The following is a 223510-nucleotide window of genomic DNA, read 5'->3' as shown; positions in this document are numbered from 1 at the left end:
GCTCAGAATTTTGTTGAGCGGCGTATCGAGCCCGTAGCTCGCATAGAGCGCTTTCAAAGTAGAATAGCACTCCCAGGTGGCTTGAACGTCGGCGCGGGCATAATCGATGTAATCGAATGAAAGCGGCCCGCCGTGCTCTTCTGTTTCGTGTTTCTGAGTGGCGACACCTAAGCGCTTGCAAAGTCGCTTCAACGAGAACCGGCCTGTTAGCAGCGCGGAAGAAATAGTCTTTGTATCGATGAAGCAGCCGCGATTGACGGGCACTTTCACACCGCGTTTGCGCATGCCCCGGCCCGTGAACTGTTTGGCGGGCGCAGCGAAGTCTATGAGCGAAGCCGATGGGTTCAGCTGTTTCACTCGAATGTTCGGCTGATAGATGTCAGGCGACACTTCAAATCTGAATCCACCGCGCATACTAAGACGCGCTTCGCTTGAATCCGTCGCAATTCTCGCAATGTCGTAGGGAAGATTGTGACCGATGATCGTTCCGTTGGCGTGATAGCCAATTTTGAGAATGATCTCATGTCGGAACTCTTCGACGGTGATCAGTTCTAGATTGTGTTCGTCGCAATAAGCGATCGCCACAGCGAGATCGCTTGCGGGCAAATCGTCCGCGACGAATAGGAACTCTCCCTGCAACTTTCCCGATTTGCGAACCTGGCAAATACCGATCCGAAGCTTCTGGCTATTATCAGTTGTCGTCTCTGTATCGAAAATGATCTCCCAATCAGATGTGAGATCAGCTTGTTGGCGATCATAGAAGTAGCCGAGCGGCTTCCTTTCAGGCTTGTAGCTGAAAGCCCTTACAGCGAGATCGAGATCAGTCAACGGCGGCATCATCATCTCCGTCGATCTGCTTTGCTTCTTCTTCGGCAAATTTGAGCAACTGCTCGGCGAACGTAGTCGCTGTTGCTGCAAACTTCTGGCTTCTGTTGGCGAGGGCCAGCAAGTATCGCGCGATCCGCTCATGATCAGGTCGCCCTGTTTGGGGTGAGTAAGGCATCGTCTTCTCCATTTCTGATGTGATGCAATGGCAATTCAGGCACTCGATGATTGCGTCATGGATGCCGAACTGTCGGGGGATGATGTGCGAGCGCTGAAGCGCCGCTTTCAGCTCTTCGAACGCGCACAACAAGCAAATGGGGTGGCGAGTTTTAAGCCTGCGGAAGTCGCGCTCATCGCTTAAGTCAGAAGAGGAGATGAGCGGCTTCATATCGCGCCCTCCCCAGGTTCAAGAACTTTGTAGATTTCCGTGAAGGACGGCTCGTCCTTTTGGACGTATCGGATCAATGTATTGGGGTCTGTGATGAGCGGGTGATCGTTTCCACGCACGTCGCGAACGGCTTCGTCTTCGAATTCGTCCAACAACGACGTGTCTTGCGTAAGAACGAGCCTACCGACCCGATTGAAGTAGACACCGACACGGCTTGCTTCGGGGAAGCCCGCGACTGTGACGGCGATGGTTTGGGCGTCTTTATTAATCAGTGGGACGCGGCGCGGGCGCTGATCCGTCAGCACCCAGCGATTGTTGATCTTCGACCCTAGCCTTTTCGCCTGGACCGTTCGCTTCAGTCTTTCAGCGGAGACTTTATAAGTCTTGGCCGCTCGGGTAAGTGATGCGCCTTCACCCATCGCAGAGATCGCCGATTGAATGCGAGCGTCAGCGGCGGCTGAGACGGCTTTGCCGGAAGCAGAGAGTTCGCTGGCTTTCGGGTGTCCGCGCGCCTGAGAAAGCGTCAGACCGCGGGCAAGCCCGCGCGCTTTGCGGCGCTTATACTCTGCTTTGTAGTCTCTCTTGCGGGCCATGTTTGATCCGATTGCTGATGTCGGACCAAATCTGGCGCGGGCGTTCTCCTAATTCGTCTCAGTTGTCTCCCCATTAAATTTGAGGAGAAATTAGGACTGATTTTTCAGAGGTTTAAATATTTTCTCATCTCGCTCAAATGACTTGAGACTAAACTTGCTCCTCGTGTCCCAATGAGGGTGGTGTTCGTCGATGTATCTTCGGTATGCGGCAAATCTGGTTTCGATGTTGTCTCGATCGAAGTCGGTAAGGCCTGCCTCTAGACATGCTGTTATTATTGCGACCCGTCGGCTCTTGGCGCTCTTCGGTCCAGTAGTTGGAGGTCTCTCCGTCGGAGGGGTGTACTGTGCTTTTAGAACCCTCAGATCGCGAAAACTCCGATCGTCGGAGCGGGCCTGGTTCAATTCCGCAGAAATATCCGCTCCGATCCAATAGTCAGGTCCGATTTCGACTATCGAATTATCTTGGTCGGTAATACCAATCAGCCGTATTTCTTCCGCGATTAAGGCGTTCCGCAATTGGTCATATGCATCAGACCTGTACTCTCTTTCAGCATTTGAAATTGCCAAAGATTGGGCTGCGGAAGAAAGCGTGCGATTTAGGTTCGTTGAACTCTCAGCTATATCTAGATGCTTGATTTGCTCGATTAGTTGTTCCGAATTTTGATCTCGAATGGCGGCGAGTAACTCGTCAAAATAGTGCTTGAGCGGCTTCGATTTAGCCCAGATTTTATTTAAGTTTTCGGCCATTTCGAATTAGAATCCTTATTGTGAATTGAAATAGTAATTCGGGGTAATTCGAAATGGAAATGCAAGCCCAATACTCGAAGCTGGAAGTCGATGAATGGGCTGAGCGCTGTTCGTATTGGATTGCGCAATCGGAAAAGCAAAAGCCAATTCGAAAGCGACGGGAAAAGCAAAAAGCACCGCTAATCCTCAATGGATTCGGGCTTTCCATTTCCGTTGATAAAGGCCGATTAGTTGTTCGAAACGGGCGAACGCATTTTCCGCAATCGCAATTAGCAATTACGTACTTCAAAGGCAGTCTGGAATTACCGCCACGCATTGTGATTATCGACGGCGCAGGTTCAATTACTCTGGACGCAATCGATTGGCTAGCTGATCAGGGCATCCCGCTTATCCGGGTTAAATACGATGGTTCAAACGCGTCAGTGATGAGCCCAAATGGCTACGCTGCCGATCCAGAAAATGTCGCCTGGCAACTAAAGGCTCGTGAAAGCGAAGCTCTGAAAGTCGAGTTTGCGATCCCACTGACAATCCAAAAGCTGGAAGCCGCACTGGTAACGCTTCAGGATTTTCTGCCTGCTTCAGCATCACGAAATCGAGCGATCGAAACCGTTTCATCCTGTCTCGAATTCATTCGGGACGGACAAGCCGACACCGTGCAGAGACTACGCGGGCAAGAAGGCAAGGCGGCTTATTGGTATTGGCGAGCCTGGCAGCACCTCGACATCAAATGGAAAGCCGGAAAACGCTATCCCATTCCCGATGAGTGGCGGAGCTTTACCGCTCGATCGTCGCTAAACTCATCGAAGAAAGAGCCAAACCGGAATGCTTCGCACCCGGTGAATGCGATGCTGAACTACGCCTACACAGCTTTGCTGACCCAAACGAAAATCCAGGCAATCGCGGACGGCTATGATCCAATGATTGGCGTGATGCATGACCAGCGCGAAAAGCACAAAGACAACACGCCGTCATTCGCTTTGGATTTGATGGAGCCGATGCGACCCGTGATCGATCGAGTGATCTTGAGGCTCATCGCGGAAGAGACATTTTCGGGGGCGGATTTTGATTTGCAGACTGATGGAGTTGTTCGAATCAACCCTGAATTTGCTCGAATCATCGCTTCCCCTGTATGGATCAATCCAAGATAAACTCGATATTGCATCTACTGCGTTGATCAGCATTAATCTCACCGTAGCTTCCACATGAATCGACTTGAATACCTTCAACGATCCCAAGACCTGTTAGCTCGCCTCACCACTCACGTGACCATCGCGAATTCGGGCGGACATTTTGATATCAACCAAGTTGCAGAAGATGTTTATACCCCGGTTTTGGCGGAACTATTTGGATGTCCCGATTTAAGAAATCAGAACCGGGATAAATCAAATTTTCCCGCCATCGATTTGGGGAGCGAAGGTAATCGCATTTCATTCCAAGTCACATCTGACCGATCTAGCGCCAAGATTACTGAAACTTTGCGGAAGTTTCGAGAACACCAGCTCCATACAAAATATGATGAGGTCTATGTCCTGATCATCACCACCAAGCAGGAAAGCTATTCCTCAACAAAATTGGCCGCTGAGATAGATGCGCTCTCAGTCGAATTTGACGTGCGCAAACACATCATTGACTACAGGGATTTGTCAAAGCGTCTTAGCGAATCCGACACCGCAGTTATTCAGGCCGTTTGCAGTGCTCTTGAGCAAGAATACTCTCGAGCTGATGCAACCAAGAAATTCAATCAGAATCTACAAAAATTCCTGGAAATCGGGCGCAGCAAAATTGAGTTTGAGAAGAACACTGGCAAATACATTCCTGCGGTATTTGTAGAATGCTGCGCTGCCAAGGATGCTGTGCGGTATTTCGCTAATCCCCTATTCTTTCATAGAAAGATCGATGATGCGATTAACAGGCTCAGTTTCGACGGCCTCAATGAGTTGCTCGGGCTAGCTGGCGTTGACAGGGTGGAAGTTGATCTTGCGGCGGCAAAAGTCCAAGAGGCACCCTCTTCACTAGATGAATTATCTGAAAAGTTGACGGTCCAAAATGATGCCCTGGTTCGAATAAGAGAGGCTGTGGCGCCTTTTGCTTGGGGAGGGGATAAACAGCAGAGATATAAGCCCGTCGAAACCAAGGAGACTGAGTGGCAGCTGTTCAGCTTCCAGATTGAAAGCAGCGGTAGCGGAATTCAGTCTGGAGTCGATAAAGCGATCGAAGCGATCTACATTGCCAAAGCTAAAATATTCCTCGTCACCGGAATGGCCGGTCAAGGAAAAACAAACTTTGTCTGCGATCTGATCGAAAACCAATTCCGGAAGTTCGAAATTCCTTCCTTATTTGTGCCAGCAAGGGAATTGAACAATTTCCAGGCGCCGAACAGAATAGTGCAGTTCATTGCAAATAATCGATACGCTCCCGAAGCTGAAACTCTGCACGAACTCCTGAGCTTGTTTGAGCGGGTAGCGAATGAAAACAGCAAGCCATTTGTAATAGCGATAGACGGGATCAACGAAGTTGGCGCTCTGAGTGAATTTAATGCCGAGCTCAAAATCTTCTTGGATGCAGTCTGCCAATATCAGTCGATCAAGGTGTTGATCACCTGTCGCAGCGAATTTTTTGATCAGCGATTTTCAACGCTCCTCAGCGAACCATTTTCCGACAAAATCTACAGGATAAACGACTTAAAATCCCGAATGTCGAATGCGTCGAAGGATCGTCTTATAGAGGCGTATTTCAAGCACTTCTCCATTTCCCTCGATTTGTCGAAAAGGGCGGCTAACTTTCTGAAGAATGATCTTCTTTTGCTAAGAATCTTTTGTGAGAACAGAAGAGGTTCCTCGGGTGAATTCGTATCCGATATATACAAAGGAGACCTGTTTGAGAGTTATCTGCGAATGCGCGCCGACGCTTTCTCCAGAGAACACCAAAGAAATATGGTTCCCACCTTGTTCAAAATCGCGAAGACGATGATCGAACAGGAGGAGTTTTCACACATCTCATTACGAAATTTCACGAACGCAGAACTGGAGACTGTTGACCGATTGATATCGGATGACGTTGTGCTCCGGAGAGAGGTTCCGGATGCTGGATTATCATCAATTGGCTCCGAGAACGCGTCGTTCATTTATGACGAACTTCGAGATTATGTCATTGCTGAATATGTCGTCAGCGAATTGAGCGAACAAAACTTCGCTGAGATGAAGGCCTTGTTTGAGCGCCTGCCACAACTGCCAATTCGCGAAGGATTATTTCGCTATGTCTATCTCTTATCAAGAATGCGTTCGAAAACTTCTGTCCTCGAATTGTGTGAGGAGTCCGAGGAATTCCTCAAACACTACGCTCTGAATCTTCACTTAATCGCGCCGAATAATCAGAATGATTCGGACGCAGAAAAAATTCGGAACTTACTAAATTACCCGGGCAAGAATGTTGTTCTCCGCGACTTGGTGTTCTTCCTGTTTAGCCGCCGGAACAACACTGAGATTGTGAACATCGAACTACTTATTGATCACATCAACTCGCTGACTGACACCCAATGCGCTGCGTTCATGAAATCAACTTTCTCAGAACCACTAGATTTTGGGAGGACCAGTTGGAAGGATAGAATTGGGCAATTCATTGAGCCAATCATAACCTTCAGTGATGAGGAGATTGGCGGGTTAGATAAGCCGGTAGTTTCCTTCGCGCTTCAAGTTGCTGGATTCTCCGACTGGGAAACAAAAGAGAAGTTCAAGAACCGGGTCGAGAGCGCCGTTAGAGCGGGGCTTTTGCGAAAATCGATCGAACTTTTGATTCCGGCCAAGAGCGAGACTATCCGTCAAATGGTCGTAGAAATAACTGAACCGGCTAGGTGAGAATAATGCAGTTCGACGACTTCATATTGGCGACATCCTGGAGCCCGGACCGACAGCAATTCTTCGATGCCCTTCGTATTCGTCACCACGGATTAGCAGCCCAGCTTTTCGGGCAGATTTTCGACGTCTTGTTCGTTGTTTCCCTTGATTTGAGGCGGGAATACCAGAGGTACTATGCTGTCGAGTATGCTTCATTCAGCGACTACGTCGAAATTTACTATGGTAAAACTCTCTCTGATGTTGAGCGAGAAAAAGAGCACGTATTTTGGATAAAATACGTGCCATCGCTGCTGGACACAGCTTTTGAAAACCATCAACTCGAAGCGGTGCTGAAGGTGATTAGCCGAATGGAGATCGAATATGAAAGTGAAGATTGATTTCATCTCGAATAGTTCATCAACTTCGTTCGTCTACATTGCGGAAAGTGATCTTTCAGAAGATGCATTCTTCGAGGCAATTGGGGTAGACCGAGAAAGCCCCGTTGCCGACATATTTTTCCGGATGCACTCTAAGCTCTGCTCCAGCATTCAGCGAGGCCGAGAACTGCAATCACAAAATCAAATTGATATTGTTTCTGACGAGTATGGGTTCACTCCAGCAATAATCGATAAGATGCGTACTGCTGTCGCAAGCGGCAAACGCGTCGTCACCGGTTCTCTTAGCAGCGAAGAAGACCTGGCTGAGATGGTGCTTTGCACAAGTATCTTTCAGATTGAATCCGACGAATTCTTCATCAACGCATACAATAGCTTTTGGTAGACAATGCTTCGAATAAACCGCTTCAAAAGCCTAGGATACACTTCATTTTTCAATTCAGAGACGGGATTCTTTGCCAGGGTTCCCGATGCTGGGGCCAAAGAGCCGTTTTGGTCTCCGCACGGCCCAGAATTGATGGACATCTCTATCACCAACTGGTGCGATAAAGGCTGCACATTCTGTTATAAATCCTCGACTAGGCGGGGGCAGCACATGAAATTGGACGATTATAAGTGGGTAATCGACCAAGCCGCAGAGATGGGTACTTTTCAAGTGGCACTTGGGGGCGGCAATCCCAATCAGCACCCAGATTTCATAGAAATTCTAGAATACACAAAATCTAAGGGCGTAGTGCCCAACTACACAACCAATGGCAGAGGTCTTTCGACTGAAATTCTCGACGCTACTAAACGGTGCTGCGGAGCCGTCGCTGTTTCTGCGTATCCGCCATACGATGAAACAGAAGACACAATAAAGACGCTGGCCAAATATGAAATCAAAACCAACGTTCACTACATTTTGGATTCTGAAAGTATAGAGACCGCAATTGAATGGTTGAGGTCTCCCCCAAAATTTTTGAAACTGATTAACGCACTCATTTTTCTCAACTACAAGCCGTCTGGCAGAAAAGTCTATGAGTCCAAACTTCTACGCCATAGCGACCGGTTGGATGAGTTCTTTCAGCTGGCGACCTCAGATCAGGCGAAACTAAAAGTTGGCTTCGATGCTTGTTGTGTGAGCGGCGTTTTTGCTCGCACGAACGCCAGTACTTCATTGGTAGACGCTTGCGATGCGGGCCGTTTTTCGTTGTATGTCTCGGAGGACTTAAGAGTTCATCCCTGTTCTTTCCAAAGCGGTTTGGCAGATGGCGACACCCTCAGTAATGACTTGTCCCTGAGTGACATCTGGCTCAAGTCAGAAAATATGACGGACTTTCGGAAGTACTTCAGTTCTGATCGATGCGGGGGATGCTCGCACCGGAGCACCTGCATGAATGGCTGCCCACTATTCGATGATCTTGTCGTCTGCGGAAATCGCTGAAGTTCGACCGATCAACCCGCTAGGCATTTTTGCCCAAACATCACTATACCCCCCCCGCGAGCGGGGAGGGGGCGATGATGTCAGAGTTTGCGCTTTTCGCCCGTTATGGTTCGCCCCCCATCCTGAGCCTGTCGAAGGAGCGAGGGACGGGGCGGGGAGAGAGCGGTCAGGGCTTACATTCCACCCTTCCCTTTCGGGCCCAAATGTGCGATGTGCGCGCCCTTGAGACGGACTTCTCGCTCTCTAGCCCGGCTGGACGACATCCCGGCCCTGGCTGAATGGTGAGAACCGGCTTTCTGAACCCCGCCATTGAAGGCGATCCTTTACACCCGCCCCACGGGGCGAAAACAAGAAAGATATACGATGTCGATTACGGCAGAAAAGAAATCTGAACTGATCAAGAAATTCGCCCAGAACGAAGGCGATACCGGGTCTCCGGAAGTCCAGGTTGCGATCCTCACAGAGCGCATCAACAACCTCACCGAGCACTTCCAGACCAACAAGAAAGACCACCATTCGCGTCGCGGCCTGCTTAACCTCGTCGCCACGCGTCGCAAGCTCCTCGATTATCTGAAGAGGAAAAATGAAGGGCGCTACAGCGCTCTCATCGAAGAGCTCGGCATTCGCCGCTAGCTCTAAACCTAGCCCGCCGGACATGGGGTCCAGGCGGGCTTTTCGTATGAAGAGAAAGACAATTTGATGTTTGACAAGCAAACCGTGTCGCTGGAATGGGCCGGCCGCACGTTGACGATCGAGACGGGCCGTGTCGCTCGTCAGGCAGACGGGGCCGTCCTCGTCACGTATGGTGATACGACCGTCCTCGCGACCGCCGTGTTCGCCAAGCAGGCAAAGCCGGGGCAGGACTTCTTCCCGCTCACGGTCAACTACCAGGAAAAATATTACGCATCGGGCCGCATCCCGGGTGGCTATTTCAAGCGTGAAGGCCGTCCGACCGAGAAAGAGACCCTGACGTCTCGCCTCATCGACCGCCCGATCCGTCCGCTTTTCGTCGAGGGCTTCAAGCATGAAGTCCAGGTCGTCCTGACAGCGGTCTCCTACGACATGGAGAACGATCCGGATATCGTCGGCATGATCGGCGCTTCCGCTGCACTTGTCCTGTCCGGTGCCCCCTTCATGGGCCCGATCGGCGCAGCCCGTGTCGGCTACAAGGACGGCCAGTACCTGATCAACCCGACAGCCGCTGACCTCGAAGAGTCCGAGCTCGACCTCGTCGTCGCCGGTACCAATGACGCCGTGATGATGGTGGAATCGGAAGCCAAGGAGCTTTCCGAGGACGTCATGCTGGGCGCCGTCATGGCCGGCCACGAAGCGATGCAGCCGGTGATCGATGCGATCATCAAGCTTGCCGAGAAAGCCGCGAAAGAGCCGTTCGAATTCGAAGGCGAAGACCTTTCCGCTGAGCTCAAGCAGATCCAGGACCTTGTCGGCGCGGATCTTTCTGCTGCTTACAAGATCACCGAGAAGCTCGAGCGTCAGGAAGCTGTCGGCGCAGCCCGCACGAAAGCTGCCGAAGCCCTCGTCGCCACCGAAGAAAAGCCGGACGGCATGCCCGAGGCGGTCTTCAAGTCTGCCTTCAAGAAGGCCGAGGCGAAAGTCGTTCGCGGTGACATCATCAAGACCGGCAAGCGCATTGACGGTCGTTCGCTCGATCAGGTTCGCCCGATCGTCGCCGAAGCCGGCTTCCTGCCACGCACGCACGGCTCTGCCCTGTTCACCCGCGGTGAAACGCAAGCAATCTGTGTCGCAACGCTCGGCACATCCGACGATGAGCAATTCATCGACGGCCTGGGCGGAACGCACAAGGAGAAGTTCCTGCTTCACTACAACTTCCCGCCATACTCTGTCGGTGAGACCGGCCGTATGGGCGGTGCCGGCCGCCGCGAAATCGGTCACGGCAAGCTCGCCTGGCGCGCGCTTCAGGCCGTCCTGCCCAAGCCGGAAGAGTTCCCGTACACCATCCGTCTCGTCTCCGAGATCACCGAGTCCAATGGCTCGTCCTCGATGGCGACGGTCTGTGGCTGTGCACTGGCCATGATGGACGCTGGCGTTCCGATCAGCCGTCCGGTGTCCGGTATCGCCATGGGCCTCATCAAGGATGACGAGGGCGTTGCCGTTCTCTCTGACATCCTTGGCGACGAGGACCATCTCGGCGACATGGACTTCAAGGTTGCCGGCACGGAAGCGGGTATCACCTCGCTGCAGATGGACATCAAGATCGCCGGTATCACCAAGGAGATCATGGACACCGCTCTTGCCCAGGCAAAAGGTGGCCGCTCTCACATCCTCGCCGAGATGAACAAGGCGCTTTCCGGTGCCCGCGACGCGCTCTCTGAGAACGCACCGCAAATGGAAATCGTGAACATCCCGGTCGACAAGATCCGTGACGTGATCGGTTCCGGTGGCAAGACGATCCGCGATATCGTCGACACGACGGGTGCCAAGCTCAATGTCGAGGACGATGGCACGATCCAGATCTCCGCGCTCGATCGCGCGTCGATCGATGCGGCCAAGAAGCGTATCCGCGAACTGACGGCCGAACCCGAAGTCGGCGAGATCTATGAAGGCAAGGTCGTCTCGATCAAGGACTTCGGCGCATTCGTGAACTTCTTCGGTCCGAAGGACGGCCTGGTGCACGTCTCGCAGATGGCAGAAGAGCGCATTGGCCACCCGAAGGACATCGTCAAGGAAGGCGACACGGTCTGGGTCAAGCTCATGGGCTTCGATGACCGCGGCAAGGTCCGCCTGTCCATGAAGACCGTCGACCAGGAGACCGGCAAGGACAAGGAAGCGGCGGAAGCCGACGCTGAATAGTCCGCACCGCCAATAAAGCGTTTAGAGTCAAAGGCCGCTCCTTCGGGGGCGGCCTTTTTCGTTTCGCTAGCGGAATATGTCAGCTGAAAAGCGCAATAAAATCAGAGTCTGTCCGTAGACGGACTTTAAAAATGCTGCACTGCAGCCCAGTTTTTCTATTGACACAGAACTGTCACATTTCAAATGATGCAGTTATGTTACAGAAATATGACACTCTTCGCACCGCATCTCTGCTGGCCTTGGCGGCAGCGGGCGGTACATTCGCAGCCTCGGCAGAGTCGGTATGCGACCTCTCCGACGGCTATGGAACCTCACTCGTTTCCTATGTTCAGGAGGTCGATGCCTGCCTCGCGGAAAACGACGCCTTCGCAGATGAGATGGAAGCCAGCCTTGCCGACCTTACCAATGCGGCCCGTAGCAATGCCGGTCTTGAGCCGGTCGCCCGCCGCGCCTCGCTCGACAAGGCCGCACGCGCCCATGCCCTCGACATGGCGGCCCGCAATTATGCAGGACACAATGACCTTGAAGGCCGCGGCCATGTCTACCGCATGCGCGCACTGGACCGTCAGCTGCTGACCGGCTCTACCGGCTCCAATGTCGTGGTCATGTCAGCCGATGCCGATTCCGGCGAAGTGTTCGACATGATCATTTCAGATGCCACCAATCGCGAGAACCTCACACACGAGACGTTCACCGATACCGGGATTGGCGTCGCAGAAGCGAATGGCAAGATCTATGTCGTGCAGATGCTGACCACCGTGGACGGCGAGCTGGAACAGCCGCTGCCCCTGTCGCTGGCATCCGGCACGAGCCTCGACCCGCGTATCCATGACAAGATGCTCCGCACGGCTGGGTGGAACCTCTCTGATGAGAGCGGCCAGCGGCTCGCCGGCGGCAAGATCATGCGTGTGACCGCAGATAATCTTGCGGCCGACGAGCACGCCTACCTCAACGTCCTCGTCGAGATGAATGCAGACACTTATGTGCTGCAGGGCCCGATGGTCTCAATGCAATAGATCATCCCCGAGACGGGAAGAGGCTCCCGTCTTTTGAAGAAGGGCGTCCTGCAGCGCAGGGCGCCCTTTTCGGTTCCAGGCCTTGGTGCCTAACCGCGCCCCGCCTTGCTTCGACAAGCTCAGGATAAACGGGGAGGGGGATTGAGGTGTGGCCGACCGCTGACGATTCGCCGACGGCCTCATGGTTCGACTTCGCTCACCATGCCGGCCTTCACTGACGTCTGAAATAGCCCGCCATGGTGAGCGAAGTCGAACCACTGGCGGGCGACACATTGAAACGATTACTTCCATCGCCCCCTCTCCTCTTGGAAGGGTCGGGGTGGGTTGGGTGCTTTCCTGCCGCGCCTCTTCGGTCTAAACGCAAGGCATGTCCAAACCTGAAGCATATCTCGTTGCCATGTCGGGCGGATCTGGCTCTGGCAAGTCCACGCTGGCCGACGCGCTGATCGACAAGCTCGGCACAGACAGGGCCGTGATCTTCCACGAGGACGGATATTACTGGCCGATGCGCCACTATGGTCCGTGCGAAACGCCGGAGCAGCGCGCGGCGATCATTGAGCAGGCCAATTATGACGACCCGGCGTCGAAGGATAATCGCCACCTCGTCAACGATATCAGGGCACTGAAATCAGGTCAGGCGGTGGAACAGCCGGTCTATGACTTCGACAAACATGACAGGGACACGACGCGGACCTTCCGGATCGAGCCGAGACCGGTGATCATCCTGGAAGGGATACACGCCCTCTCCGTGCCCGAACTCCTGCCGATGATTGACCTGTCGATCTATGTCGACACGCCGGACGATCTGAGGCTCGCAAGACGCCTTCGCCGCGATGTGATCGAGCGCGGCCGGTCGGTGCAGAACGTGCTTGAACATTACCTGAAGACAGTTCGCGCCGCCCATTATCGTTTCACCTTTCCGTCCATGTTCGAAGCAGACCTCGTCATCGCGGATGAAGGCCTTCCCGCCTATGGCAAGGTCTGTCCCGGCGAGGAGGCCATCGACCGGATGCTGGCGCCGGTTCTCTCCCGCCTGCAAAGCGCTGGTGTCCTGTAAACCATTTTCGGGCTAGAGTGCCCGTCATGATTGGGAAGGTGAGGATACTGGCAGCGCTTTTCGCGCTGATCCCGCTCGGCGCGCATGCGATGTGCGACGTCTCACTCGCTGCCCGCTCAGCCGACCTGCCGGAATATGTTCTCAACGGCCAGGCCTGCCTTGCCGAGCTGCCGGACGGTTACGTGTTCGACGAGGGGTTCGAGGCGGAAATCGTCGAGCTCATCAATGATGAGCGCCGCACCCGCGACCTTCCTGAACTCTCCGTACGCATCGAAATGCGCGACGCCGCCCGCTGGCACAGCCTCGACATGGCCGTGAATGAATTCTTTTCACATAAGGGACTGGATGAGCGATTGCCGGCCGCACGCATCGCAGCTTTCGACCGGACGCTGCTGTCCAGCGTGCAGCGGGAGAATATCGCGGCCGTGATGGGCGCGGTGGACTGGGACACGGTCGTCCAGAAACTTCATGAGGGCCTGATGGACAGCCCGGGCCACCGCAAGGCGATCCTGGCTGATGATGTAAACCAGCTTGCTATCGGTGTGGTGCGGTCCGGGGACGGCGTCTGGCTGACGCAGCTTTTCGTCAAGCAGGATGGCAGTTTCGAACAGCCCGTGCCACTCAGCATTGCGGCCGACACGCTGATCGACCAGCCTGCGACGCTATCGGAGTGGGACTGGTCGGGCCTCGCCCTGCGCCAGGATGGAAAGGTGAGAGACCTGAAGACGCGTGGCGGCACAACGGGCCGCATCCCGAAGGATGCCAGGGGCGTCTATGCGCTGACCGTAAGGGGCGAACAGCCCGGGCCGACCGAAAATTCCTGCCGCTACTTGCACTTCTCCGGGCCGAAAGTGGAGATTGTGCGCACCGACACACAGTCGAGCTGACGCATTCGCCTACAGGAAGCCGAGTATGTCGCGCAGGTCTTTCTTCTTCAGCGCATGTTTCGGCACGACAGCATCCTCGGCGGGGTGACCAACGACAAGAATGAGAAATGGCTTTTCAGTCTTAGGGCGCTCGCAGATCTCGTTCAGGAAGGTCATCGGGTTCGGCGTGTGCACCAGCGTCGCGAGTCCGGCCTCATGGCACGCCGCGATCAGCAAGCCGGTCGCGATGCCAACGCTTTCATGGATGTAGTAATTCTTGTTGTCCTCGCCCGCATCCACACCGCCGCGGCGCTGCGCAAAGATGCAGATCAGCCAGGGCGCGGTCTCCAGATACGGTTTCTCCGCATCCGTCCCGATGGGGGCGAGCGCGTCGAGCCATTCCTCGCCCGCCTTGCCTGCATAGAAGGCGCGCTCCTCGGCTTCGGCGGCCAGGCGAATCTGGCGCTTCTTTTCGGGTGACCCGACGCAGGCGAAGTACCAGGGCTGGTGATTGGCCCCTGAGGGTGCCGAGCCCGCCGCCCAGACGCAGCCTTCAATCACATCCTTGATGACCGGCTTGTCGGAGAAATGACGCACGGAGCGGCGTTTGCGCAGCTTTTCATGAAAGGTACGCACGCGCACCAGCATCTCTTCCCAGCTTGGCTCGCCATAGCCTTCGAGCGGGACATGGGTCTCAGGGGACGTTTTCATGGTGCCAGTCTGGACCGGCCCTTCAGCGCCAGCAAGTCAGCTCTTCGCCGACAATAGCCTGGCCATCCGCGTGCCGCGCTGTGTGACCCGGGCGAGCCATTTGTCGACCTGCGACTGCGAGGCGGTTTTTACTGGGCCGAACTGGAAGGTCCTGAACGGCTTGATACCGGCAAAATTCAGGACAGTGCGCTCTACCTGATGCTTGGCTGCGCGGCGATAGGAGAGCGAGTCCCACAGCACCGGCGCATCGGACGTCATGATGATATCTGCCGAACGTCCGGCGAGCAGCCTGTCCCACCACGGCCCCTTTTCATGATAGCGCATCGCAAAGCCTGGCAGAAAGGAGCGGTCGATGACCCCTTTCATCTTTGCGGGCATGCCACCCCACCATTGCGGATAGGCCCAGACAAGGTGGTTCGCCCAAAGCGTATGTTCACGCCATTGTTCAAGGCATGGCTCGAGCGTCTTGCGCGCGTGATAGCCTTCTTCGAGATCCGGGTCGAAGTGCATGTCATCAAGATCGATACGGCGCACTTCTGCACCTGTCGCTTCGGCTGCGGCCTGGTAGGCATCAGCCATTCCTTTTGAGAGAGAAGTCGACCGGGGATGCCCGACCCAGATGAAAATTCGTGCGCTCATATCTATCCCGCATTGAACGATGAATATATTTTTAATTGTTCAATGTGTGTCCGGCAAGTCATAGTTTGATGACTGCGCTTGCGGCCACAAGGGAAAGGACGACAGGCGGCCGACGCTTCTGAAATAGCGCCAGCCGCCACCGATCACCTGTTATCGAGTTCAGACCGCACCAGCTCCAGCCCGCGTCTTGTTATGCGATAGGGCTCGCCACGCCGGGAGGCGATGGCGCGCTTGCGTTTGAGCTTCCGGAAGAGGTGCTCATCGAGTCCTGGAAAGCGCCACCCGTCGCGACTGTAGCAGTGGAGTTCAGCGAGTTTCTTCTTCTGTCTGATGACTTCAATTCGCCCGCCCTGAGCGAGCAGGTGGAGGATGCGCTGTTCGGCGCGAGAGATATCCATTGTGTCAGTTGTCCGGAGGTTTGCGCCGGTTCACCCTTGCGGATTCGGCGCATGACAAGTCTCAGTCTCTCGTGATGAGAGACCGTTATTCGCTTGCCGGCCTGCCTCGCCTTTCGGCGGATGCGGCAGGCCCCTCTAGCGGGACTCAGACAGGTTGCGTGTCATCAACACTCCGTTGGAGCCGGGAGATTGGGACAGGTGAAGCGTTTGCGCAAGCCCTGTCGCGAGGCCGCGCCTTCAATCCTTCTTGCGGCGCAGGTTCAGCCCGGGCTTGCACTGGATGCTGGCCTCGGTCGGCCGATCGACATCCTCCCCGAGGATGTCGACCCAGTGATGCTTGCGGTTCTCCCAGACCGAATGCTTCGGCGCCGGAAAATCAAGATCTGTGAAGTTGCCGACCGGCACGGCTGTTGCACCCGGCCAGCCATCAATCGTGTAAGCCATGGTCGAGCCGCAAGTGGGACAGAAGCGATAGGTGACGAGATTGCCGCTGTCGGTGGAACGCTGCCAGGTCTTTGCAGCGCCTTCGATTTCAACGCGTTCGTCCGGCCAGCGCGCCTGAACGGCAAAGGCACTGCCCGAGCGCTTCTGACAGGCAAAGCAATGGCAGACCGAAACGCGCACCGGCTCGCCCTCGCATGTTACTGTCAGCTGGCCGCAGCGGCAGGAGGCGGTGCGCACGTTCATGGATTGGCCGGGTCTGCTAGTTTCTCGGTGTGCGAGAGCAGGTCAATCGAGCCAGGCGCACCGTGGCTCGGAACGACCTGGCTTGAATCAGGGTATTCGGACTTCAAAAGGCGCGCCGCGTCTGCCCAATGGCTAAGGTCTGCGTCGGCGGTATTGCCGAGCGATTCAGTCTCACCGGGACGGATGAGGCACCCGCCGAACAGGATGCGGCTATCTGGATGATAGACGGTGATGTTGTCGCGCGAATGCCCCCCGCCCGGATAGAATATGTCGAGTCCTTCCAGAGTAACTCGATCTCCAGCATCCGGCAGGTCCAAGGCGTATTCGGCGGGCCTCACGCCTTCTTCTGGCGCTAGCGCATTCGTGAGCGCACTTGCATAGGTCGCTATGCCCCGCGCGCGGACTGTGTCGACACCGCCCATCTTGTCCGCGTGCGCATGCGTAAAAATGGCCGTCTGGACCGGTTTGCGAAGCTCCAGTTCAGCCCAGTCGAGAATGTCAGCGGTCTGGGCATCATTCCAGCCGGAATCGACGAGCACGCTGTGGTCACCGCGTACGATAACGAGGCCATGCGACAGTACACGTGCCCCACTCGGAAACGTTTCGTAACTGGTATGCATCCAGACGTCTGGTGCCAGCGCCTCGAACTCGACCTCACCTCTCGTGGCGGCAGGCTCAAACGCCGTTACACATGCGGAAAGCAGGCCCGCCGCGACCCACGTAAAACGTCGGCAGTAAGCCAATTCTTCTACTCCTCCGGCATGTCCGGAACGCCGACCACGTGGAAGCCCGCATCGACATGGATGACCTCGCCTGCGATTGACTGGCCGATGTCGGAGAGGAGGTAGAGGGCAGCGCCGGCGACGCCTTCCATCTTGGTGTCCTCCTTGAGGAGGGACCAGTCGCGGCCGGTGCCCATCAACGACTTGCCGCCACGAATGCCGGCAAGCGAGAGCGTGCGCATGGCGCCGGCGGAAATCGCGTTGACGCGGATACCCTGCGTACCGAGGTCGCGTGCGGCGTAGCGCGTTGCAGCCTCGAGGGCGGCCTTGGCGACGCCCATGACATTGTAGGATGGCACGACGCGCTCAGCGCCGAGATAGGTCATGCAGATGATCGCACCGCCATCCGGCATGATTTCTGAAGCACGGCGTGCGCTGTCGATGAAGGAATAGACCGAGATGTCCATCGCGCGGCGGAACCCCTCGCGGGAGGTGTTGGCCACCATGGAGCCCATGAGCTCGTCCTTGCCGGCAAAGGCGATGGAGTGGACGAGGAAGTCGATCTTCCCCCACTTTTCCTTGATGGCGGCGAAGGCAGCATCCATCGAGGCATCATCGGTGACGTCAGCCGGGATCATCGTGTCCATGCCGATTGACTCGACCAGTGGGCGGACCCGGCGCTCGAGCGTTTCGCCCTGATAGGTGAAGGCGATTTCCGCGCCCTGTGCCGCGAGCTGTTTGGAAATGCCCCAGGCAATCGAGTTCTGATTGGCAACGCCCATGACGATGCCGCGCTTGCCCTTCATAAGTTCGCCTGCCGGCATGTTCCAATCGTCAGCCATGATGACCCTCTTTGAATCAATTTTCCTGTTCCTGAAGGGGCTAGGCGCGGGCGGGCATAAGGTCAAGCAGATGACGCTTTCCGATTAAACGCCAAAAAAAATGGAACGGTCTGGCCTGTTCATGCATCCTTCCTGTGAAGACGTCTGTTGACAGACGAATTCCATCATCCTGCCTGACCGCCTCGTCACCCTCTTCTCCCCTCCCTCATCTTGCCCCATCGCAAGCCGGGGGTGGCGAGTGCGGTTTCGCGGTTTGAGCGAGTGAGCAGCGCCGTGCCGGATCAGGCCGGCCGGAGCATCAACCCTTCGGGTCCAGGATGTTTTTCAGGCCAACCTTCATGTCGAGGGCGGTATAGACATGTTCACCATCAACATAGACACGGCCATCCGCAATGCCGAGATTGAGCTTGCCACGGCGCACGCGCTTCATGTCGATCACGTATTTGACGAGCTTCTTGTCGGGCGTGATTTCGCCCGTGAACTTGACTTCGCCGACGCCGAGGGCGCGGCCCTTGCCGGGCGACCCGGACCAGCCGAGCCAGTAGCCGACCGCCTGCCACATTGCATCAAGACCAAGGCAGCCCGGCATGACGGGATCGCCCGGAAAATGGCACTGGAAGAACCAGAGCTCGGGGTTGATGTCATACTCGCCAATGACACTGCCCTTGCCGAACGCACCGCCATCAAGCGTGATCTCGGTGATCCGGTCCATCATCAGCATCGGCGGCACCGGCAGTTGCGCATTACCGGGCCCGAAAAGCTGGCCCTGCCCGGAGGTGAGGAGGTCTTCGCGCGTATAGGAAGACTTGGGCGTGTGAAAATCGTGCGGTCCGCTCATTTTTGTAGTCCTGAAGCTGTTACCGGAATCGGAATGTGCGCATGAGCCTGCCTTGATCTGGCTTGTCAAGCAAACAAGCTGGTCAGCAGGCCTGCATGAATGCGGGACTAGAGGCCGCCGGTCCGCGTCTCGATGCCCCAAAGAGCCTGTTTCGGAGCCCAGCCCTTGAATTTCTCCGCCTTGAGGCGGCACCAGCCTTCCTCGCAGCGTTCAAGCTCGGCAACAACGCCTTCCTGAATCGAGGCAACGCCCCGCGACAGCTCATTGGGCCGTTTGCGGAGAATGGTCTTCTCAAGCATCACCACATGGCGCGTTTCGGTCAGCATGCGCGCCTGCACCCAGGTCTCGTCGCCATCAGCATCGCGGACCTGGCGCCAGTTGCGCGTTTCCTTGACCACCAGGACCGGCAGGCCCTGGCGCTCATAGCGCCAGACGATCTCATGGTCCGTGGACGGTCCCTTGCGACCATGCACCGCCGTATAGCGAAGCGACTCGAAGCGCGGCACCGGTTTTCCCGAGAACTGGCTGATCTTTACCGCTTCGGGTTCAGCCGAAGCAGTTGCATATTGTGGTCCGCTCAGGATAAGGCAGACCGAACCGAATAAACAGGCAAACCGTTTCATGACGACAGTTTCACCTGAACGGGTGAATCGCGCGTAAAGCGCGCATTGGCGTAGCGGGAATGCTCTGCTATTCGATTTGGCAACAACTAAAGGGATGGATGAATGACCGCAGAGCGGCTGAAGGTAATTGTTACGCGGCGCCTGCCCGACCCCGTCGAGATCAGGCTGAAGGAGCTTTTTGACACTGAGCTCAATGAAACCGACGTGCCCTTCTCCGATGCCCAGATGATCGATTCGGTCAAACGCGCCGATGTCCTCGTTCCGACCGTGACAGACCGGATTGATGGCCGACTGCTGGCGCAGGCCGGGCCACAGCTGCGCCACATCGCCCAGTTCGGAGCGGGCGTCGACAATCTCGACATTGAGAGCGCGGTGCAGCGCGGCATCACCGTCACCAATACGCCGGGTGTCCTCACTGATGACACAGCGGACGTCACCATGGCGCTTATCCTTGGTGTTCCGCGCCGCCTGCATGAAGGTATCCAGCTGCTGGAAGCTGGCAAGTTCGATGGCTGGGCGCCGACCTGGATGCTGGGACGTCGTCTCTCCGGCAAGCGTCTCGGCATCATCGGCATGGGTCGCATTGGCCAGGCGGTTGCTCGCCGTGCAAAGGCATTCGGTCTGCAGATCCATTATCACAACCGCAAACCGGTCAACCGGCAGGTGACCGAAGAGCTTGGCGCGACCTATTGGGAAAGCCTCGACCAGATGCTGGCCCGGATGGACATCATCTCAGTCAATTGTCCGCATACGCCAGCGACCTTCCACCTGCTCAGCGCGCGCCGCCTGGAGCTGATCAGGAAAGACGCCTACATTGTGAACACGGCCCGTGGGGAAGTGATCGATGAAGCGGCCCTTGCCCGCGCACTGAAAGCCGGGAAGATCGCAGGCGCTGGTCTCGACGTGTTCGAGCGCGAACCGCTCGTGAACCCGGAGCTGATTGGCCTGCCAAATGTGATCCTGCTGCCGCACATGGGCTCGGCCACGGTCGAAGGCCGGATAGAGATGGGCGAAAAGGTCATCATCAACATCAAGACCTTCGCCGACGGACACAGGCCACCAGACCGGGTCATTCCGGCGATCCTGTAGGTACGGATCAAGCGCGGTTGGATGCCGATCCGCCTATAACGAATACAAGCGGGCTGGGGATCAGAGGTCGCGCTTGCAATGTTTGTCTTCTTGCTCGCCGTCTGGTTTGTCGGACTGATCGCATTTCTTGCGACATTCTCCCTAGATGTCATCTTCCTGACACTGGCGTTCACAGTCGCCGGGGCGTGCATTGTCAGCGCCATTGTGCCGGAGTCTCCCCCCGACCGGTGGACGCTTCCCCGCTATGTGCCCTACTGGGTCTGGCCCGGCAAGTTCGCTCGCAACCTGCTCATCTTATTGGTCCTGAGCGCACTCGTTCTCGCATACATAACCATTCCGGCGATAGTCGTTGCATATTTTCTCGACTATTTCGTCTTTCAGTTCTGGTAGCAGAAAGCCCGGCATCCCTGCCGGGCTTTCCGTTTCTTTCAATCTCTGGCTCCGGGCGTGGCTAGTGCACGCTGACGGGGCGCATTTCGTGGGCGCGGGCGGCTGCAAAGGCAGCATCTCGGCCCTCAATGATTGCGAGCTGCAGGCCGTCACCGTTTGCGAGGACGAAGAGCGAGTCAGTATCGCCAACCGCGTCGAGCGCTTCCGGCGTGAGCTCGGCGAGTTCGTCTTCCGCAATACGGCGGACATAGACGAGGTCTTTCGCCAAGAACAGCTTTGCAGCCTGGTGATGAAGTTCTGTCGTCATGGCTTGCTCCTTCCTTTCAAAGACAGGACCACGACACTCCATCCCGGCAGAAGCCCCGTAAGCGGCAGCTCCTCTTACCGCCGGGTCTCGTGTCACCTTGGAATCTGGGGGCCGAAAGGGACCGGTTCAAGCCTTTGAAGCGGCCATAATTGGGCATTTGGCGGCTAAAAGGCCTTTCGGGTGAACAAGTGTTCATTTTTGGCAGGCCGCGAGCGCTAGTCCAGGTCCTCGACAATGATGTCGTCCTCAGGAACGCCGAGCGTTTTCAGGGTTGCCACAATGTCATCGATCATGGGTTCGGGGCCACAGACATAACATTTGCCTTTTCCAGGCGTGATGCGGTTCTCGAGAAACTCCTTGTCGATCTGGCCGGTATGAACACCGGCTGATGCTTCGTCGCTGACGGTGAACCAGGTCTTGAGCCCGGGCATGGTCTCGAATTCCTGCCGATTGATGATGTCGGCCTCTGTCGAGTTGGAGAAGATGAGCTCGCACCCCTCCAGCGTACCTTTCGCTTCGAGACGTTCACGCAGAATGGCAATGAAAGGTGTGACCCCTGCCCCGCCTGCGATGAACCAGCCCCTGCCTTCATCCTGGATGGCGCCCCAAGGATCATCGACGAGAACCCGGTCTCCGGGCTTCAGGGTCGGGATCTGTTCAGTCACGCCATCATGGTCCGGATAGGATTTGATGGTAAATTCCAGATAGCCGTCCGAAGGAAGGCTGGTTGGCGTGAACGGGCGTTTCTCACCGCGCCAGCCGTCACGGTCGAGGGCAAGGTCAACAGCCTGCCCCGGCTCCACGCCGAGGCCGTCCGGCTTGTCGAAACGCAGGCGGAAAACATCCGGCGTCACGGATTCGATGGATTGCAGGGTCAGCGTGTGGGTCATGATTGTCTCCTTGTCAGGAGATCAACGGGCGCGCGACACGAGGGGTTCCGGCGAACCTCTGTGACTTCGGTGCCTGGGTCGAAAGGCTGCTGCCGGGGTATTCATTCGGTAAAATCAGTCCACCGGACTGATTTTTTGCGCGAAGCGCAACCCGGACAGCCTTGAGCCAAATCCATCGCAAAACGAAATGTAGCGGGGAATCTCGAAAAAGCCCCTGCCGGGGCATTCATTCGGTAAATTTGATCCACTGGATCAAATTTTTCGCCGAAGGCGAACCCCGAATGAATGGTGGAGCCTAGCGGGATCGAACCGCTGACCTCTTGCATGCCATGCAAGCGCTCTCCCAGCTGAGCTAAGGCCCCATCTTCAGGGAAGGCGTGAGATATAAAGTCCTGACCGTCTGATCAAGTCTCTTTATCAGCCTTTCTTGTCTTCATCCTCGTCATCGTCTTCTTCGTCATCGCCTTCGAGGTCATCGTCATCGTCGTCCAGGTCGAGATCGTCATCTAGATCGATATCGGCGTCCAGGTCGAAATCATCCTCGTCATCGTCCAGGTCGACATCGTCGTCATCATCGTCGTCGAGACCTTCTTCGGTGAAGCCGCTCGGCACCTTTCCGGGCGCTGCTTCCTCATCGTCCTCATCGTCTCCACCTTCGAGCACAACCTCGTCGGCATCGGCTCCAAGTTCGCGCGAGGTTTCATCGTCATCCTCGTCTTCATCCTCGTCATCGGTCTCGTCATCATCGTCGATGTCATCATCGTCGTCTTCGAGATCGGACTTGGCGGCTTTCTTCTTCTTGCGCTTGTTCTCTTCCTCTTCGAGGTCGTCTTCGTCCTCATCTTTTGGAACGGCCGACTTCGCTCGCTTCGCCTTCAGCTTGGCGCTGGTGGAGCGGATCTCATCGTCTTCCGGGTCGAATTCGGTCTTGCACTTCGGGCAGACTGCCGGGCGCTTGTTGAGATCGTAGAACTTTGCCTCGCAGCTCGGGCAGATCTGTTTGGTGCCAAGATCGGAATCGGCCATGTCGTGGGTCTCCAAACCTGAATGTTTTGTTGCGGGGGCGCTTGCCAGAAACCCTCGCCGCTGTCAAAGCGCTTTTCACGTGCTTTAGCAGAGGAAATTCAATTGGCTTGGACATCGTTCCCCGTAAGCAAGCTACAGGGTGCCATCCGCGCGCCGGGAGACAAGTCCTGTTCGCATCGCGCCCTGATGTTTGCAGGCATTGCAGAAGGCACGTCCGACATTTCCGGCCTGCTCGAAGGCGAGGACGTTATCAATACGGCGAAAGCCATGGCTGCGCTGGGCGCAGAGACCGAGCAGAAGGGTGGCGGACGCTGGACCGTAAAAGGGGTTGGCAAGGCCGGTCTGACCTCGCCGGCATCCGCCCTCGACTTCGGGAATTCCGGCACTGGATCGCGGCTGATGCTCGGCCTGATGGCCGGCTACCCCCTCGAGGCACGGCTTGTGGGGGATGCCAGTCTTTCCAGGCGGCCGATGAACCGGGTGATCAAACCGCTTGAACAGATGGGCGCGCGCTTCGACCATGATGGCCGGGGCATGCTGCCGCTCACCCTGCACGGATCGGCGTCCCTGAACCCGATTGACTATGTGCCAGAGCACGCCTCCGCCCAGGTCAAATCCTGCGTTCTTCTGGCCGGGCTCAACGCGCAGGGCACGACCCGCGTTACCGAACATCGCCCGACGCGCGACCATACCGAAAAGATGCTTCGCGGGTTCGGGGTCGATCTTGATGTCGTGAACGCCGATGGCACTCGTTCGGTGGTCTCCATAGAGGGCGGCCAGACCCTGCAGGCGGTCGATACGCAAATCCCCGGAGACCCGTCATCGGCAGCCTTCCTGATCGCGGCGGGGCTGATTTCACCGGCAGGTGGGGTGATGGTGGAAGGCGTGATGTCGAACGAGACCCGCGATGGCTTCTTCCGGGCAGCGGCCATGATGGGCGCTGACATTGGCGCGGAAGAGCTGGGCGATGCCGCAGGCGAACGCCTCATCGACATGCAGGCCGTGGGCAGCGGCCTCAAGGGCCGTGCCATTCCCACTGACCTCGTGCCTGCCATGATCGACGAGTTTCCGATACTCGCCGTGCTCGCCGCCTTTGCCGAAGGTGAGACGCGCGTTTCCGGCGCGCATGAGCTGCGCGTCAAGGAAAGCGACCGGATCGCAGCGGTCGTCGCCATGCTGAGGGTCAACGGCGTCGAGGTTGAAGAGCATGAGGATGGCTTCACCGTCCAGGGCTGCGGCGGCCCGCCGCCAGGCGGCGGCCTAGTCGAGACGCACCATGATCACCGCATTGCGATGAGCGCGCTCATCATGGGGACAGCAAGCCAGAAGCCGGTGTCCATTGATGATGCAGCAATGATCGCGACGTCCTATCCCGATTTCATGGCCCATATGGCTTCGCTCGGCGCAGATATCCGGAACGCCTGAACGGGCCTGCCTCACAGATTCTTTTCTAATAGGGCTTGTATTTCCCGTAGCAGGAGAATATCGATATTCGATAATATTGCTTGGGAGGACGAAAATGAGAAACCTGTTAATTGGTGGCGTGGCCCTGACGGCTTTGGCCGCCTGTGCGACACCAGAGACGACAACCGCACCCCTCGATGCCGGGACGACTGCAGCGGCGACTGAAGCCGAGGCCGTACCGGCTGTGCAGAGCATCGAAGACTTCGCGCTCATCGAACGGGCCGCGATCTTTGGGAATGCTGAGAAGACGCAGGGCCGGATCAGCCCTGATGGCCAGTATCTGAGCTGGATCGCGCCGGTGGACGGCGTCAACAATGTCTGGGTCGCGCCTGCAAGCGACCCCGATGCGGCAAAGCCGGTCACCAATGACACCTATCGCGGCATAAGCAGCCACTTCTGGTCTCCGGGCTCGGACTATATCTATTACACGCAGGACAAGGGCGGAGACGAGAATTTCCACGTCTACGCCTCCGACGTTGCGACAGGGGAGGTGCGTGACCTTACCCCAGTCGAGGACGGCACCCGTGCTGTCATCCAGGGCGTGTCCCGCAATGAACCGGGCAAGCTGCTCATCGGCATCAATGACCGCAATCCGCAGCTCTTCGATCTCTACCTCGTCGACGTCGCAACCGGCGAGATGGAGCTTGCAGCCGAAAATCCAGGTTATGCCGGCTGGCTTGTCGACAATTCGCTGACCCCGCGCTTCGGCTTCATGCAGACGCCGGGCGGCGGCGCATCCATTGTCGACCTTGAAGGCAATGAGCTGGTCTCGATCCCAGCCGAGGACTTCCTGACAACCAACCCTGTCGGGTTCAATGGTGCCAATGATGCGTTTTATGCCGTCGATAGCCGTGGCCGCGATACGGCGGCACTCGTCAGCATCGATACGACGACCGGCGAAGCCACCGTGATCGCCGAGAATGACAAGGCCGACATCAGCGACGCGATGCTGCATCCGGTGACCTATGAGCCACTTGCCTATGCATCGGAATATCTGCGCGCCGAGTGGGAAGCCCTGACCGATGAGGCCGCAGCCGACCTTGCTTTCCTTCAGGGCGAGCTCGACGGCGACATCGAGATCCTGTCTGCGACTGACGATCTCTCGCGTATGGTGGTCTATTCAGAGTCGGCCGTCGCACCGGGCGTGTACTATATGTACGACCGTAAGGCGAAGACGCTGACCGAGATGTTCAAGACGCGGCCAGGCCTTGCAGACGCGCCACTGCAGCCAATGCACCCCGTAGAGATCACGTCACGCGACGGACTGGCGCTTGTCTCCTATCTGACCCTTCCGCCGGGCGCGGATGCGGATGGAGATGGACGCCCCGAAGAGCCTGTCCCGATGGTGCTCAACGTGCATGGCGGCCCGTGGGCGCGCGACTCCTATGGCTATAATTCCTGGCACCAGTGGCTCGCCAATCGCGGCTATGCGGTCCTGTCCGTCAACTATCGCGGTTCAACCGGCTTCGGGAAGAATTTCGTCAATGCCGCTGTGGGCGAGTTTGCCGGCAAGATGCATGACGATCTGATCGATGCCGTGAACTGGACCGTTGAGGAAGAGATTGCCGATCCGGAGAAGATTGCCATCGCGGGCGGCTCCTATGGTGGGTATGCGACGTTGATCGGTGTCTCATTCACACCAGACACCTTCACCTGCGGCGTCGACATTGTCGGCCCTTCCAGCCTTGCGACACTGATCGAGAGCTTCCCGGAATACTGGAAGCCGATCCTGGAAGGCTCCTGGTTCAAATATGTGGGCGACCCATCGGTGCCGGAAGAACGCGAAGACATGCTCAACCGCTCGGCCATTTCGCGGATCGATGACATCTCCGTGCCCTTGCTGGTCGGTCAGGGCGAGAATGACCCGCGCGTGACCAAGCTGGAATCCGACCAGCTCGTCGCCAGCATGAAGGAAAAGGGCCTTCCGGTGACCTATGTGAACTTCCCCGATGAGGGCCACGGCTTCGCCCGGCCTGAGAACCGCCTTGCCTTTTATTCGGTGATGGAAGGCTTCCTGTCTGAATGCCTTGGCGGGCGCGCAGAATCTTTCGGGTCCGCTTTTGAAGGCTCGACCATCCAGGTTCTGGACGGGGCGGCCTATGTCGACGGCCTGGAGGCTGCTCTCGCAGCATTTGAAACAGAACAGGCGGCGAGCGAGGAGACCGGGGAGTAAGCCTTCGCTGCCTCTTCTCTGCAGCTGCTACGCTATGGCCGCGCCTGAAAGGGGGCGGCCATATCTTTAGGGCTGAGCGCTCGCCCATTCGCGCTATAGGCATCTGCCCTCCCGCTTTTCGACCACAAATGCTATGCTCTGCAAAACTTCCATGGATGCGTTGGGAGGCGCACGGGAATGTACAAGGTAGAGTTGATGGAGTCGCACTTTGCGGCTCAGGGCGGCAAAGAACCGGCTCCCATGACAATTGGGGACATGGTGCACGCCTCGGCACGGCGCGCCCCAGACCAGGTCGCGATGCGCGAGCTTGGCTATGACGGCGAAATCCTGCGAAGCTGGACCTATGGCGAACTTGTCAGTGACTGCGAACGCCTCGCCCGGGCCCTGACATCTCGCCATGCAGAGGGCGCTCGCGTTGCCGTCTACGCGAACAATGTTCCCGAATGGGTCTTGCTGGAGATCGCCTGCGCCATGGCCGGTGTGACGCTCGTCACGGTGAACCCCGCCTATCAGAAGCGAGAGCTGAAATTTGTCCTCGAACAGTCGCGCTCAGAGGCGATCTACTATGTGAAGGAGTTTCGCGGCAATCCGATGCAGGAGATCGCGGATACCGTCTGCGATGAAATTCCGGCCATCAAGCACCGCATCCTGCTCAATGATTACAAGGCACTGCTCGCCGGAGAAGAAGAGGGAGAGCTGCGCCACCCGGCCCCACATGACCCGGTACAGATCCAGTATACGTCCGGCACAACCGGGTTTCCAAAAGGGGCCCTGCTGCACCATCACGGCCTGGTGCTGAACGGCATCGAGACGATGAAGCGCGCGGGCGGCGAGCCGGGCATGGCCTTCGTTCACAACATGCCGCTTTTCCATACGACAGGCTGCGCCATCCTCGTGCTGGGCGGTCTTGGCCTTGGCATGGAAATGCTGCTCGCACCGATGTTTGACCCGGACATGATCGTGAAAGTGATCGAACGGGAAAAGACCAAATTCATCCTTGGCGTGCCGACCATGCTGGTGGCGCTGATCGAGGCCGTTCACAAGACCGGCGCAGACGTCACCTCGACTGAGCGGATCATGTCTGGTGGCTCCATGGTCCCGCCAGAGCTTTGCCGCAAGGCAAAGGCCGTCTTCGGCGCCCCGATCCAGATCGTCTATGGCCAGACGGAGACCTCCCCGGTCCTCACCCAGGCCTGGTATGATGACACGCTGGAAGACCTCACCGAAACGATCGGTCAGCCGGCCGCCTTTACCGAAATCTCGATCCGCAGTCCGGATACCAATGAGGTGGTGGCGATCGGGGAGCAGGGCGAAATCTGCGCGCGCGGCTACCAGCTGATGCTGGGCTATAATGACAATCCGGACGCCACTGCAGCCACGATCGATGAAAAAGGCTGGCTTCACACCGGTGATCTCGGGCGGATGGACAAACGCGGCTATGTGAAGATTACAGGACGCGTGAAGGAAATGATCATCCGCGGCGGCGAGAACCTCTTTCCTGCCGAAATCGAGAATGCCCTGCTGGAGCATATTTCCATCTCGGAGATCGCAATCGTCGGCGTCCCGGATGAGAAATGGGGCGAACAGGTCGCCTGCTTCATGCGCGGACCGGGCAAGACCAAACCGTCAAATGCCGAGTTGAAAGCCTTCATCCGCGAACGCCTGTCGCCGCAGAAAACGCCAGCCTACTGGATCTGGGTCGATGAGTGGCCGCTGACCGGCTCAGGCAAGATCCAGCGCTTCAAGCTCGCCGAGGCATTCGTGGCAGGCGAATATGCTGACCAGGTCAAGACGCCAGCCTGATGAAAAGTCAGAAATAGCTCTAAGCGGTCAGTTCCCTGATTTTCTCAAGGCTGGGCTCCAGGACCAGCTCCTGAGCCTGCAGCCAGCCGGCATCGTAATAGGTGTCGAGATAGCGTTCACCGCCATCACAGATCAGGGTCGCGACGCTTCCACTTCTGCCGGCCGAGCGCATGTCGTCCATCAGGTGCAGGGCTGCCCAGACATTGGTGCCCGTCGAGCCGCCGCACTTGCGGCCGAGAATGCCTTCAAGCCAGTGGATCGTCGCAATCGAGGCGGCATCCGGCACCTGCACCATCCGGTCGATGACTTGCGGCTGGAAGGAGGCTTCAACCCGTGGGCGGCCGATGCCCTCAATGCGCGAACGAGCCGTGATGCGCAGGGACGGATCGCGCGAGATGAAGTGATCATAGAAGACCGAGTTTTCAGGGTCGGCAACGCAGAGCCTGGTCCTGGCCGAAAGGTCACCGCGATAGCGGATATAGCGCCCGATCGTTGCAGACGTGCCGCCCGTACCGGCGCTCATCACCACCCAGTCCGGCAGGCTGTGCTCTTCCAGTTCCAGCTGCGCGAACAGGCTCTCGGCAATATTGTTGTTGCCGCGCCAGTCGGTGGCGCGTTCGGCATAGGTGAACTGATCCATGTAATGGCCGCCAAGTTCGCCAGCGATACGTTCGGCTTCGCTGTAGATGTCTGCGGCTTCGACAGCGCGGGTTTCACCGCCATAGAAGCGGATCTGGTCGAGCTTGCTCTGTGCGGTGCCTTTAGGGACGACAGCAATGAAACGCAGGCCGAGGATCTTGGCGAAATAGGCTTCCGACACCGCCGTCGACCCGGACGAGCTTTCGACAATTGCCGTGTCCGGGCCAATCTTGCCGTTGCAGAGACCATAGAGATAGAGGGAGCGGGCCAGGCGATGTTTCAGGCTGCCCGATGGGTGGATCGATTCATCCTTCAGATACAGGGTTTGGTCCCGGAAACCCGGAAGGTCGACCTTTATGAGATGTGTGTCGGCGGAGCGATTGAAGTCTGCCTGGATGCGGCGCATGGCTTCGCATACCCAGACGCGCTCAGCGCAAATTCCGTCCATGTTCCTGCCCTCCTCAACACCGCCTGCCCTTGCCAGTGGCAGGAGATGCTTGACGGCGCAAGGGCGTTCGACCATCACCCGGTGCCATGATTATCGCGATTGATGGAACGCTCGCCTCCGGCAAGGGCACGATTGCGCGGCGCATCGCTGCCTGGTTCGGCCTGCCTTATATGGATACCGGCCGTCTTTACCGGGCGACCGGCGTGGCGGCGATCAAGGAGCGCATTGATCTCGCCGACGGCGAACTGGTTGCGGCTGTGGCTTCTTCGCTGGATCTCAACGACTTTGAAGAGGCCGAATTGCGCACCGCGGAGGCTGGTGTGGCGGCCTCGAAAGTGGCGGCCCTGCCCGACGTCCGCACCGCGCTCCTGCAGCTACAACGCGACTTTGCGAACCAGAAACTCGGCGCTGTCCTCGACGGGAGAGACATTGGCACCGTCGTCTGTCCGGATGCCGATGTGAAACTGTGGATCGATGCCGATGTGGAGGTGCGTGCCAAGCGCCGCCATCTTGAACTTCGGAAGGCGGGCGACGCCATCACGCTTGAAGACCTGACGCAGCAGTTGCGCGAACGCGATGAACGCGACGCCAATCGCAAGGACGCACCGATGAAAAAGGCCGCAGATGCGGTCTTGATCGATACGACTGATCTGACTATAGACGCGGCTGTGGATAAGGCACGTGCCGTGATCGAAGAAGTCATGGCCCGAAACGAGTAGCAGGCTCTGAGGCGTACAGCTTCAAATCCCAAGGCCAGCCTCTGCCCATTCCGATCTTACCTGACAGCGTATGAACGCCGGCAATCCCGCTTGGCGTATGAACCTGCGTCCGTCAGCCATCTGGAGTAAAAATGTCAACTGAAACCATGAACCCGAGCACCGACGACTTCGCAGCAATGTTCGAAGAATCGACGGGTGCTTCCACCCTGCAGGAAGGCCGCGTGGTCCCTGCAACTGTCATCGGCGTGTCCGGTGACTTCCTCACGCTGGACGTCGGCCTGAAGGTCGAAGGCCGCGTGCCAATGAAAGAATTCCTTCTCGAGGACGAAAAGCCGAAGGCCGGCGATATTGTCGAAGTCTATCTCGACCGTATCGAAAACCTGATGGGCGAAGCGGTTCTCTCGCGCGACAAGGCTCGCCGCGAAGAAAGCTGGATCAAGCTCGAGGACAGCTACAACAAGGACGAGCCGGTCAAAGGCGCGATCTCTGGCCGTGTCAAAGGCGGCTTCACCGTCGATCTCGGCGGCGTCAATGCCTTCCTTCCCGGCTCCCAGGTCGATATCCGTCCGGTCCGCGACGTTGGCCCGCTCATGGGCGAAGTGCAGCCGTTCCAGATCCTCAAGCTCGACCGCGCTCGCGGCAACATCGTTGTCTCGCGCCGTGCGATCCTCGAAGAGAGCCGTGCCGAACAGCGCGCCGAGATCGTCGATGCAATGAATGAAGGCGATACCCGCGAAGGCGTCGTCAAGAACATCACCGATTACGGTGCATTCGTTGACCTGGGCGGCATTGATGGCCTGCTGCACGTCACCGACATGAGCTGGAAGCGCATCAACCACCCAAGCCAGGTCGTCAATGTTGGCGACACGGTGAAAGTCCAGATCATCAAGATCAATCAGGACACCCAGCGCATCTCGCTCGGCATGAAGCAACTCGAGTCCGATCCCTGGGAAGGCGTCGAGAGCAAGTATATGGTTGGCACGCGCCTTACCGGCCAGGTCACGAACATCACCGATTATGGTGCCTTCGTTGAGCTGGAAGACGGCGTTGAAGGCCTGATCCACGTCTCTGAAATGAGCTGGACCAAGAAGAACGTCCATCCCGGCAAGATCGTGTCGACGTCGCAGGAAGTCACTGTCGAGGTTCTCGACGTGGACTCCGACAAGCGCCGCATCTCGCTCGGCCTGAAGCAGACCCAGGATAATCCATGGTCCGCCTTCATGGCAGAGCATCCGGCCGGCACCGAAGTCGAAGGCGAAGTTCGCGGTATCACCGAGTTCGGCCTGTTCATCGGTCTTGGACCAGAGCTCGACGGCATGGTGCACATCAACGACATCGCCTGGGACGTCCCGGGTGAGCAGGCGATTGCCAACTTCAACAAGGGCGACGTTGTCCGCGCAAAAGTGCTCGACGTCGACACCGAGAAGGAGCGCATCTCGCTCGGCATCAAGCAGCTTGCTGGCGACCCGATGTCCGACATGGCGCTTCGCCGCGGCGAAGTCGTCACCTGTACGGTCACTGAAGTCACCTCTGGCGGTATCGAAGTTTCCTTCGGCGAGCCGGCCATGACGGCCTTCATCCGCCGTTCGGACCTCTCGCGTGACCGCTCCGAGCAGCGCCCTGAGCGTTTCTCTGTCGGTGACAAGGTCGACGCAAAAGTGACCCAGCTCGACACCAAGTCGCGCCGCGTTTCGGTGTCGATCAAGGCGCTGGAAATCTCCGAAGAACAGGAAGCTGTGAAGCAGTACGGTTCTGCGGACAGCGGTGCATCGCTCGGCGATATCCTGGGTGCAGCCCTCGCAACTGGCGAAGCGGCCGAGGCCGACGAGAAGCCGAAAGCGAAAAAGGCCGCCACGAAAGCCAAGCCTGCTGACGAGGCCGAAGCGGCGGCTGACGACGCTGAGGAAGCCGAAGAAAAGGCTCCTGCGAAGAAGGCTGCTGCCAAGAAACCCGCCGCAAAGAAATCGACCGCCAAGAAGGACGATGACGGCGAATAAACGCCTCTTTTTCTGCGCGAAGTAGAAAATTACAAAAATTCAAGACTCTATTTGGGGCGAAGACACTGGTTTTCGCCCCAAATTTCGTTTACATTCAAAGCTATGCTTAGATCGGAACTCATCTCCCGCCTGGCGCTTGAGTACGCTCATCTCAAACACGACGATCTTGAGAAGATCGTCGCGGTTATTCTTGATGAGATTGCAGAAGCTCTGGCCAATGGCGACCGTGTTGAACTGAGGGGGTTCGGAGCCTTTTCAGTGCGGGAGCGCAAGCCCCGCGTCGGCCGCAATCCCCGCACGGGTGAGAAGGTCATGGTCGAGGCCAAGGCGGTCCCGTTCTTCCGCCCCGGCAAGGAGCTACGCGCCCGCGTCAATGGCGGTATCGATCCCGAAGCCCGCTGATTCCACACTCACTCTCATCTAGAGCTATCACAGCACCTGTGCGTGTTGCATATTGACCACAGGTAAGAAGCACCGGATTGTTCCTGCGCGGTCGGTCAGGGCCGTACGATACAGGAGGGGTTACATGTTCAAGGAATTCAAAGAGTTTGCCATGAAGGGCAACCTCGTCGACATGGCCGTCGGCTTCGTAATGGGCGGCGCATTCGCGACCGTTGTCACCGCTTTCATCCAAGGCGTGTTTCTGCCAGTGCTGGCACCGATCATGGGCGGCGTCGACCTTTCGGCCATCAAGTACACAATTGTTCCGGCTGTTGTCGAAAACGGCGAAGTCGTCAAGGAAGCTGCCATTATCGAGCTCGGCAACTTTATTGCCGCTCTCATTTCCTTCATCATTGTTGCATTCGTGATGTTCCTGATCATCAAAGGCATGAACCGGATGATGGCGAAAGAAGAGGAAGCTCCGGCTGAACCGCCAGCACCGCCGCGTCAGGAAGTCCTGCTTGAAGAAATCCGCAACCTGCTGGCGAAGCAGTCGTAATCTCTTAACCAATCTACGCGACAAGGCTCTCCAGTAGAGTTAGTTGCGTCCGGGGCGGCGTCTGATCAGACACCGCCCTTTTTTGTTGTCGACCTATCAGCCGGCAACAGGGCGATGAGCGCCCCCTCTAGTATTCGTAGACTTCCCAGTTCGTCATCTCGATCGTGTAGGCCGCATCGGCCAGATCTGACGTCTGCGTCTGGGTTCGCAGCGTGCCCTCGATCCACACCGCCTGGGAGAGATCCTTGAGCTTGATCTCTTTTTCAGCCTTCACAAAGACGGTCTGGTTCGGCGGTGGCGGCGGCGCGTGAAGGCAGGCACCATAATACGGCACCAGCAGGAATTCACGGATATTGGCGTCCTTGCCGTATTCGAACGGCACGGTGTAGCCTGGCAGCCGGACTTTCATCCCGTCGAGTTCCTTGACGGTGTTGAAGGTCCCGATCTGGATGGCCTGGTCGGCGGCCGACCCTTCGGCAACGCCAGACCCTGAGTACAGCATGGCCATCTGAGCCTGGTACATTTCCGCGAGCCGCTCTTCTTCGCCTTCCGGCATCAGCTCTTCCCAGCCGATTTCAGTAACACCGCGTGCAGCAACAGCGTCAGCCTTCGCTTTCTCTTCCGCGCCAGCCTGCGCTATCGAGCTTTCGCTCCCTGAAGGTTCAGCTGCAGGCGCCGGATCAGGGATTCTGTCGCCGATCTGTGGGCCGTCTCCGCTTTCCGCCTTGGCGAGTATGGCGTCCTTGGCGGCATCGAGGCCCGCACTGCCCGCCTGCTCGGGGATGGCTGGGTCGGGAACGTCCTCCTGCGGACCGCCGCAAGCGGAAAATGCGAGGAGGCTAAGCGCGCTGGCGCTGAGGAACAATGCTTTCATGCCGTACATCTAGGGCCTCTGCTGGTGTGCATCCATGCCTTTTTCACCAATCTTTCTAAAGCTTCACAGTGAGTCCATCGGCGAGCGACCGGCGAAGCGCCATGATGGCGGGTATAAATCCGATGAATATGGCCGCTGCTGTCACGGCAAGGATCGTCCATAGGTCGATCGCGGCGAGCCCGAGCCCCTGTAATTTCACCCCATAACTCGATGCGAGCATGGGGCCGAGCACAAAAAGTCCGGCCTGCACAATGAGGACGCCGAGCAGCGCACCGACAAATCCCAGCAGGCCCGCTTCCGCCACCATCAGGAAAAAGATGTGGCCGGGCCGCGCGCCCGTGGCTCGAAGGATGGACATTTCGCGCCTGCGCTCATTGAGGCTGGTCAGGATGCTGATCAGGACAGACACCAGCCCCACCGCAATGACGAAGATAGAGACGGCGATCAGCGCCCGTTCAACGACGCTGGTCACCTGCCAGAGTTCGCCGAGCGCAACGCCGGGAATAATTGCGAGCAGGGGCTCACCGGCCCTGGTGTTGAGAGCGCGCTGGGTGGTAAGGATCGTGCCTCGCCGTTCGAGACCAAGGAAGACGGCGGTTATCGTCTTTGGCGTAAGATCGAAGCTGCGGATCATGTCTTCCGTAATCGTGTCGGCGAGCGGGCTTTTTGTGCCGGTTTCCCAGCCGACATGGATGGCCGTCATGCCTTCCAGCGGAATGTGAATCGTCTGGTCAACCGGTGTTCCCGTTGGCGCAAGGACCCCCGTGACGATGAAGGGCTTGTCGTCATGATCGGTGAGGCCGCCCGCCCCGAGACCATGGGTGAGGACAATCTCACTGCCAAGCCCATAGCCAAGCTCACGCGCAACACTGGCTCCAAGCACGGCTTCATAGATGTCGTCGAACCTGCGGCCTTCGGCGATCTCCAGCGCTGTTCCGCTGCCATATTTGTAGTGCTCAAAATAAGCCGCATTCGTTCCCATGACCCGAAATCCGCGATGGCTGTCACCGAGCGATACCGGGATGGTCCAGGCCACATCGCTGCGGCCTGCAATGTCCTGATATGTGGGCCAGCTGATTTCGGCTGTCGCATTGCCGAGCCTGAAGACCGAATAGAGCAATAGATTGATCTGGCCCGTGGGGGCGCCGACGATAAGATCTGTGCCGGATATCGTATTGTCGAAACCGGCTCGGGCACCGTTGCGGGCCTTGTCCACGCCAAGAAAGAGCGCAACCGAAAGGGCGACGGCCAGCAGGGTCAGCAAGGCAGATCCCTTGCGGTTCATCAGGCTGCGCCAGGCCAGGCCGAGAATGGATCCACCGCTCATGCCGCGACCCCCGCCCTGTTCAGTTCGGAAAGGTCGACACTGCGGTCAAAATGCGAAGCCAGAGCGCCATCATGGCTGACGAAGAGGAGCGCTGCGCCCGACTGGGAGGCTTCCTCGTTCAGCAGTTCGATGAAACGGTCGCGCGCATCGGCATCGAGTGCAGATGTCGGCTCATCGGCGATGAGCAGGTTCGGCCCGCCAATCAGCGCCCGGGCCACCGCAACACGCTGCTGCTGGCCGACGGACAATTCCGTTACAGGGCGGGCGAGCAGTTTTTCGTCGGTGAGGCCGAGGCGGGCGAGCAGCCTGCGCGCTTCTTCGACCGGTCCGCCTGCTGCCGCGATGGCGGCGCGGCGCGCCTGTGAGAACCGGCATGGCAATGTCACGTTCTGGACAACGGACAGGTATGGCACGAGATTGAACATCTGGAAGATCACACCGAGATGATCGGCGCGCATACGGTCCCGCTTTGCACCACTGAGAGATGACATGTCCTCGCCGAGGACACGTATGCTGCCGGACTGAGGCTCCAGCACGCCGGCGATCAGTCCGAGCAGGGTCGACTTGCCAGACCCGCTTGGTCCGCGAAGGAAGAGCCGCTCATCGGCGCCCATGTCGAAGGCCGGGATGTCAAGCAGGGGCGTAGACCCGCCATCCCAGGCGAAGCGCAGATCCCGGATTTCAATGGCAGGCTGATCGGTCAACAGGCTAGCGAAGCTCCAGTGACGGGTTCGACGGCGTCAGCTCCCCGACAATCTGGTCAGTGTCGGAGACAAACACAGCATCAATCGTTTCCAGTCCGGGATAATCGCTCATCCTTTTAAAGTCGATGCGGCTGATGTCGTCCGGCTTTTCACAGGTGTAGACATGTTCCACCTCAAGCGCCCCATGACCATTGGCAAAGTGCGTGCCTGACGTGGTCATCAGGGGAAGACAGCCGGCAGCGCCCCTGATCTCCACCATACCCCCCGGAATAGTGAAGGCATCTTTCAGGGCAGTCAGCGCTTCGGTCTGCTCTGGCGTTTCAGGCTCATGTTCGAAGCCGACCATCGACATGAGCGGGGCTTCGAAAGCAATCGTCAACGCGTCCCCGTCGACGCCTGCGGCCAGGGTTGCCGAGCCATGGACATGGGCTTCCAGGCGCTCGGATTCAGCCGGGTCGTGCGCACTGCCTTCGGGCGGCAGGGCGCGGTCCATGCCGGCGTCAGCAGCCTCACCTGAATCGTCTGGGGTCTGCGAGGTGACTGGCGCAACCATGTCCTTCTCAGCAGGCTCGGTTTTCCCACATGCAGAGAGGATGAGGAGACCAGCCAGGCTCGCACCTGCAATCGTCACGGAGGGTTTCATGCTTCAGGCCTTTCGCAGCGGAGGGTGAGGCAACTTGCAAAAACAGGTCGCATTCTGAAAATGAGATACTATAACGTACCCGTTCAAACAATTCGGTCCAGCCGAATTATCAGCGGCAGATCCTGCGGCGCAACACTGACAAGGCATTATTCAGGCTATGTGGTCATCGCTTCAGGCGCCGCTATTCTTCGGGCTGATTGCCTGCTTCTGCACGACTGTCGGACTGATACTGGTTGCCCAGCGTGCAATCTGGAGCCAGCGCAACGCCTCGCTCTTCGGTCTCGCCGCAGCTGGCATGCTGACGACGCTGGCCTTCCTGCACATCATACCCGAAGCATTTCACTTCTCGATGAACGCACCAGTCTGGCTCGCCGTCGGCTTTTTCAGCGGTCTTTTGCTGCACAATGGCGTGAAGGCGGTTTTCCCCAGCGAGGAGGGGATACCGCACCGCCACGAGGCGCTGACACCGATCCTCGCCATTGCCGTGCACTCCTTCATTGATGGCGTGATCTATTCGGTCACCTTCGCCGCGAGCTTTGCGTCGGGCGTCTATGCCGCCATCGGCCTTACTCTGCACGAATTCCCCGAAGGTGTTATCGCTTTTGCAATCCTGCGCCGCTACGGTATCCGCAACGTCCATGCGTTTTGGCTGGCCTTTCTGGCAGCCGCAGCGACGACGCCGCTCGGTGTCATTGTCTCGGGCCCGTTCATGTACGGGCTGGATCATGACACGATCGGCTCGCTCTTTGCGGTGTCAGCAGGCCTGCTGCTCTTTGTGGCGACCGGTCCGCTCATGGCCCCGCTGAAGGAAATGCAGCCAGTTCGCGGACTGACAGCCATTGCCGCTGGTGCCGGGGCCGCGATCCTGCTTGTTCTCGCCCCGATCCACGATGATGGTCATTCAGACGGCCATGATGGCGGGCTTGTTGTGCCTGCACCTGGCCATGCGAGTGAGGGTTCGCATGATGAGATACGCCGCAGCTGAACAGGCGCATTCCGGCTTTGCCACCTGGCGCCGTATCGGATTGATCCTGGTTCTTGGATGGATCGCGCTCAGCCTGCTTCAGCCCTTCGCAGCAGCGCATCCTGAAGATGAATTCTGCACACCGGGCGGCGGGCTCGACCCGGAACTCTGCCGCGCACTGTCGGACCTTGACCGTGCACCAGGCGCCGGCAGCACCGCCGAGATTGCGCAACCGACACAGTTTACCGGCACGCCGTCCGTCGACATGGACCGATCCGTCCTCTCCACCTTCACGACCTATATCTCCATCGGCGTGCGTCACATCCTGCCGGGCGGCTATGATCACATCCTGTTCGTGCTCGCGATCTTCCTCGCATCGCCGCGCATGAATCCGCTGGTCATCCAGATTTCCTGCTTCACCGTCGCGCATACCATCACGCTTGCGCTGGCCGCTGCCGGCGTGATTACCCCTCAGGCTTCCGTGGTGGAGCCGCTCATCGCAGCGACGATCGCCTTCGCCGCGTTCGAAAACATATTGTTCGGGCGGATGACGCGGCTGAGGCCATTCATTGTCTTTGCCTTCGGCCTCATCCACGGCATGGGGTTTGCCGGCTTCTTCGGAGAGCTCGGCCTGCCGGAGGGCCAGTTCTGGAGCGCACTGATCGGCTTCAATATCGGTGTCGAGATCGGGCAGCTCGCTGTTGTCGGGCTTGCCTTTGCCGCTTCGCTCTATTTCCGGGGTACGCTCAAGCAGGCTTCCCGCATGGATCTGTACCGGCCCCTGATTGTCATACCGGCATCGCTTGTGATTGGCGTGACGGGTCTCATCTGGACTTTCCAGCGCCTCTACGGGTGACCGCTCCGCCCCGTCCGGCACCAGATTTGCAACTCGCCTTGGTTATCAAATGGTAACCAGCAGGGTCTGCAATGCGAAAACGGCTTCTCCGCTATCTGAGCGCGCTTATCGTGTCGGTGATCTGTACCTATACCGGCATGCAACGCACCGCGCTGGCGCAAACCGAACCGGTCGCAGACTGCAGCCTGAACGACGTTTTCAGCTGGCAGCAGCGGCTTGAAAGCCCTGAAGAAGAAGCCACGCCCGCTTATGTGCAGCGTGTGTCTGAAGCGTTTATCGCTGCCTGCCCGAACCGGCCGGAGGTTTCAGAAGCCCACCGCATCGCCGGTCTTGCGGCTGGCTGGGGTAAGAATATCGAGGCAGCAGCAACCCACTTTGAGCTGGCAGGTCATATCACAGACGTGGACTCCCTGTTCATGCACGCGGCCGTCCGGCTCGCCCTTGGCGACAAGCAACAGGCCTGGCACCTGAGAGATGCCGCCATCGAATTCTGGCTGGTCCGCCTGTCCCGTCAGGGCATTGGCGACATCGAGATCGACCAGCTGGACAATGGCCAGCTGATCTCGATCAATTTCCACATGGCGAACAAGGACAATCGCCAGTCCACCCTCTGGATCGCAAAGCCCGGCGGCGCGGGGTGGCCGGCGGCCCTCACCGTGTCGTCGGATCGCCAGCTCAACACGCTGCACCGGCTGCGCGCCGGCGACAGCGCCCGCGACCTTCACATGATCCGGCTCTATCGCTGTACCAGCCGCAAGCTGCTTGGCCGCAGTGCAACGCCGGTTTCGGACGAAGACGTGGCAGCAACGGCGAAAGCAGCTCTCTCAGCCTATCTGGCAGATCCCGATGTGCCGAAGCCTGGCAAGATTGAGAGCTGCCTCTTTGCCGCGCGCATGCTGCCGGAAATCTCTCTCGGCAACGCTGTCGCCATCCAGTAGGCGAAGCGCTCAGCTCGCCCGACGGCGAGGCCTGATCTTCTTGCGTTCGTCCTGCTTGAGCCGCCAGGGGGGATATACCTCCAGCGGAAACAGGGTGGACTGGCGTTCATCGTCAAACGCTGAGCATTCCATATGCGCAGGCCGTCGGCACTCACCCGGCATGTCATCACTGAAGAACGGGTTTTGCTGGGCCAGTTTCGCCAGGATGCGATCATTCAGATAGTTTGGGCGGTGGCAGAGCTTCGGATCATCACCATTCATGGCCACAACCATCTGGTCCCGGTTCAGGTCGCGGAAGATCGAAGGATTGTCGACGCCGAGCGCTTCGGCCGCCCCCTTGGCACTGCGGGCACCAAGTCGCCCGAAGATCTGCACGGCGCGGCAATTGGTGAGCAGGGTCTCCCAGTCAGGGTAGAGCCGCTTGAGCTGTGGCAGGTCCTGCCAGAAGCTCCAGGTGCGTACCCCGTAGCCGCGCAGAAGCGTCAACGCTGAACGCAGGGGTTCGAACGTGCCAAGCTGCGCGGCTTCGTCGATGAGGAAGAGCGTGTGCATGTCCGGGCGCTTGCGCCGCCGGCACATCAGCGAGAACAGGGCGCCCACCCACATGCGCAGCACCGGTCCGTGCGATTCCATCATGTGCGGCGGCAGGACGAGATAGATCGTCATCGGGTCGCCGCGCGTCACGCCATTAATGTCGAATGACGAAGCGTAAAGGCTGTGCATCATGGAATCGCCGCGGAAGACATCGAGCGCGTCTGCCGCGATGGACACGATGGACTGGCGCGTCCGCTCGGCCGGACCACTGATGCCAGCATGCGTGATACGCACCTCATGGTGGCGAGATGTCCTCAGCGCCTCAATCACGGACTCTTCTTCAAGCGAAGCCCTGTGCAGGATCTCGCGCACCTTGAGCAGGTTGCGATCCGATGCGGGCATGTCGTGACAGACATGCAGGATGAGACCGGTGATGAGCTGCTTGGCCCGGTTTGACCAGTACGGATCGTTCTTGAGAACCGGCGTGATCATGCTCGCAATCATGGCGGCGTCATCGGTACAATCGGCATAGCGGGGGTTGACCAGCTCCAGCGGATTGAACCGGGCGGGCTCCTCGCCGCTGATGCCGAATGGATCGATGACGTGCACCTGCTGCCCCATCTGGCGGCGTCGCTCCGCCGTGACGGCAGCATTTTCGCCCTTCGGGTCGATGACAATGACGGGGCCGGTATAGGTCAGCAGCGTCGGAATGATGCAGCTCACCCCTTTGCCGGACCCGGTGGGTGCAATGGTGAGGATGTGGCCGTCTCCGCCCATCTCCACGGGTTCGGCAGGCGGGCTACCTGCATCGCCCGGCGGCTGGGAAAACCCCATGCCTGAGGCCTGATCGGACGGCGTCTGCCATCCGAGCACGATGCTTTCTCCATCGTGGTCGCGAAAAGGACTATAAGTGGTGGGCAGCGTGTCGGTTCTCGACATTCAGACCTCCCTGCTGATGACCCGGCCTGTGGATAAGGCTGGAACAAACCGGGAAAGCTAACAAGCGGTAAATTCGAGATATTGGCGTTTTTCATAGCCGGGATTCAGCCCATAGAAAAAGCCTCCCGAACGCCGAGGTCCGGGAGGCTTTGTTATGTATGCTGACTATCTGGGCGCTAGCCGTCGCCCTGCTCGGTCACATCGAAGCCTCGATTTCGCAGCAGCGGCTCGATGGTCGGATCAGATCCGCGGAAGTTGCGATAGAGTTCGTCCGCCTCCCGCAGGCCGCCGCTTTCATACACCCAGCGCTTCAGTTTCGCAGCCAACTCCGGGTCGAAAATGTCGCCGGCTTCCCTGAACGCTTCGAAGCCATCCGCATCGAGAATTTCGGACCAGAGATAGGCATAGTATCCTGCTGAATATCCACCAGCGAAGATGTGGCTGAAATAGTTGGACCGATAACGCGGTTCGATCTCTTCAATGAGGCCGTATTTATCGAGCACGGACTTTTCAAATGCCCGTGCATCCTCAATCGCCATGGCTTCGTCATAAGACAGCATGTGCCAGTTGAGATCGAGTAGTGAGGCCGCGATATACTCCGTCGTCGCGAAGCCCTGATTATGGTTCGCTGCCTCATTCATCCGCTCAATGAGTTCAAGCGGAATTGTCTCACCTGTCTGATAGTGTTTGGCATAGTCTTCGAGCACTTCCGGTGCACTGGCCCAGTGTTCGAGAATCTGGGCCGGGAATTCGGTATAGTCGCGTGGTCCGTCCACACCTGAAAAATTCTGGTAGCGAATCTGCGTCAGCAGGCCGTGCAGGCCGTGGCCGAATTCATGAAAGAGGGTCGTGACCTCGTCAAAGCGCATTAGCGTCGGCTGGCCCTCTGGCGGCTGGATCAGGTTCATATTATTGGCCACGATCGGGCGAATATCCTGGCCATTCACATTGGACGCCGTGCGGAAGCTGCTCATCCAGGCACCTCCGCGCTTGGAATCGCGGGCATACATGTCGGACATGAAGAGGCCGAGGAAGTCTCCAGTCTCGGCATCGGTGACCTCGAAAGCGTTGACCACCTCATTCCACCCCTCGACGTCGACCGGGGTAATCTCGATGTTGAACAGCTTGCTGGAGACGTCGAACGCTCCCTTTTGCACGGCACCGAGTTCGAAATAAGGCTTCAGCGCATTGTCATCGAAGGCATACTTGTTCTGCCGGACCTTCTCAGAATAGTGCCACCAGTCATGCCCGGCGAAGGTAAACTCGTCGCCGATCAGCGCCTGCATCTCCGCGCGCTCGGCCTTTGCCTGAGCCAGGCCCGGACGCCAGACGCGGAGGAGGAATTCCTCGGCTCCTTCAGGCGTCTTCGCCATGTTTGTCTCCAGCACGTAGGCGGCGTGGTTCGGATATCCCATCAGTTCGGCGCGTTTGGCACGAAGCTGCGCGATCTCGATGGCGATAGGGCCATTGTCGAATTCGCCCTCTGACGCGCGAAGCCGGTAGCCATCGAACATCTTCTTGCGAAGGTCACGGTTCTCGGACTGGGTCATGAAGGTCTCATAGACAGAGCGGTCGACCGTCAGCAGCCACTTGTCCTCGTCACCATCCATCCTGATGGCGTCCTTAAAGTCCTGCGACAGGCCGGCGAGGTCTGCCTCGTCGGTCACCTCGATCCGGAACGCCTTGGTCGAGCGCAGCAGGTTCTGGCCGAATTTGGTCGTCAGGGAGGATATCTGCGAGTTTATGTCGGCGATCTGATCTTTCACATCCTGCGGCAGGTCAGCGCCCGCGCGGGTAAACTGGCGATGGGTGAGCTCGAGCAGGCGGGCATCCTGTTCGTCGAGCCCGAGCGTATCACGCGCCTCATAGACCGTTTTGACGCGCTGCCAGAGATCATTGTTGAACACGATTGCATCCTGCTCACGGGTGACCATCGGATAGATGATGCCCTCCAGCTCGCGCAGGCGGTCATTGGTGTCGGTGCCGGTAATGTTGCCGAAGACGAGCAGGACCTTGGTCGCCAGCTCTGCGTTCTGGTCGAGGGCGACGATGGTGTTCTCGAAGGTTGGCGCGTCTGCATTACTGGTGATCGCTTCGATGCCGGCACGGGCCTCCAGTATGCCCTTCTTGACCGCAGGCAGATAGTGCTCGTCTTCGATCTCGGCAAAGGGAGGGACCCCGTACGGCGTCTCCCACTCTTCGAGGAATGGATTGCCCTCAAGCTCCGCATCGCTGACGCTGATTTCCTGAAGGGCACCCGGCTCTGCCGTTGCAGCCTCGGCGCCGGCCGCGGCGGGCGTATCGGCTTCCAGGGTCGCCTCAGTGGTCGCCGAACCAGCCTCACCATCGGGAGGCGAGCAGGCAGAGACGACGAGCGCGAGGGCAGCTGCGCCGCCCATGAGAATAGACTTCAAGGTCATGATGGTCCTTTCGGGAAATGATTTGCCTCGTTTTTGCCGATAAACAGTAAGACTGTCCAGATGCTCACCCGTTCTGCATCAGGATGTGCCACAGTGCAGCCCCGGACCCGGTCAGGAATTCCCTGCCCTCAAGGAGGAGCGAAACCTGTTCTTTTGCGTTTCGAAGACACGATGACCCGTATCGACAACAGTCTGCTTATCCTTGGCGCGGCGCTGATCTGCGCGCCGCTGGTCATCTATGGGGTGGATTCGCTGGTCGGGCTCGGACGCACCGACCCTCTGACACTTTCGACCCTGATTGGCGGCGCGGGGGCAGGCGTGCTCGCCCTCAGCCAGCGGGGAAGCTGGATGCGTTTTTTCCTGGCGTTTGCTGTGGGTCTGCTGGTGGTGGCGTTGCAGGTTTACGGGATTGCCTTCCTCGTCCTGCAGGTCACCGGGCTCTAGGCCGTCCTGAAGGCGAACCTTCCATAGCCGAAGAAGGAGGCGATCGTGCAGATCGCCGTCGCAATCGCTGTGGCCAGCACGGGCGGACAGGCGGGAAGCATCAGCAGGATGGCTGAATAGATCGCGTAATTGAGAATGGCGACACCAATCGCAATCGTGAAATAGCGGCCGGCCTCGCGCACCTGGCCGTCTGCGCTCGCGCCAAAGGTCAGCGAGCGGTTGAGACGCCAGGTAACGACCATCGCCGCCAGAATGGATACGAGCCGCGCAAGGAATGGGTCACTTCCTGATTGGATGAGCAGCGCCAGCAGGCCGGCATCGACGATGAATCCTAACCCGCCAATCAGGCCGAAGCGGACAAGTCTGGACAGGCCGGTCCGCGCTGCCATCATTTCGACCAGTCAGCTGCCGGATAGGACAGGAATACAGACCGCTTCGCTTCGACGCGTGCGCGGGCGAGGCTGTCGAGGATCAGCCCGCATACCGCCGTGACAGTGGCAACCATGATCAGGCCGACAGAAAGGATCGCCGTCGGCAGGCGCGGCACCAGACCGGTCTCCAGATAGGTCAGGACTAGCGGCATCGACAGGCCAAGTGCAATCAGGGTCAGCAGCATGCCGATTGCGCCGAAGAAGGCCGCAGGCCTTGTTTCCTTGGCCAGCATGAAGAACATGCCTAGGATGCGGAAGCCGTCCCTGAACGTTCGCAGCTTGGACGCAGAATCTTCCGGGCGGACACCGTACGGCGTCGGACGTTCAAGCGTTGGAATACCAAGCTGGCAGGAATGAACGGACATTTCCGTCTCGATCTCGAAGCCACCGGACACGGCCGGGAAGGATTTCGCAAACCGGCGCGAAAAGACGCGGTAGCCGGAAAAAATGTCGGTGAACTGGCGCCCGAACATGGCGCTGAACAGCCTGTTGAAGATCTTGTTGCCGAAAGCGTGGCCGCCGCGGCCAGCATCCTTGGTCACGTCGGCGCGCGTGCCGACCACCATGTCGACATGGTTGCGCTTCATCAGCTCGATCAGGGTTGGCGCGAGCGTCGCATCATACGTCCCGTCGCCATCGGCCATGACATAGATGTCGGCCTCCACATCAGCGAAGATGCGGCGCACCACATGGCCTTTACCCTGACGGGTCTCGGACCGGACAATGGCGCCTGCCCTGCGCGCAATGTTTGCGGTCGCATCACTGGAATTGTTGTCGAAGACATAAATGGTCGCGTCTGGCAGGGATTTTCGGAAACTGTCGATGACGGACGCAATGGTCGCTGCCTCATTGTAGCAGGGCAGGACGACAGCGATGCGCGCCTCAGCCTGCTCGCTGCGTTGACCAGGATTAAATGTCCCGACAGATACGCTACTCATCGAGTCAGCCTTTCAGTAACCACAATCTGGCCATAACAAACTCTGGTGAATGACGAGTTAGCACGATGAGTTTTCATGGGGACCAAGCCGCAGTGATGGCACCGCATGCGCGCACACCTGTCTGGCCACTCCTGGTTTTCGGAGGCCTTGCCGTCCTGCTGACGCTGCTGAAAGCTGGACCCGCATTTGGCGGCGACCTGCTGGGAAGTGACGATATGATGCGGATGCAGCAGGTGCGCGACCTCATCACCGGGACCAATAGCTGGTATGATGTCAATCAGAGCCGCCTGCTCACCCCGGAGGGGGGAGCGATGCACTGGTCGCGGCTGCCCGACCTGTTCCTGGCAGGAACCGTGTGGATGCTGCAGCCCCTCTTTGGCCGGGAGATGGCCGAAGGCATTGCTGTCACCACCTGGCCGATATTCCTGATGGTGTGGGCACTCGTTGCGGTAGGTGTCTGCCTTCGCCGTCTCAATGCGCCGCTGAGTGGTCAGGTTGCGGGCCTGTTCTTCTTCATCACATCCTTTGCTGCGGCGAACTTCATGCCGGGCCGGGTCGACCATCATTCGCTTGGCCTCGTCCTGACGCTGACCACGCTGGCTTGCCTTCTGTCGCCGCAAATGACCATCCGGTCCGGCCTGGTGGCAGGCGCCTGCGTCGCGGCCATGCTGACGGTGGCAGTCGAGAATCTGCCGGCCGCCCTGCTGGCGATCACCGGATTTGCCATGGCCTGGATCATTCGCGGAGAGGCCGAAGCCCGGCGTCTTCGCTCCTTCGGGGCGACGCTGATTGTGGTCGGTCTCATCGTCTACATATTCGACGCGCCCGGCGCGGGCGGCATGCGTTATGTCTGCGATGCGTTCGGCCAGTCGCATTTCGTGGCCCTGCTGGTCGCCGGCTCGGGCCTGTCTGCAATCGGAACAGCAATGCCGCGCACACCGGACTGGAGGATGCGGTTTGTCACGATGGGGGTAGTTGGCCTCATGACCATGGCGAGCTTTGTCGCTACCAACCCGATCAATTTCGATGGCACGCGGCCAGACTGCCTTGCCGATCCCTATTCGCGCCTGTCCGGCGATGTGCAATCGGGCTGGCTGAGCGTCGTTTCGGAAGCACGCAGCCTCTCCACGGTCCTGTCGACAGACTTGCCCGGCGGCTTCTATTACTACGGCTTCGCGATCGCTGGCCTCTGCGCAGCTGCGGTCTCGCTGTATCTCGCTCGCAAGGGTGAGCGGTTTGCGCGCGCCAGCCTGCTTGTCCTCTGCCTTGCTGGCTTCCTGCTTTCTGCCTGGCAATTACGCGGCGCGACGCTGGCGCATGCCGCAGCCGCGATTGCGGCAGGCTGGCTGTTCGGTTTCCTGTTTACTGGCTGGCTCAGGAAGCGAGGCGCCATGCCAGCACTCGCCCTTTTCATCGGCGCGCTGGCCGTGTCCCCCTTGTTCTGGCAGGTGCCGAAGCAGCTCAAAGCCCGCGCAGAGACGACGAATGACGTCATCACCGACTGCAAGTCCGGTGACGCATTCCAGGCCATCGCTGCTGCGCCGCGCATGATCGTGTTCACACCAATCGACCTTGGAGCCCCGCTGATCTATCACACGCGCCACTATGCGAGCGCAGCGCCCTATCATCGCAATCCGTCATCCATCGAAATGACACTCTCGGTGTTTGGCGGATCCACCGACACGGCACGCCGCAAGATATCGATGACCGGCGCAACCCATCTTCTCTACTGTCCCGGCCTCGGCGAACTGGAAACCTATGCCGAGCGCTCTCCAGATGGATTTGCCGCTGATCTCGAGAGCGGAAATCTGCCCGACTGGCTGGTGCCGCTGACCGCTCCTGTGGACGGCGAAAGCGGGCCTGTCATCTACACCATCTCCTTCGAGCAGAATTGACGGGCGAACCGCTTTGCGGCAACGGGGGGCATGTCAAAACTGGATACCCCTGAAAAAGTCGTCGATGCGCTGGAAGAGCTGTACAATGCTGCGGTCACGGCGCTGACGTCGAGCCTCGAGCGCTATCTGAAGGATGGCACGCCCCCGACGGCGGACATGCGGACCTCGCGCTCCTTCTGTTACCCGGCCCTCATTGTGCGCTATGACCCGGATGGGCCGCCACCGCCGATATCGCGCGCATTCGGCAAGATGTCGGAACCTGGCACCTACATTACAACCATCACCCGGCCGGACTATTTCCGACCCTACCTGATCGAGCAGCTGCGACCGCTAATGCGAGACTATCCGGTCGACGTGGACGTGCGCCTGTCCGGCTCTGAAATCCCTTACGCTTATGTCTGGGATCAGGCGGAAGCGGCGGGCCTCGAAGAAGTCAGCCCCGCAGAGCTCGCCAAATGGTTCCCGGCACCGACACTTAGCGCAATTGGCGACGAAATCGCCGATGGCGAGCTCTATGAACCCGGCAGCAACCGGCCGCTCTCACTGTTCGATGCACCGCGCACCGACTTCTCGCTGAAGCGGCTCGCCCACTATACTGGTACGCCGGTCGACCACATGCAGCGCTATGTGCTGTTCACCAATTATCACCGCTATGTCGATGCATTCTGCGAATGGGGCGTTGCCCAGCTGCAGCAGGGCGGGCGCTATACCGGGCTGTCAGTGGCTGGCGGCCTGCAGGTGGACGCAACAACAGCCAATGCGAAAGCGGCCATCGATGCCGCGCCCTGGCGGCGTTTCCAGATGCCAGCCTACCACCTTATGGCTGAGAACCGCACAGGCATCACGCTAGTGAATATCGGGGTCGGCCCGTCCAATGCGAAGACGATCACAGACCATCTCGCCGTGCTCAGGCCGGAATGCTGGCTCATGGTTGGCCATTGCGGCGGCCTGCGCCACTCCCAGCAGATCGGCGACTATGTGCTGGCGCACGCCTATCTGCGCGATGACCACGTACTTGACGGTGTCCTTCCACCCGACATTCCTGTTCCGCCAATTGCCGAAGTGCAGATCGCGCTACAGCAGGCCGCCGCCGATGTGACCGGCGAAAAGGGTGATGCGCTGAAGAAGCGGCTGCGAACCGGCACTGTCGTCACCACGGACGACCGCAACTGGGAGCTTCGTTTCACGGAGACCGCGCGCCGCTTCAACCAGTCGCGCGCCATCGGTATCGACATGGAGAGCGCAACGATTGCGGCAAATGGATATCGCCTGCGTGTGCCTTATGGCGTCCTGCTATGCGTATCGGACAAGCCGCTGCATGGCGAGATCAAGCTGCCGGGCGCGGCCAACCGCTTCTATGAGCGCGCGATTGGTGAGCATATCCGCATCGGCATCGAGACGCTGGAGCGTCTCGCCCGGGATGGCGGTGCTGCCCTGCACTCACGCAAGCTGCGCGCCTTTGACGAACCGCCTTTCCGTTAGGTTGCGGGTGGACCTCGCCGTCCAAACGCCCTAGCTGAAGCCCGGTACGGCAAGCAGAATGCGAGAGTGATAATGGACGACCGGGTCAAACCATTTGAAGGCGTGCGCAATTTCCGCGACTTTGGCGGCTATGAAGGCGCTGATGGCGCACGCATCAAGACAGGCAAGCTGTACCGCTCGGGACATTTTGGCGAAGCTACCGATCAGGACCTGACGGGCATCGAACTTCTCAACATCAAGGTGCAGGCAGATTTGCGTCGCCCGGATGAGCGCGAGCGCCATGGTGACAAGTGGCCGGTGAGCGGTGTCCAGAAGCTTTTTTCCGACCATGGCCGCGAGACAGAAGCCCCGCATGTCAACTTCCTGAAGCAGGTCGCCGTCGATGCTGAAGCCTCCAAGGGCTGGATGCGCAACTATTACGTCGAAGCGCCATACCGCCAGTCGCTCGTACCGACCTATACCGCCTGGTTCGAAATGCTTGAAACCCTACCGACCGAGGACGCCGCGCTCGTCAATTGCGCAGCCGGCAAGGACCGCACCGGCATTCTCTGCGCCCTGACCCATCACGTGCTGGGCGTGTCCATGGACGATATTTTCGTCGACTATGAGCTGACCAATACCGCTGCCCGGGCCGAGGAGCGCCTGCCGGAAGCGCGCGACTATTTCAACTCCATGCTCGGCAAGAGCTATGACGGCGAAATCTACAAGCCTTTTCTCGGCGTCGAACGGGAATTCCTTGAAGCGGCCATTGCCTCGATCGAGGAAAAGTCGGGATCGCTGGACACTTATCTGGAAGAAGCCCTCGCTGTCGGTCCGTCCCGACGCCACGCAATCCGCGAGAATCTTCTCGATTGACCGGGCCTTCGCCTCCGTCTGACTTACGCGGCGGCAAGCAAAACTAACTCTTCCCCTCTCCGCAGTTTTGATCAAGGCTGGACGCATTCAAGCGCCATCCAAGAGCGCTGCACGGAGGAAATGTATGAGCGATGCGACCCCGGCACCGGCAGAACCGATAGTAGAACCTCGAATCGATCTTGGGGGCGCGCTCGACAAGAGAGGCTTTGCCTGGGCAATCTTCGAATGGGCGCGCAATCCCTACTATATCCTCGTCATTATCTACCTTTTTGCGCCATACTTTGCGGGCGTGATCGGCAATAATCTTCTGGCCAGCGGCGAGCTTTCCGGCCTCGACGGTGAAGCGGCCCGGCGCGCGGCAAATGCCGAAGGGCAAGCCACGATTTCTTCCCTGGTCAAATATGCAGGCTTCGTTGCAGCCTTCACCGCACCCTTCCTTGGCGCAGCGCTGGACAGGGGCGGCCGGCGCAAGCCAATTCTTGCTGTCTTCCTCGGCCTGATCGCCGTCATGTCCTTTTCGCTCTGGTGGGTGAAAGCCGATGGGACCGGCATGCCCATCTGGATGGGGATGACAGCCCTCGTCCTTGCGTCCGTTGGCTACACCTATTCCGAAGTCACCCACAATGCGATGCTGAGCGTAAACGGCAGGGCGCGGTCCCTGCCCGCCATTTCCGGGCTCGGCCTTGCGCTGGGAAACCTCGCCGGCGCGCTCCTGATGCTGTTCATCGTGCTCGCCTTCGCGATGCCCGCGCTGATGGGGTGGCCATTCAGCGCGCCGCTCTTCGGGCTCGATGTCGCAAGCGGTGAACACCAACGGCTCGTCGGACCACTCGCAGCGGTCTGGCTGGCTGTGTTTTCCATCCCCTTCTTTCTCTATTCCGAGGATGGCGGCACCAAAGGCGCAAGCTGGGCAAAGGCTGCGCGCAATGGCGCCCTTGGCCTGTTCAACACAGTGAAGAAGGCGTCGGACAACAAGGAGATCCTGAAATATCTCGGTGCCCGCATGCTGTATGCCGATGGCATGGCTGCCCTCCTCGCGCTCGGCGGCGTCTATATCGGCCTATACCTGCAATGGAATGTGGTCGAGCTGTCGGCCTATGCCATCCTGGCATCCTTTTTCGCCTTCGGCGGCGGACTGGTTGGCGGCTGGCTGGATGGCCTGCTGGGGCCCAAGCGTGCCCTCATGGTCGAAATCCTCGGCATGCTCGCAACGCTGGCCTTCCAGCTGTCGATAACACCGGATGCCATCCTGTTCGGCCTGGTGCAGGGGTTCGAGATCTGGGACGGGCCGGTCTTCAATACTTTTTCGGACGTCGTTTATCTCTGTACCGCCGCGTTCATCGCCGTGACGGCAACCGCCAGCATTTCGTCCAGCCGCACGCTTCTGGTCCATCTCGCGCCGAAAGAACGGGTCGGCGAATTCTTCGGGCTTTATGCGATTGCAGGCACGGTGACGGTCTGGCTCGGTCCGTTGCTGGTCGAACTCTTCACAACCTGGTCGGGCGACCAGCGCGTCGGTATGAGTGCGATCGGCCTGCTCTTCATCCTCGGCCTTGCGGTGCTCACCACTGTGAAGTCAGGCAAGCACCCGGCGACCGAGACCTGATCCGGGATCAGGCCCTAGTCGCGGACCCGGGCGACAAAGTCAGTCCGGCGTGGACGCAGATAGAACTCGTCAGACAGGGTCTTCTTCGTGGTGAAGAGATAGCCAAGCGTCGACTCATAGTCATACTCGATCTCGGCATAGATCACCGAACCGCCAGCTGGCACCAGATCGTCTGGCACGACTTTCACCTGGTCTTCAGAATAGGCAACCATGTTGTAGCCATCGCTCCAGGCAACCTTGATCGTGCCCTCATCGTCATAAAGGCTCGAAATCCGCATGCGGGCCTCAGCGATCGGGTTTGGCTGGAAAATCATCCGGGTCGCCTCGAAGACATCAGCCAGATCGTCATCATCGATTGTCGAGGCCCGGGCCACAAGATCGCCCAGGGCAGCGGCCGAGCTCGTCACCTTGCGATCGAGCACCATCATGAATGACAGCTCGATACAGGCAAAGTAGATCAGGATCATCAGCGGTGCGATGAGCGCGAATTCGACAGCGGAAATGCCCTTGTTCGCGGCACGGAACTGACGGAGGCGGCGGGAAAAGTACATCATGGCTTAGTTTCCGAATGGCTCGTTGCGGAACACGACGGTCGATTGCAGGAGGCGCTTATTGTCCTTCAGATTGGCAAGCGGCGCGCTCAGGATCGGGGTCATCAGCTCCCACTCATAGAAGACGCGGACGACCACGATGTCATTGGCTTCACCCGGATCGAAGTCGAAGCTCGTCGTGTCGAGTTCACCATCGTCATTGATCGGGCTTGGATTGCTCGTCGAGGCGAAGTCGTCAAAGGTCTTCACATCAATCTGGATCTTGCCCTCACACTGGAACATGTCGAAGATTTCCGCGCAGATGACCTTCTCAAAATCGTCGCGTTCGAAATCCGCTGTCTGCTGCAGCTGTCCGGTCCGGATACCGCGTGCCGCTTCGTTGATGCCATGCTCGAGGACAGAAGACATGATGAAGATCACGCAGATCTCAAGCAGTCCGAATATGAGGAAGAAGAACGGAACGGCAATCATGGCGAACTCGACAGCCGCGATTCCACGCCTGTCTTGCGCCCATGATTTGAGCTTCCGAAGATATCTGGGCGCTAGCACGCCTGGAAAAATCTGGTCTGTCATAATTCCTTACGCGCTCTGATCCGGCACGCCTCTCTTGATTATTCTGGTTAACAGAGCTGCGTTTCGGTCCCGTTCAAGCGATGTATGAAATTTGATCTATTTCGCCCGACAGCCGGAAGGCGTGACATCTGGTCTGCGCCCGCCGCCTTTACCTCGCCAAAATGGAACGCCACATGCTAGAAGGAGGCGAGATCAGAGGTATCCATGAGCCACAATCCGGTCAGACCCTGGCGGTCCATCGAGCGCAGGCCGTCCCGCAAGATCCGCGTCGGATCCGTTGAAATCGGCGGAGATGCCCCGATTGCGGTGCAGACCATGACCAATACCCCCACCGAGGATGCCGCCGCGACGATCGAGCAGATCAACCGCGCGGCAGAAGCTGGGGCAGACATTGTGCGCGTTTCCTGCCCGACCGAGGACTCCACCGCCGCCATGCCTGACATCTGCCGCGAAAGCCCTGTGCCGATCGTGGCGGACATCCATTTTCATTATAAGCGGGGGATCGAAGCGGCCGATGCCGGCGCTGCCTGCCTGCGCATTAACCCTGGCAATATCGGCAGTCACGACAGGGTGAAGGAAGTCGTCGCCGCCGCCCGTGCGAATGGCTGCTCGATGCGGATCGGGGTTAATGGCGGATCGCTGGAGCGCCACCTCCTTGAGAAATATGGCGAACCCTGCCCCGAAGCCATGGTCGAGAGCGCGCTCGCGCATGCCCGCATTCTCGATGATCTTGGGTTTCATGACTACAAGATTTCGGTGAAAGCCTCGGACATGTTCCTCACCGTGGCGGCCTATCAGCAGCTGGCGGAGGCGACCGACGCGCCGCTTCACCTCGGCATCACGGAAGCTGGCGGCCTGCGCACCGGCACGGTGAAATCCTCCATCGGCATGGGAAACCTCCTCTGGATGGGCATCGGCGACACGATCCGTGTCTCGCTGTCAGCTGACCCGGTCGAGGAAGTCAAAGTCGGCTATGAAATGCTGAAATCGCTGGGGCTCAGGACCCGCGGCGTGAACATCGTCGCCTGCCCGAGCTGCGCGCGTCAGGGTTTCGATGTCATCAAGACGGTCGAGATCCTCGAACAGCGCCTCGCCCATATTTCAGAGCCGATATCGCTCTCCATCATTGGCTGCGTGGTCAATGGCCCCGGCGAAGCGGCCCTCACCGATCTCGGCTTCACCGGAGGTGGCAAGGAGAGCGGCAAGATGTTCATCTCAGGCAAGGCAGACCACAATGTCTCGAATGCCGACATGATCGATCACATTGTCGACCTCGTCGAGCAGAAAGCCGAACGGCTCCGCGATCAACGCGAAGCCGAAATGGCCGCAGCGGAGTAGACTACTCAGCAGGCTGTACGGCTGATGCTGGCAACCGCTTCGGTTTGAGCCCAAAGAGCGGTCTGAGGACACTCGACCGTCGAATGACAAACTCGTGCAACAGGGCGCAACCACCGATCGTGGCGATCAGTACCCCGGCAAACTCAACCCAGACATTCAGGCCCTGACGCGTCAACCAGAAGCCAGCCATGATAATCAGCGTCTGGTGCAGTATATACCAGGGGAAAATCGCCTCCGTCATATAGGCAAGTGCTTTGCCCGACCGGTTCAGGAAACGCTGGCCAAAACCGAAGAAGCACACGATCACAAGCCAGGCGAAAGCGGTTGTGGCGAGTTTGAGGGGAACGGCCAGCCACGGCGCCTGCACACCGACATACTCCCAGTGGTGCCGGATGGGCGTCGTTGAGAGGGCGAGGACAAGCATCAGGACAAGCGCAAGTGGAAAGGCCCGGTGGACGGCACTCCAGAAGGCCTCGTCCTTCGCCAGCACAAAGCCGGTCAGGAGGACAGTGAAGCTGTGGGCGTGGTTAGCGAAATCCCAGACAAAATTGTGCGTGGTCGGAAAGAAGGGGTCCAGGGCGATGTTGAAAAGCCAATGCGGCAGGACCGGGAGCACAAGAAGCGCCAGCACACCCCGTCGCCCGCGAAACAGCACCTCAGTCATGCGCCCGCCCACGCCATCCATCACGCGACGAACCGGCCCGGCCAGCGGAACAAGGATCAGCGTATAGGCGAGCAGGTAGACGACGTACCAGAGATGGTTCCAGGTCGGCGTGATGATTGAGAAGCTGGACCCGAAATCGAGATAGAGCGGATAGAAGGCGGTGAAACTGCCGGCGAATTCACCCTTCTCGATCAGCTCCAGATAGCTTTGCGGCGCCACGATCAGGACCATTCCGGTAAGGATCGGCAGGCCGAGACGGACAAGACGGCTCTTCACCATCTCCCACGCGGGCGTCTTGTCGGTGGCAAAACGGATAGCGATGCCGGAGATCAGGAAGAGCAGCGACAGTCGCCAGGGATTGGACAGCAGCATCAGCCATTCGGCGTCGGGGCCAGCATGGGCGCTTTTGACGTGAAAATCCCAACTCACGTAAAACATGCCCGTGTGGTAGAAAATCAGGATCATGAACGCGATGATCCGAAGCCAGTCGAGATCATGTCTGCGGGAGGAAAGCTGCGTCATGTGAGGCCTCGTATTCGGGTTACGCTACGCCCCTTGATGGTGACCGCACCGGCATACGTCACGCGCCATGCCACGAGGCGCACATCGGCGGGATGAAATCTGGCTTCCTGGGACGAATACCATTGGGGAGGGACGAAATTCGCCCTCGCCGCTTCGCCGCTCGCCCCGGCTATGGCATGGAAAGCAGATGGCTGACCGCGCCCACCATCCCGAACTTGATGCCGATCACCGGGCCGATCGGCGAACCTGGCTGATGCTGGCAGCTTTCCTGACCGTTTCCTTCTTCGTGGAAGCGCTGTCGGACCAGTATGATCACTATCGCATCGGCCAACCCGTCATTGCCGCGCCGTGGATTTCCCAGGCGACCTCGCATCTCATGATCTTCGCCTTGACGCCGTTCATCACATTCATGTTGAGCCGGTTTCCGATTACCGGTGACAGTTGGCGCAAGGCCCTTCCCATTCATCTTGCGGCGACGGTCGTCTTTTCCGCCGCGCATGTCCTGTCCATGGTGGCGCTAAGAAAAGCACTTCATCTCGGGTTTCTGGGACAGGCTTACGAGTTCGGTTTGGCCGACCCTTCCATCTGGCTGTATGAGTACCGCAAGGACGTTCTGAGCTACACCCTCATTGCCGCGATCTTTGCGCTCAACCGGCTTGTCGAACAGCGCGGGCTGGAAGCGAGGGCTGCTGAAAGCGAAGCCAGCAGTCGCCAACGCCTGACCCTGAAATCGGGCGGCCGCGTCTTTCTCGTCGATGCCGCCGACGTCATCTGGGCAAAGGCGGCATCCAATTATGTCGAAGTCGCAACACCCGGACGGACCTATCTCGCCCGCTCAACGCTGAGCGCGCTTGAAAAGCTTCTGTCAGCGGCGGGGGGAAGCCACATACGGGTGCATCGCTCATTCCTGGTCCATGGCGGGCACATAAGCGAGATCACGCCGACGGGAGACGGCAATGTCATGATCAGGCTGGATACAGGAGAGCAGATCCCCGGCTCTCGCGGATATCGCGGCCGCTTGCCGGTCGCTGCCTCACAATCTGGGGAAACATTGCCCTAGCCTCTGGGCCGCAATCCTGTCACCTGTTATCGGGAAGCTGGTCCGGAGGCATGCAATCATGAACATTGTGCTGGGCATTCTGAGCTCGGTCGGCCGGTTGATTGTCATCGGCATCCTGCTCGTCGGCATGGCAAACTGCACTCAGCTCGGGCTCAACTATGCCAGCCTCGATGTCGAGGGAAAACCCGCCGCGTATCCGCCAATTGCCCATGATGCCGAGGACTTTCTCGACCGGCGCGAAGACTGGATCCAGCGGATCGAGACCCACATTACAGGACCAATTCCGGAAGGTGTGAGCGGCCGGCTGATCGAGCACCGCGTTGTGGACGAGGCTTATTGGGACGGTCACGGCATTCTGGAAGAGTTTGTCATTGCCATTGAAGGCTCAGGCAAGCGGCGCGACTTCGTGCTGGCCGTGGCCTGGCCGAAATCTGACGGTCCGCACCCGATCATCATCAGCCAGTCCTTCTGCGGCAACCAGACGGCGTTCAACTATCCCGCGCTCACCCCGCCCCTGCCGGAGGCGCTGGACGATTTCTGCGGAGGCGGCGAGCCCTCGTTCATGGGCAGCATGGTCCAGAAGGTATTCGGACGCTTCATCTCAACCCCGCCCATGCAGCAGGTGCTCGATCGCGGCTATGCCTATGCCAGCTATTACACGTCTGAAGTGATCCCGGACTCAAAAGAGCCAGCGCGCGCGCTCCTGCCGGACTTCCCGCACGGTCCGCGCGGAGAGATTTCCGGAGCGGTCTCCGGCTGGGCCGCCGCCTGGACTGCCGCGCTCGACGTTCTGGAAGCCGATCCGCGCGTCGACACCGACCGCGAAGCCATCATGGGTCATTCACGCTCGGCGAAGTCAGCGCTCGTCGCTGGCATCTACGAGAGCCGCATCGATGCCATTGTTGCTCATCAGGCCGGCACCGGCGGCACAGCCCTCAGCCGCAACAAGCCGGGGGAAACTGTGGCCGGCATGGCCAAGCAATACCCGCACTGGTTCGCGCCAAACTATGCCAATTTTGACGCCAGAGGCCTCAACACGACGCCGGTCGACATGCATGCGCTGATTGCGCTCAACGCACCGACGCCGCTGCTCATCGGAAATGGCCGGCGCGATGTCTGGTCAGATCCGAACGGGTCCTGGCGCGCGACGCTGGAAGCCGCCCCGATCTATGCTGCTGCAGGAACAGGCGGCCTGCAGCAAGAGAATATGCAGGATGCGCCGGTCGAGGCCGACCTCGTCTTCTGGATGCGGCCCGGCGGCCATTCGATCACCCAGCGCGACTGGGATTTCTGGCTCGACTGGCTGGATAATGTCATGGCGCGAGGAGATGAGGTGCCAACGCCGACGAACAGGGTTAAAGTTGCCCCCGCCAAATAAGTTTGGGAGGCATGATAATGACATATCAAATGCAGGATCTGCTGCCGGTACTGGCACTGATCGTCTGGACACTCATCATGTGGGTCTGGATGTATGCGACGCGTATTCCGGCCATGCAGAAGGCCGGCATCAATCCCGATGACGCCCGCCACCCGGGCAGCCCCTATAATGAAAAGATCCCCGCCAGCACCCGTTCGGTCGCTGACAATTACAATCACCTGCACGAACAGCCGACCATCTTCTATGCCTTGGTCTTCTTTGCTGCGCTCACCGGCGGCGGGGACAGTATCTTCATGTATCTCGCCTGGGCCTATGTCGGCCTTCGTGTTGTGCATTCTCTGGTACAGATCCTGTCGAGCAAGGTAACGCAGCGTTTCCTTGTCTTTGCGCTGAGCTCGATCATTCTGATGGTGATGGCCGGCAAGGAAGTCATCCGCGTGCTGACCAGCTCGGCAATCGGCGCATAGGAATGATCCGGCGATTGCTCTTTCCGCTCGACTGGACGCTGTCGCTGATCGGCAGCGTCCTGCGGCTGGGCGCTGGAGGACCCGGCAAACCCGCGGTCACACCTGAAAAGCCGCTCATTCTATACGAGTTCGAGAACTGCCCGTTCTGCCGCATTGCCCGCGAAGCGATCTCGGTAACAGGTGTCCCAGTCGAAGTCCGGCCATGCCCGAAGGGCGGGACGAGGTATCGTCCCAGGGCGATCGAACTCGGTGGAAAGTCCATGTTTCCCTATCTCATCGACCCAAACACCGATGTCGCCATGTATGAAAGTGCCGACATTGCCCGCTATGTCCGCGAAACTTATGCGCCTGATGCGAAGCCGTTCATGCACCGGCTTGGACCGCTCAACCTCCTCACCTCCATCGCGCTTGTCTGGCCACGCCTGATGCGCGGGATGATGGTGAGACCGTCGCGTCAACCAGATCAGCGACTTGAATTCCAGGGCGCAGAGAATTCGCCGGCCGCCCGCATCATCCGTGAAGCGCTCTCGACCCATGAACTCGCCTACCTCTGGACCTCTCACACCGACGGGGCAGGCCTGAAACTCAAAGATCCGAATACGGGTGAAACACAGACCGGCGCGCTATCGATCCTGACCTACCTCGACCGGACCTACTGCCAGCCGATGACCGCATGAGCCCGCTTCCCCCGCTAGCCAATCCGGTTTAGAGGCGGGGCATGGCCAATATTCCAATGTCCCGCCTCGAACAGGTCATCGACCGGTTTGACGAAGTAGAAGCCCGTATGGGCTCTGTGACAGACAGCGACGAGATCGTTGCGCTGTCACGTGAGCATGCTGACCTCAAGCCCGTTGCCGACAAGGCCCGGGAGCTTGCCGATCTTCGCCAGCAGCTGAAAGATGCCGAAGCCCTGATGAAGGGTCCGGACAAGGAAATGGCAGAACTGGCCTCGGAGGAATATTACGAGATCAAGGAACAGCTTCCTGCACTCGAAAAGGAAGTCCAGCTCCTCCTCATCCCGAAGGATGTCGATGACAAGGCGAACATCGTGCTCGAAGTGCGCGCCGGGACCGGCGGCGACGAGGCCGCCCTGTTCGCTGGCGACCTGTTTCGTATGTATTCACGCTACGCCCAGCTGGAAGGCTGGAAAGTGGATGTCGTTTCCGTCTCTGAAGGCGATGTCGGCGGATACAAGGAAATCATCGCCAGTATCGAAGGCGATGGTGTCTTTGGCCGCATGAAATGGGAAAGCGGTGTGCACCGCGTCCAGCGCGTTCCGGAAACCGAGAGCGGCGGGCGCATCCATACATCCGCGGCCACGGTCGCCGTGCTTCCCGCGCCTGAGAATATCGAGATCGATATCCGCCAGGAAGACATCCGGATCGACACGATGCGTTCATCCGGCGCGGGCGGCCAGCACGTCAACACGACTGACTCGGCCGTGCGCATCACCCACCTGCCCACCGGCATCGTCACGACGAGTTCGGAAAAGTCTCAGCACGTAAACCGCGAGAAGGCGATGGAGCAGCTGAAGATCCGCCTGTATGAGCGCGAACGCGCTGAAAAGGACGCCGCCCGCGCAGAGGCCCGCGCCGAACAAATCGGCTCGGGAGACCGCTCGCAGAAGGTACGGACCTACAATTTCCCGGAGAACCGCGTCAGTGACCACCGTATCAATCTGACGCTCTACTCGCTCGACAAGATCATCACCGGCGACAAGCTGGACGATGTCATCAAGGCACTGATTGCCGAAGACCAGGCACGCAAGCTGGCTGCGATGGACGAGAATGCATGAGGATGCAACATACAAGACGGCCCTCGCCATTGCGGCGCGCCGCCTGAAATCGGCCGGCATGGCGCACGGTGCCCGCGATGCGCGTCACCTCATGCAGCATGTCAGCGGCCTGACGGCGGCAGAGCTCATTCGCGATGAAGGTGACGAGATCCCAGCCCGCACCCGCGCCGCCTTCTTCGACCTTGTCGAACGTCTGGCTGTCGGAGAGCCCTTCGAACACCTGACCGGCGAAGCGCATTTCTACGGTCTGGACTTCCGCATCACAAAGGACACGCTGATCCCTCGCGCCGACAGCGAGGTCGTCGTGGATGAAGCGCTGGCGCGCCTGCCTCTCGGACACCCGCCCAGCATTGCCGATCTCGGCACGGGCAGCGGCTGCCTGCTGGCGGCGCTCCTGGCCAATCACCCAGGCGCCAGGGGCCTTGGCATCGAACGGTCAAAGCGGGCCGCTGAAGTGGCCTATTCGAACATGGAACGACTCGGCCTCTCCGACAGGGCAGTCATTCGATGCCGAAGCTGGGAAGACTGGATGGGCTGGGACGAAGTCGACCTCGTCATTTCCAATCCACCTTATATTGCAAGCGATGTCATTCCCACGCTCGACGCAAGTGTGCGAAGCTTTGAACCGCATTCGGCACTTGATGGCGGCCGAGACGGCCTCGATGCCTATCGCAGCATCATTGATCTTGCGGCGGCACATATGAAGCCGGGCGCGTGGCTTGTCTTCGAGATCGGCTTTGACCAGCGCGCCGCTGTAACGGCACTCCTTGATAAGGCCGGTTTCAGCGCCATTTCCTGTGGACAGGACCATGGCCAGCGGGACCGGGTTGTCTCAGCCCGCAGATGAAGCGCAGCAAGGGGCTTGGCGAAGCCGCAAATGCGCGCTACAGCAGAGATCGGGCAGGCGGCTCCATTCTTGCAGGAGCCCCGCCGGGAGCAAGCGACACATTTCCGTATTTCCCGATTGGGATGTGACGCGCAGGGTCTGACTTAACGGACAAAAAAACGGGATCAGGAATTTAGCGTATGCAACGCAAGCGCGGACGTGGACGTCGGTCTGGCGGAAACAATAACAGCAACAACCCTAACCGGCATTATGAAAGCACCGGTCCGGACGTGAAAATCCGTGGCTCGGCGCAGCAGATTCTGGACAAGTACCAGCAATATGCCCGTGACGCGCTGACCGCTGGCGACCGGGTGAAGGCTGAAGCCCACTTCCAGCACGCCGAACACTATGCGCGCATCGTCGCCTCCTTCCAGAAGGACAAGCAGCGCAGCAAGAATGACGACAATACATCCGACGATAATGACAATGAGTCGGACAATGATGCGTCGGACGACAGTGACAATCAGTCGAGCGACAATTCGTCTGAAAACGACAACAACCAGTCGGAAAAGAAGCCGCGCCGCAATTCCCGCAAGTCGCGCGACAATGACGACGCTGACAGAGATCGTACCGCTGCGTCTTCTGAAGGCGAAAATGACAATGCGTCCGAGGAGGCAGCTGCTTCTGCTTCGGGCGAAGAAACCGCCAAACCGCGCCGCCGCACTTATCGCAAGAAGGCCGAGGCCGAGGCAACAGCGGGCGAGAATGATGGCGTAATGTCGACCCTGTCGCGCGGCCGCGAGGATACGAGCCCGAAAGAGGCTGCCGAATAGTCTCGTCTTCTTTATATCCGGAATGAATAAAGGGCGCCCCGAAAGGCGCCCTTTTCTGTTTGGCCTGATCGCGGCGCCCTATTCGGCCGCGACCGTCTTTTTCTGCTTGTCGAACATCGACCAGACACCCTCATCACCGTGCCACTCACCCGAGGTTGCGCCCTTGGAGTATTCTGTGGCGCGGGCCTCGAAGAAGTTGGCGTGCTCGACACCGTTCAGGATTTCCGTCAGCCACGGGATCGGGTGCTTGTCGACCCCGTAGATCGGGTCAAGCTTGAGCTGCCCCATGCGCCAGTCGGCGATGTAGCGGATATAGTTCTTGATATCCTGCGGCGTCATGCCCTGCACTTCTCCGGCCTCGAAGGCGAGGTCGATGAACTTGTCCTCGAGCTTGACGACCGTCTGGCAGCAGTCTGCGATATCGTCCTTCACGGACTTGGTCAGCGCGCCGGTCTCTTCAGCGAAGGTGTGGAACATCTTCATCATGCCTTCGCAGTGGAGCGACTCGTCGCGCACGGACCAGGAAACGATCTGCCCCATGCCCTTCATCTTGTTGAAGCGCGGGAAGTTCATCAGCATCGCGAAGGAGGCAAACAGCTGGAGCCCTTCGGTGAATCCGCCGAACACCGCCATCGAGGTCAGGATGTCCTTTTCGGTTTCGACGCCGAACTGGCCAAGATAGTCGTGCTTGGCGGCCATCTCCTCATATTCCATGAAGGCGCCAAACTCGCTGTCCGGCATGCCGATCGTCTCGAGCAGCAGCGCATAGGCCGCGATGTGAACCGTCTCCATGTTCGAGAAGGCGGCAAGCATCATGCGCACTTCAACCGGCTTGAAGAGCGGCATGTAGTTTTCCATGTAGTTCGCGCCGACCTCGACGTCGGACTGTGTGAAGAAACGGAAAATCTGTGTAAGGAGGTTGCGCTCCTTGTCGGTCAGCTTGTTCGACCAGTCCTTGCAGTCCTCGCCGAGCGGAACCTCTTCCGGCAGCCAGTGAACCTGCTGCTGGATCTTCCAGAAATCATACGCCCACGGATAACGAAACGGCTTATATGCCTTGCTTGGCTGCAGAAGGCCGGGGACCTTGATAATTCCGTCTGCCATGGGGATGCCCTTTCTGTCTCATCAGCACCACATATAGTGCCAAAACTATCCATTAACCGCAAGATATATACTGTCACTGGTTAACGCTTTCCACAGCGAATGGGAGGGCTGTGGACTAGTAGGCAATCGAGACGGAAACGGCACCGAAACGTTGTGCGCCGTCCTGACGCGCAAACTCCTCAGTGCGGTGCACATAGGTAAAAGCCAATTGCACATTGGAGATATGGACCGCCGCCCCCGCCTGGATGTCGCCGACAACCTTGTTGCGATCAGCGACACGCGCGCCATCCCTGAACGCATTGCCATCAAGGAACATGTCGCGGAAGACAAAGCGCGAATCAACGCCAGCAAAGAGGTAGCCACCGAAGGCCTGGGCAGGCGAGAAGGTGCCGGCCCCCGTCAGGGCCGGTCGGATGCGCGGCGGCCCAAAGTCAGATTCGAGATCCCAGCCGATGCGGCCAACAAGGCCTGTGCCAGCATAGGTGCGCACATTGCCAAGCGCGCCGCCGCCATACACGCCGTAGTCAGTCTCTATTCCGAAAGGCAGGCTGGGCCCGTCAAACAGAGCCATACGTTGCGCCACAAGCTCGATGCCGATTTCGTCCTTCAGCTGATAGTCCCAGCCCATCGGCTTCTGGTAGTTGATGAGGTCATGCCACTGGCTCTGGACGTAATCACCTGCCGCGGATGGGCCGACCACGCCGAGATTGAGCTGCAGGCTATCCTGAATGTGGTCATCCGACGCGACGGCAGTGCCCGACATGTAAAGCCAGCCCGCATAAGGCCGGTCGTCCGGGTCTGGCACGGTGGCCGTAATGTCTTCCGGCGTGAAAATGGCGTGCGATAGAGCAAGCCCCTGGCGCAGGCGTTTGCGGTCAAGATCCAGGAAAGGCAGCTGATCGGCGGCCCAGCGCAGCACCGGCGAGACATGATTGGCCGGCGACACGCGCTCAATCCGAAGGCCATTTGTGTAGTTGCGGTCAGTACCGCCAAAGAGGTCATTCTCGGAAGTAACCGACCAGACGCCGCGATTGAGCAGGTAGGACGGCGCATCTTCGGGCACCTCGACACCCTGCGCAGTCGCACTGCCTGTTGTGTACAGCATCCCTGCGGACAGGACGGAAATCAGGATGTGGCGTGAAGGCATGAGCGGTGCGCACTGAAAGATTGGTGTGCAGCGCTATAGCGCTCATGCATACGACCCGTCAGCTTACAATGCTGACATTGGCTGTGGTCATTTTGTGACAGAATCGCGTCCAGCCTGCGAAGGCAGTGGCACGTCCGCGCCGGCCTTATTTGCGGATGGTGAAGCTGACACCAGCGAAATCTTCGGTTTCCTCGCCGCGCACGCCACGCTCGCGATATTCAACTTCCCGCCGGATATAGCTCAGTGAAAGCTGGCCATCGCCGCGGGTAAAGGAAACGCCGGCCTGCATGTCGCCAACCGTGACCTGGTCGCGAAGCGCCATGCGATTGGTGAAATTGCGGTCCTGGTCAGGCTCGTAGACGAGCGCTTCGCCATCCGCGCCTGCAAACAGGTACCAGCCGGTGGCTTCGACGTCCTTGCCCCGCTGGTCGAAATTCTGACCGATGCGGAGTTCACCACCAACGCGGCGCTGTTCGAACTGACCATCTGTCGAAACGCTCACACGGGGAACAAAGCCGAGGTCAAAGCCGAGGCCGGTCTGCGCGTCAGCTGCTGAAAAGGCTAGCGACGCCCCAAAGTCGCGTACATTGCGGACTGGATTGGTGAGGTTGGAAGCCGCGCGGCGGCCTTCGAAGTTACGGATACCCTGCGCATTGGAGATGCGCATGGTGGAAAGCTGGCCGGCGGTCGCGAAATCAATGTTCAGGGCCGGCACGCCCGAAGGCACCGGTGCCAATGACAAGCCTTCAACATTCGTTGTCTCAGATCTCTGGAAGGCGAGCTTTGATTCGGCATCAACCAGAGGGAGAGGGCGGTCCTGGCCGGAGACGGCCTCGAACCGGTTGATAGGCGCGTGAGACCGCAGCTCCGGGACCTGCTGGCACCCCTGACAGCCGATAAACGCAAATGTTGAAGCAGCGATCAACATGGCTTTCCTGACACCTCTCACGGTCATTTTCTCCCCGTACTCTGGGGAAAGCCTGACCCTACACGTTTAACTTAACATGAACACAAACCCCTTCCGAGTCCCTGGTCCGGGTATTCATGCTTAACCTACATAGTTTTAATTCCACACACGCATTTTGGTTCCCGACTGTTGTATTTTCGCCGATTCTAGCCTGTCAGGTGCGTCAAAAATAAGGTTAACGCGTGCCGATTTTTCTTTAACCATCCCTTGTCCTGGTCGATTGCGTCCCGCGTCTGCGGGGTCTATTCCTGTAGCCCTCATTACGTTTGAGGGGACGCCATGAAACTTCACTTTGCCGCCGCCATCATTGCCGGCTGCTGTCTTGTGCCAGCCTGTGCAAGCACCGAGCCAGAACGCCTCGCCGACATTCAGGCGCGCGCACTTTCCGGTTGTGACGGCTCCATCCGCCGGTCACGCGCCGCCGGCGACTATGATTATGATCTGGGGACGTGCGAATGCGTCGCCGGGCGGATCACGACGCCGCTCTGGTCCGACGAAAACTCGTCCTATTCCGGCGCACCAATGCCGATCAAGGACGCGAAGGCCATCGCTGCGGCGATCAACAAGGGCGCAACCTTTGCCGAAGGTCTGGAGGAGGCTCGCAGCAAGATCAGCGTTCCATCGTCCAATTCGGTCAATACGTGTTTCGCCAAACGATAATCCTGCTCGGCCTCCTGGCCACAACGTGGCAGGGCAGCGCTGAAACCGACCCAGGCCGGACCAGCGCCATGCTGGATGCCATCTCACCCATCGCCCAGGAGGGCGACCTCCTCTTCAAGGGGGCGAGCACAGCGGTCTGGACCGAACTTGCCGCGCGCTGGTCAACCGGTGACAAGCGCTGGGGCCATGTCGGGATCGTCACGCACGTGCCTGAAACATGCTGCGCGCCGATCCTCGTTGTACACGCCGATACCGGCGATGGCGCCCCCGGCGAGGAAATTGGAGAAGTCCGCGCCGTCTCCCTCGAGACATTTCTCAGCGATGTCGACCAGGCAGGGCTTTACCGCCTCGACATGGATGGCGACGCGCGCCAGCGCATGGTGGAGTGGGTGGACGCGCAAGCAAGGGCGCGCATACCATTTGATCGCGGATACTCGATCGAGAGCGAGAACAATCTCTATTGCACTGAACTCGTCTGGCGCGGCATGTCCATCGCGCTCAGGCGCGATGCCATACCCGACAAGAGCCGGTCCATGGGCCGCACCTACATCGCCCTGTCCGACCTTTCGCTGCATCCGCTCGCGAAGGAAGTGGAGGTTCTAGACACATTCATCTCCGATCCTTCTCAATCCAGCGCCCGATGAAGTCGGCCGGCGCGGACGCAAACGGTTTCCGTTGAAATGAAATATCGGCGTCTCGGTATCCTATTCCACGGCAATATTCTTCCGCTTTCTTACAATCCGCTCTAGAAAACGGAACGTTTTTGCAAAACCCGTCCCGATCCACGACTTTGCAAACCTCTAGATTACAAATTGTCATGACTTGGGACCGTTGACACGCATCAATCGCGCACATCAACTGCCAGCTTCACTGCGGCTCAAGGCGTCAGTCAGGGTCGCACAGAAGGGGAGTATTCCATGACGTTTACAACCGGACGGCTGCTCGGTGCAGCTGCCATATCTGTGACCCTGTGCGGCTTTGCAGCTAACGCTCAGAGTGAGAACGCCAATCCGAACGCCCGCGCAAATGGTGTCTTCGCGCACTGGACGCAGGAACGGATCGACAGCGCGATTCCCCGCGACCTGGTCCTTGACCACAGGGGCGTTGCCTATATGCGCGACGCCAACGGCGTTTTGCGAGGCCACGGCCACAATCGTCCCTATGAACTGAAGGTCAAAGCGGTCAAGCCAGCACCGGCACCGCAGGCCAAACCACCCTCCAACAATGACACCACGCCTCCCACAATATCGGGCCGGTCGCCATCAGATGGGGCAACGATAGGAACAGCTCAGGTCTTTTCCGCCGAAGTGACGGATGCGAGCGGCGTAAAATCCGTGACCTTCAACATCAACTACACGGGAGGCTCGCAGAGCTTTTCCGGCACGCTGGTCGGCGGCGATACCTATGAGGTAAGCCTGTCCGGGTTCCCAACCGGCCCGGGAAGTTGGACGGTAACGGCAACCGACACCGCAAAACGCGGCGGCAATTCCGCCACATCCAGTTCTTATGCGTTCACGGTCGGCGGCGGCGGAGACCCTGGTCCGGGTGGGGATACAGTCGCCAACGAGCGCTGGAGCGACGGCGGGCCGATACAAGACGTGACGGGGCGCCTGCTCTACGAAATGCCGACCAATCGCCGTGGCACGCGCTGGGCCGCCTATGTCTGCTCTGGCACGGTTGCGACCGATGGAGCATCCAGCCGTTCCGTCATCATCACAGCCGCCCACTGCGTGTTCGATGATGTGAGCAAGAAATTCGCCCGCAACGTACTCTTCATCCCGAATCAGGACCAGACGACGGGCAGCGGTACTGACACCAATTGTGCGAATGATCCGGTCGGCTGCTGGGCACCCACATTCGGTGCGGTAGACGTCAACTGGACTACCCGCTCCTTCCCGGACAATATTCCTTGGGACTACGCATACTACGTCGTGGAGGATAGCGGCGCACACTCCGGCAGCGCATCGACGTCCGATGCCCTGGATACTGCCGTCGGAAGCCTCGGCATCGACTTCAGTCCACCCGCCGTCAATGACGGCAATGATGGTGCGACGTCCGCAGACTTTACCCATGCGCTCGGCTATTCCTATTCGGACGATCCGTATTTCATGTACTGCGCCGAAGACATGACGACCGAAGGCTCTGATAACTGGTGGCTGCCAGGCTGCGGCCTGTCCGGCGGATCGTCAGGCGGCCCCTGGATCCAGCCACTTAGCAATGGAACCGGGCCCATCATTTCCGTCAATTCCTGGGGCTATAATGGCTCACCCGGCATGGCTGGGCCAAAACTGAACGGAACGTCGGCGCAATGTGTGTTCGATGAAGCCGTATCGACCCCTTTCAATAACGTACTCACCGGCGACGGTCAGGCCGGCATCTCGGTCGACGGCTGCTAGGCTCAGTGCCGCCCTCTCAATTCGACAAAGCCCCGCGAGACATCGCGGGGCTTTTTTTGCAGGAGATGCGAAATTCCGAACTTGCGCCAGCAATACGAGTTGTTACTTCATAACCCCATGCGCGTGAGTTCAACGTCTTTCATGGTCAAGGCCGCGATTGCCGCCCTCTTCCTGTGGGTGCAGGGCGCTGCCTTGTTCGACGCTGCAGCGCATGGCGACCAACCGCACGACCATTATGGCATCAGCTGTGACCTGAAGGCCGTTGCGCATGATGTTGCGCCGCTGCCGCTCTCACCGGACCTGCCGGAACCACCGCGCTTTTTCGGGACCACTGAACAGCCCGTCTCGGATTATCGCGCCTGGTCGCGTCCACCCGGCCGTGCCCCACCGCCGCGAAGTCCGCCCGTCTTCCTTCAATAGTCGTTCAAACGCCCCGCCAACCGGCGCGGGCGATATTCCTGTTGATAGAAGAAAGACACCCTGATGAAACTCCAGACCCTGCGCCGCACGCTTGCGGCAACCCTGCTTGTGGGCACCTGCCCCCTGGCACTCGCACAACAATCCAGTCCCGACACGCCTGATGGACGCGATGAAAGACTATCGACTGTCATCGTCACCGGTGTGGGGCCTCAGCGCTCCACCGATGAGATGATCGGCAATGCCACGGCTGTTTCACGCGATGACATCGTACAGAACCTTCAAGCCTCGCTCGGCAACTCGCTAGACAGCCAGCCCGGCGTGTCCACCACCCATTTCGGACAGGCGGCGAGCCGTCCGGTGCTGCGCGGACTTGGCGCGGAACGTGTCCTGGTGCTGACCAATGGCATCGGCGTCATTGATGCGTCGGCCGCTTCGCCTGACCATCAGGTGGCCGCGGACGGGATCGACGCCGAAAAGATCGAGATCCTTCGCGGGCCGGCCGCACTGGCCTATGGCGGCCAGGCGATTGGCGGCGTGGTCAATGTGATCGACGGACTGATCGCAGAAGACCTCCCGGACGAGCCCGTATCCGGCGAGGCCTATGGGGCGCTCAACAGCGTGAATGATGGCGGCACCGAGGGCGGCGCCAAGGCCAAATTTGTTGCTGGCCCCTTTGTCCTTTCCCTATCCGGCAGTACACGCGATTTCGACGATTACGATATTCCGGGCTTCGCTGAATCGTCCCGCCTGCATGCCCTTGAAGAGGCGGAGCACGAAGAAGAGGAAGGCGAGGAGGAAGACCATGAGGAGCATGAGGACGTTCGTGACACGCTCGAAAATTCCTTCGTGGAAACCGACTCGCTTGCGGCCGGTCTCTCCTGGATTGGCGATTCAGCCTTCGTCGGGATTGCGATTCGCCAGCAGACGGCGCTCTACGGCCTGCCCGGCCATAGCCATGCTCATGAGCATGAGGACGAAGAAGAAGGCGAGGAAGAGGAGGAGCACGAAGAAGAATCACCCTTCATCGACCTAGAACAGACCCGTTACGATATCCGCGCGGGCGCCGACATTGATGCAGGCCCATTCACCCGCATTGCCGGCAATGTTTCGATCGCCGACTATGAACATGTCGAGTTTGAAGCGCCCGGCGAACCGGGCACCGTATATGAAAGCGATGGTACGGAAGGCCGCGTCGAGCTCGGAACGGATTTTGCCGGCTTTGAAGGCGCTGTCGGCATCCAGATGCTCGACAAGACACTCGATGCCTTTGGGGATGAGGCGTTCATCACGAAGACTGATACCAGATCGACCGGCCTGTTCGCCTATCAGACCCGCGAATGGGACAATGGTTTCGGCGTGGAAGGCGGTCTTCGCTATGACACGACTGAACTCGAAAATATCCTAGCCGGATCACGCGAGTTCGACCTCTATTCCGGGTCGTTCGGCCTCCACCAGCACTGGGACAGCGGCCTCTTCATTGGCGGCCAGGTCAGTTTGACGGAACGCGCGCCGAATGAAAGCGAACTTTTTGCTGACGGCGCCCACCTTGCGACGGCGCAATATGAAGTCGGCGACGACACGCTGGACAAGGAACGCGGCGTCACCTTCGAGGGAACGGTCCGCTGGCGCGGTGACAACGGCTTTGGATTTGGTGCGAACCTGTTCCACACCGAGTTTGACGGCTTCATCTATCTGGCGCCGGGCACAACGATTGTGGACGGCATCGTGGTCGATGAGGTCGACGAGCTGCCCGTCTACAATTTCGTGCAGCAGGATGCGAGCTTCACGGGCGGCGAGATCTACGCCGATTACGTCATGATGGACGGCGCACTTGGCGCGGACTGGCGCGCAGAGGCGAATGTCGACTTCGTTTCCGCAGAACTTGATGGCGGCGGAAACCTGCCGCTCATTCCTCCGATGACCTTCAACGCATCGCTGGATGCCGACTGGGGTCTCTGGAGCGCGGGCGCGGGCATCACTGTGGCAGCAGAACAGGATGAGCCGGGCGCGGGCGAACTTCCAACCGACGGCTATACCACGCTCGATCTCAGGACGGCCTTCTCGCTGGCCGAAGTCGGTGTCGGACAGGAGGGCACGGAGCTTTTCCTTGAAGCGCGGAACGTGACCGATGAGGACGTGCGCTACGCCACGTCCGTCCTCAAGGACACGGTCCCAGCACCGGGCCGGAATATTCGCGGCGGAATCCGCCTCGTTTTCTAGGCGTCAATTCCCTCCCAGAACGCCCTGATGTCGGCGCGCGGGTCATTCTCGACCCGCGTGTCGACGTCAAAAACCATGGTCGCACGCGCGTCCTGCGTATAGACAGGCCAGTCGGCCAGGCGCTCATTGTTCGGATCGCCCGTCGCGGCGAGCGATGTCCAGAGATTGAGCGCAAGGCAGTCCTCACCGAGACCCGAGGGGTGACGGTCAAACACGATGAGATCGCCATAATCGAAGCTGCGATTGCCCGGCATTTGCGGCGCAGCATCGCTGAAAGCAAGAGCTTCCTTTACGCCCGCCCACTTCTCGACAGGCTGGGGCGGCATGAAACGATTGGTACCACTGGTCGGTGCACCATAGCGAATGCCCATGAAGCTGTGCATGCCACCAGAACGGGCACCTATAAGCTTGCCGTTCGACGTCTCGACGACCGGGAAACGCTCACGGCGAGCCCAGGCGGGGCGCGCGAGCGTTCCAACCCCCGAGCACGGAGGCTGACGACATCAGGAAAACGCGGCGATTGAGTGAGAAGTCAGGTTTCACGGGCTGGGCCTCCCAAGGCGATTATTGTAGTTAACTATCATTCTGTCTCACGGATTACCCACAGACAACTGGAGCGCTTGTCAGAATCCTTCCCGGCCAAAAGAAAACCCCGGCCACCGGGGCCGGGGTTCGCAGTCTCATCCCTAAGACTGGTGATTACTGACAGGCGAGGCACTCGTCATAATCGGTCTTTGGCACTTCCATGCCTTGCGCCTTTTCCTTGTCGGCGGCGCCTGCAAAGCCTGCGCGCTGCACCGATTTGGAGCGACAGTAATAGAGCGACTTGAGACCCTTCTCCCACGCCGTCCAATGCAGCATGTGAAGGTCCCACTTGTTGATATCTGCCGGCAGGAAGACGTTCAGCGACTGGCTCTGGCAGATGTAAGGCGTGCGATCTGCGGCCAGTTCGATGATCCACCGCTGGTCGAGCTCGAAGGCCGTCTTGAAGACAGACTTCTCATGCTCGTCCAGGCAGTCGAGATGCTGGACGGAGCCTTCATTCTCAAGGATCGAGTTCCAGGTCTCGTCAGTGTCCATGTCCTTCGAGGCGAGCAGCTTCTGCAGCTGCTGGTTCTTCACCGTGAAGGAGCCAGACAGCGTCTTGTGCGTGTAGACATTGGCCGGGATCGGTTCGATGCCTGCCGACGTGCCGCCGCAGATGATCGAGATCGAAGCGGTTGGCGCCACGGCCATCTTGTGGCTGAAGCGAGCCATCATGCCAGCATCGCGGGCGTCTTCACAGGGCCCGCGCTCCTTGGCGAGCTTGACCGAAGCCGCATCCGCACCAGCACGGATATGCTTGAACATCTTCTCGTTCCAGACTTTCGACATCGCGCTTTCGATCGGCACGTTCATCGTCTGCAGGAAGGAGTGAAAGCCCATCAGGCCGAGGCCAACAGAGCGCTCGCGTTTTGCCGAGTAGACCGCGCGGGCCATCTCGTCCGGCGCGCGGTTGATGAAGTCTTCGAGCACATTATCGAGGAAGCGGAAAATGTCTTCCAGGAAGTCCTCATTCTTCGACCACTCAAGGAACTTCTCGGCATTGACCGATGACAGGCAGCAGACAGCCGTGCGGTCCTCGCCATTATGGTCGACACCGGTTGGAAGGGTGATTTCCGAGCAGAGGTTGGACTGGTGAACCTTGAGGCCGAGCTTGCGCTGGTGCGCTGGCATGGCGTTGTTCACCGTATCCGTGAACAGCAGGTATGGCTCACCAGTCTGGATGCGCAGTTCAAGGATCTTCTGCCAGATCTTGCGGGCATTGACCGTGCGCAGCACTTCACCAGACTTGGGCGAGCGCAGGCCGAACTCGGCATCATTGCGCACCGCTTCCATGAACTCATCGGTGATGTTGATGCCATGGTGCAGGTTGAGGGACTTGCGGTTGAAGTCACCCGAGGCTTTGCGAATTTCGAGGAATTCCTCGATTTCCGGGTGGTGGATGTCGAGATAGCAGGCAGCCGAACCACGGCGCAGCGAGCCCTGGCTGATCGCGAGGGTCAGAGAGTCCATCACGCGGATGAAAGGAATGATTCCGGAAGTCTGTCCGTTCTGGCCGACTTTCTCACCGATGGAGCGGACATGGCCCCAATAGGTGCCGATGCCGCCGCCATTCGAGGCGAGCCAGACATTCTCGGTCCAAGTCTCGACAATGTCGTCGAGCGAGTCGCCAACCTGGTTCAGGAAGCAGGAAATCGGCAAGCCGCGATCTGCGCCGCCATTCGAGAGAACTGGCGTCGCCGGCATGAACCAGAGATTCGACATGTAGTCATAGATGCGCTGGGCGTGATCCTGGTCGTCGGCAAAGGCTTTCGCGACACGGGCGAACATGCCCTGATAGGTTTCACCCGGCAGGAGATAGCGATCCTCAAGCGTCTTCTTGCCGAACTCGGTGAGGTTGGCATCGCGCGCCGGGTCGATCTTGATTTCCCAATCGGTGACAAGCTTCAGGTCCGGCTTCATCTGCCCCTTAGGCTTGCCCCGGCGAAGGGCGGCTTTCGTAGTGGTGGCAGCATTGCTCGCAGACATGTCAAAACCTCTCAGACGGCCCAATAAATATAGGGATCTAGCCCCTCAAGCGCCATATGCGGTGCTTCAGCCCTTCCCCAATACTAGATATAGTGGTCCTAAGGTTAATGCTTGGTCAATGGGGGTTCCCGAAGATTCAACACCTAAGCCGTGGAAAACCTGTAAACGGAAGGTTAACACACCCGCCCCATGCCCGCCACAATTGGACTTCCGCCGTACACAGTTTTTCACCAGCCTGTGGATTGGAATGAAAAAAATTTCAGGGTCCGGCCTCAGGGCATGTTCGCATTATCGGGAGTCGATGCGAATCGGGTTTCGGGGAACATGGAAGCGAGCTTCTGATTCCACTGGAAGAGCGCCGGCCAGTTGTTCCCACCGTTCCGCATGAGGCCCAGACGAACGATGACGAGGTCGCGTGATGGCACAACATATAGTGTCTGCCCTTCATGGCCTTCGGCGGCGAAACTGTCCCAGGGTGGTGATGTTCGAAGCTGGTAGTCAGGCGAAGGCTCTTCGCCCCCGGTGGTGATCCACCAGCCCGCGCCATAGACATTGCCATCATCACCGAGCGCGCCAGTGCGGGAGAAATCCACCCAGCCTTCCGGCAGGAGGCGATCGCCCTCCCAGACGCCGTCGCGCAGATAGAGATATCCAAACTTCGCAAAGTCCCGCGCCGAGGCCCAGACGAGCGAGCCGCCGAGAAAGTTTCCAGCGGCGTCGAATTCCGGCTGGGCGTCCATTCCCAGTCTATCAAACAGCCGCATGTGCCGACCAAGCGCGCATGGCCCCTGCTGCATCACCGGAAGGGGGTCTGACATTTGACCCTCGGTGGCGTTCATGACGCCTGACAAACAGCGCTCGATAAATTGTACCGACGTCGGCGTCAGGTCCTCAGCCTCTACGATTGGATCTTCGACCGGTTTGACGTTCTCGGTTGAGCGAGACAGCTCAAGCAGAGCCCGTCCAATGAGGTGAAACCCAGCCGTCGAATAGTTCCAGTGCATGCCGGGTTCATGGGCGGGCGGCAGCTCATCGACGATGTACTGGATAACGTCATACCGGCCCGGCCCATAGGTCATCTGGATGACGTCATTCTCCGCCATTGTTTCCGCGCCGATCTCCAGATAGTCGAGCCCGTCCGTCATGGTCAGCCACTGGCGCCAGGTGATCTCTCTACGCGGATCATCCTCGGCGAAGGGCGACGGCATGGGATAGTCGATGTCATCGATGAGGCCGAGTTGCACCGAGCGTCCCACAAGCGCGCTCGTGATCGATTTCGCCATCGACCATGACACCTGTTTGGTGTCCGGCCCGAAGCCATCGCGATACGCCTCCAGCACCAGCTTGCCGCGATGAATGATGACCACGGCGCGGGTCTCTCCCAGCTCGTCGCCTCGCTGGCGTGCCATGACGTCGTCGACATGCGCCTGAACATCAGCGGCAATCTCCTCCGGCAGCGAGCCCACCTCCCAGCCCTCAGTTGGCCAGGCCAGTCCCTCAGGCTGCGGCAGCAGCGCGACAAGGTCTTGCGCGGACGCCGTCGCCCCGCATGCCGACCAGACAAGCAGACCTCCCAGCAGCCTCATGGTGAGCGAAGTCGAACCACGAAGCGGATATCTGTCACGGGACCGCCTCAATGCGGCGTCTCGCTCGACGGGCATTGCCCGTCTGAGCGCCCATCTCCAACCCGATCCACAGGCGAATCTGTCGAGGCCGGGAGATGGATCCTCAGACCGTTTCGCGGTCGAGGATGACGCTTCCTCGGAAGCAGGCCCTCCTGGTTCGACTTCGCTCACCATGAGGGCTCCGTTGCAGGAGGATACCGTATGCCCGCTCATTCCAAACCACTTGCCGAACATGGCCGCGCTCCCTATCCCTTGCGTCAGCGGACACTAGAGGCAGGCCATGAAACTCGTCAAAGCCTTTGCGGTCATGACCATTGCTGCCGGCGTGATGGCGGTGCTGGTCTGGCAGTTCTGGCTGAAGGATCAGGTGGCGTTCGGCAAGGTCGCTACGGCCTACGGCGCCAAGATGGTGTGCTCATGCCGCTTCGTTGCCGGGCGCGAGATGGCGAGCTGCCGTGGGGATTTCACCGACGATTTCAGCGCCATCACCTTCACCGAGCAGGACCAGTCGATCAGGGCGAGCGCTGCATCCGGTTATGTGAGCGCGACGGCTTTTTACGAACCGGGCCTTGGCTGCACGCTCAGGCCTTCGACCTAGGGGGCGAGAAGCTCTCCGCCAAAATCCTCGCCATAGGCTTCGCCGAGAAAGTCCTCGAACTCGCCATAAGGCAGTGAGACGACGTACACCCCTTCGGCGTACGCGCCGACTTCATAAGGCGCGAAGTGGTAGACAATGCCTCCAGCCTTGTCCGGCTCGGTGGATGCGGCAATGCTGAAATGGTCGAACAAGGCAGATCCGGCCTCAAGCGCCGGATCGACCCATGTTTCGAGGATTTCCTCATCGCTGGACTCGGTATCACCGAGGCGTTCGCGCTTCTGGGCCAGCAATCTGGTTTTCAGAAGGTCCGAGATTCGCGCATGCGCCGCGTCAGCATCATCGAATATGTCTTCGAAACTGACGGGCTGATCGGCCTCGACATCCCAGTTCACCTTGTCGAAGGACAGGTTGGGATGCGCGCCGCCCGTATAGATCGTGTAAGTGCCAACAAAGCCGGTGAGGACGCCTTCTGTGGGACCGCTTCTCTTCCAGACAACATCAAGGGCGTGCGGGCGAAATTCGAATCCCTCATTGCGGGCGGATTCCTGATCGGCTTCGGCGGCTGCGATAAAGGCCTCCGTGCCCGCATTGGCGCGTGCGCTCAGCTCATCGCGCAGGTTTTGCGGAAGGGAGTCGAAATCATCCGGCATGGTGACGTTGATCGCCGCCGCCTGGCTGCCATTGACGATGGCGATCCCTTCGCCGGGAGGCGTCGCGAAGGCGTTGTCGAGATCCTGGGTGCCGACGGGGCGTTCGTCGACCCGCGTTGACGGGGGAGCTGGCTCATTTGCCGGTTCCGCGCCACAGCCGACTAGTAGCACGATGCCCGCAGACAGCCACGCGAAAGTCGGCGTCCAGTTCGAAACGCTTAAGCAGTTCACAATCCAGGCCCTCTGTCACAGGCTCAGGAGTTCCGGATCACCCCCCTGAGCCGTGATATTCACTGTTAACACACGTTCTGCCGCAAATCGCAACATGTAATGCGGTCCGCCGGCCTTCGGCCCGGTCCCGGAGAGACCTTCACCGCCAAAAGGCTGCACACCGACCACTGCTCCTGTCATGGATCGGTTAACATATGTGTTACCGGCATGGACGGCGGCCTGAACCTTTTTCGCGAAACTTTCCAGACGTGAATGGACGCCAAGGGTGAGGCCATAGCCCTTTGCCTCGAGCGCCGCGCCCACCTTTTCGATATTGTCAGGATCATACCGGACAATGTGCAGGACGGGGCCAAAGGTCTCCTTCTCGATCTGGTCGAGCGAGTCCAGCTCGATCACGGTGGGCCCGAAGAAGTGGCCGCCAGAGGGTGCGTCGAGCTGCTTGATGAGCGTCGCCTCTTCCTTCATCCGCGCGACATAATCAACGAGGATACCAAGCGCGTCATCATCAATGACCGGCCCCACATCCGTTTCGGCCTTGCCGGGATGGCCGATCTTGAGCTCATCCATCGCCCCGCACAGGCCCTCGATCAGCGCATCCGCCGTGTCGTTGGGCAGGAACAGGATACGCAACGCCGAACAGCGCTGCCCCGCAGAGCCAAAGGCGGAGACGATGACATCATCGACCACCTGCTCGCGCAGCGCCGTCGTGTCGACAAACATGCCGTTGAGACCGCCCGTCTCCGCAATCAGCGGAATGATCGGCCCCTCACGCCCCGCCAGTGTCTTGTTGATGATCCGGGCCGTATCGGTGCCGCCGGTAAAGCACACACCTGCCACACGCAAATCGCTCGTCAGTCGGGCACCGACCGTCTCGCCGCGTCCTGGCAGGAGGTGTAGCGCCTCGCCCGGCAAGCCGGCGGCCTGCCAGATACGCACCGCCTCATAGGCAATGAGCGGCGTCTGTTCGGCCGGTTTGGCAATGACGGTATTGCCTGCGCCGAGGGCGGCCGTGATCTGGCCCGTGAAAATCGCAAGCGGGAAATTCCAGGGCGAGATGCAGGCGAAGACGCCGCGTCCGTGCAGCGAGATATGATTGGTTTCCCCGGCTGGCCCCGGAAGGCGGGTGCGCCCCTCGAACTTCTCTTCCGCCTGAACCGCATAATAGCGACAGAAATCCACCGCCTCACGGACCTCTGCAATGCCGTCCCCGAACGTCTTGCCGGCTTCTTCGGCGAGGATCGCACAGAGGCGGTCCATATTGGCTTCCAGCGCGTCTCCCATGTCGGAGAGGATTTTTGCGCGCGCCGCGCCGCCAAGGCGGTCCCATTCGGGCTGGAATTTCACGGCAACATCAAGGGCGGCGTCAACGTCGGCCTCGCCCGCATTGAGCACTGTGCCGATCTTGCGGGCCGTATCGAAAGGCGCAAACACATCTGCGCCGCCTTCCGTGGCCGGTTTCCCAGAGATTATGGGGCCGGCCGCCAGCGGGCTCTCCTTTTCCAGCCGCGCGACATTCTCTTCAAGGACGCCCCGCTCACCTGACTGAGAAAGGTCCACGCCAATCGAGTTCTTGCGCATCGGGCCGTAAAGGCGCGGAGGCGTCGGGATGCGCGGGTGCCGGCGAGGACCTGCCTCCACCTTGGCAATCGGATCGTCGACAACCTTCTCCACCGGCACATCCGGGTCGAGGAAGGAATGGACAAAGCTTGTATTTGCGCCGTTTTCCAGCAGGCGTCGAACAAGATAGGGCAGCAGGTCCTTGTGCGCGCCAACCGGCGCATAGACGCGGACCTTGCTGCCTTTTTCGGCTGCCGCGTAGAGCGGCTCACCCATGCCGTGCAGGCGCTGGAACTCGTAAGTCTCGACACCTTCCGCCTCGGCCATCATCAGGATGGTTGCAAGCGAGTGGGCATTGTGGGTTGCAAACTGCGGATAGATGCGCGGGCTGGCCTGCAGAAGGGCATGCGCGCAGGAGAGATAGTTGAGATCGGTATTGTGCTTGGTGGTGAAGACTGGGAAGTTGCGCATCCCGTCTTCCTGGGCATGCTTGATCTCGGTGTCCCAATAGGCGCCCTTCACAAGACGGACCATCAGACGCATGCCGGTCTCGCCAGCGAGCCTGGACAGCCGCTCAATGACGAGCGGACAGCGCTTCTGATAGGCCTGCACGGCGAGCCCGAGCCCATCCCAGCCCTTGAGGCTCGGCTCCCGCATCAACCGCTCCAGCAGTTTGAGCGAAATCACCAGCCGGTCGGCTTCTTCCGCATCGAGGCAGAGATTTATATTGTGGCCAGCCGCCTGCTCGCAGAGCGCTTTGAGCTTTGGATAAAGCTCTGCCATGACGCGGGCTTCGTTGACCGCCTCATACCGCGGATGCAGCGCCGACAGTTTGACCGAAATGCCATTCTTGTTCTCAGGCGGTGTCGCTTTGTCGCCATGCTGGCCGACTGCATCGATTGCCTTCGCATAGGCCTCGTAATAGCGCTCGGCATCATCAGCTGTCCGGGCCCCCTCGCCCAGCATGTCAAAGCTGAAATTGGCGGCGTCCCCGGACTTCACCATCTTGGAACCACGCCGCAGCGCTTCCTTGACTGTCCGACCGAGGACGAACTGTTCGCCCATGATCCGCATGGCCTGCATCATGGCAGTGCGGATGACGGGCTCGCCGCTCTCGCGGATCAGCCCTGAAATGAATGCTGACGGGCCTTTCCGGGCGTCCGACGGCGCGCCGATCACCTTGCCGGTCAGCATGAGGCCCCAGGTCGAGGCGTTGACCAGCCAGCTGTCGGACTGGCCCTTATGGGCACCCCAGTCGCCCGACCGGATCTTCTCGGCAATGAGATCGTCGCGGGTTTCAGCGTCAGGGACACGAAGCAGGGCTTCGGCAAGGCACATCAGCGCCAGCCCTTCCGAGTTGGACAGGCCGAACTCCTCCAGAAAGCTTTCCATCATGCCCTTGGGACGGCCAGCGGCACGGGCGATCTTCACCAGCTCCCGACCGCGCCGCACGGCGCTCGCCCGTGCACGCTCGTCGAGCGGCAGTTTCTTCAGGATATCGGCAACGAGCGCTTCCTCGTCGGCGAATTTGATCTCGTCGATCTCGTCCCAGCCTGTCATCACCTTCTCTCCGAAATCTGGCATGCTCTAGTCTCCTGTCGAAAGCGCACTCAACCAGTTTCACATACAACAGTATGGCGGGTTTACGCCTGCTCGAATACACCTAAAACTGTCTCGATCGGGCCCAGTCACAAGGAGAGCCAATGCGTATTATGCTGATTACCGACGCCTGGGAGCCACAGGTAAACGGAGTAGTACGCACCATGAAGCGGGTAATCGCCGAGTGTGAGAAAATGGGCCATGAGTGGGAAGTTGTCTCACCCGCCGATGGCTTCACAACTGTTCCCTTGCCGACCTATAGCGAAATCAAGCTCGCCCTGTTTGCGCGCAAACAGATCACCGAGCGCTTTGAGAGCTTCCAGCCGGATGCCGTGCACATCGCGACGGAAGGCACGCTGGGCCTTGCGGGCCGGGCCATGTGCCTGAAGGAAAAACACCCCTTCTCGACGTCCTATCACACGCGCTTTCCCGAATATGTGTCGGCGCGAATCCCGATTCCGACAGCCTGGGGCTATGGCTATGTACGCTGGTTCCACAAATATTCCGGCAAGGTGATGGTCGCGACACCGTCCATGCGCAAGGAGCTGGAAGAGCACCGCTTCAACAATGTCGTCTCGTGGACGCGCGGGGTCGACACCGAACTGTTCAACCCGTCGCGCCGGATCGAGGAAGGCCAGCCGGGCGATCCCTTTGCGGGATTGCCGCGCCCGATCTTCCTGAATGTCGGCCGTGTTGCCGTCGAGAAGAATATCGAAGCCTTTGTCGAACTGGACCTACCCGGCTCCAAAGTGGTTGTCGGCGAGGGCCCGCAGCTTGCCGAGCTGAAAAAGAAATATCCGAAGGTCCATTTCCTCGGCGCAAAATTTGGCGAGGACCTCGCAACCTGTTTTGCGAGCGCGGATGTCTTCTGCTTTCCGAGCCTCACCGACACGTTCGGTCTGGTGATTCTCGAGGCCATGGCGGCCGGAACGCCCGTTGCCGCCTTCGACGCTCCCGGCCCGCGTGATATCATCCCGGGCTCGGATGCCGGCGTGATCAGCGAGGACCTGAAGCAGGCCTGTCTCGACTGCCTCAAGCTGTCGCGGGACACAGCCCGGACCTATGCCGAAGGCTATAGCTGGCGGGCCTGCGCCGAAGCCTTCATCGAAAACCTCGATCCATTGCCGGTGCCAGAGCGCAAACGCTTTTGGCAGAAGATTCGCCTGCGCCGGCGCAAGAAGAGAGCGACTGCAGGGCCCACGGGTAGCGAGTGAGTAATCGGCCGGACATCAGGCTGATCCGTGCGCTGGTCCAGTCCAGCTTTCCCGACCTGGCGCATGCGAAGATCCGGTCTGCCCGCACACACGGGACCGACAATTACATCTACCGCATCGATAACGACCTCGCCCTGCGCATTGCGAGGTCCGATGAAAGTGCCCCCGCCCTCATCTGCCGCGAACAGGTGGCGCTGAAAGAGCTGAACGACCTTTCGCTTCAAACGCCAAAATTCCTCGCGCGCGGTCTGTTGCCGAAGCCGGACAATCGGCCGTGGGTGATCTGCACCTGGCTAGAGGGCAAGAGCGCCGAACTGGCAGCTTACAAGGCGACAGAAGCCGATGCGAAACGCCTCGCCCTCTTCCTGCTTGACCTGCAAGGGTGCAGGAAGGAACCGGCGAGCGAGCCAGCTCCGGACAATCACTGGCGCGGCGTCGGTCTTGCCAAGCGAGACACCCCTACCCGAAAGGCCATCGTCACCCTGTCAGATGAGTTCGATGCGGCGAAACTCCGCCGCCTGTGGCATGCCTCGGTCAATGCCGCGAGCTGTCCTCGCCGGGACTACACCTGGATCCATGGCGACCTGCACACCGGTAATCTGGTGGTCAGCGAGGGCGCACTGACAGGCGTAATCGACTGGGGCCTCAGCGCAATCGGGGACCCGGCATGCGACCTGATGGCAGGTTTCACCGTGTTCGAAGGCGCCGCCCGAGATGCGTTCGCAAACGCCATGAAGGCAAGCGAGGCTGACTGGCTGCGCGGGCGCGGCTGGGCTCTTTCGACCTCCGTGATTGCCCTGGCCCACTATCGCGGAGGCGACACGCCAATCGTGGCGCGGTCGCGGGCAATCCTTCAGAATCTGCTGGCTGAAACAGCCTAGCTTTCAGAAGCCATGATTTCGAGCGCAAGGGCTTTCTCCCGCGTCGCAATCCGTTCATCTTCCTGCAGCGGAATGAGCCCCTTTTCGACGAGATAACCGGTCGGTCCCCATGCGTCTTCCTGGGTAAACTCGGAGATGAATTCCGGAATTCCGGGCACGAGGCTCACATTCTGTTTCTTCACATAGAAGAACATGGAGCGAGAGATTCCGTACTCCCCGCTTGCGATCTGCTCGAAGGTCGGGTCGGTACCTTCTATGTGCGCGCCTTTGAGCCGGTCGAGGTTCTGCTCAAGGAAGGAATAGCCCATGATGCCGATACTGTCGGGGTTTTTCATCAGGGTCTGGACAATGGCCGTATCGTTCTCGCCGGAGTCGATCCACTTGCCATCATTGCGGATCGTTGTCGCCTTCTTGACGAAATCATCCTTGTCGCTCTCCTTCAGGGCCGCAAGTTCGGCCACTTCTTCCGCGCCGCCTTCCATTGCGAGTTCTGCGAAGGCGTCACGCGTTCCTGATGTCGGTGGCGGACCGGAAACCAGAATCTGCATGTCAGGCAGGTGATCAGCCACATCCTTCCAGGTCTGGTGAGGATTCTTGATCCAGCCGCCCTTGCCATCTGGCAGTTCAGCGGCGAGCGCACGGAAGATTTCCTCCTTGGACAGGTCGAGTTCGGGCGAACCCTTGGCATTGGCGAGCACGATACCGTCATAGCCGATCTTCACTTCAACGAGCTGGGTGATCCCGGCTTTCGCACAAAGCTCGACCTCGGACGGTTTGATCGGCCGCGACGCATTGGAAATGGAGGGCTGGTCAGGGCCAATGCCATTGCAGAAGGCCTTGAACCCGCCGCCTGTGCCGGTGGTCTCGACAATCGGGGTTGGGAATTCCGAGATCGCTCCGAACTGCTCCGCCACGGTGGTCGAGAACGGCGCGACGGTCGACGAGCCGACAATCTTGATCTTCTCATCCGGTGACGCAGCGAGCACAGGCACGGTGCCAGTGCTGGCATCAATTTGGGAAAGGTCCGTTTCCGGCGCACAGGCTGCGAGAACGAAACCGGCTGTTAGGATGGCGAGTACTGACCGCATGGAAGGCCCCCGATTGATTCACTGCGAGATGAATTATCGAAGTTTTGTGACAGTCACATGCGCGCCGAAGCACTTTCTGCATCTGTGCTGTCTGAGACAGTGCGGACATTCGGGAAACCGAAGCGGCGGCAGACTTTCACGAGGCGCTGGTTCAGCGCCGGATCATTGGTCAGCCAGACATGCCCGCCAGGCCGGTCGACAGGATTGCGATTGGCCGTCTCGCGGGCCAGAACGCGCAGGGTCTGTCGCGCGATCGCTGCCCCGGAGTCGATATATTTTACCGGCCTCGGCGCCGTGGCGGCCAATTGCTCGCGTACCAGCGGAAAATGCGTGCAGGCCAGAACGACAGTATCAACCTGCCGCCCGCCCTCGGCTTCAAAGATCGGCGCTTGTGCATCGCCGATTGCGGCGGCATCCACACGCTCACCTGCGGCATGCGCCTCGGCGAGACGGACGAGATCAATGCTTCCATGCAGGATAACCGACACATCCTGCGCAAATTCCTTGATCAAGCGCGCCGTATAGGCCCGGCGGATGGTGCCCGGCGTGGCAAGGAGCCCGATCACGCCCGTCCGTGTTTCCGCCACGGCCGGCTTGATGGCAGGCACCGTGCCGATGACAGGAATATCAAGCGCAGCACGAACCTCCTCCAGCGCCAGCGTGCTCGCCGTATTGCAGGCAATCACGAAGACATCCGGGCGGGATCTGCTGACGAGACTGGCGGCGATCCGTGGCAGACGTTCGCGCAATTCGGCGTCTGACTTGTCGCCATAGGGAAAGAAACCGGTATCGGCGGCATAGTCGACGGCAATCTGCGGTGCTCGCGCCATGATTTCCCGCGCCACGGTGAGCCCGCCCATGCCGGAATCAAAGACCAGCACGCGCCCCGATTCCGGGACGGGCACAAGGCGGCTGGCAAGGGTCCTGTCCATTGGCATGATGCGATCCTTCGCGAGCATAGGATGGTTCGCCTTGGGCGTTAATATGGCGTTCGCGGCTCAAAAATAAGTCTCGCCGCAGTGCTCATTGCGGCCCACAGAGCCTGTCCGGCCCGCCCCAGTTACGCTGCACCGCAACACGGCCAGGAGTGCGCATTACCCCCAATGCTTGAAATAGCGGCCAAAAGTCGCTATGTTGCACTGCAGCATACGCGCAAAGGAGCGCTGAAATGACAACCGCTGAAACGAAACTGAACCCAATTGAGCTTTTCACCGAATCGCTGACGGCCTGGGGCGATCTCGGTCGCAGTGCCAGTGAAGCCTGGCTTGAAACCGTGATGTCGATCGGCGCCAACGCCGAAACTGCCACCTCGGAAGACATGACCCGCGACGTGTTCCGCAAGCTCGCTGATCTTAATCTGCAGCACTGGGAACATGCCGCCAAACTCGTCGAAACCCTTCCGGGCTGGATGAAATGGCCGCAGACTGTTCCTGGCGGCGTCATGACAGACTGGTTCGACCAGATGCGGCGCCCGATGGATTTCGATGCGTACACCAACTTCTTCGATTTCGAGAAGTTTGCCGGTGGCATGCCGACCAACGCGCTCCAGCGTCCGGCTGGACTTGACGCGCCCGACGGCACGCCTGACGACCTCACCCGCATCAAGGGTATTGGCCCAAAACTGTCGCAGACGCTGAACGATCTCGGTATCTTCCACTTCAAGCAGATCGCCGCCTGGCAGGACGCCGAAGCCAAGTGGATTGACGACTTCCTCGCCTTCAAGGGTCGCGTCGCGCGTGAGCAATGGATCGAGCAAGCGCAGAAATTCGCCGCGAACGGCTCACTGCACTAGTCTTGCCACGGCAATTCAGTCTGCGAACGGGCTGGTCATCGACTGGCCCGTTTTGCTTTACCCCAGCACATCATAAAGATCAGTGCGCCTGTCACGGAAGAAACCCCAGGCGGCGCGGTGGCGGTCCAGGAAGTCGAGGTCGAACTCGGCTGTGATGACGCCTTCATCCGTCCGGCCCAGCTCGGATACGATTTCGCCAGCATGGTCGGCAATGAAGCTGGTGCCATAGAACACCTGCCCCTCTTCGTCGCCCGTCCGGTTCGCCGCGACGACAGGGGTGACGTTCGAAACGGCATGGCCCTGCATCGCCCGCCGCCAGCGCGCCGCCGTATCGAGGCTGTCATCATGCGGCTCTGACCCTATCGCCGTGGGGTAAAAAAGCACGTCCGCCCCCATCAGAGCCATGGCGCGTGCCGCTTCGGGGAACCACTGGTCCCAGCAGATGCCAACGCCAATCGTGCCCTTCATCGTCTCCCAGACGCGGAACCCTGTATTGCCGGGGCGGAAATAGAATTTCTCCATATAGCCGGGGCCATCCGGAATATGGCTCTTTCGATAGACGCCAAGCGGGGTGCCGTCCGCATCGATAATAACGATGGAATTATAGTATTCCGGCCCATCCTTCTCATAGATCGAGACCGGGATGACGACACCGAGCTCACCAGCCAGCTCCGCCAGCTGTTCGACTGCCGGGTGCTCTGCCCACGGATAGGCGGTGGCAAAGAACTTCTCATCCTGAACCTTGCAGAAATAATGGTCGCAGAAGAGTTCTGACGGCAGGATGATGTCTGCGCCCTGCGCGGCCGCTTCGCGCACCAGCCCCTTCACCTTGTCGATATTGGCCTGCATGTCCTGGCTGAGGCTGGCCTGGATCGCAGCGACTTTCAGGGTACGGCTCATGTGGACAATCCTTCGTCAATTTCTGGGACCTGCTGCGTCATGCAGTGGAAACTGCCGCCGCCGGTCAGGATATGGTTGGCCGGAAGCGCGATAACCTCGTGGTCCGGCATCAGCGCCTGCAGCTCGGCTTCTGCAATCTTCGAATATGTGTCTTCATAGACCGGCAGTATCACGCGACCATTGGAGATCAGGAAGTTCATATGGCTGGCCGGGATCGGCTCGCCGTCCTCATCCTCAAGTCGGCCTGGCGAGGGGATGGTCGAGACTTCGAGTTCGACCGAGCGGAGCTCATCCTCGATCGCGCGCAGAATGTCCGCATTCGGATCATCATCGCCCGACGGCGTCTGGCAGAGCACGTGTCCCGGCCCGATGAAGCGCGCAATATTGTCGACATGGCCATCGGTGTGGTCACCCAGCAGGCCATCGCCGAGCCAGATGATGCGGCTTACATTGAAGGCGAGCTTCAAATTCTCCTCAGCCGTCTTTTCGGTCCACCCCTCATTGCGATTGGGGTTGAGCACGCACTGGCGCGTCGTGATCAGGTTGCCGTCGCCGTCCTGCTCGACAGCCCCGCCCTCGAGAACGAAAGGCAGGCGCTTCAGGGGATGGCCCTCAAGGCGCGCAATCGCCGCAGCGGTTTCGGTGTCGCCCTCCAGCTCATACTTCCCGCCCCAGCCATTGAACTCGAAGCCGAGCCCTTCCAGCCGGTTCAGATATTTCACAAAGACCGGGCCGATATCGCGCAGCCAGATGTCACCCATTGGCGCATCATACATCTCGGCAAGATCGCCGATCAGGTCGGCCGCCTCAGCCCTCGACGCCGGGTCGCCAATGACCAGCTTGACCTTCACCACAGGCGAGAGCGCCTTCACCAGCGCCGCAATCTCGCGCTGGGCGCCGTCATAATCTTCGGCCCACGCATCCTTGAGATGTGGCCAGCCAACCCAGACAGAAGACTGCGGGGCCCATTCAGGCGGGGTAAAGGCGATGGTCGTATCGGTCATATCGCGCGATGTGCCATAGAGCAGCCCAAAGAGAAAGGGCGGCCCACATGGAGCCGCCCTTCCGGAGTTTGTATCGCTGGAGTTCCTAGAACTCGTAGCGAAGTCCGAAGCGGATTTCGTAGCGTGATGCATCGCCCACACGACCTTCGCAACGCTCGGTTGGGGTACCGGTCGCATCGACGGTACACTGACGCGGGAAGCCTGGTTGACGCAGGATGCCCCATTCGTCGTTGAGCAGGTTGGTAAAGTTGTCGATGACAACGAAGCCAGACGCAACATGGTCGTTCGGCAGCAGGAATTCCTGCTCGATCTTGATGTCAGCTTTCGCCCACCAGGAGCCTTCCTCGCCGTTCCGGACCTGTCCGGCAGCCAGATACGGATTACCTTCGAGGAACGGGGTGAAGCCCGAAATGTTGTTGGCACCCTCGTCAATGACAAGGCTGTATGGAAGGCCAGAATTGGCCTGCGCAAACAGGGAGAAGCGCGTCGCATTGTCACCGAAGAACGCTTTCTCATAGTTCACGAGCGCGGTGAAGCGGTGCTTGATGTTGTAGTCGGAAACGGCCGAGCTCACATCCTGTGGTTCCGCGAAGGCGCGGTTCACATAGTTGGAGAAGGCCACCGACGACGTCATCGGGTGAACATCTTCTGCATCCGAGTAGGCATAGCCAAACGACCAGTCGAGACCGAAATCGTAATCCTTCGACACCGCAGCGGACAGAAGCAGTGAATGCGCATCGTCGTTTGAGTTGGTCAGGACGAAGGCCGGTTCACGAACGCTGGAATAGGTCGTGTAGACGCGGCCGTCTGGGCCAGTCGTCGTGCCCGAAGCTTCCAGGTCACCGCGGATCCAGACAGCGCTGTTCTCGGTGATCGTGTAGAGGGCATCTGCAGACACGACATACTCGCCGCCAAGTGCTGGCAGGTCGACAAATTTCGTCGCGCCAAGAGCCATCTTCACTTCGTATGGAAGCTTGAAGTCCGGATCGAGGTAGTTGATCTCGAAGTTCGAGCCTTGCCCAGCGGCGACAGCGTCAATCATGGCTTGCGGCACACAATAGCCCGGGCCGGTTGGGACACCATCCTCACACATGCCGTAAGGAATGGTGAAGATCGATGGACCGCTATTCTGCTCGAGGCCGAATGCACCGCCGTCTGCACCAAACTGCAGAACGTTGTTCGCAGAGAAGGTGTTCGACAGCCAGACATTCGGGTTACCGCCAGAGTAGACACCGATACCGCCGCGAAGATCGAGATCGTCGTTCACGTCCCAGGTAAAGCCAACGCGCGGCTGAAGCAGGCCTTCGCCATCCAGGTTTTGCGAGTTGGAGAAACCATAGTCAGCGAGGAAATCAGCATTTTCGGCTGGCTTGTCGTCAGTTGTGTACCAGTCATAACGCAGCCCGGCAGTCAGGACGAAACCGGTGCCGAAGTCATACTCGTCTTGCGCATAGAGCGTGTTGATCGAGTAACCCCAGTCCGCAGCCGCGTCATTCGGGTCGCCTGAAGGCGCGTTGTTGTAGTTGATGTTGTCAGCATAACCGAGTGCAAAGTTCTCGATTGCCGGGTCGAACACGCCTGGAAGCGGGTAACCGCTTGACGCGTCGAAGTCGATCTCGGTTTCAACATGCTGGACGAAGAGGTTGAAGACATCGAGGTCTTCGCGCTCATAACCGAACGAGATGTTGTGGCTGCCTGCGGTGTAGAAACCTTTCAGGGCGAGGTTGAACGTCTCATAGTACAGCTTGTTGGCCTGACGGGAATCGTCGCCACCAAGATAGACGTCGACATCGTCAGTCTCGATCGTGATTTCACCAAAATCGGTGCCGCCCAGTGACTGCTGACGGTTGTCAAGTTCGGAATAGCCAATGCGGACTTCAGTCGAGAAGTTATCGGTCCAGTCAGAGTAGAGCGACCCGACATAAGCCGTCAGCTCTGCACCGCGCTCATAAAGGTGGTTGGAGAATTCCAGCTCGGACAGGTCACCATCGGACGGAACGATGTTGAAACCGTCATTCCAGTTATAGGTGAAGGCTGCACGATGGTTCTCGTTGATGTTCCAGTCGAGCTTGACGAGGATTTTTTCGTCTTCGTTGCTGAAGCTTGATGGGATCGTGCCTGGCTCATAGCCATAGATCTCGCGCGCGATGCGGGCAATCTCATCGACTTCGGCCTGGGTGATGTCCACCTCGTTGACCGCACCTGAGCCGATCGGGCCACGGTCAAACAGATTGGCCCCTTCCAGTTTTTCATAGGCAGCGAAGAAGAACAGCTTGTCCTTGACGATCGGGCCGCCGATACCGAAGCCGTAGCGATACTCGTCATAGTCACCGCCGACGATTTCGTCACCTTCCAGGCTGTCACCGCGCAGGTCGTTGCTGGTGTAATCCCCGAAGACATATCCGTGGAATTCATTCGTACCGGACTTGGTCACAGCGTTGATGTTACAGGCCGAGAATCCGCCATACTGGACGTCGAACGGTGCCAGCTCTACGGAGACCTGGTCAATCGCGTCGTAAGAGAAGGGGATGCGCTCTGTCGGATAACCGTTGGAGTTGAGGCCGAAATTGTCGTTCAGCTTCACGCCGTCGACGGTCAACGAGTTGAAGCGCGAGTTCTTGCCGGCACACTGCACAGCGTTGATGTCGCCGCGGGACTCGTCAACAAAAACGCGCGGGTCGATCCGCAGAACGTCGGTGATGTTGCGGTTGATGGCTGGCGCTTTCTCGAGCGTTTCGCGGGAGAAAGTTGCCGATGGGCCGACTGCGACCTGAGCGAGACCCGCGGTAGAGCCCGTCACAACAACGGTTTCCATGGTGCGGTTGCCATCGGACAGGACAAAGTTGACTTCCGACGCGTCGCCGAGGCTCAGCGCCACGTCGTTGACTTCCTGGCTCTGGAACTCGTCGGCCATGACGGACACCGAGTAGACCCCGCCAGCTGGCAGGTTACGGACGACAAATTGTCCGCTGGTGGTGGTCGTCGTTGTACGGACAAGGCCAGTTGATGCGTCGCGGACATAAACGTCCGCATTCGCGACAGGTGCGCCGGCTGCGTCGGTGACATTACCGCGGACGCTGGAGGTCGTGACCTGTGCTTCTGCAGGTGCGATGATCGCGGCGGTGAACAGCGATGCTGCTGCTACACCGGACAATAGTTTCCAGTTGGACATGAAGAACCCCTCTTCGGTTGCACAGCTTCAGCGGCCATCACTTACAATGCCGAAGCCAATTAACCGCGCCTCTATTGTCCGTTCGCAACAGTTTTGTGACACTCCTGTTACTCTTCTGTGCACTGCAACATTGCACCGAAAATGCTTGCAAAAAGGCAACAGTTGGATGGCGCCGCTGGTCAACTCGCACGCCGCGCGCTAGCAGGCAGGTGAGATGTTTTATGCCGATGCTGACAGTCCAAAATATGCGCGCCTTACGGCTCTGATTCTTATTGGCCTTTTGGCGTTAAGGTTAGTCTGTGTCCTGCTCTCCCCACTCGAACTGTATGCGGACGAAGCCCAGTACTGGCGATGGGGGCAGTCTCTGGACTGGGGTTATTACTCCAAACCGCCCCTGATCGCCTGGGTCATCCATGCGAGCACGGCAACCTTCGGCGATTCCGCCTGGGCAGTGCGGGTGCCCGCGCCCTTCCTGCACACCATTGCCGCTTATGTCCTCTTCCTCCTCGGGCGAAGAATGGCGAGTGCCAGGATCGGACTGATGGCAGCCGTCGGCTATGCGCTGATGCCGGCTGTATGGCTGTCCTCGACAGTCCTGTCGACCGATGGCGTCCTGATGCCGGTCTGGGCGAGCGCCCTCTACCTGTTGTGGCGCGTTCGCGAAGGTGGCACCGGATGGGGCGTGTACATTGCGCTCGGCGGCGCAGTCGGCCTCGGCTTCCTCGCCAAGTATGCGATGCTCTACTTTGCGATCGGTGCCGCGTTGGCGGCACTCATCGACAGGCCGACGCGACGGTCGCTGCTCAACCTCAAAGGCGTCGCGGCACTGCTGACGGCGCTCATCATCATCGCGCCGCACCTTGCCTGGAACGCGCAGAATGATTTTGCGACTGTCGGGCACACGGTGGACAATGCCAATCTCGGCGGGGAGCTGTTCAACCCTGAAAATGCCCTCAAATTCCTGGCCGACCAGATGGGCGTCTTCGGACCGATCAGCTTCCTGGCCCTGATTGGCGGCCTCATCTTCATGCGCCGGACCGCGAAAGGCGAGCAGGCCAGGCTGGAGCTCTGGCTCGCCTGCTTCACCCTGCCTGTCCTGATCATTATTTTCGGTCAGTCGATCCTGTCGCGCGCCCACGCCAACTGGGCAGCGACGGCCTATCCGGCCGCCTCGGTGCTCGTCGCCCTCCTGCTGGTGAGGGCGCAGCCCAACCGGCAGCTCTGGTACTGGATCGCCGGCGTCACAGGGCTCTGTTTCCTTCTCATTCCCGATTTTACGGTCGTAACAAGACTTGTCGCAGGTCTTGTCTGGGCGGGCGCGATCATGGGTGCGGCCTATGTGTCGAGGTTCAAGCCGGAAGGCCTCTTCTGGACGGGACTTGGCCTGCACGCTGCACTGGGCCTAGGCATGGTGGTCGCCATGACATTTGCCAATGCGCTTTCCGGCCCGCTCGGCCTCGACAATGCGTTCAAGCGCACGCGGGGCTGGGACGAGCTCTCAGACAAACTGGCAGCTTTCGTCGAACAGTCCGGCACGCCGAGCGCTGTCATGGTCGATGAACGGGAAATCTGGCATGGCCTCGATTTCTATCTCAAGGACCGTATCGACGCGCCGCTCATCCTGTGGCGCTACAATGAAGGGGCGCACAGCTTTGCCGAGCAGCAGCCGATGACGGATGCACTGGACGGTGATGTCCTCATTGCCAGCTATCGCCCCAATCGCCGCCCGGCCATTGCCGCCGATTTCGAGAGGTTCGAAAAGGTCGGAGACGTCAGCGTCGACCTGGGTGAGCGTTCGAATGGATGCCCATTGACGCGGCAGCTGGTACTCTACCGGGCGTCCGGCTTCGACCCGCTGCCACGGTCACAGGACTGGGTCGACCGGTTCGACGGCGAGACGCTTGATGCGCCAGAGCCTTGCCCGACGAACGAATAGACGCCACATCGCTTGAAGCTTCTCCTCAATTTCTGGCAGGTGCAGTCATATGGGCACCCTGAAGGCCGTTCTCGGGCCGACCAATACCGGCAAGACTCACTACGCCATCGAACGCATGATGGGACACGGCACGGGCATGATCGGCCTGCCGCTTCGCCTGCTTGCGCGCGAGGTCTATGACCGGGTCGTCAAGGCAAAGGGCGAAAAAGCCGTCGCGCTGATCACAGGCGAGGAACGGATCGAGCCGCCACAGGCGCGCTACTGGATCTGCACCGTCGAATCCATGCCGGTCCACAAGCGCGTGGACTTCCTCGCCATTGATGAGATCCAGCTTGCCGAGGATGATGATCGCGGCCACGTCTTCACCGACCGCATCCTGCACGCACGGGGCACTTCCGAAACCATGCTGCTCGGTGCCGAGACGATGCGGGGCGTCCTTCGTGAGCTCGATCTCGACGTCTCCACCGATACGCGAGAGCGCTTCTCGCAGCTGCACTATGCCGGCCCGGCCAAGGTCACCAAACTGCCCAAGCGCACGGCTATCGTCGCCTTCTCGACCGAGCAGGTCTACGCCATTGGCGAGCTGCTGAAGCGCCAGAAAGGCGGCGCGGCGATTGTCATGGGCGCGCTTAGCCCGCGCACCCGAAACGCGCAGGTCGCGCTCTACCAGTCGGGAGAGGTCGACTATCTGGTCGCCACGGATGCCATCGGCATGGGGCTTAATCTCGATGTCGAGCGTATCGCCTTTGCAGCCCGCTCCAAATTTGACGGGCGCCAGCATCGCTGGCTGACCGATGCCGAGTGCGGACAGATTGCAGGGCGCGCCGGACGTTTCAGGACCGATGGGGAATTTGGCGAGACGGGCGACTGCCCGCCTTTCGAGGACGAGACCTGGCGCGCCATCGAGGAAAATCGCTTCGATCCGGTCGACGAGCTGCAATGGCGCAATTCCGATCTCGACTACCGCTCGATCAGGACACTGATCGCCAGCCTGGCCCGTCCGTCCGGACGCCCGACGCTAAGGCAGAACCCGCATGCACTTGATGAATGGGTCCTGCGAAGGATGGCGGAGGATGCCGATATCGGGCCGGAGATACGCGGCGAACGGAAAGTCCGCCGTCTGTGGGATCTTGCTCGCCTGCCGGACTTTCGCAAGGCCGGCCATGAAGGCCATGGCAGGCTTGTCCTCGGCCTCGCCGAAACACTCGCCGATCCCGACGCACGCCTTGGCGATACGGCCATGTCGATTCGGATGGAGAACCTTGAGGCCAATGTGCCGGACATTGCCAGCCTCCAACAGCGGCTTGCCATGATCCGCACTTGGACCTATGCCGCCCATCGTGAAGACTGGCTGGAAAACCCGGCCTATTGGCGCGAACGGACAAGGGAAATTGAAGACAGGTTGTCAGATGCCCTTCACGCCGCCCTCACATTGCGCTTTGTTGACCGCCGAACGACGGCCCTGCTGGCTGGGCTGAAAAGGGAAGACCTTCTTGTGACCGAATTGTCCGACACTGGAGAAGTAACCGTCGAGGGCCATGTCGTCGGCAAACTTGTAGGCCTGCAGTTCGAGCCTGCATCGACAGCGCAGACGCTGGAAGGCAAGGCTGTACGGACTGCCGCAGTAACAGCGCTTGGGCCAATCCTGGCCGAACGCCTCGGAGAGATTGCCGGTGCCCCGGCCGAAGCTTTCGCCCTGTCGGACGCAGGCACCATCACCTGGAAAGAGGCCGAGATTGCGCGCCTCAAGCCAGGTCCCGACTGGCTCGCCCCACGCCTTGAACTGATCGGCGCTGAAGACGCCGAAAATCACCGCAAGGATGCTGCGCTGAAACGAGTTGAAGAATGGCTCGGCGCTGAGATGCTTCGAGTGCTTCCTACGCACGCGAAACTGAAAACCGGGGAAACCGGCAAGGAACTTGAGGGCATGGCGCGAGGCCTTGCTTTCCAGTTGCTCGAGAGTGGCGCCGCAGTGGACCTTCGTCAGGACAAGACTTCCGGGCAGATCACGCCAGAGCAGCGCGAAGCGATGAAAGCGGCTGGACTCCGCACCGGCCGCGTTGCCGCGCACATTCCGGACGCCCAGAAGCCTGCGGCGCAGCGCATGATCGCCATTCTGCAGGCGAGCCAGACCGGCGAGACCCGCCGCGTCGCTCCTGAGGGGGCCGGCTCCTTTCCGCTGGACGGCGAGTGGGCCGAAAGCGAGCTCAATTCTCAGGGCTATATCCGTTTCGGGCCCCGCGCGGTGCGGGCTGACCTTGCCGAACGCCTCGGCTGGGAAGTCTCCAAACGCCGCCGTGAAGCTGGCACCCCGACTTTCGAACTTCCCGCAGAACTCGCCTCCATCGTGTCCTGCCCGGGAGAGGAGTTCCCGGCCATATTGAAAGGCTTCGGCCTGGCGCCTGCCGAAAAGGATGCCGAAACAGGCGCGATCACCAAGTGGCGGTTTCTGTCGCGGCATCGTCAGGAGGCGCCGTCCCGCAATCGCAAGACCGGCGGAAAGCCTGCAAATCGCCCCCCCAAGGGCAAGGGCGGCAAGCCTCGTCACGAGACCCGCAGCGGCGGGCAAGGCCCTCGGCGGCCCGAAAAGCAGCCAGACCCGAACAGTCCATTCGCGGCGCTCGCAGCCTTGCTGCCGCCGCCCCCACCCCCGCCGAAACCGAAGAAGAAAAAGAAAAAAAGCAGGCCTGCCGCCCAGAAGCCGGAGGGTGTTGCAAAGCCGACAGAACCACCTGCAGATCCCGCAAAACCGGACCGCCCACCGGAGCAATCGTCATAAGCGAGGACATCCGGCTCGATGTCTGGCTCTGGCGCGCGCGCTTCTTCAAGACGCGCGCCATCTCTGCAGATTTTGTCTCAAAGCGAGGCGTGCGCATCTCGCGCGGGCTCGAAACCCGCAAGGTGAACAAGCCGGGCATGCGGGTCGTGGCGGGAGATGTTGTAAGTTTTGCCTTGCGGACCAACATTGTGACCGTCAGGGTCCTGCAGGCTGGCACACGTCGTGGCCCGGCCGCAGAAGCGCAAACCCTATATGAAACGCTGGTCCAGGAATCTGGGGGAAACCAAGATGCTTGATGCCTTGAGACGACTGTTTTCGCGGCGACCGGGTCCGGTCAATCGCGATATAGACCCGCAAGTCGCGGCGGCCGCCCTGCTGGTACAGGCCGCCCTGGTTGACGGGGTCTATGCCAATCTCGAAAGCGACCAGATCGCCGAAATCCTGCTCGACAGCCTTGGCCTGGATGCCGACCGTGTGGATGAGGTGCTGGAACAGGGCGAGGAGCTGGCGGAAGAAGCGACAGGCGCCCACGAATTCACCCATCAGGTCAAGAAGCTCCCCCTGCTTGAACGCGTGCGCGTCATCGAAGGGCTGTACCTCGTTTCCATGGCGGATGGCGCCGCCTGCAAGTTCGAGGAAGCCTTCATCCGGCACGTTGCCAGCCTCCTGCATGTGGACGACATCAGGCGGGCCCAGGCGCGCCGCCGCGCTGAATCGCGCCAGCCGCGGTGATTGACTTGAACGTCGATCCCCTCCAAATGCAGCCTGTCAAATCAACAGCCTCCCGGAATTCTGAATGACCTATATCGTTGTCGACGCCTGCATCCGCTGCAAATACATGGATTGTGTCGAGGTTTGTCCGGTCGACTGCTTCTATGAGGGCGAGAACATGCTCGTCATCCACCCGGATGAGTGCATCGATTGCGGCGTGTGCGAGCCGGAATGCCCTGTCGAGGCGATCAAGCCCGACACCGAAGACGACCCGGACTCCAAATGGCTGAAACTCAATACTGAGTACGCCAAGATATGGCCAAATATTACCCGCATGAAGGAGCCTCCGGCCGACCGCGAAGCGTTCGCGCAAGAGACCGGAAAGCTTGAAAAGTATTTCAGCGAAAAGCCAGGCGAAGGCGACTGACAATCGACCCGTGTCACGGCACAGTTGTTAAATAGTCGTTTTTCTGATATATATTTACAGTCAAACTTATAGGGAGCCTGCTTACATCTCCGGACCGACTTTATCTGTCACCGGGGGAAGCGGGCTCTTGTTGCGTAGAAAGGCAATCAGGAACATGGCAACCAAGGCACAGGGTGATACTCAGGAACTCACGTTTGAGGTCGGTCAGTCCGTCGTCTATCCGGCACATGGTGTTGGCAAGATCACGGCGATTGAGAAGCAGACCGTCGCTGGAATGTCACTTGAAGTCTATGTCGTCTCATTCGATCAGGACAAGATGATCCTTCGCGTTCCGACCAACCGCGCCGAAGCCTCCGGCATGCGTTCTCTGGCCGGCTCGAAACTCGTCGACGATGCGCTGAAGACGCTTGGCGGCAAGGCCCGCATCAAGCGCACCATGTGGTCGCGCCGCGCACAGGAATACGAAGCCAAGATCAATTCCGGCAACCTGATCTCCATCGCCGAAGTCGTCCGCGACCTTCACCGCGGCGACGACCAGCCTGAGCAGTCCTATTCCGAGCGCCAGCTTTACGAGAGTGCGCTCGACCGGATGGCCCGCGAACTGGCTGCTGTCGAGAACACCGATCACGACACTGCAATGGAACGTCTTGCCAAGTCGCTGGCCAAAAAAAAAGCGGCCTAGTCGAAGACTAGAGACAACAGACTGAAGGAAAGCCCTGCCTCACCGGCGGGGCTTTTTCTTTGTAGTTTCTGAAAAATTGTTGAGGCCAGTGATCCACCAGGCGGGCTCTCGCGTAAAAGCGGTAAAGCAAGTGCGCAAGTTGGGAGCAAAAACATGGCCACATCCCGAACCTCGGAAAACGCAGACCGTCGTTTCGTCCGAAAGGCCATGAACAAACCAATGCTCAGCGCCGAGCATGAGCACGACCTTGCCCTCCGGTGGCGTGATGACCGCGATGAAGAGGCGCTGCACGAGCTGACCAGCGCCTATATGCGCCTTGTCATCTCCATGGCGTCAAAGTTCCGTCATTATGGCCTTGCCCTTCCGGACCTGGTGCAGGAAGGCAATGTCGGCCTGATGCAGGCCGCTGCCCGATTTGATCCAGACCGCGAAGTTCGTTTCTCGACCTATGCTTCCTGGTGGATACGCTCATCCATCCAGGACTTTGTCCTTCGCAACTGGTCGATCGTCCGCACTGGCACCACCGCTGCGCAAAAATCCCTCTTCTTTAACCTCAAGCGTTTGCGCGCGAAGATTGATGATACTGGCGATGGCACATTGACGCCGGAGAACAAGACCTGGATCGCAACACATCTCGGCGTCAAGGAGCGCGAGGTCGAGACGATGGCTTCGCGCCTGTCAGCATCCGACCGTTCGCTCAATGCGCCGCTCAGCACCGATAGCGAAGCCCAGTGGCAGGACCTGCTGGAAGACGAAAATTCCGTCACCGAGGACCGCGTCATGGCAAGCCGGGACGGCGAACGCCGCAAGCAATGGATCGCTGAAGCCCTGCGAACGCTGACCGAGCGGGAGAATCTCATCATCCGCGAACGCCGCCTGACCGATGACACCGTCACGCTGGAAGTACTCGGCAAACGTCTTGGCATCTCCAAGGAGCGGGTCCGCCAGATTGAACATCAGGCGCTCGGCAAGCTTCGCAATGCACTGGTTTCCATGGTGGGCGACCCCGAAGAGACCGGTCTGATACCTGTCGGCTAGCCCCTCCCTCTCCGGCCGACAGAAGGGGCTGCAAGTCATCTTGCAGCCCCTTTTAACGATACCCATATCCGTCTGAGACAGGCCGCCGCTGAGCGGGGCCTTCAATGACAATACCCGGTTGGGCGCAGCCATACTGGCCCGGCCTTTCGATATGAAATCTGCCTTTGAAAGGGGATAGACATGAATTTTGACACTTATACCGAACGTGCGCGAAGCGTAATTCAGACGGCCCAGACTGGCGCACTCGCTGCGGGCCACCAGATTTTCCTGCCTGAACATATCCTGAAAGCCCTGCTGGAAGATCGTGACCGCATGGCCGCGAATCTCATCCGCGCTGCTGGTGGTAATCCGGAAATTGTGCAGCAGAAAACCGATGAAGCCCTGCGCGGCCAGCCTTCTGTCTCCGGAGGCGATGCGGGCCTGCGCCTTGATCAGAAGACAGCAAAACTGTTTGCAGACGCCGAAGCGGCCTCCCGGAAAGCTGGCGACAGCTATATTACTGTCGAGCGCTTGCTGGCTGCGATGGCCGGACTCTCCGGCTCGAAGGTCCAGGAAGCACTCAAAGCCGGCGGCGTCGACCAGTCCGGCCTCGAAGCGGCTGTCACACAACTACGCCAGGGCCGCACAGCCGACACTGAGAACGCCGAAGAAGGCTATGAAGCGCTGAAGAAATACACGCGCGACCTGACCGCTGATGCGCGCTCAGGCAAGCTCGATCCAGTTATTGGACGCGACGAGGAAATCCGTCGCACCATCCAGGTCCTGTCCCGCCGGTCGAAGAACAATCCTGTCCTTATCGGTGAACCCGGCGTCGGCAAGACGGCCATCGCCGAAGGGCTCGCCTTGCGCATCATCAATGGCGATGTACCCGAGAGCCTGAAGGACAAGCGCCTGCTTGCCCTTGATATGGGTGCATTGATCGCAGGCGCGAAGTTCCGCGGTGAGTTCGAAGAACGGCTGAAAGCGGTGATCAAGGAGATTGAACAGGCCGAAGGCGGCGTGGTGCTCTTCATTGACGAGATGCACACCCTGGTCGGTGCCGGCAAGACCGATGGCGCGATGGATGCGTCGAACCTGCTGAAGCCGGCCCTGGCACGCGGCGAACTGCACTGTGTTGGCGCAACGACCCTGGATGAGTACCGCAAATATGTTGAGGGCGACCCGGCGCTCGCACGTCGTTTCATGGCCGTCTATATCGACGAACCGACCGTGGAGGATACAGTGTCCATCCTGCGCGGCCTGAAAGGCCGTTATGAAGCCCATCACGGCGTTCGAGTTTCAGACGCAGCTATCGTCTCGGCCGCCAGCCTGTCCAATCGCTACATCACGGACCGTTTCCTGCCGGACAAGGCCATCGACCTGATGGATGAAGCAGCCTCCCGTTTGCGGATGCAGGTTGACTCCAAGCCCGAGGAGCTGGACGAGATCGACCGGCGGCTGCTGCAGCTTCGCATCGAAGCCGAGGCCCTGAAAAAGGAAAAGGACCAGGCGTCCAGAGACCGTCTTGAGAATATCGAAAGCGAGATTGACGCGCTCCAGGCGCAGTCGGACGAGCTGACGACAGCCTGGGCGGCCGAGAAAGAGAAGTTGAAGGGCGCGGCCTCCGCCAAGGAAGAGCTCGACCGGGCACATGCCGAAATGGCCGAAGCCCAGCGCCGAGGTGACCTCTCGCGCGCTTCCGAGCTGAAATATGCGGTCATTCCGAAGCTCGAAGCGCAGATTGCCGCTGTCGAAGCCTCAGAAAGTGACGAGGGCGATGCTACCCCCGGCCTCGTTTCCGAAGTGGTGCGACCTGAGCATATTGCCGCCGTCGTTTCCAAATGGACGGGAATTCCTGTCGACAAGATGATGGAAGGCGAACGCGAGAAGCTTCTGAGTATGGAAAACAAACTCATGGAGCGTGTCGTGGGCCAGGACGAAGCCCTGTCAGCCGTTTCGAACGCGGTCCGCCGCGCCCGGGCCGGCCTGCAGGATCCGCATCGCCCGATCGGCTCTTTCCTGTTCATCGGCCCGACCGGTGTCGGCAAGACGGAGCTGACCAAGGCGCTCGCCGAATTCATGTTCGACGACGACTCGGCCGTGCTACGCCTCGACATGTCGGAATTTCAGGAGAAGCACTCGGTCGCCCGCCTCATTGGCGCACCTCCCGGCTATGTCGGCTATGAGGAAGGCGGCGTGCTCACGGAAGCGGTCCGCCGGCGGCCTTATCAGGTTGTCCTCTTTGACGAAGTGGAGAAGGCCCATCCGGACCTTTTCAATACCCTGCTTCAGGTACTGGATGACGGACGGCTCACCGACGGCCATGGGCGGACGGTCGACTTCCGCAACACGATCATCATCATGACGTCAAACCTTGGCGCCGAGGCCCTTGCCAGTGGAGACGCCGGCGAGATCAGCGAAGCCCAGCGCGAAGCGGTGATGATGGCGGTGCGGGGTCATTTCCGTCCGGAATTCATCAACCGGATCGACGAGATCGTCTTCTTCAAGCGGCTCGGCCGCGGTGAGATCGACTATATCGTCGATATCCAGATGGATCGCCTGTCGAAGTTGCTTGCCGAACGCAAGATCAAGGTCGAGCTGTCGGAGGCGGCCCGGACCTGGCTTGCCGAGCGGGGTTACGACCCGGTCTATGGCGCGCGCCCCCTGAAACGCGTCATCCAGAAGGAGCTGCAGGATCCGCTGGCCCGGCTGGTCCTTGAGGGCAAGGTCGCCGACAACAGCACGGTCGAGATCGACGTCGAAGGCAATATCCTGTCGATCAATGGCGTGCCCAATAATTTTGCCAAAGGCGCTGCAGCGCTGAACTAGACACTCTTTCCCAGGCTCACCCGGCGCCTCACCGCGCCGGGTGATTTTTTCCAAGGACCGATAGCGTCTCCGCAGACCCCCGGTCGCGGACATCGGGTGGAATATCCAATGCAACGATGATGATCGCCAGACGGCGAAAGACTGAGCCGGTTGCGGGCGTCACGCGCCGTGGGGTGTTCAACGTATCACCGACAGCTGCTTGACGCGCTTACGCCCACCACTAGAGCTCTGAATTGTATGGATAAACGTACTGTTCGACGCGTCGCAAATTGTGCTGGAACGGAACCCATGATGCGCTCATAAACGCGCATTTTCTGAGCGTTGGCTGCGCCAAATTTATGCGTTTTTGCATATCAATTATCCCATATCATGCTTGCTAGCATGCCGCAGTCGCGAGATATCTATGCTGCACCCGCGAAGAGCGCGGGGCATTGGGGACGGGCAACGACCCGCACAACCAAATATTGAAAGGCTTTTCCAATGAAAAAGCGCGTTTCCTCCATCCTGTTCGCTCTCTCCATCTTTGGCGGTGTTGCACACGCTGAAGAATTTACCGAAGTGAACGCCACGCTCACCTTCGACACCACCTTGCTCGACTCGCAGGAAGGTGCGACCGAAGTCCTCGCCAGCCTTGAAAAGCAGGCGGCCGCCAATTGCCGCAAGGTTTCCGGCGTTTCTATCGGTCTCGTGGTCGACGAAGTCTGCGCACAGGACATTCTGTTCCAGGCCGTCAACCAGATCGCCGATCCGGAACTGACCGCGGCATATTCCAATTCCGAGCTTTTTGTTGAAACGGTCTCTGACCGTATCCAGCTCGCCGGACTTTAAGGTCCCTCGCGACCTCAAAAGGCTCAAATGAAAAAGCCCTGGCCAGAAAAGACGGCCGGGGCTTTTTTGCATTTGCTTTAGAAGCACGAGCGTCAGATTCAGGGTGCAGGCGGTACCGCGACGGTGTCGACCGGATAAGAGCCCTGATCAGAGACCAGTTCCACCTCGGCCTGAGGCATGCCCAGCGCATCGATTTCGCCACGGCGCTGAAGGAAGTCTTCCATGATCTCCGGCGTATCGGCGAGCTTTCGCCCCGTCGGCAAGTCGAGCGTCATCGCATTAACCGGCTTGCCGCGGACGAGGACCTCATAATGCAGGTGCGGACCGGTCGACGCCCCCGTGGATCCGACATAACCGATAATGTCGCCCTGGCGAACACGCTGGCCCGTCTTGTACTTGCCGAAGCGTGACAGGTGGGCATACGCCGTCGAATACCCATTCGCGTGCCTGATGCGAACATAATTGCCATAGCCACCATAGCGGTTTGCGCGCTCAATCGTGCCATGTCCGGCCGCATAGACAGGCGTCCCGGTCGGGGCCGCAAAGTCGGTGCCCTTGTGCAGCTTGTTGTATCCGGAGATCGGATGGCGGCGATATCCAAAGCTTGATGACAGGCGCGCCCCGTTGATCGGCGTCTTCATGAGGAATTTTGTGGCCGCTTCGCCATTCTTGTCGAAGTAATCCATCACGCCATCATCGGACGGTGTGAACTGGTAGTAGCCCTTTTTCAGCGACTTGCCATTGATGGCAGCGTAGAGGACTTCGCCCGTGCGAACGCGATTTCCGCGCTCGTCCACCATTTCCTCATACACCATCTCGAAACTGTCGCCCGGATGGATATCGCGCTGGAAGTCGAGGTCGTAGCCGAAAATCCTGGCAAAATCGACGACTTGCTGGTCGCGGGCACCCTGCGCAAGGGCGGCCTCATAGATGCTGGTGTCAATCGTCGCCGAGATGCGACGGGCAACCGGCCGGGTCTGCGCGCTGAGGACGACAGGGATGAAGTCGCCGCCCGTCACACGCTTGGAAAGGATCTGCCTGCCGGCCTCATTCGAAATGGAAAGCGAGGTGAGCTGCGCTTCGTCCGGCCCTGAAAAATTGGCCTTGATCTCGAGCCCGGGACGCACCCGTCGCGGATCGATCAGCTCGGCGTCATAGACGGCGCGCAAGGCGCGGCTGGCATCGGCCGGCGAAGCGCCCAGCTGCTGGACGAGCTCCGTCAGCGTTTCGCGCGATTTCAGTTTTCCATCGCGCGCAACAATGGCCGGACCAGTGTCCATGTCATCGGCAGAGAGCAGCGTGGTCGCAAGCGGAACCGCCAGGCTGACCTGAACAACCGGCTGCGCTTCGGCCTTCCGCGCCTGTCCTATAAAGTAGAATGTCGACAGGCTGACGGCAGCAGACGCTACCCCCAAGAGGGCGAAACTGGCCATGCCGCGTGATAGCTCAATATTCAAACTGGGCCTCCATGCCTTCCAGCGTGTCAAACACGTTGGGAAACTTCAAGCTAATGCCCCTGTCGGTTGATCGACCTGGCCCCATATATGGCCAGTGGTTTAATCAATCCGGCCCTGAAGCGTCTTAATTTCTACACAACCGGGTGTGCAAGTCACCGCTTGCATGATTATGCAGCGGAAAGTGTTAAATTTCAGGCAGGATCGGCATGAAAAGCGGTCTCCTCAATTGGCGAAAATGGCCGTTCTGGCTGGGCCTCGTAGCCCTTCTGGTCGTATTATCGCTCGTGCTTGCCTGGCTATTTCGTATCCAGATCGCGCAATATGCCGTGCAACGATGGTGCCAGTCACAGGCACTGACTTGTACCGCCAAAATTAACGATCTCGGCCTCTCCAGTCTCCGCGTAACCGGCGTGGAAGTGGCCACTCAGACGGGAGATGTCCCTTTCGAGGCAGGCGAAGCGCGCATCGGGCTCGACTGGCCAGGCCTGTTCAGGCCGGTCGTCACAGACATTTTGCTCCGCTCGCCTGTGCTGCGCGGCACCTTTACTGAAGACAATGAAATCACCTTTGGCGGCCTTGAGAAACTCGCCTCCGGCGATAGCTCTTCAGACACATCGCCTGCCTTCGAGATGACGAATATCCGCATCGAGTTGACGACCCCGGCAGGCCCACTCGTCCTGACAGGTCAGGCTTCGGGTCAGATGCCCATGCGGGTTGACCTGCAGGCCGATGTTGAGCCGGTCCGCCTCGAAACCGGCGGCAACCGCCTGGATATCCGGGAAGGCAATGTCGATCTCTCCCTGATCGGCATCAAGCTGAGCGGACATGCAGAATTCGAACTCGCCGAGGCGGCCTTCGCCAATCTCGCTGCGTCCGACATCAAACTGAGCGCAAATATGCAGGATGGCCTCCTGCCGGCACTCGACTGGGCGTTCTCGGCAGGGACATTCCAGCGGCCGGGCCTCTCGCTTTCCGACGCCGAATTCGAAGGAACACTCGCCCTGAAATCACCGCAAAATGACGAAGAAATCTCACCATGGCTAAGCCGGATCAAGTCCGGCACAGTCGAGGGCACAGTGGCGGCGCTCAGCTGGCGAGAGACCTTTGCAGAAGCGGTGAGCTTCACCCTGGACACAGCGCGGGACCGGTCAGGCGAGCTTGGGGCAGGTTACGGCCTTATCGTGTCGGGGCTGGAGCGGCCGGACATCGCAGCAGAAGAGCTGACGCTCAGCGGCGATTTTAAGGTCGATGATGCGCTCTCGGTGATAAATGCGCATGGCGATCTCAGTGTCTCCGGCGCGCGCGTGCCCGGCGAGTATCGATCAAGCCTGCTGTCGCGACTCAGCCTGGGTGGCCCCTTCCAGGCCCACTCGGATGCGTTGCGGGCGGCGCTTTCGGCAGCGCTGGAAGAATTTAGCGGCGGCACAGGATTCGAATTGACGATCGATGAGAGCGGCTACTGGTCGCTCGTGTCGACCCGCGTCATCTCCGCTAAAAGCGCCGACGGCACCAGTGTCGCCCTCACGCCGAAACCGGCCAAGCCTGCGCTCAACATTGCCGACGAAGGCGTGGAACTGGCCGGACTTGTGACCCTGGACGGACCACGCGTACCGAAAATCGCAATGGACCTCACGCGAGCAAGCCTCGCTCCCGACCTGATCATCGATACCGGTGGCCTGACGCTTTCGCCGTGGACCGCTGACGGCCTGACCATCGCGAGCGAGGTCAGCGAACTTCACTTCGAACGCGCCGAAGGGGTACCCCGTCTGCAGACGATTGGAGAGCTTCGCATACGCGGCAAGCTCTATGGCCAGACGTTCGGCGACACCCGGTTGTTTGGCGGCATCGAGGCTGCTGGCGGGTCGAGCCTGCGCGTCCAGACCTTCCGAACCCGCTGCCTCGGCTTCAACACAGCTGGCATCCGCACCGGAGCCGGCTACGCGCTTGAGCCCGTCAATCTGGAGCTTTGCCCGCGCGATGGGCGGGTCGTTCGGCCCATTCCAGGAGGCTCTGCCGGAACGATCGACCTCGGCAAGCTGGAATTGCCCTTCAGGGGCGAAAACACCTCTGGCACGCTGTCGCTGCAGAATGCTGTCCTTGACTGGTCGGCCACCAGGACAGCGCGGCTGGACCTGAAAGGCAGTGAAATGTCGCTGCCGCTCACCATTGGCGAGAAGACCCTGATCGTCGCCTCGGCAGAGCCGGACCTGGCGCTCGCAACGACGAACCCTGTATCGCTGACTGCGTCGACCGGCGCCTCACAGTTCAGCGGCTCGCTGGTGCCCGCCGACATCAGCCTGGATGCACTCGACCTCGACGCACGGCTGCCATCGACCGGCATTGAGGGTACGGCGTCAGCAAAGGGCGTGGAAGTGCGCGACAGGGGCGCTGATCCGCTCTATGTTCCCTTGCGCGGCGACCTAGCGGCAACTTTCCAGAAGGGTATCATGCAGCTGACCGGTCCAGTGACGACGCGGCCTGCAGGCCAGAAGGTCGCCGATGTTGACCTGGAGCTCGACATCCTTGCGCTGGACGGCACCGCCTCGGTCCTGACGCCGGAGCTCACCTTCCGGCCACGCGGTTTTCAGCCGACTGCGCTCAGCGACCGGGTGCGCGGCTTTCTCTCGAATGCGCGCGGCACGCTGAAAGGTCGCGCAGATTTCGTGATCGAGTCTGGCAAGACAAGCGGCACGGGGTGGGTGTCTGCGGACGGTTTCGGGTTCGACACGCTGCGCCTCGGCGCGGTCAATGATGTGAGCGGGCGCATCGAATTCAACGACATCATGAAACTCACAACGCCGCCCGGACAGGAAATCCGTCTCGGCCAGATCAGCCCGGGCATCCCGCTCAGCAATGGCCGCATTCGCTTTCAGCTGAATGAAGGACTGGAAGCGACCATTGAAGATGCGCGCTGGCCCTTTGCCGGCGGCGAAATCTATACTGGCGGCTCCAGCTGGACGATTGCAGGGACGCGCGATGTCATTGAGATCACCGCCAAGTCGCTCGAACTCGCCGAAATCGTTCGCGTCTTCGACCTGCCGGACGTCAAGGCGCAAGGCACAGTCACCGGCACATTCCCCGTGGAAATCATCGGCCCCAACACATTCATCCGCAATGCGACACTGACCGCCGACAGCAGCGGGGGCACGATTGCCTATACCGGAGATGTCGCCGATGCAGCCGCTGCCGCAGATGACCGGGTCAGCATGGCATTCGACGCACTCAAGGATTTCCGCTTTTCGGTTCTCGAAATTGGCGCTGACGGTAATCTGAGCGGCGATATCCTGATCACGATGCGGCTGGTCGGCACCTCTCCGGAAGTGCTCGACGGCGCGCCATTCGCCTTCAATATCGGCATCGATTCCAAGCTGATGCAGCTCATCCGGACGGGCCGCTCGATATCGTCCAGCGACTGGCTCGCCGACGTGGCCGCAGAGTCGGTTCGGAACCGCCAATCCGGCGGCACAGGCAGCACACCGCCTGAACAATAGTCAAACTTGTATTCAACCACCGTTCAGGCCACATACTGCACAATGGCTCGTGTTATGAAGGAAAGACATGTGACCCGACCCCTCCTCCTGTCTGCAGCTGTCGCTGCCTCGCTGGCTGCGTGCTCACCGACGGTGAAGCTGCAGGCTCCGACAGAGCCGATCACGATTAATCTCAACGTCAAGATCGATCAGGAAGTGCGCATCAAGCTCGACAAGGAAGTCGAAGACCTGATCGCCAGCAATCCTGACATTTTCTAGGTCCACAAAAGGTGTCTCACATGACCCGATTCATTAAAGCCATTTACGCGCTCGTCTTCCTTGCCGCGACCGCTCTGGCCGTTGCCGCGCCTGCAAGTGCGGGCGATCCACAGATCGACACTGCCAAGGAGCAGGGCGTCGTCGGCGAACGCATTGACGGCTATCTCGGCATCGTTGATGGCGGCGCAGATCCGGCGCTCATCCGGCGCGTTCAGGACATCAACAACAAGCGCCGCGCCGCTTATGATGACCTCGCCAGACAGACCGGCACAACGCCAGAACAGGTTGCCCGCGTGACCGGCGAAAAGCTGGTCTCCGGCGCAGAGCGCGGCCAGTTCGTCATGGACGATAGCGGGAAGTGGAAGAAGAACTAACCCGCCCGCTTATGTCCCTGACCTCCATCATTGCCATCATCGCAGGCCTCGCCGCGCTTATCCTGGCTGGATGGGGCGTGGCGGTGCTCTGGTCGAGCCTCGGCGTCACGATGACAATGCATGGCTGGATCGCCTACGGCCTTGGCGCTGTGGGCTGTCTTGGCCTGTCCATCGGGCTTTTCTGGCTGCTTTTTCACAGCGCACGCGGCGGTCATGATGATCTTGTGGGCCACGACGACTTGGATGGGTGACAAATCAGCCGCAATCAGGCAGTCAATGGTCTGGCGATTCGGGTAGCGTAGAACACCGACCAAAGGGGCCAGACCATGCAAGCCAATATCGATCCGGCGCATCTCTCCGCATATATTGCATCTCGCATCTGCCACGACCTGGTATCATCGGTATCCTCCATCACCAATGCGCTCGACTTCATGAACGAGCCGCAGGATTCCGAGATGCGCGTGCAGGCAGAGAAGCTTCTGCATGATGGGGCAGACAGCGCCGCCTCAAAACTGAAATTCCTGCGCTACGCTTTCGGCTCGGCCGGTCTGTCCAAAGGCGCTGCTGACATCCACGAAGCCAAGCAGATCACCGAGCGGTTCGTAGCCAGCCACAATTACAAGCCAACGCTGACATGGGACATCGAAACCCAGCATCTCAGCTTCTCGCATGCCCGCCTGATCATGAACCTCGTCATGCTGGCGGTGGACTGCCTGCCGCGCGGCGGGACGATCGCCGTCAAGGTTCGCAATCAGACTGATGGACTTGGCATCAGCGTCGCTGCGTCCGGCGAGCGTTGCAAGCTTCGCGACGATACCGCCGAAGCGATCGCCGGAAACGAGCCGCAGGACGGCTGGTCCGCACGCACCGTCCAGCCGCTGTTCACGCGGATTATTGCAGAAGGTCTGGGCGGTTCGCTGCGCGCCGACCCGAAGCCTGAAGAGATATCCCTGGTCGCAACCGGCCTGAGCGCCGAGGGCTGATCGGGCCGTGGCCGCAGGACGCACCGAGTCTTAAACTTCGGTAAATCAATTTCTGGCCAAATTGCTGCAGCGACCAGATGCGCGGTCAATGTCGAGTTAATTTGCTTACCTTCCGGAGGGGTTGCCACCGGAACAGGCCTAGATTCCTCTTGGGGTAATGCCATGAAGTCTTGTTTGATTGTTGATGACTCCCGGGTGGTCCGCAAAGTTGCCGGACGCATTGTACAGGATCTCCAGTTCGAAGTGACGGAAGCAGGAGACGGCGCCGACGCGCTGAAATCATGCCGCGAGAACATGCCGGATGCCATCCTGCTCGACTGGAACATGCCGGTGATGAACGGCCTGGATTTCCTGCGCGCCCTTCGCCGCGAACAGGGCGGGTCGAAACCGATCGTTGTGTTCTGCTCGACCGAAAATGACGCCGAGCACATTGGCGAAGCGATGCGCTCGGGTGCAAATGAATTTATAATGAAGCCGTTTGATGCAGACATCATTCACAGCAAATTTGCAGAGGTCGGCCTCGTTTAAAGCGATTTGTTAACCCCGGTCGGGTTCTTGTTAACGAACCGGGAAGAAATTTATCGGGCTGGTGAAAGACTATGGACGATTCGACCTATCGCGAAATTGCTGAGCTGGCGCTGAACGGTTCCGGACAGCATATTCCGCCGACAAAATCCTATCTCATCGAATCCCGGCTCGGCCCGATCCTCCGCCGTGAGCAGTTTGCTGGCGTCGCCGAACTTCTCGCCTGCATCCGGGCCCGGCCGAGCAGCCCGCTCGGCGGTGAAATCGTCGCCGCCCTGACCAGCAAGACCACGCATTTCTTCCGCGAGCGCGCCGCCTTTGAGCGTATCGTCAATCATGTCCTGCCGATGATGGCGCCGTCTGCGCCGGGCGGGAAGCTACGCATCTGGTGTGCTGGCGGCTCAAGCGGGCAGGAAGCCTATTCGCTTGCCATGCTGATCGGTGAGAGCGAGAACGAAGCGCTGAAGGACATCCAGGTTGAAATCCTGACCTCCGACATCAGTGAAAAAATGTCGGCACGCGCCCGCTCAGGGAAGTTCGGACACTTCGATGTGCAGAAGGGCCTGTCCATCCACCGCCTGCTCAGCAACTTTTCTCGTCTCGACACAGGCGAATGGCAGGTTTCACAAGACCTTGCCAACCGCGTTGGCGTGCGGACCCACAATATCCTGCAGGATTGCAGCGGCCTCGGCGTGTTCGACGTCATCACCTGCTGCAATGTTATTGGCGGCATGGGTAGCCAGATGCGCGCCAGGGCGCTGGTCAACCTCGCTCGCCAGCTTTCCGATAGCGGTGTGCTCGTCATCGGAAAGGACGAGACGGCGACGGGTCTTGTCACCGGGCTTGAGCCATCGCGTGACCTGCGCGGCGCCTATTGCCGTGAAGTCACGCCAGGTGCCCTGACCGCAGCAGCCTGAGCCCTGCCGGCCGGGCGACGCTATCCATCTAATATTTATGTAAGTTTCCGGAACCTCCCGGCACACCCCCGCCTTTCATGAAGGCAAGGTTGCCGAGTGTTCAGCGACCTTCTGGTAACAAAGAGGGGTCAATGAATTGGAGGTTCTCTCATGAATCCGTTGAAGACGCTGGGACTTGGTCTAGCTCTCACCACCTCTCTTGCCCTGCCCGCCATGGCTGACCGACCGTACCATCGCGGCGGGGGCGGCGAAGCGATCATCTATTCCAATGCCAATTTCACCGGCCGCTCCTTGCGCGTGACGGGTGCCATTCCACGGCTCGCCGACTATCGCTTCAATGACCGGGCATCCTCGATCCGCGTCATGGGCGGCGCATGGGAAGTTTGCGTCGATGCCAATTATCGCGGACGCTGCGAAATCATCGAATATCGCGAGGGCTACCTCAACCAGATGAGGCTCAACAACAAGATCACGTCGATCCGCCCGGTGAGCTATGGATATGGCGGCCGTCATGACCGATATGACCGCAACGACCGGTATGGTCGCGGGAATGATTATGGCTATGGCGGGCGCTACAATGCGCCGGTCGTGCTGTACGGCAATTCGAACTTCCGCGGCGATGCGCTGCCTGTCACGGGCGCTATCCCGCACCTCAACCCGCTCCGCTTCAACGACAAGACGTCCTCCATCGCTATCCAGAGCGGGGCGTGGGAAGTCTGTACGGATCCGAATTTCAGGGGCCGCTGCGAGATCATTACCGGATCGACCGCTGAACTCGGCTATTACCGGCTGAACGACAACATAACGTCTATCCGTCCGGCCGGGCGCGGCTATGGATATGACCGCGATCGCCGTCGCCGCTGGTAGGCGCTGTTCGGGCTTCCCGTCTGCTGCATAGCAGAGTAGGAAGCCCGCAATGCCAGACCGATTGAAACAAGACAGGCTGATAATTGTGGGCGTTCTGGCGGGCGCTCATGGCGTTCGTGGTGACGTGCGTGTGAAAAGCTTCACCGACAATCCCGAGGATCTGTTCAGTCTCGGGCCACTCCTGTCAGAAAAGGGCGACCCGCTCCTCGAGGCGGCCGGGGTAAAATCAGGATCAGGCCATTTTATCGTGACGGCAAAACGCGCCCGCCAGAAAGAGGAATGGGACGCGCTCAAGGGGACCAAGCTCTGCGTCCCTCGCCACAGACTGCCCCCGCCCGATGATGACGAGTTCTATGTTGAGGACCTTGTCGCCCTGAACGTCATGGACAGTCATGGAAAGACCGTCGGCACCGTGAAATCCGTGCAGAATTTCGGGGCTGGCGACCTGATTGAAGTCGCGCCCGACACCGGCGCTGCCTGGTTCGTCCCCTTCACCCTGAAGGAAGTGCCGGAGGTCCATTTCGAGGGCGGCTACGTAATCGTCCGCGACCCCGAAACCTGGGCCGATCAGTCCGACCCGCGCAAGAAGGACGACACCAACTAAACGGTGCCGGCCTTTTCGGCGAGATCGAGCAAATAGCCTTCGAGCTTGCGGCTCTGCTTCTGCAGGTTGAAGTCTGACAGGGCAAATTCTCGCCCTGCCTCCCCCATCGCCGCGGTTCGTGCCTTGTCCGTCAGCATGCGCGCCAGGCGGTCTGCGAGGCCAGCCTCATCGCCTTCATCAACCAGATAGCCCGTCTCACCATCCCTGACGCATTCAGTAATGCCGGCATGCCGCGTCGCGGCCAGTGCGCAACCTGACAGCATCGCCTCGATACATACCAGCGGCAGGCCTTCGGCATCACCAGACCTTGCGCGCTTCGACGGCACAACCGCAATACGGGCTTCGGCCCATTGCCTTGGCATCTCATCCGCCGGCACCCAGCCCGGCAGTTCGGCCGTCACGCCTGCCGCCTCAAGGTCGGCGACAAGGCCCTCCTTGAGGTCACCATCGCCGATCAGGCGAACCGTCCAGCCTTCCAGCTCCTCTCCGAGTCGGGCGAGCGCCGCGATAAGCGTGTCGATGCCCTTCTTCTCGGTCCAGCGTCCGGCGAAGACAATGAGGTCCTTCTTCTCACCGGGCTCAAAGCGCGCCGGGTCTGCCGTATTGTGATGCACAACCATCTTGTCGACGGGCGCGCCCTTGGCAGCGAGTTCGTCGCGAATGAAGTTCGAGCAGGGCAGGATCAGGTCGGCTTCCTTCCAGAGCCTGGCGCGCCTGCGATTGTAGACGCGGATGAAACTGTCCTTGGTATTGGTCGTCTTGGTGGCGTCGCCGCCATAATACGTGACCGCCAGCGGCAGGCCGAGCTTCTTGGCGATCGGCAACGCATAGGCGCCCGATTTGCCAAAGCTCGCATGGACTGCGACCGGCTCATAGGCCCTCAATGCCTCTTCCAGTTTCGAGGAAATGCTGCCGAGCTGCTTGAAAGCGGCCTCGCCGCCCGGCCCGTGCAGCGGGCCAAGCTGCACCACCTCAGCGCCCTGCGGCAACGGTCCCTTGATCTCGTGGCCGATATAGAGCGGCTTCAGTTTGCCAAACGCCGAATAACCGCGCGGAATGAAGCTCTCCGACGGCGTAAAAAGCTTGTCGCAATAGGCGAGAAAATATCGCGGTGTGCTCATTTGCAGCCAGACCTTTTCTGGTTGAACCCCGTCATGCACCACCTTCCGGACAGACAAGGCCGCTCCTGAGACAGGGCGCACCTTGCTCACACATGTCGTGTTTCGATTTCGCAGCAGCGCTCTGAGTATTGCAGCCTCTGGCAACCGTCAAACACGTCTTGGCAGCAAAAGCTGCATCGCCTAAGACCGCGCTTCAGCTATTGCCAAGGACACCGACATGACTGCTTACCGCTTGTTCGGCGCCGAGACGTCTCCCTATTCTGTGAAAGTGCGCTCCTTCCTGAAATACAAGGGCGTAGAGTTCGAATGGATCGGACGCTCTTCTGCGACTGAAGAAGAGTTCCAGTCCTTCGCCAAGGTCCCGACCGTACCCCTGCTCGTGTCGCCCAATCGTGCGCCGAACCAGGATTCGACTGACATCCTGTCGCTCATCGAGAATGATGTCGCCGACCCATCCTGCGTTCCCGATGATCCAGCCTGCGCGGTGCTCGCTCTCATCCTCGAAGACTACGCTGATGAGTGGCTCAACAAGGCGATGTTCCTCTACCGCTGGGGTGCTAAGCCTGACCGCGAAGAGGCTGCTGACCGCACCATGGAGCAGCTCTTCTCCGGCAAGCTGCCCCGCGCCAAGAAGAGGACGCGCGACCAGATCGTCAAGCGCATGCGCGAGCGTCTCCCGCTTGTCGGCATCGAGAAGAAGAACGAAAAGACGCTGAAAGTGTCCGCAGAGCGTTTTATCACACTGCTCAACACGCATCTTGAGAACAATCTCTTTATTTTCGGCGGCCGGCCCTCCGTGGCTGACTTCGCGCTTGCCGGCCAGCTCTCACAGATGCTGCTCGACCCGACCCCGGGCGACTTCCTGCGCAAGAACGCCCCTTTCGTGACCGCCTGGTGCGAATTCATGGATGCGCCAAAGGCGGGCGCACCATTCAAGTCTCTGGAGGAACTGGAGCCGACCCTGCTGCCGCTCTTTGCTGATGAAGTTGCTGCAACTTACCTGCCTTGGGCGGAAGCCAATCTCGAAGCCAACCTGTCAAAGACAGAGCGGATGAGCGCGAAGATTGAGAAAAAGTCGTTCGAGCAGGTCACCCAGCGCTATGCCGCGACCTCGTTCAAATCGGTCCAGAAAGCGGTTCGCCGTCTCAGCGATAATCACGCACTGACCGCATTCCTCGACAAGACCGGCGCAAAGGCCTTCTTCGAAAAGGGCGAAAAGGCCTAGGATAAAAAAGCCCCGGCACCTTGCGGCACCGGGGCTACATTCCTGTCAGGAAAGGTTCGACGCCTAGGCGGCGGAGACCTTTTCGCCCTGGATCAGTTTCGGCTTCGACTTTTTGGTCGTCGTTGAACCGATTTCGATCTTGCGGGGCTTCTTGGCTTCCGGCAGCTCGCGGACGAGATCGACACGGAGCAGGCCATTCTTGAGGCTCGCGCCGGTCACAATCACGTGATCGGCAAGCTGGAACCGGCGAAGGAATCCACGCTCGGCAATGCCGCGATGCAGGAACTGGCGCTCTTCAGCATCCTCGTCCTGAACCTTCTTTCCGGCAATCGTCAGCAGGTTTTCATTCGTCTCGATTTCGAGATCCTCTTCACCGAAGCCTGCCACGGCAATTTCGATGGCAAAGGCATCATCGGCAACACGCTCGATATTGTAGGGTGGATAGCCCTGAGCGCCATCAAGACGGCTCGCCGAATCGATCAGATTGGCCATGCGGTCAAAGCCAACCATGGTGCGGTAAAGGGGGGTGAGATCTATCGTACTCATGACTTACAGTCCTCTCTAAGCAACTGTGTCCGACAGGGTCGGACCATCATATTTGCGGCTCATCTGTTGCTCCGGCCCGTTCATCGGCACCGGCAGACTACCGGTCCAGGCCTGCTTGGCAGCGCCTAGACAAGAAGTATTTGGGTAGGCAGGAAGAGTTGTTCAAGTCTCTAAAGGAGGACGCAATGAGATGGATTTTGGGCGCAAGCCTACTGACTCTGGCAGCAGCTGGCTGCAGCAATGACACTGGCGTTGAGGATACACCTGCCGCACCGCCGCCACCGGCCGAAACGTCCGACACGCCGAGTGAGACCGCCGATGCGGCGGGCTTCACCATTGCCGATGCGATGGCAGGCAGCTGGCGCACAGAGGGTGAAATCGCGCGCGACCAGTATCGCCACCCAGCCGAAACGCTCGAATTCTTCGACGTTGCCGGAGACGAGACCGTCATCGAGATATGGCCCGGCGGCGGCTGGTACACCAATTTGCTCGCGCCATACCTGCACGCCAATGGCGGCCAGCTCATCGCTGCCTGGGTGAGTCCGGAACGCTCCGAACGCGCCGCCTCGTCCCTCGAGGCCTTCAAGGCAAACTATGCCGAATTCCCCGACACGTTCGGTGAGATCCAGTACACCACCTATGACTCCGAATCCGGCCCGCTCGGCGAGCCTGAAAGTGTCGACACCGTCCTGACTTTCCGCAATGTCCATAACTGGATGGGCGGGGATTATGCCGACAAGTTCTTCAGCGACGCCTATGCCGTCCTCAAGCCGGGCGGCGTGCTCGGTGTTGTGGAGCACCGCCTGCCTTCGTCTGCCGAGCAGGATCCTTCTGCACCGACCGGTTATGTGCATGAAGACTATGTCAAAGCGCTGGCAGAGGCCGCTGGGTTTGAGTTTGAAGCTTCCAGCGAAATCAATGCCAATCCTGCAGATACGGCCGATCACCCGTTTGGTGTGTGGACGCTGCCGCCGGTATCGCGAACTGCTGACCGCGATGGCAACACGCCGGAGGGCTTTGACCCGGCCGTTTATGCCGCGATTGGCGAATCCGACCGGATGACCCTCAAATTCGTGAAGCCAGTAGAGTAAAATTGCTGAACGCTAATTTGCACCTTCCGTGAAAGGGCGATCCAATTGCCCTGACATGGGAGGTGCAGAATGCGTTTCTTGATAATTGCGCTGATCGGCATTGCCGGGTCTGCTGGCCTGGCAAACGCTCAGGAAGCGCGGCCGGCCGCAAAAATGTCGACCCTTTTTGACGGCTTGGGCGACTTTCTCGCCATCCCCAACAGCGACCGCTCACACCTCGAAATGGACTATGTCGTTTCCGCCGACGATCCGGCCCTGAAGGATTTCGGCCTATGGATCGAGCCAGACGGCAAGCGCATCGACCTGCCGCGCGACGAATTGGGCCGGATCGACGTCAGCGAAATTGCCCCCTATCTTGACGCCGACCCTATGGTCATGACGACACTGCCAAAGGGCGGCGGTGCCATCAATGCCGAACCGACGCCGAAGCTCGACCTGTCCGGCCCTGTTCCTGTCGTCGATATCAACACGTCAATCGAGCAGGTGAACCTCGTCATCCGCAAGAAGGCCGGTCCGCTGTCAATGGTCGCGCCAAAGATGAAGGGCGTCATCTTTTTCGTTTCGCCAGAGACGACAGGCGTGGTGCAGAAGACCGATGGGAGCGAACAGGTGCTGGCGGTCGAAAATGACCGCATCACCTTTCGCCCCGGCGAAACAACGGGCGCAGCACGGCTGGTGTTTTCCCAGCCACCCATCAAAGACATCTTCACGGACTAGGCCGCCGCCTCTAAAGCAGGGGTATGACCACCCGCCTCCTGTTTCCGACACACTTGTTCCAGTCCCGCCATGGCGATGAGGCTTTCCTGGAAGACGCAGAAGCGGCCTGCTGGATGATTGAAGAGGGCGACCGCGCCGGCCACGCCTGGTGCGAGGAGAAAGGCTATCCCGGCTACACCTCCTACGCGTCGCTGGACGATCTGCCAGACAGGGCCCCAGCTTTCGCCTCTCTCGCCGAAGCGCTCACCAGACTCGCGACCGGCTTTGCGAAGGAGCTTCACTGGGAGCTCCCCCGCAAAGGCCTCAGCCTGGACGCCCTCTGGATCAACATCCTGGGGGATGGCGGTGCTCATTCCGGCCATATCCATCCCGGCAGCGTGATTTCGGGAACATATTATATCGCCATGCCTCCGGGCTCGGGCGATATCCGGTTCGAGGATCCGCGCCTCGCCATGATGATGGGCGCCCCACCGCTGAAGGATGAGGTGCCGGATGCTCTCAAGCGCTTCATCTATGTGACGCCGCAGGCTGGAGATGTCCTGATGTGGGAAAGCTGGCTGCGCCACGAAGTCATGGCGAGCCGCACCGACGAAGCACGCATATCGATCAGCTTCAATTTCGGGCTGGCCGGGTAAGGGGCAGCCTATTTGGTGCGGCGAACCTTGTAGGCACCCGCAGGTCCATCGTCGAACGACAGCGTTGGGCTGCCGATGAAGCTTTCGGATATTGTCGCTTTCGCCGGCAGGCCCTTTGGCGGCTTCACCGGCTCGACGATGGTCTGCTCCCATTCCTGGCCGTCCGAGGTCAGGAAGAAGTGACGCCCGACATTGTTTCGCAGGATGCGGGTGACCGAAACACTGATCTCGTCGACCTCGTCAGCATCATCGCTGCGTGGCATCAGGCGCGCCCAGAGCGGCGTCCCCGGTTCGGCTTCCGGCGCTGTGGAGGCAACCGCGGCAGCCGGCGCTTCGGCGGCAGGCGCATCGGCCCATTTCGGCAGGTCTGGCTGGGCAGGCGCAGGGGTCGCCGCCGGCGCGGGCGCTGCATCGGACCTCGACGGCAAGGTAATCGGCTGGTCTTTCAGTGCGCGCGACAGGGCCGGTGCCGCATTGTCGAAACAGGCAAGGCGTTCACCAGCATCCGCGACCTGCAGGCAGGCTGCGGTTTTTTCAGCAGCAGAGTTCAGGGACTGACCAAATGCCGGCGCGCAAATCGCCGCCGTTGTAAGCAGGCTGGTTGCTATACGAAACATGGGCGCTGGGATCCTCTCTTCACTGTAATGGAAGTCTTAGGGCCAATTTCGAAGTTTTCCAAACCCAATACACACTGCGCCCTTGACGCTCCGGCACGGCTTGTGCAGTGCAGCGCAACAGAATTGGCCAGAGAGCACGACCCATGGATATCAGCAAAATCTCATCCGGGCAGAACCCGCCCCACGATCTCAATGTGATCATTGAAGTCCCGCTTGGCGGCGAACCCATCAAATATGAAATCGACAAGGCCTCAGGTGCCATGTTCGTGGACCGGTTTCTGTACACCTCCATGCGCTATCCCTGCAATTACGGCTTCGTTCCGCACACGCTGAGCCTTGATGGCGACCCGATCGACGTCATGGTTGTCGGCCAGCGCGCGCTTGTGCCGGGCGCCGTTGTCCGTGCCCGTCCTGTCGGTGTGCTCCTGATGGAAGACGATGGCGGCCAGGATGAGAAAATTCTCGCCGTGCCCCACCAGAAGCTCACACGCTTCTACGAAAAGGTACAGAACTATACCGACCTGCCGGAAATCCTGGTCGACCGCATTGTCCACTTCTTCACGCACTACAAAGACATGGAGCCTAATAAGTGGGTGAAGGTTCAGGGCGTAGAAGGCGTGGACCGCGCGCGAGAGCTGATCAGCGCGTCGATCGAGCGTTACAAGCCGGAAGGCTGAACGGGACTGACCGCAATTGGAGTTCAGTGTCTGGCTCGCCCTGATCGGCCTGTTTCTGGCTGGTGGACTGACACCGGGTCCGGCGGTGATGCTCGTCGTGTCTTCCTCGCTGCGCTACGGCTTTCGTCCGGCGATGCTGCCTGCCATAGGCGTATCGTCGGCAAACTTTGTCTGGATCGGACTTGCAGCCGGCGGTGCGGCGGCCATCGCCACACAGTTTCCGTCCGCTTTCCTTATCCTGAAACTTGCCGGCCTTGCCTTCATCATCTGGCTCGCAGTCGGCCTTCTACATTCCAGGCCGCGCGACCTGCGGCTCTCGCGCGAAGCCATGCCGAAACGGGCGGCCCTGTTCGGCAAGGGGCTCGGCCTGCAGCTCGCCAATCCGAATGCGCTTGTCTTCTTCGGCGCGCTGTTGCCGGGTTATTTTGACGCCAGCTCGCCCATGCTGCAGCAGATCCTCATCGCCCTCGCAACGATTACCTTCAGCGAGATGTTCGGGCTTTCAATCTATGCAGCAGCGGCGGACCGGATGGCAAAAAACTTCGCCAGTCCGGCCTTCGCGACATGGTTCAATCGCGGCGCTGCCGCCTTGATGGTCGGGTCTGCGGCTTTTGCGGTCTGGGCGACCAGCCAGTCCTGAAACGCTGGCCTCAGGCCTCGACCACCGAAAACTCACCCGTAGCCGGGTCACGCCAGTGCAGCTCACCATGCGCGATCGCAAACCAGGCTCCATGCAGCTCCAGCTTGCCCGCCTCGACGCGCTCCCGGACGAATGGGAAGCTCATCAGATTGCGGATCGACGTTCCGATCCCGGCAAATTCCAATGCTCTCTGATTGTCCGCGGCCCCCTTCTTGAGCACCTCGTCACGGGCTTCATCCAGCAGGCTGACCCACGGCGCGATGAACTGCCCGACCGGTCTGTCCTTCGCCGCGGACAAAGAGGCATTCACACCGCCGCAGCCGCCATGGCCCATGATCAGGATGTGCTTGACCTCCAGCGCCGTGACCGCAAACTCCAGCGCGGCACTGACGCCGTGCAGGCCGCCGCCCTGGTCATAAGGCGGCACGAGATTGGCCACGTTCCGCACCACGAAGAGCTGGCCCGGCGCTGCATTAAAGATGTCGGCCGGTTCGGCGCGGCTGTCAGCGCAGGCAATGATCATGATGTCTGGGTCCTGACCACGGCCAAGCTCCTCATAGAGGCGTGCCTGGTGCTTGTACGTGCCACGGCGGAATGCGCGGTAGCCATCCTTCAACTCTTCCGGAGTCCTCATTGCATGATCCTTCTGTTCAATTTGCGCCCGAAATAAACGCCCAACATTAATTGTGCAATCCGATGTGAGACGCCCCGTTCACTTTCGTCAAACTTTTGGCAAGTATGATCGCCATAAATAGCACTGAACCCGCCGGATCATGGAGCCTCATCTTGGCCGAGAGCGAAACCAAACCGAAAAAGAAAAAGACACCCCGGCGGCGTCAGGGGCCACGCCGCAGCGAAGCATCCCGCGCCGCGATTCTGGAAGCGACACGTGAGGAACTGGCGAGCAGTGGCTGGCGCAAGCTGTCGGTGGATGGAATCGCCCGGACGGCACACGCGTCCAAACAGACGATCTATCGCTGGTGGCCGGCGACAGGAAACATGTGCATGGAGGCGGCGACCGCTCTTCTCCAGCCCGCCTCTCCAGGCAGCACTGATCCTGTTGAGCGCATCGCGTCCCTGCTGATGCCATTCGAGACCGCAACCCGCACCGGCAATGGCCATGCCGTCCTGCGCGGCGCGATGATGGCAGCTGCCGATGAGAAGGAAGCAGGCGAAACATGGCGCGGCTGGCTGAAGGCCAATGTCCGTGCGCCGCTGAGGCTTATCCTCGCCGAGCTTGCCGCCAAGCATAAGGTCCGCCGCGACTATGACCTTGATGAAGCGGTGAACCTGCTCATGGCTCCGGCCTGGCACAATCTGCTTATCATGCGCGCGCCGCTCAAGCCCGGCTTCTCGACTGAACAGGCCCAGCGCCTCCTGAAACTGCTGCAGGCCTGATCAGGCCTTCGCGCCGCGCTTTCCGCTGCCATAAACCGGGTTGCTGGCTGCGCTCTCTTCATCAAGCGGCCAGCGCGGACGCGCGGTGAACGCAAGACTGTCCTCTGCCACAAGGCCTGCCGCGAGACGCTCCGCGCCGGCCAGCGCGATCATTGCGGCATTGTCGGTACAGTGCTTCAACGGCGGAGCGATGAGGCTTGCCCCATGACGGGCGGCAACCGCGTCCAGCGCAGCCCTGATTGTCTGATTGGCCGCCACGCCGCCCGCGACGACCAGCCGGTCGCCATCAAATCGCTCCATCGCCCGGTCAGCCCTCGCCGAGAGACAGTCGGCGATTGCGCGCTGATAGCTCGCGCAGAGGTCCGCGACGTCCTGGTCTGAAAGGTCTTCAGCCTCAATGATCCGCGCTGCCGCCGTCTTCAGCCCGGCAAAGCTCATGTCGAGCCCATCACGGTCCATCAGCGGGCGCGGCAGCGGATAGCGCGTCTCGTCTCCGGACGTCGCCGCGCGCTCCACCGCTGGTCCGCCAGGAAAGCCGAGGTTCAGCAGCTTTGCAAGCTTGTCGAAGGCCTCTCCGGCCGCATCATCGATCGTCGTGCCAAGCCGCTGATAGGCACCGAGACCATCGACACGAATGAACTGGCAATGCCCCCCAGAGACCAGCAGGAGCATGTACGGAAAGGCGCAGTCTTCGGCGAGGCGCGGGCTCAGCGCATGGCCTTCGAGGTGATTGACGGGAATGAACGGCTTGCCGGATGCGAGCGCCATTGCCTTGCCGGTCATCATGCCAACCATCACGCCGCCAATCAGGCCGGGCCCGGACGTGGCTGCTATGCCATCAAGCTCTGACAAGGCAAGGCCGCTTTCCTTCAAGGCGACCTCGACAACGCGGTCTGCAATATCGGCATGTGCACGCGCCGCGATCTCCGGAACCACGCCGCCATAGGGCGCGTGTTCCTCGACCTGGCTGCGCACCGTTTCCGACAGGATCGCCGCGCGGCCATCCTCCAGGCGCAGGACAGCGGCCGCCGTCTCATCGCAGCTCGTTTCAATCCCGAGAATGGTAATCGCGCTCATCCGCGCTCACATAGAGGTTCCGCTCGCCCGCGAAAAGGCTTGGACATCACTGGTCGATAAGGGCGCCCAGCATGGAATTGACCCATGTCTCGCGGTCCAGGCGATAGACCTTGAACGTTGTCGCATAGTCCCAGTAGCACCAGCCGAACCCATTGGCCTCGGCTGTTTCGCGAAAAGCGCGGGTCCATTTCACACGCTGGTCGAGCGGCACGTCCTCGTAAACGCCAAACTCGCCAACGAACATCGGATAGCCCTGCTTGACCGCAAAGGCCCGCGCCTGCTTGGCACCGAGCTGCATCCGCGCAATGTCCTCCCGCGTGCCCCAGCGCTTGCCGGTTGGCGGGGGCGGATTGGCAAAAAAGGCCCCCTGATGGGTAAAGTCATAAGGGTCGTAATTGTGGAAGGTCAGGATGATTCGGTCATCCTGCGGCGGGCGGCTCTTCAGCAGTGCTTCCAGGCTGCCCCAGCCGGCACTGCCGACGATGACCCAGCGATCAGGATGCTTTTCGCGCACAATGGAAAGAAGCTCGCGATTGACCGTGTCGGTCTTTCGCACCGTCATCTTTTCATTCGGCTCATTGATCAGCTCGAAGATCACATTGTCCGGCGCGCCTTCGAATGCATCTGAAATCTGACGCCACATCGCCGCAAGGCGCGGGCGCTCCTCATCCGGGCGCTTCATCATCGCATTATAGTGATGCACATCGATGATGATCTGCAGGTCCGTTTCAATGGCCCAGTCCACGATCTCCTCCACCCGCGCCATGAAAGCCGGATCGATGGTGTAGGGCTTGCTGGTCGCGGTGTGGGCGCTCCACTTCACAGGCAGGCGGATTGTATCGAACCCAGCCGCCTTCAACCTTTCGAGGTCTTCCCTGCGAACCGTGTAGCCCCAGTCGCCCTCCCGCGGCGCTTCCAGTGAGCCACCGAGGTTCATGCAGCGCTCGATCGGGCTTGCCTTGGCAGGCGCCGATTCAGCCTCGGCAACCTGCGCATCAGGCGAGCAGGCGGCGATCATCAGCACAAATGCAAGGGCAAGGCGTTTCATTATAGGTTCTATCCTGACCGATCCGGGTTAAGAAAAGACACGCATGCGGCGTGCCAGATGACGCAGCCGGGCTGTCTTGCTTCACCAAGTCTGACACATTAGCAGGGCGGAAACTGGACAAGGCAAAGGCAGCATGACGGCAGGCAAGGCGCCACAGAAGAGTTTGAAGATTGGCACGCGCGGCTCACCGCTGGCGCTGGTCCAGGCACGCCAGGTCGCCGCCGATATTGAACGCCTGTCTGGCGGCGATGTCGTCGGCGAGATCGTCACCTTCACCACAGGCGGCGACAAGCTGACCACGGAGCGCCTCATCAATGCGGGCGGCAAGGGCCTGTTCACACGCGAGATCGATGCGGCCGTGGACGATGGCCGGTGCGACCTTGCCGTGCACAGCCTGAAGGATGTGCCGGGCGCCATTCCCGACGGCCAGGAACTCCTCGCCTATCCGAAACGCGAAGACCCCCGCGACGGCTTCATCACGGTGAACGGCATCAAGAGGCTTGCAGATCTGCCAGAGGGCGCGACCGTCGGTACGGCGAGCCTGCGCCGCGAGTCCCAGACACTCGCGCTGCGACCAGACCTCAACATCGTGACCTTTCGCGGCAATGTGCAGACCCGCCTGCGCAAGCTCGAAGATGGCCTGGCTGAGGCAACCTATCTCGCAATGGCCGGCCTCACCCGGCTCGACATGGCGCATCTTGCGAGCCCCGTCCCTGTCGAGACAATGATCCCGGCCGCCGGTCAGGGCATCATCACGATTGCCGCAAGGCCCGATGCTCTCGATAGCGACATCGTGGCCCTGCTGCGCAAGCTGGACGATCCGATGACCCGTCTCGCCGCGACCGCAGAACGTGCCTTCCTGGTCGAGCTTGACGGGTCCTGCCGCACCGCCATGGGCGGACATGCCTGTTTCCATGACGATCTCTGGAAATTCTCCGGCGAAGTGCTTCGCCCGGATGGCTCTGAGCGCTGGGTCGAGCACGGTATCGCCCAGACAGATGCGAGCGAAGACGAGATGACAGAGCTCGGCCGCTCGGCAGGCGAGCGCATCCGCGCCGCAGCGGGCGGAAACCTTCCCGCCTATGAAGATGACTGAAGCGGGCCCGCCCACCATCATCATTACGCGCGCTGAACCCGGCGCCGCACAGACCGCCGCGCGCCTCACGGCCATGGGTGTCAGCCACATCCTGTCACCGGCCCTGGAACTTGCTGGGCGGGACGAAATACTGCCTGACCTTTCGCGCTATGCCGGTCTCATCTTCACCAGCGCGAATGGTGTGCGCTTTTTCGCCGAAGCCAGCGCAGACCGGGGCCTTCCTGCCTGGTGCGTCGGCCCGGCGACAGCATCAGAAGCCGTTCGCGAAGCCTTCACCCCGGTCCACCAGTCTTCTGGTGACGCGCATGACCTTGCCCATTTCATTGCCCATCACTGGCATGCCCACACACCGAAAACATTGCTCCACATCGCAAACGCGGCATCCAGGGGCGTCGTGAAAGAGGCGCTCGAAAGCGAAGGCTTCAAGATCGACTTCGTGCCGCTCTATGAAGCCCGTCCCGCCGAAAGCCTTGCGCCAGACGCTGCTGTTGCTCTGGAGGCAGACCAAGCCTCCATCGTCCTCATTCATTCGTCAAAAGGCGCTGAAGCCTTTCTGGGGCTTGCCAAAGCGTTCGATCTATCCAAAACCAGTTTTGTCACGATTTCGGAACAGGCAGCCAGACCGCTTCAGGCCGTGAAGACGGGCGGTGTGACTGCCGCGAGCCATCCGGACGAGGATCATCTGCTTGAGGCCCTTGAAAAAGTGCTCGCAAATCACTGATCGTGCCATAGTCACTGCAAGCGGCTGGGGAGCGCGCAAGAGGTAGACCGATGAGCGACCAACCCACCCACGGCTCCGACCCGATTGATGCCGAGTTTGAGCCGGCCGAAGACCCGAAAGCGCCAAGCCTCAATTACGAAAAGCCGGCCCGGTCTGGCGGCGGCCCCGGCTGGATATCGCTCACCCTCGTTGGCCTCATCGCCCTTGGCGCGCTCGGCCTGTCGGTCTGGTCATCCGGCCTGCTGACCCAGACCAGCCTGCCCAGCCCGACCGAAACCAGCCTCGCAGACATCCGCGACAACCAGCAGCAGCTGGATGAGCGTCTCGGTGCCGTCTCCAGCCAGCTGGAGCTCACCATCGACCGCATCGATGATGAAATCGAACGCCTTGAAACCGAACTCGCTGCTGTCGAAACGGCCCGCGCGCCAGTGCCCGACCTGCCGGAAGACGCAGCCGCTTTCGATACGCGGCTCGCCAGCCTGGAAGAACAGCTTGCCGCGATCTCCGAAGCCCAGTCGGGTGCGGTCAGTCCGGCCCGTATCGAAGCCATCGAAGCCGCGCTCCAGTCCGCCAATGCCGACAGTGGCGGGGCAAGCGATGCACAACTCGTCAGCCTGAAAGCCGAACTGGAAACCCTGCGCGCTGACTTCGCCGCGCTTCAGACCGCGCAGGAAGCGCTCTCGAGCGAAATCAGCGAAGCACGCTCCGACGCCCAGAATATTTCCCGCGCGTCGGCGCTGATCCTCGGCGCATCACTCGCGCTCGACGCCATCGAGGCGTCTGCAGCACGCGGGGAAGCCTTCCCGGATAAGTATCAGCAGCTTCTCGACAACCGCCCGGATGACCCGGACGTGACGACGCTCGCCAGTCTGTCGAAGGTGGCCATTCCGACCATGGGAGAGCTTAAGTCCAGTTTCAGCCGCCTGAGGAACGACGCTCTCGCCCGCGACACTGAAAGCGGGTCGGGCCTTGGCTGGGTGAACACGGTTTTCGGTGAGTCCGTCAGCGTGCGCCGCTCTGCCTCAGGCAGTGAAACCGGCAATCTTCTCACTGACGCACAGGCCGCTCTTGCCCGCGACGACCTGATGGTCGCCATCGATTCCATCGAGGCGCTGCCGACAAATTCTAAGGCCGTCTTCCAGACCTGGCTCGCCGATGCGCGCCGCCGCGCGCGTCTTGAAGAATCTCTTGAGACTTTGCGGCTAAAACTGATCTCGGCGGGCCAGGAAGGCTGACGACCAGACGCTGGGTCTGGCGGACAATTAGGTTGGTGCGAGGTCGTCATGATCGACAAGGCGCGCAAATTGCGCCGTGATGGCCTGTGACCGGAATGCATCGGCTTTGCAGCTGGCGCGTTGTGCAGGCGCAAATCGCGATTGGTAACAATAACTTCGCGCCTTAAATACACCAAGAAGCTGCGCGATTTCAAAGCGGCCAGACATGAGGACGGACTTCAGGCTCAATGATCATACTCTTTCTCGTCATCCTGTTGATTGTGCTGGCCGGGGTCGCCGTGCTCTGGGCCTCAAGGCTGCCGGGAAGCGTATTGATCAATCTCGGACCCGAGACCACGATCGAGCTCAAGCTCGTTGTCGCCATCCTCGCCGTGCTCCTGCTTGGTGCGGCAATGGCCGTGATCTGGGGCGCGTTGACCGGCTTGTTGAAAATGCCGTCGAGATTCTCGAAATCGCGCGAAGCCTCCAGAACCCGCCATGCCAACAAGGCGCTTGCGGACGGACTGCTCGCCGCTGAAGCAGGCGACGTTAATGCCGCCCGCCGATACGCGCACAAGGCCGCCAAACACGCCGAGGATGAGCGGCTGAAACTCCTCCTCGAAGCACGTACAGCCGAAATTTCCGATGACTGGTCTGGTGCCGAGCGCGCCTGGGGCCAGCTCGCGCGTCTTCCCGGCGGCCAGCTTGCAGGCCTCAAGGGCGCTGCCACCGCTGCAACCGAGCGCGGCGATGTCATTGCCGCCGAGACCCGTGCCCGCGAAGCGCTGGACATGCGCGCCGACGCAGAATGGCCGTTCAATGCCCTGTTCGACAGCCAGGTCGCGCGCGAGCATTGGCGCGAGGCGCTCGAGACGCTCGCCATTGGGGAAAAGCGCGGGACCATCAAGGGCGACAGCCTTCGCCGTCGCCGCGCCGTCCTTTACACAGCGCTTGCCTGCAGCCTGCCCAATGCCGAACGCCGCGACGCCCAGAAACTGCTCGCAGATGCCATCAGGGCGGCACCGGCCTTCCCGCCAGCCGCCTATCACGGCGCGCGACACCTGATGCTCGACGGCAAGCTGAAAGCGGCTCAGGGCGTCATTGAGCTTGGCTGGAAGGCGAACCCGCATCCCGCCCTCGCCCACCTTTGCCGCCGGCTCGACCCGTCCGACACGCCAAAATCACAGATCGCCCGTCTCGAAGCGCTCGCCGCGACCAATCCCGATGCCCGCGAGAGCCGTATCCTCAAGGCAGAGATCTCAATGGCTGAGCGTGACTGGATGAACGCCATCCGTGTTCTCGCACAGCTTGTCGAGGAAAACCCGACCGCGCGCCTCTGCCTGCTTCTGGAACAAGCCCTGCGCGGCTATGGCGATGAGGCGGAAGCCAATCGCTGGGGCCGCATGGCCGTCACTGCCTCGCGAGAGCCGGAATGGTCCGACATTGACCCGAAAGGCACCGCCTTCGACTATTCGCGCCGCGACTGGGCGCGCCTCGTCTATGCTTTCGGGGATGCGGGCAATCTCGTCCATCCGCGCTACGAAGCCTATGGCCGCGAACTCGAAGCCGGACGTCACATCGCCCTGCCCCCGCCGCAGCGTCGCACCACGCCAACGCCTACCCCGCCATCGCAGCCACCAGCCCCGATCAAGCCACGCGCCGCAGATGCTGCAAGGTCTATGACATCGCCGCCGCTCGACTATGCGCGCGCCGATGATGATGATTAAGGCAGGCGCTTTGTGAAAACCGGGCTTGCGAGCACGGGCATCAAAATGTATTGAGGCGCCTTCTGAACGGTTCGCCGCTATAGCTCAGCTGGTAGAGCATCGCATTCGTAATGCGAGGGTCAGGTGTTCAAGTCACCTTAGCGGCACCATTCAAATCCGGTTTGCTTCGCAAAAAAATCGATCCGGCGGATCGATTTTAGGATTTGAATGCGGCGGCAGCCGCCATTTCCGACTAACTGATTTTAGCGAATGAATGCCTCGGCAGGGGCGTTAGGTACTGATCCCGTTTCCTCGCTTTGTCCCGGTTGATGCCCACCGCTTTCGTGAAAGCAGCGTGAGAACGGTAAAAAATACGAGCCAGACTATCCCAGCGGATACTCCGCCACCGGCACATAAACGCTCTTCTTCCCATGCCGCAGTGTGCTTTCGAACATGTAGAACCTGTCCGCCGTCCATGGCCCAGCCCGGAGTACCTGCCAGCGCTCCGACCAGGCCATCACCTCTTCCAGCCGCGCATTATTGAGATAGGCCAGCGTGATATGCGGGCGGAACGGCTTTGCGTCCGGCGACAGCCCCACTTTCGACGCCGCTTTCCGGCACGCCCTGGCAAGCGCCTCCAAGGGCTCGGTCCGCTTCACCGTCGCATAGACCAGCCCCGGCTCCTTGCGTCCGAACCAGCCAACCCCTTCGATTTCGAGATCAAGCTGCGGCGCCGGGATGTCGCCGATCGACGCGTCGAGCTCCTGAGCATCCGGAACAGCCACATCTCCGAAAAAGCCGAGCGTGATATGGAAATGCTCGCGCCCGCGCCAGCTCGCACCATTGAGCCCGGTCTGGAGCGGCTCAAGCCGGTCCATCACGTCTTCGGGCACGGGCAGGGCAGCGAAAAGTCGGATCATTCAGGAGCCTCAAATGAAGACGCCCGGCCAGCCTGACCGGGCGTCTCAATAAATTCAATGTCTGCCGATCGTAGCGGGCCTAGCCGGCCAGTTCGTCCAGTTTCTTGAAATGCTCGGCGAGCAGGTAGTAGAAAGTCACGCGAGACTTGTTTCCGCCTTCCGGCTTCAGTTTTTCACAGATCTTGCCAATAGCCGCGTCAATGTCCCCGTTGGACACGGCCAGGCCAAGCTTTCCGCGGCAGAACTTCTCGCGCACGCGCTGAAGCTCGCCCTCATCGGAACAGGACACAAGTGACGAGTCCCGGTTACGCAGTGCAATACCGAGATGACCGACAATCTTCTCGGCCGCCTTCTGATTATATCCCTTTGCGTACTTTTTAATATTGTCTGCGTACGCTGATGCATCTGCCATTTGGATTATCCCCTTCGTTTGCAGTTCATCCCGCTGTTGCCGTAACGACAGCAACAGCATGCTGCTACTCGCGTGACAGAAAGTCAAACATTCGTTTTTAACTTATGGGCAAGGTGAAGGCTGCCGCAAATGCAGCACATTCACGTCATTTTCCATCTCTTCCGTCCACTCAAGGTCGAATGCATCAATACAGGTCTTCAGCTGCTCCATGCTTGTTGCACCGATAATGGTTGAGCCCATGAACGGCCTTGTATCGCAGAAGCGAAGGGCAAACTGGGCGGGGTCGACCCCATATTTGGCGGCCAGGTCGAGATAGGAATTGATGGCAGCCTCTGCGTGAGGCTTTTCATATCTTTGCAACCGGTCGAACAATTGCTTGCGTGAGCCCTCGGGGATCGCGCCATCCCTGTATTTCCCGGTAAGGTAGCCCTGCGCGAGCGGCGAATAGGCCAGCAGACTGACCTTTTCGCGGACGCAGCACTCCTCCAGATCGCCCTCAAAGGTCCGGTTCACAAGATTATAGGCGTTCTGGATCGACTGGATGCGCGGAAGGCCGCGGCGCTCGCTCTCGGCGATGAACCGCATGACGCCATAAGAGTTTTCGTTCGACAGGCCGATATGCCTGATCCGGCCGGCTTTCACATGCGCGTCGAGATGGGACAGGATGTCCTCGAACGCCTCAAATTCCACCTCGTAGTGGTGCGGTTCGAGCTTCGTCCCGAAAGTCGCGGCCGGCCGGTCCGGCCAGTGAAGCTGGTAGAGGTCGATATAGTCGGTCTGCAGACGTTTCAGGCTTTTCTCGACTGCCTCGTCGACCTGCTCCTTCGTCTGCCGGGTCAGTTTCACATCGCCATCCCGCGTCCAGGTCATCTGCGACCGGCCGGATACCTTCGAGGCGAGAATGATATCCTTGCGCTTGCCGGTCTTCCTGAACCAGGTGCCGATGATTTCCTCTGTCCGGCCCTGCGTCTCCGGCTTGGGCGGAACGGCATACATTTCAGCCGTATCGAAGAAGTTGATGCCGCGGCTGACGGCATAGTCCATCTGCGCGTGGCCTTCCTCTTCAGTGTTCTGCTGGCCCCATGTCATCGTGCCGAGGCAGCAGGCCGTCACATTAATATCCGTAGAGCCGAGCTTGCGCATTGTGTCAGGCATACAAATTTCCTTTTTTAATCGTGCATTAGGATAGAAACAGCGAGACTGCTCTATCAACCGGTTTTCCTTGAACTCATGGGGCTTTTCACCCATATTATCGCTAATCGGCATGGTGCTCATGCCGGCCTTTCGAAAGAGGGATAAATGAACGACTTTAACTCAACTGTTGCCCGCGGCAGGACTATGGATGCGAGCATTGATGCGGGCCTCCGCACCTTCATGCTCGGCGTCTATCAGAAACTGACCCTTGGCATCGCCCTGTCCGGCCTGCTTGCCTTTGCTGCAGGGACGTGGGAGCCGCTGACACAGCTGATCTTTGGCACGCCGCTCTACTATGTGGTGGCCTTCGCGCCGATTGCGCTGATTTTTGGGTCCATGTTCTTCATGAAGAACCCGTCACCAACCGGATCGGCCATCCTGTACTGGGCAATCGTGACCTTTGTCGGTCTTGGTCTCGGCGTCTATTTCTACATGGCGAAATCCGGCATGTCGTACTCCACGGCTGGCGGCATCAGCCAGGCCCTGAACTACATGACGATCGCGAAAGCCTTCTTCATCACGGCCTCGGCCTTCGGTGCCCTGTCGCTCTGGGGGTACACCACCAAGCGTGACCTGTCGGCCATTGGCAGCTTTGCCATCATGGCGATCTGGGCGCTGTTCGCGGTGTCCGTGATCTACATGTTCCTGCCGATGCTCGGCATCATGGAGCCGTCTTCCGGCATGGAATGGATGATCTCCGGTGGCTTCGCCCTGCTTTCGGCAGTGCTGGTTGCCTGGCAGACCCAGGAACTGAAGGAAGGCTATTACAGCCTCGCCCATGATGGTCGCAGCCTCGCTGTGATGACCAACTGGGGCGCGCTGAACTTCTTCATCATGTTCGTGAACATGTTCCGCTTCGTGCTGATGATGCTCGCCTCGCGCGACTAGACGGCGCAAGCCAATACAGATCGAAAGCCCCGGAGCCTCGCGCTTCGGGGCTTTTTTCTTGACTCGACGCCACCACAGGGACACCTTCGAACAAATCAAGAACTGATTTTAGTGGAGGCGGTGATGGCTGATGATCACCTCAACCCCTGCGCCAGCGATATCTGCCGCGGCGTATTACGCCTGTTTGGCGATATGAGCCTTGCCGGCGTCACCGAAATGACGCTGGCCAATGGGCGGCGCGCCGATATTGCCGCCATCTGCCCAAAGGGCGAGGTGACAATTGTAGAGGTGAAAAGCTCCATTGCTGACTTCCGTGCAGACAGAAAATGGCCGGACTACCGCCCATTCTGCGACTACTTCTATTTCGCCGTGGGCCATGGGTTTCCAAAGGACCTCATTCCGGATGAAGCCGGGCTCATTGTGGCGGACGGGTTTGGCGGCGCCGTCCTTCGGGCGCCAGCAAAGACCCCGATAGCAGCGGCCCGCCGCAAGGCTGTGACGCTGCGCTTTGCCCGGCTTGCCGCGAACCGGCTGAATTTTGGCGCAGAACCTGCACCTGCGGACCTGATATCACTGTCCTGATGCACCGCCATCTGGACGGTTGAACAAACACTGCCTAGCTGAAGCCCCATGAGCCTAGCCTATCCCCTTGCCCGGACCGCCGAAGACGCCCTGAAAGGCGTGGGCAATGCTGCACGCACCCGCTACCAGGCCGAAGAGTTGGCGGGAGACACACCCGTCCTGTCGCTGGAGACAGAATGGCTGAAGCCGCCCAGCAAGGACCTCCCGGCGCTAATGAAGCAAGCCGAAGCGGGCGAGGCAAAGGGCTTCATCCAGACCTATGAAGACGCCGACGGCATGCCCGTGCTCGCCATCACCTACTGGAAGCTTGGCAATACGGCATCGAAGAAGACGGCCAGACCACAGCCCGAAAAGCCCAAAGCGGCCGCCCGGCCGAAGAAAAAGGCCGAAGAAGCCGATCACACCGACGATCTCTATTTCCGCCACGGCCGCACCCGGCCGTCACGGCGCAAGAAACAGGTCGATCCGCGCCAGATGGACCTGTTCGTCAGCCCCGACCAGCGCGGTTATGAACACAAGGACCCGAACAATCCCAATACGATGATCACTGACGAAGAGGGCGACGGGACGACGTTTGGCGGCTGATCCCACCCCGGCCCTCCCCAGAAGGGGGGGCGATAGTCGCAATCGTTTCGACTAATCGCCCGCTATGGTTCGACTTCGCTCACCATGTCGGGCTTTTTCTGACTTTGCATCAGGCCGACATGGTGAGCGAAGTCGAACCATTCGGCCGCTGAAAAAGCGGCTGCCCCCTGGCACACCGCCATCCTCTCCCCCGTTCATCCTGAGCCTGTCGAGGGAGGGAGAAAAAACGCGCAAAGCGCTAAGCGCTCGCCGGCTTGAACGTTAGCGCAACGCCATTGTTGCAGTATCTGAGCCCTGTCGGTGCCGGACCGTCCTTGAAGACATGTCCCTGATGGCCGAGGCAGCGGGCGCAGTGATACTCGGTCCGTTCCATCCAGAGCTTGTTATCCGGCTTGGTGCCGAGATTGCCCTCGATGAACTGCCAGAAGCTCGGCCAGCCTGTGCCGCTGTCATACTTCCAGTCGGAGTTGAACAGTGGCAGGTCGCAGCCTGCACAGTGGAAAATGCCTTCGCGCTTTTCGTCATTCAGCGGAGAGGTAAAGGCGCGCTCGGTGTCTTCTTCGCGCAGGACGGCGAAAGCTGCAGGCGACAGCCGCTCACGCCACTCATCCGAGGTCAGCTCTCGCCATTCGGTTTCGGCATATTCGCTGTCGGCGGCGCTGGAGGTTTCTGCCGTACTCCTGTTTGTGCAGGCCGCCAGCACCGTGCCAGCCACCCCGCCCAGAAGCAGGGCACGGCGGGTGAAGAATGAGGTGATGTGTGTCATGTCTGCGGATATAGTTTGCCTCGCTTTACCGTCGATACACAAATGCGTGTGGATAAGTTCATCCTCGCTCGGCCCCACCTGTAGTCAGGGGTCGCCAATTTGTCCCGGCTTCACTAGAACGCCGGGCGTCGACAAGGTTAACCGAAGGACCGTCCCATGGATGATGGAAAGCTGACAGAAGCCGCCAAGGAAAAGCTGCGCCTCACCATCGAGCGCATTGAGCGTCTCGAGGAAGAGAAGAAAGAAGTCGCCGACCAGATCAAGGACGTGTTCGCGGAAGCCAAGTCCATGGGCTACGACACCAAAGCGCTCCGGCAGGTCATCCGTATCCGCAAGCAGGACCGCCAGGAGCGCGAGGAAGCCGAAGCGATCCTCGAGACCTATCTGATCGCTCTTGGCGAGATCTAGCCTCAGCTCACACCTTTTGCGTTTGGGCGAAACCCGCCTAGATTAATGGCGTCATGCCGCGCGAAATTGATGAGAGAAAGAAGCGGAAGGCCTTGCGTAAGCTGCGCAAGGCTGCCGATCTTGCTGCGCGCGGTGAGGGCCCGGAACTCTCTGACTGGGAAAAGGAATTCCTCGAAGAGGTCGAGGAACGCATTGAGACCTATGGCTCGGCCTTCGCAGACCCTGAAAAGGGCAATCTCGAAGAGCCGATGTCAGCCCTTCAGACCCGCAAGCTGAAAGAGATCGACAAGAAAGCGCGTGGCAAGGGCGGCGGCTTCAAGACCCGCAAGCCGCTAGGCTCAAAGAAAAAGCTCGCCTACACGCCGCGTGTGCGCCAGCTCGACGAGGATGTCGAATCCGAAGCGCCGCCGCCTCTGCCACCGAAAAGGCAGAAACCCACGCTCGGCGTCATTCGCGGCTCGGAGCTTCCGCAAAAACCTGACGCAGCGCCTCGCCCCAAGCGCCAGAAACCGCAGCTCCGGGTCATTTCGAACGATCCGCCAGAAGATTGAACGCAAACGCGGCTCGAATTTTCTGCCGGCACGCCTACGTCTATTCAAATAATCCCTCAGGCGAAGCGAGCACTCCATGAAAACTGTCGTCATTACAGGCGCATCCACCGGCATCGGGCGGGCCGCCGCTGAATATCTGGCCGGCAAGGGCTGGAAGGTCTTTGCGGGCGTGCGCAAGCATTCCGATGGTGAGCCGCTCAAGCAGGCAAACAGCAACATCGTCCCGCTTATCCTCGACGTTGCCAAACCGGACCAGGTCAAAGCGGCGGTCGAGACCGTGTCCAACGCTCTGGACGGCATGACGCTGGGCGGCCTCGTCAACAATGCCGGCATCGCCAATATGGGCCCGCTCGCGCTGCAGCCCATGGATGAGTTCGAACAGCATTTCGACGTCAATGTGTTTGGCCTGATGCGGGCAACGCAGGCCTTCCTGCCCCTGCTCGGCATGGATGAGGCGCGCACCGGCGACAAGGGCCGCATCGTCAATATCACATCGGTCGGAGGGCGCCTGTCGGCCCCATTCCTCGGCGCTTATGCGGCCACGAAACATGCCGTGGAGGCGATCACCGATGCGCTCCGCCGCGAGCTGATGGTCTACGGTATCGACGCCACCGCCATCGGCCCGGGCGCGGTGAAAACGCCGATCTGGGACAAGGCCGAGGACATGAACAGGAACCAGCCCTATGCCAATTCGGTCTGGGCAAAATCCATCGAGACCTTCGCAGACGTCATGCTGAAAGGCGGACGCGACGGCCTGCCACCTGAGAAGATAGCCGAAGTCATCGAGACCGCCCTTACAGATGCCAGCCCGAAGGCCCGCTACGCGCCGGTGCCGAACAAGCTCACCAACTGGACAATCCCCACCCTGCTGCCGAAGCGCATGGTCGATAAGGCAATGGCGAAACGCTACGGGCTCAACAAGGACAACTGACCCTCACGCCAGCAGAATCAACGCCACAATACTCGCCGTCAGAATAGCCAGCCCTGCAAATTCTCGCGCGCTGATCGTCTCCTTGAAGAAGAAGTAAGAGGTCGCGATCGTGAAGACGATCTCGACTTGCCCGACGGCCCGCACCAGCGCTGCATTGACCATGGCCATGGCCGTGAACCAGCAGAGCGACGCTGCCATGCCGACAAGGCCGACCAGCCCGGTAATCTTCCACGCGCCAAACACGCGCGACAGCTCTCCGGGCTCACGCAGCTTCAGAAATGCAGCAATCGCGAGCGACTGGAAGACGAGGACGCAGGCCAGCGTGACGCTCGCGCGCACGATTGCCGGCCCATCCCCAAGGGACAGCGAGGCCCCGCGAAAGCAGACAGCAGACACGCCGAACAGCCCACCAGACAGGAGGCCATAGACAATTCGCTGGTCGAAGCGGAACCTCGCCCCATCCGGGCCAGCTGGGAGCGAGATCAGCAGGATACCGACCAGTCCGGCCATGATCGCCGCCAGCGCAGGAAGGCTCAGCGTCTCGCCCAGTATGACGAGCCCTATCAGCGCCGTCTGCAGCGCTTCGGTCTTCGTGAACGCCGTCCCGACCGCGAAGTTGCGGAAGGAGAACAGGTGGATCATGAAACCGGTCGCAAGGACCTGCGCGAGGCCGCCTACAACAAGTAACCCCAGAAAATCCGGGCCGGGCGCGGCAAGCTCTGTCGCTGTCACCGTCCACAAGCCGAGCGCCACAAGGATTGCGAGCGGTGCTGCGAAGATGAAACGCGCCGCCGTCGAGCCCCATACACTCAGCCGGTCGCGCAGCTTCTTCTGCAACAGTGAGCGCACATTCTGCAGGAAGGTAGCGGCGATCGTGATCGGGATCCAGACAGGCATCGCCGCGCTTGTTCAGCGTTCGGTGATCAAGGTCAATCGCACTTTGGTCTTAAAGAAGCCAGAGGATTGTCGCCAGCGTGACTGTCCCTGCGATGAAGAGAAGCGATATACGCCTGAAATTGGAGTGGCCCATCGGCTTGGCTGCATGCGCGTCCATGCGTTTGGCAAGGCTGCAGGCCTTGGCCTGTGCCAGCCAGAAAACGATGATGGCGATCATCAGGAAGACACTCGCCCCGACTTTGGCAAGCCAGGTGGGCTCAACCGCGCGGAAGATTGCCTGAAAACCGAGACCGATACCGGCCGATGCCAGTCCGGTTCGCATCCACCCCGCAAACGTTCGTTCATTGGCTAGGATTGTCCGGTCCTCGGCCCAGTCCGTTCGGTCCTGGGCAAGATCTGTCCGCTCTTCGGCAAGCTCGTTTGAGGTCGGCATACCAGATTAACGGATTGAAACCTGTTTCGGTTCACCCGCGCGGATGGGCGCTGGCAACGACTGCCCGCAAACGCTCCGAATCGACGCCCGTATACACCTGCGTAGTCGACAGGCTCGCATGCCCAAGCAGTGTCTGGATGGCGCGAAGGTCTGCCCTATGCGCCAAGAGGTGCGTCGCGAAAGCGTGGCGCAGCGCATGCGGCGTTGCCGTCTCCGGCAGGCCAAGCGCGCCGCGAAGCACCTGCACAGTTTTCTGCACAATGGCTGGCTGCAGCCGCTTGCCGCGTGCGCCATAGAAGAAGGGCGTTTCCTTGCTGATCGTGTAGGGACAGTAGCGCACATAATCGTCCATCGCCTTGCGCACTGCCGGGATCAGCGGAACGATCCGCACCTTTCCGCCCTTGCCGGTGATCCGCAGCCGCTCTGGCGCCGGACGAACATCGCCATTGAGCCCCAGCGCTTCGGAAATACGAAGGCCCGCGCCATAAAGCAGTGTCAGTACGGCCACGTCGCGCGCGCCAATCCACGGCTCTTCTGCGAAAGCCTCAGCTGTTTCGATCATGTCTTTCGCCGCCGACACTGAAACTGGCCGTGGCAGGCGCGCGCCGCGTTTCGGCCCCTGCAGGAAGGCGATCTCCGGATTCTCAATGCCGTGATGCCGGTCAAGCCAGTGATAAAAGCTCTTGATGGCCGACAGCACGCGCGCAATCGAGGCATCCGACAGCCCCTCGCGGCGACGCCTGGCGAGAAACGCGCGAATGTCAGAGGCATGCAGGTGGCGAAACGCCTTGATACCAATGTCCTCACCGAGGTGGCCGTTCAGGAAGCCGAAGAAGCTCGCTAGGTCATGGCCATAGGCTTCAACCGTATTGGCCGCGAGCCGGCGCTCGCGTTCGACATAGTCCAGAAAGGCGGTGAGGATTTCCATCTCCGCAAAGTGTCGGTGAGCAAGGTTAAGAGGTGATTGAAGCATGCGGGCCCGTTCTTCGACCCTCATGGTGAGCCTGTTGAACCACGTTCAGGATGAGCTCTTCTGATACGTTGCCATTCGCCCTCATCCTGAGCGAAGTCGAAGGACGAGGGCGATGCGTTCAGCTTGGGATGCATGAATGCCACACCCTACGTGACGGAATCACCCACGCACACTAAACCCTCCCCAGACATGAAACTCGCCCGCATCCTCTTCCCGCTCCCGCTGCCAGAGCCGTTCGACTATGCCATTCCCGATGGCATGGACGCCCGCCCCGGCAGCTATGTGCGCGCCCCGCTCGGCAAGATCGAGCGGACCGGCGTCGTCTGGGAGGTCGTCGAGAAAAAACCGGATGACGAGCGGGACCTGAAACCCGTCCTCGATGTCTTTCCTACCCCACCCATGCCCGAGGCGATGCGAAAATTCGTAAGCTTTGCCGCGCGCTACAATGTTGCCCATCCCGGCCATGTTCTGGCCATGGTGCTGCGCGCGCGCGGCGGGCTCCGGCCTTCCCCAACATCGACCATCTATGTGCCCACCGGCCACCGCTCCAACCGGATGACGGATGCCCGCATCAAGGTGCTCGACGCCGCCCGCGATGCAGGACCGACCAGCGCGGCAGAACTCGCCCGGCAGGCTGGCGTCTCCCCCGGAGTCGTCAAAGGCCTTGTCGATATCGGCGCGCTCGAAGCCCGCGAGGTCGACACAGACCTGCCCTACCCCCAGCCGACCAATTTCGGTGTCGGCGACCACCTCACCGGCGAACAGGCCGAGGCCGGCAAGGCGCTGCGAGCCGCTGTCGCCAAAGGCGGTTTCCAGCCCTTCCTCCTCGACGGCATCACAGGCTCCGGCAAGACCGAGGTCTATTTCGAAGCCATCGCAGAAGCGCTCTCAAAGGCCGATGATGCGCAAATCCTCGTCCTCCTGCCGGAAATCGCGCTGACGCAGGCCGTCCTCTCGCGTTTCGAAGCCCGGTTCGGCGCGCCGCCTGCCCCCTGGCATTCCGGCCTGTCGGATGCAGAACGCCGCCGCACATGGCGTGAGACCGCTCATGGCCGCGCCCGCATTGTCATCGGCGCACGCTCGGCGCTCTTCCTGCCGTTCCGCAATCTGAAGCTCATCATCATCGATGAAGAGCATGACACCTCGTTCAAACAGGAAGACGGCGTCACCTATCATGCCCGCGACATGGGCGTAATGCGCGCCAAGCTGGAGGATGCGGCGATCATCCTTGCTTCTGCAACACCTGCGCTTGAAACAATGGTGAACGCCGAACAGGGCCGCTATCAGCGCCTCAAGCTTTCGGCCCGCCCCGGTGCCGCGAAACTTCCGGACGTCGAACTCGTCGACCTGCGCACCAACCCGCCCGAAAAGGGCAACTGGTTGTCGCCGCTTCTCTCGCGCGCCCTGGTCGAAACGCTGGAAGCGGGAGAGCAGTCGCTCCTCTTCCTGAACCGGCGCGGCTATGCCCCTCTCGTCATCTGCAAGGCGTGCGGCGAGCGCCTCAAAAGCCCTGCCACGGAAAGCTGGCTGACAGAGCACCGCTACACCAACCGCCTTGTCTGCCACCTGACCGGCTGGTCCATACCGAAGCCTGAGAAATGTCCGATGTGCGGCGCAAAGGACTCGCTCATGGGCGTCGGCCCCGGCGTGGAACGCGTCGCCGAAGAAGTCCGCACCCTCCTCCCGCAAGCCCGCATCGAAATCTTTTCCTCCGACACGGCCCGCTCAGGCGAAGAAACGCGCGGCATTGTCGACCGCATGGCGGCCGGCGAGATCGACGTGCTGATCGGTACGCAGATCGTCGCCAAAGGCCACAACTTTCCGAAGCTCACCCTCGTCGGCGTCGTGGACGCAGATAGCGGCATGAAAGGCGGGGACCTTCGCGCCGGTGAGCGCACCTACCAGCTCCTCAGCCAGGTCGCAGGCCGCGCAGGCCGCGCCGAACATCCCGGCCGAGCCCTCATCCAGACTTATGGCCCCGAAAACCCGGCCATGATCGCGCTCGCCGCTGGAGATCGCGACGGCTTCCTGCAGATCGAACGCGATGTCCGTGCCGAGCTGATGCTCCCGCCGTTCGGGCGCATGGCCGCGCTGATCATGTCCGCGCCCTCGCCAGAGCTCATCCAGGAAGCTGGGAAGATCGCCGGACAGGCCGCGCCCAACGGCGAAGGCGTTACCGTCTACGGCCCGGCCCCGGCCCCTATCTCCATCCTGCGAGGGCGCCACCGCATCCGCTTCCTCATCACCAGCCCCCGCGACGTGGACCTCTCGGCCTATATGTCCGCCTGGCTCAGCGCGATGAAGCTGCCCTCGCAGGTCCGCGTCTCGGCTGATATTGATCCATACTCGTTTCTGTAGCGTAGCTAGACGCGGCAGGTCGAATATGGCGCATTGCGGCAAAGGCCGTATCAGAAGACAATGCCCTCAAGCATAGGACAGGCTCGCCTTGATCGCGTCAGATGAACGACCTTCGGCAAAAGCAAGCGCACGTTGGGTGATAATGCTCGATGCATTGCTCGCTGTTCTGCTCATCTGCCTGACATGCGGGACAACCATTTGGAAAATGCCGGACGCTCAAGTCACCGGCATCGCTGCGATTGTTCTTGTGTCTATCGGAATTGGCGCATCAGTAGTGTCCGCTTTGCGTGTCGGCACAAGAAACGCGACCGATCTCGCGATCTGGACAATTTACGGCTTCGTCGGACTCATAGGGTTTGGCTTTGCTGTGCCCGGCTTGATACTTCTGATTTTCGGCACTTTTCCCATCTGGATAACAGGCCTTCTTGTCGGGGCGCTAATACCCATTGCGATAGAAGCCAGCATCGCGCGGCAAAAAATACACTAGATCACCTTAAGCGATCACCGTCTCGGCCGATATTGATCCGCATTCCTTCCTTTAGACACTGATTGTGCCAATCGGTCGCGCCTCTACCGCTGCGGCCATGTTGTCAGCCTCCAAACGAAGTGCTAAGCGCCCTGCCAAGCGTTGGGTTGGGGCTCTGCCACCAGCCCACACCCCATGTTTCACACCCCGGGCATCCGCCCTCAACAGACGGAAAAAGGTCTTGGCCGCAGCTTCCGCCTCCCCTGCAAATGAAACCGCGCGGCGCTATGCCAGCGCGCTATTTGACCTCGCCAAGGAAAAAGGCGAACTCGAACGCGTGGACACCGATCTCGCAAGCTTTGCCAAAATGGCAAAGGACAGCGAAGACCTGACCCGCCTGCTCGAGTCCCCAGCTTTCAGCCGCGACGAGAAAACCAAGGCTCTCAAGGCGATTGCCGAGAAAGCCGGTCTCGTGAAGACGGTCGCAAGCTTCCTTGCCACCATGGCCACCAATGGCCGCTCCAACGAGATTGTCGGCGCTGCCGGCCATTTCGACGAGCTCTATGCAAAGCACCGCGGCGTCAAACGCGCCATTGCGCGGACCGCAGAAGAAATGACCGCGCCGCAGCGCCAGAAGCTTGAAGCTGTCCTGGCAAAAGCTGTAGGCAGCGACGTCGAACTCGAAACCGAGGTCGTTCCCGGCCTCATTGGCGGCATCCAGCTGCGCGTCGGATCTACCCTGATCGACGCCAGTGTCGCCTCCAAACTTGAACGTATGAACACCGCCATGAAGGGAGCTTAGAGGCTCGATGGACATCAGCGCTGCAGAAATTTCAGGCATTCTGAAATCCCAGATCGAAAACTTTGGCGTAGAGGCCGAAGTCTCTGACGTTGGACAGGTTCTGTCCGTCGGTGACGGCATCGCCCGCGTCTATGGCCTCGACAATGTCCAGGCCGGTGAAACCGTCGAATTCGACGGCGGCATCAAGGGCATGGCCCTCAACCTCGAAGCTGACAATGTCGGCGTCGTTATCTTCGGTGACGACCGCGGCATCAAGGAAGGCGACACCGTCAAGCGCACGAACGAAATCGTTGCTGCGCCAGTCGGCAAGGGTCTTCTCGGCCGCGTCGTGAACCCGCTGGGTGAGCCGATCGACGGCAAGGGCGCCCTGAAGGATGTCGCTTCGCGTAACCGCGTTGACGTGAAAGCCCCCGGCATCCTGCCACGCAAATCGGTCCACGAGCCGATGATGACGGGCCTCAAGGCCATCGACGCCATGATCCCGGTTGGCCGCGGCCAGCGCGAGCTGATCATTGGTGACCGCCAGACCGGCAAGACCGCCATCTGTGTCGACACCATCCTGAACCAGAAGCAGACCAACGAAGCGGCCAAGGACGACAGCGAGAAGCTGTTCTGCGTCTACGTCGCTATCGGCCAGAAGCGCTCCACGGTTGCGCAGGTCGTCAAGACGCTCGAAGAGCGCGGCGCCCTCGACTACACCGTGATCGTTTCGGCAACCGCTTCCGAGCCGGCCCCGCTCCAGTATCTTGCACCGTTCACCGGCTGCACGATCGGCGAGTGGTTCCGCGACAATGGCATGCACGCCCTCATCATTTACGATGACCTGTCCAAGCAGGCCGTTGCTTACCGTCAGATGTCCCTGCTGCTGCGCCGCCCACCAGGCCGCGAAGCGTATCCGGGCGACGTTTTCTACCTTCACTCCCGCCTGCTCGAGCGCGCGGCAAAGCTGAACGAGAACCACGGTTCTGGTTCCCTGACCGCCCTGCCGATCATTGAAACCCAGGCAAACGACGTGTCGGCCTATATTCCGACCAACGTCATCTCGATCACCGACGGTCAGATCTTCCTTGAGACCGACCTCTTCTATCAGGGCATCCGCCCGGCCGTGAACGTCGGCCTCTCGGTGTCCCGCGTTGGTTCTGCCGCACAGACCAAGGCGATGAAGAAAGTTGCCGGCTCGATGAAGGGTGAACTTGCCCAGTATCGCGAGATGGCCGCGTTTGCGAAGTTCGGTTCCGACCTCGACGCCGCAACCCAACGCCTTCTCGGCCGCGGCGAGCGCCTGACCGAGCTCCTCAAGCAGCCGCAATTCTCGCCGCTGCAGATGGAAGAGCAGGTCGTCGTGATCTATGCCGGTACCCGGGGCTATCTCGACAATGTCGCTGTGCGCAACGTGACCCGTTTCGAGAAAGAGCTTCTGACGCACCTTCGCGGCGCGAAAAAGGACCTCCTGGCGAAAATCCGCAAGGAGAAAGCGCTGACCGACGAGATCGAAGCAGAGATCAAATCGACCCTCGAAGACTTCACCAAGTCCTTCGCCTGAGAACGACACGCGAGCAGGAGCTGAGCAATGCCCAGCCTTAAGGATCTGAAAAACCGGATCGCCAGCGTGAAATCCACGCGGAAGATCACAAAGGCCATGCAGATGGTGGCCGCGGCCAAGCTGAAGCGCGCCCAGGATGCCGCTTCGGCCTCCCGGCCATACGCCCAGCGCATGTCCGCCGTTGTCGCCAATCTTGCCGGTTCGATGGGTGAGGGCTCAGGTGGCCCGAAACTCCTCTCCGGCACGGGCAGCGAACAGACCCATCTGGTCATTGTCCTGACGGCGGAACGCGGCCTCTGCGGCGGCTTCAACTCCTATGTCGTGAAAGAGGCTCGCCGCCTCATTCGCGAACTGGTTGGCGACGGCAAGACGGTCAAGGTCCTGACGGTCGGCAAGAAGGGCCGCGAACAGCTGAAGCGCGACTATGCCGAGCTTTTCATCGGCCATGTCGACCTCTCCGAAATCCGCGGCAATGACTATACCGACGCCGGCATCGGCCTCGGCCATGACGTGACGTCCCGCTTTGATCTCGGTGAGTTCGATGTCGCGACGCTGGTCTACAGCCAGTTCAAGAACGTCCTCAGCCAGGTTCCGGTCGCCCAGCAGCTCATCCCGGCAAAAGCCCCGGAAGATGCCGAGACCGTCGACCTTCAAGGCGCAATTTATGAGTATGAGCCAGCACAGGAAGAGATTCTGGAAGTGCTCCTGCCGCGCTACATCAATACGCAGATCATTTCCGCCATGCTGGAAAGCTCGGCCGGCTTCTATGCCAGCCAGATGACAGCCATGGACAACGCCACCCGCAATGCTGGCGACATGATCGACAATCTGTCCCTGCAATATAACCGGGCCCGTCAGGCCCAGATCACCAAGGAGCTGATCGAGATCATCTCCGGTGCAGAGGCCTTGTAGGAGACGCGCGATGAATTTCTGGATCTACGAAAACTTCGGCAACAAGCGCGCCCGCATCCATACGGCGGACTGCCGCTATTGCAATAACGGCCAGGGCGTCGGCGGCGACCAGACCAATGATGACGACAAGTGGCACGGCCCCTTTGACACCTTCGCGGCGGCCAACAAGAAAGCCACCTCGCTGAAGCAGAAGGACACGCGTGCCTGCGGCGTCTGCAAGCCTGCCGAAGCCGAGAAGAAGGGCGGCGTGAAGCTGAAAGACGTCGCGCCCGCCATCGCAGCTGCGTCTGCAACCGAATCTGCCCCTAAGCCGGCGGCCAAATCAAAGCCGGCCCCGACACCAAAATCTACACCCGCTCCCAAGGAGACGCCTCGCATGAGCAGCAAGACCGCAACCGGCAAGATCGCACAGGTGATCGGTGCCGTCGTCGACGTCGAGTTTGACAGCCACCTGCCCGACATCCTGAACGCCCTGGAAACCGACAATAACGGCAACCGCCTCGTCCTCGAGGTTGCCCAGCACCTCGGTGAGAACACGGTCCGCACCATCGCCATGGACTCCACCGAAGGCCTCGTTCGCGGTCACCCGGTGACCGACCTTGGTGAACCGATCCAGGTTCCTGTTGGTCCTGAAACGCTCGGCCGCATCATGAACGTCATCGGTGAGCCGATCGACGAGCGCGGCCCGGTTGAGACCAAGAAGCGCGCCCCGATCCACGCTCCGGCCCCGGAATTTGTCGACCAGTCGACCGAAGCCGAGATCCTCGTGACCGGTATCAAGGTTATCGACCTGCTCTGCCCTTACGCAAAAGGCGGCAAGATCGGCCTGTTCGGCGGTGCCGGCGTTGGCAAGACGGTTCTCATTCAGGAACTGATCAACAACATCGCGAAACTGTTCGGCGGTTACTCGGTCTTCGCCGGGGTGGGTGAGCGCACCCGCGAAGGCAACGACCTCTATTACGAAATGATCGAGTCGAACGTTATCGACCTCGAAGGCGACAGCCGCGTGGCTCTGGTCTACGGCCAGATGAACGAGCCTCCAGGTGCCCGTGCCCGCGTCGCCCTGACCGGCCTCACCCAGGCTGAGTACTTCCGCGACCAGGAAGGCAAGGACGTCCTGTTCTTCGTCGACAACATCTTCCGCTTCACCCAGGCCGGCGCTGAGGTGTCTGCACTTCTTGGCCGTATCCCGTCCGCTGTGGGCTACCAGCCGACGCTGGCCACCGACATGGGTCAGCTCCAGGAGCGTATTACCTCCACCAACAAGGGTTCGATCACCTCGATCCAGGCCGTCTACGTTCCTGCAGACGACCTTACCGACCCGGCCCCGGCAACCTCGTTTGCTCACCTCGACGCAACGACGGTTCTCAACCGCGCCATTTCGGAAAAAGGTATCTACCCGGCTGTGGACCCGCTCGACAGCTCCTCGCGTATCCTCGACCCGATGGTCGTTGGTGAAGAGCATTATGAAGTCGCCCGCGGCGTGCAGGAAATCCTGCAGCGCTACAAGGAACTTCAGGACATCATCGCCATTCTCGGCATGGACGAGCTTTCCGAAGACGACAAGATGGTCGTTGCCCGTGCCCGTAAGGTCGAGCGCTTCCTGTCCCAGCCGTTCGACGTGGCTGAAGTCTTCACCGGCTCGCCGGGTGAGCAGGTCAAGCTCGAAGACACGATCAAGGGCTTCAAGGGCCTCATCGCTGGCGAGTATGACCACCTTCCAGAGCAGGCCTTCTACATGGTCGGCAACATGGACCAGGTGATCAAGAAAGCCGAAAAGATGATGGAAGACGCGTAAGTCGCGCTTTTCCTGAACCAAATACCCCTGCCGGCAGCCACGCCGCCGGCAGGGACACCACGACGAAGACACTGGATCACCGATCATGGCTGACAAACTTCACTTCTCTCTCGTATCGCCCGCCAAGGAGCTGTTCTCCGGCGACGTCGATCACGTGATCGCTCCGGGATCGGAAGGCGAATTTGGCGTGCTGGTGAACCATGCCCCATTCATGACGACGCTGAAGAATGGTGTGGTCCGCGTTCTCGAAGGCGACACCGTCGCCATGCGCCTGTTCGTGCGCGGCGGCTTTGCCGATGTGACGCCGGCCGGCCTCACCATCCTGGCAGAAGAAGCCGTCGATCTTTCCAAGGTCGACGCCGCAAAGGTCAGTGAGGATCTGGAAGCAGCCAGGTCCAAGCTTCTCTCTGAAGGCAAGGACAGCCCTCACCAGGGCGCCCTGCAGGCCCAGATCGACTATCTGACCGATCTCAAGGCCGCAGTCGTCCACTAGGCGCGATCGCCTTCAGCAGGCCGCTATTCAGTCACCCGTAAATCGGGGACTGCGCCCCTCGAGAAAGGCCGCCACACCTTCCTTGAAGTCATCCGATTCCTGCATAAGCAGAAAGGCTTCAAGGTCCCGGTGAGCCGTTGCACGCGCCAACGAAAACGCCGACACGTTCACATCCTGCTTGACCATTTTCAGCGCTGTTGGTGGCAGGTCGGCAGCCTCTTCTGCAATCTGTTGCGCCCGTTTCACAGCACTGCCGGGTAAGCTGGAATAGTCAACCAACCCCCATTGAATGGCCTGTTCTGCGCTCACTTTCTCACACAGTGCTGCCAGCCTCTTGGTTCGCGCCGGGCCAATCAGGGCGACAAAGCGGGGTATTGCCCCCCAGCTCATATTCATGCCGCGCTCGACTTCCGGGACATAGAATGTGGCGGTCTCGGATGAGACGCGAAGGTCGCACGCGGCGGCCAATGCCATTCCCCCACCAATGCACCAGCCTTCGATGGCGCAAATCGTCATCGCGTCAACGCGCTCCCACGCTTCGCAAAGGTCCGGCCCCAGCCGCTGGATGATCCTGCGCTCGCCGAGGCCGGCACTTGCCAGTCGTGCACGGTCAGGGTCCTTGAGATCAGCGCCCATGCTGAAATTGTCGGATCGTCCGGTCAGTATCACCGTCGAGATGTCGGGGGCAGCTCGAAACTCGCGAGCGACTTCAGTGAGGTTCCTGATCAGGGACTGGCTGAGCGCGTTCGACGTTGAGCCGGTATCGAAACGGACCGTGGCCGTTCGTCCTGTCCGCTCAATATGGATCTGATCGCTCATATTGCCCCTTTCGCGATTTGGCATTCGTCTTATCCGAGATCTGCGATGAACCAAAGCGTTTGCCGGTCCTGATCGGCCGCTGCTATACCTCTCCTGCCAGGGAGAGTTGCATGACACATCATCTCATAGTGGGCCTCGGCGCAGCCGCCCTGCTGGCCGGCTGCATCGCACCGCAAGACCGGGCTGGCTACAGGCCGGGCGCCACAATCACCCAGGGCGAAGGGGTTCAGGCCTTTGCCGACGGCGTTCTCAGCCACTGCCTTATCGCCATGGAAACCGGCAAGGCGCTGAAGGCCTTCGAAGTCCGGAATGCCACAAAGCTGCGCAAGCTTGATGCGAACAAGATTTCACTCTTCCCTTCCGAAACAGTGCAGGTCTGGCAGATGGCTGAGGCGCTCGTGCAGCTGCAATACGAGCAGGGACAGGTCTGCGAGGTCAAGGCCATCAGCCTGCCCACAAAGGTCACGCTCGACATTGTCGGCAGCGGCGTGTTGCAATCTGGTTTCGGATACACCGAAATCGATGCAGGCTACCCCCAGTCAGACGGAAAGTATCGCCGCGTCTTCACGTCAGGCAGCGGTGGTGATGCCATGACGGTGGAACTGACAGCTGCCGATGCTGGCGCTGCGGCGGGTTCGCAATATGCAACACTGAACGCACGTCTGCGCCCGGGCGCGCCGGACGAGACGCAGCCCTAACCGAACATCGCGATGGTCTGACGACCAATCATGATCGGATCACCGTCACGGTTCCACATGCGCATGGACTGGCTGGAATAGCCATCCTTCGTCGCCTGTGCCTCATGATGCACGAGAAACCAGCCTTCAACCGTCCGGATGTCATCCGTCAGGAATTCCGCCATCCATGTCATCGAACTGATCGGTGCCGGCCTGGTGAGCATGGACAACGCGGCGGGCGGCGGCGCATCGGCGAGTGACAGGATTGTCGTCGGATCCCACAAAGCACCCTCATCCTTGTGACGCAGCCAGAGGACCATGTCGCCATGCTTCGCGCCAGAAACGGGCCGAGCGCCGCTGACCATGCGAATATTGAAGTTGTGCGCAAAGTTGGGTCGCCGCTCGCCAAAGAAGCTCTCACACGCTTCGGGGCCCGGCGCGTCCGGGCATTGGCGCGACTTCTGGTCGACTTCCGAATCCCGCCGCGCGCCAAACGTAAAGATGCAGCGGGCCATGATGCCGCCCTCGCTGACGAGGTCGACATTCACGAAGGCCGATGACTTGCCTCGCCGCAATATGTGAGGAGAGATCACGACCTCACCGCCCACCGGGCCAATAAATGCGACCTGAGCGGCGCGCACCGGCATGTCCGGCACAAGTTCTTTCGCCGATTCAAGGCACAAGGCCGCAGTGAGGCCGCCATAAGTGGTGCGCCCCTGCATCCAGCTGTCCGGAATCGTGGTCTCGATGCGTCCGGCGGTTCCCCGCCTCAGCCCCGCAATGAGCTCGCTATAGCGCACCTTAGTGCTGGCTCTCCGGCGTGGTCACTTTCAGGCCGTCCAATTCATCGGAAACGGTGATCTGGCAGGACAGGCGCGAATTGGACTGAACATTCTCGGCGAAGTCGAGCATGGATTGTTCCATGTCTTCAGGCTCGCCCACCTTCGGCATGAAGGCCTCATCGACATAGACGTGGCAGGTTGCGCAGGCGCAGGCGCCGCCGCAGTCGGCATCGATACCGGGGATGGAATTCTTGATCGCCGTTTCCATGACCGTTTCGCCATTCTTGGCTTCGATCGGGCGCTCAGTGCCCTCATGGTCGACGTAAATAATTTTCGGCATTTCTAGCTATCTCCTCAGGCGGCCTCAGCCGCAATTTCTTTCATGCTGACGGATGTATCACTCAAACGTTCACGCGCAATGACTGCACCGGTGATGATCAGCTTTTTCGACGCCAGGAATTCCGGCGGGCTGTTGACCGCGTCCACAGCGATCAGGCGGCCGGCCCTCAGGTAGAAGGCCGCAAATTTCTTGTCTTCGGGCGATCCGCGCACGACGATTTCATCATAATCGGTCGACAGTCCGGCAATCTGCAGCTTGAGGTCATACTGGTCAGACCAGAACCACGGGCAGTCCAGCGTCGGACGCGGCTTTCCCATGATGGCTGCGGCGGCAAGTTTTCCCTGCTCAATCGCATTGTGCACGCTTTCCAGCCGGCCCCGGCGCCCGTAGTGGACCAGTGGGCGGCTCGCACAATCGCCTGCGGCAAATATGCGCGGATCGGACGTGCGCGCATCCTCATCGACCAGGATACCGTTGGCACAGGGCAGGCCGGCGGCTTCTGCAAGCTCGGTATTCGGCAGGATGCCGATCCCCGCGAGGACCATGTCGGCCTCAATTTCTTCACCCGTCGCAAGAACGGCATGGCTGACAGCGCCATCCCTTCCTTTCAGCGAAGCAAGGCGTGCGCCTGTACGGATATCAACGCCGTGGGCCTTGTGCTGGGTCTCGTAGAATTCGCTGATGACCGGGCTGGTGACGCGGGCGAGCACGCGGTCGGCCATTTCAAGCACCGTGACCTTGAGGCCCAGCTGGCTGGCAACCGCAGCAGCTTCGAGACCGATATAGCCAGCCCCGATGATTACCAGGTTGCGGCCCTCGATCATCTTTGGCCGGATATGCTCGACATCTGAAAGGCCGCGAAGGTCGTACACATTGTCCAGCGCCGCCCCTTCGACTGGCAGCGCGCGCGGGCGGGACCCGGTCGCAATGATCAGGGCGTCATAGGACAGGTGGCCGCCATGCTCAAGGCGCACTTCGCGCGCTGACCGGTCAATTGCCTCCACCTTCTGGGAAAGAAGGGTCTCGACATTATTGTCCTCATACCAGGATCCCGGTTTGAAATAGAGCCGGTCCTCGGCCATTTCGCCCTTCATATAGGCCTTGGAAAGCGGTGGGCGCTGATAGGGAAGCGCGGCTTCGTCGCCAACAAGCGTGATGTCGCCCTCATAGCCGAACAGACGCAGCGACTGCACAGCCTGAGCGCCTGCCTGGCCGCCGCCAATAATGACAATCTTCCTTGACTGAGACAGGTCCAAACTGCGGTTCCCCCGACGATTATTGAGCATTCATGACGCAGGCGTCACGAATTTTCAAGCGACCCTTCTCTAGTGCATCAATCCGCCGCTCCAGTTCAAGTCGCGCCGCTGGGGAAAGGCGGTGCGAGAACAATGTGAGATGCTGGCGGATGCCGCGTGCGACGGCCCCGGATCCTTCCGTGTCGGCTTGTCCCGACTCCCGTAAATATTCCAGCGTATAGCGAAGCACCAGGATCGCATTGACCGCGAGGTCCGCAATCTCGTCATCGTCAATGTTGAGCGCGCCCTGATCCTTCATGGCACGAAAGAAGGCGCAAAAGTTGTTCCTCGATCCGGCGTAAATATCAGGCAGCGCTTCGTTCAACGCTTCTGTATGCGCGCCATAATCGGCCTGGTCGCGGTAGAGGAAGCGAAACTGGCGCAGCTCCCCGGCGAGTGCGCCGAGATAGGCCACATAAGACCCAAGAATGTCAGCTTGGTCCGGCTGAACCGCGAGGCGGGCGGCATTCCGCTCGAGGAAATCACCCGTGATCGCTTCAAGCAGGTCGCGCTTGGTCTTGAAGTGGTACCAGAGATTGCCTTCTGAAATGCCCACTGCCTCGGCCAGCATTGCCGTCGTGACATTGGCATAATGCAGCCGGTTGAACAGCTGGCGCGCCGTCTCAACGATCCTTTCGCGCGTGCCTGCTGCCATTACCGCTTCGGGTGCAGCACGACTGGCAGTTTGGTATAGCCGGTCACGAAATTCGACTGCACGCGTTCCGGTTCACCGACGACTTCCACCTTGTCGAAGCGCTTCAGGATCTCTTCCCAGAGGATTCTCAACTGCATCTCGGCAACGCGGTTGCCCATGCAGCGATGAATGCCGAAGCCGAAGGCCACATGATGGCGCGCACGCTTGCGGTCGATCAGGAACTCGTCCGCCCGGTCGATGACGTCCTCATCGCGATTGCCGGAAGCGTACCACATGACCACCTTGTCGCCCTTCCTGATCAGTTTTCCGCCCAGCTCAAAATCCTCAAGGGCGATCCGGCGCATATGTGCCAGCGGTGTCTGATAGCGAATGATCTCCGACACCATGTTCGGGATGAGCGAGGGATCGGCCTTCAGCTTCTCATACTGTTCGGGATACCTGTTGAGAAAATATACCCCTCCCGTGATCGAATTGCGCGTCGTGTCATTTCCGCCAACGATGAGCAGCATCAGATTGCCGAGCAGCTCAATCGGATTCTTGATCATGTCCTTCGTCTCTGGATTGTGTGCCAGCAGGGAAATGAAATCGAATTTCGGCGGCTGGCTGGCTCGCTCCACCCACAGACGGGAGAAATATTCGAGGCATTCGTGCAGGTGCCGCTTTCGCTCTTCCATGTCAGCGCCCGCCGCACCAACCGCTTCGGTCGTCGTCGTCACATCCGACCAGAATGGCAGTTTGTGACGGTCCTCGAACGGAAAATCGAACAGCGTCGCCAGCATCTGCGTCGTCAGCTCGATCGAGACCTTGTCGACCCAGTTGAACGTCTCTCCGACCGGCAGATCGTCGAGAATGGTGCAGACACGCTGGCGGATCAGCGCTTCGAGGTCCGAAAGCTGTGATGGCGCCACAGCGGGCTGGGCAGCGCGGCGCTGAACGTCATGCTTGGGCTGATCCATGGCGATGAACATGGGCGGCTGGAAGTCATCTGTCGGGTCACCGATGACAATGCTCGGCTGCGACGAGAACACCTTGTGATTGGAGTCCACGGTAACAATGTCATCGAACCGCGTGATCGACCAGTATGGGCCAAACGGGCTGTCGGGAAGAAAGTGAACAGGGTCTTCCCGGCGCAGGCGTTTGAAGACGTCGTGATGCGCTTCGGTCTCAAACAGCACCGCCTCGCTCGGATCGACCTGATCGATCGGTCCATGCAAATTCCTGTCGACAACATCATCGATGAGTTGCGCGCTATCGGCCATATGTTCCTCCCAATTATGTTTTTTAGGGTAAATACCCTATCACCCGGGGTGCGACAATAGTGTGCCGGGGGACCTGCCAATTTCTTTGAAACCCGGCCATGCGCACGCTATGCCGGAACGAGACTCCGAAAGAGCCCCGCATGAGCATTGACGACGCCAGCACGAATGCCCGCATCATGGCGATGCTGCACAAGCGCGCTTCCAGTATTGGCAAGGGCGAAAGCCTGACGCCGCCAATTGTGAACGCTGCCAAATACGCCCTGCCCGGCGATCCGGATCACCCCTTCCCCTATGGCCGCTTCGACAATCCCGGCTGGGGCACTGTCGAGAGCGCGATCGGTGCTCTCGAAGATGCTGAAACCATCTGCTTCCCCTCAGGCATGGCGGCTGTCACCGCCGCGCTGATGGCGACCCTGAAGCCGAAATCGAAACTGCTCCTTCCCTCGGACGGCTATTACACCGTCCGCGTCCTGCTGAATGAATTCATCCGCCAGCATGAGATCGAAACCGTCGAAATCCCGACCGCTGACATGACCGGCCATGCGCTCGACCGTTTTGACCTTGTCTGGATCGAAACCCCGTCCAATCCCGGTCTCGACGTCTGCGACATCGCCGCGATAACCAAACGCGCTCATGCGGCAGGTGCGCTCGTCATCGTCGACAATACGACGGCCACCCCGCTCCTGCAGCGCCCGCTGGACCTCGGCGCCGACCTCACCGTCTCATCCGATACAAAGGCGCTCGCCGGGCACTCGGACGTGCTCTTTGGCCACGTCTCCGGTCGCGACGCGGAAATCATGGCGCGCATACGCAACTGGCGAAAGCTTGCAGGCTCGACACCCGGTCCCGCCGAAGCCTATCTGGCCTATCGCGGCCTGATGACGCTCGAACTTCGCCTCGCCCGCATGTGCGCGAATGCCCAGGCGCTGGCCAATCTCTTCTACAGCCACAAGGCGGTGGAGGCCGTCCGCTTCCCCGGCCTCGCCGACGACCCGTCCTACAGGATCGCAGCGGCGCAGATGGCACAACCGGGATTTGTGATCGGTGTGACGTTCGCCGATGCCGCAACCGCCGAACGCTTCATCACCGACTGCCCCGCCATCTTTGCCGCGACGAGCTTTGGCGGCATCCAGACATCCGCCGAACGCCGCGCCCGCTGGGGTGACGCCGTCAGGGAAGGCTATGTCCGCCTCTCAGCCGGGTGCGAACCCACCGCAGCGCTGGTCAAGGCCATTTCGGACACGCTGGACGCTCTCTGAGATGGACGCCCTCGAATTTCACCTCGCCGATGAAGCTGCAACCGACCGGCTGGCGCGCCGCCTTGCCCCACACATCCGGGCGGGCGACGTGATCGCGCTTCATGGCGGTCTCGGTGCCGGCAAGACCACCTTCTCGCGTTCGCTCATTTCCGCGCTTCTCGGCGCGCGAACCGAAGTGCCGAGCCCGACTTATACCCTTGTCCAGACATATGACGGTCCGGACTTTCCCATATTCCATTTCGATCTGTACCGGCTGGAGGAGCCTGATGACGTCATGGAGCTGGGATGGGACGAGACAATGGACGGCCTCGCCCTGATCGAATGGCCCGCAAAGGCAGGGGACCACCTGCCAGCATGGCGGCTCGACCTTACGCTTGAACAAACCGCCGACGGTCGCACCGCAAGACTGGTCCCCCACGGCGAAGACTGGCAGACTCGCCTGCATGGGATCTGACGCGAATCGCACCTTTGAGATCAAGGCCTTCCTCGACCGCTCCGGCTGGGGTGAGGCAAGGCTCTCATGGCTCGGGCAGGATGCCTCGACGCGCCGCTATGGCCGCCTCGCAAAAGCGGACGGCACAACTGCGCTTCTGATGGACGCACCGCTGGTCGAGGATGATCCGTGCACGCCCACCATGTCCGCAGAGGAGCGCCTTGCCGGTGGCTGGAACAAGCAGTCACGCCTCGCCGCCTCGCGCGTGGAAGCCTTCGCCGCAATCGGTGGCTGGCTCCGTGATCACGGGTTCAGCGCGCCCGCCATCTATGCTGGCGATTCCTCGCTCGGCCTCGCCATCATCGAGGATTTCGGCACGCTGAAAGAGTTTGCCCGCCTCATTGAAAAGGGCGCGGACGAGGTCACGCTCTACACCGCCGCCGCCTCTGCGCTGGCAGACCTGCACGCCCTCGAAACGCCGCGCCAGCTCCATGCCCTCGGCCGCGACTGGCCGATTCTTGATTTCGACGACCTTGCCCTCAATGTGAATGCGAGCCTCTTCGCCAACTGGTTTCCGAAGCAGGACGCCCGCATGCGGATGATGGACGCTGACTACGCCCGCTGGGAACGAGAGCTCGCCGTATTGCTGGACCGCGCCCGTGACTTCCCGCGCGAGCTGACGCTTCGCGACTACCACGCCGAAAACCTGATCTGGCTGCCGGAACGCGAAGGCCGGGCCCGGATCGGCCTGCTGGACTTTCAGGACGCCGTCATCGGCTGGGATGCCTGGGACATGGCGATGCTGGTCCAGGACGCCCGGCGCGAGGTCTCGCCCGCCGCCTATTCAGCGGCCATCAAGACCTATCTCGACAGGACCGGCAAATCCGAAGCCGATTTCCTCGAGCGCCTCTCCATCATCGGCACGCTCAATGCGCTCCGCATCGTCGGGATTTTCTCCCGCCTCATCGTCCGCGATCACAAACCGCGCTATCTCGATTTCCTGCCGCGCCAGAAGCTGCTGCTCGCCCGCAACCTCGAGCATCCATCCGCCGCCGGCATGGCCGCCTTCGTCCGCGACACCGCGCCTTTTATCTTCGAGGAGGCAAAATGACTGTACAGCGTGACAAACGTTCGTCTTCATACTTCGACTTCGCTCAGGATGACGGCTATGTCCGACAGACCAGAAGGCGTGATGGTGAGCGACGTCGAACCACGACGCCTCAGCGCGGCCAGATCGCCACAATCACGAAACGCTGCGTATGACAAATATCCCTCAGACCGCCATGATCCTCGCCGCCGGCCTCGGCACGCGCATGCGGCCGCTGACCAATGACACGGCCAAGCCCCTTCTCAATGTCGCCGGTAAGTCGCTGATTGACTGGCAGCTCGACGCGCTGATCGATGCCGGCGTGAAGAAACTGGTCGTCAACACGCATTGGTGCGCTGATCAGGTTGAGGCGCATATGCGCGGCATCTCCGGGGTGGATGTCGTCATCTCTAACGAGCGCGAGCAGGTCCTCGAGACAGGCGGCGCGCTCGCCAAGGCCGCGCCCCTGCTCGGCGAAGCCCCGGTCTTTGTCGTCAACACGGACGCCTTCTGGGCCCCCAATGATGCCGCGCCGTTGCACGCCCTCGCCAATGCGTATTTCCCGTCGGTGATGGATGAAGTCCTGCTGCTGGCCGACAAGGAGCGCTGCCTCGGCTTTAGCGGAGCCGGAGACTTCTTTATCGACGCAAAAGGTGCGCTCACCCATCGCGGCGATGAACCCACTGCCCCCTGGGCCTATGCGGGCCTGCGCATCGTCAATCCCAAGCTCTATGCAGCCCACAAGGCCGAACCTTTCTCGGCCTTCCGGATCTGGTCTGACCTGCTGCCGAACAAGCGAATGCACGGCGTCCCGCTCGACCGCTTCTGGCTGCATGTTGGCGACCCTGTCGCCCTCAAGGACGCAGAAATGTGGCTGAAATGCTTCGGGGCATGAGCAAACCCGGCCTTTTTGCGTCCGGCGCGCCCAAGCTGCGCACCATTCCGCCCGGCGCGAACTTCCTCAAAGAGCTCGCCCGCGCCCTCGCAGAAGAGACCGGCCTGGCCGATGCGCCCGACGCGATGGCGGACGATCTCATCTACGTCCCGAACCGGCGCTCGGCCCGTGCACTCGCGCTCGCCCTGTTTCAGGCTGCAGGCGGCAACACCCTGCTGATGCCAGAGATCCGGCCTCTCGGTGATCTCGAAAATGACGAACCGCCCCCGGGCGCTGAGTCCGCTCTGGCTGACCTGCCCCCGGCCATCCCGGCCGCCGAACGTCTCGGCCGCCTGACAAGGCTCGTCACCGCCTATTATGAGCGACAGGGCAAGCCCGTCCCACCCGCTTCCGCACTGGCCGCCGCCCGCGAACTGGCCCGTCTGCTCGACCAGGCCGCGCTGTCCGGCAAGGTCGAGTGGGGCCGGCTCGAGAGCCTCGTTCAGGATCGCCAGCTTGCCGAACATTGGCGCCGCTCGGTCGACTTTCTCGACATCATCACCGCCCAGTGGCCGGAGGAACTGGAAAGAAACGTCCAGATGGACCCCTATGCCCGCCGCCTCGCCGCCGCCGAGGCGATGGCCGCCAACTGGAGCTCTACCCCGCCCCGGGGCCGCGTCATCATTGCAGGATCGACCGGCGCGGACCCGTCCGGGCGTATACTGATGAAGGCCGCGCTCACCCTGCCGCAAAGCCTTATAGTCCTGCCAGGCCTCGACACCGGCGTTGAGCCCCGCGCATGGGCCCGCATCGCGCAGACCCCGAACCATCCGCAATATGCCTTTGCCGAAACGCTTGCCGCCCTCGGTTTCCGGCCTGATGAAGTCGCGCCCTGGCCAGGCCTGGACGAAACGCCTGAAGCCGCCGCGCGCCGCGATCTCATCCACGAAGCCCTCGCCCCCGCCGATGACACATCCGGCTGGCTCGAACGCCTCAATGAGATGGCTGACGCCCAGCAGCCCGCTGACTTTGCCCGCAAGGGTCTTTCCGGCCTCACCATGATCGAGGCAGCCAATGAGAGTGAGGAAGCGTGGTGCGCCGCGCTGCTGCTGCGCCAGACCCTCGAAACCGACAATGAAACAGCCGCGCTCGTCACGCCCGATGCAGGCCTTGCCCGCCGCGTTTCGGCCCTGATGAAACAGTGGGATATCGACCTCACCCCGTCTGGCGGTACGCCGCTCCTGCAGACGCCAGCCGGCAGCCTCGCCGCGCTGATCATGGACTGGACTGTCGACCCCACCCATCCGGTGACGCTGCTCGCGGCCCTAAAACATGCGCAGGTCCAGTATCCGCACGATCTTGCAGGCTTTGAACGTTTCTTCCTGCGCGGTCCGCGCCGCTGGAATGATTGGGATGGCCTCAACGACCATATCGACCGCACGGCAGGCGATGAGGACCACCGCAAACGCACCGGCCTCTCGGACGACACCGTCGCCCTCGCCCGTAAGATCGCGACGCATCTCGAAGCGCACTTCGACAAGGCTGGCCTCCGCGACCCGGATGCCGCGATTGCCGGCCAGGCCTATCTCGAAGCCGTGGCTGACATGATGGGCGAGCTTGGCGCCACGCCGCTCCCCTGGGCCGGCGAGGATGGTGCAGCGCTGTCGACGGCCCTTCGCGATTTCGCCCTGATGACGGCAAGCATGGAGGATGCCGTTCCCGAAGTCTGGTGTGAGCTGTTCAAGGCCTATTGCGCGGCCCTGACCGTGCGCAGCCGAGCTGACCACCCCCGCCTTGCCATATGGGGTCCGCTCGAAGCGCGCCTGCAGAGCGCCGACCGGCTCATCCTGGCAGGCCTCAACGAAGGTGTCTGGCCTCAGCAGCCACCGGCCGATGCTTTCCTCCCCCGCAGCTTTCGCAAGGACATCGGCCTCAATGACCCTGATGAGCGCATCGGCCTGTCGGCGCATGACTTTGCCCAGATGGCTGCCGCGCCAAACGTGATCCTGCTCTCGTCAAAGCGGCGGGAAGATGCCCCGGCTGTCTCGTCGCGCTGGCTCTGGCGGCTGAACACGCTGGCCCGCGGCGCGCTTGGAGAAAAGGGCGCTGCGGATGCGCTCGCCCCCCGAGAAGAGGATGATCCACGCCTCTGGCTGGCCACCCTGAGCGAACCACCGACGCTCGCCCTCAAGACCGAGCCTCGCCCCGCCCCGGCGTCCGAACACCGCCCGCGCCGCCTGTCTGTCACCCGGATCGAAGCGCTGCAGCGCGACCCTTACGCCATCTATGCGCAATACGTCCTTGGGCTGAACAAGCTTGACGCGCTGGAGCTTCCCGTCGATGCGCGCCCGCGCGGCACGGCCATTCACGCAGCGCTCGAAAAGTTCGAGGAGGCAGGCGTCGAAAAGTCTGCAGATGCCCTGGTTACCCTGCTGGAGCAGGAATTGCGCGAAGCGGGCGAAGCCGAAGAAGTGATCCTCGGCGCGGTCGCGGCCCGCCGCAAGGTGGCCGGCGAGTACATTGCCTGGCGCGCTGCCCGCCTGCACCTTATCGCCGGAGCGCCGTACACGGAGATCAAGGGCGAGCACAGCTTTGATGTGCCGGGGATGGGCCGTGCCGCCTTCACGCTGACGGCGACGGCTGACCGGATCGAAAAACATCAGGACGGAACGCTCGCCATCCTCGATTTCAAGTCTGGCGCTCCTCCCGGCGAAGGCGAGGTTCGCACCGGCCTCAACCCGCAAATGCCCCTGCAAGCCATCATCGCTCAGGAAGGCGGGTTTGCCGCGCAGGGTGTCACCGCCAAGCCAGTCAGTGCGCTCACCTATGTGCGCTTCGGCTCAAAATTCGATGTCCGCAATATTGGCGACAAGGCGGGCAGCCAGCACCCGGAAAAACCAATCGAAGAGATCATCGCCGAAACCCGCGAGGGCTTCCTGAAGCTTATCGAGAAATTCGCTGACCCCAACCACCCCTACATTTCCATGCCGCGTCCGAAATGGGCCAAATATGGCTCGGACTATGCCCGCCTCGCGCGGCGCGACGAATGGGCTGCGGAGGATGGAGATGACTGACGCAGCGCACCGCGAAGCCTACAGTCTGGCGCAGGACGCGCAGGCGGATGCCGCCCTGCCGGACCGTTCGGCCTGGGTCGAGGCGCATGCCGGCTCCGGCAAGACGAAAGTCCTGATCGACCGTGTCGCCCGCCTCCTGCTGCGCCGGGAAGACGGCCGCAAGGGCGCAGATCCGGACACAATCCTCTGCGTGACTTACACAAAGGCCGCCGCAAACGAGATGTTGAGCCGGCTTTTCCGCACGCTCGGCGGCTGGTCGGTTGCGCGAGACGATGAACTGCGAGGCGAACTCGCCAAGCTCGAACGCCGACCGCCCGAAAGCTATTCTCATGAAGACCTTCAAGCCGCCCGCGCGCTCTTTGCCCGCGCTCTTGAGACGCCTGGCGGCCTTCGCATCGAGACGATCCACGCCTTCTGCTCGCGCATCCTGCGCCGCTTTCCGCTGGAGGCAGATGTGTCGCCTGGATTTGGCGAGATTGAAGACCGTGACGCCGACCGCATCTGGAAAGACAGCCTGCGGGACCAGATGCTCCATGCCAGCGAGACAGCGCCGGACGCGCTCGTCACCCTGTCCGAGACCGGCGGCGGCCTTGGGGCCGGAGCTGTTCTGTCAAGCCTGCGCTGGGTGCGCACCCGACTTGCGGGCCGCGACCCTGACGATGTTGCAGAAGACATCAAGGCTGTTCTGGACGCGCCCGATGAAACCGTTGACGAACTGGTCGCAGACGCGATGGGCCCTGCCCTGCCCCGCGCCAGCCTGCAGTCAGCCCTGCTCGGCCTGAACGACTTGCCAAAACGCGGCGCGTCCGACGACAAGCTTTTCGAGACGCTGGATTTCATCCTGCAGCCTCATTCGGCTGGCGATCGCTGGGACGCCTTTGCCAGCCTCTTCCTGACCAGCTCAGGTGACCTCCGTAAATCCAATCCGTACACGGCTGGCGCGGCGAAGGCCGTGCCTGAACTTGCTGACCTCTTCCAGATGAAGGATGGCGAGGGCAGCGAAGTTGCCCGATTCCAGAGGGTCCAGACCAAACTCATCGCCCGCCGCGCCTATGAGCGCTCGCTCGCACTCGTCCAGGTCGGCCTGCCTGTCCTTCAGGCGTATGAGCAAGGGAAGAACCGCCGCGCCGCGCTCGATTTCGACGACCTCATCCAGCACACCAAACACCTGCTGACATCGACCGGCGTCGCCGAATGGGTGCTCTTCAAGCTTGATGGCGGCCTCACCCATATCCTCCTCGACGAGGCGCAGGACACCAGTCCGGACCAGTGGGTGCTGATCAAGGCCCTGGTCGAGGAATTCCGCGCCGGCATGGGCGCCGAGCGCTCCACCGAGCCGCGCACCCAGTTCACCGTCGGCGACAAGAAACAGTCCATCTACTCCTTCCAGGGCGCAGACCCCGAACAGTTCCTGAAGGAGAAACGCGACTTCGCCGCCGCCGAGGAAGCGCTGCATGGCAAGGCGAACATGCCGGACATGACCATGTCCTTCCGCTCGACGCAGGACGTGCTCGATTTCGTCGATGGCGTGTTCAACCAGGATAATTTCCACGGTGATCCGTTCACGGAGACACCGCCTGATGAGGCCGACCTCCTCAAGCACACGGCCAGCCGCGCCGGCCAGCAGGGCCGTATCGATCTCTGGCCGGTCGAGCCGCATACGGATGAGGAAGAGGGTGATCCATGGGATGCACCGCTCGACCATATTTCCGAAAGCTCTCCCAAGAACCGGCTCGCCGAACGCGTCGCACGCGCAATCGATGAAATGATCCAGGCAAAGGAGCCTGTCTGGGAAGAAATACCGGATGAGAGCGGCAAGCGTCGCTGGCAGACACGCCCGGTGCGCGCTGACGACATCCTCATCCTCGTGCGCAAGCGCGGGGCCTTGTTCGAGAGCATCATCAAGGCGCTCAAAAGGAAGAAACTGCCTGTCGCAGGCGCCGACCGGCTCGTCCTGCTCGACCATATCGGCGTGCAGGACTGCCTGAATCTCATCCGGTTTGCACTTTTCCCGCCCGATGATCTGACGCTCGCAGAGATCCTGCGCGGCCCATTCTGCGGCCTCGTCGATGACGATAATGAGCTCTTCGTGCTCGCCCATGACCGAAAACGCGGAACAAGCCTCTGGGACCGACTGCAGGCCAGCACCGAACCCCGCTTCGCCCCCGCCCGCGATTTCTGCGGAGACCTTCTCGCCCACGTACACCTGCCAGCCTTCGACTTCCTGATGCGCGCGCTGACAACCCGCCGTGCGGGCAACCTCTCCGGCTGGGACCGCCTCATCCAGCGCCTCGGCGAGCCGGCCCGCGACCCGGTCAGCGCCCTCGTCGACCGCGCCCTCGGCTTTGACATGGGCGAGGCCGCCAGCCTCCAGGCCTTCCTCGCCGAGATCGAGGGCGATGACAGCCAGCTCAAACGCGACCTTGCCGAAGCCGATGGCGAGATCCGCGTCATGACGGTCCACGGCGCCAAGGGCCTGCAGGCTCCCATCGTCATCCTGCCCGACACGACCGCACCGGAAAAAGCCGACACGAACGGGCTGTTCATGGTCGATGGTCGCACGCCCGTCTACAGCCCCAACAAAAAGGAAGACCCGCCCGTCCTTGAGCGCCTCCGCCTTCAGAGAAAGACCGCGCAGGCCCGCGAGTCCCGCCGCCTGCTCTATGTAGCGCTCACCCGCGCGCAGGACCGGCTGATCATTGGCGGCGCGTTCGCCGGCCGCAAGACAGGCGCGGGCTATGAGCCCGACAGCTGGTACGGCCTCTGCCGCTCTGCCATGCTGGCGCTGACCGGCGCGAGCCCTGACACGGACGAAACGCTCACCTTTGGCACCGTCCTGCCGCCGCTCACGGATGTCGAAAGCACAGGCGCCCGGCCCAAAGCCGTCGCGCCCGACTGGGCCTTCCGCGCGCCGGCCACCACCGCCACCGGCCCGGTTGTCCGCGCGCCGAGCCGCCTGCTCACAGACACGGCCCCCGTTTCCAAACCCTTCGGCAAGGCGCGTTCAGCGGCTCTCAAACGCGGACAGCTCATCCACACCCTGCTGCAATACCTGCCAGAGCAGCCAGAGACAGCCCGCGAGGCGCATGCCCGCGCCTGGCTCACCCGCCACACAGACCTCACTCCCGGCGAACAGGAGGAGATCCTCTCCGTCACCCTCGCCACGCTCGCCCATCCGGACTTCGCGGACGTCTTCGCCCCCGGCGGTCGCTCGGAAGCCGCCATTGTCGGCGAAATCGAAACAGCCGCCGGCAAGATCATCATTAATGGCCGCGCCGACCGTCTCGTCATCACGGACACCGACGTCCTACTCATCGACTACAAGACAGACCGCCCGGCCCCCGCCAGCGCCGAGGAGATCGACGCCTCCTATCTCGCCCAGATGGCGGCCTACAAGATGGTGCTTGAAGCCGCCTGGCCCAACCGCCGCATCCGCCCTGCCCTGCTCTACACGGACGGCCCGAAGCTGTTCGAGCTGAACGAGACCCTTTTGCAAAGCTCACGCAATCGTTTAGCTGGTGGCCTTTGAAGAATCCCGGCACCTACTTATTTATCTGCCAGAACAAGTTTTTGAGAAGGAGGCATCATGGCCACCGAAAACATTACTGATGACAATTTCGACGAAGCCATCGCTGGCGATCTTCCGGTCGTGGTCGACTTCTGGGCCGAATGGTGTGGCCCGTGTAAGCAGATGGCCCCGCACCTGGAGTCCGTCGCCGAGGAACTCGCCGGCAAGGTGAAGATCACCAAGATCAATGTCGACGAGAACCCCGTCGCCCCGTCCAAGTTCGGCGTGCGCGGCATGCCGACGCTGATGCTGTTCAAGGACGGCAAGGTCGCCGCGACCCATCTCGGCGCCATGTCCAAACAGCGCCTCACCGAATGGATCAAGGAAAGCGCGTAAACGCCGCTTCGCCTGATATGAGACAAGAGCCCGTCACCCCAAGGTGGCGGGCTTTTTCGTTCTGGCGCGGCCGCAATGGTTCAACCCTCATGGTGAGTCGAACGAACCACGCTCACCATGAAGGCTTCGTGGGTTTCATCTTCATGGTGAGCGAAGTCGAACCACGAAGATGAGCGGTAACGACCGAAGAAATGCGTCACGCTCGATGAGCCGCAGGATCATCTGAGAGCCCATCTCCCCCCCTGTCCGCACCATCCAGCCTCCCAACCGGAAGCTGGACCCTCAGACCGTCTTGAGCGGTCGAGGGTGACGCCTCGTAGCCAGCGACCTCAAATATCCCATTTACGCCAGCCTCTCTCCGCCCTAAACGATACTTCACACGTGAAATAAAACGCCGGAGGACCGCATGACCCCTTACCAACCCCTGTCCCGCTCGATCAAAGGCAAGACCGCCCTCGTCACCGGCGCTGCTTCCGGCATGGGCCGCGCGACCGCGCACCTCTTCGCCCATGAGGGCGCGAATGTCGCCGTGACAGACCTCAAGCAGGAGGCCGTCGACAAGGTGGTGCAGGAGATCAGGGATGCCGGCTTCGAGAATGTTCGCGGCTGGGCGCTCGACGTCTCGGATGCCGCCACCATCGAGCGCGTCATCAATGAGGCCGCAGACCATTTCGGCAGCCTCGAAATCCTCGTCAATAATGCCGGGTTCGCGATGATGGCGCCGATCAATGGCGATGGCGACACCTATGAAAAGTCCTGGGACGCGACCCTCAATGTCATGCTGACCAGCCACCAGCGCGCCGCCCGCGCCGCCCTGCCCCATATGCGCAAGGCCGGCTTCGGCCGCATCGTGAACATCGCCTCGACAGAGGGCCTCGGCGCAACGCCCGGCAACTCACCCTACGTCGCCGCCAAGCACGGCGTCATCGGCCTGACCCGCGGCATGGCAGTGGACCTTGGCCGCGAAGAGTTTGACCTCACCGTCAACGCCGTCTGCCCCGGCCCGATCCATACCGGCATCACGCAAGGCATCTCCGACGAGCACAAGACCATCTACGCCAAACGCCGCGTGCCGCTGCGCCGCTACGGCATCCCCGAAGAAGTCGCGAATGTGACGCTTTCGGTCGTCCTGCCAGCCTCGAGCTTCCTGCACGGCGTGCACATCCCGGTGGATGGCGGGCTTACGATCAAGAATGCCTGACCTTCTCCCCTCTCCCGAATGCGGGAGAGGGTGCGACGGCACGAGCATCGCACTGCGATGCGCCGGAGCACGGGGTGAGGGCTGAATTGTCTCAACTCAAGCGCAGCGCTCCAAATCCAATGCCCACGTCCAAGAACATCAGCCGCGCACGCCAGCTCCGTCAGACTGCGAACACGCTTGAACAGAAGGCCTGGCAGACGCTTCGGCTCTTGCGCAAGGAAGGCTATCCCGTACGCCGCCAGCATCCTGTAGCCGGGCTGACCGTCGACTTTGCCATCCGGGCGCTCAAGCTCGCTATCGAAATCGACGGCAGCATTCATGAACTTGAACACGTCAAACAAAACGATGCGGCGCGCGATCAAAGGCTCGCCGCTGAAGGCTGGCGCATCCTCCGCATCGACACCGAAACGGCCAAGAGCCCGGACCATCTTCTGACTGTCGTGCGAGATGAAATAGAACGACTGCAGAAAGAGTAACTTCCCCCTCTCCCGATCACGGGAGAGGGGTCAGGGGTGAGGGCAACAACGTCTCGGAAAAAAACTACCGTCGAACTGACAACCACCTCAAAGCCCTCATCCCCGGCCCTTCTCCCGCAATCGGGAGAAGGGAGCGCGTGCCTCTCAGACGCTACGGCATCCCCGAAGAAGTCGCGAACGTCACCCTCTCCATCGTCCTCCCCGCCTCCAGCTTCTTGCACGGCGTGCATATCCCGGTCGATGGCGATCAACGATTAAGAATGTCTGGGTGAAATTGTGCCGAAGACCCCTGCAAAGGCAGGGGTCCATAGCTCGACATGTCAACCCATCACTCGTCTCAGACCCCACCCCATAGATACCTGCCTACGCAGGTATCGTCGGCCGATAGACACCTAGCACACCATCCGCAGATGCCTGCGAAGGCGGGCATCTAAGGACCGCCCTCCCGTCACAACCTTCGCCAACGGGATACCTGTCCCGATAGATGGTCGCGTGACGATCAAGAACGCTTAGGTTTAGTAAACGCTTCCAATATTAAAGGATTCGAAGTATACAGTCTCTGCTGGTCGATAGGTTTCGGCACAGCATACAACTGAGCAGTCGGAGACTGCGTCATCTAAAAAGGAGATTCGTATGTCCAATACGAACGCTGTAATTATCCATGCGCCAATCGCACGTCGGATACCTGATCCCAATTTTAAAACTGAGTATGGCACTGAGCGACATGTATTTGTCGTACCGGTCCACGGCTTGCCCAAAGGCATTCCACTTGACCCTAATGCTCGGCGTCCCAAAACGAGCAAACGAGTGTACCGCAAGGTCGAAGACAGCTTATTCAACCGCGACTGCGAAACAGGAACATTTCACCTAAAAAACAAAGGTATCACCATCATCGCCCAAAGTGTGAAAGCGACGGGGGACGACAAATACGAAATACAAATGCTGAATGGCATTCATGGAATTGTAGATGGCGGTCACACCTATGAAATAATTACATCAAGTCAGTCGAGTAGTGATTTGCCAACAGAGCAATTCGTTACCGTTGAAGTTCGGATAGGTGTACCGGATCATTGGATCCCTGAAATCGCGGGCGGCCTCAATACGTCCGTTCAGGTTCAGGACATGAGCCTGGACAACCTCTCTGGAGCGTTCGAATGGATGAAGACGGAACTCAAGAGTTCACCTTACTACGATCAAATCGCTTGGTCTGAGAACGACCCCGGCGAATATGACGCTCGAGACATCGTCGCATTGCTCGCTATGTTCAACGTTGAACTCCACCCCAACGACGGTGATGACCATCCCGTCTATGGATACGAGAAGAAATCCATGGCGCTGAAGGCGTTTGAGAAGAAGGGCGCGAGCTTTAAGCGCATGAGGCCGATTCTTAAAGATATTCTCCGGCTTCATGATATGATTAGGCGCGATTACTACTTCATATGGAATTCGGAAATTGAGGGAGGCAAAGCCGGCAGTCTCGCTTTTTCGGAAAAGAAAAAATCCGGAAATTGGAAGTTTCCATTCACTGGACAGTCCGCTGAATATCGAATGGTAAATGGGGCGCTTTATCCTATTCTGGCTGCGTTTCGCTGGTACGTTGATCTCAATCCCCACACTCTGGAAGCAGAGTGGAGAGGCGGGTTCAACCAAGTTATCGAAGCGTGGAACGCGGACGCAAGCGCACTGTTAAAATCCACCCACGAAATGAGTACTTCACTCGGCCGGAATCCTCAATCGGTTGGGAAAAGTAGGCCACACTGGGCAAACCTCCATAACATCCTAGCCAAGCGTGACCTGCAGCGAAAAGCCGCTGCAGATTAATTCGTTCCTCTCCTGCGTCCTAAACGGGCGCAGGAGCAATCCATCCAACCGTACACCGCCCCGCCCTATCCTTGTCCGCATGCCCGAACTGTCCGGTTTCCTGCGTGCGAGTTTTGAGCTGATTGCGGACTGGCTGCTGGCCACCGGTGACAAAGGCAGGCTGCATCTGGACCCCGAAGAGATGACGCGCTCGCTTGCGCAGAAAATCTCCTCCGCGCTGCGAAAAGCCGAAATCCTGCTGCGCCGCCTCATCTGGGCGCTGGCGGCAGAGTGGGCGCTGACCGATATGCCAGAGCGTGCGCCGGACAAGCGCCCTCGCGACCGCGCGCCAAAACCTTATCGTTGGCGCTTCGCCGTCTTCCCGAACCGGCCCTATAATGCGCGCGCCATCGACATGCTGAATGCGCGCGGCCGGACGGGGCCGAGGCCCCCGGTCAGGATCGGCCTGATTCTGGACCGGTGGCGGACCCTTTCCGGCCTGGCGAAAGACCCTACTGCCGCCGCCCGCCGTCTCGCGCGCCGCTTCCGCCAGATGAAGCGCGCCAATGCGATCATCCCCCTCGCCTGCCCCGTGCCGGGCCTCAACCGCCTGCCCGGCGAGCTCGGCCTGCTTGCGAGCTTTTCCCTGCACGAGACCAATACGGCGATGCGCAAGCTCATCCTGGATTCGAGCTGAATCCATGGAAAATTTGAGCTCATCGCCGCAAATCCAGCCGGGTTTGCGGGCGCAGGTGCAGCGCCCTCTATGGTTCGACCCTCATGGTGAGCCTGACGAACCCCGCTCACCATGAAGAAATCTTCGTCCCAAGCCTTCATGGTGAGCGAAGTCGAACCACGAAGGCGGGAAACAGAAGCCTAACGCGGCAGCTCATTGTTCTGGCCGAGGACATCGCCCGCCAGATAGAGCGATCCGCAGATCAGGATCCGCTCAGCCCCGGCCTCGACAGCGGCCCGCATCGCGGCTTCGAAACTCTCGCAGGCCGTCGCCTTCAGGCCGGCTGATTGCGCCGCTTCTGCTAGGACTTTGGCGCTGGCCGTGAAATCATTGCCCACCACTTCTGTGGTGAAGACCTCAAGTCCCGGGCGATTGAGCTCGGCAAAGAAACCGGCGGCATCTTTGGTCGCGAGCATGGCGGAGACGAGCATGGTGCGCTTCGGACTTTCCTCGCGGTCGAGATCATCCAGCGTTTCTGCAATGGCTCTTGCAGCATGCGGGTTATGCCCGCCATCGAGCCAGACCGGCACATCGCTCGCCATCGCGGTCACGGGGCCCTCGGCAAGACGCTGCATCCGGGCGGGCCAGTAGGCAGTGGCACAGCCGGTGAGGATCGCCTTGTCAGTGATCGCCGGATGGCCCCAGGCGCGCAGGGCCTTGGCGGCGAGTGCCGCATTGGCGAACTGGTGTTTGCCAGCAAGGCCGAGCGGCGGGAAGATGGACGCAATGTCTTCGCTCGTCAGGAAGTCGATATCGGCACCGGTCTTGGCCGCTTCGAGCCGGATCGCCGCTTCGGCTTCGGGGCGCTGGATGGCGGAAACAGCGGCGCAGCCAGGCTTCAGGATGCCGGCCTTGTCGCTCGCAATCTGGGTGATCGTATTGCCGAGAAACTGCATATGGTCGAAATCCACCGGCGTAATCACGCCAACAGCGCATTCGCGAATGACATTCGAGGCATCATAGCGCCCGCCGAGGCCGACCTCGAGGATGAGGAGGTCTGCCGGCACCTCATGGAAGGCGAGGAAGGCCGCAGCCTGGGTCGCTTCGAAATGGGTAATATCACGGCCCTGAAGGGCCTCCTCGACGCGGGAGAGATAACCGATCAGCGCTTCGTCAGAAATGATCTCGCCGGCCAGCCGGATGCGCTCATTGAAGCGAACAAGATGCGGCGAGGTCGAGACATGGACCTTCAGGCCAGCAGCCTCTGCCATCGCGCGGATGAAAGCTGTCGTGGAGCCTTTTCCGTTCGTGCCTGCGACATGGATGGTGGGCGGCAGGTCCAGATGCGGATTGCCGAGGGTCTCCAGAACGACAAGCAGCCGGTCGAGCGTAAGAACCCGTTCGGTGGGGTTAAAGCGCTCAAACCGCTTCAGCGCAGCTTCGACCGCAACCTTGGCGTCGATCAAGCCTTGGAACTCCGCTTCGCCGGAGCGGGCACGTCGGCGAGCGGCGCCTTGACCGGGCCGATGGCGGAGGTTTCCTTGGCCCGCTTTGGCAAGAGGTGGGTCAGAACGCGGCCCAGCGTGGCCTTCAGCTCGCGGCGGTCGCAGACAATGTCGACCTGGCCTTTCTCGCGCAGGAATTCAGAGCGCTGGAAGCCTTCTGGAAGCTTCTCGCGGATCGTCTGCTCAATGACGCGCGGGCCGGAAAACGCAATCATGGCGTCAGGCTCGGCAATATGAACATCGCCCAGCATCGCATAGGAAGCGGACACGCCGCCCGATGTCGGGTCCGTCAGGATCACAATGTAAGGCAGGCCGGCATCACGCACTTCGCTGATCGCAAGCGTGGTTCGCGGCATCTGCATCAGGGAAAGCGTCCCTTCCTGCATGCGCGCACCGCCAGAGGCTGTGCAGACAACAAACGCTGCCTTGCGGGCCACGGCGAGCTGCGCTGCCGCAATGAAGGCCTCGCCAGCGGCCATGCCGAGCGATCCGCCCATGAAGGCAAAATCCTGGACGAGAATCACCGTTGGCTTACCATTGATGCGACCGAAGGCTGCGGCCATGCAGTCATCCTGGGCGACCGGCGGGCTACCTTCCGGGCTTTCCTCTTTTTCGCGGCCAGCGATCTTGTTCTTCGCGGCCTTGAGGCGGGACGGATAAGCCTTGTCGTCCTTGAATTTCAGCGGGTCCTGTGCGACGGGCGGCAGCGGCAATGGCTCCCAGCGCTCATCGTCAAAGAAGAGGCGAAAACGGCGGCGCGGCGAAATCCTGAGATGCGCGCCAGCAGGCGTGACGTACCAGCTTTCCTCCAGATCGGAGCGATAGACCAGTTCGCCGGATTTGGGACATTTGACCCAGAGATTGTCCGGCGTGTCTTTCTTCGAGGACAGAAAAGTCTTCAGCCCCGGCGTGCGGAAATTGGTTAGCCAGTTCATATTCTTCAGGACTCCTGACTTTGGTCAGTCCATTACCCTAAGCGCTTTTCAGCGCAGTTGAGAGTTCCTTCGCCAGCCCCCCCACGCGTGCGGCTATACTGCCGCTTGCGCCCGACTCAAGAGCTAAACGCACATGATCTACGAAAGCAGAGCCGACGACAACCCCATCAGCGATACGCGCCATGGCAGCTGCCTGTTCCCCGGTGCGGACACCGAAACCGACGCAGACCGGCAGGCCCGAAACCCGGCGCGCCCGCTCAACGCCGTCCCGAATGTCTTCCGGATCAGCCGAACCTGCACCGGTTACACCAGCGACGGCGACATAATAGAGAAAGCCGGACGCGCCCTCAGCCACTTTGGCGATGCGCTTTTCGCTCGTGGTGGGGGTCGCGAGACGGATGACTGAAATTCCATATTTTTCATACGCCTGGCGCAGCTCATGGTCTTCCTCAGGCGGCAGGTCGACAATGATTGTACCGTCAATGCCGGACTTTGCTGCTGCTTCTGCGAAAGCGTCATAGCCCATATGGAAGACCGGATTTGCGTATCCCATAAGGATGAGAGGGGTGTCGCGGTCATCTTCGCGAAAGCGCGCAGCCAGCGCCAGAACGTCGGCCAGCGTTGTGCCGGCCTTCAGGCTGCGCTGTCCGGCCATCTGGATGGCCGGTCCATCCGCCATGGGATCTGTGAAGGGCGCGCCAAGCTCAATGATATCGGCGCCATTGTCGCGAAGGGCGCACAGGGCATCGAAGCTGGCCTCAATGTCCGGGTCGCCGGCCATCATATAGGTCACGAGTGCGGCGCGGCCTTCGGCGCGAACCTTGTCGAACCGGTCGGTAATGCGTTGAGTTGGCATCAGTTTGCAGGTGCTTTCGTATTCTCGTGCAGCCAGTCTGCGAATGGCCCAAGCACCTCGGTGCAGGGCAGGGCGACCATGGCAGGCACGTCATAAGGATGAAGTTCGATGACCAGCGCTTCAAGCTCGGCCCAGCAGGCCGTGACGGATTTCAGCCAGAGCACGTGCTCGAAGGCCTGCTCGACCACGCCTTTCCAGAGATAGGTCGAAGAGACGGGCCCCTCGATATTGGCGCAGGCGGCAAGCCGCTTTTCCACCGCCGTGTCACCAATCTGATGAGCCACCTGATTGGAAGGGCAAGTAATCCGGATAAGGAGTGCGTCGGTCATGGATTAGCGTTCTACCGCATCGTGGCAGACAATACAGAGTTTGTTTCCATCAAGGTCGCGAAAATACGCGCCGAAATAGTTCGAGTGATACTGCGGGCGCAGGCCCGGTGCGCCTTCGTCTTCGCCACCAGCCTCCAGAGCGGCTGCATGAACACGAGCCACAGTCTCGCGATCGGGTGCCAGAAGGGCGAGCATCTGGCCATTGCCCGGATGATGCGGCTCACCATTCTGCGGCGTCGTCAGGGCGACCATCGGACGGAAACTGTCCGCCCCGGTCCACATCACGAACGATTTTGACCGCTCGGCGGGCACTCGCTGTAGCCCCAGCATCTCCATGATCGGCGAATAGAAAGCTGTCGCGCGCTCCAGATCAACGGTGCCGAGCGTGATGTGAGAGATCATCCCTAGATATCCATCCCCAGATGCTCGGCGACGGAGAAGATGTCCTTGTCGCCGCGTCCGCAGAGATTCATGATCAGGATCTGGTCCTTGTCCATCGTCTCACACACATCGCCAAGCCGCGCGATGGCATGGGCAGGCTCAAGGGCCGGGATAATGCCCTCCAGGCGCGTACAGAGCTTGAAGGCTTCGAGCGCTTCCTTGTCGGTACAAGTGAGGTATTCCGCGCGGCCAGTATCCCGCAGGAAGGCGTGTTCCGGGCCGATTCCGGGATAGTCGAGACCGGCAGAAATCGAGTGCGCGTCGATGATCTGGCCATCTTCAGTCTGCAGCAAATAGGTCTTGTTGCCATGCAGGATGCCCGGCTTGCCGCCATTTAGCGCTGCCGCATGCTGGCCTGTCTCAATGCCATGACCTGAGGCTTCGACGCCGATCAGCCGCACGCCCTCATCCTCGATAAAGGGGTGGAACAGGCCGATCGCATTCGAACCGCCGCCAATACACGCCATCACCGCGTCGGGCAGGCGACCTTCGCGCTCAAGGATCTGCTCTTTTGCCTCGCGTCCGATGACAGACTGAAAGTCGCGGACCAGCTCTGGGTAAGGGTGAGGACCGGCGGCTGTGCCGATGCAATAGAATGTGTTGTCGATATTGGTAACCCAGTCGCGAAGGGCCTCGTTCATCGCATCTTTCAACGTGCCCGTGCCAGAAGAGACCGGTACGATCTCTGCGCCAAGCAGCTTCATCCGGAAAACGTTCGGTTTCTGCCGCTCGACATCGGTCGCGCCCATGAAGACGACGCATTGCAGGCCAAAGCGCGCGCACACCGTCGCCGTTGCCACGCCGTGCTGGCCCGCACCCGTCTCTGCAATAATCCGTTTCTTGCCCATCCGCATGGCGAGCAGCACCTGGCCGAGACAGTTATTGATCTTGTGCGCGCCAGTATGATTGAGCTCGTCGCGCTTGAAATAGATCTTCGGCCCGCCGAAATGCTCGGAGATCCGCTCTGCATGATAGAGCGGGGATGGACGGCCGACATAGTGGGCCCAGAGGTCTTCCATCTGCGCCTTGAAGGACGGATCCTTCTTGGCGGCGCGATACTCTTCCTCCAGGTCCAGAATGAGCGGCATCAGCGTTTCGGCGACATAGCGTCCGCCAAACTCGCCAAACCGGCCATTCTCATCCGGCCATTGATCCCAGGTATTCAGCTTGTTCATTGTGTTCCTTACGCAGGCCGTGCCGCTGCGATGAATTTCCTGATCAGAGCGCTATCCTTTACGCCGGTCTCGCGCTCGACTCCAGAGGACACATCGACCGCATCTGCACCAGTCGCATATATGGCATTGGCAACATTCTCGATGGTCAGCCCCCCCGCGAGAAACCAGGGCTTCGGCGCATCCCAACCCTTGAGGATCGACCAGTCGAACGTCTGGCCATGCCCACCGGCACGGTCAGCGCCCTTTGGCGGCTTTGCATCAACGAGCACACGGTCAGCTGCGCCGAAGTCAGAAATGGTGCGGAGGTCTGCGCGGGACGCTACACCAATGGCTTTCCATATCTCGGTCTGGTTCGGCACCACTTCTCGCACCCGAGCCACGAAGTCTGGCGTCTCGTTTCCATGCAGCTGGATTGCGTCAGGCGGCACAGCGTCGATCAACCCGCGCAAGAAGTCTATCGCAGGATCGGCAACGAGAACAACTGAACGGACTCGCTCATTTGCTGCAGTTCCGAGAAGGGCGTGAAGCTTGTCGGAGACCCCCTCAAACTCGTCGCCCGCAATGTATCGAGGGCTTTGGGGCACGAGATTGAATCCTACCCAGTCGGCGCCGGCCTTCGCCGCCGTCCGGACCATGTGGTCGTCCCGGATACCGCAGATTTTCACTTTCGTCATTGCGCGGTCAGGTGGCGCGGACGCAGACTGGTGTCAAGCAAATGAGGGAGGACGGGGATGAGCCGCGTATTCGGAAAGGTCTGTCAGAATGGCTATGTCGTTCGCGATATCGAAGCAGCGATGAAGCACTGGGTGGATGTCTTGGGCGTCGGCCCGTGGTTCTATATCGAAGATGTGAAGACCGACTGGTTCAGGTATCGCGGTCAGACCTCAGATGTGAAAATGTCAATCGCACTCGCGAATTCAGGGGACCTACAGATCGAGCTGATCCAGCAGCGCAATGATACGCCCAGTATGTACAAGGAGTTTCTAGACGCTGGCCACGAAGGGCTGCAGCACATGTCTTACTGGACCGAGACCTATCAGGACCTCTATGACAGGGCGCTGTCACTTGGCTACACGATTGGACAGGAGGGACAGATCGGTGGCGACAGAGGACGCTTTGCCTATTTCGATACCGGGGCCCATCCCGGTACCGTGGTCGAAATTTCAGACACTAGCGGCATGAAGGGCAAGACCTTCGCCCATATCCGTCAGTCTGCGGAAGCGTGGGATGGAGCACATCCGGTCCGAAGACTAAATACCTGACACCTCAACGGAACTGACCGCGACCAACGGCGTTGCTGTCTCACAGCAACAGATGTGCGCGTGAGGGGAAATGGACATTCTCGATGATGAAAAAGTGGGTCTTGAACGCCTCGCCGCAATCGTGGAATCGTCCGACGATGCCATTATCAGCAAGTCTCTTGATGGTATTGTCCGCACCTGGAACCACGGCGCTGAGAAGATTTTCGGTTACACCGCCGACGAAATGATTGGGCAGCCGATCCTGAAACTCATCCCTCCTGAATTGCACGATGAGGAAACCCAGATTCTTTCCAAACTTCGTGCTGGCCAGAAAATCGACCATTTCGACACTGTTCGCCTCACAAAAGATGGCCGGCGCCTGGATATTTCCCTGACGGTTTCTCCGCTGCGCGATTCAAGTGGGACAATCATCGGTGCATCCAAGGTCGCACGCGATATCACGGAACGCAAAAGCGCTGAACGATTGCAGAAACTGCTTGTCGACGAACTCAATCATCGTGTGAAGAATACTTTGGCCACTGTTCAGGCACTCGCCAACCAGTCCTTGGCGAGCAGTCCCGATCCCGCCCGTTTCGCCGCAAGTTTCAGAGGCAGATTGCAGGCATTGGCAAACGCGCATGATCTGCTTGTCAAAGAACGCATGCAGGGCCTCCCGCTGCATGAGCTTATCAAGGTTGAGCTGCGCCCCGATGAAGGAGGCGCTCGGCGTGTCGACATTCAAGGTCCGCGTGTTGTCCTTGATGGAACTATGGCCGTTCAGATGGCGCTCATTTTCCACGAACTCGCGACGAATGCGCGCAAATATGGAGCGCTAAGCATGACTCACGGGCGTGTCGAGATCTCCTGGCGGAGGAATGCGGCGGCGCCTGAAGAAATTCTGATCTCATGGCGCGAAGAGACGCCAATTTCCGTGACCCCTCCCCAGAATACCGGCTTTGGCACCCGCCTGATCGAGAAATCACTGAAGGCCGCCGGCGGACGCGCATCCTTTGACTATACCCCGCATGGTCTCAGGGTTGAGTTGGCGGCACGGTGCCCGGACGAAATGTCTTCATCCCTCCTGGTCGAAGCCCCGGAGATGCCCATTGCGGCTCCAAACGCCTCAGTGCGGTCGCCATCCATCGACGGATTGAAAGTGCTCCTGGTAGAGGACGAAGTCGTGGTTTCCATGGACATGGAATGCAAACTTGAAGAGCTTGGTTGCACAGTGATCGGGCCCGCCTCGTCGGTTGAAGAGGCGCTATCGGTTTTGTCTACCCATCAGCCCGACATCGCTCTCGTAGACGCCAATCTGGGCGGAGAACGGGTCGACAAGGTGGTTACCGCCCTTGCGAAGCGCAATATTCCCTTCATGTTCTCAACGGGATACGGTCGAGAGACCCTTCCAGCTGACTTTCAGGATGCTGGCGTTCTCGCCAAACCATTCAACGATGATCAGTTGAGCGCCGCGGTGGAATCGCTTGCCTACCAAGCCGAAAGTCGCTCGCAATCGCCCCTCGCGGCAAATTGAGCCACAAACAGCCATCCAGCATCAGAAGAGAAAGTGGCGGTGAGACAGGGATTCGAACCCTGGAGACTATTGCTAGCCTACACACTTTCCAGGCGTGCGCCTTCGACCACTCGGCCACCTCACCGTAAGGGCGCGTCTATACTGGAAGGATGCGGGGGATCGCAAGCCTGCGATTGTGCTTCTGCTGTACAAACCCCATATCGAGGGCCTTAAAAGAGCCACGAAAGGACGCCTCTGCCATGTTCTTTACCCGCAAATCCGCTGCCTTGCCCGAAGAGGGCGCCGCGTTGCCAGGACGCGACAAACCAATTGTGACGGCCGACACGCACTTTGTGACAGGCGTCCCACTAAACGCCCGTCCGCCTGAAGGCTTTGAAGAAATCGTGCTCGGCATGGGGTGCTTCTGGGGTGTTGAGCGCATTTTCTGGCAGATGGACGGCGTGTGGCTGACCCAGGCGGGCTATGCAGGCGGTGAAACACCCAATCCCACCTATGAGGAGACCTGCTCCGGACAGACCGGGCATACCGAAGTCGTCCGGGTGATCTACGACCCATCCAAAGTCTCCACCGGCGATATCCTCAAGGCGTTCTGGGAAAACCATGATCCGACGCAGGGCATGCGCCAGGGCAATGATATTGGTACGCAGTACCGCTCAGCCGTCTTCGTGACCAATGATGACCAGCTGAAGATCGCCGCTGCAACACGCGACACGTATCAGGAGGCTCTCGATAAAGCCGGTCGCGGAAAGATTACCACTGAGATTGGACTGCTTCAGGACTTCTATCACGCGGAGGATTACCACCAGCAGTACCTGGCCAAGAATCCCAACGGATATTGCGGCATCGGGGGCACGGGCGTGTCCTGTCCGATGCCAACGGGTGTCAACGCATAATCTGTTTTGCTAGAGCCCGCGGGTGACGGAATTCGTGACCCGCTTTGCCCCGTCACCGACGGGGCTTCTGCATCTTGGGCATGCCGCTTCGGCCTGGCATGTCTGGGAGGCTGCGCGCCGCGCAGGCGGACGGGTGCTGCTCAGAATAGAAGATATTGACCTTGGCCGCTGCAGACCCGAATTCACTGACGCCATTCTTGAGGACCTGGCCTGGCTCGGTCTCGCGTGGGAAGAGCCTTTGCGCGTCCAGTCCAACCATTTCGATGACTATGACCGCGTTGTGAGGCGCCTGACCGAGATGGGGCTGACCTATCGGTGCTTCAGGTCCCGGACGCAGATTGCACAGGAGCAGGCTGAAGCTGGCCTGCCGCCCGGAGCGCCTTTTAAAGGCTCGCCCCTGTCGCCGTCCGAAGAGGCCAGGCAACTCGAGGCCGGTCGGCCCTATACCTGGCGCCTCTCGCTGTCTGCCTGCCGGGAGTATCTGGGCGACGTCTATGACACGCTGTCCTTCTCACTTTGCTCTTCAGATGGCGGTATGGACACGATGAAGGCCCGTCCCGACCTGCATGGGGATATCAACCTCACGCGCAAGGACTCACCCACAGCCTATCATGTGGCATCGACCCATGATGATGCGCTTCAGGGTATCACCCACGTCATCCGGGGCGAGGACCTTGCCGATGCCGCCCATATGCACGTCCTCATCCAGGCGTTGATGGGCTGGTCACAGCCGATTTATACGCATCATCCTCTGGTCCTCGGGCCGGACGGCAAGAAGCTCGCCAAACGTTTTGCATCTCAGAGTCTTGCCAGCCTGAGGGCAGAGGGCTTAACGCCGGATCAGGTGCGCCGTCTGGCGGGAGTCTGAATGTCACATCTTGGAAAGCCTCTTTCGCCAGCGCGCGCCTGGCTTGGTCCGCTCTTGCTATTGCTCGGCGGCACATGCATCGGACTTGCGCCGATTGGCCTGCGCTGGGGGCTCGATTCGCTAGGGCCACAGGCGATTGCGTTCTGGCGATACATGTTCGCGATTCCAGCCCTGTTCCTGCTGCTGATCTTCATCGAGCGCCGCATGCCGGCGCGTATCAATGGATATGTCATCGCCGCAGGCACGTTCTTCGCCCTCGATATTGCGCTTTGGCACTGGGGGCTGACGCTGACCACGGTGGCCAATGCCACCTTCATCGTGAACCTTGGCAATGTATGCGTGGGATTCGCAGCCTGGCTGTTCCTCAAGGAGCGGCCCAAGCCGATCTGGTTTGTGGCTGTACTGATAGCGGTAACGGGCGCAGCAGCCCTGTCGCTCGGTGGAGAGAGTGGCGGCAAGACCGACATCAGGGGCGACCTGCTTGCGCTTGGCGCAGCCTTTCTGGTGTCCGGCTACATGCTTTGCTCAAAGATCGCGCGAAACCGTCTCGGTGCCATGGACGTGATTTTCTGGCTGACCGTGACTGAAGCCATTGTCGCAGCCTTCATCGTCGCCGCCTCGGGCGAGCGCTTCTTTCCGGCCACACTGGCCGGTTTTGCAGCGCCAGCCTTTCTTGCCCTCGTGGCCCAGGTCGGTGGACAAGGTCTCATCATTGCCGGGCTCGGTCGAACACCTGCCGCAATTGCCGGTATCATCGTGCTCATCCAGCCTGTTGTCGCTGCCGCCATCTCCTGGCAGCTCTTCGACGAACCGTTGTCAGCCATTCAGGGCGGCGGGGCCGGACTCATCCTGTTCGGCATCTGGCTGTCCCAGGGCGCGGCGCGCGAGCGCCGTCAGAAATTGGCATCGAAACCGTCACAAAAAACCGCTAAAGACCCCGCATGACCCAGAGCAAGACCTCTCCGACCCGCCAGCGCATGCGCATCCTTTTCTTCTCGCTCGCAGCAGCACTGACCCTTGCTGCCTGCGCGACAAGCGTCGCCCAGCCGGAAGAAGCAGGCAATACCAACGCGCTCGACCGGACGGCCATGCAGCCGCAGCAAGCGGGCGACAGCTATTACAGCACCGCTGCAGCGGAAGTGAACAAGAGAGCCGGCGAAGGCTTCGCCCCTGGAGCAAAGAATGTTATCCTCTTTGTCGGTGACGGCATGGGGGTTTCGACCGTGACCGCAGGCCGGATCTATGCCGGTCAGCAAAAGGGGCTGGATGGCGAAAGCTACCGGCTGGCCATGGAAAGCCTTCCCTATTCTGCCTTTTCAAAAACCTACAGCCACGACTCACAAGTTGCCGACAGCGCATCCACGGCAACGGCAATGATGAGCGGCGTAAAGACGCTTTCGCGCACTGTCGGCCTTCGCTCCGGCGTCGCATTCGGCAACTGCGCGTCCATTGAAGGCCAGGAAACCGATTCCCTGTTCGAACTCGCCGAAGCCGCAGGCCTTGCGACTGGCATCGTGTCGACCGCGCGCATCACTCACGCCACCCCCGCTGCAACCTATGCAGAAAGCGCCAGCCGCAACTGGGAAGATGATACGGAAGTCGGCGAGACGGGCTGCAAGGACATTGCGCGCCAACTCGTCGAGTGGCCCGCTGGAGATGGCTTTGAGGTCATTCTCGGTGGTGGCCGCGGCACCTTCCTGCCGCCAAGCGTGACCGACCCCGAGACCGGTCAGCCGGCCGGTCGCCGCGCAGACGGCGAGAATCTCGTTGAAGCATGGCTGAGCGGCGGCGACGACCGCACCTATGTCTATGATCAGGCCGGTTTTGACGCCATCGATTTTGCTTCCGCAGGCAAGGTGCTTGGTCTATTCGAGCCATCGCACATGCAATGGGAACTGGACCGCGCCGAAGACAAGGCTGGCGAACCCTCGCTTGCAGAACTCACCACCGCAGCGATCACAAGGCTGTCACAGGATCAGGACGGATATGTCCTGCTCGTCGAAGGCGGCCGGATTGACCATGGGCACCACGCGACGAATGCGGCCCGCGCCCTTGGAGATACTGCTGCTCTGGATGAGGCGGTTGCCGCCGCCCTGGCAATGACGAATGCATCCGATACGCTGATCATCGTGACTGCAGACCATTCCCACACGCTGACGATCGCTGGATATCCTGTCCGTGGGAACGATATCCTGGGCAAGGTCGCCTACGGCCCCGGCGGACTGGCGCGCGCCGATGATGGCAAGCCCTACACCACGCTCGGCTACGCAAATGGTTCAACGGGCTGCAAGCCGGGCGCGGAAAACTGCGCGCGCGAAGACCTCACCAACGTCGACACAACCGACAAGGATTTCCACCAACAGGCCCTCGTCTTCTCCGGTTCGGAAACCCATGCGGGTGAAGACGTCCCTGTCTATGCAAGCGGTCCGGGCGCAGAACTCATCCGTGGTACGATCGAACAAAACGAGATTTTCCATGTGATGGGGCGCGCGAGCGGCCTTATCGCTTACGAAGACTGATCGGTCGCAGACAGCCGGCGGATCGCATCAGCGACGTCAGCGCCGTGCGCATGATGAGGCATGTGTCCGCCATCTGCGAGCGCAACGAGCGTGAAATTCGCGATCTGATGCTTGATCTTCCCGGCATGAAGCGTCGGATTGATAACGGTATCCTTCGCGCCTGAGAACAGGATGACTGGCACGTCAATTGACGGATAGCGCTCCTGCTGGGCGGCCAGTTCGCCGCGTAGCGCATTCATGTCATCGGCATTGGCGCGAAAGTGTGGTGGCCTGAAGAGAAGGCCGAGACCAGCATCACCATAATAACCTTCGGGGGCGTCCGACGGGTTGAACACGCCGTCAATGCCGGTCTTGACCTGAGCAGGGCCAACAATCGGCGCAAGCTGGGAGAAGATGGGCCCTATGACGGGCGGTCCCGCAGCCTTGTTGTACCAGGTCTCGCCACCGCTGCCCCAGTCATGGGTGACGGGCGCCAGAAGGACGAGGCCATCCACAAGGTCCGGATAGTCCAGTGCGACCCGCAGCGCGACAGCGCCGCCGAAGGAGTGGCCGACGACAACGACTTTCTCGCCGGGCGCCATCGACCTGATCACGCCGGCCATCTGCCGGGCCTGCACAGTAAGGCTTTCGCTGCCTTCTGCGCGTTCGGAGTAGCCATGGCCGGGACGGTCCGCCATGAGAACGCGGTGATCTGCCGAGAGGCGAGGCGCGAGCGTCCCGGTGAACTCACGCGCATTGGCCGATGCTCCGTGGATCATCAGAACAGCCGGACCGCTATCGCCCGACATGATGACATGCATGTCGCTACCATCGACCTCCACCAGCGACCCGATGGCCGGCCAGCGTTCCTCGGCATTACCGGTATAGACGGCGCTGTGGACACATGCGCCGGCCAGCCCTGCCATAATCAGGATGAGGAGGACGCTGGTTGCCAGTTTCAAAGCCCCTGCCCGTTCTTCTCCTTGACGAGACGGGCCTCAGCGGACCTGGCCGGTCCAAGCGTTGGATGGATTTTCAGCGCCTCGCGATAGGCAATCAGCGCTTCTTCCTTTGCGCCGAGCTGTTCAAGCACGCGGGCAAGCCCCATCCAGGCGCCGAAATGGCGCGGCTCCAGGCGAAGCGCCTCGTTCACATCACGGAGCGCTTCATCATATTTTTCTTCCATGAGGAACACAGTGGCGCGCCGGTTATAGGCCTCAGCATATTCCGGCTGTATCGAAATCACTCGGTCGTAGAGCTCGTGCGCCAGTTCCCTGTCGCCGAGCGACTGTGCAGTCACGGCGCGCTCCATGACGAGATCTGCTGCCGCCGAACCGCTTTCCATCCAGGCGGCCCATATGTCGAGTGCGACGGATGTTGCCTCTTCCTCGGTGGGCGCGTTCTTCAACTCTTCGAACATCTCGTCGGATGGGCCGAAATCCGGGCCGCGAACGAGGATCAATCCTGCAATGGCAAGCACTTTGAGCATGACAGCAAGTATGGGGGAGTTATGGGTTCCGGCAAGGCCTCAATGCGGCAATCCGCAGGCGGCACTAGAGGAAACCCTCTTCAATGAGCGCTTTTTCGAGGCCGTCAGCGCCCTGGAAGTGATGGGCCCGAAAGCCGAAGGTCTGCGCCGCCTCGATATTCTTGAGACTGTCATCAATAAAGAAGATGTCTCCCGGGTGGCTCGCTCCCGTGCGCCTGAAGCTGATCTCATAGATCGCTGGGTCAGGCTTGATGAGCCCTTCTTCGCCGGAAATCACCACGTCACGGAGCAGCTTCAACATGGGAAAGCGTTCGCGCATTTCCGGCCAGACTTCAGCGGACATGTTTGACAGCCCGTAGAGTGGATGACCGGCTTCTTCCAGGCGCGTCATCAGCGGCGGAACGCCTATCTCATAGCCATCAAACATTTCGAACCAGCGCCCATGCCAGGCGTCGATCTCATCGGCATATTCCGGGTAAACGGCTTTCAGCTGACGCGCACCTTCAGCGAAGGTGCGGCCACGATCATGCTCGACATGCCATGCCATCGTGCAGACGTCATTACAGAACGCCTCTGCCGCAGCGTCCGAACCGAAAATCTTCCGGTAGAGGCGGACTGGTTTCCAGTCCACCACAACATTGCCCAAATCGAACAGGATGATCCGCGCGCGCTGGGGAGAAACGTCATCCCGCAACGGCGCGTTCATTGTCTGGTTAACCCTGTTTTGCTTTAAAGCGAGGATCGGTCTTGTTGATGACGTATGTACGGCCCTTGCGGCGCACGACCTTACAGTCGCGGTGGCGCGTCTTCAGGGCTTTAAGAGATGATTTGACTTTCATGGGACGGGCCCTGCCATAGCTGGAAACTCACAAGGGCGCGTCGATACCGAATGGTCCGATCAGAGTCAACGATAGAGACACACCACCACGGCAAAAGGAATTTGCTGAGATGAAGACAGAATTGAAGTTCGGGCGTCGCTGGATTTATGGTGCGGCATTGTCCGCCCTGATCGGCGCTTGCGCGGCAACACCGCAGAATGCTGGAACCGGCACGGGCACCACTGGCGGATCAGGCGAACAGCCGGGCTCCGGCACGCCTGTTGCCGAGCCTCCGGGAGACCCCGTCGGCACACCGGGCGCCGCCCCGATTGCCGGGCCGACCGGGCCGTACACACCGTCAGGCAATCGCGACATGGACATCTGGCGTGAAGACTTCACTGCGCGCGCAGCGGCTCAGGGCCGCAATCCGGCCGTGATCTTTTCGCTGCTTGAGGGCATATCCCCACTCGAGCTCTATCTCAGCGAAGATGTCAGCGTTGCTGGCACCGGCATTGCCGACCAGGCAGAGTTCGCAAAGCCCGTCTGGGACTATCTGCGCACCGCCGTGACCAATAGCCGGTTTGAAACCGGCCGCGCGAAGCTCGCCGAACTCGCTGGCGTCTTCGACGTGCTGGAGCAGACCTATGGCGTCAATCGTGAGGTCATCAGCGCGATCTGGGCGATGGAGACCAATTTCGGTTCGTATATCGGCAATTATGATGCAGCCAACACGCTCTCCAACATGGCCGTCGAAGGCCGGCGCCGCAGCTTTGCCGAGAGCCAGCTCATCGCCCTCATGAAAATTGTCGAAAATGGCTTTGCCGACCGCCGCCAGCTTGGATCCGGCTGGGCTGGTGCCATGGGTCAGACGCAGTTCATGCCGACCACCTATCTTGCCTACGCCCAGGATTATGAGCGCGATGGCAAGGCTGACATCTGGGCGAGCGCCCCGGACGCCCTCGCATCGGCCGCGAATTACCTGTCCAAGTCCGGCTATGTCTTTGACCAGCCCTGGGGTATCGAAGTGCTCGCGCCGTCAGGTTTTGACTGGTCCTATGCAGATGGCAATGACCGACGGATGTCGACCTGGAAATCGCTAGGCCTGTCGCCCATTCGCGGTGGGGAGTGGGGCGTCGCAGACAGCGACTATGCAGAGCTCTGGCTGCCAACGGGCGCGACAGGACCGAAGTATCTGCTGTTCAAGAACTTCGATGTGTTCCTGACCTATAACCGGTCAAATTCGTATGCCCTGGCAGTCGGGCTTCTGGCAGACGGACTTGAAGGCACGTACGGGCCGGTCGCTGCGTGGCCAACGGATATTCCGCGTTTGAACACTGCAGACGTCAAGCGGCTCCAATCGGCGCTGAACCAACTTGGCTTCAATGCAGGCGTGGTCGACGGCATCGCCGGGTCCGGAACACGTCTAGCCCTGCAACGCTTCCAGAAGGCAAACGGTCTGCTGGCAGATGGGTACCCGTCGGGGCCGGCACTTGAGCAGGTGCTCGCGGCGCTTGGCAGCTAGTCGTAGAGGTCAGCCTGTTCGTCCGGGTCATCCAATATGACCTGGTTGGCGGGGAAGACCCTGCGGGCGAATACCGCCATGGCGAGCAGCATCACGCCTGCGCCGATGAAAGGTGCGTGGGGGTGAACGTTCTCATACATCCACGGCCCGAAAAACGGGCTGACGATAAAGCCCATGCCGTTGGCAGAGATCACGAGGCCGGCGACATTCCCCTGAAGCGATGATCCGACAGCGAGCGACGCCCCACTGGAAAAACCGGGGCGGGCAAGCCCCTGTCCGATGCCAACAAAGAACTGCGCGAGGACCAGGACCGCAAATTCCCGCGTCGGAACAATGAGAAAAGCCCCGACAGAGAGCGTCAACGCGCCCATGACCATCAGTGTCCGGTTTGTCATTTTCAGTCGGGGAATGATGACCAGCTGAGAGATCAGCGTGCCGGCCGCACCCACCGTGTAAGCCGGTCCGGTGAACTGCATCGCCGCAGCCCCGTCGACCTCGATCTTGTCCATGATCGCAAAAGCGAAGGTCTGCGTGAGCACACCGGTCACGATGGACAGGCAAACGGCAAAGATGAGGAAGGGCAGCACCCGAGGGTCGCGCCAGAGGCCATCGCCTTCGCGCTTGCCGCCTTTCTTCAGGCCCGCTTCCTTACGCGGCGCTGTGTTCTCGGGCAGGCGCGTGAAGATGAGGAATGCCAGGACTGCGGCGATCGCGCTGATCAGAAATACCGGCGTCAGGATCCCGAAGACCGCCCCTGCGGCAGCCGCAAAGGCAGGTCCGGCAACTGCACCGAAACTGAAACCAGAAGTCAGGGACGCGATCTCTTCAGTTCGCTTTTCCCGGCTGGTCCGGTCGGCGATATAGGCTTGCGCCGCCGGATTGGTACCGGATCCGAAAAGCCCGAACAGCGTTCGCGAGCACAACAGGCAGATAAAAATGAAAATCGCGCCCTCGATGAAGCCGGCCATGGCAAGCGCGGCGAAAGTTCCGAAGAGCAGCATCGATACAGAAAAGCCCAGCATGCCCATCGCCGCGACGGGGCGCCGCCCCCATTCATTGGATTTACGTCCCCAGAACGATGAAGTGATCGTCCAGATCGCGGCGGATAGCGAAAAGATGGCCCCCGCCATCCAGTCCGGCAGACCGAGATCGCGCGACAGGGGCGGAAGGATGGCACTGACCAGCATCGTATTGCCCGCACCGACCGCCAGAAGCGCAAAGAAGAGCAGCCGGAACGCGCCGCGCCGGTCATCTCTCTGTACGCCTGTCACTGGGTCACCCGGAGAAGTCATGGCTCCTCATCGGCCCTGCCTCGGAAAAGATCAAGCAATCTCGCGGGGGAATGCAGGGTGCTGCGGTCAGGCCTGCGGAAACCATATTTAAAGCCCTCCGCGCCATAACAGGCCTTCAGCGACTAAAGGCGCATCAAATGTTCCAGCTTTTCGGCCTTGTGACCGTCATCGCCGTTATCACCGGCGCGCTGATCTTCAGTGGCAGCCCTGCAATCCTTGAAGCCCTGCCATTTGAAGTCGCCCTGATTGGCGGCGCGGCCATCGGAACCCTGTTGGTTGGCAACTCGCCGCGCGTCGCCCGGGATGCCGCAATTGGACTTGGCAAAGCTGTGACCGGCCCAAAATGGAAACAGACAGACTATGCTGACCTTTTGACCGGCATGAATGAGCTGATCCGGCGCGCCCGACGCGGTGGAATTGTTTCCATCGAAGCCGACATCGAAGCACCAGAAAGCTCACCTGTCTTCCTGAACCGCCCGAACCTCCTTGCCGACGAAGACGCCCGCAACCTGATCACAGACAGTTTCCGCCTGCTGGCGCTCAATCCCGGCGGCAAGTCACCGCTCCAGGCCCATCTCGACGATGCCATCGGGACGATTGCCGATACGCGCCACAAGGCCGTGACCGCTCTCAACTCACTCGCTGATGCGCTGCCCGCGCTTGGCATCGTCGCCGCTGTGCTGGGGATCATCAAGACGATGAGCATGATCGACCAGTCTCCCGAGGTGCTTGGTCCGATGATCGCTACGGCCCTGCTCGGCACGTTTCTCGGTGTTTTCCTCGCTTATGGGCTGGTTGGGCCACTCGCCGCCCGCTTCGGCCAGGTGATAGACGAGGAGATGCGTTACCTCGAAACGATCCGCACGCTGCTCATGGCCTATGATGACGGTCTAGCGCCTGCGACGGCGGTAGAACTCGCCCGCTCGAGCTTGCCCACGCACTTGCGGCCCACAATCGAGACGCTGGACGCCTCCATGGCAAAAGTGGAATCTCTCCCGCATCGCCATCTGCGCGGTCGGACTGCCTGAAACATTTAAGAAAATTGCTGCGCGGCTCTGGCCTAGACGACGCATGCGCACTACCTGCTATTGTCACACAAGCGGCCGAAGGAGCGCCCGATGACGCGATTTGACCAGCTCGTCGACCTTGTTGAAACCTACCAGAATCTCGCCGCCGAAAACTACGCACGGGTCCGGCAACTGGCTGAAGCCGTGCGCTCGGGCCTCTGCGACTATATCGACGCCAAGGATGGCATCTGCGTGCGTCTTGTGCCGCCGATTGGAGACTTTGAACCCAAGGATTATGGCGACAATGCCTTTTCCGTACCGCCAAGGGGCTTTCGGCCACTCGGGCCGATAGCTTTCGGTCTCGCCGTGCGCGTCACGAGAGGCACGGACTGGATCCGCCTGACAATGCAATGCCAGAAGATCGGCGACACGCTGGTCCTCGACATCCAGGGCGGTCAGTCCTTCACCTTGACGCTACCGTTGAACGAAGATGACTCCAGACGGCTCTTTGATTATGTCTATAAGCACGTGCTGAACTGGTTTCAGTCGCAGATGGACCGATATGAGACGGGGGAATATGGCACGCGGGAAATCGGCTTTGACTTCTCGCACCAGACGGGCACCGAAACTTCAACCTCCTGATCCTCTTTCAGGCTGGACCGATCAGAAAACATGTTTGAAACGAACCTTCTTCTTGCTGCCGTAGGCTCCGACAGCCTGATCTTCGCCTGCGCGATGATCGGGGCGCTCGGCCTCGGCGCCCAATGGCTGGCCTGGCGCCTGCAGGCCCCTGCCATCGTGCTTATGGCACTTGCCGGCCTGGCGGCTGGTCCTCTGTGGCAGGTCATCTGGGGAGAGCCGCTTCTCGACCCGTCGGCCACTTTCGGAGACCTGCTGCGTCCGATCGTGTCGCTCTCGGTTGCAGTTATTCTCTTCGAGGGCGGCCTGATCCTCAAATTCGAGAATTTGCGCGATGCGGGCGCAGCCGTTCGACGCATGGTCTTTTTCGGCGGCCCTCTGGCCTGGTTCCTCGGTTCCCTTGCCGCCCATTATGCAGCCGGGCTCGACTGGGCCAGCGCCATTGTGTTTGCGGGCGTCATGGTGGTTACCGGCCCAACCGTGATCATGCCCCTCATGCGACAGTCAAAACTGTCAGGCCGCCCGGCACAATTCCTAAAATGGGAAGGCATCGTCAACGATCCGGTCGGTGCCCTGTTTGCGGTTGCGGCCTATGAAATCATCCGCGTGGCTTCCCAGGGTGAATCGACGCTCGGCGCCGGCATCTGGATCCTGATCGCTGCGGGGATCGGCACCCTGCTCGGCATTGCGTTCGGTTTCGCCATGTCCCGCGCATTCCGCGAAGGCTGGACACCGGAATACTTGAAGGCTCCGCTGATCTTTGCGTCTATCATCCTCTGTTACGCCCTCGCCGAAGAGGTCGAGCACGAAACCGGCCTTGTCGCTGTTACCGCCTACGGCATGACGCTGGCCAATTCCCGCCTCGCTGACCTTTCCGAGCTTCGAAAATTCAAGGAGGACATTGCCGTCCTGCTTGTCTCCGGCGTGTTCGTCATCCTGACAGCGGACCTGACTCCGTCCATCATCAAGTCTGCGCTCAACATTAACACTTTGATGTTCCTCATCGTAATGCTGTTCGTGGTGCGCCCGCTTTCGGTGTGGATTGCGACGGCGGGAACGCTGAGCCGGAAAGAAGCCCTGCTCCTCGGCTGGATTGCGCCGCGCGGTATCGTGGCTGTCGCCGTGTCCGGCCTGTTCGGCACGCTGCTTGTCGATCTCTCGCGCGAAGGCCGTTTCTACTTCTCGGGCGCCGACCAGATCGTCCCGCTCGCCTTCGCCATGGTGTTCACCACCGTTGTGCTGCACGGGTTCACGATCGGCCCACTTGCACGCCGCCTTGGCCTTGCCCGCTCGGAGAAGCCTGGCGTGCTGCTGGTGGGCGCGAACTCGTGGAGCATCGAGTTCGCCAAGGCTCTCAAGGCATCCAAGATTGATGTCATCATGGCTGACAGCAATTATCGCCGCCTGCGCCCAGCCCGCGAGGCTGGCCTCGATACCTTCCTCGGAGAGGTCCTTTCAGAAGACGCTGAAATCAAGCTCGACCATTCGCGATTTGCAACTGTCATCGCCCTGTCTACCAATGACTCCCACAACGCTCTGGTATGCAACCAGTTTGCGCCTGAGGTCGGCCGTCACCGCGTGTTCCAGCTCTCGCTGTCTGAAGGCGACGACGTTGATGAAAAGTCGGTCGGCTCTTCTGCTCGGGGGCGCACGCTGATCCGGCGCGGGCGCACCTATGATGGTCTTGTTCGCGACCAGTATCGCGGCTGGACCTTCTCTCGCACCCGCCTGACGGACAAGTACACGCTGGAGCAATACCTCGCAGAGCGCCCAAAAGGCGACATCGTCGCCGAAATCCGCCCTGACGGCTCTCTCGTTCTCGTAGGACCAAGTCGCGAAGCTCGTGGCGGCGAAGGCGCGACGATCATCAGCTTTGCGCCTGAGCAGCAGCCGGTCCGTCAGACACAGACCGATACGGCGGCCAGCGACAACGCAAGCACCGACACGCCGATCTCAGACTGAGACCGCGTGCAGGCTCGCACCATGACGGCGTAGCCAGGCGCGTTCACGCTTCCAGGATGGCCGGCACCGCGCCACATGCGCCCAGAAGCGGTTGCTGTGGTTCATTTCCAGAAGGTGCGCACATTCGTGCGCAGCGACGTATTCAAGGACTTCGAGCGGGGCCATCACCAGGCGCCAGGAGAAGGCGAGCCGACCGTCGGACGTGCACGACCCCCAGCGCGAGCGCGTATCCTTGACGGTCACACGCCGCGCATCGACGCCAAGCGTCTCGCAGTATTGCGCAACCGCGCGGCTGAGTTCCTGCTTGGCATGTTTACGAAGGAACCGTTCGGCCCGGCGGCCAATTGTTTCCGGCTCGCCGGGCAATGACAGAACCATTGGATCGCCGTCAATCAGGCGCGCACGTCGTCCCTCGCCGTCGAGTGAAATGACACAATCCCGCCCCAATAGGCAGAACCGGTCTCCGACACCGAGGCTGATTTGCTCGGGCAGCAAATCGAGCCGACTCTCTATCCATTCCAGCCGTTCTTCTGCAAACCGCGCAGCATCCTTCACCAGTCGGCGATGTGGTGCGATCGCAACAGCTTCACGCTTTTGTTCATCAAGCCTTAGGATTAGGCGCTTAGCGCGCGGATTTATCTTGATCCGCACCGCAATTTCCTGTCCGGATCGGGAAGTCAGGGTCAGCGTCTGGTTTTTATCGACAGTCATGATATTGCTCGAATCGCGGCGCATTAAACCTAGCCAATGGATACAGTGAAGGGGAACTGAAAACATGAAATATCTACTTAGCGGCGTTGCTGCGCTTGCCGTTCTAAGCGGTTGTGGACCGTCTGGCACCGAGTCAGGCGAAGCACCGCTCGGCGACGTCAGCATTCGCGCAGGTGATCCGGCCGAGGCCGAAGCAGTCATCTCCGCAATGTCCCTGACCAATTCCGGCGACGGTGCAGTCGCCTATGGCAACAAGTCCGTCGATGGGGCCAAGGCGACCTTCTCCGACATTACGATTGCCGGTGATGATGCTGGCGGCGTCAAAGCCGCATCGCTCGAGTTCGACGGTCTCGACATGGTCGACGACAAGGCATCCTTCTCGAAGATGACGCTCAGCGGCATCACGATCGAAGATGAAGAACTCGATGACGGGACGGTCAGTGTCGGCAAGATCGAACTCCTGAACCCCACGCCGGAGCTTGCCGCATGGCTGGCTTCATCGTTTGGCCAGTCCGAGCCTGCGCCCTTCCCAGCGGCCCAGCAAGTCGGCTTCGACGCGTGGACGATCAGCGATGTCGCTGTTGCATTTAACGACGACGATGCCACCGGCACCTTCGGCATTGGCAATTTCGAAGTCCGCGAACTGAAGGATCAGAAGGCAGCACGCGCTGTCCTGAGCGGCCTGAAGCTCGACGTCATGGACGAAGAAAGCGGCACACCAGTCAAGATGAACCTTGATTCACTGAGCATGTCCGGCCTCGACCTCGCCTTCCTGGAGGCCATTCAGGAAAATATTGGCGACGAAGAAGCCATGATGTCCTCCATCATGTCCAAGGTCTACGACCAGCCGATGGATCCTGGTTATGACAAGATTTCGCTGAGCAATTTCTCGCTCGATGCCGCTGGCGCCAGCTTCAAGATGCCGTCCCTCGACGCGGCGGTTGAGCGCAACTCGGCAGGCCAGCCAGTGAAATACGTGACCAAGCCCTTCTCGATGACGCTTGATGCGGACCCTGAAGGCGGTGAAGCCGGCGCAGGTCTTGCCCAGGCGCTGAGCATGGTGGGCTATGAGTCTGTCGAGTTGAAGGGCGCAGGTGTCTCCACCTACGATCCTGAAAACGACATCATCACCTTTGCGGCCAAGGACAATTACTTCGAGCTGGTTGACGGCGCGAAAATCTCCTTCGGTGGCAAGCTGGAAGGCTATTCGGCCTATGCCAAGGAAGCCGCGACGGCCTTTGACTTCGAGGCAATGGCTGAAGGCGCGGAGCCTGATCCGACAGCCTTCCAGGGTGCACTTGAGGAGCTTGCATTCCACAATTTCGAGCTGGCGATCGCCGATGACAGCCTTGTTGATCGTATCTTCAACGCGGTTGCAGCCCAGTCCGGTGAAGACCCGGCCCAGATGCGCCAGCAGGCTTCCATGATGATGAGCATGGCGCCGATGATGGCACAGGGCAGCGGTGTCGACATGGAGATCGTCACCGAGCTGGCGACAGCCGTGTCGGCATTCATCACCGATCCGGGTACGCTGACCATCAAGCTCGCCCCAGACCAGCCTCTCTCGATGGAGACGCTGTCGGCAATGGAAGATCCAAGCATGCTCACCAAGAGCTATCTCGGCTTCTCTGCGAGCCACAAATAGTCGCTGAAAGCTAGACGAGATTCCGTGGCGCGCCGGTCAAACTGACGGGCGCGCCTTTTCTTTTGCTGGCCCACAGCGCATATGCTGACGCGATGAGACTTGCCTATTTCGGAGATGTCGTCGGCAAACCGGGCCGTGCTGCTGTTCTGGACCATGTTCCGGACCTGCGACGCCGACTCTCCCTCGACTTCGTGGTTGTGAACGCCGAGAACGCCGCCGGCGGATTCGGGCTAACCGAAGCGATTGCAGGCGATTTCTTCAATGCCGGCGCCGACTGCCTCACCCTGGGCGATCATGCCTGGGACCAGCGCGAAGCGATGACCTATATCGAGCGTGAGCCACGCCTGCTCCGTCCGCTGAACTATCCGCAAGCAGCCAATGCACCCGGCAAGGGCGCCCACGTCTTCGTGCTGCCGGACGGACGCCGTGTCGGCGTTGTGCAACTGCAAGGCACTGTCTTCATGAAGCAACAGCTGGAGAACGCCTTCCAGCACGCCGACCTCGCGCTTGATTCCATGCCGCTTGGCATGGCTGTAGACGCGCTCATCGTGGACATGCATTGCGAGGCCACCAGCGAGAAAATGGCGATGGGTCATTATTGTGACGGCCGCGCCAGCCTCGTTGTCGGCAGTCATACGCATGTTCCCACCGCGGACCTGATGATCCTGGAAAACGGCACCGCCTATCAGACGGATGCCGGCATGTGCGGCGACTATGACAGTGTCATCGGCATGAAAAAGGAAAACTCGATCACGCGGTTTGCCACACAACTGCCTGGCGAGCGCTATGCGCCGGCCCTCGGCGAAGGCACGCTGTGCGGGGTGTATGTGGAGACGGATGACCGCACGGGACTTGCCACGCGGATCGAACCGGTTCGCCTGGGCGGTCGGCTATCGGCGTGTGTGCCTGAGGTCGACTAGGCGCTTGCCTTTGACGGGACCTGTGTAGACGGCACAGCCACTTTCCGGGCCTCAGCCGCTTCACCTAGATGAGTCGCCTTGCCGAACAGCCACCCCTGGATGAGAGAGCCAGCGCACTCACGCGCCCAGTGCAGCTCACGCGGTGTCTCAACCCCTTCGAACAGGAGGTGAGCTCGCATCTCATGCAGTTTCACAATTATCGAGTGGGCCAGCTGGCGAGTGTCTTCCTGCTCCATCATCTTCCGGAACCAGCCAGCATCAACCTTGATTATATCCGGCTGCAGCTCGATGACCCGCATTAGATCCGAGCTGCCGACGCCAAAATCGTCGATCGCGGTCCGGAATCCGAGTGATTTCAGCTTGTCGACAATGGTTGCAAGCGCACGCTTGTCGCCGCCATCTTCCTCGGTAATCTCGAAGACGACATTGGACGGATCAAGACCCTTCGCGCAGACCAGCTCCTTATAGTGCTCAAGCCCTTTCACCATCTGGTCGGTATAGCGGCAGGAACCGGGATTGAGGTTCACGAACAGGCTCGTATTGCCAAGGCGCCAGGCCGCAGTGTTTGCGAGATGAAGCAGCAGGCATGCCCAATCGGCAACGAAGCGGTCGCGGTCAGACAGGCGCGAGAAAAAGTCGAGCGGCTCGATCGGTCGGCCCTTGTAAAGCGGGCGGGCAAGCGCCTCGACGCCGTAGAGCATTCCGGCACTGTTGTTGATTGCGTAAATGGGCTGGAAGGCCGAGCGGATAATGAAGGTTCCGAAATCGAACGCCTGATGGCCACCATCGAGTTCAAAGATCCGGCTGTTCAGTCTCGTCAGGTCCATCACCCACTCCAAAAATCCCGACGCGCAGAACTAGTCTCCCTGTCTTAATATCTCCCTTGCGAAACCTGTAAGTCTGCATCGATATCTTTTAAAACTGCAGTCACTCGGCTAGATCGGCGAAGACGCGCCGTCACGGCGACATGCAAATGAGGACGACATGGCTGGACATTCCAAATGGGCCAACATCCAGCACCGCAAGGGTGCGCAGGACAAGAAACGCGCAGCGCTCTTTGCGCGCCTTTCGAAAGAGATCACGATTGCTTCGAAGCTTGGCGGTCCTGATCCCGACGCCAATCCTCGCCTGCGCCTCGCCATCAACAATGCGCGCGGCCAGTCCATGCCAAAGGACAATATCAAACGCGCCGTCGACAAGGGCCAGGGCGGCGGCGGCGAAGAGTATTTCGAGATCCGCTATGAGGGGTTCGGTCCGGGCGGCGTCGGCATCATCGTCGAGGCGTCAACCGACAACAAGAACCGCGCCGCGAGCGAGATCCGTTCGGCCTTCTCCAAGAATGGCGGAAACCTCGGCGAAACCGGTTCGGTGTCCTTTGGCTTCGACCAGGTCGGTGAGATCGAATATCCCGCCGAAGCCGGTGACGAAATGGAAATCATGGAAGCGGCAATCGAAGCCGGCGCGACAGACGTCGAGTCCGATGAGGAAAGCCACTGGATCTACACAGAACGCGAAGATCTCATGGAAGTGGCTTCCGCGCTCGAAACCCGGTTCCCCAATGTCGAGGCCAAGTCCACCCGGCTGATCTGGAAACCGCAGAACAATGTTCCTGTCGAGGGTGATCAAGCCGATACGCTGATGAAGCTGCTGGATGTGCTTGATGACCTCGATGATGTGCAGAGCGTCTATGACAATTCCGAACTCTCGGAAGCAGAGGTCGAACGTCTGTCGAACTGAAGTGCCAATCGTCAGCGTGGTTAATTCGCCACGGTGCACCGAACACCTTTTTGTGAGATATGTAGTACATAACTTCACACCGCGCTTTGCGCGGCCATATCGCCGTTAGACAACAACAAAAGTTCGGCTGACACTATGAAACGCTCTCAGACCACGCTTATCGCTGCCATCGCCGGTGGTGCCGCTATTGCAACCGGCTTCGTCTGGAATGCCATGGCCGAGCAAGGCGGTGACACGCCAACCGAGTCCACCCGGCTCGCCACTGCGATCTTTGCCGGCGGCTGTTTCTGGTGCGTTGAGGCTGATTTCGACAAGGTCGATGGCGTGGTTTCCACCGTGTCCGGCTATACGGGCGGTTCTGTCGAGAATCCGACCTACAAGCAGGTCACCTATGGTGATACCGGCCACTATGAGGCGGTAAAGATCAGCTATGACCCTTCGCGCGTGACCTATGAAGAGCTAGTCGATCATTTCTTCCACACGATCGATCCGACCGATCCGCGCGGCCAGTTCTGCGACAAGGGCGAAAGCTACCGAACCGCTGTGTTCGTGCAGTCACCGGAAGAGCGCGATGTTGCTGAAACGGAAATCAAAAGCATCGAGGAAGCTGGCATCTTGCCCGGGCCGGTCGTGACGAAAGTTCTCGACGCCAGCGAATTCTGGCCTGCCGAGGATTACCATCAGGACTATTACCGCACGACACCAGTCAAATATCGCTTCTATCGCCAGGGCTGCGGACGGGACGCCAAGCTGAAAAAAATCTGGGGCGACGCCGCCATCACTGCTTACTGACCGCGCGCCCGAAGCGGGCACAGAAAACCCCGCGAGCCGTATAGGCTGCGGGGTTATTTGTAGTGAATGGGTCTCGGCTCTTACCGCTCATCATCGTCATCATCGACCATCTGGTCCATGCGGAAGAGACGCGGATCGACATTCACATTCGTCTGGATGTCCTCCAGTGCGACGTGTGTGGTTTGCCGATTGGCATCGAGTGCGCGCCAGCTGAGCAGCTGATAGTTCGACGCATCAAAATAGAGCGTCACGGATCCTTCAGACTCGCCATCCTTGTCCTCAACAGTGATCGCGATGTTGCTGTCGGTGCGGCGCACATCGGTCACGCGCGTCTCGGACTCAAAGTCGAGCTGGTCATCCAGAATGATACCGAGCGGCGTCGAGGCGAGCGGCACGCGGTCCACGGTTTCAAGGTCGCTGTCTTGCATGGCCACGGTGGTGCCATCTGCAACGATCAGCAGCGGCGTCGGCGCGTCATAATCGAAACGCATCCGGCCGGGACGGCGCAGCGCGAAATCGCCCTGCGTGATGCTGCCATCCGGTGAAACCTGCACGAAACGGCCCTTCGCCGTCTTCGCAGCGGCAAGTGACGCAGCGGCTGCCTTCAGGATGGCGCGTCGCTCCGTGGCCGACACAGCAGTCGTCTGAGCGCGAACGGGCGCCTCGGCAGACACTGTCGTCTCGACATCGATCTCCGCCGCCGGAGCGGAAATTGTCGGACTTTCAACCTCGGCCTGCGCCAGGATGATCTGTGGCCTGGCCCCAATAACCTCTGCGCGCGGCGCTGAAACAGACGCCTTCGTTTCAGCCATAGCGGTCTTCTCGATCTTCACCGGAAGAGTCTCTTGCGGGGCGGATGCCTCGAGCGTTGCCGCAGCCATTAGCTGCGTGGCCGGGGCCACCGACGGAATCATATCGAAATGGTCCACCTGGAAAGCCAGCGGACTTGAGCCCATGATGAACAGGGCTGCGATTGGGTTCATAAGAAAGGTCATGTCTTTCTCCCGTGTTGGACCAGAGAGATAGCAACGCACGGGCAGGAAAACAGGGCTGAAAAAAGGTATTTCCGCCCAGTTTCGTTGCCCACTATTCAGACTACCCGCGCGCCAAGCCCCTGAATGAACAAAACTTATACGCTGTGCGGTATTGCTGGCGGATCAGTCAGATGGATCGCCGCGAACCAGGATTTCGCGTTTGCCGGCATGGTTTGGCGCTGAGATGACACCTTCTTCTTCCAGCCGCTCAATCAGCGTCGCCGCCTTGTTATAGCCGACCTTGAGGCGCCGCTGAAGGTAAGAGGTCGAGGCCCGCTTGTCGCGCACGACAATCGCCATTGCCTGCGCATAAAGGTCATCGTCACCGTCGCCAGAGGAAACGCCGAGCATCGCATCCATGATGGCGCTACCCGTGCCGCCCTCTTCAGGCTCTTCAAGGATATCCTCATTATAGTCTGGCTCACCCTGTTCGCGCAGCCAGTTGACCACGGTTTCAACCTCCTCATCGGACACAAACGGGCCATGCAGGCGTTTGGTTTTCACGCCGGCTGCCTGATACAGCAGGTCACCCATGCCGAGGAGCTGTTCGGCGCCCTGTTCGCCAAGAATGGTGCGGGAGTCGATCTTGGTCGTCACCATATAGGAGATGCGCGTCGGGAAGTTCGCCTTGATCGTGCCGGTGATGACGTCGACGGATGGACGCTGCGTAGCGGTGATGAGGTGAATGCCGGCCGCCCGTGCCATCTGGGCGAGACGCTGGATGCAGCCCTCGATTTCCTTGCCCGCCACCATCATGAGATCAGCCATCTCGTCGATCACGACGACGATGTTTGGAATGTGGTTGAGCGGCAGGATTTCCGTTTCGTGGATAGGCTTGCCTCGATCATCATAGCCGGTCTGGACCTTGCGCGTCATCTGGTCGCCGCGCTCTCGATACTTGGCCGCCTTCTCGTTGAAGCCCGCCAGGTTCCGAACGCCCGCCTTGGACATCAGCTCATAGCGGCTTTCCATTTCACGCACCGCCCATTGCAGGGCGTTGACCGCCTTTTTGGGGTCGGTCACGACCGGTGCAAGCAGATGCGGGATACCCTCATAGATCGACAATTCGAGCATTTTCGGGTCGATCATGATGAAGCGGCACTGTTCAGGCGTCAGCCTGTAAATCAGCGACAGGATCATCGCGTTCACGCCAACCGATTTACCGGAGCCGGTAGTGCCCGCGATCAGGAGGTGGGGCATCTTGGACAGGTCGACTACAGTAGGCGTGCCGCCAATATCCTCACCGAGCGCCATGGGCAGCGGCGCCTTTGAGCCGGTATAGGCCGTCGATGACAGCAGCGACCGGAAGTAGACGGTTTCGCGTTCTTCATTCGGCAGTTCGATACCGATGGCATTCTTGCCGGGAATGACTGCGACACGGGCCGAGACCGCGCTCATAGAGCGGGCGATGTCGTCGGCAAGGGAGATGACACGCGCCGATTTCACGCCGGCGGCCGGCTCCAGCTCGAACAGGGTGACGACCGGGCCGGGGCGCACTTCCTTGATGCGGCCGCGAACACCGAACTCGCGCAGCACTTCGGATAGTCGGTTCGCCTGGGCCAGTAGGCCATCCTCATCGACAGCCGCACGGCGCGATGGCGGCTCCTGCAAGAGGTCAATCGACGGCAGGATCTTGGTTCCGCTGCGGGCGCGCTTGCGGACGGTCGGGCGAGGCTTCTCTGGCTCGCGCTGCGGCTGTTGGCTGAGCTTTGGACGCGTCAGCGCAATTGGCAGATCCTCATCATTGTTTTCGGCAGGCCCCTCTTCGTCATCAATGACGTCCAGATCTTCGCGTGCGGCAGTGCGGCGCGACACGGCCGGGGCCTCATAGGCATCCTCACCCATCTCAATCATGTGCTCCTCTCCCGAATGCTTTTTGCGGAAGAGACCGCCCAGGCTGCCGAACAGCTTGCCTCCCAGGCTGCCCGCGCTACGGGCCGCACGTCGGCCTGAACTAGCCGCAGCCGTCTGCAGCAGGCGAGCATCACCGCGTCGGAAGCCGAGCGCTGAGAATGCAAAGAGGAGTGAAACGGTTCCGAGGAACAACCCCGCCAGGAGTTCAGGCATCGGCAGGAGCAAAGCCTTGAACGGCACAACAGCAAGATCATAGAGGCCGTCGCCAAACATGCCGCCAAGACCTGTCCAGAGCGGCCAGGAGGCTGGAACCGGGAAGGACGCAAGCGCACCTGAGAGAATGAGGACGAAAGCGGCACCATAGAACCAGCGGCGAATGCGCGGCGCTCCAATCAGCACAGCCCGCATCGCGCCGCCAACCATAAGTGCGAGACCCGCCATCCAGGATGCGAAGCCGAACGTCTGCAGCGACAGGTCCGCCACGATCGCACCGGTGCCACCAAACAGGTTCTGGACTTCAAGCGCTGTCGAGGCATTCAGGCTGGGATCTGTGGACTGGTAGGACCCGACACTGCCACACAGGAAAACGCCGATCGCAAAGGCGGCCGTGCCCGTCAGGATACGCCATACAGGGTCGGAGGCTTCTTTCACATTCTGTGTCTGGGCAATCGAGTTCGCCATAACCTGTCCACCATCTGAATTGAGGATTTTCAGATAAATTGCCCGCCCCGCCTTAACACGGCGCAAACAAGCCGCGGGTTTTGCGCAGATTCAAAAAAAATCCCCGGCCAGTTGCCTGGCCGGGGAAGTCTGGGAGGAAACGCTTCCCGAAAGAAGCGAACCAGTGGAGGCGTTATCCGAATTCCGGATAGGCCTCGAGGCCAACTTCTGCCTTGTCCATGCCTGCGACTTCGTCCTCTTCGCTCGGGCGAATGCCGACCGTGAACTTGAGCGCCAGCCAGACGATGGCAGATGCGATTGAAACAAAGACGCCACAGGCGATGACACCGATGAGCTGTCCGACGTAGCTGACGCCGATGGCGCCCTCTGCATCCGCAGCCGGGATCATGATGACGTTGCCATAGGACGCCGCAACGATGAGCGTGCCCCAGATGCCGCAGACGAGGTGAGCCGGGATTGCGCCGACGACGTCGTCGATCTTCAGCTTGTCGAGAAGCGGAACCGTGAGGACAACGAGGACACCGCCAACAGCACCGATTAGCGTGGATGCACCCATGCTAGGCGCCAGCGGCTCAGCCGTGATTGAAACAAGGCCACCGATTGCGCCATTGAAGGCCATGGTTGCGTCGACCTTGCCCTTGTACAGAAGGGCGGTGAGACCCATCGCGGCAACCACGCCGCCACAGGCAGCCATATTGGTGTTCGCGAAGATCTTCGACACAGCATTGATGTCGTCAAACGTGCCGGCAGCAAGCTGGGATGCGCCGTTGAAACCGAACCAGCCGAACCAGAGGATGAACGTACCCAGCGCTGCGAGCGGAATGTTCGAACCTGGCATCGGGTGGACTTCGCCGTTCACAAACTTGCCGATACGCGGACCGATGATGATCGCGCCAACGAGAGCTGCCCAGCCACCTGTCGAGTGAACCAGCGTGGAACCAGCAAAGTCAGAGAAGCCGAACTGGCTGTCCAGAGCGCCGCCGCCCCATTCCCAAGATGCAACGATCGGATAGATGAATGCGGTCAGGAAGGCGGTGAAGATCAGGAACGGCCAAAGCTTGACGCGCTCCGCAACGGTACCGGACACAATGGATGCTGCGGTTGCAACGAACACCATCTGGAAGAACCAGTCCGACGATGCGGCATAACCGGTTCCGAGGTCTTCTTCGGGTGACCAGATAAAGCTTGGGATGCCGATCCAGCCCGCAATGGTTTCGGACGGATAGGCCATGTTGTAGCCGACCAGCCAGACCATGATGCCGGCGACGGAGAAGAGCGCAACGTTCTTCATGGACTGCATTGCGGCGTTTTTCTTCCGCACCAGGCCCGCTTCGAGCATACAGAAACCGGCCGCCATGAACATGACGATCAGGCCGCCAATGAGGAACAGATAACTATTATCGACATAGGCGCTTACTTCGGACGCCTCCTGGGCGACCGCACCGCCGACGGCCGCAATGGCGATCGGCAGCAGGGCTGCCCCCCTCATCGCCGTTTTTACAAGATACTTCATGCCCTTCTCCCAGTTGGTTGGTATGACCGGGCCAGATTGATTTGCTGCCTTATGATCGACCAGAGCCAACAAGCCGCCCGCCTAGCGAGCAATTAGTTCTGATCAAAATTCGTGCACGCTGCGACCCAAACGCCCGTTTAGGCGTCAGCTATGGACCGTTTTCTGCCCCTCGATTAAGCAAGAGCGAAGATGACCGCAGAGCGTACCGAGATCGTAATCGTCGGAGCCGGCCCTACCGGCGCCTCTCTCGCCGTCGCTCTGGCGAAGGCGGACTTCGAGGTCGCACTCGTCGATGCGCGCGATGCTGCAGCCAAAGCCCGTCCAGACACCCGCAACTTCGCGGTCGTAACAGGCAGCTGGCGACTTCTCTCTGCAATAGGTGTTGCAGAAAAACTGGCCGGGAAGACGCAGCCTCTGCACGGTCTGGAGGCGATTGACGGCGGCACACACTGGTTCGGCACGCCCGCCGTCCTCTTCGGCGATGACGATCTGCCAGACCGGGATGAGGGCGAGGCGCTCGGCCAGATGATCGAAGCGCCCAAGCTACAGGCAGCACTCGACGAAACGATCGGCGAGGTTGCCAATCTGACAGTGATTGCTCCGGCGCGCTTCGAAAGCTTCGAAACCGGGCCTGGTCACATCCAGGTCAGACTGGAAGGTGGACAGGAGATACGCGCGAACCTCCTCGTCGGCGCCGATGGTATCCACTCGCCCGTGCGCCACGCTGCCGACATTCCGACTGAGGGGCGAGACTATGGAAAATCCGTCTTTGCGGCCAATGTCACGCTGTCACGCCCACATGACGGACTTGCCCGGCAGCTTTTCACGCCGGATGGCCCCTTCGCCACACTGCCCCTGCTCGGCGATCACGCAAACCTGGCCTGGTATATGAAACGCGGCGCGGCTGAAGCGCTTGCCAGATGCCCCATCGAAGAGATCGAAGCCGAGCTGAACCATAAATTCGCAGACTTTGCCGGAGAGATGAAGATCGAAGGCCCCGTCGGCTCCTATCCGCTCATCCTGCAGATCGCTGATGCCATGTATAGCGAGCGCGTCGCCCTAGTTGGTGACGCCGTGCGCCGGATCAATCCGCTTGCGGGCCAGGGCCTCAATCAGGGCTTCCGGGATGTCGGCGCACTATATGATGCGGTGGTGGAGGCCGACCGCGCCGGACTCGATATTGGCTCAGAACAGGTTCTCGCCGGATATCAGGCCTCGCGCCGCTTCGAAGCCAACAGCGCCGCCCTCGCCATGGACGCAGTCGACCGGCTCTTTTCCAATGATCACATGATTACCAAACCGGTTCGCACGGTTGGTCTCATGCTGGCGGACAAGATCACGCCAGTTCGTGAAAGACTGGCTGGACTTGCAAGCGCCGCGACCGCGGACATGCCCAGCCTGATGCGCCGGAACTGATCAGGCGAAGAGGAAAACACCGCCAAGCAGCACCAGGGGCAGGACGGACAAACCAAACGTGTTCCGGGCGAAGACAAATTTGTCGATCCACGCATCAAGGCGGTCGTCGCCACTCGATCGCGTCTTGGTGACCATTTCGACGCTCTCGTTTTTGATGACCGTGTCATCTCTCTCAATATAGCTGGTCAGCGAACCGGCCGTCAGCAAGCACCCAAAATAGAAGACGGCGCTCCAGGCAATCGCGCCGAACGCAAGCGCCATGACCGCCCAGCCGAGGTCGAACTCATTGAACTGACCGAGCTGCCAGAGGGACACCAGGAGCACTGAAAAGCCCGCCAAGACAGCAAGCCACATGTTCCGGCGGAGCTTTCCAAAGTCGACGCCATGATCGCTCGTGGTCATGTGTCACCCCCCTCTCGCGTCCACCTTAACCCGTTTCGCCGAGCTGCCTCAAATATTTCCAGGTATAAAGACCGCTCGAATGGCCATCGCTGAAATATATGCGCACAGCATAGCGCCCGACCGGCTCGGCGCGCGTCACAAAAATATCGGATGGAACCGGAGGCTGCGGCGGCTTTGGGCCGGCGCCGTGACCCTGCACTTCTGCCGACGGGCTTTCCTCGCGAAGACGCTGATAGGGGATCGTGAATTCAGCCTCGTCTTCGAAGCTGATATGCAACTGCTGCGCGCCCTTCCGGAAACGCAGCTCTGTTGGCCACGGCATCACCGTCATCAGCCCTGATCCTCATCCAGCGAGCGTGCCTCGCTCTCCAGCATGATCGGCAGGCCGTCACGGATCGGATAAGCGAGTCTTGCCTTCTGGGAAATCAGCTCCTGCGCGTCCTTGTCATAGGTGAGCGGGTGCCGGGTGACCGGGCAGATCAGTAGCTCCAGCAGACGCGAGTCTGTCCGGTGCGCGCTTGCCTGAGAGGGGGATGGGATTTCAGTCATTGCAGTGTCGAAGAATCGTCGCCGGGCACATCCATGTCAAGCAGCGCGATAAGCGCTTCGCAACGTTTGGCCACCGTACTTGCTTCCAGCAGCGCCTGCTTCTCCATCGGGGAGAATGGACACCCCGCAGACAGCGCATTGACAAGCGTCTCGAGCGGCGCGCTCTCAACCGCTTCCCAGTCCACTTCCATTTCGTTCGACGCCACATATTTGCGAAGCGCGCTGGCCAGTCGCTCACGCTCGGGCAGGCAGGACAGGTCCGGCTGCGTCAGATCAGCCGCATAAGTGTCCCAGTCCGGGCTCACCTGCCGATAGGGTGTGTCCACGTCAAGCTCCTTGGCGATACCAAACCGGCAGACACCTGTCAGGTTGATCAGGTATCGTCCATCTTCGGTCTCTGAATAAGAGGTGATACGGCCGGCACAACCGACATGTGCAAGTTTCGGGACCTGCCTGCTGCCGCCCATCGGCTGGATCATCCCGATCAGACGAGACCCGGACATCGCATCGTCAATCATGTTCAGATAGCGCGGCTCGAAAATGTTGAGCGGCAGCGACCAGCGCGGAAACAGCAAGGCACCTGCAAGCGGGAACACGGCGAGCGTCGCCGGCAAGTCAGATACTTTCCTGTACCCTAGACGCATCATACTGGTCTGGCCTCCAATAAAGCCTAACCCCCTACATGGCGCGTTGTTTCACAAAGTCGAGCAGCTAGGCAAACATTAGTGACGACAGACGCCGACGCCCTTCGATCGTCGCCGGATCTTTCGGACCGGCCGCCTCGAAAAGCTCCAGCAGCTTGGCCTTTGCCTTGCCGTCTTCCCAGTCAAGATCGGTGCCGAGAATCTTCAGAAGATGATCCGCAGCTTCCTTGTTCTTGCCGCGGGCCATCAGAGCTTCTGCGAGCTCAAAGCGAAGAGCGTGATTGCCGCGGTCCTCGGTTACCCTGTCGATCAGCGCGTCAAGCTCGTCCGACTGAGGGGCATCCGCCATGAGGTCGATGGCTGTCCGCACACCCTTGATGGCAGGATCAGACTGCTTTTCCGGTCCGGCCATGTCGAGGATCTGCGCGGCGCGTTCCGTGTCGCCATTGGCCAGGTAACAACGCGCGAGACCCGAGATGGCGGCGATGTTTTCCGGGTCGGCCTCAATGATAGCGCCGTAAATCTGCGCTGCCTGGGACGCATCACCCGCCTGCAACAGTTCATCTGCCTTTGCGACGGCTTCCTTGATCTGCTGGCCCTGGTCGGTGCCGCCCATGATTTTCGAAATGAATTCCCGAAGCTGTCCTTCCGGCAGTGCCCCCTGGAAGGCATCAACCGGGCGACCCTTGTCGAAGGCGAACACAGCCGGGATGGAGCGCACGCCGAGCTGGCCGGCAATGCCGGGGTTCTCGTCAATGTTCACCTTGACCAGTTTGACTTTGCCCTGCTGGTCATTGACGACCTTCTCGAGCACAGGGCCAAGGGATTTGCAGGGGCCGCACCAGGGCGCCCAGAAGTCGACCAGCACCGGAGTTTCCTTGGAGGCTTCTACAACATCCGCCATGAAGGTTTGGTCAGTCCCGTCCTTCACATTGCCACCGGCCCCACCGGGCGTTCCGAGCGAAATATTTTCCATGTCTCGCGCCTTTCAGTTCTCTGCCGCAGATTTGGGACGGATGGGCTTCAAACGCAATACGTAGAGGTGCGCATACCAATTGCGAGCCAATCGGTATATGCAGTGGGCATGGCCCTGAAAGTGACCGGCTTCGACAAGGTGAAGTATGGCTTCATGGTGATCGGCACGGCAGCCGGCGGCATGCTGATGATGTTCGGTCCGCAGGAGATGCGCGAACAGGTGCCGATCCATTTCGAGCTTGGCATCGGCTTCTTCGTCCTCTCGCTGCTGATGATCGCGGCCCTCTACAGCACGCGCGCCAAGGCCTTCCTGATCACCCTGATCTCCGGTGCGGTCGCTGCTGGCGTAATCTTTGTCGCGTTCAATGCTGAAGACTGGCCAATGTGGCAGCGAGGACTGTTCGGACTATTGGGGGCCGGATCCGCACTCTTTGCTGTGTTCAGCCTGATCAGCGTCTTCCGCGGTGAGGACCCGGCCTAGGCATTTGCGTCGAGCAGGGTCCTGAAATCGACTTCTGTCAGGTCGTGGCCCGTCGCGGCGACAAATTTGCGGAAATCATTGCGAGAGATTGCTGTCGTCCCCGTATTGATCAGCGGGTGGAAGTTGATCGGGTCGTGTTTCATCAGCGCAGCATCAACGATAAAGCGAACCTTGCCGGCCTTGTCATTGATGAGTGCAAATGCGGTCACCGAGCCGGGGGTCACCCCGAGCAGGTCGACCATGAGCTCTGCGCTCGCAAAAGACAGGTGCCGCGTCCCGATCAGCTTGTGCAGCTGGTTGAGCTTCAGCTCACTATCGGCATGAGCCGAAATCAGGACAATTGCGCCATCCTTGTCCTTCATGAACAAATTCTTGGTATGCCCGCCCGGCATGGTGGCCTTCAGGTCCCGGCCTTCCTCGACGGTGAATGTCGCCTCGTGCCAGTGCGTGTGGTGAGCAATACCGTGTTTGTCGAGAAAGGCGAACAGGTCGTCAGGGCTTGCAGTCATGGCTCCCTTTCAGGCAATCAGGCAGGAACCGTCAAGCAGGGATGGGACTGATGTCTGATAAATGGGCGCTGTATGCGGCAGATATGGGGGGCCATCAGGCATTCATCCTGTTCGATGATGGCATCTCCGAAGAAATAGACGTGCTTCCGTATCAGTTCGCCATGAAGCTTCGTCTCAAGCTACAGTCCGCTACAGACATTGGCCTGATAACCGACGAGGAAGCTGAGCGCCTGAATGCGTTGGAAGATCGCATTGTCGAAATACTCAAAGGTACCCACGGCATTATTCTTGGACGCGTTACATCCAATGGCATTCGTTGGCTACTTGGAATGGTTGTGTCCGAAGAAGTTGGATGCTCAATCACCGAAGCCGTGAGCGCAACGGGATATGAAGCGGACCTCTACATCGAGCCTGACCCAATGCGGAATGTGTATTGGGACGATCTCTATCCCGACGAAGAGAGCCGCAGGGTCCTGAACGATATGTTGGTGCTGGAGGCACTTTCTCGTCGCGGAGACAACAAAGACATTGCGCGAAATGTTGACCACTGGACGTACTTCAAAAAGAAGAAGAACGCAGAATCGTTTTGTTCGTGGCTTCATGAAAATGGCTATAAACACCACGGATTGAAGAGCGGTGGCAGCGTGCTGAGCAGACGCTGGCTTGTGCAAAGCTATCATGAGTGCACGATGCAGCTTGGCGATATCACTCATCACACGTTAACGCATCTCCGCCGCGCCAAATCACTATTTGGCGAATACGACGGATGGGAAACGAAGGTTGAGAAGAGACGAGAAGGCTGACCAATGCAGCTTGAATGCTACAAGATCTACGATGTCGCTCCGGAGATCGTGCCGGGCCGTTCGCAGCGCAAATGGATGGATGATTTCGAGGATCGCCACCCCTATCGCTGCCTTCCGCTGACCATGGCAAACTCGACGGGCTGGGAAATCCTCTGCCCCATTGATCTCAAGATTGTCTGGGATGGCGGCCCTCTGGAGCGTAATATCCAGTTCTTTACACGCGGCGATCCGCGCACCATCGATTCCTTCGCGGACAGTCACTTCCGGCGAGGCATCGTCACCTTCCATACAGGCCACCTGTTTCGCACACCGCCCGGCTGGGGCCTCTGGGCAACCGGCGCGCCGAATTTCTTCAAGGACGGGATCGCGCCGCTGACGGGCCTCGTCGAGACAGACTGGCTGCCCTTTCCCTTCACCATGAACTGGCAGATGACGCGGCCGGGCGAAGTCATATTCCGCAAGGGTGAGCCCTTCTGCTTCATCACGCCGTTCGAGCACGGCAAGACCGAAGAGATCCAGCCGGAGCGCAAACTGCTCAAATCCAATCCGGAACTGGAAAAGGACTATCACGCCTGGGCAAACAGCCGGGGCAGCTTCAATGAGAAGCTGAAGGCGCTCGATTCAGAGACGGTGAAGGCCGGCTGGCAGCGCCACTATATGCGCGGCCAGAAGGTCACGGGAGACAAGGCAGACGCGCACCAGACCAAGCGCCGGCTCAAACCGCCCAGGGATATGTAGGACCGATTGCACATTCGCGTGTGAATCCCTCTTGCAAGCCCCGCTTATTTGCGCTTAAAGCCCGTCTCTTGCTGATTGGCGGTGCCGGTCAGTTACCCCCTATCGGATGCGGGCGTAGCTCAGGGGTAGAGCACAACCTTGCCAAGGTTGGGGTCGTGAGTTCGAATCTCATCGCCCGCTCCAGTTTTCTGACGTCGTGAACAAACCGGCCAAGCGTAATATTGCGCTTCGGGGCTGGCGTTCTCATGTGTGCCATGAGGAGCTCGAATGTCAGGCGAAGTCATCTATGCAATCGGGGATGTGCACGGCGAGGCCGAAATGCTCGACCGGCTGCATGCGGCGATTTTCGCACGCCATGAACGGGACCATCCCGGTGCGCCGCTCAAGCTGATCCATCTGGGCGACTATGTGGACCGGGGGCCGGACAGTTGCGGCGTCATTGAAACCCTGATGCGGCTTGAAGGCCGCGACGATATCGAAACCATCAATCTGCGCGGCAATCACGAACAGATGATGCTGGAGGCCTATGAAGACGGCGCAGACCATAGCGGTGCGCGCATGCACTGGCTGATCAATGGCGGTGACGCGGCGCTGGAAAGCTATGCCAGGCGCGGCTTTGAGGATCCCCCGCAGTCGCATCTGCGCTGGCTGAACGATCTGCCGACCCTTCACCTTGAGCCGGAACGCAATCTCGTCTTTGTTCATGCCGGGGTCGATCCCAAGACCTTCCCGCACTGTGATCCGCGTATTCATCTGTGGACCCGCTCCCCGCGTTTTTACGACCCGACCCGGTGGGACATTGGCGCACTGAAAGGCTGGCAGGTCGTGCATGGCCACACCCCAACCAGGGACTTCCGCCCCCAGGCCGCTGGCGCACCGGCGCGCCGCTTCAATCTCGACACGGGCGCGGTCTATGGCGGTCAGCTCTCAGCCGGCATATTCGCGCCCGACAAAGAGGTCGAATTCCTGTCTGTCTGACGAACCAGCCTTGCGGACTGGAACAAATCAGGAAAATGCAAGACGGTGTTAACCGAAACCGTTATTGTGTTGGCCGATGACAGACGCGATTCGTATTCTCGGGATTGACCCCGGCCTGCGCCATACGGGCTGGGGTGTGATCGAGCAGTCCGGCTCCCGACTGAGCCACGTTGCGCACGGAGTCATCAAGATCAATCCGGAGCTTTCGCTGGCGGCGCGTCTCGGTGGCATTCATCGTGAAATATCGGATCTCGCAAAATCGTACTGGCCAGACTTTGCAGGGATTGAGGAAACACTGGTCAATGCAAACCCGCGTTCGGCCCTGAAACTCGGCCAGGCACGCGGCGCAGCCATGGCGGCGCTGCACGGCTCCGGCCTCAATGTTCTCGAATTCTCGCCGCGCACCATCAAGCTCGCGGTTGTCGGCACAGGCGGCGCGGACAAGACGCAGGTGGCGTTCATGGTCGCGCGGCTCCTGCCAAAAGCTGGCAAGATGTCGAGCGATGCCTCGGACGCGCTCGCCTGCGCGATCTGTACTGCCAACCATGCCAGCACGCTGAAAAGGGGCGCAGCATGATCATTGGCCGTCTCAGGGGTGAAATCGCGACGGTTGGCACTGATAGCGTCATGATTGACGTGAATGGCGTTGGCTATGTCGCGCTGGCGGGCACGCGCCTTCTCGCCAAGTTGAGCCCCGGCAAGGAAGCCACGCTGCACATCGAAACGCGCGTCACGGAAAGCTCGATTACGCTCTACGCCTTCGAAAGCGACGAAGCACGCGCCTGGTTTGTCCGCCTTCAGGACGTGCCGGGCGTTGCCGGCAAATCTGCCATGGCGATCATGGATGCGCTGGCACCGGCCGAACTCATGGACGCGCTCGCGCTTGGCGATGCGGCGGTCGTCACGCGGGCCAAGGGCGTCGGCAAGAAGCTGGCCGAACGCATTATCGGCGAGCTCTCCGGAAAGCCGCCGCCCATGGGCCGGTTCGGCGCGTTCCGCACGTCGGACCTGCAGCCTGCCGCAGGCGCGGAAGTGCTCCCAGCCAGCGGTGCACGAAGCGAGGCGGTCTCCGCGCTCGTTAACCTTGGCTATGGCCAGAGTGACGCGGCACGCGCCGTAGCCGCTGCAGCGCGCAACGCACCGGACGCTGACACTTCCGCCCTCATCCGCGCCGGTCTCAAGGAACTCTCGCCGACATGAGCCGCGAGGGACACCTGAATGATCCCGAGCGCCAGTCCGGGGACGCCCTGGACAGGGCGCTTCGCCCGCAGAGCTTTGCGGACTATGTCGGTCAGGAAGCCATCAAGGCGAATCTGAAAGTCTATGTCGATGCCGCAAAGGCACGTGGCGAAGCGCTTGACCATGTCCTGCTGTTTGGCCCTCCCGGACTCGGCAAGACAACGCTGGCGCAGATCGTGTCGAAGGAACTTGGCGTCGGGTTTCGATCCACTTCCGGGCCGGTCATCGCCAAGGCGGGTGATCTTGCGGCCATCCTGACCAATCTTGAAGAAAACGACGTTCTCTTCATCGATGAAATCCATCGCCTTCCGCCCGCGGTCGAGGAAATCCTCTATCCGGCGATGGAAGACTACGCCCTCGATATCGTGATTGGCGAAGGACCGTCTGCGCGCTCCGTCCGCCTGGATCTTGCGCCCTTCACGCTGGTCGGCGCGACGACACGCGCTGGCCTTCTCGCAAACCCGCTGCGGGACAGGTTCGGCATTCCGATGCGGCTCAATTTCTACGAACCGAAGGAGCTTGCGCGGATCGTGCTCGCGGCTGGGCGCAAGCTTGGTGCGGATATCAGCGAGGACGGCGCCATCGAGATTGCCAGCCGTGCCCGCGGAACACCGCGTATCGCGCTTCGCCTGCTCCGGCGGGTCCGCGATTTTGCCGAAGCTGAGGGCGCGAAGATCGACAAGGCTGCCGCGTCGCGCGCCCTGCTACGCCTCGAGATCGATGAAGACGGCCTTGATGCTCTCGACCGGCGCTATCTTTCCGCGCTCGTGAAGACCTATGCGGGCGGCCCTGTTGGTGCCGACACGCTTGCGGCCGCTTTGTCAGAAGCACGCGATGCCGTGGAGGATGTTATTGAGCCATTTCTCATGCAGAAAGGCTATATCGCCCGCACTCCGCGAGGGCGGGTTGCAGCGCCTCTGGCGTATGAGAGAATGGGCCTGGCCGTTCCCGACGCAAACAAGCAGGCCGGGCTCTTTTCGGACAAATAGGAAAAAGACCGATGCTCGATGGATTGAGGGAACTGTCACAGGCGCTGTCGATTGCGTTTTTCAGCTTTTCGACCGGGTGCGCTTGGGTCGCGGCGATCGTCGCGCCGAATACAAGTTATGACCGCCTCGACTATAGCCGGGCCGATGGTCATGTCCGTCTGCTGCTGGTCAATTCATCCGGTCATATTGCGGCCGCCTGCCTCGCCGCGGCCGCGCTGGCCTTCCTGTCCGGCGCACTTGGTGCAGGGATTGTCGGCGGCCTTGGCGCTGCCGGCTTCTTTACCAATCGGTGGACGCTTGCCCCGCGCAAGAAGGATGAAAAGGCACCGCCCGGACGCCGCGCCCGCGACAAGACCAAACGCGTCGTTGCCGTCAGCCTGACGCTGATCTTTACGCTGGTGACAGTGATTGCGGCCGGGCTCGCAATTGCCGGTGTCTAGCTAGTTCTGGACGATCCACAACACACCGATCGTGTGCAGGTAGAGAAAGGCTTCGGTCGACCGTCGTGCCGCGCGCATCGCGGTTTCCCCTGCAAATTTGCGATTGATCGCGATCATGAAGGCGCAGGCGACAAGGCCTGGAATGAACAGCCACCAGGCCACCGACAGAGAAGCGATGACAAACAGAACCAGGATCGCACAGGCAAGGGTGTCGAGCGTCCTCACCTTGAATTCGTTCAGCCGGCTGAACTCGTTCAGCAGCTTCGGATGCCTGTGCAGCTGCTCGGCATCAATCGCGTAAACCTGATCATCCGGCTGCTCGAAGCGGACCACACGCGTCGGGCGACCGTCATCATAGGGATTTGGGACTGTTCTCAGGAACATGGGACAGGACCTCTTCTTGAGCGAAGCAGTCTCATGCGGGTCTTAATATGCTTTCCTTTGTGGCCGCCGAAATTTCACGACCCGGTTCCACGCGTCATTAACCAGTCGGGCTTGCCGCCTTGATCGACAGCGCATGAAGCCCTGAATCGAATTCATTTTTTAGCGCATGATTGATCTCGCGCTGGATGGCCACGCGGCTCATTCCATCAAATTTTTTCGAGACAATTTCGACCTTGAAGTGAGTCTCGCCTTCGGGCGATGCCCCTGCGTGTCCTGCATGCAGGGCGCTCTGGTCTGTGATTTCCAGCCGTTCAGGTGCAAAAACCTGCGTCAATCTTTCCCGAATGCGTGTTGTTCTGTTTGTCAATTCTAGCCTCGTTAACCCGAACGCCTTATGTTGCCTGCCCGATGGCCAAAGACTTCTCATACCGCGTCAAGTTCACCGATATAAGGGTGAAGCCTCCCAAGGAGGAGGAAGAACGCCAGAAAGCCGCAGAAACTCGCGAATGTCACCGCGATGACTGCGACCTTGCCGGCTCCCACCCCGCTCCCAAGCCGCGTGGCATGGATGGCGTGTTCTGGTTCTGCCAGAAACATGCGGGCGAATATAACCGCAATTACGACTATTTCGCAGGCATGTCCGAAGCAGAGCTTCAGGCCTTCAACGAAATGGCCAAATACGGTTTCAACAAGACCTGGAAGTTCGGCACAGGCCCGATGGGCAAAGGCAAGGCCGCTTCGGCGCACGATCCGCGCAAATGGCGCGGCCGCGAATTCTTTGAACAGAATGCCGAAGCACGCCAGGCGCGCCGCAAGGAACAGCAGTCGGCAGGCGTTACCAATCGCGCCCTGCAGGAGCTTGATCTCGAGCCGGGCGCGACCGCGTCTGAAATTCGCGTTCGCTACAGTGAATATGTCCGCCGCTTCCACCCGGACTCCAATGGCGGCGATCGCTCGTCCGAGCACATGCTGGCCCGCGTCCTTCGCGCCGGAAAGACGCTGAAGGCGGCCGGCATGATGAAGTCCTGATCCGCCCCTCTCTCGCCAGCGCGTTCAGCGCCTGTATATAAAGTATGGCTTTCGACGTCTCGATTATCACGCTCTATCCAGAGGCGTTTCCCGGCTTGCTGGACGTTTCCATCCTCGGCCGCGCCAAACGCGAAGGCATCTGGTCGCTGGATGTGACGGATCTTCGCGCATTTGGTCTCGGCAAGCATAGACAGGTTGATGAAAGCCCTGCTGGCGGCGGTGCCGGCCTGGTGCTCCGTCCGGACGTGGCCGCCGCCGCTATCGACAGCCTCGACGTGGCCGACCGCCCGGTCATCTATCTCAGTCCCCGCGGCAAGCCCTTCACGCAAGCGCTCGCCCGGGAGCTGGCATCCGGCCCCGGCATGGTCTGCTTTTGCGGCCGCTTTGAAGGGCTTGATGAGCGCGTCATCGAAAAGCGCAACATGATCGAGATTTCGCTGGGTGATTTCGTCCTGGCCGGTGGTGAAGCCGCTGCGCAGGCCGTGGTCGAGGCGACAGTCCGGCTGCTGCCCGGCGTGGCAGGCAATCAGGCCTCGCTGGAAGATGAAAGTTTCTCCAACGGCCTGCTGGAATATCCGCAATACACCCTGCCCCGCGAGTGGGAAGGCGAAACCACGCCCGAGGTGCTTCTTTCAGGCGATCACAAAAAGATCGACGAATGGCGGCTCAACCGCAGTAAACTGTTGACAGAAGCCCGCCGTGCCGATTTATGGGCCGCTTACCTCAACGGGCAAAGAATACGAGCGTCGGAGACGGACGATGAACATGATTGAACAGCTCGAAGCTGAAGAAGTAGCACGCGTTACTTCCGGCAAAGAGATCCCAGAATTTTCGCCAGGCGATACGCTGTCAGTGAACGTGCGCATCCGCGAAGGCGACCGTGAGCGCGTCCAGCGTTTTGAAGGCGTCTGCATCGCACGCGCCGGTGCCGGCCTGAACGAAAGTTTCACGGTCCGCAAGATCTCGTTCGGTGAAGGCGTCGAGCGCGTTTTCCCTGTTGTCTCCCCGATGATCGAGAGCATCGAAGTGAAGCGCAAGGGCCGCGTCCGCCGCGCCAAGCTGTACTATTTGCGCGACCTGCGTGGTAAGTCCGCCCGTATCGCGGAGCGCACGTCTGGTCACGGCGTCGAGACAACCGAAATCACCGTGTCCAAGACCGAGCGCAAGCGTCAGCGCGCTGCAGACAAGGTTGCCCGCAAGGAGCAGGCCGCCAAGGACCGCGCCGAGGCAGAAAAGGCAAAAGCCAAGGCTGCAGAAGCCGAGGCTGCAGCCGCAGCGGCAGAAGCAGAAGCTGCCGCTGAAACGGCAGAAGGCGGCGAAGAGAACTAGTCTCTCACCGTCACGAAGAATTCATGCAAAAGCCCCGCCTGTCTGGCGGGGTTTTTTTGCAGCAAAACCTGTCACTCAACCCTCGGTCGGCACGGCGATTGCAACCGGCTGGCATGAGACCTCAGGTCCGCGTCGCTGCCTCCAAAATGGGACAAAAGCGCGCCTTGAAGGCTCGCGCACGAGGCGAATCTCCTTTGTTAACAGGATTTCGTTTCGTATACGAAACAGAAGATGGCGCTTTTGTGGCGCCCTTCATAATTGTCCCGAGGGCGTTCGGGTCGAAAAATTTAGGCCTGTTGCAACCTTCACGGGTCGCCAAAGGGGAAGGTGTCATGAAACTTACTTCGAAACTCCTGGTTAGCGTGGTCGCCCTGTCCGCCCTGCCAATCGTTGCCCACGCAGACGGTGATAAATCGTGGACCGGCCAGGCTGTCGGCGATCGCTATACTTCTTCGGGATCCGAAACCGGCGAGCGCGTCCTCACGGACGCGGAAATCCGCGATATCATCTCACGCAGCGGCGCCAGCGGCCCGGCAGACGTCCGCTATATGGGCGGCTCCGAAACGGCGATCGAAACCAATCTCTGCTGTGAGAATGTCGAAGAGCGCGTGACCGAGCAGACCGAAGTCGAAGAGACCACGACCTATTTTGATGCTGTAACGCGCCGCGAAATCACACAGCCGGTCGAACGCACGCTGATCCAGCCGATCGAACGTCGCATTGTGCGCGGCCGTACGGAAGAAGTCACCGAGCCAACGCGTTACGAAGAAGAGCGCCTGCCAGTGATCATCGAGCAGGACGACGTGCCGGCAATCGTCGAGAACGTTACCGAAGATGTGACTGTCGAAAACGTCGAGGAAGCGACCGAGACGTATTATGACGTCATTACCCGCCGCGAGATCACTCAGCCCGTCGAACGGACCACTGTTGTTCCGGTCCAGCGCCGCATCACTCGCCCACGCACCGAGACTGTCACGGCCGAAACGCGTTATGAGACTGTTCGCGCACCGGTTCGCATCGAAGAACAGCCTGTTCCGGCAATCGTCGAGAACATTACCGAGCAGGTCAATGAAGTGACCCGCGATGAAGTGACCGAGACGTATGTCGATGCCGTCACGCGCCGCGATGTGTATCAGCCGGTTGTGAAGACGATGGTTCAGCCGATTGAACGCCGCATTCTTCGCGGTACGACCGAGACCGTAACCAACCCGACCCGCTATGAGGAAGAGCGTCTTCCGGTTCGCGTTGAAACGTCTCCAGCACCGCAAGTTGTCGAGGAAATCATTCCTCAGGTGACCGAGCGAACCGTGCTCGAGGTTGAAGACGTCTACATTGATCAGGTGACCCGCAATGTGATCCAGCCGGTTGTCATCACGACGATCCAGCCGGTCGAGCGCCGCGTGCTCCGCGCCCAGACCGAGCGTGTTACGGCACCGACCCGCTATGAGGAAGAGCGTCTTCCGGTTCGCGTCGAAGCCGACCCAATCCCGGAAACGCAGATCAACTACATCCCGCAGGTCTCGACCCAGTCCCGCGAGGAGGTGACCGAATCCTATTTCGAAGCTGTCACACAGCGCAACGTCATCCAGCCAGTGGTCCGCAAGATCATCCAGCCAGTCGAATATCGCCGCGTTCGCGCCCAGACCGAGCGCGTGACGGCACCGACCCGTTATGAGACCCAGCGCGCATCGCTCGTTGTTCTCAATGTCGGCGGCGGCTGCAACTGCAATTGATGCGGTTTCACCATCCAGTTGAGAAGGCCGGCATCTCGCGTGTCGGCCTTTTTTCATTCTTAAAAATTCTCACACATGCAAAGTCTTGCTTTGACGTCATCTGCGTGGTGTTTTGCGCCGCAATAAGGAAGGCGCAATGTCAGGCAAGACACTTTACGACAAGATCTGGGACGCGCATGCGGTGCAAACTGATGCGGAAACCGGTGAATCACTCATCTATATCGACCTCCATCTCATTCATGAGGTGACCACGCCGCAGGCTTTTGCAGGCCTCAGATCAGCCGGTCGCGGCGTTCGACGCCCGGAACTGACCCTCGCTGTCGCAGATCACAACACGCCAACGGAAAACCAGTCTCTTGGCCTCGCTGGCGTCAAGGATGAAGCGGCCCGCAACCAGCTTGCCGCGCTGGACCGGAACGTAACCGAGCATGGAATCGAGTTCTTTCCGATGGGCGATATCCGCAACGGTATCGTTCATGTGGTCGGCCCGGAGCAGGGACGCACTCAGCCCGGCATGACCATTGTCTGCGGCGACAGCCATACCTCTACTCATGGCGCGTTCGGTTCGCTTGCGCACGGCATCGGCACTTCGGAAGTCGAGCATGTACTGGCAACGCAGACCCTTCGCACCCGCAAAAGCAAGAACATGGCGATCGAGGTGAGCGGCGAACTACGCGAAGGTGTCACCGCCAAGGATCTGGCGCTCCACCTCATTTCCATCATCGGAACGGCTGGCGGCACGGGCTATGTCATGGAGTATCGCGGCGAAGCAGTTGAGAAGCTCTCCATGGAAGGGCGGATGACGCTGTGCAACCTTTCGATTGAAGGTGGTGCCCGGGCAGGCCTGATCGCGCCGGATGAGACGACATTCGCCTACATGAAAGGCCGTCCATCCACACCGAAAGGCGGCGCCTGGGAAATCGCGGAACGCTATTGGCGCACGCTTTTCTCCGATCCCGATGCCAAATGGGACCGCGTGGTCGAGATCCGCGGCGAGGATGTCGAGCCGACCGTGACATGGGGGACCAGCCCTGAGCAGGCGATCCCGGTTTCGGCGACCATTCCCGACCCGTCCACCATGCGCGATCCCGTCAAGAAGGCTGCCGCCGAGCGCGCCCTCGACTATATGGGCCTTGAGCCCGGTGCTCCGATTGCCGGAACGCCCGTCCAGCGCGTGTTCATCGGGTCTTGTACGAATTCTCGCATTGAAGACTTGCGGGCCGCCGCCGCGATTGCCGAGAACAATCATGTTGCCGATGGCGTTCGCGCCATGGTCGTGCCGGGCTCTGGCCTGGTACGCGCGCAGGCCGAGGAAGAAGGCCTCGACAAGATTTTGATCAATGCGGGATTTGAATGGCGCGAGCCTGGATGCTCCATGTGTCTCGGTATGAACCCGGATATTCTCGCGCCCGGAGAGCGTTGTGCATCCACTTCGAACCGCAATTTTGAAGGTCGTCAGGGCCGCGGTGGCCGAACCCATCTGATGAGCCCGACCCTTGCTGCCCGCGCCGCCATCACCGGCGTGATCGGGTAGAGGTTATGACGCAAATAGCCTGGATTGCGGTTCGCGCATGCCGCGATCCGCGATTCTGCTAGCCTTGCTGCCTCACTCCCGGGTACTATCCTCCAATAGGGAGGGACCTCACATGAGCAATACGGTGCAGTTGAAGTCGGGTGTCAATGTGGATGGGCCCCGCGGCCGGACATACGCATCCATCCTTGAAACGGTCGGGTCGACGCCGCTCGTCGCCGCCGAAAAGTTCTCAAAGGCCAAAGGCGTAAAGGCCAATCTGCTGTTCAAGTGCGAGTTCTTCAACCCGCTCGCGAGCGTGAAGGACAGAATTGGCCTCAACATGATCCTCGAACTGGAAGCGGCGGGAAAAATCACGCCCGGCAAGTCCACACTGGTTGAGCCAACTTCAGGCAATACAGGGATCGGCCTTGCCTTTGTGGCGGCCAATCGCGGCTACAAGCTTATCCTGACCATGCCGGAATCCATGTCGATCGAGCGGCGCAGGATGCTTGCCTTTCTGGGTGCGACACTTGAACTCACCCCCAAGGAAAAGGGGGTCAATGGCGCGATTGCGAAGGCTGAAGAGATTCTCGCATCCACCCCTGGCGCTGTCATGCCAAGCCAGTTTGACAATCCCACCAATCCGGCCATCCATGAACAGACCACTGCCCGGGAAATCTGGGCGGATACAGATGGCGCTGTCGATGCGGTGATTTCCGGGATCGGGACAGGCGGAACGCTGACTGGTTGTGGTCGGTACCTGAAGTCGCTCAAACCGTCCGTCAGGATGTTCGCGATCGAGCCAGAGGACAGCCCTGTCCTGTCTGGCGGCGAACCCGGCCCGCACATGATCCAGGGCATCGGCGCAGGATTTATCCCGGCCAATGCCGATACGAGCCTCATCGACGAAATCGTGAAGGTCACCAATGACGAAGCCTTCACGACATCGAGACTGCTGGCGCAGCTGGAAGGTATTCCGGGAGGCATCTCATCTGGAGCCGCAGCTTCCGTTGCCGCACAGGTCGGTTCGCGCGATGAAATGGCCGGCAAGACCATCGTCGCCGTCCTTCCAAGCTTTGCCGAGCGCTATGTTTCCACGGCCCTTTTTGAAGGCATATAAAGGGCTGGTTACGGAATGCTGATCACAGGCCTGGACCACGTCGTCCTGATATGTCCCGATATCGACGCCGGTATCGCGGCCTATTCAATGCTGCTTGGGGTGGAACCGGCATGGGAGGCACGCTCCGGTGGCGCGGCGACGGCGGTCTTCGCGGTCGAGAATACCGCCATCGAGCTGATGGCACCCGATGGGGACGGCGCGGTCGCACGCCGCCTGCGCCAGCTCCTGAACGAAGGGGGCCCGCGCCTGACCAGCCTCGCTTTTCGGACCGGTGATATCGGCATGGCGCACCACAAACTGTCGCGCCGCGGACTGAAACCGGGTGATATAACCACCGGTTCAGGCACGCATTCCACAAGCGGCGCCTCGCGGTCCTGGGAGCGGTTCAGGTGTAGCGATGATGAGATGGCTGGTATCAAGACATTCATCCTGCAGCCTCACACGCCCCTGCCGAAACTGCCGCTGGCCTCGGGCAGCGTGTCGCGCCTTGACCATATCGTGATCGACACGCCTGATCCGATGCGCGCACTGGCCATCTATGGCGGCCGCCTTGGCCTCGACCTGGCACTCGACAGGACCGCGGAGCAGTGGAAAACGCGCTTTCTCTTTTTCCGCACCGGTGGCCTGACCTTCGAAGTCATCCACCGCTTGGGCGAGGCGCATGATGTCGCAGCCCACGATCGGATCTGGGGTCTGACATGGGCGACGGATGATCTTGCCCTCGCGCATGCCCGCCTGACGGAGGATGGGCTCGACGTGTCTGACATCCGCACAGGTCGAAAGCCCGGATCTGAAGTATTCACCGTCAGAAGCGGGACACTCAGCGTCCCGACCCTGTTCATTTCCCACGTCCCGCGATAGAAGCCCTGCCATGAAAGCATTCACGACCCTCACTTCGACCGCCGCAGCCCTGATCGACAACGGCCGACTAATGGCAAATGTCGACACTGACATGATCATCCCGAAGCAGTTCCTGAAGACAACGGAACGCGAGGGCCTGTCAGAGGGTCTGTTTTACGAACTCAAGACCGGCGCCGATGGCGCACCCAATCCGGACTTCGTCCTGAACAAGCCGGCGGCAGCTGACGCCGGCATCTTGATCGCGGGTGAAAATTTCGGCTGCGGGTCTTCGCGTGAGCATGCGCCCTGGGCGCTTCTCGATCAGGGCATCACCAGTGTGATCGCCCCCTCATTCGCAGACATTTTCCACAATAATTGCTACAAGAACGGGATCCTCCCCATCGTGCTGCCTCTGGATATCTGCCAGGCACTGGCTGAGCAGACAGGCGGCGCCAATCATCGCTTCACCATTGACCTCGCATCACAGACGATCACCACGCCGGACGGCCAGCAGATCAGCTTCGACGTTGATCAGGGGCGAAAAGCCAGCCTTCTGGCAGGTCTCGATGAAATCGGTGAAACCTTGCATGCTGCATCTGCAATCGAGACTTATGAAGCGGGTCGCAAGCTGTCCATGCCCTGGCTAGAGCGTAAGGTGTCATGATCGAGATTGAAGGCACCGCCCGGGTCGATGCCAAGGCCGGTCTTGGCCTTTCGGACCGCTCCCTTCGCCTCTACGAAGCTGACCCAGAAGCCTTGTAAAGCGGCACACCTATAGACACTGCAGCAAACTCGCGCCATTAGGCTCGTCCCTATGAAACAGAAACTCCTCCTCCTCCCGGGCGACGGCATCGGCCCCGAAGTCACTGCTGCCGCCGCAAAGATTGCCGAACTCGTTGCACCGGATATTGAAATTGGTGAAGCCCTTGTCGGCGGCGCATCGATTGACCAGCATGGCGTCCCACTCACCGATGAGGTGCTCGCACAGGCCAAGGCAAGCGATGCCGTGCTGCTGGGTGCGGTTGGCGGACCAAAATGGGCCGATGCTGAACGCACCAAGCGCCCTGAAATGGGCCTGCTCAACCTGCGCAAGGGGCTGGATGTATTTGCCAACCTCCGACCCGCCTATTGTTTCGAAGCCCTCGTCGACGCCTCGACACTAAAGCGAAACGTGGTCGAAGGCCTCGACCTGATGATCGTGCGCGAACTGACCTCCGGCGTCTACTTTGGCGAGCCCCGCGGCATCGATTCCGACGACAAGGGCGTGCGCCGCGGCTACGACATGTCGATCTATACGGCACCGGAAATCGAACGCGTGGCGCGGGTCGCCTTTGAAATCGCTCGCGGCCGGGATGGACGGGTCTGCTCCGTCGAGAAATCAAATGTCATGGAAAGCGGCCTGTTCTGGCGCAATGAAGTGACGGCCCTGCACAAGGCACACGGGGATGGGGTTGAGCTCAGCCATATGCTTGCCGATGCCTGCGCTATGGAACTGGTGCGCCAGCCAAAGCAGTTCGACGTCATCCTGGCCGACAACCTGTTCGGCGATATTCTTTCCGACACAGCAGCCATGCTGACGGGGTCCATTGGCATGCTGCCATCGGCAAGCCTGGGCATTGAGGGGACACCGGGCCTGTTCGAACCGGTTCACGGGTCCGCGCCCGACATCGCCGGACAGGGGCTCGCAAATCCATGCGCCGCTATCCTGTCGATGGAAATGGCCCTTCGCTGGTCGCTCGCCCGGCCGGACGCGGCGGACCGGGTCATGAAAGCTGTCGCTCACGCCCTGAAGGCTGGTGCACGCACACGCGATCTCGGCGGAGACCTCTCCACGGGTGCCATGACAGACGCGATTATCGATCAGCTGTAGTCAGCGATGCGGCACATCAGCTGGCCGCGAAACTCGAAGAAGCTCGCACCGCGTATCTTGATGGTCTCCCCGGCTTTCACGCCATTGGGCAGGTCGACGGCGGCCTTGCCTTCAAACTCGATTTCGGCAGCGGCCTTGCCTTGCCCGATCACGAGGTGAACGAGCTTCTGGCGACGATAGGAGAACGCATTGCCTGACAGCTGGGCGACCTCGCCCATCTTGTCGCGTCCTTCAAACTTCATCGTCTGGCCAGAATTGGAGATATTCTCGAAAATCACGTCCTCGGTGACGCAGTCGAGCATTCCCTCGATGTCGCGGGAATTATAGCTCTTGATATACTTCGAGATCATGTCTTCGATCAGGATCGTCTCCATCGGGCGAGAGTTTGCAGGCTGAGCACTCAACATTTGCCGAAAGTGCATTACATGCAGCTTAAATCAAGCCTCCTAACTGCGGCGCAGGTGATCTGCAGCCCGGCTTGGAAATCTGAAGATTGAGATATGGGCCGTCCTGACGTATGGGAGGCGGCTCGCGAAAGGAAAAGAATATGGCACTCAGAGTTGCAGTCGTTGGGGCGACAGGAAATGTTGGCCGCGAACTCCTCAATATCCTTGATGAACGGGACTTCCCTGCAGATGAAGTCTATGCCGTTGCCTCGCGGCGTTCGGTCGGCCGCGAAGTGAGCTGGGGCGACCGGAAGCTGAAATGCCAGGCACTCGATGATTTCGACTTCTCGAAGGTCGACATTGTCCTGATGTCGGCAGGCGGAACCCTGTCGAAACAGTGGGCCGAGAAGATGGGCGCTGCCGGCGCCATCGTCATCGACAACTCATCGGCATGGCGCATGGACCCGGACGTTCCACTGGTTGTTCCGGAAGTGAACGGTGAAGACGTGATGGGCTATGGCAAGAAGAACATCATCGCGAACCCGAACTGTTCGACAGCCCAGCTCGTCATGGCGCTGAAGCCGCTACACGATGCAGCCGGCATCAAGCGCGTGGTCGTGTCGACCTATCAGTCGGTCTCCGGCGCAGGCAAGGCCGGCATGGACGAGCTCTGGAACCAGACCAAGGGCATCTTCGTGAACGACACCCCGACAGCCGAGGAATTTTCCCGGCAGATCGCGTTCAACGCGATCCCGATGATCGGGAGCTTCCGCGATGATGGTTTCACTGATGAAGAAGCCAAGATGTGGAACGAAACTCACAAGATGATCGACCCGAACATCAAGCTGACCGTGACATGCGTTCGCGTGCCTGTGTTTGTTGGCCATTCTGAGTCCGTGAACATCGAGTTCGAAGACGCGATCACGCCGGAACAGGCGCGTGAAGTGCTCCGCAATTTTGACGGTGTTCAGGTCATCGACAGCCCGGAAGATGATCAGTACATCACGCCGATCGACTGCGCTGGCGAGTGGGATACCTTCGTCTCGCGTGTCCGCAAGGACCCGACCGTGGAGCACGGCCTGTCGCTTTGGGTCGTCTCCGACAATCTGCGCAAGGGCGCAGCGCTCAACGCAATCCAGATTGCAGAAGAGCTGATCAAGCGCGGCGTTGTCACTCCGGAAAAAGTGTCCGCCTGATCCGGCATCAAAGCTTTGCAGGAAACGCCGCTCCGTCTGGGGCGGCGTTTTTGCTTGATTTGTGAGAATATCTGACATGCAGATTCCACCTCAATTTTCGGGTGGTGAAGGGAGGGGTTGCCGCTTATCTCGCTCGCATGTCGTCTGAACTCCGCCTCGGCTTTTTCTGTGCGCTCGCTGCCTATCTGTTCTGGGGGGCGCTACCGCTCTATTTCAGGGCGCTTGACCATATTGCGCCGGGCGAAATGCTGGCGCACCGCATCGTCTGGGCCTTACCGACAGGACTGCTCTTCATAGCGATTGCATCGCGCTGGCGTGAGTTCCGGGCTGCGGTGACCCGTCGCCGCCTCTTCTACCTCGGTCTTTCCGCATCGCTCATTGCGCTCAACTGGCTGGTCTATATCTGGGCGGTCTCGCAGGAACGCGTGACGGAGGCCAGCCTCGGCTATTTCATAAACCCGCTGGTTAGCGTCCTGTTCGGCATGTTTTTCTTTTCCGAGAAGCTTCGCCCCGCACAATGGATTGCCATCGTGATCGCCTGTATCGGCGTAGGTATATTGACCTGGGAGCTTGGACGGCTTCCCTGGGTCTCCCTGATCCTCTGCTTCACGTTCGCCTCCTATGGAGCAGTGCGGAAGAAAGTCAGTGTCGATGGCCGTATCGGCTTCGCGATCGAAACCGCCCTGCTCTTTCCGGTGGCGCTGATATGGCTTGTCTGGTTCCAGTCGACACCGGAGGGGTCATGGATGGGTGACCGTCCGGTTGATGTCCTGCTGCTGCCACTCGCCGGACCGGTCACGGCCGTTCCGCTTATCCTGTTCGCACTGGCGGCCAAGCGCCTGAAACTGTCGACCATCGGCATGATGCAGTACATAGCGCCCACCCTGCAGTTCCTGATCGCAGTCCTCATCTTTCGCGAGCCTTTCGGCACGACCAAGGCCATTGCATTCTGTTTCATCTGGACCGCGCTGGCAGTCTTCACCACGGATAGCGTCATGGGTGACCGCAAAGCCCGGCGACTGGCAAGGGCGGCTCAATTGAGCTGACCCATTGGACAAGAAAATCCCCGGCGCTCGGGACAGCGAGGCCGGGGAGTTGAAGTAGACTGCATAGAAAATGGATGGAGTTCCATATTCGGACAGATCGTAGCAAAGCGCGTGCCAGCTCGCGTATCAAGCGAAATTTTTCAACCTGACTCGCTTTTCACAAGCGGCCATCTGGAACGTGTGGAAATTCATTTTCCATAAACCAAAACGGCAGGAGGCCGCTCCGCACTGTCAAGGACGGGCGGTTTATAGGCATCCATAAAGGGCATCAACCAGCCGCCGCGCACGCGGGTCGCCCTGCAGGTAGCTGGACTGGCGGTTCATTACATAAGCGGCCGACAGCGACCGCGCCGGATCTCCGAGCGCCAGCGACCCGCCCCAGCCGGAATGGGCGAGCGTGTCCGGATTCGGCCCGTAAATGCCGAGATTGTTTCGCATCACCCCGGCGGCAAATTCCGTCACGAACGGCAACACAAGGTCCTGACCCATCGTCTGGCGCCGGGTCAGAGCGCCAAAGGATGCCTCCGGAATGACCTGCTTTTCGCCAAGTCGGCCACCATTGGCGTAGATGCCATAAAGCTGCGCGACGGACATCGCTGTCCCGTGTCCATTGGCGTGGGGCAATTCCAGCTCGCTCCACAAACTGTCGACGCGGCGCGGCGACGACCATTTGGTGAGGAAGGCCGCGGTCTTGTAGGCGTTGATCTCGCCCATGCGCGGCAATTCCTTTGGCCGCTGCACCTCAGCGACGCGGCCATGTTCCGATGGCGGAAGGCCGATATGGAAATCGATGCCGGAAGGCTCGCAGAAATCCTCGCGCAGCGCCGTCCCGAGACTCCGTTCTGCGATCCGCGCAAAGATTTCTCCCACCATATAGCCCCAGGTCGATGGGTGGTATCCATGCGCCGTGCCCGGCTCCCACATGGGCGGCGTATCTGCGAGCGCGGCGGCCAGCGCGGGTGGGTCCAGCCAGAGTTCGGGGTCGATCGGATCGGCAAAGCCCGGCAGACCGGCCTGGTGCGACACCAGCTGGCCGATCGTGATGTCCTGCTTTCCTGCCGCGGCGAATTCCGGCCAAACAGTGCTGACCGGTGTGTCATAGCCATTTTCAAGTGTGCCGATGACGCTTGCGAGGACGAGCGCGCTGATGCCCTTGGTCGTCGAATAGATGGGGACGAGCGTTTTTTCGCTCCACGCCGTCTCCTTTCTGCGATCGGTATAGCCGCCGCGAAGGTCGACAATCACTTCACCGTCCAGGATGACCGCAAACCCGGCCCCTAACTCTTCTCCAGCCTCGAAATTTTCCTCAAACACATCGCGCACAGGCTCGAACCCGACGCTCACATGGCCGCTGATATCGCTCATTGAAGTCCGGCTCCTGTTTCATGTTAGCCTGACGGCCAGGATCATTTCACCCCGAAGGACGCACCATGAAACCTGCCCTGATTGCAAGCCTCCTCACACTCTCGATTGCAGCCGCATGTTCGGCAACACCGGAATTCGGGTCGCCTTCGAAATTCGCGAACGCGGGGCAGGCGGCGCCCCAGGCCATAGTCGCGAGGAAGAGCGCCCACAGTTTCGACGAGACGGTTTCGAGGGTCCGCGGCGCCATCGAAGCGCGCCCGCTGACGCTTTTTGCCGAAATCGACCACGCCGAAGGCGCCCGAGGTGCCGGCCTGACACTGGGTCCATCAACCCTCTTCGTCTTCGGCAACCCATCGTCAGGTACGCCGCTCATGCAGGCCAATCCCGCCCTTGGTATCGAACTTCCGATGAAGATCCTTGTCGTCGAAACGGATGGCGGCGTGCAGGTCATTCGCCAGGATGTGTCGTCTGTCCTGCGACAGTATGCGGTGGCACCAGAGACGACCCCGGCAGCGCGTATCGAAGAGACGCTGACCGCCATTCTGAATGAGGCGACGCGGTAGCGGCAAATTGGCCGATGCACTGGACTCAATTGCGATCTCGCGCCATCGAAGGCGCCACGAGCCACGCTTGAGAGACCAAACAATATGACTGCCACAGCCCAGAACAGACCTCGTCGCTCCTGCCTTTACATGCCGGGCGCCAATCCACGCGCGCTTGAGAAGGCAAAGACACTTGCTGCCGACACGCTCATCCTCGACCTGGAAGATGCTGTCGCCCCTGACGCAAAGGCTGAGGCCCGCGACACCGTATGTGGCGCGGTAAAAGCCGGCGGTTATGGCAAGCGCGAAGTTGTCATCCGTATCAACGGCCTCGACACAGAATGGGGCATGGATGACCTGAAGGCCGCCGTCGCCGCCGGGCCAGATGCGATCCTTGCGCCGAAAGTCATCGATGGTGGGGACATTGACCACCTCGACGATGCGCTGAGCCGTGCGGGCGCACCAGAAGATTTGGGGCTCTGGGTCATGATCGAGATGCCGAAGGCGATTCTGAACATCAAGGACATCGCCGAAGCCGCAGGACGCACACGCCTTACCGCCTTTGTGATGGGCACCAATGACATCGCCAAGGAGCTACGGGCGGTGAATGATCCAAGCCGTCTGGCTTTCCAGACCTTCTTTGGTCTGACCCTGGCGGCCGCCCGAGCCTATGACATTCTTGCGATTGATGGCGTCTACAATGATATTTCGAATGCTGAAGGCCTTGAGAATGAGGTACGCCAGGGTCGTCTGCTCGGCTTTGATGGCAAGACGCTGATCCACCCCTCACAGATCTCCATCACCAATGAAGTGTTCGCACCAGCCGAGGCTGATGTCGCCCAGGCGCACGACGTGATCGCCGCCTTCGCGGACCCGGCCAATGCGGGTAAAGGTGTCCTCAAGGTCAATGGCAAGATGACCGAACTGCTCCACCTCGAGGAAGCCCGCCGCATCGTCGAGGTCGATGCCGCAATTAAGGAAATGGAGGCAGGCTGATGACGTACAAACTTCTTCATCACACCGGCTGCAGCACATCTCGTAACGGTCTCGCCCTGCTGCAGGAGAATGGCGTCGAGCCGGAAATCCGAAAATACATGAACGCCGGCGAAGCGCTGAGCGTGGACGAGCTCAAGGACATTGCCAGGAAGATGGGCGCTTCCTCCCCGCGCGAATTTCTTCGCGACAAGGACGCCAAGAAGTTCGAGATTCCGGACGATCTGTCGGACGAGAAGCTATACGAGGCCATGGTCGAGAACCCTCGCCTCATCCAGCGCCCCATTGGCATCAATGGAAACAGGGCTGTGCTTGGCCGTCCGATCGAGAAGCTGCTGGAAATCAGGTAACTCGCAGATCGGTGAAATTTCACCGAAAAGCTAAGCGGAGCTGAAAAGCCTTTGTGAGATAAGGCGGCATGTCGATCCTTCTTCTCACTGCCGCCGGCCTGCTCCTGCTGTCAGCTGCTTTTCTCTTCGGCCCCCAACTCGTCGCTTATGGCAGCGCGGGAGCCCGTGACCTTGTCCGCCGTCCTCAGGCGCAATTTGCCGCTATGACCCTGATGACAGCGTTTCTGGTCATTCTTTTCCATGACCCAAGCGCTTCAGCCTTGATTTCAGAGGATGAGGCAGTGCAGGTGGTGCTCAGAACCTAGGGGCCCGCATTCACACTTTGCCAAGCCGGCCCCGAAATCAGACCGAGGGCCGCATGACGAAATCCAATCCGGGCAATTATTTCGAAGACTTCAATCCGGGCATGGAGATCATCCATGCGACGCCGCTGACTGTGAGCGCCGGAGATATTTCGCTCTACCGCGCCCTCACCGGCAGCCGGCACGCGCTTTATTCGGCCGAGACCTTCGCCGCCGCGAACGGATTTTCGGCTCTTCCGGTCGACCCGCTGCTCGCCTTTCATGTCGTGTTCGGAAAGACCGTTCCGGACATCTCGCTCAATGCCGTCGCCAATCTTGGCTATGCCGATGGCAAGTTCCTGAAGGCTGTTTACCCCGGCGATACGCTGAAGGCGGTGTCAGAAGTTCTCGGCGTGAAGGAAAACTCGAACGGCAAGACGGGCGTTGTCTGGGTCCGCACGCGCGGCGAGAACCAGAGGGGCGAGACCGTTCTGTCCTATGTCCGATGGGTCATGGTCCACAAGAAGGACGCCGCCAGCCCCGCACCCGATGTCAGCGCGCCGGACCTGCCCGACGCCGTTGCCTCATCTGACCTCATCGCGCCCGACTACACGAACTGGGACGACGCGCTGGCAGGGTCAGAATGGCGCTATGGCGACTATGAGATCGGCGAGAAAATCGACCATGTCGACGGCATGACGGTTGAAGAAGCCGAGCATCAGACAGCAACCCGCCTCTACCAGAACACGGCCAAGGTTCATTTCGATGCGCATGCGCAGAAGGAGAGCCGATTCGGCAAGCGCCTCATTTATGGCGGCGTGGTGATCTCCATCGCGCGGGCCCTCTCTTTCAACGGGTTGGAAAGCGCCGCCCAGATGCTCGCCATCAATGCAGGCACGCATACCGGACCGCTCTTTGCCGGTGACACGATCTATGCCTGGTCGGAAGTCCTCGACAAGGCCGAGCTTTCTTCGAAGACCGGGGCCCTGCGCCTGCGCCTCGTAGCTGCAAAAGATCACCCGTGCTCAGACTTCCCGCTCAGGGGCAAAGACGGAAAATACCATCCCGATGTGCTTCTCGACTTCGATTACTGGGCGGCCATCCCCATCTAGCCTGCGATGATGACAAACCTTCTCGACGGGCTTGCCCTGTTTAGCGTCGCAATCGCGACCGTGCTGATGGCTATCGCCAGCATGCTCGGAACGATGACGCTGAAACAGGTGGTTGAACTTGGCCAGGTCGATGCACGCACCTTGTGCGGCCTCACCGGCATTACAGATCCCAAGGAGCTTCAGGATGTGTTCGGCCCGCCGCACATGAACCGCACCTGGCATGGTTTGACCCTGCCCTATATCGAAGCCCAGAGACGCCCTGCCGGTTATCTCATCAGCGACAACCGGGTGAACTGGATCTGCATCGGTGTTGCGGTCCTCGCACTCTTCTGGCGTCATCCGGTCGCGGACATCCTTCTGATTGTGGCCGCGATGTCACAGGTGGCCGGCTGGGTGCTCGCCTCCCGGCTTCCGCGATAGATTTGCCTTTGGTCCCGCCGATGCCTGCATTATCTTCCGCATCATGAGGGTGTGGAAGATGAACGGCGCGGGCAATGCGTTCGCAATATTCGACGCGCGTGACCGCAAGTTCACGCCGGACGCAGACCGTATTCGCGCAATTGCAGAGCAGATGCAGGCCGACCAGGTGATGTCGATTGAACGCGATACCATGGTCGATTCCTATCTGCGCATCTGGAATTCCTCCGGCGAGGAGGTCGA

Annotated in this window: 226 protein-coding genes, 4 tRNA genes and 1 pseudogene (2 of these 231 running past the window's edge); 142 read left to right on the top strand and 89 right to left on the bottom strand. The window is 60.0% G+C overall.

Annotation, left to right across the window (positions count from 1 at the left end):
- The 4 genes from B8746_RS06560 to B8746_RS06545 all read right to left on the bottom strand — a co-directional run.
- A protein-coding gene (locus tag B8746_RS06560; RefSeq protein ID WP_143434541.1) for a hypothetical protein crosses the window boundary here: on the bottom strand, positions 1-876 show its 5' portion. It extends 1902 nt beyond the left edge of the window; 876 of the gene's 2778 nt are visible here — the first part of the coding sequence; it begins with the start codon at positions 874-876; its stop codon lies beyond the left edge, outside the window.
- Positions 821-1213, bottom strand: a complete 393-nt coding sequence (locus B8746_RS06555; RefSeq protein WP_084392709.1) for a hypothetical protein — start codon at positions 1211-1213, stop codon at positions 821-823. The genes B8746_RS06560 and B8746_RS06555 overlap by 56 nt, the downstream gene beginning before the upstream one ends.
- A complete protein-coding gene (locus B8746_RS06550; protein WP_084392707.1) occupies positions 1210-1806 on the bottom strand; it encodes a hypothetical protein in 597 nt (198 codons plus the stop codon). The genes B8746_RS06555 and B8746_RS06550 overlap by 4 nt, the downstream gene beginning before the upstream one ends.
- A 90-nt stretch (positions 1807-1896) precedes the next feature.
- Positions 1897-2553: a hypothetical protein gene (locus B8746_RS06545; protein WP_084392705.1), complete on the bottom strand. Its 657-nt coding sequence runs from the start codon at positions 2551-2553 to the stop codon at positions 1897-1899.
- Positions 2554-2606: 53 nt separating this feature from the next.
- Here B8746_RS06545 and cas1 point away from each other — a divergent pair, with 53 nt between their 5' ends.
- The 10 genes from cas1 to B8746_RS06495 all read left to right on the top strand — a co-directional run bounded on the left by cas1 (position 2607) and on the right by B8746_RS06495 (position 13996).
- Complete coding sequence (cas1, locus tag B8746_RS06540; protein WP_084392703.1) at positions 2607-3701, top strand: CRISPR-associated endonuclease Cas1; 1095 nt, start codon at positions 2607-2609, stop codon at positions 3699-3701.
- Positions 3702-3755: 54 nt separating this feature from the next.
- Positions 3756-6407 (top strand): SMEK domain-containing protein, encoded by a 2652-nt coding sequence (locus B8746_RS06535; RefSeq protein WP_143434540.1) that lies wholly within the window; start codon positions 3756-3758, stop codon positions 6405-6407.
- Between the two features lie 5 nt (positions 6408-6412).
- Positions 6413-6784, top strand: a complete 372-nt coding sequence (locus B8746_RS06530) for a hypothetical protein (protein WP_084392698.1) — start codon at positions 6413-6415, stop codon at positions 6782-6784.
- Positions 6768-7166: a hypothetical protein gene (locus tag B8746_RS06525; RefSeq protein WP_084392695.1), complete on the top strand. Its 399-nt coding sequence runs from the start codon at positions 6768-6770 to the stop codon at positions 7164-7166. The genes B8746_RS06530 and B8746_RS06525 overlap by 17 nt, the downstream gene beginning before the upstream one ends.
- Before the next feature lie 3 nt (positions 7167-7169).
- On the top strand, positions 7170-8204 hold the full coding sequence (locus tag B8746_RS06520) for a radical SAM/SPASM domain-containing protein (protein WP_084392693.1): 1035 nt from the start codon (positions 7170-7172) through the stop codon (positions 8202-8204).
- A gap of 363 nt (positions 8205-8567) precedes the next feature.
- A complete protein-coding gene (gene rpsO / locus B8746_RS06515; RefSeq protein WP_084392690.1) occupies positions 8568-8837 on the top strand; it encodes a 30S ribosomal protein S15 in 270 nt (89 codons plus the stop codon).
- Positions 8838-8903: 66 nt separating this feature from the next.
- Positions 8904-11036, top strand: coding sequence for a polyribonucleotide nucleotidyltransferase (gene pnp / locus B8746_RS06510; protein ID WP_084392688.1), 2133 nt, complete (start codon positions 8904-8906; stop codon positions 11034-11036).
- Positions 11037-11230: 194 nt separating this feature from the next.
- A complete protein-coding gene (locus tag B8746_RS06505) occupies positions 11231-12052 on the top strand; it encodes a CAP domain-containing protein (protein WP_158084552.1) in 822 nt (273 codons plus the stop codon).
- Between the two features lie 367 nt (positions 12053-12419).
- On the top strand, positions 12420-13109 hold the full coding sequence (gene udk, locus B8746_RS06500; RefSeq protein WP_084392684.1) for a uridine kinase: 690 nt from the start codon (positions 12420-12422) through the stop codon (positions 13107-13109).
- A 26-nt stretch (positions 13110-13135) separates the two neighbouring features.
- Positions 13136-13996 carry a CAP domain-containing protein gene (locus tag B8746_RS06495; RefSeq protein WP_143434539.1) on the top strand — a complete coding sequence of 287 codons (861 nt, stop codon included), beginning with the start codon at positions 13136-13138 and terminating at the stop codon, positions 13994-13996.
- A 9-nt stretch (positions 13997-14005) separates the two neighbouring features.
- Here B8746_RS06495 and B8746_RS06490 read toward each other — a convergent pair whose 3' ends face one another.
- From B8746_RS06490 to B8746_RS06455, 8 genes are all read right to left on the bottom strand, one after another.
- A complete protein-coding gene (locus B8746_RS06490; RefSeq protein WP_095380832.1) occupies positions 14006-14686 on the bottom strand; it encodes a nitroreductase family protein in 681 nt (226 codons plus the stop codon).
- A gap of 36 nt (positions 14687-14722) precedes the next feature.
- The gene (locus B8746_RS06485) at positions 14723-15325 is read right to left on the bottom strand and encodes an NAD(P)H-dependent oxidoreductase (protein WP_084392680.1); all 603 of its coding nucleotides are present in this window, start codon (positions 15323-15325) and stop codon (positions 14723-14725) included.
- A 143-nt stretch (positions 15326-15468) separates the two neighbouring features.
- Complete coding sequence (locus B8746_RS06480; protein WP_084392677.1) at positions 15469-15723, bottom strand: YjhX family toxin; 255 nt, start codon at positions 15721-15723, stop codon at positions 15469-15471.
- Between the two features lie 237 nt (positions 15724-15960).
- A complete protein-coding gene (locus B8746_RS06475) occupies positions 15961-16410 on the bottom strand; it encodes a GFA family protein (RefSeq protein WP_084392674.1) in 450 nt (149 codons plus the stop codon).
- The gene (gene bla / locus B8746_RS06470; protein WP_084392672.1) at positions 16407-17153 is read right to left on the bottom strand and encodes a subclass B1 metallo-beta-lactamase; all 747 of its coding nucleotides are present in this window, start codon (positions 17151-17153) and stop codon (positions 16407-16409) included. The genes B8746_RS06475 and bla overlap by 4 nt, the downstream gene beginning before the upstream one ends.
- Positions 17154-17158: 5 nt before the next feature.
- Positions 17159-17974: an enoyl-ACP reductase FabI gene (locus B8746_RS06465; protein ID WP_084392670.1), complete on the bottom strand. Its 816-nt coding sequence runs from the start codon at positions 17972-17974 to the stop codon at positions 17159-17161.
- Positions 17975-18272: 298 nt separating this feature from the next.
- Entirely contained in the window at positions 18273-18812 is a 540-nt protein-coding gene (gene fabA / locus B8746_RS06460) for a bifunctional 3-hydroxydecanoyl-ACP dehydratase/trans-2-decenoyl-ACP isomerase (protein WP_084392667.1), read from the bottom strand.
- A 107-nt stretch (positions 18813-18919) separates the two neighbouring features.
- Entirely contained in the window at positions 18920-19435 is a 516-nt protein-coding gene (locus B8746_RS06455) for an SH3 domain-containing protein (protein WP_084392665.1), read from the bottom strand.
- A 102-nt stretch (positions 19436-19537) separates the two neighbouring features.
- Here B8746_RS06455 and B8746_RS06450 point away from each other — a divergent pair, with 102 nt between their 5' ends.
- Entirely contained in the window at positions 19538-20524 is a 987-nt protein-coding gene (locus B8746_RS06450; RefSeq protein ID WP_084392662.1) for a 2-hydroxyacid dehydrogenase, read from the top strand.
- Positions 20525-20602: 78 nt separating this feature from the next.
- Positions 20603-20914, top strand: a complete 312-nt coding sequence (locus tag B8746_RS06445) for a hypothetical protein (RefSeq protein WP_084392660.1) — start codon at positions 20603-20605, stop codon at positions 20912-20914.
- A 61-nt stretch (positions 20915-20975) separates the two neighbouring features.
- On the opposite strand, the gene B8746_RS06440 is transcribed toward B8746_RS06445, so the two are convergent.
- From B8746_RS06440 to B8746_RS06425, 4 genes are all read right to left on the bottom strand, one after another.
- On the bottom strand, positions 20976-21221 hold the full coding sequence (locus B8746_RS06440) for a DUF1150 family protein (protein ID WP_095380831.1): 246 nt from the start codon (positions 21219-21221) through the stop codon (positions 20976-20978).
- Between the two features lie 215 nt (positions 21222-21436).
- Positions 21437-22111, bottom strand: a complete 675-nt coding sequence (locus B8746_RS06435; protein ID WP_084392655.1) for an FAD-binding oxidoreductase — start codon at positions 22109-22111, stop codon at positions 21437-21439.
- A 286-nt stretch (positions 22112-22397) separates the two neighbouring features.
- Positions 22398-22473, bottom strand: a tRNA-Ala gene (locus tag B8746_RS06430).
- Positions 22474-22528: 55 nt separating this feature from the next.
- Positions 22529-23137 (bottom strand): TIGR02300 family protein, encoded by a 609-nt coding sequence (locus B8746_RS06425; RefSeq protein WP_084392653.1) that lies wholly within the window; start codon positions 23135-23137, stop codon positions 22529-22531.
- Between the two features lie 102 nt (positions 23138-23239).
- On the opposite strand from B8746_RS06425, the gene aroA reads away from it, so the two are divergent.
- The 3 genes from aroA to B8746_RS06410 all read left to right on the top strand — a co-directional run bounded on the left by aroA (position 23240) and on the right by B8746_RS06410 (position 28577).
- A complete protein-coding gene (gene aroA, locus B8746_RS06420) occupies positions 23240-24562 on the top strand; it encodes a 3-phosphoshikimate 1-carboxyvinyltransferase (protein WP_198943703.1) in 1323 nt (440 codons plus the stop codon).
- 94 nt (positions 24563-24656) lie between these two features.
- Positions 24657-26774: a S9 family peptidase gene (locus B8746_RS06415; protein WP_084392648.1), complete on the top strand. Its 2118-nt coding sequence runs from the start codon at positions 24657-24659 to the stop codon at positions 26772-26774.
- A 240-nt stretch (positions 26775-27014) separates the two neighbouring features.
- Positions 27015-28577 (top strand): class I adenylate-forming enzyme family protein, encoded by a 1563-nt coding sequence (locus B8746_RS06410; protein WP_233123987.1) that lies wholly within the window; start codon positions 27015-27017, stop codon positions 28575-28577.
- Positions 28578-28596: 19 nt separating this feature from the next.
- Here the strand turns inward: B8746_RS06410 and B8746_RS06405 are convergent, their stop codons facing one another.
- On the bottom strand, positions 28597-29664 hold the full coding sequence (locus B8746_RS06405; RefSeq protein WP_188657428.1) for a PLP-dependent cysteine synthase family protein: 1068 nt from the start codon (positions 29662-29664) through the stop codon (positions 28597-28599).
- An 86-nt stretch (positions 29665-29750) separates the two neighbouring features.
- On the opposite strand from B8746_RS06405, the gene cmk reads away from it, so the two are divergent.
- From cmk to mscL, 4 genes are all read left to right on the top strand, one after another.
- Positions 29751-30383, top strand: coding sequence for a (d)CMP kinase (cmk, locus tag B8746_RS06400; protein WP_084392643.1), 633 nt, complete (start codon positions 29751-29753; stop codon positions 30381-30383).
- 131 nt (positions 30384-30514) lie between these two features.
- Positions 30515-32380: a 30S ribosomal protein S1 gene (gene rpsA / locus B8746_RS06395; RefSeq protein WP_084392641.1), complete on the top strand. Its 1866-nt coding sequence runs from the start codon at positions 30515-30517 to the stop codon at positions 32378-32380.
- Between the two features lie 102 nt (positions 32381-32482).
- Entirely contained in the window at positions 32483-32782 is a 300-nt protein-coding gene (locus tag B8746_RS06390; RefSeq protein WP_084392638.1) for an integration host factor subunit beta, read from the top strand.
- A 124-nt stretch (positions 32783-32906) separates the two neighbouring features.
- A complete protein-coding gene (gene mscL, locus B8746_RS06385) occupies positions 32907-33320 on the top strand; it encodes a large conductance mechanosensitive channel protein MscL (protein ID WP_084392636.1) in 414 nt (137 codons plus the stop codon).
- Between the two features lie 127 nt (positions 33321-33447).
- On the opposite strand, the gene B8746_RS06380 is transcribed toward mscL, so the two are convergent.
- The 4 genes from B8746_RS06380 to B8746_RS06365 are packed head-to-tail and all read right to left on the bottom strand — an operon-like array spanning position 33448 to position 36868.
- Complete coding sequence (locus B8746_RS06380) at positions 33448-34194, bottom strand: DUF3299 domain-containing protein (protein ID WP_084393154.1); 747 nt, start codon at positions 34192-34194, stop codon at positions 33448-33450.
- Positions 34195-34249: 55 nt separating this feature from the next.
- Positions 34250-35521, bottom strand: a complete 1272-nt coding sequence (locus tag B8746_RS06375; protein ID WP_084392634.1) for an ABC transporter permease — start codon at positions 35519-35521, stop codon at positions 34250-34252.
- Positions 35518-36225, bottom strand: coding sequence for an ABC transporter ATP-binding protein (locus B8746_RS06370; protein ID WP_084392631.1), 708 nt, complete (start codon positions 36223-36225; stop codon positions 35518-35520). The genes B8746_RS06375 and B8746_RS06370 overlap by 4 nt, the downstream gene beginning before the upstream one ends.
- 4 nt (positions 36226-36229) lie before the next feature.
- Positions 36230-36868: a ZrgA family zinc uptake protein gene (locus B8746_RS06365; protein WP_084392628.1), complete on the bottom strand. Its 639-nt coding sequence runs from the start codon at positions 36866-36868 to the stop codon at positions 36230-36232.
- A 157-nt stretch (positions 36869-37025) separates the two neighbouring features.
- Here B8746_RS06365 and B8746_RS06360 point away from each other — a divergent pair, with 157 nt between their 5' ends.
- The 3 genes from B8746_RS06360 (at position 37026) to B8746_RS06350 (ending at position 39626) form a co-directional block, all read left to right on the top strand.
- On the top strand, positions 37026-37853 hold the full coding sequence (locus tag B8746_RS06360) for a ZIP family metal transporter (protein ID WP_084392626.1): 828 nt from the start codon (positions 37026-37028) through the stop codon (positions 37851-37853).
- On the top strand, positions 37831-38688 hold the full coding sequence (locus tag B8746_RS06355) for a HupE/UreJ family protein (protein WP_158084551.1): 858 nt from the start codon (positions 37831-37833) through the stop codon (positions 38686-38688). The genes B8746_RS06360 and B8746_RS06355 overlap by 23 nt, the downstream gene beginning before the upstream one ends.
- A 71-nt stretch (positions 38689-38759) precedes the next feature.
- On the top strand, positions 38760-39626 hold the full coding sequence (locus B8746_RS06350; RefSeq protein WP_084392622.1) for a hypothetical protein: 867 nt from the start codon (positions 38760-38762) through the stop codon (positions 39624-39626).
- 9 nt (positions 39627-39635) lie between these two features.
- On the opposite strand, the gene B8746_RS06345 is transcribed toward B8746_RS06350, so the two are convergent.
- Positions 39636-41099, bottom strand: coding sequence for a type IV secretory system conjugative DNA transfer family protein (locus tag B8746_RS06345; RefSeq protein WP_084392619.1), 1464 nt, complete (start codon positions 41097-41099; stop codon positions 39636-39638).
- Positions 41100-41275: 176 nt separating this feature from the next.
- Positions 41276-43519 carry a M3 family metallopeptidase gene (locus B8746_RS06340; protein WP_084392616.1) on the bottom strand — a complete coding sequence of 748 codons (2244 nt, stop codon included), beginning with the start codon at positions 43517-43519 and terminating at the stop codon, positions 41276-41278.
- A gap of 171 nt (positions 43520-43690) precedes the next feature.
- Between B8746_RS06340 and B8746_RS06335 the strand changes: the two genes are divergently transcribed.
- A complete protein-coding gene (locus B8746_RS06335) occupies positions 43691-43963 on the top strand; it encodes a hypothetical protein (protein ID WP_143434538.1) in 273 nt (90 codons plus the stop codon).
- Here B8746_RS06335 and B8746_RS06330 read toward each other — a convergent pair.
- On the bottom strand, positions 43960-44352 hold the full coding sequence (locus B8746_RS06330) for a GtrA family protein (RefSeq protein ID WP_198943702.1): 393 nt from the start codon (positions 44350-44352) through the stop codon (positions 43960-43962). The two genes, B8746_RS06335 and B8746_RS06330, sit on opposite strands and share 4 nt — an antisense overlap.
- Positions 44352-45332 (bottom strand): glycosyltransferase, encoded by a 981-nt coding sequence (locus B8746_RS06325; RefSeq protein ID WP_084392612.1) that lies wholly within the window; start codon positions 45330-45332, stop codon positions 44352-44354. The genes B8746_RS06330 and B8746_RS06325 overlap by 1 nt, the downstream gene beginning before the upstream one ends.
- 65 nt (positions 45333-45397) lie before the next feature.
- Between B8746_RS06325 and B8746_RS06320 the strand changes: the two genes are divergently transcribed.
- The 4 genes from B8746_RS06320 (at position 45398) to B8746_RS06305 (ending at position 51170) form a co-directional block, all read left to right on the top strand.
- Complete coding sequence (locus B8746_RS06320) at positions 45398-47227, top strand: hypothetical protein (protein WP_084392609.1); 1830 nt, start codon at positions 45398-45400, stop codon at positions 47225-47227.
- 30 nt (positions 47228-47257) lie between these two features.
- Entirely contained in the window at positions 47258-48709 is a 1452-nt protein-coding gene (locus tag B8746_RS06315) for an AMP nucleosidase (RefSeq protein ID WP_084392607.1), read from the top strand.
- A 72-nt stretch (positions 48710-48781) separates the two neighbouring features.
- The gene (locus B8746_RS06310) at positions 48782-49564 is read left to right on the top strand and encodes a tyrosine-protein phosphatase (protein WP_084392605.1); all 783 of its coding nucleotides are present in this window, start codon (positions 48782-48784) and stop codon (positions 49562-49564) included.
- 124 nt (positions 49565-49688) lie between these two features.
- On the top strand, positions 49689-51170 hold the full coding sequence (locus B8746_RS06305) for an MFS transporter (RefSeq protein ID WP_084392603.1): 1482 nt from the start codon (positions 49689-49691) through the stop codon (positions 51168-51170).
- 14 nt (positions 51171-51184) lie between these two features.
- Here the strand turns inward: B8746_RS06305 and B8746_RS06300 are convergent, their stop codons facing one another.
- The gene (locus B8746_RS06300; RefSeq protein ID WP_084392600.1) at positions 51185-51724 is read right to left on the bottom strand and encodes a TadE/TadG family type IV pilus assembly protein; all 540 of its coding nucleotides are present in this window, start codon (positions 51722-51724) and stop codon (positions 51185-51187) included.
- A 3-nt stretch (positions 51725-51727) separates the two neighbouring features.
- Complete coding sequence (locus tag B8746_RS06295) at positions 51728-52294, bottom strand: TadE/TadG family type IV pilus assembly protein (protein ID WP_084392598.1); 567 nt, start codon at positions 52292-52294, stop codon at positions 51728-51730.
- Positions 52295-52498: 204 nt separating this feature from the next.
- Between B8746_RS06295 and ispG the strand changes: the two genes are divergently transcribed.
- The gene (ispG, locus tag B8746_RS06290; RefSeq protein WP_084392595.1) at positions 52499-53632 is read left to right on the top strand and encodes a flavodoxin-dependent (E)-4-hydroxy-3-methylbut-2-enyl-diphosphate synthase; all 1134 of its coding nucleotides are present in this window, start codon (positions 52499-52501) and stop codon (positions 53630-53632) included.
- Position 53633: 1 nt separating this feature from the next.
- Here ispG and B8746_RS06285 read toward each other — a convergent pair whose 3' ends face one another.
- Positions 53634-54818 carry an acyltransferase family protein gene (locus B8746_RS06285; protein ID WP_084392592.1) on the bottom strand — a complete coding sequence of 395 codons (1185 nt, stop codon included), beginning with the start codon at positions 54816-54818 and terminating at the stop codon, positions 53634-53636.
- 187 nt (positions 54819-55005) lie between these two features.
- On the opposite strand from B8746_RS06285, the gene B8746_RS06280 reads away from it, so the two are divergent.
- The 7 genes from B8746_RS06280 to B8746_RS06250 all read left to right on the top strand — a co-directional run bounded on the left by B8746_RS06280 (position 55006) and on the right by B8746_RS06250 (position 61177).
- Entirely contained in the window at positions 55006-55878 is an 873-nt protein-coding gene (locus B8746_RS06280) for a LytR/AlgR family response regulator transcription factor (RefSeq protein ID WP_158084550.1), read from the top strand.
- 58 nt (positions 55879-55936) lie between these two features.
- Positions 55937-57256, top strand: a complete 1320-nt coding sequence (locus B8746_RS06275) for an alpha/beta hydrolase family protein (RefSeq protein WP_084392587.1) — start codon at positions 55937-55939, stop codon at positions 57254-57256.
- 17 nt (positions 57257-57273) lie between these two features.
- Complete coding sequence (locus tag B8746_RS06270; RefSeq protein ID WP_084392584.1) at positions 57274-57723, top strand: MAPEG family protein; 450 nt, start codon at positions 57274-57276, stop codon at positions 57721-57723.
- A 2-nt stretch (positions 57724-57725) separates the two neighbouring features.
- The gene (locus B8746_RS06265; RefSeq protein ID WP_084392582.1) at positions 57726-58400 is read left to right on the top strand and encodes a glutathione S-transferase N-terminal domain-containing protein; all 675 of its coding nucleotides are present in this window, start codon (positions 57726-57728) and stop codon (positions 58398-58400) included.
- A 41-nt stretch (positions 58401-58441) separates the two neighbouring features.
- Positions 58442-59518 carry a peptide chain release factor 1 gene (gene prfA, locus B8746_RS06260; protein WP_084392580.1) on the top strand — a complete coding sequence of 359 codons (1077 nt, stop codon included), beginning with the start codon at positions 58442-58444 and terminating at the stop codon, positions 59516-59518.
- Positions 59511-60365 carry a peptide chain release factor N(5)-glutamine methyltransferase gene (gene prmC / locus B8746_RS06255; RefSeq protein WP_084392577.1) on the top strand — a complete coding sequence of 285 codons (855 nt, stop codon included), beginning with the start codon at positions 59511-59513 and terminating at the stop codon, positions 60363-60365. Before prfA ends, prmC begins: the two co-directional genes overlap by 8 nt.
- Before the next feature lie 179 nt (positions 60366-60544).
- Complete coding sequence (locus B8746_RS06250; protein WP_084392574.1) at positions 60545-61177, top strand: DUF4167 domain-containing protein; 633 nt, start codon at positions 60545-60547, stop codon at positions 61175-61177.
- 78 nt (positions 61178-61255) lie between these two features.
- Here B8746_RS06250 and B8746_RS06245 read toward each other — a convergent pair whose 3' ends face one another.
- The 3 genes from B8746_RS06245 to B8746_RS06235 all read right to left on the bottom strand — a co-directional run bounded on the left by B8746_RS06245 (position 61256) and on the right by B8746_RS06235 (position 64383).
- A complete protein-coding gene (locus B8746_RS06245) occupies positions 61256-62281 on the bottom strand; it encodes a ribonucleotide-diphosphate reductase subunit beta (RefSeq protein WP_084392572.1) in 1026 nt (341 codons plus the stop codon).
- Between the two features lie 115 nt (positions 62282-62396).
- A complete protein-coding gene (locus B8746_RS06240; RefSeq protein WP_084392570.1) occupies positions 62397-63428 on the bottom strand; it encodes a lipid A deacylase LpxR family protein in 1032 nt (343 codons plus the stop codon).
- A gap of 145 nt (positions 63429-63573) precedes the next feature.
- A complete protein-coding gene (locus B8746_RS06235) occupies positions 63574-64383 on the bottom strand; it encodes a lipid A-modifier LpxR family protein (RefSeq protein ID WP_143434537.1) in 810 nt (269 codons plus the stop codon).
- Between the two features lie 291 nt (positions 64384-64674).
- Here B8746_RS06235 and B8746_RS17085 point away from each other — a divergent pair, with 291 nt between their 5' ends.
- From B8746_RS17085 to B8746_RS06215, 5 genes are all read left to right on the top strand, one after another.
- Positions 64675-65055, top strand: coding sequence for a hypothetical protein (locus B8746_RS17085; RefSeq protein WP_158084549.1), 381 nt, complete (start codon positions 64675-64677; stop codon positions 65053-65055).
- A complete protein-coding gene (locus B8746_RS06230) occupies positions 65037-65699 on the top strand; it encodes a YiiX/YebB-like N1pC/P60 family cysteine hydrolase (RefSeq protein ID WP_158084548.1) in 663 nt (220 codons plus the stop codon). The genes B8746_RS17085 and B8746_RS06230 overlap by 19 nt, the downstream gene beginning before the upstream one ends.
- A 273-nt stretch (positions 65700-65972) precedes the next feature.
- Positions 65973-67451 carry an Ig-like domain-containing protein gene (locus B8746_RS06225; RefSeq protein WP_084392562.1) on the top strand — a complete coding sequence of 493 codons (1479 nt, stop codon included), beginning with the start codon at positions 65973-65975 and terminating at the stop codon, positions 67449-67451.
- A gap of 117 nt (positions 67452-67568) precedes the next feature.
- Entirely contained in the window at positions 67569-67871 is a 303-nt protein-coding gene (locus B8746_RS06220) for a hypothetical protein (RefSeq protein WP_158084547.1), read from the top strand.
- 63 nt (positions 67872-67934) lie between these two features.
- Complete coding sequence (locus tag B8746_RS06215; RefSeq protein ID WP_084392557.1) at positions 67935-70091, top strand: TonB-dependent receptor domain-containing protein; 2157 nt, start codon at positions 67935-67937, stop codon at positions 70089-70091.
- Here B8746_RS06215 and B8746_RS06210 read toward each other — a convergent pair.
- The 3 genes and pseudogenes from B8746_RS06210 to B8746_RS06200 all read right to left on the bottom strand — a co-directional run.
- Positions 70088-70513 (bottom strand): annotated as a pseudogene (locus tag B8746_RS06210) (carboxylesterase family protein); the annotation flags it as partial. The gene B8746_RS06215 and the pseudogene B8746_RS06210 overlap by 4 nt on opposite strands.
- A gap of 277 nt (positions 70514-70790) precedes the next feature.
- Positions 70791-72596 (bottom strand): ribonucleoside-diphosphate reductase subunit alpha, encoded by a 1806-nt coding sequence (locus B8746_RS06205; protein WP_370236232.1) that lies wholly within the window; start codon positions 72594-72596, stop codon positions 70791-70793.
- A gap of 338 nt (positions 72597-72934) precedes the next feature.
- On the bottom strand, positions 72935-74323 hold the full coding sequence (locus B8746_RS06200; protein ID WP_158084546.1) for a serine hydrolase domain-containing protein: 1389 nt from the start codon (positions 74321-74323) through the stop codon (positions 72935-72937).
- 244 nt (positions 74324-74567) lie between these two features.
- Between B8746_RS06200 and B8746_RS06195 the strand changes: the two genes are divergently transcribed.
- Positions 74568-74885 (top strand): hypothetical protein, encoded by a 318-nt coding sequence (locus tag B8746_RS06195; protein ID WP_084392550.1) that lies wholly within the window; start codon positions 74568-74570, stop codon positions 74883-74885.
- Here B8746_RS06195 and B8746_RS06190 read toward each other — a convergent pair.
- Positions 74882-75766, bottom strand: coding sequence for a DUF3298 and DUF4163 domain-containing protein (locus tag B8746_RS06190; protein ID WP_143434534.1), 885 nt, complete (start codon positions 75764-75766; stop codon positions 74882-74884). The two genes, B8746_RS06195 and B8746_RS06190, sit on opposite strands and share 4 nt — an antisense overlap.
- Positions 75767-75781: 15 nt before the next feature.
- Positions 75782-78907: a bifunctional proline dehydrogenase/L-glutamate gamma-semialdehyde dehydrogenase PutA gene (gene putA, locus B8746_RS06185; protein ID WP_198943701.1), complete on the bottom strand. Its 3126-nt coding sequence runs from the start codon at positions 78905-78907 to the stop codon at positions 75782-75784.
- A gap of 119 nt (positions 78908-79026) precedes the next feature.
- On the opposite strand from putA, the gene B8746_RS06180 reads away from it, so the two are divergent.
- The gene (locus tag B8746_RS06180) at positions 79027-80136 is read left to right on the top strand and encodes a glycosyltransferase family 4 protein (RefSeq protein WP_084392546.1); all 1110 of its coding nucleotides are present in this window, start codon (positions 79027-79029) and stop codon (positions 80134-80136) included.
- Entirely contained in the window at positions 80133-81017 is an 885-nt protein-coding gene (locus B8746_RS06175; protein ID WP_084392544.1) for a phosphotransferase, read from the top strand. Before B8746_RS06180 ends, B8746_RS06175 begins: the two co-directional genes overlap by 4 nt.
- Here B8746_RS06175 and B8746_RS06170 read toward each other — a convergent pair.
- Both B8746_RS06170 and murI read right to left on the bottom strand, forming a co-directional pair.
- Positions 81014-82105 carry a substrate-binding domain-containing protein gene (locus B8746_RS06170; RefSeq protein WP_084392541.1) on the bottom strand — a complete coding sequence of 364 codons (1092 nt, stop codon included), beginning with the start codon at positions 82103-82105 and terminating at the stop codon, positions 81014-81016. The two genes, B8746_RS06175 and B8746_RS06170, sit on opposite strands and share 4 nt — an antisense overlap.
- A gap of 53 nt (positions 82106-82158) precedes the next feature.
- Positions 82159-83064, bottom strand: a complete 906-nt coding sequence (gene murI, locus B8746_RS06165) for a glutamate racemase (RefSeq protein ID WP_233123981.1) — start codon at positions 83062-83064, stop codon at positions 82159-82161.
- A 209-nt stretch (positions 83065-83273) separates the two neighbouring features.
- Here murI and B8746_RS06160 point away from each other — a divergent pair, with 209 nt between their 5' ends.
- The gene (locus B8746_RS06160) at positions 83274-83897 is read left to right on the top strand and encodes a hypothetical protein (protein WP_084392539.1); all 624 of its coding nucleotides are present in this window, start codon (positions 83274-83276) and stop codon (positions 83895-83897) included.
- A gap of 57 nt (positions 83898-83954) precedes the next feature.
- Here the strand turns inward: B8746_RS06160 and aguB are convergent, their stop codons facing one another.
- From aguB to B8746_RS06145, 3 genes are all read right to left on the bottom strand, one after another.
- On the bottom strand, positions 83955-84797 hold the full coding sequence (gene aguB, locus B8746_RS06155) for an N-carbamoylputrescine amidase (protein ID WP_084392537.1): 843 nt from the start codon (positions 84795-84797) through the stop codon (positions 83955-83957).
- The gene (locus B8746_RS06150) at positions 84794-85801 is read right to left on the bottom strand and encodes an agmatine deiminase family protein (protein ID WP_084392535.1); all 1008 of its coding nucleotides are present in this window, start codon (positions 85799-85801) and stop codon (positions 84794-84796) included. Before B8746_RS06150 ends, aguB begins: the two co-directional genes overlap by 4 nt.
- Before the next feature lie 85 nt (positions 85802-85886).
- The gene (locus B8746_RS06145) at positions 85887-88973 is read right to left on the bottom strand and encodes a TonB-dependent receptor (RefSeq protein ID WP_084392533.1); all 3087 of its coding nucleotides are present in this window, start codon (positions 88971-88973) and stop codon (positions 85887-85889) included.
- 214 nt (positions 88974-89187) lie between these two features.
- On the opposite strand from B8746_RS06145, the gene B8746_RS06140 reads away from it, so the two are divergent.
- The 9 genes from B8746_RS06140 to B8746_RS06100 all read left to right on the top strand — a co-directional run bounded on the left by B8746_RS06140 (position 89188) and on the right by B8746_RS06100 (position 100182).
- Positions 89188-90909, top strand: a complete 1722-nt coding sequence (locus tag B8746_RS06140) for an ArnT family glycosyltransferase (protein WP_084392531.1) — start codon at positions 89188-89190, stop codon at positions 90907-90909.
- A 49-nt stretch (positions 90910-90958) separates the two neighbouring features.
- Entirely contained in the window at positions 90959-93688 is a 2730-nt protein-coding gene (locus B8746_RS06135) for a helicase-related protein (protein WP_084392529.1), read from the top strand.
- Complete coding sequence (locus B8746_RS06130; RefSeq protein ID WP_233124053.1) at positions 93679-93984, top strand: S4 domain-containing protein; 306 nt, start codon at positions 93679-93681, stop codon at positions 93982-93984. Before B8746_RS06135 ends, B8746_RS06130 begins: the two co-directional genes overlap by 10 nt.
- On the top strand, positions 93941-94420 hold the full coding sequence (locus tag B8746_RS06125) for a tellurite resistance TerB family protein (RefSeq protein ID WP_233123979.1): 480 nt from the start codon (positions 93941-93943) through the stop codon (positions 94418-94420). The genes B8746_RS06130 and B8746_RS06125 overlap by 44 nt, the downstream gene beginning before the upstream one ends.
- A 64-nt stretch (positions 94421-94484) precedes the next feature.
- Positions 94485-94826 carry a ferredoxin FdxA gene (gene fdxA / locus B8746_RS06120; RefSeq protein WP_084392527.1) on the top strand — a complete coding sequence of 114 codons (342 nt, stop codon included), beginning with the start codon at positions 94485-94487 and terminating at the stop codon, positions 94824-94826.
- 154 nt (positions 94827-94980) lie between these two features.
- Positions 94981-95508: a CarD family transcriptional regulator gene (locus B8746_RS06115; protein ID WP_084392525.1), complete on the top strand. Its 528-nt coding sequence runs from the start codon at positions 94981-94983 to the stop codon at positions 95506-95508.
- Positions 95509-95661: 153 nt separating this feature from the next.
- Complete coding sequence (locus tag B8746_RS06110; protein ID WP_084392522.1) at positions 95662-96546, top strand: RNA polymerase factor sigma-32; 885 nt, start codon at positions 95662-95664, stop codon at positions 96544-96546.
- Positions 96547-96726: 180 nt separating this feature from the next.
- Positions 96727-99354 carry an ATP-dependent chaperone ClpB gene (gene clpB / locus B8746_RS06105; RefSeq protein ID WP_084392519.1) on the top strand — a complete coding sequence of 876 codons (2628 nt, stop codon included), beginning with the start codon at positions 96727-96729 and terminating at the stop codon, positions 99352-99354.
- 480 nt (positions 99355-99834) lie between these two features.
- Positions 99835-100182: a UrcA family protein gene (locus B8746_RS06100; RefSeq protein WP_084392517.1), complete on the top strand. Its 348-nt coding sequence runs from the start codon at positions 99835-99837 to the stop codon at positions 100180-100182.
- 98 nt (positions 100183-100280) lie between these two features.
- On the opposite strand, the gene B8746_RS06095 is transcribed toward B8746_RS06100, so the two are convergent.
- The gene (locus B8746_RS06095; RefSeq protein ID WP_233123976.1) at positions 100281-101639 is read right to left on the bottom strand and encodes a M23 family metallopeptidase; all 1359 of its coding nucleotides are present in this window, start codon (positions 101637-101639) and stop codon (positions 100281-100283) included.
- 206 nt (positions 101640-101845) lie between these two features.
- Between B8746_RS06095 and B8746_RS06090 the strand changes: the two genes are divergently transcribed.
- From B8746_RS06090 to rimM, 9 genes are all read left to right on the top strand, one after another.
- A complete protein-coding gene (locus B8746_RS06090) occupies positions 101846-105130 on the top strand; it encodes an intermembrane phospholipid transport protein YdbH family protein (protein ID WP_084392513.1) in 3285 nt (1094 codons plus the stop codon).
- Positions 105131-105199: 69 nt separating this feature from the next.
- Positions 105200-105388, top strand: a complete 189-nt coding sequence (locus B8746_RS06085; protein ID WP_233123974.1) for a YnbE family lipoprotein — start codon at positions 105200-105202, stop codon at positions 105386-105388.
- Between the two features lie 20 nt (positions 105389-105408).
- Positions 105409-105762, top strand: a complete 354-nt coding sequence (locus tag B8746_RS06080; RefSeq protein WP_084392509.1) for a YdbL family probable chaperone protein — start codon at positions 105409-105411, stop codon at positions 105760-105762.
- Positions 105747-106013 carry a hypothetical protein gene (locus B8746_RS06075; RefSeq protein ID WP_143434533.1) on the top strand — a complete coding sequence of 89 codons (267 nt, stop codon included), beginning with the start codon at positions 105747-105749 and terminating at the stop codon, positions 106011-106013. The genes B8746_RS06080 and B8746_RS06075 overlap by 16 nt, the downstream gene beginning before the upstream one ends.
- A 75-nt stretch (positions 106014-106088) precedes the next feature.
- A complete protein-coding gene (locus tag B8746_RS06070) occupies positions 106089-106745 on the top strand; it encodes a histidine phosphotransferase family protein (protein ID WP_084392505.1) in 657 nt (218 codons plus the stop codon).
- Between the two features lie 162 nt (positions 106746-106907).
- Positions 106908-107273, top strand: a complete 366-nt coding sequence (locus B8746_RS06065) for a response regulator (protein WP_084392503.1) — start codon at positions 106908-106910, stop codon at positions 107271-107273.
- Positions 107274-107344: 71 nt separating this feature from the next.
- Entirely contained in the window at positions 107345-108187 is an 843-nt protein-coding gene (locus tag B8746_RS06060; RefSeq protein WP_084392500.1) for a CheR family methyltransferase, read from the top strand.
- A 150-nt stretch (positions 108188-108337) separates the two neighbouring features.
- Positions 108338-109054 (top strand): beta/gamma crystallin-related protein, encoded by a 717-nt coding sequence (locus tag B8746_RS06055; RefSeq protein ID WP_084392498.1) that lies wholly within the window; start codon positions 108338-108340, stop codon positions 109052-109054.
- Positions 109055-109103: 49 nt separating this feature from the next.
- On the top strand, positions 109104-109658 hold the full coding sequence (rimM, locus tag B8746_RS06050; RefSeq protein WP_084392495.1) for a ribosome maturation factor RimM: 555 nt from the start codon (positions 109104-109106) through the stop codon (positions 109656-109658).
- Here rimM and B8746_RS06045 read toward each other — a convergent pair.
- Positions 109655-110779, bottom strand: a complete 1125-nt coding sequence (locus B8746_RS06045; RefSeq protein ID WP_084393147.1) for a glycosyltransferase — start codon at positions 110777-110779, stop codon at positions 109655-109657. The two genes, rimM and B8746_RS06045, sit on opposite strands and share 4 nt — an antisense overlap.
- A 217-nt stretch (positions 110780-110996) precedes the next feature.
- Here B8746_RS06045 and B8746_RS06040 point away from each other — a divergent pair, with 217 nt between their 5' ends.
- Positions 110997-112004 (top strand): glutathione S-transferase family protein, encoded by a 1008-nt coding sequence (locus B8746_RS06040; RefSeq protein WP_084392493.1) that lies wholly within the window; start codon positions 110997-110999, stop codon positions 112002-112004.
- A 63-nt stretch (positions 112005-112067) separates the two neighbouring features.
- Here B8746_RS06040 and B8746_RS06035 read toward each other — a convergent pair whose 3' ends face one another.
- Complete coding sequence (locus tag B8746_RS06035) at positions 112068-112550, bottom strand: Hsp20 family protein (protein WP_084392490.1); 483 nt, start codon at positions 112548-112550, stop codon at positions 112068-112070.
- A gap of 185 nt (positions 112551-112735) precedes the next feature.
- On the opposite strand from B8746_RS06035, the gene B8746_RS06030 reads away from it, so the two are divergent.
- The 3 genes from B8746_RS06030 to B8746_RS06020 all read left to right on the top strand — a co-directional run bounded on the left by B8746_RS06030 (position 112736) and on the right by B8746_RS06020 (position 114993).
- Positions 112736-113641, top strand: coding sequence for a class I SAM-dependent methyltransferase (locus B8746_RS06030; protein WP_084392488.1), 906 nt, complete (start codon positions 112736-112738; stop codon positions 113639-113641).
- 69 nt (positions 113642-113710) lie between these two features.
- A complete protein-coding gene (locus tag B8746_RS06025) occupies positions 113711-114358 on the top strand; it encodes a hypothetical protein (RefSeq protein WP_084392485.1) in 648 nt (215 codons plus the stop codon).
- A gap of 23 nt (positions 114359-114381) precedes the next feature.
- A complete protein-coding gene (locus B8746_RS06020) occupies positions 114382-114993 on the top strand; it encodes a TIGR02466 family protein (RefSeq protein ID WP_084392483.1) in 612 nt (203 codons plus the stop codon).
- A gap of 8 nt (positions 114994-115001) precedes the next feature.
- Here the strand turns inward: B8746_RS06020 and B8746_RS06015 are convergent, their stop codons facing one another.
- On the bottom strand, positions 115002-115610 hold the full coding sequence (locus B8746_RS06015; RefSeq protein ID WP_084392481.1) for a hypothetical protein: 609 nt from the start codon (positions 115608-115610) through the stop codon (positions 115002-115004).
- A 143-nt stretch (positions 115611-115753) separates the two neighbouring features.
- On the opposite strand from B8746_RS06015, the gene ppa reads away from it, so the two are divergent.
- Positions 115754-116287, top strand: coding sequence for an inorganic diphosphatase (gene ppa, locus B8746_RS06010; protein ID WP_084392478.1), 534 nt, complete (start codon positions 115754-115756; stop codon positions 116285-116287).
- A 16-nt stretch (positions 116288-116303) separates the two neighbouring features.
- Complete coding sequence (locus B8746_RS06005) at positions 116304-116927, top strand: LysE family translocator (protein WP_084392475.1); 624 nt, start codon at positions 116304-116306, stop codon at positions 116925-116927.
- 10 nt (positions 116928-116937) lie between these two features.
- Here the strand turns inward: B8746_RS06005 and B8746_RS06000 are convergent, their stop codons facing one another.
- Positions 116938-117561, bottom strand: a complete 624-nt coding sequence (locus B8746_RS06000; RefSeq protein WP_084392473.1) for a carbonic anhydrase — start codon at positions 117559-117561, stop codon at positions 116938-116940.
- Positions 117562-117713: 152 nt separating this feature from the next.
- Here B8746_RS06000 and B8746_RS05995 point away from each other — a divergent pair, with 152 nt between their 5' ends.
- Entirely contained in the window at positions 117714-118325 is a 612-nt protein-coding gene (locus tag B8746_RS05995) for a TetR/AcrR family transcriptional regulator (protein ID WP_233123971.1), read from the top strand.
- Here B8746_RS05995 and tsaD read toward each other — a convergent pair whose 3' ends face one another.
- Both tsaD and B8746_RS05985 read right to left on the bottom strand, forming a co-directional pair.
- Positions 118326-119393, bottom strand: coding sequence for a tRNA (adenosine(37)-N6)-threonylcarbamoyltransferase complex transferase subunit TsaD (tsaD, locus tag B8746_RS05990; RefSeq protein ID WP_084393146.1), 1068 nt, complete (start codon positions 119391-119393; stop codon positions 118326-118328).
- 55 nt (positions 119394-119448) lie between these two features.
- Entirely contained in the window at positions 119449-120450 is a 1002-nt protein-coding gene (locus B8746_RS05985; protein WP_084392467.1) for a glycoside hydrolase family 5 protein, read from the bottom strand.
- A 133-nt stretch (positions 120451-120583) separates the two neighbouring features.
- On the opposite strand from B8746_RS05985, the gene hemC reads away from it, so the two are divergent.
- The 5 genes from hemC to B8746_RS05955 all read left to right on the top strand — a co-directional run bounded on the left by hemC (position 120584) and on the right by B8746_RS05955 (position 125357).
- The gene (hemC, locus tag B8746_RS05980; protein WP_084392465.1) at positions 120584-121546 is read left to right on the top strand and encodes a hydroxymethylbilane synthase; all 963 of its coding nucleotides are present in this window, start codon (positions 120584-120586) and stop codon (positions 121544-121546) included.
- Positions 121533-122267, top strand: a complete 735-nt coding sequence (locus tag B8746_RS05975; RefSeq protein ID WP_084392463.1) for a uroporphyrinogen-III synthase — start codon at positions 121533-121535, stop codon at positions 122265-122267. The genes hemC and B8746_RS05975 overlap by 14 nt, the downstream gene beginning before the upstream one ends.
- 50 nt (positions 122268-122317) lie before the next feature.
- The gene (locus B8746_RS05970; RefSeq protein WP_084392461.1) at positions 122318-123502 is read left to right on the top strand and encodes a COG4223 family protein; all 1185 of its coding nucleotides are present in this window, start codon (positions 122318-122320) and stop codon (positions 123500-123502) included.
- Positions 123503-123729: 227 nt separating this feature from the next.
- The gene (locus tag B8746_RS05960; RefSeq protein WP_084392456.1) at positions 123730-125208 is read left to right on the top strand and encodes a heme biosynthesis protein HemY; all 1479 of its coding nucleotides are present in this window, start codon (positions 123730-123732) and stop codon (positions 125206-125208) included.
- Between the two features lie 73 nt (positions 125209-125281).
- Positions 125282-125357: transfer RNA gene (locus B8746_RS05955), tRNA-Thr, on the top strand.
- A gap of 213 nt (positions 125358-125570) precedes the next feature.
- On the opposite strand, the gene thpR is transcribed toward B8746_RS05955, so the two are convergent.
- The 3 genes from thpR to B8746_RS05940 form a co-directional block, all read right to left on the bottom strand.
- On the bottom strand, positions 125571-126107 hold the full coding sequence (gene thpR / locus B8746_RS05950; RefSeq protein WP_084392453.1) for an RNA 2',3'-cyclic phosphodiesterase: 537 nt from the start codon (positions 126105-126107) through the stop codon (positions 125571-125573).
- A gap of 79 nt (positions 126108-126186) precedes the next feature.
- The gene (locus tag B8746_RS05945) at positions 126187-126519 is read right to left on the bottom strand and encodes a DUF2853 family protein (RefSeq protein WP_084392451.1); all 333 of its coding nucleotides are present in this window, start codon (positions 126517-126519) and stop codon (positions 126187-126189) included.
- Between the two features lie 102 nt (positions 126520-126621).
- Positions 126622-127674, bottom strand: coding sequence for an aldo/keto reductase (locus tag B8746_RS05940; protein ID WP_095380829.1), 1053 nt, complete (start codon positions 127672-127674; stop codon positions 126622-126624).
- 144 nt (positions 127675-127818) lie between these two features.
- Between B8746_RS05940 and B8746_RS05935 the strand changes: the two genes are divergently transcribed.
- From B8746_RS05935 to B8746_RS05925, 3 genes are all read left to right on the top strand, one after another.
- Complete coding sequence (locus tag B8746_RS05935; protein WP_233123969.1) at positions 127819-128601, top strand: Bax inhibitor-1/YccA family protein; 783 nt, start codon at positions 127819-127821, stop codon at positions 128599-128601.
- A gap of 123 nt (positions 128602-128724) precedes the next feature.
- Positions 128725-129183, top strand: coding sequence for a DNA repair putative endonuclease MmcB (gene mmcB / locus B8746_RS05930; RefSeq protein ID WP_084392445.1), 459 nt, complete (start codon positions 128725-128727; stop codon positions 129181-129183).
- Positions 129184-129231: 48 nt separating this feature from the next.
- Entirely contained in the window at positions 129232-129768 is a 537-nt protein-coding gene (locus B8746_RS05925) for a hypothetical protein (RefSeq protein WP_084392443.1), read from the top strand.
- 238 nt (positions 129769-130006) lie between these two features.
- On the opposite strand, the gene msrB is transcribed toward B8746_RS05925, so the two are convergent.
- Positions 130007-130534, bottom strand: coding sequence for a peptide-methionine (R)-S-oxide reductase MsrB (msrB, locus tag B8746_RS05920; protein ID WP_084392440.1), 528 nt, complete (start codon positions 130532-130534; stop codon positions 130007-130009).
- 156 nt (positions 130535-130690) lie between these two features.
- Between msrB and B8746_RS05915 the strand changes: the two genes are divergently transcribed.
- The 3 genes from B8746_RS05915 to B8746_RS05905 all read left to right on the top strand — a co-directional run bounded on the left by B8746_RS05915 (position 130691) and on the right by B8746_RS05905 (position 132424).
- Positions 130691-130942 (top strand): DUF2312 domain-containing protein, encoded by a 252-nt coding sequence (locus tag B8746_RS05915; protein ID WP_084392437.1) that lies wholly within the window; start codon positions 130691-130693, stop codon positions 130940-130942.
- A gap of 53 nt (positions 130943-130995) precedes the next feature.
- A complete protein-coding gene (locus tag B8746_RS17220; RefSeq protein ID WP_188657430.1) occupies positions 130996-131493 on the top strand; it encodes a hypothetical protein in 498 nt (165 codons plus the stop codon).
- 76 nt (positions 131494-131569) lie between these two features.
- Positions 131570-132424, top strand: coding sequence for an SDR family oxidoreductase (locus tag B8746_RS05905; protein ID WP_084392434.1), 855 nt, complete (start codon positions 131570-131572; stop codon positions 132422-132424).
- A gap of 3 nt (positions 132425-132427) precedes the next feature.
- Here B8746_RS05905 and B8746_RS05900 read toward each other — a convergent pair whose 3' ends face one another.
- Genes B8746_RS05900 through B8746_RS05890 form a run of 3 tightly spaced genes read right to left on the bottom strand, consistent with a single transcriptional unit; the run spans position 132428 to position 134727 of the window.
- A complete protein-coding gene (locus B8746_RS05900) occupies positions 132428-133321 on the bottom strand; it encodes a DMT family transporter (RefSeq protein WP_084392432.1) in 894 nt (297 codons plus the stop codon).
- A gap of 49 nt (positions 133322-133370) precedes the next feature.
- Positions 133371-133754, bottom strand: coding sequence for a YidH family protein (locus tag B8746_RS05895; RefSeq protein ID WP_084392430.1), 384 nt, complete (start codon positions 133752-133754; stop codon positions 133371-133373).
- A 31-nt stretch (positions 133755-133785) separates the two neighbouring features.
- Complete coding sequence (locus tag B8746_RS05890) at positions 133786-134727, bottom strand: tyrosine recombinase XerC (RefSeq protein WP_233123967.1); 942 nt, start codon at positions 134725-134727, stop codon at positions 133786-133788.
- 132 nt (positions 134728-134859) lie between these two features.
- On the opposite strand from B8746_RS05890, the gene B8746_RS05885 reads away from it, so the two are divergent.
- The 7 genes from B8746_RS05885 (at position 134860) to B8746_RS05855 (ending at position 143099) form a co-directional block, all read left to right on the top strand.
- On the top strand, positions 134860-137085 hold the full coding sequence (locus B8746_RS05885) for a primosomal protein N' (RefSeq protein ID WP_233123965.1): 2226 nt from the start codon (positions 134860-134862) through the stop codon (positions 137083-137085).
- An 88-nt stretch (positions 137086-137173) separates the two neighbouring features.
- Positions 137174-137572, top strand: a complete 399-nt coding sequence (locus B8746_RS05880; RefSeq protein ID WP_143434532.1) for a hypothetical protein — start codon at positions 137174-137176, stop codon at positions 137570-137572.
- A gap of 220 nt (positions 137573-137792) precedes the next feature.
- Entirely contained in the window at positions 137793-138353 is a 561-nt protein-coding gene (atpH, locus tag B8746_RS05875) for an ATP synthase F1 subunit delta (RefSeq protein ID WP_084392420.1), read from the top strand.
- Positions 138354-138360: 7 nt separating this feature from the next.
- Positions 138361-139896 carry a F0F1 ATP synthase subunit alpha gene (atpA, locus tag B8746_RS05870; protein WP_084392418.1) on the top strand — a complete coding sequence of 512 codons (1536 nt, stop codon included), beginning with the start codon at positions 138361-138363 and terminating at the stop codon, positions 139894-139896.
- A gap of 27 nt (positions 139897-139923) precedes the next feature.
- A complete protein-coding gene (locus B8746_RS05865) occupies positions 139924-140808 on the top strand; it encodes a F0F1 ATP synthase subunit gamma (protein WP_084392416.1) in 885 nt (294 codons plus the stop codon).
- Positions 140809-140818: 10 nt separating this feature from the next.
- Complete coding sequence (gene atpD / locus B8746_RS05860; RefSeq protein WP_267905927.1) at positions 140819-142606, top strand: F0F1 ATP synthase subunit beta; 1788 nt, start codon at positions 140819-140821, stop codon at positions 142604-142606.
- 85 nt (positions 142607-142691) lie between these two features.
- Positions 142692-143099 (top strand): F0F1 ATP synthase subunit epsilon, encoded by a 408-nt coding sequence (locus B8746_RS05855; RefSeq protein ID WP_084392413.1) that lies wholly within the window; start codon positions 142692-142694, stop codon positions 143097-143099.
- Between the two features lie 27 nt (positions 143100-143126).
- Here B8746_RS05855 and B8746_RS05850 read toward each other — a convergent pair whose 3' ends face one another.
- A complete protein-coding gene (locus tag B8746_RS05850; protein WP_158084545.1) occupies positions 143127-143918 on the bottom strand; it encodes an enoyl-CoA hydratase/isomerase family protein in 792 nt (263 codons plus the stop codon).
- 110 nt (positions 143919-144028) lie between these two features.
- Here B8746_RS05850 and B8746_RS05845 point away from each other — a divergent pair, with 110 nt between their 5' ends.
- Positions 144029-144616: a hypothetical protein gene (locus tag B8746_RS05845; protein WP_084392408.1), complete on the top strand. Its 588-nt coding sequence runs from the start codon at positions 144029-144031 to the stop codon at positions 144614-144616.
- Here B8746_RS05845 and B8746_RS05840 read toward each other — a convergent pair.
- Genes B8746_RS05840 through B8746_RS05820 form a run of 5 tightly spaced genes read right to left on the bottom strand, consistent with a single transcriptional unit; the run spans position 144613 to position 148926 of the window.
- Complete coding sequence (locus tag B8746_RS05840; RefSeq protein ID WP_233123963.1) at positions 144613-145395, bottom strand: thioesterase family protein; 783 nt, start codon at positions 145393-145395, stop codon at positions 144613-144615. The two genes, B8746_RS05845 and B8746_RS05840, sit on opposite strands and share 4 nt — an antisense overlap.
- Before the next feature lies 1 nt (position 145396).
- A complete protein-coding gene (locus B8746_RS05835; RefSeq protein ID WP_084392406.1) occupies positions 145397-145717 on the bottom strand; it encodes a 2Fe-2S iron-sulfur cluster-binding protein in 321 nt (106 codons plus the stop codon).
- A 14-nt stretch (positions 145718-145731) separates the two neighbouring features.
- A complete protein-coding gene (locus B8746_RS05830; protein WP_233123960.1) occupies positions 145732-146973 on the bottom strand; it encodes an NAD(P)/FAD-dependent oxidoreductase in 1242 nt (413 codons plus the stop codon).
- A gap of 19 nt (positions 146974-146992) precedes the next feature.
- Positions 146993-147667 carry a TetR/AcrR family transcriptional regulator gene (locus B8746_RS05825; protein WP_084392403.1) on the bottom strand — a complete coding sequence of 225 codons (675 nt, stop codon included), beginning with the start codon at positions 147665-147667 and terminating at the stop codon, positions 146993-146995.
- Positions 147667-148926: a cytochrome P450 gene (locus B8746_RS05820; protein WP_084392401.1), complete on the bottom strand. Its 1260-nt coding sequence runs from the start codon at positions 148924-148926 to the stop codon at positions 147667-147669. The genes B8746_RS05825 and B8746_RS05820 overlap by 1 nt, the downstream gene beginning before the upstream one ends.
- A gap of 140 nt (positions 148927-149066) precedes the next feature.
- Between B8746_RS05820 and B8746_RS05815 the strand changes: the two genes are divergently transcribed.
- The 12 genes from B8746_RS05815 (at position 149067) to B8746_RS05765 (ending at position 163731) form a co-directional block, all read left to right on the top strand.
- Positions 149067-150185: a cystathionine gamma-lyase gene (locus tag B8746_RS05815; RefSeq protein WP_084392398.1), complete on the top strand. Its 1119-nt coding sequence runs from the start codon at positions 149067-149069 to the stop codon at positions 150183-150185.
- A 1-nt stretch (position 150186) separates the two neighbouring features.
- Complete coding sequence (gene tsaE / locus B8746_RS05810) at positions 150187-150639, top strand: tRNA (adenosine(37)-N6)-threonylcarbamoyltransferase complex ATPase subunit type 1 TsaE (RefSeq protein WP_084392396.1); 453 nt, start codon at positions 150187-150189, stop codon at positions 150637-150639.
- The gene (locus B8746_RS05805) at positions 150629-151729 is read left to right on the top strand and encodes an aminoglycoside phosphotransferase family protein (protein ID WP_084392393.1); all 1101 of its coding nucleotides are present in this window, start codon (positions 150629-150631) and stop codon (positions 151727-151729) included. Before tsaE ends, B8746_RS05805 begins: the two co-directional genes overlap by 11 nt.
- Positions 151726-151881 carry a hypothetical protein gene (locus tag B8746_RS17080; protein ID WP_158084544.1) on the top strand — a complete coding sequence of 52 codons (156 nt, stop codon included), beginning with the start codon at positions 151726-151728 and terminating at the stop codon, positions 151879-151881. Before B8746_RS05805 ends, B8746_RS17080 begins: the two co-directional genes overlap by 4 nt.
- Complete coding sequence (locus B8746_RS05800) at positions 151878-152600, top strand: nucleotidyltransferase family protein (protein WP_233123958.1); 723 nt, start codon at positions 151878-151880, stop codon at positions 152598-152600. Before B8746_RS17080 ends, B8746_RS05800 begins: the two co-directional genes overlap by 4 nt.
- Positions 152597-155653 carry a double-strand break repair protein AddB gene (gene addB, locus B8746_RS05795; RefSeq protein WP_158084543.1) on the top strand — a complete coding sequence of 1019 codons (3057 nt, stop codon included), beginning with the start codon at positions 152597-152599 and terminating at the stop codon, positions 155651-155653. The genes B8746_RS05800 and addB overlap by 4 nt, the downstream gene beginning before the upstream one ends.
- Positions 155646-159182: a double-strand break repair helicase AddA gene (gene addA, locus B8746_RS05790; RefSeq protein WP_158084542.1), complete on the top strand. Its 3537-nt coding sequence runs from the start codon at positions 155646-155648 to the stop codon at positions 159180-159182. Before addB ends, addA begins: the two co-directional genes overlap by 8 nt.
- Before the next feature lie 57 nt (positions 159183-159239).
- Positions 159240-159557: a thioredoxin gene (trxA, locus tag B8746_RS05785; protein WP_084392385.1), complete on the top strand. Its 318-nt coding sequence runs from the start codon at positions 159240-159242 to the stop codon at positions 159555-159557.
- Between the two features lie 406 nt (positions 159558-159963).
- Positions 159964-160758 carry an SDR family NAD(P)-dependent oxidoreductase gene (locus B8746_RS05780; protein WP_084392382.1) on the top strand — a complete coding sequence of 265 codons (795 nt, stop codon included), beginning with the start codon at positions 159964-159966 and terminating at the stop codon, positions 160756-160758.
- 119 nt (positions 160759-160877) lie between these two features.
- Positions 160878-161234, top strand: coding sequence for an endonuclease domain-containing protein (locus tag B8746_RS05775; protein WP_084392379.1), 357 nt, complete (start codon positions 160878-160880; stop codon positions 161232-161234).
- A gap of 633 nt (positions 161235-161867) precedes the next feature.
- Positions 161868-163055 carry an AIPR family protein gene (locus B8746_RS05770; protein ID WP_084392377.1) on the top strand — a complete coding sequence of 396 codons (1188 nt, stop codon included), beginning with the start codon at positions 161868-161870 and terminating at the stop codon, positions 163053-163055.
- 79 nt (positions 163056-163134) lie between these two features.
- Positions 163135-163731 (top strand): hypothetical protein, encoded by a 597-nt coding sequence (locus B8746_RS05765; RefSeq protein ID WP_084392374.1) that lies wholly within the window; start codon positions 163135-163137, stop codon positions 163729-163731.
- Between the two features lie 179 nt (positions 163732-163910).
- Here B8746_RS05765 and B8746_RS05760 read toward each other — a convergent pair whose 3' ends face one another.
- The 7 genes from B8746_RS05760 to B8746_RS05730 are packed head-to-tail and all read right to left on the bottom strand — an operon-like array spanning position 163911 to position 169625.
- On the bottom strand, positions 163911-165176 hold the full coding sequence (locus B8746_RS05760) for a bifunctional folylpolyglutamate synthase/dihydrofolate synthase (protein WP_084392371.1): 1266 nt from the start codon (positions 165174-165176) through the stop codon (positions 163911-163913).
- On the bottom strand, positions 165173-166150 hold the full coding sequence (locus B8746_RS05755; protein WP_084392368.1) for an acetyl-CoA carboxylase carboxyltransferase subunit beta: 978 nt from the start codon (positions 166148-166150) through the stop codon (positions 165173-165175). The genes B8746_RS05760 and B8746_RS05755 overlap by 4 nt, the downstream gene beginning before the upstream one ends.
- Before the next feature lie 37 nt (positions 166151-166187).
- Positions 166188-167006, bottom strand: a complete 819-nt coding sequence (gene trpA, locus B8746_RS05750; protein ID WP_084392366.1) for a tryptophan synthase subunit alpha — start codon at positions 167004-167006, stop codon at positions 166188-166190.
- Entirely contained in the window at positions 167006-167335 is a 330-nt protein-coding gene (gene cutA / locus B8746_RS05745; protein ID WP_084392364.1) for a divalent-cation tolerance protein CutA, read from the bottom strand. Before cutA ends, trpA begins: the two co-directional genes overlap by 1 nt.
- A 3-nt stretch (positions 167336-167338) precedes the next feature.
- Positions 167339-167737: a VOC family protein gene (locus B8746_RS05740; protein ID WP_084392362.1), complete on the bottom strand. Its 399-nt coding sequence runs from the start codon at positions 167735-167737 to the stop codon at positions 167339-167341.
- A 2-nt stretch (positions 167738-167739) separates the two neighbouring features.
- Entirely contained in the window at positions 167740-168951 is a 1212-nt protein-coding gene (gene trpB, locus B8746_RS05735) for a tryptophan synthase subunit beta (protein WP_084392359.1), read from the bottom strand.
- Positions 168952-168959: 8 nt separating this feature from the next.
- Positions 168960-169625, bottom strand: coding sequence for a phosphoribosylanthranilate isomerase (locus tag B8746_RS05730; protein WP_084392357.1), 666 nt, complete (start codon positions 169623-169625; stop codon positions 168960-168962).
- A 57-nt stretch (positions 169626-169682) separates the two neighbouring features.
- On the opposite strand from B8746_RS05730, the gene B8746_RS05725 reads away from it, so the two are divergent.
- Both B8746_RS05725 and B8746_RS05720 read left to right on the top strand, forming a co-directional pair.
- Positions 169683-170213, top strand: coding sequence for a VOC family protein (locus tag B8746_RS05725; protein WP_084392355.1), 531 nt, complete (start codon positions 169683-169685; stop codon positions 170211-170213).
- Positions 170214-170283: 70 nt separating this feature from the next.
- Positions 170284-171723: a PAS domain S-box protein gene (locus tag B8746_RS05720; RefSeq protein ID WP_084392352.1), complete on the top strand. Its 1440-nt coding sequence runs from the start codon at positions 170284-170286 to the stop codon at positions 171721-171723.
- A gap of 34 nt (positions 171724-171757) precedes the next feature.
- On the opposite strand, the gene B8746_RS05715 is transcribed toward B8746_RS05720, so the two are convergent.
- A tRNA-Ser gene (locus tag B8746_RS05715) sits at positions 171758-171847 on the bottom strand.
- Positions 171848-171962: 115 nt separating this feature from the next.
- Between B8746_RS05715 and msrA (B8746_RS05710) the strand changes: the two genes are divergently transcribed.
- Genes msrA (B8746_RS05710) through B8746_RS05695 form a run of 4 tightly spaced genes read left to right on the top strand, consistent with a single transcriptional unit; the run spans position 171963 to position 176003 of the window.
- Positions 171963-172616, top strand: a complete 654-nt coding sequence (gene msrA / locus B8746_RS05710; protein WP_084392349.1) for a peptide-methionine (S)-S-oxide reductase MsrA — start codon at positions 171963-171965, stop codon at positions 172614-172616.
- Between the two features lie 34 nt (positions 172617-172650).
- A complete protein-coding gene (gluQRS, locus tag B8746_RS05705) occupies positions 172651-173484 on the top strand; it encodes a tRNA glutamyl-Q(34) synthetase GluQRS (protein ID WP_233123955.1) in 834 nt (277 codons plus the stop codon).
- Entirely contained in the window at positions 173485-174429 is a 945-nt protein-coding gene (locus tag B8746_RS05700) for a DMT family transporter (protein ID WP_084392345.1), read from the top strand.
- Complete coding sequence (locus B8746_RS05695; RefSeq protein WP_233123953.1) at positions 174426-176003, top strand: alkaline phosphatase; 1578 nt, start codon at positions 174426-174428, stop codon at positions 176001-176003. Before B8746_RS05700 ends, B8746_RS05695 begins: the two co-directional genes overlap by 4 nt.
- Here the strand turns inward: B8746_RS05695 and B8746_RS05690 are convergent.
- The 4 genes from B8746_RS05690 to ykgO form a co-directional block, all read right to left on the bottom strand.
- Entirely contained in the window at positions 175991-176944 is a 954-nt protein-coding gene (locus B8746_RS05690) for an alpha/beta fold hydrolase (RefSeq protein ID WP_084392343.1), read from the bottom strand. The two genes, B8746_RS05695 and B8746_RS05690, sit on opposite strands and share 13 nt — an antisense overlap.
- Entirely contained in the window at positions 176941-177471 is a 531-nt protein-coding gene (locus tag B8746_RS05685) for a tetratricopeptide repeat protein (protein WP_084392340.1), read from the bottom strand. The genes B8746_RS05690 and B8746_RS05685 overlap by 4 nt, the downstream gene beginning before the upstream one ends.
- A gap of 64 nt (positions 177472-177535) precedes the next feature.
- The gene (locus tag B8746_RS05680; RefSeq protein ID WP_084392337.1) at positions 177536-178177 is read right to left on the bottom strand and encodes an HAD family hydrolase; all 642 of its coding nucleotides are present in this window, start codon (positions 178175-178177) and stop codon (positions 177536-177538) included.
- 7 nt (positions 178178-178184) lie between these two features.
- Positions 178185-178310 (bottom strand): type B 50S ribosomal protein L36, encoded by a 126-nt coding sequence (ykgO, locus tag B8746_RS05675; RefSeq protein WP_084392334.1) that lies wholly within the window; start codon positions 178308-178310, stop codon positions 178185-178187.
- A 109-nt stretch (positions 178311-178419) separates the two neighbouring features.
- On the opposite strand from ykgO, the gene B8746_RS05670 reads away from it, so the two are divergent.
- Positions 178420-179811: a lytic murein transglycosylase gene (locus B8746_RS05670; protein WP_084392332.1), complete on the top strand. Its 1392-nt coding sequence runs from the start codon at positions 178420-178422 to the stop codon at positions 179809-179811.
- Here the strand turns inward: B8746_RS05670 and B8746_RS05665 are convergent.
- Entirely contained in the window at positions 179808-181103 is a 1296-nt protein-coding gene (locus B8746_RS05665; protein WP_084392330.1) for an MFS transporter, read from the bottom strand. The genes B8746_RS05670 and B8746_RS05665 overlap by 4 nt on opposite strands.
- Positions 181104-181240: 137 nt before the next feature.
- Between B8746_RS05665 and B8746_RS05660 the strand changes: the two genes are divergently transcribed.
- The 3 genes from B8746_RS05660 (at position 181241) to B8746_RS05650 (ending at position 184711) form a co-directional block, all read left to right on the top strand.
- The gene (locus B8746_RS05660) at positions 181241-182131 is read left to right on the top strand and encodes a motility-associated protein (RefSeq protein WP_084393140.1); all 891 of its coding nucleotides are present in this window, start codon (positions 181241-181243) and stop codon (positions 182129-182131) included.
- Positions 182132-182221: 90 nt separating this feature from the next.
- Entirely contained in the window at positions 182222-182752 is a 531-nt protein-coding gene (locus tag B8746_RS05655; protein ID WP_084392327.1) for a hypothetical protein, read from the top strand.
- A 30-nt stretch (positions 182753-182782) separates the two neighbouring features.
- On the top strand, positions 182783-184711 hold the full coding sequence (locus B8746_RS05650) for a cation:proton antiporter (RefSeq protein ID WP_084392324.1): 1929 nt from the start codon (positions 182783-182785) through the stop codon (positions 184709-184711).
- Here B8746_RS05650 and B8746_RS05645 read toward each other — a convergent pair.
- Positions 184703-185422, bottom strand: a complete 720-nt coding sequence (locus tag B8746_RS05645; protein ID WP_084393139.1) for a M48 family metallopeptidase — start codon at positions 185420-185422, stop codon at positions 184703-184705. The genes B8746_RS05650 and B8746_RS05645 overlap by 9 nt on opposite strands.
- A 64-nt stretch (positions 185423-185486) precedes the next feature.
- Between B8746_RS05645 and B8746_RS05640 the strand changes: the two genes are divergently transcribed.
- Together B8746_RS05640 and B8746_RS05635 are read left to right on the top strand one after the other, a co-directional pair.
- Positions 185487-187067 (top strand): hypothetical protein, encoded by a 1581-nt coding sequence (locus tag B8746_RS05640; protein ID WP_084392321.1) that lies wholly within the window; start codon positions 185487-185489, stop codon positions 187065-187067.
- Positions 187068-187159: 92 nt separating this feature from the next.
- Positions 187160-187987: a TIGR00282 family metallophosphoesterase gene (locus B8746_RS05635; protein WP_084393138.1), complete on the top strand. Its 828-nt coding sequence runs from the start codon at positions 187160-187162 to the stop codon at positions 187985-187987.
- On the opposite strand, the gene B8746_RS05630 is transcribed toward B8746_RS05635, so the two are convergent.
- A complete protein-coding gene (locus B8746_RS05630; protein WP_084392318.1) occupies positions 187984-188814 on the bottom strand; it encodes an EAL domain-containing protein in 831 nt (276 codons plus the stop codon). The two genes, B8746_RS05635 and B8746_RS05630, sit on opposite strands and share 4 nt — an antisense overlap.
- 157 nt (positions 188815-188971) lie before the next feature.
- Here B8746_RS05630 and B8746_RS05625 point away from each other — a divergent pair, with 157 nt between their 5' ends.
- Both B8746_RS05625 and msrA (B8746_RS05620) read left to right on the top strand, forming a co-directional pair.
- Positions 188972-189724, top strand: coding sequence for a YebC/PmpR family DNA-binding transcriptional regulator (locus tag B8746_RS05625; RefSeq protein WP_084392315.1), 753 nt, complete (start codon positions 188972-188974; stop codon positions 189722-189724).
- 135 nt (positions 189725-189859) lie between these two features.
- Entirely contained in the window at positions 189860-190516 is a 657-nt protein-coding gene (gene msrA / locus B8746_RS05620) for a peptide-methionine (S)-S-oxide reductase MsrA (protein WP_084392312.1), read from the top strand.
- Positions 190517-190596: 80 nt separating this feature from the next.
- Here the strand turns inward: msrA (B8746_RS05620) and B8746_RS05615 are convergent, their stop codons facing one another.
- The 3 genes from B8746_RS05615 to amt form a co-directional block, all read right to left on the bottom strand.
- Positions 190597-191511 (bottom strand): LolA family protein, encoded by a 915-nt coding sequence (locus tag B8746_RS05615; RefSeq protein ID WP_233123951.1) that lies wholly within the window; start codon positions 191509-191511, stop codon positions 190597-190599.
- Between the two features lie 162 nt (positions 191512-191673).
- Positions 191674-194085: a DNA translocase FtsK gene (locus tag B8746_RS05610; protein ID WP_084392311.1), complete on the bottom strand. Its 2412-nt coding sequence runs from the start codon at positions 194083-194085 to the stop codon at positions 191674-191676.
- Between the two features lie 172 nt (positions 194086-194257).
- Positions 194258-195598, bottom strand: coding sequence for an ammonium transporter (gene amt / locus B8746_RS05605; RefSeq protein ID WP_084392308.1), 1341 nt, complete (start codon positions 195596-195598; stop codon positions 194258-194260).
- 189 nt (positions 195599-195787) lie between these two features.
- Here amt and B8746_RS05600 point away from each other — a divergent pair, with 189 nt between their 5' ends.
- Entirely contained in the window at positions 195788-197014 is a 1227-nt protein-coding gene (locus tag B8746_RS05600) for an FAD-dependent oxidoreductase (protein WP_084392306.1), read from the top strand.
- On the opposite strand, the gene B8746_RS05595 is transcribed toward B8746_RS05600, so the two are convergent.
- The 5 genes from B8746_RS05595 to trxA (B8746_RS05575) form a co-directional block, all read right to left on the bottom strand.
- Positions 197015-197416 (bottom strand): hypothetical protein, encoded by a 402-nt coding sequence (locus B8746_RS05595; protein ID WP_084392303.1) that lies wholly within the window; start codon positions 197414-197416, stop codon positions 197015-197017. It lies immediately after the preceding gene.
- A gap of 25 nt (positions 197417-197441) precedes the next feature.
- Complete coding sequence (locus tag B8746_RS05590) at positions 197442-197747, bottom strand: gamma-butyrobetaine hydroxylase family protein (RefSeq protein ID WP_084392301.1); 306 nt, start codon at positions 197745-197747, stop codon at positions 197442-197444.
- Entirely contained in the window at positions 197747-197965 is a 219-nt protein-coding gene (locus B8746_RS05585; RefSeq protein ID WP_084392299.1) for a Trm112 family protein, read from the bottom strand. Before B8746_RS05585 ends, B8746_RS05590 begins: the two co-directional genes overlap by 1 nt.
- Positions 197962-198609 (bottom strand): LON peptidase substrate-binding domain-containing protein, encoded by a 648-nt coding sequence (locus tag B8746_RS05580; protein WP_188657454.1) that lies wholly within the window; start codon positions 198607-198609, stop codon positions 197962-197964. The genes B8746_RS05585 and B8746_RS05580 overlap by 4 nt, the downstream gene beginning before the upstream one ends.
- Positions 198610-198676: 67 nt before the next feature.
- Positions 198677-199585: a thioredoxin gene (gene trxA / locus B8746_RS05575; RefSeq protein WP_084392295.1), complete on the bottom strand. Its 909-nt coding sequence runs from the start codon at positions 199583-199585 to the stop codon at positions 198677-198679.
- 108 nt (positions 199586-199693) lie between these two features.
- Here trxA (B8746_RS05575) and B8746_RS05570 point away from each other — a divergent pair, with 108 nt between their 5' ends.
- Positions 199694-200065: a hypothetical protein gene (locus B8746_RS05570; RefSeq protein WP_084392293.1), complete on the top strand. Its 372-nt coding sequence runs from the start codon at positions 199694-199696 to the stop codon at positions 200063-200065.
- Here the strand turns inward: B8746_RS05570 and B8746_RS05565 are convergent.
- Positions 200062-200574, bottom strand: coding sequence for a prolyl-tRNA synthetase associated domain-containing protein (locus B8746_RS05565; RefSeq protein ID WP_084392291.1), 513 nt, complete (start codon positions 200572-200574; stop codon positions 200062-200064). The two genes, B8746_RS05570 and B8746_RS05565, sit on opposite strands and share 4 nt — an antisense overlap.
- A 50-nt stretch (positions 200575-200624) precedes the next feature.
- Between B8746_RS05565 and B8746_RS16965 the strand changes: the two genes are divergently transcribed.
- From B8746_RS16965 to B8746_RS05520, 8 genes are all read left to right on the top strand, one after another.
- Positions 200625-201377, top strand: a complete 753-nt coding sequence (locus B8746_RS16965) for a DUF695 domain-containing protein (RefSeq protein ID WP_158084540.1) — start codon at positions 200625-200627, stop codon at positions 201375-201377.
- Positions 201378-201380: 3 nt separating this feature from the next.
- Positions 201381-202115 carry a DUF6065 family protein gene (locus B8746_RS05550; protein WP_084392287.1) on the top strand — a complete coding sequence of 245 codons (735 nt, stop codon included), beginning with the start codon at positions 201381-201383 and terminating at the stop codon, positions 202113-202115.
- Positions 202116-202223: 108 nt separating this feature from the next.
- Positions 202224-202298 (top strand) — tRNA-Gly (locus B8746_RS05545).
- A gap of 84 nt (positions 202299-202382) precedes the next feature.
- Positions 202383-203093 (top strand): metallophosphoesterase family protein, encoded by a 711-nt coding sequence (locus B8746_RS05540; protein ID WP_084392285.1) that lies wholly within the window; start codon positions 202383-202385, stop codon positions 203091-203093.
- 88 nt (positions 203094-203181) lie between these two features.
- Complete coding sequence (ruvC, locus tag B8746_RS05535) at positions 203182-203670, top strand: crossover junction endodeoxyribonuclease RuvC (RefSeq protein WP_084393135.1); 489 nt, start codon at positions 203182-203184, stop codon at positions 203668-203670.
- Positions 203670-204293 carry a Holliday junction branch migration protein RuvA gene (ruvA, locus tag B8746_RS05530; protein ID WP_084393136.1) on the top strand — a complete coding sequence of 208 codons (624 nt, stop codon included), beginning with the start codon at positions 203670-203672 and terminating at the stop codon, positions 204291-204293. The genes ruvC and ruvA overlap by 1 nt, the downstream gene beginning before the upstream one ends.
- Positions 204290-205321 (top strand): Holliday junction branch migration DNA helicase RuvB, encoded by a 1032-nt coding sequence (gene ruvB / locus B8746_RS05525; protein ID WP_084392282.1) that lies wholly within the window; start codon positions 204290-204292, stop codon positions 205319-205321. Before ruvA ends, ruvB begins: the two co-directional genes overlap by 4 nt.
- Positions 205322-205332: 11 nt before the next feature.
- Positions 205333-205761, top strand: coding sequence for a hypothetical protein (locus B8746_RS05520; protein WP_084392279.1), 429 nt, complete (start codon positions 205333-205335; stop codon positions 205759-205761).
- Here the strand turns inward: B8746_RS05520 and B8746_RS05515 are convergent, their stop codons facing one another.
- Positions 205762-206145, bottom strand: coding sequence for a hypothetical protein (locus B8746_RS05515; protein WP_084392276.1), 384 nt, complete (start codon positions 206143-206145; stop codon positions 205762-205764). It abuts the gene before it with no gap.
- Between the two features lie 97 nt (positions 206146-206242).
- Positions 206243-206572, bottom strand: coding sequence for a BolA family protein (locus B8746_RS05510; RefSeq protein ID WP_084392274.1), 330 nt, complete (start codon positions 206570-206572; stop codon positions 206243-206245).
- On the opposite strand from B8746_RS05510, the gene B8746_RS05505 reads away from it, so the two are divergent.
- The 9 genes from B8746_RS05505 (at position 206554) to leuB (ending at position 215579) form a co-directional block, all read left to right on the top strand.
- The gene (locus B8746_RS05505) at positions 206554-207174 is read left to right on the top strand and encodes a J domain-containing protein (RefSeq protein WP_084392271.1); all 621 of its coding nucleotides are present in this window, start codon (positions 206554-206556) and stop codon (positions 207172-207174) included. The genes B8746_RS05510 and B8746_RS05505 overlap by 19 nt on opposite strands.
- Before the next feature lie 44 nt (positions 207175-207218).
- Positions 207219-207947 carry a tRNA (guanosine(37)-N1)-methyltransferase TrmD gene (gene trmD / locus B8746_RS05500; protein WP_084392268.1) on the top strand — a complete coding sequence of 243 codons (729 nt, stop codon included), beginning with the start codon at positions 207219-207221 and terminating at the stop codon, positions 207945-207947.
- A complete protein-coding gene (gene rplS / locus B8746_RS17575) occupies positions 207934-208503 on the top strand; it encodes a 50S ribosomal protein L19 (protein ID WP_084392265.1) in 570 nt (189 codons plus the stop codon). Before trmD ends, rplS begins: the two co-directional genes overlap by 14 nt.
- 332 nt (positions 208504-208835) lie before the next feature.
- A complete protein-coding gene (locus B8746_RS05490) occupies positions 208836-210236 on the top strand; it encodes a hypothetical protein (protein WP_084392263.1) in 1401 nt (466 codons plus the stop codon).
- 136 nt (positions 210237-210372) lie between these two features.
- Positions 210373-211770: a 3-isopropylmalate dehydratase large subunit gene (gene leuC, locus B8746_RS05485; protein ID WP_084392260.1), complete on the top strand. Its 1398-nt coding sequence runs from the start codon at positions 210373-210375 to the stop codon at positions 211768-211770.
- A gap of 112 nt (positions 211771-211882) precedes the next feature.
- Positions 211883-212869, top strand: a complete 987-nt coding sequence (gene cysK, locus B8746_RS05480; protein ID WP_084392257.1) for a cysteine synthase A — start codon at positions 211883-211885, stop codon at positions 212867-212869.
- Between the two features lie 15 nt (positions 212870-212884).
- The gene (locus B8746_RS05475) at positions 212885-213730 is read left to right on the top strand and encodes a VOC family protein (protein WP_233123947.1); all 846 of its coding nucleotides are present in this window, start codon (positions 212885-212887) and stop codon (positions 213728-213730) included.
- A gap of 10 nt (positions 213731-213740) precedes the next feature.
- Positions 213741-214373 carry a 3-isopropylmalate dehydratase small subunit gene (gene leuD / locus B8746_RS05470; protein WP_084392255.1) on the top strand — a complete coding sequence of 211 codons (633 nt, stop codon included), beginning with the start codon at positions 213741-213743 and terminating at the stop codon, positions 214371-214373.
- A 150-nt stretch (positions 214374-214523) separates the two neighbouring features.
- Positions 214524-215579 carry a 3-isopropylmalate dehydrogenase gene (leuB, locus tag B8746_RS05465; protein WP_084392253.1) on the top strand — a complete coding sequence of 352 codons (1056 nt, stop codon included), beginning with the start codon at positions 214524-214526 and terminating at the stop codon, positions 215577-215579.
- Here the strand turns inward: leuB and B8746_RS05460 are convergent.
- Positions 215570-216001: a nuclear transport factor 2 family protein gene (locus tag B8746_RS05460; protein WP_233123945.1), complete on the bottom strand. Its 432-nt coding sequence runs from the start codon at positions 215999-216001 to the stop codon at positions 215570-215572. The genes leuB and B8746_RS05460 overlap by 10 nt on opposite strands.
- A 125-nt stretch (positions 216002-216126) precedes the next feature.
- Here B8746_RS05460 and B8746_RS05455 point away from each other — a divergent pair, with 125 nt between their 5' ends.
- A complete protein-coding gene (locus tag B8746_RS05455; RefSeq protein ID WP_084393132.1) occupies positions 216127-217161 on the top strand; it encodes an aspartate-semialdehyde dehydrogenase in 1035 nt (344 codons plus the stop codon).
- 137 nt (positions 217162-217298) lie between these two features.
- The gene (gene rarD / locus B8746_RS05450) at positions 217299-218207 is read left to right on the top strand and encodes an EamA family transporter RarD (protein WP_084392250.1); all 909 of its coding nucleotides are present in this window, start codon (positions 217299-217301) and stop codon (positions 218205-218207) included.
- 246 nt (positions 218208-218453) lie between these two features.
- Here the strand turns inward: rarD and B8746_RS05445 are convergent, their stop codons facing one another.
- A complete protein-coding gene (locus B8746_RS05445) occupies positions 218454-219572 on the bottom strand; it encodes a serine hydrolase domain-containing protein (RefSeq protein ID WP_084392247.1) in 1119 nt (372 codons plus the stop codon).
- A 65-nt stretch (positions 219573-219637) separates the two neighbouring features.
- On the opposite strand from B8746_RS05445, the gene B8746_RS05440 reads away from it, so the two are divergent.
- The 7 genes from B8746_RS05440 to dapF form a co-directional block, all read left to right on the top strand.
- Positions 219638-220135, top strand: a complete 498-nt coding sequence (locus tag B8746_RS05440; RefSeq protein ID WP_084392244.1) for a DUF302 domain-containing protein — start codon at positions 219638-219640, stop codon at positions 220133-220135.
- Positions 220136-220219: 84 nt separating this feature from the next.
- A complete protein-coding gene (locus tag B8746_RS05435; protein ID WP_084392242.1) occupies positions 220220-221110 on the top strand; it encodes an HpcH/HpaI aldolase/citrate lyase family protein in 891 nt (296 codons plus the stop codon).
- Entirely contained in the window at positions 221110-221457 is a 348-nt protein-coding gene (locus B8746_RS05430) for an ArsC/Spx/MgsR family protein (protein ID WP_084392239.1), read from the top strand. Before B8746_RS05435 ends, B8746_RS05430 begins: the two co-directional genes overlap by 1 nt.
- Before the next feature lie 68 nt (positions 221458-221525).
- Positions 221526-221762 carry a hypothetical protein gene (locus B8746_RS05425; protein WP_084392236.1) on the top strand — a complete coding sequence of 79 codons (237 nt, stop codon included), beginning with the start codon at positions 221526-221528 and terminating at the stop codon, positions 221760-221762.
- A 53-nt stretch (positions 221763-221815) separates the two neighbouring features.
- Positions 221816-222850: a MaoC family dehydratase gene (locus tag B8746_RS05420; protein WP_084392233.1), complete on the top strand. Its 1035-nt coding sequence runs from the start codon at positions 221816-221818 to the stop codon at positions 222848-222850.
- 9 nt (positions 222851-222859) lie between these two features.
- Positions 222860-223270: a hypothetical protein gene (locus B8746_RS05415; protein ID WP_143434529.1), complete on the top strand. Its 411-nt coding sequence runs from the start codon at positions 222860-222862 to the stop codon at positions 223268-223270.
- A gap of 43 nt (positions 223271-223313) precedes the next feature.
- Positions 223314-223510, top strand: partial view of a diaminopimelate epimerase gene (gene dapF, locus B8746_RS05410; protein ID WP_084392228.1) — the 5' portion only. Its footprint extends 613 nt past the window's final position; only the first 197 of its 810 coding nucleotides appear in the window; its start codon is at positions 223314-223316; its stop codon lies off the right edge, out of view.

The organism is Henriciella pelagia, from assembly GCF_002088945.1.
Taxonomy (GTDB): Bacteria; Pseudomonadota; Alphaproteobacteria; order Caulobacterales; family Hyphomonadaceae; genus Henriciella; species Henriciella pelagia.
This window is presented reverse-complemented; position numbering and strand designations above follow the sequence as displayed.

What these genes read in the sequence shown, in the direction of transcription:
- B8746_RS05455 (WP_084393132.1), top strand. Translation starts at nt 216,127, where the DNA reads ATGGCACTCAGAGTTGCAGTCGTTGGGGCGACAGGAAATGTTGGCCGC.
- B8746_RS05730 (WP_084392357.1), bottom strand. Translation starts at nt 169,625, where the DNA reads ATGACGAAAGTGAAAATCTGCGGTATCCGGGACGACCACATGGTCCGG.
- B8746_RS05740 (WP_084392362.1), bottom strand. Translation starts at nt 167,737, where the DNA reads ATGATCTCTCACATCACGCTCGGCACCGTTGATCTGGAGCGCGCGACA.
- B8746_RS05945 (WP_084392451.1), bottom strand. Translation starts at nt 126,519, where the DNA reads ATGGCAGATGCATCAGCGTACGCAGACAATATTAAAAAGTACGCAAAG.
- B8746_RS05680 (WP_084392337.1), bottom strand. Translation starts at nt 178,177, where the DNA reads ATGAACGCGCCGTTGCGGGATGACGTTTCTCCCCAGCGCGCGCGGATC.
- udk (WP_084392684.1), top strand. Translation starts at nt 12,420, where the DNA reads ATGTCCAAACCTGAAGCATATCTCGTTGCCATGTCGGGCGGATCTGGC.
- B8746_RS06015 (WP_084392481.1), bottom strand. Translation starts at nt 115,610, where the DNA reads ATGTTTCGTATAGCAACCAGCCTGCTTACAACGGCGGCGATTTGCGCG.
- B8746_RS06505 (WP_158084552.1), top strand. Translation starts at nt 11,231, where the DNA reads ATGTTACAGAAATATGACACTCTTCGCACCGCATCTCTGCTGGCCTTG.
- B8746_RS06265 (WP_084392582.1), top strand. Translation starts at nt 57,726, where the DNA reads ATGATCCGGCGATTGCTCTTTCCGCTCGACTGGACGCTGTCGCTGATC.
- B8746_RS06030 (WP_084392488.1), top strand. Translation starts at nt 112,736, where the DNA reads ATGAGATGGATTTTGGGCGCAAGCCTACTGACTCTGGCAGCAGCTGGC.
- B8746_RS05630 (WP_084392318.1), bottom strand. Translation starts at nt 188,814, where the DNA reads ATGGACCTGACGAGACTGAACAGCCGGATCTTTGAACTCGATGGTGGC.
- B8746_RS06140 (WP_084392531.1), top strand. Translation starts at nt 89,188, where the DNA reads ATGTTTTATGCCGATGCTGACAGTCCAAAATATGCGCGCCTTACGGCT.
- B8746_RS05445 (WP_084392247.1), bottom strand. Translation starts at nt 219,572, where the DNA reads ATGAGCGATATCAGCGGCCATGTGAGCGTCGGGTTCGAGCCTGTGCGC.
- cysK (WP_084392257.1), top strand. Translation starts at nt 211,883, where the DNA reads ATGAGCAATACGGTGCAGTTGAAGTCGGGTGTCAATGTGGATGGGCCC.
- B8746_RS06080 (WP_084392509.1), top strand. Translation starts at nt 105,409, where the DNA reads ATGACCCGATTCATTAAAGCCATTTACGCGCTCGTCTTCCTTGCCGCG.
- B8746_RS06345 (WP_084392619.1), bottom strand. Translation starts at nt 41,099, where the DNA reads ATGTCGAGAACCGACACGCTGCCCACCACTTATAGTCCTTTTCGCGAC.
- atpA (WP_084392418.1), top strand. Translation starts at nt 138,361, where the DNA reads ATGGACATCAGCGCTGCAGAAATTTCAGGCATTCTGAAATCCCAGATC.
- B8746_RS06390 (WP_084392638.1), top strand. Translation starts at nt 32,483, where the DNA reads ATGCTTAGATCGGAACTCATCTCCCGCCTGGCGCTTGAGTACGCTCAT.
- B8746_RS06485 (WP_084392680.1), bottom strand. Translation starts at nt 15,325, where the DNA reads ATGAGCGCACGAATTTTCATCTGGGTCGGGCATCCCCGGTCGACTTCT.
- B8746_RS06040 (WP_084392493.1), top strand. Translation starts at nt 110,997, where the DNA reads ATGACTGCTTACCGCTTGTTCGGCGCCGAGACGTCTCCCTATTCTGTG.
- B8746_RS05420 (WP_084392233.1), top strand. Translation starts at nt 221,816, where the DNA reads ATGACGAAATCCAATCCGGGCAATTATTTCGAAGACTTCAATCCGGGC.
- B8746_RS05855 (WP_084392413.1), top strand. Translation starts at nt 142,692, where the DNA reads ATGGCTGACAAACTTCACTTCTCTCTCGTATCGCCCGCCAAGGAGCTG.
- B8746_RS05460 (WP_233123945.1), bottom strand. Translation starts at nt 216,001, where the DNA reads ATGCACTTTCGGCAAATGTTGAGTGCTCAGCCTGCAAACTCTCGCCCG.
- B8746_RS06530 (WP_084392698.1), top strand. Translation starts at nt 6,413, where the DNA reads ATGCAGTTCGACGACTTCATATTGGCGACATCCTGGAGCCCGGACCGA.
- B8746_RS05755 (WP_084392368.1), bottom strand. Translation starts at nt 166,150, where the DNA reads ATGAACTGGCTAACCAATTTCCGCACGCCGGGGCTGAAGACTTTTCTG.
- B8746_RS06270 (WP_084392584.1), top strand. Translation starts at nt 57,274, where the DNA reads ATGACATATCAAATGCAGGATCTGCTGCCGGTACTGGCACTGATCGTC.
- B8746_RS05430 (WP_084392239.1), top strand. Translation starts at nt 221,110, where the DNA reads ATGACGTACAAACTTCTTCATCACACCGGCTGCAGCACATCTCGTAAC.
- B8746_RS06300 (WP_084392600.1), bottom strand. Translation starts at nt 51,724, where the DNA reads ATGATGTACTTTTCCCGCCGCCTCCGTCAGTTCCGTGCCGCGAACAAG.
- B8746_RS05640 (WP_084392321.1), top strand. Translation starts at nt 185,487, where the DNA reads ATGAAATATCTACTTAGCGGCGTTGCTGCGCTTGCCGTTCTAAGCGGT.
- B8746_RS05895 (WP_084392430.1), bottom strand. Translation starts at nt 133,754, where the DNA reads ATGCCGACCTCAAACGAGCTTGCCGAAGAGCGGACAGATCTTGCCCAG.
- B8746_RS06545 (WP_084392705.1), bottom strand. Translation starts at nt 2,553, where the DNA reads ATGGCCGAAAACTTAAATAAAATCTGGGCTAAATCGAAGCCGCTCAAG.
- B8746_RS05565 (WP_084392291.1), bottom strand. Translation starts at nt 200,574, where the DNA reads ATGACTGCAAGCCCTGACGACCTGTTCGCCTTTCTCGACAAACACGGT.
- B8746_RS05985 (WP_084392467.1), bottom strand. Translation starts at nt 120,450, where the DNA reads ATGAAACGCCTTGCCCTTGCATTTGTGCTGATGATCGCCGCCTGCTCG.
- B8746_RS05595 (WP_084392303.1), bottom strand. Translation starts at nt 197,416, where the DNA reads ATGACCACGAGCGATCATGGCGTCGACTTTGGAAAGCTCCGCCGGAAC.
- ruvB (WP_084392282.1), top strand. Translation starts at nt 204,290, where the DNA reads ATGAGCCGCGAGGGACACCTGAATGATCCCGAGCGCCAGTCCGGGGAC.
- B8746_RS06225 (WP_084392562.1), top strand. Translation starts at nt 65,973, where the DNA reads ATGACGTTTACAACCGGACGGCTGCTCGGTGCAGCTGCCATATCTGTG.
- prmC (WP_084392577.1), top strand. Translation starts at nt 59,511, where the DNA reads ATGCATGAGGATGCAACATACAAGACGGCCCTCGCCATTGCGGCGCGC.
- ykgO (WP_084392334.1), bottom strand. Translation starts at nt 178,310, where the DNA reads ATGAAAGTCAAATCATCTCTTAAAGCCCTGAAGACGCGCCACCGCGAC.
- B8746_RS05550 (WP_084392287.1), top strand. Translation starts at nt 201,381, where the DNA reads ATGCAGCTTGAATGCTACAAGATCTACGATGTCGCTCCGGAGATCGTG.
- B8746_RS05490 (WP_084392263.1), top strand. Translation starts at nt 208,836, where the DNA reads ATGAAACTTACTTCGAAACTCCTGGTTAGCGTGGTCGCCCTGTCCGCC.
- B8746_RS06110 (WP_084392522.1), top strand. Translation starts at nt 95,662, where the DNA reads ATGGCCACATCCCGAACCTCGGAAAACGCAGACCGTCGTTTCGTCCGA.
- B8746_RS06275 (WP_084392587.1), top strand. Translation starts at nt 55,937, where the DNA reads ATGAACATTGTGCTGGGCATTCTGAGCTCGGTCGGCCGGTTGATTGTC.
- rpsO (WP_084392690.1), top strand. Translation starts at nt 8,568, where the DNA reads ATGTCGATTACGGCAGAAAAGAAATCTGAACTGATCAAGAAATTCGCC.
- B8746_RS06240 (WP_084392570.1), bottom strand. Translation starts at nt 63,428, where the DNA reads ATGCCTTCACGCCACATCCTGATTTCCGTCCTGTCCGCAGGGATGCTG.
- msrA (WP_084392349.1), top strand. Translation starts at nt 171,963, where the DNA reads ATGTTCTTTACCCGCAAATCCGCTGCCTTGCCCGAAGAGGGCGCCGCG.
- B8746_RS06115 (WP_084392525.1), top strand. Translation starts at nt 94,981, where the DNA reads ATGGCAACCAAGGCACAGGGTGATACTCAGGAACTCACGTTTGAGGTC.
- B8746_RS06445 (WP_084392660.1), top strand. Translation starts at nt 20,603, where the DNA reads ATGTTTGTCTTCTTGCTCGCCGTCTGGTTTGTCGGACTGATCGCATTT.
- B8746_RS05580 (WP_188657454.1), bottom strand. Translation starts at nt 198,609, where the DNA reads ATGCGTCTAGGGTACAGGAAAGTATCTGACTTGCCGGCGACGCTCGCC.
- B8746_RS05815 (WP_084392398.1), top strand. Translation starts at nt 149,067, where the DNA reads ATGAGCATTGACGACGCCAGCACGAATGCCCGCATCATGGCGATGCTG.
- B8746_RS06475 (WP_084392674.1), bottom strand. Translation starts at nt 16,410, where the DNA reads ATGAACGTGCGCACCGCCTCCTGCCGCTGCGGCCAGCTGACAGTAACA.
- B8746_RS06490 (WP_095380832.1), bottom strand. Translation starts at nt 14,686, where the DNA reads ATGAAAACGTCCCCTGAGACCCATGTCCCGCTCGAAGGCTATGGCGAG.
- B8746_RS06340 (WP_084392616.1), bottom strand. Translation starts at nt 43,519, where the DNA reads ATGACCTTGAAGTCTATTCTCATGGGCGGCGCAGCTGCCCTCGCGCTC.
- B8746_RS05660 (WP_084393140.1), top strand. Translation starts at nt 181,241, where the DNA reads ATGTTCCAGCTTTTCGGCCTTGTGACCGTCATCGCCGTTATCACCGGC.
- B8746_RS06320 (WP_084392609.1), top strand. Translation starts at nt 45,398, where the DNA reads ATGAGTTTTCATGGGGACCAAGCCGCAGTGATGGCACCGCATGCGCGC.
- B8746_RS06435 (WP_084392655.1), bottom strand. Translation starts at nt 22,111, where the DNA reads ATGACCCACACGCTGACCCTGCAATCCATCGAATCCGTGACGCCGGAT.
- trxA (WP_084392385.1), top strand. Translation starts at nt 159,240, where the DNA reads ATGGCCACCGAAAACATTACTGATGACAATTTCGACGAAGCCATCGCT.
- B8746_RS06205 (WP_370236232.1), bottom strand. Translation starts at nt 72,596, where the DNA reads ATGAAGCCGGACCTGAAGCTTGTCACCGATTGGGAAATCAAGATCGAC.
- B8746_RS06315 (WP_084392607.1), top strand. Translation starts at nt 47,258, where the DNA reads ATGTCAAAACTGGATACCCCTGAAAAAGTCGTCGATGCGCTGGAAGAG.
- B8746_RS06360 (WP_084392626.1), top strand. Translation starts at nt 37,026, where the DNA reads ATGTGGTCATCGCTTCAGGCGCCGCTATTCTTCGGGCTGATTGCCTGC.
- B8746_RS05935 (WP_233123969.1), top strand. Translation starts at nt 127,819, where the DNA reads ATGAACGACTTTAACTCAACTGTTGCCCGCGGCAGGACTATGGATGCG.
- B8746_RS06070 (WP_084392505.1), top strand. Translation starts at nt 106,089, where the DNA reads ATGCAAGCCAATATCGATCCGGCGCATCTCTCCGCATATATTGCATCT.
- clpB (WP_084392519.1), top strand. Translation starts at nt 96,727, where the DNA reads ATGAATTTTGACACTTATACCGAACGTGCGCGAAGCGTAATTCAGACG.
- B8746_RS05725 (WP_084392355.1), top strand. Translation starts at nt 169,683, where the DNA reads ATGAGCCGCGTATTCGGAAAGGTCTGTCAGAATGGCTATGTCGTTCGC.
- B8746_RS05515 (WP_084392276.1), bottom strand. Translation starts at nt 206,145, where the DNA reads ATGTTCCTGAGAACAGTCCCAAATCCCTATGATGACGGTCGCCCGACG.
- trpA (WP_084392366.1), bottom strand. Translation starts at nt 167,006, where the DNA reads ATGCCAACTCAACGCATTACCGACCGGTTCGACAAGGTTCGCGCCGAA.
- thpR (WP_084392453.1), bottom strand. Translation starts at nt 126,107, where the DNA reads ATGATCCGACTTTTCGCTGCCCTGCCCGTGCCCGAAGACGTGATGGAC.
- B8746_RS05435 (WP_084392242.1), top strand. Translation starts at nt 220,220, where the DNA reads ATGACTGCCACAGCCCAGAACAGACCTCGTCGCTCCTGCCTTTACATG.
- B8746_RS06365 (WP_084392628.1), bottom strand. Translation starts at nt 36,868, where the DNA reads ATGAAACCCTCCGTGACGATTGCAGGTGCGAGCCTGGCTGGTCTCCTC.
- B8746_RS05440 (WP_084392244.1), top strand. Translation starts at nt 219,638, where the DNA reads ATGAAACCTGCCCTGATTGCAAGCCTCCTCACACTCTCGATTGCAGCC.
- B8746_RS06425 (WP_084392653.1), bottom strand. Translation starts at nt 23,137, where the DNA reads ATGGCCGATTCCGATCTTGGCACCAAACAGATCTGCCCGAGCTGCGAG.
- B8746_RS06020 (WP_084392483.1), top strand. Translation starts at nt 114,382, where the DNA reads ATGACCACCCGCCTCCTGTTTCCGACACACTTGTTCCAGTCCCGCCAT.
- B8746_RS05650 (WP_084392324.1), top strand. Translation starts at nt 182,783, where the DNA reads ATGTTTGAAACGAACCTTCTTCTTGCTGCCGTAGGCTCCGACAGCCTG.
- B8746_RS05520 (WP_084392279.1), top strand. Translation starts at nt 205,333, where the DNA reads ATGCTCGATGGATTGAGGGAACTGTCACAGGCGCTGTCGATTGCGTTT.
- B8746_RS06330 (WP_198943702.1), bottom strand. Translation starts at nt 44,352, where the DNA reads ATGGCAGCGCGGACCGGCCTGTCCAGACTTGTCCGCTTCGGCCTGATT.
- trmD (WP_084392268.1), top strand. Translation starts at nt 207,219, where the DNA reads ATGGCTTTCGACGTCTCGATTATCACGCTCTATCCAGAGGCGTTTCCC.
- B8746_RS06060 (WP_084392500.1), top strand. Translation starts at nt 107,345, where the DNA reads ATGGACGATTCGACCTATCGCGAAATTGCTGAGCTGGCGCTGAACGGT.
- B8746_RS06415 (WP_084392648.1), top strand. Translation starts at nt 24,657, where the DNA reads ATGAGAAACCTGTTAATTGGTGGCGTGGCCCTGACGGCTTTGGCCGCC.
- B8746_RS06125 (WP_233123979.1), top strand. Translation starts at nt 93,941, where the DNA reads ATGAAACGCTGGTCCAGGAATCTGGGGGAAACCAAGATGCTTGATGCC.
- B8746_RS05835 (WP_084392406.1), bottom strand. Translation starts at nt 145,717, where the DNA reads ATGCCGAAAATTATTTACGTCGACCATGAGGGCACTGAGCGCCCGATC.
- fdxA (WP_084392527.1), top strand. Translation starts at nt 94,485, where the DNA reads ATGACCTATATCGTTGTCGACGCCTGCATCCGCTGCAAATACATGGAT.
- putA (WP_198943701.1), bottom strand. Translation starts at nt 78,907, where the DNA reads ATGCCAGATTTCGGAGAGAAGGTGATGACAGGCTGGGACGAGATCGAC.
- B8746_RS05900 (WP_084392432.1), bottom strand. Translation starts at nt 133,321, where the DNA reads ATGCCTGTCTGGATCCCGATCACGATCGCCGCTACCTTCCTGCAGAAT.
- B8746_RS06375 (WP_084392634.1), bottom strand. Translation starts at nt 35,521, where the DNA reads ATGAGCGGTGGATCCATTCTCGGCCTGGCCTGGCGCAGCCTGATGAAC.
- B8746_RS05610 (WP_084392311.1), bottom strand. Translation starts at nt 194,085, where the DNA reads ATGGCGAACTCGATTGCCCAGACACAGAATGTGAAAGAAGCCTCCGAC.
- B8746_RS05425 (WP_084392236.1), top strand. Translation starts at nt 221,526, where the DNA reads ATGTCGATCCTTCTTCTCACTGCCGCCGGCCTGCTCCTGCTGTCAGCT.
- aguB (WP_084392537.1), bottom strand. Translation starts at nt 84,797, where the DNA reads ATGAGCCGTACCCTGAAAGTCGCTGCGATCCAGGCCAGCCTCAGCCAG.
- ppa (WP_084392478.1), top strand. Translation starts at nt 115,754, where the DNA reads ATGGATATCAGCAAAATCTCATCCGGGCAGAACCCGCCCCACGATCTC.
- B8746_RS16965 (WP_158084540.1), top strand. Translation starts at nt 200,625, where the DNA reads ATGTCTGATAAATGGGCGCTGTATGCGGCAGATATGGGGGGCCATCAG.
- pnp (WP_084392688.1), top strand. Translation starts at nt 8,904, where the DNA reads ATGTTTGACAAGCAAACCGTGTCGCTGGAATGGGCCGGCCGCACGTTG.
- fabA (WP_084392667.1), bottom strand. Translation starts at nt 18,812, where the DNA reads ATGAGCGGACCGCACGATTTTCACACGCCCAAGTCTTCCTATACGCGC.
- B8746_RS05700 (WP_084392345.1), top strand. Translation starts at nt 173,485, where the DNA reads ATGTCACATCTTGGAAAGCCTCTTTCGCCAGCGCGCGCCTGGCTTGGT.
- B8746_RS06000 (WP_084392473.1), bottom strand. Translation starts at nt 117,561, where the DNA reads ATGAGGACTCCGGAAGAGTTGAAGGATGGCTACCGCGCATTCCGCCGT.
- B8746_RS05885 (WP_233123965.1), top strand. Translation starts at nt 134,860, where the DNA reads ATGAATGCCACACCCTACGTGACGGAATCACCCACGCACACTAAACCC.
- B8746_RS06355 (WP_158084551.1), top strand. Translation starts at nt 37,831, where the DNA reads ATGATGAGATACGCCGCAGCTGAACAGGCGCATTCCGGCTTTGCCACC.
- murI (WP_233123981.1), bottom strand. Translation starts at nt 83,064, where the DNA reads ATGCTCGCGAAGGATCGCATCATGCCAATGGACAGGACCCTTGCCAGC.
- B8746_RS05415 (WP_143434529.1), top strand. Translation starts at nt 222,860, where the DNA reads ATGACAAACCTTCTCGACGGGCTTGCCCTGTTTAGCGTCGCAATCGCG.
- B8746_RS05865 (WP_084392416.1), top strand. Translation starts at nt 139,924, where the DNA reads ATGCCCAGCCTTAAGGATCTGAAAAACCGGATCGCCAGCGTGAAATCC.
- B8746_RS06180 (WP_084392546.1), top strand. Translation starts at nt 79,027, where the DNA reads ATGCGTATTATGCTGATTACCGACGCCTGGGAGCCACAGGTAAACGGA.
- B8746_RS06465 (WP_084392670.1), bottom strand. Translation starts at nt 17,974, where the DNA reads ATGGCTGACGATTGGAACATGCCGGCAGGCGAACTTATGAAGGGCAAG.
- B8746_RS06495 (WP_143434539.1), top strand. Translation starts at nt 13,136, where the DNA reads ATGATTGGGAAGGTGAGGATACTGGCAGCGCTTTTCGCGCTGATCCCG.
- tsaE (WP_084392396.1), top strand. Translation starts at nt 150,187, where the DNA reads ATGGACGCCCTCGAATTTCACCTCGCCGATGAAGCTGCAACCGACCGG.
- B8746_RS06045 (WP_084393147.1), bottom strand. Translation starts at nt 110,779, where the DNA reads ATGAGCACACCGCGATATTTTCTCGCCTATTGCGACAAGCTTTTTACG.
- rimM (WP_084392495.1), top strand. Translation starts at nt 109,104, where the DNA reads ATGCCAGACCGATTGAAACAAGACAGGCTGATAATTGTGGGCGTTCTG.
- B8746_RS06310 (WP_084392605.1), top strand. Translation starts at nt 48,782, where the DNA reads ATGGACGACCGGGTCAAACCATTTGAAGGCGTGCGCAATTTCCGCGAC.
- B8746_RS05805 (WP_084392393.1), top strand. Translation starts at nt 150,629, where the DNA reads ATGGGATCTGACGCGAATCGCACCTTTGAGATCAAGGCCTTCCTCGAC.
- B8746_RS05765 (WP_084392374.1), top strand. Translation starts at nt 163,135, where the DNA reads ATGCCCGAACTGTCCGGTTTCCTGCGTGCGAGTTTTGAGCTGATTGCG.
- B8746_RS06215 (WP_084392557.1), top strand. Translation starts at nt 67,935, where the DNA reads ATGAAACTCCAGACCCTGCGCCGCACGCTTGCGGCAACCCTGCTTGTG.
- cas1 (WP_084392703.1), top strand. Translation starts at nt 2,607, where the DNA reads ATGGAAATGCAAGCCCAATACTCGAAGCTGGAAGTCGATGAATGGGCT.
- B8746_RS06090 (WP_084392513.1), top strand. Translation starts at nt 101,846, where the DNA reads ATGAAAAGCGGTCTCCTCAATTGGCGAAAATGGCCGTTCTGGCTGGGC.
- B8746_RS05600 (WP_084392306.1), top strand. Translation starts at nt 195,788, where the DNA reads ATGACCGCAGAGCGTACCGAGATCGTAATCGTCGGAGCCGGCCCTACC.
- B8746_RS06455 (WP_084392665.1), bottom strand. Translation starts at nt 19,435, where the DNA reads ATGAAACGGTTTGCCTGTTTATTCGGTTCGGTCTGCCTTATCCTGAGC.
- B8746_RS17085 (WP_158084549.1), top strand. Translation starts at nt 64,675, where the DNA reads ATGAAACTTCACTTTGCCGCCGCCATCATTGCCGGCTGCTGTCTTGTG.
- B8746_RS05915 (WP_084392437.1), top strand. Translation starts at nt 130,691, where the DNA reads ATGGATGATGGAAAGCTGACAGAAGCCGCCAAGGAAAAGCTGCGCCTC.
- B8746_RS06220 (WP_158084547.1), top strand. Translation starts at nt 67,569, where the DNA reads ATGCGCGTGAGTTCAACGTCTTTCATGGTCAAGGCCGCGATTGCCGCC.
- B8746_RS05615 (WP_233123951.1), bottom strand. Translation starts at nt 191,511, where the DNA reads ATGACCTTTCTTATGAACCCAATCGCAGCCCTGTTCATCATGGGCTCA.
- ispG (WP_084392595.1), top strand. Translation starts at nt 52,499, where the DNA reads ATGAGCCACAATCCGGTCAGACCCTGGCGGTCCATCGAGCGCAGGCCG.
- amt (WP_084392308.1), bottom strand. Translation starts at nt 195,598, where the DNA reads ATGAAGTATCTTGTAAAAACGGCGATGAGGGGGGCAGCCCTGCTGCCG.
- B8746_RS06535 (WP_143434540.1), top strand. Translation starts at nt 3,756, where the DNA reads ATGAATCGACTTGAATACCTTCAACGATCCCAAGACCTGTTAGCTCGC.
- B8746_RS06520 (WP_084392693.1), top strand. Translation starts at nt 7,170, where the DNA reads ATGCTTCGAATAAACCGCTTCAAAAGCCTAGGATACACTTCATTTTTC.
- msrA (WP_084392312.1), top strand. Translation starts at nt 189,860, where the DNA reads ATGAAACGCTCTCAGACCACGCTTATCGCTGCCATCGCCGGTGGTGCC.
- B8746_RS05820 (WP_084392401.1), bottom strand. Translation starts at nt 148,926, where the DNA reads ATGGCCGATAGCGCGCAACTCATCGATGATGTTGTCGACAGGAATTTG.
- B8746_RS06170 (WP_084392541.1), bottom strand. Translation starts at nt 82,105, where the DNA reads ATGCGGTCAGTACTCGCCATCCTAACAGCCGGTTTCGTTCTCGCAGCC.
- B8746_RS06480 (WP_084392677.1), bottom strand. Translation starts at nt 15,723, where the DNA reads ATGGATATCTCTCGCGCCGAACAGCGCATCCTCCACCTGCTCGCTCAG.
- B8746_RS06100 (WP_084392517.1), top strand. Translation starts at nt 99,835, where the DNA reads ATGAAAAAGCGCGTTTCCTCCATCCTGTTCGCTCTCTCCATCTTTGGC.
- B8746_RS05590 (WP_084392301.1), bottom strand. Translation starts at nt 197,747, where the DNA reads ATGACGGTGATGCCGTGGCCAACAGAGCTGCGTTTCCGGAAGGGCGCG.
- B8746_RS06245 (WP_084392572.1), bottom strand. Translation starts at nt 62,281, where the DNA reads ATGGCAGACGGAATTATCAAGGTCCCCGGCCTTCTGCAGCCAAGCAAG.
- B8746_RS05670 (WP_084392332.1), top strand. Translation starts at nt 178,420, where the DNA reads ATGAAGACAGAATTGAAGTTCGGGCGTCGCTGGATTTATGGTGCGGCA.
- B8746_RS06150 (WP_084392535.1), bottom strand. Translation starts at nt 85,801, where the DNA reads ATGACCGATACGACCATCGCCTTTACCCCGCCTGAATGGGCCCCGCAG.
- B8746_RS05925 (WP_084392443.1), top strand. Translation starts at nt 129,232, where the DNA reads ATGAGCCTAGCCTATCCCCTTGCCCGGACCGCCGAAGACGCCCTGAAA.
- B8746_RS05905 (WP_084392434.1), top strand. Translation starts at nt 131,570, where the DNA reads ATGAAAACTGTCGTCATTACAGGCGCATCCACCGGCATCGGGCGGGCC.
- mmcB (WP_084392445.1), top strand. Translation starts at nt 128,725, where the DNA reads ATGGCTGATGATCACCTCAACCCCTGCGCCAGCGATATCTGCCGCGGC.
- B8746_RS06405 (WP_188657428.1), bottom strand. Translation starts at nt 29,664, where the DNA reads ATGGACGGAATTTGCGCTGAGCGCGTCTGGGTATGCGAAGCCATGCGC.
- B8746_RS05940 (WP_095380829.1), bottom strand. Translation starts at nt 127,674, where the DNA reads ATGCCTGACACAATGCGCAAGCTCGGCTCTACGGATATTAATGTGACG.
- B8746_RS06280 (WP_158084550.1), top strand. Translation starts at nt 55,006, where the DNA reads ATGGCTGACCGCGCCCACCATCCCGAACTTGATGCCGATCACCGGGCC.
- rpsA (WP_084392641.1), top strand. Translation starts at nt 30,515, where the DNA reads ATGTCAACTGAAACCATGAACCCGAGCACCGACGACTTCGCAGCAATG.
- rplS (WP_084392265.1), top strand. Translation starts at nt 207,934, where the DNA reads ATGAACATGATTGAACAGCTCGAAGCTGAAGAAGTAGCACGCGTTACT.
- B8746_RS17220 (WP_188657430.1), top strand. Translation starts at nt 130,996, where the DNA reads ATGCCGCGCGAAATTGATGAGAGAAAGAAGCGGAAGGCCTTGCGTAAG.
- B8746_RS05645 (WP_084393139.1), bottom strand. Translation starts at nt 185,422, where the DNA reads ATGACTGTCGATAAAAACCAGACGCTGACCCTGACTTCCCGATCCGGA.
- B8746_RS06450 (WP_084392662.1), top strand. Translation starts at nt 19,538, where the DNA reads ATGACCGCAGAGCGGCTGAAGGTAATTGTTACGCGGCGCCTGCCCGAC.
- B8746_RS06200 (WP_158084546.1), bottom strand. Translation starts at nt 74,323, where the DNA reads ATGCCCGTCGAGCGAGACGCCGCATTGAGGCGGTCCCGTGACAGATAT.
- B8746_RS06250 (WP_084392574.1), top strand. Translation starts at nt 60,545, where the DNA reads ATGCAACGCAAGCGCGGACGTGGACGTCGGTCTGGCGGAAACAATAAC.
- B8746_RS05775 (WP_084392379.1), top strand. Translation starts at nt 160,878, where the DNA reads ATGCCCACGTCCAAGAACATCAGCCGCGCACGCCAGCTCCGTCAGACT.
- B8746_RS05695 (WP_233123953.1), top strand. Translation starts at nt 174,426, where the DNA reads ATGACCCAGAGCAAGACCTCTCCGACCCGCCAGCGCATGCGCATCCTT.
- B8746_RS05720 (WP_084392352.1), top strand. Translation starts at nt 170,284, where the DNA reads ATGGACATTCTCGATGATGAAAAAGTGGGTCTTGAACGCCTCGCCGCA.
- cutA (WP_084392364.1), bottom strand. Translation starts at nt 167,335, where the DNA reads ATGACCGACGCACTCCTTATCCGGATTACTTGCCCTTCCAATCAGGTG.
- B8746_RS05585 (WP_084392299.1), bottom strand. Translation starts at nt 197,965, where the DNA reads ATGACTGAAATCCCATCCCCCTCTCAGGCAAGCGCGCACCGGACAGAC.
- B8746_RS05780 (WP_084392382.1), top strand. Translation starts at nt 159,964, where the DNA reads ATGACCCCTTACCAACCCCTGTCCCGCTCGATCAAAGGCAAGACCGCC.
- B8746_RS05825 (WP_084392403.1), bottom strand. Translation starts at nt 147,667, where the DNA reads ATGGCAGCAGGCACGCGCGAAAGGATCGTTGAGACGGCGCGCCAGCTG.
- B8746_RS06305 (WP_084392603.1), top strand. Translation starts at nt 49,689, where the DNA reads ATGAGCGATGCGACCCCGGCACCGGCAGAACCGATAGTAGAACCTCGA.
- B8746_RS06285 (WP_084392592.1), bottom strand. Translation starts at nt 54,818, where the DNA reads ATGACGCAGCTTTCCTCCCGCAGACATGATCTCGACTGGCTTCGGATC.
- trxA (WP_084392295.1), bottom strand. Translation starts at nt 199,585, where the DNA reads ATGGAAAATATTTCGCTCGGAACGCCCGGTGGGGCCGGTGGCAATGTG.
- B8746_RS05635 (WP_084393138.1), top strand. Translation starts at nt 187,160, where the DNA reads ATGAGACTTGCCTATTTCGGAGATGTCGTCGGCAAACCGGGCCGTGCT.
- addA (WP_158084542.1), top strand. Translation starts at nt 155,646, where the DNA reads ATGACTGACGCAGCGCACCGCGAAGCCTACAGTCTGGCGCAGGACGCG.
- leuD (WP_084392255.1), top strand. Translation starts at nt 213,741, where the DNA reads ATGAAAGCATTCACGACCCTCACTTCGACCGCCGCAGCCCTGATCGAC.
- B8746_RS06410 (WP_233123987.1), top strand. Translation starts at nt 27,015, where the DNA reads ATGACAATTGGGGACATGGTGCACGCCTCGGCACGGCGCGCCCCAGAC.
- B8746_RS05655 (WP_084392327.1), top strand. Translation starts at nt 182,222, where the DNA reads ATGACGCGATTTGACCAGCTCGTCGACCTTGTTGAAACCTACCAGAAT.
- B8746_RS06160 (WP_084392539.1), top strand. Translation starts at nt 83,274, where the DNA reads ATGACAACCGCTGAAACGAAACTGAACCCAATTGAGCTTTTCACCGAA.
- B8746_RS05665 (WP_084392330.1), bottom strand. Translation starts at nt 181,103, where the DNA reads ATGACTTCTCCGGGTGACCCAGTGACAGGCGTACAGAGAGATGACCGG.
- B8746_RS05570 (WP_084392293.1), top strand. Translation starts at nt 199,694, where the DNA reads ATGGCCCTGAAAGTGACCGGCTTCGACAAGGTGAAGTATGGCTTCATG.
- B8746_RS06145 (WP_084392533.1), bottom strand. Translation starts at nt 88,973, where the DNA reads ATGTCCAACTGGAAACTATTGTCCGGTGTAGCAGCAGCATCGCTGTTC.
- B8746_RS05890 (WP_233123967.1), bottom strand. Translation starts at nt 134,727, where the DNA reads ATGCTTCAATCACCTCTTAACCTTGCTCACCGACACTTTGCGGAGATG.
- B8746_RS06135 (WP_084392529.1), top strand. Translation starts at nt 90,959, where the DNA reads ATGGGCACCCTGAAGGCCGTTCTCGGGCCGACCAATACCGGCAAGACT.
- B8746_RS05540 (WP_084392285.1), top strand. Translation starts at nt 202,383, where the DNA reads ATGTCAGGCGAAGTCATCTATGCAATCGGGGATGTGCACGGCGAGGCC.
- rarD (WP_084392250.1), top strand. Translation starts at nt 217,299, where the DNA reads ATGTCGTCTGAACTCCGCCTCGGCTTTTTCTGTGCGCTCGCTGCCTAT.
- B8746_RS05510 (WP_084392274.1), bottom strand. Translation starts at nt 206,572, where the DNA reads ATGAGAAGTCTTTGGCCATCGGGCAGGCAACATAAGGCGTTCGGGTTA.
- B8746_RS06025 (WP_084392485.1), top strand. Translation starts at nt 113,711, where the DNA reads ATGCGTTTCTTGATAATTGCGCTGATCGGCATTGCCGGGTCTGCTGGC.
- B8746_RS06555 (WP_084392709.1), bottom strand. Translation starts at nt 1,213, where the DNA reads ATGAAGCCGCTCATCTCCTCTTCTGACTTAAGCGATGAGCGCGACTTC.
- B8746_RS05800 (WP_233123958.1), top strand. Translation starts at nt 151,878, where the DNA reads ATGACAAATATCCCTCAGACCGCCATGATCCTCGCCGCCGGCCTCGGC.
- hemC (WP_084392465.1), top strand. Translation starts at nt 120,584, where the DNA reads ATGACGGCAGGCAAGGCGCCACAGAAGAGTTTGAAGATTGGCACGCGC.
- mscL (WP_084392636.1), top strand. Translation starts at nt 32,907, where the DNA reads ATGTTCAAGGAATTCAAAGAGTTTGCCATGAAGGGCAACCTCGTCGAC.
- leuB (WP_084392253.1), top strand. Translation starts at nt 214,524, where the DNA reads ATGAAACAGAAACTCCTCCTCCTCCCGGGCGACGGCATCGGCCCCGAA.
- trpB (WP_084392359.1), bottom strand. Translation starts at nt 168,951, where the DNA reads ATGAACAAGCTGAATACCTGGGATCAATGGCCGGATGAGAATGGCCGG.
- B8746_RS05770 (WP_084392377.1), top strand. Translation starts at nt 161,868, where the DNA reads ATGTCCAATACGAACGCTGTAATTATCCATGCGCCAATCGCACGTCGG.
- B8746_RS05505 (WP_084392271.1), top strand. Translation starts at nt 206,554, where the DNA reads ATGGCCAAAGACTTCTCATACCGCGTCAAGTTCACCGATATAAGGGTG.
- B8746_RS05975 (WP_084392463.1), top strand. Translation starts at nt 121,533, where the DNA reads ATGAAGATGACTGAAGCGGGCCCGCCCACCATCATCATTACGCGCGCT.
- B8746_RS06055 (WP_084392498.1), top strand. Translation starts at nt 108,338, where the DNA reads ATGAATCCGTTGAAGACGCTGGGACTTGGTCTAGCTCTCACCACCTCT.
- B8746_RS06065 (WP_084392503.1), top strand. Translation starts at nt 106,908, where the DNA reads ATGAAGTCTTGTTTGATTGTTGATGACTCCCGGGTGGTCCGCAAAGTT.
- B8746_RS05970 (WP_084392461.1), top strand. Translation starts at nt 122,318, where the DNA reads ATGAGCGACCAACCCACCCACGGCTCCGACCCGATTGATGCCGAGTTT.
- B8746_RS06195 (WP_084392550.1), top strand. Translation starts at nt 74,568, where the DNA reads ATGAAACTCGTCAAAGCCTTTGCGGTCATGACCATTGCTGCCGGCGTG.
- B8746_RS06525 (WP_084392695.1), top strand. Translation starts at nt 6,768, where the DNA reads ATGAAAGTGAAGATTGATTTCATCTCGAATAGTTCATCAACTTCGTTC.
- B8746_RS06295 (WP_084392598.1), bottom strand. Translation starts at nt 52,294, where the DNA reads ATGACAGACCAGATTTTTCCAGGCGTGCTAGCGCCCAGATATCTTCGG.
- B8746_RS06350 (WP_084392622.1), top strand. Translation starts at nt 38,760, where the DNA reads ATGCGAAAACGGCTTCTCCGCTATCTGAGCGCGCTTATCGTGTCGGTG.
- B8746_RS17080 (WP_158084544.1), top strand. Translation starts at nt 151,726, where the DNA reads ATGACTGTACAGCGTGACAAACGTTCGTCTTCATACTTCGACTTCGCT.
- B8746_RS06380 (WP_084393154.1), bottom strand. Translation starts at nt 34,194, where the DNA reads ATGAAAGCATTGTTCCTCAGCGCCAGCGCGCTTAGCCTCCTCGCATTT.
- msrB (WP_084392440.1), bottom strand. Translation starts at nt 130,534, where the DNA reads ATGACACACATCACCTCATTCTTCACCCGCCGTGCCCTGCTTCTGGGC.
- B8746_RS06035 (WP_084392490.1), bottom strand. Translation starts at nt 112,550, where the DNA reads ATGAGTACGATAGATCTCACCCCCCTTTACCGCACCATGGTTGGCTTT.
- B8746_RS06440 (WP_095380831.1), bottom strand. Translation starts at nt 21,221, where the DNA reads ATGACGACAGAACTTCATCACCAGGCTGCAAAGCTGTTCTTGGCGAAA.
- B8746_RS05685 (WP_084392340.1), bottom strand. Translation starts at nt 177,471, where the DNA reads ATGCTCAAAGTGCTTGCCATTGCAGGATTGATCCTCGTTCGCGGCCCG.
- leuC (WP_084392260.1), top strand. Translation starts at nt 210,373, where the DNA reads ATGTCAGGCAAGACACTTTACGACAAGATCTGGGACGCGCATGCGGTG.
- B8746_RS05625 (WP_084392315.1), top strand. Translation starts at nt 188,972, where the DNA reads ATGGCTGGACATTCCAAATGGGCCAACATCCAGCACCGCAAGGGTGCG.
- B8746_RS06235 (WP_143434537.1), bottom strand. Translation starts at nt 64,383, where the DNA reads ATGACCGTGAGAGGTGTCAGGAAAGCCATGTTGATCGCTGCTTCAACA.
- B8746_RS06325 (WP_084392612.1), bottom strand. Translation starts at nt 45,332, where the DNA reads ATGAGTAGCGTATCTGTCGGGACATTTAATCCTGGTCAACGCAGCGAG.
- B8746_RS05960 (WP_084392456.1), top strand. Translation starts at nt 123,730, where the DNA reads ATGATCATACTCTTTCTCGTCATCCTGTTGATTGTGCTGGCCGGGGTC.
- B8746_RS05845 (WP_084392408.1), top strand. Translation starts at nt 144,029, where the DNA reads ATGACACATCATCTCATAGTGGGCCTCGGCGCAGCCGCCCTGCTGGCC.
- cmk (WP_084392643.1), top strand. Translation starts at nt 29,751, where the DNA reads ATGATTATCGCGATTGATGGAACGCTCGCCTCCGGCAAGGGCACGATT.
- B8746_RS05475 (WP_233123947.1), top strand. Translation starts at nt 212,885, where the DNA reads ATGCTGATCACAGGCCTGGACCACGTCGTCCTGATATGTCCCGATATC.
- prfA (WP_084392580.1), top strand. Translation starts at nt 58,442, where the DNA reads ATGGCCAATATTCCAATGTCCCGCCTCGAACAGGTCATCGACCGGTTT.
- atpD (WP_267905927.1), top strand. Translation starts at nt 140,819, where the DNA reads ATGAATTTCTGGATCTACGAAAACTTCGGCAACAAGCGCGCCCGCATC.
- addB (WP_158084543.1), top strand. Translation starts at nt 152,597, where the DNA reads ATGAGCAAACCCGGCCTTTTTGCGTCCGGCGCGCCCAAGCTGCGCACC.
- B8746_RS06550 (WP_084392707.1), bottom strand. Translation starts at nt 1,806, where the DNA reads ATGGCCCGCAAGAGAGACTACAAAGCAGAGTATAAGCGCCGCAAAGCG.
- B8746_RS05850 (WP_158084545.1), bottom strand. Translation starts at nt 143,918, where the DNA reads ATGAGCGATCAGATCCATATTGAGCGGACAGGACGAACGGCCACGGTC.
- B8746_RS06335 (WP_143434538.1), top strand. Translation starts at nt 43,691, where the DNA reads ATGACCCGTATCGACAACAGTCTGCTTATCCTTGGCGCGGCGCTGATC.